The 230,686-nt window shown below is 37.1% G+C and carries 192 protein-coding genes and 1 tRNA gene (1 of these 193 cut by a window edge); 71 read left to right on the forward strand and 122 right to left on the reverse strand.

Annotation, left to right across the window (positions count from 1 at the left end):
* A partial coding sequence (locus Q8S25_RS00025; RefSeq protein ID WP_305533612.1) for an S-adenosylmethionine synthetase N-terminal domain-containing protein occupies positions 1-389 on the reverse strand: 389 nt, incomplete at its 3' end.
* A 48-nt stretch (positions 390-437) separates the two neighbouring features.
* On the opposite strand from Q8S25_RS00025, the gene Q8S25_RS00030 reads away from it, so the two are divergent.
* Positions 438-1,391 carry a methylenetetrahydrofolate reductase gene (locus Q8S25_RS00030; RefSeq protein WP_305533614.1) on the forward strand — a complete coding sequence of 318 codons (954 nt, stop codon included), beginning with the start codon at positions 438-440 and terminating at the stop codon, positions 1,389-1,391.
* A 4-nt stretch (positions 1,392-1,395) separates the two neighbouring features.
* Here Q8S25_RS00030 and Q8S25_RS00035 read toward each other — a convergent pair whose 3' ends face one another.
* From Q8S25_RS00035 to Q8S25_RS00045, 3 genes are read right to left on the reverse strand one after another with little or no spacing between them, the layout of a single operon-like run.
* Positions 1,396-2,133: a YdcF family protein gene (locus Q8S25_RS00035; RefSeq protein WP_305533616.1), complete on the reverse strand. Its 738-nt coding sequence runs from the start codon at positions 2,131-2,133 to the stop codon at positions 1,396-1,398.
* The gene (gene ispF, locus Q8S25_RS00040) at positions 2,130-2,606 is read right to left on the reverse strand and encodes a 2-C-methyl-D-erythritol 2,4-cyclodiphosphate synthase (protein WP_305533618.1); all 477 of its coding nucleotides are present in this window, start codon (positions 2,604-2,606) and stop codon (positions 2,130-2,132) included. The genes Q8S25_RS00035 and ispF overlap by 4 nt, the downstream gene beginning before the upstream one ends.
* Positions 2,607-2,627: 21 nt before the next feature.
* Entirely contained in the window at positions 2,628-4,193 is a 1,566-nt protein-coding gene (locus tag Q8S25_RS00045; protein ID WP_305533620.1) for an SUMF1/EgtB/PvdO family nonheme iron enzyme, read from the reverse strand.
* A 254-nt stretch (positions 4,194-4,447) separates the two neighbouring features.
* On the opposite strand from Q8S25_RS00045, the gene Q8S25_RS00050 reads away from it, so the two are divergent.
* The 5 genes from Q8S25_RS00050 (at position 4,448) to porV (ending at position 12,899) form a co-directional block, all read left to right on the forward strand.
* The gene (locus tag Q8S25_RS00050; RefSeq protein WP_305533622.1) at positions 4,448-4,723 is read left to right on the forward strand and encodes a DUF2188 domain-containing protein; all 276 of its coding nucleotides are present in this window, start codon (positions 4,448-4,450) and stop codon (positions 4,721-4,723) included.
* A gap of 18 nt (positions 4,724-4,741) precedes the next feature.
* The gene (locus tag Q8S25_RS00055) at positions 4,742-5,356 is read left to right on the forward strand and encodes a hypothetical protein (protein WP_305533624.1); all 615 of its coding nucleotides are present in this window, start codon (positions 4,742-4,744) and stop codon (positions 5,354-5,356) included.
* 14 nt (positions 5,357-5,370) lie between these two features.
* Entirely contained in the window at positions 5,371-8,967 is a 3,597-nt protein-coding gene (gene porU / locus Q8S25_RS00060) for a type IX secretion system sortase PorU (RefSeq protein WP_305533626.1), read from the forward strand.
* Between the two features lie 71 nt (positions 8,968-9,038).
* The gene (locus Q8S25_RS00065; protein ID WP_305533629.1) at positions 9,039-11,471 is read left to right on the forward strand and encodes an SLBB domain-containing protein; all 2,433 of its coding nucleotides are present in this window, start codon (positions 9,039-9,041) and stop codon (positions 11,469-11,471) included.
* Between the two features lie 261 nt (positions 11,472-11,732).
* Positions 11,733-12,899 (forward strand): type IX secretion system outer membrane channel protein PorV, encoded by a 1,167-nt coding sequence (porV, locus tag Q8S25_RS00070; RefSeq protein ID WP_305533631.1) that lies wholly within the window; start codon positions 11,733-11,735, stop codon positions 12,897-12,899.
* Here porV and Q8S25_RS00075 read toward each other — a convergent pair.
* A complete protein-coding gene (locus tag Q8S25_RS00075; protein ID WP_305533633.1) occupies positions 12,879-13,052 on the reverse strand; it encodes a hypothetical protein in 174 nt (57 codons plus the stop codon). The two genes, porV and Q8S25_RS00075, sit on opposite strands and share 21 nt — an antisense overlap.
* The gene (locus Q8S25_RS00080; protein ID WP_305533635.1) at positions 13,036-13,617 is read right to left on the reverse strand and encodes a zeta toxin family protein; all 582 of its coding nucleotides are present in this window, start codon (positions 13,615-13,617) and stop codon (positions 13,036-13,038) included. The genes Q8S25_RS00075 and Q8S25_RS00080 overlap by 17 nt, the downstream gene beginning before the upstream one ends.
* Before the next feature lie 121 nt (positions 13,618-13,738).
* Between Q8S25_RS00080 and Q8S25_RS00085 the strand changes: the two genes are divergently transcribed.
* From Q8S25_RS00085 to Q8S25_RS00100, 4 genes are all read left to right on the forward strand, one after another.
* On the forward strand, positions 13,739-13,972 hold the full coding sequence (locus tag Q8S25_RS00085; RefSeq protein WP_305533637.1) for a hypothetical protein: 234 nt from the start codon (positions 13,739-13,741) through the stop codon (positions 13,970-13,972).
* Between the two features lie 17 nt (positions 13,973-13,989).
* Positions 13,990-15,390: a UDP-N-acetylmuramoyl-tripeptide--D-alanyl-D-alanine ligase gene (murF, locus tag Q8S25_RS00090; protein WP_305533639.1), complete on the forward strand. Its 1,401-nt coding sequence runs from the start codon at positions 13,990-13,992 to the stop codon at positions 15,388-15,390.
* A gap of 80 nt (positions 15,391-15,470) precedes the next feature.
* Complete coding sequence (locus tag Q8S25_RS00095) at positions 15,471-15,926, forward strand: helix-turn-helix domain-containing protein (RefSeq protein WP_305533641.1); 456 nt, start codon at positions 15,471-15,473, stop codon at positions 15,924-15,926.
* A complete protein-coding gene (locus tag Q8S25_RS00100) occupies positions 15,916-16,479 on the forward strand; it encodes a PIN domain-containing protein (protein WP_305533643.1) in 564 nt (187 codons plus the stop codon). Before Q8S25_RS00095 ends, Q8S25_RS00100 begins: the two co-directional genes overlap by 11 nt.
* A gap of 12 nt (positions 16,480-16,491) precedes the next feature.
* On the opposite strand, the gene Q8S25_RS00105 is transcribed toward Q8S25_RS00100, so the two are convergent.
* Complete coding sequence (locus tag Q8S25_RS00105; RefSeq protein ID WP_305533645.1) at positions 16,492-16,947, reverse strand: DUF983 domain-containing protein; 456 nt, start codon at positions 16,945-16,947, stop codon at positions 16,492-16,494.
* A gap of 276 nt (positions 16,948-17,223) precedes the next feature.
* On the opposite strand from Q8S25_RS00105, the gene Q8S25_RS00110 reads away from it, so the two are divergent.
* Genes Q8S25_RS00110 through Q8S25_RS00125 form a run of 4 tightly spaced genes read left to right on the forward strand, consistent with a single transcriptional unit; the run spans position 17,224 to position 18,596 of the window.
* Positions 17,224-17,529 carry a hypothetical protein gene (locus tag Q8S25_RS00110; RefSeq protein ID WP_305533647.1) on the forward strand — a complete coding sequence of 102 codons (306 nt, stop codon included), beginning with the start codon at positions 17,224-17,226 and terminating at the stop codon, positions 17,527-17,529.
* On the forward strand, positions 17,516-17,896 hold the full coding sequence (locus tag Q8S25_RS00115; protein WP_305533649.1) for a type II toxin-antitoxin system PemK/MazF family toxin: 381 nt from the start codon (positions 17,516-17,518) through the stop codon (positions 17,894-17,896). The genes Q8S25_RS00110 and Q8S25_RS00115 overlap by 14 nt, the downstream gene beginning before the upstream one ends.
* A gap of 45 nt (positions 17,897-17,941) precedes the next feature.
* A complete protein-coding gene (locus Q8S25_RS00120; RefSeq protein WP_305533651.1) occupies positions 17,942-18,184 on the forward strand; it encodes a DUF6364 family protein in 243 nt (80 codons plus the stop codon).
* The gene (locus Q8S25_RS00125) at positions 18,174-18,596 is read left to right on the forward strand and encodes a PIN domain-containing protein (RefSeq protein WP_305533653.1); all 423 of its coding nucleotides are present in this window, start codon (positions 18,174-18,176) and stop codon (positions 18,594-18,596) included. The genes Q8S25_RS00120 and Q8S25_RS00125 overlap by 11 nt, the downstream gene beginning before the upstream one ends.
* Positions 18,597-18,600: 4 nt before the next feature.
* Here Q8S25_RS00125 and Q8S25_RS00130 read toward each other — a convergent pair whose 3' ends face one another.
* The 8 genes from Q8S25_RS00130 to Q8S25_RS00165 all read right to left on the reverse strand — a co-directional run bounded on the left by Q8S25_RS00130 (position 18,601) and on the right by Q8S25_RS00165 (position 28,272).
* On the reverse strand, positions 18,601-19,200 hold the full coding sequence (locus Q8S25_RS00130; RefSeq protein ID WP_305533655.1) for a hypothetical protein: 600 nt from the start codon (positions 19,198-19,200) through the stop codon (positions 18,601-18,603).
* Between the two features lie 225 nt (positions 19,201-19,425).
* The gene (locus Q8S25_RS00135) at positions 19,426-20,790 is read right to left on the reverse strand and encodes a hypothetical protein (RefSeq protein WP_305533657.1); all 1,365 of its coding nucleotides are present in this window, start codon (positions 20,788-20,790) and stop codon (positions 19,426-19,428) included.
* Positions 20,791-20,844: 54 nt separating this feature from the next.
* Positions 20,845-23,646, reverse strand: coding sequence for a carboxypeptidase regulatory-like domain-containing protein (locus Q8S25_RS00140; protein WP_305534087.1), 2,802 nt, complete (start codon positions 23,644-23,646; stop codon positions 20,845-20,847).
* 103 nt (positions 23,647-23,749) lie between these two features.
* On the reverse strand, positions 23,750-25,306 hold the full coding sequence (locus Q8S25_RS00145) for a sulfatase-like hydrolase/transferase (RefSeq protein WP_305533659.1): 1,557 nt from the start codon (positions 25,304-25,306) through the stop codon (positions 23,750-23,752).
* Positions 25,307-25,353: 47 nt separating this feature from the next.
* Entirely contained in the window at positions 25,354-26,646 is a 1,293-nt protein-coding gene (locus Q8S25_RS00150) for a type II toxin-antitoxin system HipA family toxin (protein WP_305533661.1), read from the reverse strand.
* The gene (locus tag Q8S25_RS00155; RefSeq protein ID WP_305533663.1) at positions 26,646-26,996 is read right to left on the reverse strand and encodes a helix-turn-helix domain-containing protein; all 351 of its coding nucleotides are present in this window, start codon (positions 26,994-26,996) and stop codon (positions 26,646-26,648) included. The genes Q8S25_RS00150 and Q8S25_RS00155 overlap by 1 nt, the downstream gene beginning before the upstream one ends.
* A gap of 65 nt (positions 26,997-27,061) precedes the next feature.
* Positions 27,062-27,859 carry a HEPN domain-containing protein gene (locus Q8S25_RS00160; RefSeq protein ID WP_305533665.1) on the reverse strand — a complete coding sequence of 266 codons (798 nt, stop codon included), beginning with the start codon at positions 27,857-27,859 and terminating at the stop codon, positions 27,062-27,064.
* Entirely contained in the window at positions 27,856-28,272 is a 417-nt protein-coding gene (locus tag Q8S25_RS00165) for a hypothetical protein (RefSeq protein ID WP_305533667.1), read from the reverse strand. The genes Q8S25_RS00160 and Q8S25_RS00165 overlap by 4 nt, the downstream gene beginning before the upstream one ends.
* A gap of 132 nt (positions 28,273-28,404) precedes the next feature.
* On the opposite strand from Q8S25_RS00165, the gene Q8S25_RS00170 reads away from it, so the two are divergent.
* Positions 28,405-28,800, forward strand: coding sequence for a helix-turn-helix transcriptional regulator (locus tag Q8S25_RS00170; RefSeq protein WP_305533669.1), 396 nt, complete (start codon positions 28,405-28,407; stop codon positions 28,798-28,800).
* 2 nt (positions 28,801-28,802) lie between these two features.
* Here the strand turns inward: Q8S25_RS00170 and Q8S25_RS00175 are convergent, their stop codons facing one another.
* The 11 genes from Q8S25_RS00175 to Q8S25_RS00225 form a co-directional block, all read right to left on the reverse strand.
* Positions 28,803-30,902, reverse strand: a complete 2,100-nt coding sequence (locus tag Q8S25_RS00175; protein ID WP_305533671.1) for a glycoside hydrolase family 2 protein — start codon at positions 30,900-30,902, stop codon at positions 28,803-28,805.
* Between the two features lie 46 nt (positions 30,903-30,948).
* The gene (locus tag Q8S25_RS00180) at positions 30,949-33,438 is read right to left on the reverse strand and encodes a family 20 glycosylhydrolase (protein WP_305533673.1); all 2,490 of its coding nucleotides are present in this window, start codon (positions 33,436-33,438) and stop codon (positions 30,949-30,951) included.
* A 7-nt stretch (positions 33,439-33,445) separates the two neighbouring features.
* Complete coding sequence (locus tag Q8S25_RS00185; protein ID WP_305533675.1) at positions 33,446-35,743, reverse strand: family 20 glycosylhydrolase; 2,298 nt, start codon at positions 35,741-35,743, stop codon at positions 33,446-33,448.
* A gap of 2 nt (positions 35,744-35,745) precedes the next feature.
* Positions 35,746-37,371, reverse strand: coding sequence for a sialate O-acetylesterase (locus tag Q8S25_RS00190; protein WP_305533677.1), 1,626 nt, complete (start codon positions 37,369-37,371; stop codon positions 35,746-35,748).
* Positions 37,368-38,549 carry an AGE family epimerase/isomerase gene (locus Q8S25_RS00195; protein WP_305533679.1) on the reverse strand — a complete coding sequence of 394 codons (1,182 nt, stop codon included), beginning with the start codon at positions 38,547-38,549 and terminating at the stop codon, positions 37,368-37,370. The genes Q8S25_RS00190 and Q8S25_RS00195 overlap by 4 nt, the downstream gene beginning before the upstream one ends.
* Positions 38,550-38,576: 27 nt before the next feature.
* On the reverse strand, positions 38,577-40,139 hold the full coding sequence (locus Q8S25_RS00200; protein WP_305533681.1) for a sialidase family protein: 1,563 nt from the start codon (positions 40,137-40,139) through the stop codon (positions 38,577-38,579).
* Positions 40,140-40,148: 9 nt separating this feature from the next.
* Positions 40,149-41,399 carry an MFS transporter gene (locus Q8S25_RS00205; RefSeq protein WP_305533683.1) on the reverse strand — a complete coding sequence of 417 codons (1,251 nt, stop codon included), beginning with the start codon at positions 41,397-41,399 and terminating at the stop codon, positions 40,149-40,151.
* Complete coding sequence (locus tag Q8S25_RS00210) at positions 41,396-42,562, reverse strand: kelch repeat-containing protein (protein ID WP_305533685.1); 1,167 nt, start codon at positions 42,560-42,562, stop codon at positions 41,396-41,398. The genes Q8S25_RS00205 and Q8S25_RS00210 overlap by 4 nt, the downstream gene beginning before the upstream one ends.
* The gene (locus Q8S25_RS00215; protein WP_305533687.1) at positions 42,562-43,506 is read right to left on the reverse strand and encodes a dihydrodipicolinate synthase family protein; all 945 of its coding nucleotides are present in this window, start codon (positions 43,504-43,506) and stop codon (positions 42,562-42,564) included. The genes Q8S25_RS00210 and Q8S25_RS00215 overlap by 1 nt, the downstream gene beginning before the upstream one ends.
* A 90-nt stretch (positions 43,507-43,596) precedes the next feature.
* On the reverse strand, positions 43,597-45,120 hold the full coding sequence (locus tag Q8S25_RS00220; protein ID WP_305533689.1) for a RagB/SusD family nutrient uptake outer membrane protein: 1,524 nt from the start codon (positions 45,118-45,120) through the stop codon (positions 43,597-43,599).
* Positions 45,121-45,148: 28 nt separating this feature from the next.
* Complete coding sequence (locus Q8S25_RS00225; RefSeq protein WP_305533691.1) at positions 45,149-48,496, reverse strand: SusC/RagA family TonB-linked outer membrane protein; 3,348 nt, start codon at positions 48,494-48,496, stop codon at positions 45,149-45,151.
* Positions 48,497-48,680: 184 nt separating this feature from the next.
* On the opposite strand from Q8S25_RS00225, the gene Q8S25_RS00230 reads away from it, so the two are divergent.
* Complete coding sequence (locus tag Q8S25_RS00230) at positions 48,681-49,388, forward strand: FadR/GntR family transcriptional regulator (RefSeq protein ID WP_305533693.1); 708 nt, start codon at positions 48,681-48,683, stop codon at positions 49,386-49,388.
* A 296-nt stretch (positions 49,389-49,684) separates the two neighbouring features.
* Entirely contained in the window at positions 49,685-50,941 is a 1,257-nt protein-coding gene (locus Q8S25_RS00235) for an STAS-like domain-containing protein (protein ID WP_305533695.1), read from the forward strand.
* A 66-nt stretch (positions 50,942-51,007) separates the two neighbouring features.
* Here the strand turns inward: Q8S25_RS00235 and Q8S25_RS00240 are convergent.
* From Q8S25_RS00240 to Q8S25_RS00250, 3 genes are all read right to left on the reverse strand, one after another.
* Positions 51,008-51,094, reverse strand: a tRNA-Ser gene (locus tag Q8S25_RS00240).
* 83 nt (positions 51,095-51,177) lie between these two features.
* Entirely contained in the window at positions 51,178-51,945 is a 768-nt protein-coding gene (locus Q8S25_RS00245) for a TatD family hydrolase (RefSeq protein WP_305533697.1), read from the reverse strand.
* A gap of 263 nt (positions 51,946-52,208) precedes the next feature.
* Positions 52,209-52,811: a polysaccharide deacetylase family protein gene (locus tag Q8S25_RS00250; protein WP_305533699.1), complete on the reverse strand. Its 603-nt coding sequence runs from the start codon at positions 52,809-52,811 to the stop codon at positions 52,209-52,211.
* A gap of 48 nt (positions 52,812-52,859) precedes the next feature.
* Between Q8S25_RS00250 and gltX the strand changes: the two genes are divergently transcribed.
* The 4 genes from gltX to fumC are packed head-to-tail and all read left to right on the forward strand — an operon-like array spanning position 52,860 to position 57,062.
* Positions 52,860-54,392, forward strand: coding sequence for a glutamate--tRNA ligase (gene gltX / locus Q8S25_RS00255; RefSeq protein ID WP_305533701.1), 1,533 nt, complete (start codon positions 52,860-52,862; stop codon positions 54,390-54,392).
* A 9-nt stretch (positions 54,393-54,401) separates the two neighbouring features.
* Positions 54,402-54,809, forward strand: a complete 408-nt coding sequence (locus tag Q8S25_RS00260; protein WP_305533703.1) for a cobalamin B12-binding domain-containing protein — start codon at positions 54,402-54,404, stop codon at positions 54,807-54,809.
* Between the two features lie 26 nt (positions 54,810-54,835).
* On the forward strand, positions 54,836-55,615 hold the full coding sequence (locus Q8S25_RS00265) for an enoyl-CoA hydratase/isomerase family protein (RefSeq protein ID WP_305533705.1): 780 nt from the start codon (positions 54,836-54,838) through the stop codon (positions 55,613-55,615).
* A gap of 46 nt (positions 55,616-55,661) precedes the next feature.
* Positions 55,662-57,062 (forward strand): class II fumarate hydratase, encoded by a 1,401-nt coding sequence (fumC, locus tag Q8S25_RS00270; RefSeq protein ID WP_305533707.1) that lies wholly within the window; start codon positions 55,662-55,664, stop codon positions 57,060-57,062.
* A gap of 453 nt (positions 57,063-57,515) precedes the next feature.
* Here the strand turns inward: fumC and Q8S25_RS00275 are convergent, their stop codons facing one another.
* From Q8S25_RS00275 to Q8S25_RS00295, 5 genes are all read right to left on the reverse strand, one after another.
* The gene (locus Q8S25_RS00275) at positions 57,516-59,138 is read right to left on the reverse strand and encodes an amidohydrolase (RefSeq protein WP_305533709.1); all 1,623 of its coding nucleotides are present in this window, start codon (positions 59,136-59,138) and stop codon (positions 57,516-57,518) included.
* A 9-nt stretch (positions 59,139-59,147) separates the two neighbouring features.
* Complete coding sequence (locus Q8S25_RS00280; RefSeq protein WP_305533711.1) at positions 59,148-60,311, reverse strand: ATP-binding protein; 1,164 nt, start codon at positions 60,309-60,311, stop codon at positions 59,148-59,150.
* A gap of 103 nt (positions 60,312-60,414) precedes the next feature.
* Positions 60,415-61,092 (reverse strand): lipoprotein signal peptidase, encoded by a 678-nt coding sequence (locus tag Q8S25_RS00285; RefSeq protein ID WP_305533713.1) that lies wholly within the window; start codon positions 61,090-61,092, stop codon positions 60,415-60,417.
* A 45-nt stretch (positions 61,093-61,137) separates the two neighbouring features.
* The gene (locus Q8S25_RS00290; RefSeq protein ID WP_305533715.1) at positions 61,138-63,075 is read right to left on the reverse strand and encodes a hypothetical protein; all 1,938 of its coding nucleotides are present in this window, start codon (positions 63,073-63,075) and stop codon (positions 61,138-61,140) included.
* A 45-nt stretch (positions 63,076-63,120) separates the two neighbouring features.
* Positions 63,121-63,732 (reverse strand): outer membrane beta-barrel protein, encoded by a 612-nt coding sequence (locus tag Q8S25_RS00295; RefSeq protein ID WP_305533717.1) that lies wholly within the window; start codon positions 63,730-63,732, stop codon positions 63,121-63,123.
* A 144-nt stretch (positions 63,733-63,876) separates the two neighbouring features.
* Between Q8S25_RS00295 and Q8S25_RS00300 the strand changes: the two genes are divergently transcribed.
* A complete protein-coding gene (locus tag Q8S25_RS00300) occupies positions 63,877-64,803 on the forward strand; it encodes a tetratricopeptide repeat protein (protein WP_305533719.1) in 927 nt (308 codons plus the stop codon).
* Here the strand turns inward: Q8S25_RS00300 and Q8S25_RS00305 are convergent, their stop codons facing one another.
* The 6 genes from Q8S25_RS00305 to Q8S25_RS00330 all read right to left on the reverse strand — a co-directional run bounded on the left by Q8S25_RS00305 (position 64,804) and on the right by Q8S25_RS00330 (position 72,939).
* On the reverse strand, positions 64,804-67,287 hold the full coding sequence (locus Q8S25_RS00305) for a bifunctional UDP-N-acetylmuramoyl-tripeptide:D-alanyl-D-alanine ligase/alanine racemase (protein WP_305533721.1): 2,484 nt from the start codon (positions 67,285-67,287) through the stop codon (positions 64,804-64,806). It abuts the gene before it with no gap.
* A 5-nt stretch (positions 67,288-67,292) separates the two neighbouring features.
* Entirely contained in the window at positions 67,293-68,300 is a 1,008-nt protein-coding gene (locus Q8S25_RS00310) for a TerC/Alx family metal homeostasis membrane protein (protein WP_305533723.1), read from the reverse strand.
* A gap of 15 nt (positions 68,301-68,315) precedes the next feature.
* The gene (gene gldG, locus Q8S25_RS00315; protein WP_305533725.1) at positions 68,316-70,748 is read right to left on the reverse strand and encodes a gliding motility-associated ABC transporter substrate-binding protein GldG; all 2,433 of its coding nucleotides are present in this window, start codon (positions 70,746-70,748) and stop codon (positions 68,316-68,318) included.
* A gap of 128 nt (positions 70,749-70,876) precedes the next feature.
* Entirely contained in the window at positions 70,877-71,233 is a 357-nt protein-coding gene (locus Q8S25_RS00320; RefSeq protein WP_305533727.1) for an iron-sulfur cluster assembly accessory protein, read from the reverse strand.
* A gap of 18 nt (positions 71,234-71,251) precedes the next feature.
* Positions 71,252-71,668, reverse strand: coding sequence for a Fe-S cluster assembly scaffold IscU (iscU, locus tag Q8S25_RS00325; protein ID WP_305533729.1), 417 nt, complete (start codon positions 71,666-71,668; stop codon positions 71,252-71,254).
* Between the two features lie 56 nt (positions 71,669-71,724).
* The gene (locus Q8S25_RS00330) at positions 71,725-72,939 is read right to left on the reverse strand and encodes an IscS subfamily cysteine desulfurase (RefSeq protein WP_371131569.1); all 1,215 of its coding nucleotides are present in this window, start codon (positions 72,937-72,939) and stop codon (positions 71,725-71,727) included.
* A gap of 125 nt (positions 72,940-73,064) precedes the next feature.
* Between Q8S25_RS00330 and mce the strand changes: the two genes are divergently transcribed.
* A complete protein-coding gene (gene mce, locus Q8S25_RS00335) occupies positions 73,065-73,466 on the forward strand; it encodes a methylmalonyl-CoA epimerase (RefSeq protein WP_305533733.1) in 402 nt (133 codons plus the stop codon).
* 106 nt (positions 73,467-73,572) lie between these two features.
* Here mce and rnc read toward each other — a convergent pair whose 3' ends face one another.
* The 3 genes from rnc to Q8S25_RS00350 all read right to left on the reverse strand — a co-directional run bounded on the left by rnc (position 73,573) and on the right by Q8S25_RS00350 (position 75,862).
* Positions 73,573-74,280 (reverse strand): ribonuclease III, encoded by a 708-nt coding sequence (gene rnc / locus Q8S25_RS00340; protein ID WP_305533735.1) that lies wholly within the window; start codon positions 74,278-74,280, stop codon positions 73,573-73,575.
* A gap of 4 nt (positions 74,281-74,284) precedes the next feature.
* Positions 74,285-75,538 (reverse strand): beta-ketoacyl-ACP synthase II, encoded by a 1,254-nt coding sequence (gene fabF, locus Q8S25_RS00345; protein WP_305533737.1) that lies wholly within the window; start codon positions 75,536-75,538, stop codon positions 74,285-74,287.
* Positions 75,539-75,625: 87 nt separating this feature from the next.
* Positions 75,626-75,862, reverse strand: a complete 237-nt coding sequence (locus Q8S25_RS00350) for an acyl carrier protein (protein WP_026751146.1) — start codon at positions 75,860-75,862, stop codon at positions 75,626-75,628.
* A gap of 57 nt (positions 75,863-75,919) precedes the next feature.
* Between Q8S25_RS00350 and Q8S25_RS00355 the strand changes: the two genes are divergently transcribed.
* Positions 75,920-76,348, forward strand: coding sequence for a GNAT family N-acetyltransferase (locus Q8S25_RS00355; protein ID WP_305533740.1), 429 nt, complete (start codon positions 75,920-75,922; stop codon positions 76,346-76,348).
* Between the two features lie 27 nt (positions 76,349-76,375).
* Here the strand turns inward: Q8S25_RS00355 and Q8S25_RS00360 are convergent, their stop codons facing one another.
* Positions 76,376-76,855, reverse strand: coding sequence for a YcxB family protein (locus Q8S25_RS00360; RefSeq protein ID WP_305533742.1), 480 nt, complete (start codon positions 76,853-76,855; stop codon positions 76,376-76,378).
* 40 nt (positions 76,856-76,895) lie between these two features.
* Between Q8S25_RS00360 and Q8S25_RS00365 the strand changes: the two genes are divergently transcribed.
* The 3 genes from Q8S25_RS00365 to Q8S25_RS00375 all read left to right on the forward strand — a co-directional run bounded on the left by Q8S25_RS00365 (position 76,896) and on the right by Q8S25_RS00375 (position 81,200).
* Positions 76,896-78,230 carry an MFS transporter gene (locus Q8S25_RS00365; RefSeq protein WP_305533744.1) on the forward strand — a complete coding sequence of 445 codons (1,335 nt, stop codon included), beginning with the start codon at positions 76,896-76,898 and terminating at the stop codon, positions 78,228-78,230.
* A gap of 63 nt (positions 78,231-78,293) precedes the next feature.
* Positions 78,294-79,244: a carbohydrate kinase gene (locus Q8S25_RS00370; protein ID WP_305533746.1), complete on the forward strand. Its 951-nt coding sequence runs from the start codon at positions 78,294-78,296 to the stop codon at positions 79,242-79,244.
* A 12-nt stretch (positions 79,245-79,256) separates the two neighbouring features.
* Complete coding sequence (locus Q8S25_RS00375; RefSeq protein ID WP_305533748.1) at positions 79,257-81,200, forward strand: amylosucrase; 1,944 nt, start codon at positions 79,257-79,259, stop codon at positions 81,198-81,200.
* A gap of 5 nt (positions 81,201-81,205) precedes the next feature.
* On the opposite strand, the gene Q8S25_RS00380 is transcribed toward Q8S25_RS00375, so the two are convergent.
* The 5 genes from Q8S25_RS00380 to Q8S25_RS00400 are packed head-to-tail and all read right to left on the reverse strand — an operon-like array spanning position 81,206 to position 87,868.
* A complete protein-coding gene (locus Q8S25_RS00380; RefSeq protein ID WP_305533750.1) occupies positions 81,206-83,386 on the reverse strand; it encodes a TonB-dependent receptor domain-containing protein in 2,181 nt (726 codons plus the stop codon).
* Positions 83,387-83,409: 23 nt separating this feature from the next.
* Complete coding sequence (locus Q8S25_RS00385) at positions 83,410-84,954, reverse strand: phosphatase PAP2 family protein (protein ID WP_305533752.1); 1,545 nt, start codon at positions 84,952-84,954, stop codon at positions 83,410-83,412.
* Positions 84,941-85,903: a hypothetical protein gene (locus tag Q8S25_RS00390; protein WP_305533754.1), complete on the reverse strand. Its 963-nt coding sequence runs from the start codon at positions 85,901-85,903 to the stop codon at positions 84,941-84,943. Before Q8S25_RS00390 ends, Q8S25_RS00385 begins: the two co-directional genes overlap by 14 nt.
* 34 nt (positions 85,904-85,937) lie before the next feature.
* Positions 85,938-87,266, reverse strand: coding sequence for a vanadium-dependent haloperoxidase (locus Q8S25_RS00395; RefSeq protein WP_305533756.1), 1,329 nt, complete (start codon positions 87,264-87,266; stop codon positions 85,938-85,940).
* Positions 87,267-87,313: 47 nt separating this feature from the next.
* Positions 87,314-87,868 (reverse strand): hypothetical protein, encoded by a 555-nt coding sequence (locus Q8S25_RS00400; protein ID WP_305533758.1) that lies wholly within the window; start codon positions 87,866-87,868, stop codon positions 87,314-87,316.
* An 82-nt stretch (positions 87,869-87,950) separates the two neighbouring features.
* On the opposite strand from Q8S25_RS00400, the gene Q8S25_RS00405 reads away from it, so the two are divergent.
* Positions 87,951-88,877, forward strand: coding sequence for a hypothetical protein (locus Q8S25_RS00405; RefSeq protein WP_305533760.1), 927 nt, complete (start codon positions 87,951-87,953; stop codon positions 88,875-88,877).
* Between the two features lie 14 nt (positions 88,878-88,891).
* On the opposite strand, the gene Q8S25_RS00410 is transcribed toward Q8S25_RS00405, so the two are convergent.
* The 11 genes from Q8S25_RS00410 to Q8S25_RS00460 all read right to left on the reverse strand — a co-directional run bounded on the left by Q8S25_RS00410 (position 88,892) and on the right by Q8S25_RS00460 (position 112,795).
* Positions 88,892-92,278 (reverse strand): FG-GAP-like repeat-containing protein, encoded by a 3,387-nt coding sequence (locus tag Q8S25_RS00410; protein WP_305533762.1) that lies wholly within the window; start codon positions 92,276-92,278, stop codon positions 88,892-88,894.
* A 5-nt stretch (positions 92,279-92,283) separates the two neighbouring features.
* Positions 92,284-95,595 (reverse strand): CRTAC1 family protein, encoded by a 3,312-nt coding sequence (locus Q8S25_RS00415; RefSeq protein WP_305533764.1) that lies wholly within the window; start codon positions 95,593-95,595, stop codon positions 92,284-92,286.
* A 128-nt stretch (positions 95,596-95,723) separates the two neighbouring features.
* Positions 95,724-97,337: a RagB/SusD family nutrient uptake outer membrane protein gene (locus Q8S25_RS00420; RefSeq protein ID WP_305533766.1), complete on the reverse strand. Its 1,614-nt coding sequence runs from the start codon at positions 97,335-97,337 to the stop codon at positions 95,724-95,726.
* A 27-nt stretch (positions 97,338-97,364) separates the two neighbouring features.
* Entirely contained in the window at positions 97,365-100,421 is a 3,057-nt protein-coding gene (locus Q8S25_RS00425; protein WP_305533768.1) for a SusC/RagA family TonB-linked outer membrane protein, read from the reverse strand.
* Positions 100,422-100,774: 353 nt separating this feature from the next.
* On the reverse strand, positions 100,775-103,795 hold the full coding sequence (locus Q8S25_RS00430) for a hypothetical protein (protein ID WP_305533770.1): 3,021 nt from the start codon (positions 103,793-103,795) through the stop codon (positions 100,775-100,777).
* Between the two features lie 12 nt (positions 103,796-103,807).
* Positions 103,808-104,509, reverse strand: a complete 702-nt coding sequence (locus Q8S25_RS00435) for a hypothetical protein (protein ID WP_305533772.1) — start codon at positions 104,507-104,509, stop codon at positions 103,808-103,810.
* A gap of 115 nt (positions 104,510-104,624) precedes the next feature.
* Positions 104,625-106,064: a tetratricopeptide repeat protein gene (locus Q8S25_RS00440; protein ID WP_305533774.1), complete on the reverse strand. Its 1,440-nt coding sequence runs from the start codon at positions 106,062-106,064 to the stop codon at positions 104,625-104,627.
* A gap of 27 nt (positions 106,065-106,091) precedes the next feature.
* On the reverse strand, positions 106,092-107,216 hold the full coding sequence (locus tag Q8S25_RS00445; RefSeq protein WP_305533776.1) for an efflux RND transporter periplasmic adaptor subunit: 1,125 nt from the start codon (positions 107,214-107,216) through the stop codon (positions 106,092-106,094).
* 5 nt (positions 107,217-107,221) lie between these two features.
* The gene (locus Q8S25_RS00450) at positions 107,222-111,580 is read right to left on the reverse strand and encodes a CusA/CzcA family heavy metal efflux RND transporter (protein WP_305533778.1); all 4,359 of its coding nucleotides are present in this window, start codon (positions 111,578-111,580) and stop codon (positions 107,222-107,224) included.
* Between the two features lie 72 nt (positions 111,581-111,652).
* Complete coding sequence (locus Q8S25_RS00455; RefSeq protein WP_305533780.1) at positions 111,653-112,039, reverse strand: hypothetical protein; 387 nt, start codon at positions 112,037-112,039, stop codon at positions 111,653-111,655.
* Between the two features lie 21 nt (positions 112,040-112,060).
* Positions 112,061-112,795 carry an NIPSNAP family protein gene (locus Q8S25_RS00460; protein WP_305533782.1) on the reverse strand — a complete coding sequence of 245 codons (735 nt, stop codon included), beginning with the start codon at positions 112,793-112,795 and terminating at the stop codon, positions 112,061-112,063.
* 202 nt (positions 112,796-112,997) lie between these two features.
* Here Q8S25_RS00460 and Q8S25_RS00465 point away from each other — a divergent pair, with 202 nt between their 5' ends.
* On the forward strand, positions 112,998-116,369 hold the full coding sequence (locus Q8S25_RS00465; protein WP_305533784.1) for a PAS domain S-box protein: 3,372 nt from the start codon (positions 112,998-113,000) through the stop codon (positions 116,367-116,369).
* Positions 116,370-116,374: 5 nt separating this feature from the next.
* Here the strand turns inward: Q8S25_RS00465 and Q8S25_RS00470 are convergent, their stop codons facing one another.
* The 6 genes from Q8S25_RS00470 to Q8S25_RS00495 all read right to left on the reverse strand — a co-directional run bounded on the left by Q8S25_RS00470 (position 116,375) and on the right by Q8S25_RS00495 (position 125,393).
* Positions 116,375-117,703, reverse strand: a complete 1,329-nt coding sequence (locus tag Q8S25_RS00470; protein WP_305533786.1) for an alpha-L-fucosidase — start codon at positions 117,701-117,703, stop codon at positions 116,375-116,377.
* Positions 117,700-118,740, reverse strand: coding sequence for a phosphotransferase enzyme family protein (locus tag Q8S25_RS00475; protein ID WP_305533788.1), 1,041 nt, complete (start codon positions 118,738-118,740; stop codon positions 117,700-117,702). The genes Q8S25_RS00470 and Q8S25_RS00475 overlap by 4 nt, the downstream gene beginning before the upstream one ends.
* The gene (locus Q8S25_RS00480) at positions 118,740-120,092 is read right to left on the reverse strand and encodes a Gfo/Idh/MocA family protein (RefSeq protein WP_305533790.1); all 1,353 of its coding nucleotides are present in this window, start codon (positions 120,090-120,092) and stop codon (positions 118,740-118,742) included. Before Q8S25_RS00480 ends, Q8S25_RS00475 begins: the two co-directional genes overlap by 1 nt.
* Positions 120,093-120,158: 66 nt before the next feature.
* Complete coding sequence (locus tag Q8S25_RS00485) at positions 120,159-120,593, reverse strand: 6-carboxytetrahydropterin synthase (RefSeq protein WP_305533792.1); 435 nt, start codon at positions 120,591-120,593, stop codon at positions 120,159-120,161.
* A complete protein-coding gene (locus Q8S25_RS00490; protein ID WP_305533794.1) occupies positions 120,577-121,908 on the reverse strand; it encodes a vanadium-dependent haloperoxidase in 1,332 nt (443 codons plus the stop codon). The genes Q8S25_RS00485 and Q8S25_RS00490 overlap by 17 nt, the downstream gene beginning before the upstream one ends.
* A gap of 5 nt (positions 121,909-121,913) precedes the next feature.
* Positions 121,914-125,393: a VCBS repeat-containing protein gene (locus Q8S25_RS00495; protein ID WP_305533796.1), complete on the reverse strand. Its 3,480-nt coding sequence runs from the start codon at positions 125,391-125,393 to the stop codon at positions 121,914-121,916.
* Positions 125,394-125,593: 200 nt separating this feature from the next.
* On the opposite strand from Q8S25_RS00495, the gene Q8S25_RS00500 reads away from it, so the two are divergent.
* Positions 125,594-127,471 (forward strand): ATP-binding protein, encoded by a 1,878-nt coding sequence (locus tag Q8S25_RS00500; protein ID WP_305533798.1) that lies wholly within the window; start codon positions 125,594-125,596, stop codon positions 127,469-127,471.
* Between the two features lie 2 nt (positions 127,472-127,473).
* Here Q8S25_RS00500 and galK read toward each other — a convergent pair whose 3' ends face one another.
* The 11 genes from galK to Q8S25_RS00555 form a co-directional block, all read right to left on the reverse strand.
* Complete coding sequence (gene galK / locus Q8S25_RS00505; protein ID WP_305533800.1) at positions 127,474-128,625, reverse strand: galactokinase; 1,152 nt, start codon at positions 128,623-128,625, stop codon at positions 127,474-127,476.
* 24 nt (positions 128,626-128,649) lie between these two features.
* On the reverse strand, positions 128,650-129,759 hold the full coding sequence (locus Q8S25_RS00510; protein WP_305533802.1) for a formylglycine-generating enzyme family protein: 1,110 nt from the start codon (positions 129,757-129,759) through the stop codon (positions 128,650-128,652).
* An 88-nt stretch (positions 129,760-129,847) separates the two neighbouring features.
* A complete protein-coding gene (locus tag Q8S25_RS00515; RefSeq protein WP_305533804.1) occupies positions 129,848-130,528 on the reverse strand; it encodes a DUF2202 domain-containing protein in 681 nt (226 codons plus the stop codon).
* A gap of 155 nt (positions 130,529-130,683) precedes the next feature.
* Entirely contained in the window at positions 130,684-131,082 is a 399-nt protein-coding gene (locus Q8S25_RS00520) for a hypothetical protein (protein WP_305533806.1), read from the reverse strand.
* A gap of 79 nt (positions 131,083-131,161) precedes the next feature.
* Positions 131,162-132,526, reverse strand: coding sequence for a serine hydrolase (locus Q8S25_RS00525; RefSeq protein WP_305533808.1), 1,365 nt, complete (start codon positions 132,524-132,526; stop codon positions 131,162-131,164).
* Between the two features lie 177 nt (positions 132,527-132,703).
* Complete coding sequence (mnmE, locus tag Q8S25_RS00530; protein ID WP_305533810.1) at positions 132,704-134,086, reverse strand: tRNA uridine-5-carboxymethylaminomethyl(34) synthesis GTPase MnmE; 1,383 nt, start codon at positions 134,084-134,086, stop codon at positions 132,704-132,706.
* Positions 134,087-134,109: 23 nt separating this feature from the next.
* Positions 134,110-134,931, reverse strand: a complete 822-nt coding sequence (locus Q8S25_RS00535) for an energy transducer TonB (RefSeq protein WP_305533812.1) — start codon at positions 134,929-134,931, stop codon at positions 134,110-134,112.
* A 138-nt stretch (positions 134,932-135,069) separates the two neighbouring features.
* Positions 135,070-135,900 carry an energy transducer TonB gene (locus Q8S25_RS00540; protein WP_305533814.1) on the reverse strand — a complete coding sequence of 277 codons (831 nt, stop codon included), beginning with the start codon at positions 135,898-135,900 and terminating at the stop codon, positions 135,070-135,072.
* Positions 135,901-135,935: 35 nt separating this feature from the next.
* Complete coding sequence (locus Q8S25_RS00545) at positions 135,936-136,493, reverse strand: biopolymer transporter ExbD (protein WP_305533816.1); 558 nt, start codon at positions 136,491-136,493, stop codon at positions 135,936-135,938.
* Between the two features lie 38 nt (positions 136,494-136,531).
* Positions 136,532-137,182 (reverse strand): biopolymer transporter ExbD, encoded by a 651-nt coding sequence (locus tag Q8S25_RS00550; RefSeq protein WP_305533818.1) that lies wholly within the window; start codon positions 137,180-137,182, stop codon positions 136,532-136,534.
* Positions 137,183-137,251: 69 nt separating this feature from the next.
* On the reverse strand, positions 137,252-138,109 hold the full coding sequence (locus tag Q8S25_RS00555; RefSeq protein WP_305533820.1) for a MotA/TolQ/ExbB proton channel family protein: 858 nt from the start codon (positions 138,107-138,109) through the stop codon (positions 137,252-137,254).
* A 314-nt stretch (positions 138,110-138,423) separates the two neighbouring features.
* On the opposite strand from Q8S25_RS00555, the gene Q8S25_RS00560 reads away from it, so the two are divergent.
* Complete coding sequence (locus Q8S25_RS00560) at positions 138,424-140,985, forward strand: zinc-dependent metalloprotease (RefSeq protein WP_305533822.1); 2,562 nt, start codon at positions 138,424-138,426, stop codon at positions 140,983-140,985.
* Positions 140,986-141,093: 108 nt separating this feature from the next.
* A complete protein-coding gene (locus Q8S25_RS00565) occupies positions 141,094-141,810 on the forward strand; it encodes a carboxypeptidase-like regulatory domain-containing protein (RefSeq protein WP_305533824.1) in 717 nt (238 codons plus the stop codon).
* Positions 141,811-141,820: 10 nt separating this feature from the next.
* Here the strand turns inward: Q8S25_RS00565 and Q8S25_RS00570 are convergent, their stop codons facing one another.
* The 18 genes from Q8S25_RS00570 to Q8S25_RS00655 form a co-directional block, all read right to left on the reverse strand.
* Positions 141,821-143,095 carry an ABC transporter permease gene (locus Q8S25_RS00570; RefSeq protein ID WP_305533826.1) on the reverse strand — a complete coding sequence of 425 codons (1,275 nt, stop codon included), beginning with the start codon at positions 143,093-143,095 and terminating at the stop codon, positions 141,821-141,823.
* 63 nt (positions 143,096-143,158) lie between these two features.
* Positions 143,159-144,553, reverse strand: a complete 1,395-nt coding sequence (locus Q8S25_RS00575; protein ID WP_305533828.1) for an NADH-quinone oxidoreductase subunit N — start codon at positions 144,551-144,553, stop codon at positions 143,159-143,161.
* An 18-nt stretch (positions 144,554-144,571) separates the two neighbouring features.
* A complete protein-coding gene (locus tag Q8S25_RS00580) occupies positions 144,572-145,999 on the reverse strand; it encodes a NuoM family protein (protein WP_305533830.1) in 1,428 nt (475 codons plus the stop codon).
* A 25-nt stretch (positions 146,000-146,024) separates the two neighbouring features.
* Positions 146,025-147,974 carry an NADH-quinone oxidoreductase subunit L gene (nuoL, locus tag Q8S25_RS00585; protein ID WP_305533832.1) on the reverse strand — a complete coding sequence of 650 codons (1,950 nt, stop codon included), beginning with the start codon at positions 147,972-147,974 and terminating at the stop codon, positions 146,025-146,027.
* Between the two features lie 17 nt (positions 147,975-147,991).
* A complete protein-coding gene (gene nuoK / locus Q8S25_RS00590; RefSeq protein ID WP_305533834.1) occupies positions 147,992-148,327 on the reverse strand; it encodes an NADH-quinone oxidoreductase subunit NuoK in 336 nt (111 codons plus the stop codon).
* Between the two features lie 17 nt (positions 148,328-148,344).
* On the reverse strand, positions 148,345-148,848 hold the full coding sequence (locus Q8S25_RS00595) for an NADH-quinone oxidoreductase subunit J (RefSeq protein WP_305533836.1): 504 nt from the start codon (positions 148,846-148,848) through the stop codon (positions 148,345-148,347).
* 30 nt (positions 148,849-148,878) lie between these two features.
* On the reverse strand, positions 148,879-149,418 hold the full coding sequence (locus tag Q8S25_RS00600) for an NADH-quinone oxidoreductase subunit I (protein WP_305533838.1): 540 nt from the start codon (positions 149,416-149,418) through the stop codon (positions 148,879-148,881).
* Between the two features lie 43 nt (positions 149,419-149,461).
* Positions 149,462-150,511 (reverse strand): NADH-quinone oxidoreductase subunit NuoH, encoded by a 1,050-nt coding sequence (nuoH, locus tag Q8S25_RS00605; RefSeq protein WP_295230863.1) that lies wholly within the window; start codon positions 150,509-150,511, stop codon positions 149,462-149,464.
* An 11-nt stretch (positions 150,512-150,522) separates the two neighbouring features.
* Positions 150,523-151,620 (reverse strand): 2Fe-2S iron-sulfur cluster-binding protein, encoded by a 1,098-nt coding sequence (locus tag Q8S25_RS00610; RefSeq protein WP_295230866.1) that lies wholly within the window; start codon positions 151,618-151,620, stop codon positions 150,523-150,525.
* A 7-nt stretch (positions 151,621-151,627) separates the two neighbouring features.
* A complete protein-coding gene (gene nuoF, locus Q8S25_RS00615) occupies positions 151,628-152,980 on the reverse strand; it encodes an NADH-quinone oxidoreductase subunit NuoF (protein ID WP_305533842.1) in 1,353 nt (450 codons plus the stop codon).
* Between the two features lie 4 nt (positions 152,981-152,984).
* The gene (gene nuoE / locus Q8S25_RS00620) at positions 152,985-153,485 is read right to left on the reverse strand and encodes an NAD(P)H-dependent oxidoreductase subunit E (RefSeq protein WP_305533844.1); all 501 of its coding nucleotides are present in this window, start codon (positions 153,483-153,485) and stop codon (positions 152,985-152,987) included.
* A gap of 12 nt (positions 153,486-153,497) precedes the next feature.
* Positions 153,498-154,721 (reverse strand): NADH-quinone oxidoreductase subunit D, encoded by a 1,224-nt coding sequence (locus Q8S25_RS00625; RefSeq protein WP_305533846.1) that lies wholly within the window; start codon positions 154,719-154,721, stop codon positions 153,498-153,500.
* A gap of 10 nt (positions 154,722-154,731) precedes the next feature.
* The gene (locus tag Q8S25_RS00630; RefSeq protein ID WP_305533848.1) at positions 154,732-155,238 is read right to left on the reverse strand and encodes an NADH-quinone oxidoreductase subunit C; all 507 of its coding nucleotides are present in this window, start codon (positions 155,236-155,238) and stop codon (positions 154,732-154,734) included.
* 3 nt (positions 155,239-155,241) lie between these two features.
* The gene (locus tag Q8S25_RS00635) at positions 155,242-155,832 is read right to left on the reverse strand and encodes an NADH-quinone oxidoreductase subunit B (RefSeq protein WP_295188770.1); all 591 of its coding nucleotides are present in this window, start codon (positions 155,830-155,832) and stop codon (positions 155,242-155,244) included.
* Between the two features lie 67 nt (positions 155,833-155,899).
* Complete coding sequence (locus Q8S25_RS00640; RefSeq protein WP_295230879.1) at positions 155,900-156,301, reverse strand: NADH-quinone oxidoreductase subunit A; 402 nt, start codon at positions 156,299-156,301, stop codon at positions 155,900-155,902.
* Positions 156,302-156,400: 99 nt separating this feature from the next.
* Positions 156,401-158,200 carry a hypothetical protein gene (locus tag Q8S25_RS00645; RefSeq protein WP_305533851.1) on the reverse strand — a complete coding sequence of 600 codons (1,800 nt, stop codon included), beginning with the start codon at positions 158,198-158,200 and terminating at the stop codon, positions 156,401-156,403.
* A gap of 27 nt (positions 158,201-158,227) precedes the next feature.
* Positions 158,228-159,145, reverse strand: coding sequence for a PstS family phosphate ABC transporter substrate-binding protein (locus Q8S25_RS00650; RefSeq protein ID WP_305533853.1), 918 nt, complete (start codon positions 159,143-159,145; stop codon positions 158,228-158,230).
* Between the two features lie 2 nt (positions 159,146-159,147).
* Positions 159,148-159,381, reverse strand: a complete 234-nt coding sequence (locus Q8S25_RS00655) for a hypothetical protein (RefSeq protein ID WP_295188758.1) — start codon at positions 159,379-159,381, stop codon at positions 159,148-159,150.
* A 186-nt stretch (positions 159,382-159,567) separates the two neighbouring features.
* Between Q8S25_RS00655 and hisS the strand changes: the two genes are divergently transcribed.
* Positions 159,568-160,935 carry a histidine--tRNA ligase gene (gene hisS / locus Q8S25_RS00660; protein WP_305533856.1) on the forward strand — a complete coding sequence of 456 codons (1,368 nt, stop codon included), beginning with the start codon at positions 159,568-159,570 and terminating at the stop codon, positions 160,933-160,935.
* On the opposite strand, the gene Q8S25_RS00665 is transcribed toward hisS, so the two are convergent.
* Positions 160,898-161,293 carry a hypothetical protein gene (locus Q8S25_RS00665; protein ID WP_305533858.1) on the reverse strand — a complete coding sequence of 132 codons (396 nt, stop codon included), beginning with the start codon at positions 161,291-161,293 and terminating at the stop codon, positions 160,898-160,900. The genes hisS and Q8S25_RS00665 overlap by 38 nt on opposite strands.
* A gap of 78 nt (positions 161,294-161,371) precedes the next feature.
* Positions 161,372-162,568 (reverse strand): acetyl-CoA C-acyltransferase, encoded by a 1,197-nt coding sequence (locus Q8S25_RS00670; protein WP_305533860.1) that lies wholly within the window; start codon positions 162,566-162,568, stop codon positions 161,372-161,374.
* A 42-nt stretch (positions 162,569-162,610) separates the two neighbouring features.
* On the opposite strand from Q8S25_RS00670, the gene rlmN reads away from it, so the two are divergent.
* Genes rlmN through Q8S25_RS00685 form a run of 3 tightly spaced genes read left to right on the forward strand, consistent with a single transcriptional unit; the run spans position 162,611 to position 165,590 of the window.
* A complete protein-coding gene (rlmN, locus tag Q8S25_RS00675; protein WP_305533862.1) occupies positions 162,611-163,654 on the forward strand; it encodes a 23S rRNA (adenine(2503)-C(2))-methyltransferase RlmN in 1,044 nt (347 codons plus the stop codon).
* A 50-nt stretch (positions 163,655-163,704) separates the two neighbouring features.
* On the forward strand, positions 163,705-164,883 hold the full coding sequence (locus tag Q8S25_RS00680; protein ID WP_305533864.1) for a pseudouridine synthase: 1,179 nt from the start codon (positions 163,705-163,707) through the stop codon (positions 164,881-164,883).
* Positions 164,880-165,590: an RluA family pseudouridine synthase gene (locus Q8S25_RS00685; RefSeq protein WP_305533866.1), complete on the forward strand. Its 711-nt coding sequence runs from the start codon at positions 164,880-164,882 to the stop codon at positions 165,588-165,590. Before Q8S25_RS00680 ends, Q8S25_RS00685 begins: the two co-directional genes overlap by 4 nt.
* 3 nt (positions 165,591-165,593) lie before the next feature.
* On the opposite strand, the gene Q8S25_RS00690 is transcribed toward Q8S25_RS00685, so the two are convergent.
* The 3 genes from Q8S25_RS00690 to dinB all read right to left on the reverse strand — a co-directional run bounded on the left by Q8S25_RS00690 (position 165,594) and on the right by dinB (position 168,824).
* The gene (locus tag Q8S25_RS00690; RefSeq protein ID WP_305533868.1) at positions 165,594-166,865 is read right to left on the reverse strand and encodes an amidohydrolase family protein; all 1,272 of its coding nucleotides are present in this window, start codon (positions 166,863-166,865) and stop codon (positions 165,594-165,596) included.
* Between the two features lie 83 nt (positions 166,866-166,948).
* Positions 166,949-167,584 (reverse strand): peroxiredoxin, encoded by a 636-nt coding sequence (locus Q8S25_RS00695; RefSeq protein WP_305533870.1) that lies wholly within the window; start codon positions 167,582-167,584, stop codon positions 166,949-166,951.
* A gap of 58 nt (positions 167,585-167,642) precedes the next feature.
* Positions 167,643-168,824 carry a DNA polymerase IV gene (gene dinB, locus Q8S25_RS00700; protein WP_305533872.1) on the reverse strand — a complete coding sequence of 394 codons (1,182 nt, stop codon included), beginning with the start codon at positions 168,822-168,824 and terminating at the stop codon, positions 167,643-167,645.
* A 79-nt stretch (positions 168,825-168,903) separates the two neighbouring features.
* On the opposite strand from dinB, the gene Q8S25_RS00705 reads away from it, so the two are divergent.
* Positions 168,904-170,334, forward strand: coding sequence for a S41 family peptidase (locus Q8S25_RS00705; RefSeq protein WP_305533874.1), 1,431 nt, complete (start codon positions 168,904-168,906; stop codon positions 170,332-170,334).
* 9 nt (positions 170,335-170,343) lie between these two features.
* Here the strand turns inward: Q8S25_RS00705 and rimM are convergent, their stop codons facing one another.
* The 3 genes from rimM to ffh all read right to left on the reverse strand — a co-directional run bounded on the left by rimM (position 170,344) and on the right by ffh (position 172,841).
* On the reverse strand, positions 170,344-170,868 hold the full coding sequence (gene rimM / locus Q8S25_RS00710; protein WP_305533876.1) for a ribosome maturation factor RimM: 525 nt from the start codon (positions 170,866-170,868) through the stop codon (positions 170,344-170,346).
* A gap of 82 nt (positions 170,869-170,950) precedes the next feature.
* The gene (gene rpsP, locus Q8S25_RS00715) at positions 170,951-171,424 is read right to left on the reverse strand and encodes a 30S ribosomal protein S16 (protein WP_305533878.1); all 474 of its coding nucleotides are present in this window, start codon (positions 171,422-171,424) and stop codon (positions 170,951-170,953) included.
* A 94-nt stretch (positions 171,425-171,518) separates the two neighbouring features.
* Positions 171,519-172,841 (reverse strand): signal recognition particle protein, encoded by a 1,323-nt coding sequence (ffh, locus tag Q8S25_RS00720; RefSeq protein ID WP_305533880.1) that lies wholly within the window; start codon positions 172,839-172,841, stop codon positions 171,519-171,521.
* A gap of 89 nt (positions 172,842-172,930) precedes the next feature.
* On the opposite strand from ffh, the gene Q8S25_RS00725 reads away from it, so the two are divergent.
* Positions 172,931-173,677 (forward strand): TlpA disulfide reductase family protein, encoded by a 747-nt coding sequence (locus Q8S25_RS00725; RefSeq protein ID WP_305533882.1) that lies wholly within the window; start codon positions 172,931-172,933, stop codon positions 173,675-173,677.
* Positions 173,678-173,685: 8 nt separating this feature from the next.
* On the opposite strand, the gene Q8S25_RS00730 is transcribed toward Q8S25_RS00725, so the two are convergent.
* On the reverse strand, positions 173,686-174,558 hold the full coding sequence (locus Q8S25_RS00730) for an RNA polymerase sigma factor RpoD/SigA (protein WP_371131566.1): 873 nt from the start codon (positions 174,556-174,558) through the stop codon (positions 173,686-173,688).
* A gap of 224 nt (positions 174,559-174,782) precedes the next feature.
* Here Q8S25_RS00730 and Q8S25_RS00735 point away from each other — a divergent pair, with 224 nt between their 5' ends.
* Entirely contained in the window at positions 174,783-175,166 is a 384-nt protein-coding gene (locus tag Q8S25_RS00735) for an START-like domain-containing protein (RefSeq protein WP_295188711.1), read from the forward strand.
* Here Q8S25_RS00735 and Q8S25_RS00740 read toward each other — a convergent pair.
* Positions 175,163-175,780 (reverse strand): hypothetical protein, encoded by a 618-nt coding sequence (locus tag Q8S25_RS00740; protein ID WP_305533885.1) that lies wholly within the window; start codon positions 175,778-175,780, stop codon positions 175,163-175,165. The two genes, Q8S25_RS00735 and Q8S25_RS00740, sit on opposite strands and share 4 nt — an antisense overlap.
* Before the next feature lie 23 nt (positions 175,781-175,803).
* On the opposite strand from Q8S25_RS00740, the gene Q8S25_RS00745 reads away from it, so the two are divergent.
* From Q8S25_RS00745 to Q8S25_RS00755, 3 genes are all read left to right on the forward strand, one after another.
* Entirely contained in the window at positions 175,804-177,234 is a 1,431-nt protein-coding gene (locus Q8S25_RS00745; RefSeq protein WP_305533887.1) for an LptF/LptG family permease, read from the forward strand.
* A gap of 74 nt (positions 177,235-177,308) precedes the next feature.
* Positions 177,309-177,953 carry a superoxide dismutase gene (locus Q8S25_RS00750; protein WP_305534091.1) on the forward strand — a complete coding sequence of 215 codons (645 nt, stop codon included), beginning with the start codon at positions 177,309-177,311 and terminating at the stop codon, positions 177,951-177,953.
* Positions 177,954-178,006: 53 nt separating this feature from the next.
* Complete coding sequence (locus Q8S25_RS00755; RefSeq protein WP_305533889.1) at positions 178,007-178,417, forward strand: OsmC family protein; 411 nt, start codon at positions 178,007-178,009, stop codon at positions 178,415-178,417.
* On the opposite strand, the gene Q8S25_RS00760 is transcribed toward Q8S25_RS00755, so the two are convergent.
* Positions 178,414-179,442, reverse strand: a complete 1,029-nt coding sequence (locus Q8S25_RS00760; protein WP_305533891.1) for a glycosyltransferase — start codon at positions 179,440-179,442, stop codon at positions 178,414-178,416. The two genes, Q8S25_RS00755 and Q8S25_RS00760, sit on opposite strands and share 4 nt — an antisense overlap.
* 88 nt (positions 179,443-179,530) lie before the next feature.
* Here Q8S25_RS00760 and Q8S25_RS00765 point away from each other — a divergent pair, with 88 nt between their 5' ends.
* From Q8S25_RS00765 to Q8S25_RS00785, 5 genes are all read left to right on the forward strand, one after another.
* On the forward strand, positions 179,531-180,526 hold the full coding sequence (locus Q8S25_RS00765) for a cation diffusion facilitator family transporter (protein ID WP_305533893.1): 996 nt from the start codon (positions 179,531-179,533) through the stop codon (positions 180,524-180,526).
* Positions 180,527-180,559: 33 nt separating this feature from the next.
* The gene (locus tag Q8S25_RS00770) at positions 180,560-181,930 is read left to right on the forward strand and encodes a dipeptidase (protein WP_305533895.1); all 1,371 of its coding nucleotides are present in this window, start codon (positions 180,560-180,562) and stop codon (positions 181,928-181,930) included.
* Positions 181,931-181,932: 2 nt separating this feature from the next.
* The gene (locus tag Q8S25_RS00775) at positions 181,933-182,319 is read left to right on the forward strand and encodes an RNA-binding S4 domain-containing protein (protein WP_305533897.1); all 387 of its coding nucleotides are present in this window, start codon (positions 181,933-181,935) and stop codon (positions 182,317-182,319) included.
* Between the two features lie 21 nt (positions 182,320-182,340).
* Positions 182,341-183,024 carry a tRNA (guanosine(37)-N1)-methyltransferase TrmD gene (gene trmD / locus Q8S25_RS00780; protein WP_305533901.1) on the forward strand — a complete coding sequence of 228 codons (684 nt, stop codon included), beginning with the start codon at positions 182,341-182,343 and terminating at the stop codon, positions 183,022-183,024.
* A 113-nt stretch (positions 183,025-183,137) separates the two neighbouring features.
* On the forward strand, positions 183,138-185,354 hold the full coding sequence (locus Q8S25_RS00785; RefSeq protein ID WP_305533902.1) for a DUF5916 domain-containing protein: 2,217 nt from the start codon (positions 183,138-183,140) through the stop codon (positions 185,352-185,354).
* A 5-nt stretch (positions 185,355-185,359) separates the two neighbouring features.
* On the opposite strand, the gene Q8S25_RS00790 is transcribed toward Q8S25_RS00785, so the two are convergent.
* The gene (locus tag Q8S25_RS00790; RefSeq protein WP_305533903.1) at positions 185,360-188,500 is read right to left on the reverse strand and encodes an exo-alpha-sialidase; all 3,141 of its coding nucleotides are present in this window, start codon (positions 188,498-188,500) and stop codon (positions 185,360-185,362) included.
* Positions 188,501-188,558: 58 nt separating this feature from the next.
* On the opposite strand from Q8S25_RS00790, the gene Q8S25_RS00795 reads away from it, so the two are divergent.
* The 6 genes from Q8S25_RS00795 to Q8S25_RS00820 are packed head-to-tail and all read left to right on the forward strand — an operon-like array spanning position 188,559 to position 194,890.
* Positions 188,559-189,899 carry a PAS domain S-box protein gene (locus Q8S25_RS00795; protein WP_305533905.1) on the forward strand — a complete coding sequence of 447 codons (1,341 nt, stop codon included), beginning with the start codon at positions 188,559-188,561 and terminating at the stop codon, positions 189,897-189,899.
* Between the two features lie 14 nt (positions 189,900-189,913).
* Positions 189,914-191,623: an adenine deaminase gene (gene ade / locus Q8S25_RS00800; RefSeq protein WP_305533907.1), complete on the forward strand. Its 1,710-nt coding sequence runs from the start codon at positions 189,914-189,916 to the stop codon at positions 191,621-191,623.
* A 25-nt stretch (positions 191,624-191,648) separates the two neighbouring features.
* Complete coding sequence (upp, locus tag Q8S25_RS00805; protein ID WP_305533909.1) at positions 191,649-192,338, forward strand: uracil phosphoribosyltransferase; 690 nt, start codon at positions 191,649-191,651, stop codon at positions 192,336-192,338.
* A 33-nt stretch (positions 192,339-192,371) separates the two neighbouring features.
* Positions 192,372-193,376: a PorP/SprF family type IX secretion system membrane protein gene (locus Q8S25_RS00810; protein ID WP_305533911.1), complete on the forward strand. Its 1,005-nt coding sequence runs from the start codon at positions 192,372-192,374 to the stop codon at positions 193,374-193,376.
* 37 nt (positions 193,377-193,413) lie between these two features.
* Positions 193,414-194,202 (forward strand): EI24 domain-containing protein, encoded by a 789-nt coding sequence (locus Q8S25_RS00815; protein ID WP_305533913.1) that lies wholly within the window; start codon positions 193,414-193,416, stop codon positions 194,200-194,202.
* On the forward strand, positions 194,174-194,890 hold the full coding sequence (locus Q8S25_RS00820; protein WP_305533915.1) for an SAM-dependent methyltransferase: 717 nt from the start codon (positions 194,174-194,176) through the stop codon (positions 194,888-194,890). The genes Q8S25_RS00815 and Q8S25_RS00820 overlap by 29 nt, the downstream gene beginning before the upstream one ends.
* Positions 194,891-194,924: 34 nt before the next feature.
* On the opposite strand, the gene Q8S25_RS00825 is transcribed toward Q8S25_RS00820, so the two are convergent.
* Complete coding sequence (locus Q8S25_RS00825) at positions 194,925-195,317, reverse strand: hypothetical protein (protein WP_305533917.1); 393 nt, start codon at positions 195,315-195,317, stop codon at positions 194,925-194,927.
* A gap of 7 nt (positions 195,318-195,324) precedes the next feature.
* Positions 195,325-196,695 carry a M20/M25/M40 family metallo-hydrolase gene (locus Q8S25_RS00830; RefSeq protein ID WP_305533919.1) on the reverse strand — a complete coding sequence of 457 codons (1,371 nt, stop codon included), beginning with the start codon at positions 196,693-196,695 and terminating at the stop codon, positions 195,325-195,327.
* Between the two features lie 99 nt (positions 196,696-196,794).
* Between Q8S25_RS00830 and bshA the strand changes: the two genes are divergently transcribed.
* Positions 196,795-197,928 (forward strand): N-acetyl-alpha-D-glucosaminyl L-malate synthase BshA, encoded by a 1,134-nt coding sequence (gene bshA / locus Q8S25_RS00835; protein ID WP_305533920.1) that lies wholly within the window; start codon positions 196,795-196,797, stop codon positions 197,926-197,928.
* Positions 197,929-197,935: 7 nt separating this feature from the next.
* Here the strand turns inward: bshA and Q8S25_RS00840 are convergent, their stop codons facing one another.
* Both Q8S25_RS00840 and Q8S25_RS00845 read right to left on the reverse strand, forming a co-directional pair.
* Entirely contained in the window at positions 197,936-198,913 is a 978-nt protein-coding gene (locus Q8S25_RS00840) for a permease (RefSeq protein ID WP_305533922.1), read from the reverse strand.
* An 11-nt stretch (positions 198,914-198,924) separates the two neighbouring features.
* A complete protein-coding gene (locus Q8S25_RS00845) occupies positions 198,925-199,155 on the reverse strand; it encodes a thioredoxin family protein (protein ID WP_305533924.1) in 231 nt (76 codons plus the stop codon).
* 75 nt (positions 199,156-199,230) lie between these two features.
* Here Q8S25_RS00845 and Q8S25_RS00850 point away from each other — a divergent pair, with 75 nt between their 5' ends.
* The 4 genes from Q8S25_RS00850 (at position 199,231) to Q8S25_RS00865 (ending at position 203,090) form a co-directional block, all read left to right on the forward strand.
* Entirely contained in the window at positions 199,231-200,763 is a 1,533-nt protein-coding gene (locus tag Q8S25_RS00850) for a SulP family inorganic anion transporter (protein WP_305533926.1), read from the forward strand.
* Between the two features lie 253 nt (positions 200,764-201,016).
* Positions 201,017-201,349, forward strand: coding sequence for a hypothetical protein (locus tag Q8S25_RS00855; RefSeq protein ID WP_305533928.1), 333 nt, complete (start codon positions 201,017-201,019; stop codon positions 201,347-201,349).
* A gap of 43 nt (positions 201,350-201,392) precedes the next feature.
* Positions 201,393-202,466: a hypothetical protein gene (locus tag Q8S25_RS00860; RefSeq protein WP_305533930.1), complete on the forward strand. Its 1,074-nt coding sequence runs from the start codon at positions 201,393-201,395 to the stop codon at positions 202,464-202,466.
* A gap of 6 nt (positions 202,467-202,472) precedes the next feature.
* Positions 202,473-203,090 carry a hypothetical protein gene (locus tag Q8S25_RS00865; protein WP_305533932.1) on the forward strand — a complete coding sequence of 206 codons (618 nt, stop codon included), beginning with the start codon at positions 202,473-202,475 and terminating at the stop codon, positions 203,088-203,090.
* Positions 203,091-203,093: 3 nt separating this feature from the next.
* On the opposite strand, the gene Q8S25_RS00870 is transcribed toward Q8S25_RS00865, so the two are convergent.
* The gene (locus tag Q8S25_RS00870; RefSeq protein WP_305533934.1) at positions 203,094-204,275 is read right to left on the reverse strand and encodes an aspartate aminotransferase family protein; all 1,182 of its coding nucleotides are present in this window, start codon (positions 204,273-204,275) and stop codon (positions 203,094-203,096) included.
* A 59-nt stretch (positions 204,276-204,334) separates the two neighbouring features.
* Here Q8S25_RS00870 and Q8S25_RS00875 point away from each other — a divergent pair, with 59 nt between their 5' ends.
* Entirely contained in the window at positions 204,335-204,877 is a 543-nt protein-coding gene (locus Q8S25_RS00875) for a gamma carbonic anhydrase family protein (protein ID WP_305533936.1), read from the forward strand.
* A 10-nt stretch (positions 204,878-204,887) separates the two neighbouring features.
* On the forward strand, positions 204,888-205,091 hold the full coding sequence (locus Q8S25_RS00880) for a hypothetical protein (RefSeq protein WP_305533938.1): 204 nt from the start codon (positions 204,888-204,890) through the stop codon (positions 205,089-205,091).
* Here Q8S25_RS00880 and rsgA read toward each other — a convergent pair.
* Complete coding sequence (gene rsgA, locus Q8S25_RS00885) at positions 205,088-206,014, reverse strand: ribosome small subunit-dependent GTPase A (RefSeq protein WP_305533940.1); 927 nt, start codon at positions 206,012-206,014, stop codon at positions 205,088-205,090. The genes Q8S25_RS00880 and rsgA overlap by 4 nt on opposite strands.
* A 112-nt stretch (positions 206,015-206,126) precedes the next feature.
* Here rsgA and ubiE point away from each other — a divergent pair, with 112 nt between their 5' ends.
* The 6 genes from ubiE (at position 206,127) to Q8S25_RS00915 (ending at position 212,795) form a co-directional block, all read left to right on the forward strand.
* Positions 206,127-206,870 carry a bifunctional demethylmenaquinone methyltransferase/2-methoxy-6-polyprenyl-1,4-benzoquinol methylase UbiE gene (gene ubiE, locus Q8S25_RS00890; protein WP_305533942.1) on the forward strand — a complete coding sequence of 248 codons (744 nt, stop codon included), beginning with the start codon at positions 206,127-206,129 and terminating at the stop codon, positions 206,868-206,870.
* A 65-nt stretch (positions 206,871-206,935) separates the two neighbouring features.
* Positions 206,936-207,565, forward strand: a complete 630-nt coding sequence (locus Q8S25_RS00895; RefSeq protein ID WP_305533944.1) for a porin family protein — start codon at positions 206,936-206,938, stop codon at positions 207,563-207,565.
* A 32-nt stretch (positions 207,566-207,597) separates the two neighbouring features.
* Positions 207,598-208,941: a dihydroorotase gene (locus tag Q8S25_RS00900; RefSeq protein WP_305533946.1), complete on the forward strand. Its 1,344-nt coding sequence runs from the start codon at positions 207,598-207,600 to the stop codon at positions 208,939-208,941.
* A gap of 24 nt (positions 208,942-208,965) precedes the next feature.
* Positions 208,966-210,279: a DNA mismatch repair protein MutS gene (locus Q8S25_RS00905; RefSeq protein ID WP_305533948.1), complete on the forward strand. Its 1,314-nt coding sequence runs from the start codon at positions 208,966-208,968 to the stop codon at positions 210,277-210,279.
* Positions 210,280-210,304: 25 nt separating this feature from the next.
* Entirely contained in the window at positions 210,305-211,456 is a 1,152-nt protein-coding gene (locus Q8S25_RS00910) for a carbon-nitrogen hydrolase family protein (protein WP_305533950.1), read from the forward strand.
* Positions 211,457-211,460: 4 nt separating this feature from the next.
* On the forward strand, positions 211,461-212,795 hold the full coding sequence (locus Q8S25_RS00915) for an FAD-dependent oxidoreductase (protein WP_305533952.1): 1,335 nt from the start codon (positions 211,461-211,463) through the stop codon (positions 212,793-212,795).
* Here the strand turns inward: Q8S25_RS00915 and Q8S25_RS00920 are convergent.
* Positions 212,788-214,365, reverse strand: a complete 1,578-nt coding sequence (locus Q8S25_RS00920) for a YifB family Mg chelatase-like AAA ATPase (protein ID WP_305533954.1) — start codon at positions 214,363-214,365, stop codon at positions 212,788-212,790. The two genes, Q8S25_RS00915 and Q8S25_RS00920, sit on opposite strands and share 8 nt — an antisense overlap.
* Before the next feature lie 73 nt (positions 214,366-214,438).
* Here Q8S25_RS00920 and Q8S25_RS00925 point away from each other — a divergent pair, with 73 nt between their 5' ends.
* Complete coding sequence (locus Q8S25_RS00925; RefSeq protein ID WP_305533956.1) at positions 214,439-216,289, forward strand: PQQ-binding-like beta-propeller repeat protein; 1,851 nt, start codon at positions 214,439-214,441, stop codon at positions 216,287-216,289.
* Here the strand turns inward: Q8S25_RS00925 and Q8S25_RS00930 are convergent.
* Genes Q8S25_RS00930 through Q8S25_RS00940 form a run of 3 tightly spaced genes read right to left on the reverse strand, consistent with a single transcriptional unit; the run spans position 216,286 to position 218,968 of the window.
* Positions 216,286-216,645 (reverse strand): CoA-binding protein, encoded by a 360-nt coding sequence (locus Q8S25_RS00930; RefSeq protein WP_305533958.1) that lies wholly within the window; start codon positions 216,643-216,645, stop codon positions 216,286-216,288. The genes Q8S25_RS00925 and Q8S25_RS00930 overlap by 4 nt on opposite strands.
* The gene (locus Q8S25_RS00935; protein ID WP_305533960.1) at positions 216,645-216,854 is read right to left on the reverse strand and encodes a CDGSH iron-sulfur domain-containing protein; all 210 of its coding nucleotides are present in this window, start codon (positions 216,852-216,854) and stop codon (positions 216,645-216,647) included. The genes Q8S25_RS00930 and Q8S25_RS00935 overlap by 1 nt, the downstream gene beginning before the upstream one ends.
* Before the next feature lie 20 nt (positions 216,855-216,874).
* Positions 216,875-218,968 (reverse strand): TonB-dependent siderophore receptor, encoded by a 2,094-nt coding sequence (locus Q8S25_RS00940; RefSeq protein WP_305533962.1) that lies wholly within the window; start codon positions 218,966-218,968, stop codon positions 216,875-216,877.
* Positions 218,969-219,042: 74 nt separating this feature from the next.
* On the opposite strand from Q8S25_RS00940, the gene Q8S25_RS00945 reads away from it, so the two are divergent.
* The gene (locus Q8S25_RS00945) at positions 219,043-219,489 is read left to right on the forward strand and encodes a metal-dependent transcriptional regulator (protein WP_305533964.1); all 447 of its coding nucleotides are present in this window, start codon (positions 219,043-219,045) and stop codon (positions 219,487-219,489) included.
* 24 nt (positions 219,490-219,513) lie between these two features.
* Here the strand turns inward: Q8S25_RS00945 and Q8S25_RS00950 are convergent, their stop codons facing one another.
* From Q8S25_RS00950 to dnaB, 5 genes are read right to left on the reverse strand one after another with little or no spacing between them, the layout of a single operon-like run.
* Positions 219,514-221,310, reverse strand: coding sequence for a DNA polymerase III subunit gamma/tau (locus tag Q8S25_RS00950; RefSeq protein WP_305533966.1), 1,797 nt, complete (start codon positions 221,308-221,310; stop codon positions 219,514-219,516).
* 20 nt (positions 221,311-221,330) lie between these two features.
* Complete coding sequence (locus tag Q8S25_RS00955) at positions 221,331-222,503, reverse strand: hypothetical protein (RefSeq protein ID WP_305533968.1); 1,173 nt, start codon at positions 222,501-222,503, stop codon at positions 221,331-221,333.
* Positions 222,504-222,513: 10 nt separating this feature from the next.
* The gene (locus Q8S25_RS00960) at positions 222,514-224,112 is read right to left on the reverse strand and encodes a murein L,D-transpeptidase (protein WP_305533970.1); all 1,599 of its coding nucleotides are present in this window, start codon (positions 224,110-224,112) and stop codon (positions 222,514-222,516) included.
* Positions 224,113-224,139: 27 nt separating this feature from the next.
* Complete coding sequence (locus Q8S25_RS00965) at positions 224,140-224,841, reverse strand: 16S rRNA (uracil(1498)-N(3))-methyltransferase (protein ID WP_305533972.1); 702 nt, start codon at positions 224,839-224,841, stop codon at positions 224,140-224,142.
* Positions 224,842-224,851: 10 nt separating this feature from the next.
* Positions 224,852-226,405 (reverse strand): replicative DNA helicase, encoded by a 1,554-nt coding sequence (dnaB, locus tag Q8S25_RS00970; protein ID WP_305533974.1) that lies wholly within the window; start codon positions 226,403-226,405, stop codon positions 224,852-224,854.
* Between the two features lie 378 nt (positions 226,406-226,783).
* Between dnaB and Q8S25_RS00975 the strand changes: the two genes are divergently transcribed.
* The 3 genes in view from Q8S25_RS00975 to pheT are tightly spaced (at most 53 nt apart) and all read left to right on the forward strand, a layout consistent with a single transcriptional unit that may run on beyond the window.
* The gene (locus tag Q8S25_RS00975; RefSeq protein WP_305533976.1) at positions 226,784-227,116 is read left to right on the forward strand and encodes a phosphoribosylpyrophosphate synthetase; all 333 of its coding nucleotides are present in this window, start codon (positions 226,784-226,786) and stop codon (positions 227,114-227,116) included.
* Entirely contained in the window at positions 227,113-228,366 is a 1,254-nt protein-coding gene (locus Q8S25_RS00980) for an NAD(P)/FAD-dependent oxidoreductase (RefSeq protein ID WP_305533978.1), read from the forward strand. The genes Q8S25_RS00975 and Q8S25_RS00980 overlap by 4 nt, the downstream gene beginning before the upstream one ends.
* Positions 228,367-228,419: 53 nt before the next feature.
* On the forward strand, positions 228,420-230,686 hold the 5' portion of the coding sequence (pheT, locus tag Q8S25_RS00985) for a phenylalanine--tRNA ligase subunit beta (RefSeq protein WP_305533980.1). The gene runs 148 nt beyond the window's last position; 2,267 of the gene's 2,415 nt are visible here — the first part of the coding sequence; it begins with the start codon at positions 228,420-228,422; its stop codon lies beyond the right edge, outside the window.

Here is a 230,686-nt window from a genome sequence, read left to right on the forward strand (position 1 = left end):
GTTTCATTGCTGGCATAACCAAACATCATTCCTTGGTCGCCTGCTCCCTGCTCTTCTTTCTTCTTCTTGTCTACCCCTTGGTTAATATCGGCACTCTGCTCATGAATAGCAGATAAAATACCACAGCTATTTGCTTCAAACATGTATTCGCTCTTGGTATAACCAATCTTGCGAATCACCCCACGTGCAATCTCTTGAACATCTAAATAAGCTTTAGACTTTACTTCACCCGCTAATACCACCTGACCAGTGGTTACCAAGGTTTCGCAAGCCACTTTACTCTGTGGATCAAACGCTAAAAAGTTATCGATCAGCGCATCAGATATCTGATCCGCTACCTTGTCCGGATGTCCTTCAGAAACACTCTCAGAAGTAAATAAATAGGCCATAGTATATTTTTATTATAAGTTTGCAAGGTTACGAAATAATTAGTAAGGATGAAAATAATTGAGCATATAAATAAAGCAAACGATACACTTATATCTTTTGAAGTACTTCCACCCCTAAAGGGAAAGAGTATCAATCATGTATATGACCACCTAGACCCTTTACTGGAGTTCAAGCCTTCTTGGATTAACGTAACCTACCATAGAAGTGAAACTGCTTTTAAAAAGAAAGCAGATAGCACTTTTGAAAAAGTAGAAGTGCGCAAGCGCCCAGGTACCGTTGGGATCTGTGCCGCTATTATGAACCATTACCGCATCGACACCGTACCGCACTTTATTTGTGGCGGTTTTAACAAAAGAGAAAGTGAAGACGCATTAATTGATCTCAACTTTTTAGGGATTGACAATGTATTGGTCTTAAGAGGAGATGCAGCAAAAAACGAAGCCAGTTTTGAACCAGAATTAGATGGTCATAAATATGCGATTGATTTACAAAAACAGGTCGTGAATTTAAACAGTGGCATTTACTTAGACGAAGACATACAGAATGGAGGTAAAACCAATTTCTGTATTGGTACCGCTGGTTACCCAGAAAAACATTTTGAAGCACCGAATTTAGAAATTGACTTACAGCGATTGAAAGAGAAAGTAGATGCAGGTGCAGATTATATTATGACCCAAATGTTTTTTGATAATCAGAAATTTTACGATTATGTAAAAGCATGCAGAGATATGGGCATTACGGTTCCTATTATACCAGGATTAAAACCCATCACCAATAAAAAACAATTGTCTGTTTTACCCAGAATATTTCATGTTGATATTCCTACCGATTTATCGAATGCCATTTCAAAATGCAAAACAGATGTAGACTGTGAGAAAGTAGGGACGGAATGGTTAATACAACAAAGCAAGGAACTCAAAGCCTTTGGTGTACCGGTTTTACACTATTATACATTAGGAAAACCCAAAGTAATTTGGAATGTAGTGAAAGAGATAGTGTAACAATTTAAAAAATATAATAAATCACCCTTCCAATCAATTCTCTATAACCAATATTCAATAACCTAAAACTTTCTGCATCAGGTAAAAAATCCATCAAAGTCAAGCCATTTAATTGATCCACTTTAAAATCAACCTTGAATGGCTGAACAATAAAATCTTGGGTTTCAAAATTTTGCTTGGCCCTAGGCATATGGTAAGCAGAAGTAACTAAGATAATATGCTTCCATTTACCCATTAACTTCCCTACTGCTTTAGCTTCATCTGCAGTGTTCTCTACATTACCAGTTAATACAATCGCTGAATCAGGCACACCATATTCTAAAGCAAATTGCCTTAAAATATCTCCCTCGGTATTCTTAGATTTATCCCAAGGCATTTTACCTCGAGTAAAAATTATTTTTGGGGCATTGCCTGATTTATATAAATCGATCCCTGCAAAAAATCGATCGGGATCCATCCATTCAGGGTAAACTCCATTGGTAGATTTAACTTGATTAATCATACCACTCAATACTACAATGGCTTCTGCATTAGTAACATTTTGTGGCGTTTGTCTGGGTGCTGTACCTTCAATTAATTTAAAAAAGTTCTCAGCAAAAATGGGAGTAGAAAAAATATATAAAGAAATAATAGCAGTATAAATAGGCCACCGCTTTTTCTTCCAAACCCCATAAATCATCAAATAAATGATAAGCATAATGGGCATCACAAATACTGGAAGAATCTTATTTAAGTAAATCATATACTAGATTGTATCAAACAAACTGCATGTGCCACCAATCCTTCTTCTCTGCCCACAAAACCCATTGTTTCAGTGGTAGTGGCTTTAATAGAAATATCTCTCAATCCAATTCCGAGTATACCAGCGATAGCTTCTTGCATGGCCGGTATATAAGGTTTAATCTTGGGTTTTTCCAAACAAAGAGAAGCATCAATATTTATAATGGAATATCCTTCTGCAGTAATAAGTTCTTTAACTCTTGCCAATAAAACCTTGCTATCAATATTTTTGAATTCGCTAGAAGTATCGGGAAAATGTACCCCAATATCACCCAAACAAGCTGCTCCTAATAAAGCATCGCAAATAGCATGCAACAATACATCTGCATCACTATGCCCCAATGCTCCCTTGGTATGTGGGATGGTGATGCCACCAATCACTAAATCTCTTCCTTCAACCAATTGGTGAAAATCTATCCCGTATCCAATGCGCATATAGCAAATTATCTTTAGCGTCTATCTTTTATTGCGGCGTGGAGGGAAATTATTACCCGTTTTAGCCTTGCTGCCAATTCCTTCTGGTGCTCCATAATGGCTCATAGCACAACGGAATCCAATGGTATTGGTGCTTTCATCTTCTTGTAAGAATCTTCTGGTACCTGGGCTTAACCAATAAGCACGGTCATTCCAGCTACCACCTTTGAATACCCTTGATTTATCAGAAATCAAGGTAGTTACACCATAACCATAGCTTACGCTGCTCAATGAATCACCATCCAAGTAGTTTAAGGCATTGGCTTTTTGATAATTTCTTCTGTTCTTAATAGCAGAATCAGACTCTGCTTTCATTTTAATTCTTCCCTTATCGTCTCTTAAATTACCTTGTCCGCCACTCATATCAATCTGTTGGAAAACATTACCACGGAAAGGATTAAAATCTTCTGCTTCTGAATTCGTTAATGGTCTGTAAATATCAGCGACCCACTCACTCACGTTTCCACTCATATTGTATAAGCCGTAACCATTAGGAACAAACTGGTCTACTTCTGCAGTTACAGCCGCATTATCGTTCAATCCACCTGCCACACCCATATTATCACCACTGCTTCTCTTGAAGTTGGCTAAGAAAGAACCTTGTGTAGCACCCTTGGTAGTGGCACGTAAATTGTCGTATCCATCATTTCTCCAAGCATAAATCGCTTTGTTTGCAATCAACTCTTCACCCTTAATGCCCTTATTACTTTTGCGCTGTGGGTTCTCCATGATATATCCGTATGCTGCATATTCCCACTCTGCTTCTGTAGGTAAGCGATAATCCCCAAACATCAATCCATCTTCAAACTTGGCCACCGTTCTAGGTCTGCCTTGTGCGTCTTTCAATGGATTTTTCTTAGAAGTCACATCTTTACCAGGCACTGCTTGGTATTCACCCAACAAATAAGCTTTGGTATTAAAGTTATCTTGGCCCGCGCCATTTAATGTTTTCTTGATCTGTGTTTTAGGATCTAAAAATCCTTTTTGCATCAATGCCAATTCGTTTACGCGATCCGTTCTCCATTTACAATATTCAGTCGCCTGTAACCAAGTAACTCCCACTACAGGATAATTATTATAAGAAGGATGACGGAAATAATATTCAACCATTGGCTCATTGTAAGCCAATTCTTCTCTCCATACCAAGGTGTCAGGCAATGCTTGGGTAACAATCGAATCCATGCCAGCTGCACCAAAAGTTCCTTCTAACCAATAAAGGTATTCACGGTAGTTTAGGTTGCTCACCTCATATTTATCAATAAAGAAAGAGTTTACGGTTACACGATGAGGAATATTGTTCCAATCGGCCATAATATCTTCTTGCACCGCACCCATGGTAAATGTACCACCCTGCACAAAAACCAATCCAGGAGCGGTTTTGATGTCTTTGGGCTTGATTACATTGAAGTTGCCGTATTGTTGGTCGTTGTAGTTCCAACCGGTGGCAGTTGATTTCTCCTTTTTAGCTTTAAAAGGATTACAAGCTGCCGCTACACTCACTAGTGAAACCAATAAAACGGTGTTCCGCACAAATTTATTTACCTGCATTGTCTAAGTTTGTTATACTGATAAGAGTGTAAAGTTCAACTAATAAACATCGGTTTTATTCAATAGCGAATGTATATAAATATTAGTTAGCAAAATCCTAATTTTAGATTCACTAACAAGATTAAACGCTGTTTACTCTCAAATATTTTGCCATGAGCCATTTTCGGCAACTACTTGAATTAGGGAGTTTTAACACGGTAAGAGACAAAAATTTGGTTTAATTATCTAATTTGTGTGAACATTATTTGTGGGTTATGGCTAGAAAATCATTTTATACTAAAAAACTTGGCGCCGCAGTAGCAAATGCCGCAAGACCTGAATCTTCGGGAAATTATCATGTAATGTCAACCACGCTTTCAGATAAATGGGCTGTTGTTCCAAAGGGTACGGTTCATGCTATCAAAGCATTTTCTACACAAAAAGAAGCTGTTTTATTTGCTAAACAAAAAGCATCAAAAAAGCATGGTGAAGTTGTAGTACATGGCAAAAGCGGTCTTGTGAAGAATAAAATTTCTTATGCAAAAAAATAATCTGCTTTAACTAATAACATGTCTTTTGAAAATAACGTTTTCATAAATTGTCCATTTGATAAGGAATATTCGCCATTATTAAGGGCTCTTACTTTTACACTCCTCTATTTGGAACTAGAGCCTAATTTGTCTCAAACACTTTCATCTTCTTCAATTCGAATTAATCAAATAAAAGAACATATTAAACAGTGTAAATTCAGCATTCATGACCTTTCTAGAAGTAAAGCATTAGTTCAAGATGAATTGCCCAGATTTAATATGCCTTTTGAACTTGGACTTGATATTGGCGCAGCAGAATATGGTGGGAAAAAACTTAAGTCTAAACAAACATTGATATTGGAAACTGAAAGATATCATTATCAAAAAGTTCTCTCCGACATAGCAGGTCAAGATATAGCTAATCACAATGATGATCCGGCCAAATTATCTGAAAAAGTACGAAACTGGATATCTGACAATTCTCCTGATAAAATAGTACCAAGTCACAGTCAAATTTTTTATACTTTTTTGCAGTTCACTTCCGACTTATCAACAAACCTTTCAGTTACATATTCAGAAAAAGAAGTAGAAGAAATGCCCATAGGAGACTATATTAAGTTCGCAAAAGATTGGCTAAACGAGTTCAAAGTTTAAATTTACTTTGTACTATGAGAGTCATTCTTCTTATACTCATTCTTACCCTTGCAATACTGAATGTAAAGTCACAAAGAATTTATGCCCCAAATTCAGTTTTGGCTACAGGCCAATGGGCCAAGATTGGGGTTACACAAGAAGGGATTTTTAAACTAGATGTATCTCAATTGGGCTCACTTGGATTTAGCAGTAGTACTTTTCCTGCAGCATCTATTCGAGTTTTTACAAATGCTGCCAATAACTCAGGGGGCATGCTCTCAGAGAAAATAGACAACTCTTATATTGACGACTTGGTCGAAATCCCTATTGAAACAGGCCCTAATTATTTCTTGTTTTATGCCCCCGGACCACATCAATGGAAATATGATACCGTTTCAAAAAAATTCAATTATGTAAAGAACTTATATTCAGACACGGCATGGTATTTTATCACCATCAATGCAGTTGGTTCTCCTAAAAGAATAACTACCCATGCTGCTGAAAACCGACTGACTACTAGTATAGTCAACAGTTATACGCATCGCTATACGCATGAAAATGCTCGATTCAATTTATTGAGCAGTGGTAAAGAATGGGTGGGGGAAAATTTCACAAGTAGTAATGGTACCAGAACGTTCACCATTGCATGGACAAATGCAGTCAATGCAATTACTGCGCCACTTCAACTATTCACCCATTTTACTAGCCGCTCACTAGGAGCGAATGCCAATTTTGCGGTTTCCATTAACGACCAATCGGTGCAAAATATTAACCTCGCAGGTGTAACAGGTGGACTACTAGATGAATATGCCCGAGATGCCCAAACCCATAGCCCTATTGCATTTTCAAACATTGGCAACTCCAACTCAATTGCACTAAAAATTCAATACAGTTCAACTGCTAATGGGGCCGAGGGATGGCTAAATCGATTTAGTATACATGGGCAAAGACGGTTAATTCCCGACAATACTACCAGTGGTTTTTACTTTAGAAATTCCACGCTGATACACCCAGACTCTGTTGCGGATTACCGCATTACTGCACCGTTAAATAACGGCTCCCCTACCGTATTTCCCGCAGATACCCGTGTATGGAATACGAGTAATCCACTGAATCCCCAGCAAGTAGTTCTTGCAAACACCGGCAGTGAAATCAACTTCAAAGCCTCCGTAGAAATACTTAAAGAATATGCGTTATTTAACCCCTCACAAGCATTAACGCCAATCATTCCAAGCAATGCCTCTGTACCCAATCAAAACCTGCATGGATTGGCGCATGGCACAACAATCCCAAGTAATCCAGGCTCAGGAACCAACTCTTTCAACGGCCTCATCATTGTTCATCCATCTTTATTTACTGCTGCCAATCGCTTAGCAGCTTTTCACCAAAGCCAATACGGTTATTCCGATGCAGTCATTACTACTACCCAATTGTACAATGAATTTGGGGCAGGCATTCCCGATCCTACGGCCATACGAAATGGCATCAAACTATTTTATGATTTATCTAAAATAAATACCAGCACTAGTTCCAAAACATTGCAGTATGTGGTCCTATTTGGTGCGGGTTCTTATGATCACAAAAACATAATCAGCAGCAATAGAAACTTGGTTCCTACTTTTCAAAGTGCCAATAGTTTATCTCCCTTACTCACGTACACTTCAGATGATTTTTATGCACTGCTCAACAACAACGATGACATCAATCTATTAAACGATGCGCCCCTATCAATCGCTGTCGGTCGTTTACCCGTGGGTAATTTGCAAGAAGCCAATACATTGGTAGATAAAATTATTCGCTATCATCAACCCAATAATGCAACAACCAATGCAGATAATGCCTGGCGCAATCAATTGGTATTTATTGCAGACGACAAAGACCAGAACCTGCATTTGAATGATGCCGAAAGCATTGCTGCTACTGCTATTGCAGCCAATCCAGCTGCTCATGCCAGAAAAATTTATTTAGATGCATTTCCCTTGGTCAGTGGTGCAGGTGGATCAAGGTATCCATCTGTTAGCGAAGCCATCGTGAACCAAGTATTACAAGGGGCACTCATCGTAAACTACTCAGGTCATGGCAATCATTTGCGTTTATCCGAAGAAGCAGTGATTAGTGCAGCAGAAGTAAATCGCTTCAATAACCCGAATAAATTACCGCTCTTTATTACAGCCAGTTGCGACTTTGATCCTTTTGATCAACCCAATAAACCTTCTATTGCACGCACCCTTTTATATGGGAGCAACAACGGTGCCATTGCCTTGCTTACGACCACCCGTTTGGTATTTGCCTACAGCAATAGAATCATGAACCAAAATTATTTGCAATTAGCTATGGAACCCTTTGCCAATAATCCCTCTGGCCGATTGTATCGCTCATTAGGGCAAGCCACTATGGATGCGAAGAACCGAAGCAATCAATTGAATGGAGACCCACTCAATAGCAGAAAATTTGCCCTACTAGGAGACCCTGCCATTCAATTGGCTTTTCCTGAATTACCCATGCAGTTGAATGAAATAAAAGACATCAGTAATAATAGTTCTAATAATGCCATCATTGGATTCAATGACAGCTTATTGGCTTTGCGCAAGTATAAATTAACTGGACAAGTATCTCAATCCAATGGAAGCCTTCATACTGGTTTTAATGGGGTAGCCAATATTATGGTATATGACCAAGCACAAACGGTATTTACGTTGGGCAATACCCCAGAAAGCCCTCGTACGGCTTATTCCACGGAGAGCAGCATTTTATTCAATGGCAAAGCCACTGTTGCCAATGGATTATTTACGATTGAATTTGTAGTGCCCAAAGACATCAGTTTTGGGCCAGGCAAAGCAACCATTCGGTTATTTGCTCAGTCTAATAACGGAGCCGGTAATAGTAATAATACCTTAGCGGCCGCGGGTGCTTTACCCATCCGCATTGCGGGTTCTACGGGTACCATTATCCGTGATACCACGGGGCCAGCCATTCGGTTATTCCTTAATGATACCACGTTCAAAAACGGAGGTATTACCAGTGAAAACCCCATACTCATTGCGCAATTGTTCGATACATCGGGCATTAACGCTACGGGCAATGGCATTGGGCATGATATTGTATTGGCGCAAAACAATGATGATCGCAACAGCATTGTGCTCAATTCCTTTTTCAGCACCGAGTTGAACCAGTATCAACGCGGGGGCCTGAGGTATCAGTTGGCTACCCTCCCCGAAGGGAAATACCAACTCAAATTAAAAGCATGGGACATGGTGAACAATAGTAACCAAGCCTTCTTAGATTTTACCGTGGTTAAAAAGGAACAACTCAAAATTGCGGCTGTTCGTAATTTCCCGAATCCTTTTAGAGCCAATGGGGGCCAAACAACATTTGCCTTTGAACACAACCAACCCAATACCAACTTATTGGTGGAGATACAAATTGTGAATGGGTCTGGGGCCTTGGTAAAAAGAATACAACAAACAGTGAATACCGAAGGGTCTAGAAATAGTCAAATCAATTGGGACGGGAGCTCCGAAACAGGCAGTAAATATGCTTCTGGTATATTTTTTTACCGAATCAATATTTCGGTTATGGGCAACCCCCAATTGGGCAGGGCATCCGCCGCTGGTCAGATAATTATGCTTTGACAGAACCCCTTTTAGGGCTATCTTCGCCCCCAAATTCCCCCCGAGCAAGTAGTTAAAATAATACATAGTTTATGAAGAAAATTTGGATGAGGGTACTGGTATTGGCAATGATGTTTGGATTCACTCAAGTTGCCATGGCGCAATTGCCTACCATTCCGCAGGTATCGAGCATTAATATTGATGCTTTATCGGATGCACAGTTTCAGGCTTATATGCAACAAGCCCAATTAAGCGGTTTATCAGAAGCAGAATTAGAAGCAAAAGCCAAAGAGCGCGGACTCAGCGCTGCGCAAATTGCACAGATCAAAGCACGTATGGGTAGCATGGGTGCAGGCACTGGTACGGAGAAGAAAAACAGTAATAGTACTTACGAATCTAGAAAGCCTTTCAATACCAAAAATGAATTTAAAAAAGAAGATAAAGAAGGCTTACAGGTTTTTGGATCTGAATTCTTTTCTAATAGCAACCTTACTTTTGAACCCAATATGCGCATGGCTACCCCCAGCAATTATGTGTTGGGCGTAGACGATGAATTGTCCATTGATATATTTGGTTTTTCAGAAAAAACTTCTAAGTATAAAATAAATACCGAAGGGCAAATTCGCATCCCCAATATTGGACCTATTACGTTGGCGGGGTTAACCATGGATGAAGCCAAGACCAAATTAAAAGGGGTATTGGCGAAAACCTATCCTGGTTTAAACTCGGGCAATACTTTTTTACAAGTAAGCTTGGGTCAAATCAGAAGCATTCGGGTTACTTTAATTGGCGAAGTGAATCAGCCGGGTTCTTATGAACTCTCTTCTTTATCTACTTTAGCGAATGCCTTGTATGCATCGGGTGGTCCTTCCGCCAATGGTTCTTTTAGAAAGATTGACTTGATGCGCAACGGAAAGCGTTTGGTAACATTTGATTTGTACGATTTCTTATTGAATGGAGACTTAACCAAGAATGTGTTATTAAAAGATGATGACATTATTAAAGTAAATCCATATTCAGTTAGGTTGGCCGTTACTGGCGCAGTTAAAAGACCTGCCATATATGAAGCAGAGCCTGGCGAGTACCTTTCTACAGTTATTGAAAAATATGCCAGCGGTTTTGCAGACAGTGCCAATAAAAACAAAGTAACCATTCAACGTTTTGGCGATTTAGGAAAGTCTATTCTAAATGTAGAATACAAAGACCTTACTAAATTTATGATGAAAAGCTCCGACTCTGTTGTGGTAGGTGCTGTACCTAGGCGCTTTGAAAACAGAGTCATTGTTGCGGGTTCTGTATTTTACCCCAATAGTTATTCGGTGAATGCCTATCCTACTTTGGGTGCAGTGGTGAAAGCTGCTCAACTAAAAGAGAACGCTTTTGTGGGTCGTGCGTTGTTGTTTAGAACCAATGCTACCAAAGACACTACTGTTACTGCCGTTAATTTAACCACTGCAGCTGATTTGGCATTGACTTTACGCAATGATGATTCCTTGCATGTGTACAGTAAAGCAGAATTAAGAGAACAGAGAACAGTTTCCATAACAGGGGAACTAAATATGCCTGGTAATTTTTCTTATTCAGAAGGCATGCGTTTAGAAGATTTAATTTTATTGGCAGGTGGATTAAAAGATAGAGCGTCTATTAAAGAAGTTGAAGTAATGCGCAGAATTCGCAAAGACCCTACCATGGCCGACACCCTAGTATACAATACCATTTTAAAATTCAATTTACAAGATAGTTTAAATTTTACGGCTAGTCAAGCTGCTATTGAGTTAGAGCCTTATGATGTAGTGAACGTGAAGAATGTTCCTCGTAATCAATCTGCTGGTTCAGTAACCATTGCAGGAGAAGTATTGTTCCCAGGTACTTATTTGTTGAATACCAAGAAAGATCGGGTGAGTGATTTGTTTAGAAGAGCAGGTGGCATATTAGAATCTGGTTCATTGGGTTCTGCTTTCTTCTTGCGCAATACTTATCAAGCGGCGTTGAAAGGAGAAATCTTAGACATCAAAAAAGCCTTGGCACAAAAACAAAATACAGATACCATTACCGTTAAATTATTAGACAGTACTTTGTCTAAAGAGAAAATATTAATGGCGGTGAACTTACGCAATGCTTTGGAGAACCCTGGTTCTGCAGACGATATTGAGTTAGAAGAAGGCGATATGATTACCATCCCTAAAAAACCAGTAGCGGTACAAGCTTTTGGGGCAGTGAATATTCAAAAGAAAGTACCTTATTATGCAGGATTGTCTTCACGCAGATTAATTCGTGAGTCGGGTGGTTTTGCTGAGAATGCGAACAAACGTGGTACCTATGTATTGTATCCAAATGGACGCGTGAAGACCGCGCACAGCTATATTTTCTGGCGCACTTATCCTAAGTTAACTGCCGGTGCTGAATTATATGTTCCTGTGAAGAAATACAGAAAGCCATTGACTGCAGGTGAAATCATGGGCTTCACGAGTGGCTTAGTGGGCATGGGTGCAATTATTATTGGAATTTTGAATTCGACGAAATAGACTTATGGGGCCGCGCGCGGGCTCTGCGCGCGGCCCCATAATATACCAAGCAGTTGGTATTTACAGCGCAATTAATCTTCATCGCATTAATTGCGCTTTTTTTATGCAACAATTTGCATAATATTCGTATCATTGTATAGCAGCTCCCCACTGCAATCCTAAATAAACTGAATGGCATAATTTCTACGCTAAAAATTCGTTTCAATTCAATCTAAGTTTTGTGTGGTACAATGGTGTACGCCGAAACAAAAACTATTCTGTATGAAAAATGCATCTAAAAAATTATGCGTAACAGCGTTATTGTGTGTAGGACTTGCTGCTGCAATGCCTACAGCTATAATCGCCCAAGCCGATTCTATTAATATTGTTTCTACTGCTGTTCCTTTCTTGCGTATATCGCCCGATGCACGTGCAGGAGGTATGGGAGACGCAGCCATTGCTACCAATCCCGATGCCAACTCGCCTTTTTGGAACTTAGCTAAAACCGCTTTTGCAGAAAAGCGTTCGGCTATTTCTTTAAACTATACGCCTTGGTTGCGCGACTTGGGTTTAAACGATGTATACTTAGCCAGTGCAGCTGCTTATAAAAAGATTGACGATAATTCTGTGATCTCTGGTTCTATGCGTTTCTTTAGCTTGGGTAATATTCAATTAACCGACTTTTCTGGTAACGTGTTGAATACCGTGCGTCCTACTGAGTTCTCTATTGATGGGGGTTATACCCGTGTGTTAAGCGAGAAATTAAGTTTGGCGGTTGCATTGCGTTACATCAATTCAAGATTGGTAGTAGGTGATGTAGGAACAGGTGTGGTGTACAAAGCAGGTAATGCTTTGGCAGGTGATGTTTCCTTGTTTTACAATGGTCGTGATGTAGATGGACAGGGTTTAAACTTTGGCGTAGTATTATCCAACTTAGGAACCAAAGTGGGGTATACCAACGATGCACGTAACAAAGATTTCTTACCCGCTAACTTAGGGTTGGGTATGGCTTATACCAAAGTAATGAGCGAAGGCAATAGCATCAGCTTTGCTTTAGACGTGAATAAATTATTGGTGCCAGTGGCGCCTACTACAACAGGGGTTTTCGCCACCGATTCCGCCAACTTGTCGGAGTACAGAAATACTTCTGTGGTGAGCAGCTGGATGAAATCTTTCTCTGATGGCAGCAGCTTAACCAAGAGCTTTCAAGTATCTGCTGGTATGGAGTATTCGTACAACAACCAGTTTAAATTACGCGCAGGCTATTTTTACGAAGACAGAACTCGCGGCAACCGCAGGTACTTCACCGCAGGTGCAGGATTCGATGTAAAGTTCATGCAGATCAACGTGTCTTACCTAGTACCTTCTGGCAGTGGGGTTACCCGTAATCCTTTATCGAATACCTTGCGTTTGGGGTTGGTGTTTAACCTAAGTAATGATGATTTCTAGGGCGCTGACTTTTTTGATTTGACCTTTTTCTGATAAAACGAAAGTGCCATTTTGTGCCTTCTTTTGCTTCACAAGGCGATGGAATGTCAAGTCTAATCCTTTGCGAATTTGCTCACGTAGTTGTGGAATATCAATTTCAGTTTTTTTCATCATGTACGCTTTTTATTTGTTGCCAAATAAGCTCATCATAAATTTTTATGTTCGCCAGTTGCTGACCTTCAGCCACAAAGGTATATGGTCTGCTTGAATTATTTATAACAAGCCAATAATCTGCGAACTCAATAAATCTATTATTTAAATTATAGATTCCCCTATAATACCTTCTTCTAATCGTTTCTTCAGGAATATTATGCCCGCCTTCACTTACCCGCATTTTTACACGCTCAAGAGCAAGATTAACATCGTTTAACCAAAAAAATAGTAAGGTAACAGAGTAGCCTCTTTCTTTCGCAACTTTTATAGTATTTAAATAAGATAAAGTGGTCAAAGTGGTTTCGAATGCAAAGTCAACACCACTATTTGAAAGTTCTTCTATTCTTTCTAACATTATTCTTCCAGCCTGAAAAGATACACTTTCAGGCTGGAATGGAGATAACCCCTTTGCAATTTCATCTGCATTCACAAATTCCTTACAATTAAGCATTTCTGGCAAAATAGTAAAAGAGGCTGTTGTTTTACCAGCCCCATTACAACCAGAAATAATATAGAGATTTGGCACTTTTTATTTTTATGAATTAAAGCTATGAAATTATTTAAACCTATTGCATAATGAAGGGTATCTAATAAAGCAATCAACAAATTCAATTTGTTTATTATTAGGAACCCTTAAATTTGGATAAATGCAAAAAATGAAAACCGTTTCGCTTGAAACAATGATTGACAAGCATATTGGCAAAATTGGAACAGACCCTAGAAATAGTTTTGAGCAAGAACTAAAAAGAGTTGACATTTTCATTGCGAGCGAACCTTTGACAAACAAAGCAAGAAAAGAAATAAGTGAATTCATTCGCAATTATAAATCACCCGCTTCTAGGAAAAATAAAAAGCCAAAAAAAGGAATTAACAAACCCTAATTAGCACTAATTTAATTATGACCATCCAGCAGATATACAAAATTTTTCAGCAATACCCTTCGGTTCAAACCGATACCAGAAAACTCAAAGAAGGCGATATTTATTTTGCGCTAAAAGGACCCAATTTTAATGGGAATGAATTTGCATTGCTAGCGTTGGACAATGGTGCTGCTTATGCCGTTGTTGATGAAATGCCTATTGAGTCGGAATTAATTGCTGCTGAATTATCGGAGCCGGGGATTAAGGAGCGGCTCCTCCTCGTAGACGATGTATTAACATCATTGCAGCAATTGGCAAAACACCATCGCCAACAATTCAATATCCCATTTATTGCCATCACAGGAAGCAACGGAAAAACCACCAGCAAGGAATTGATTTATGCGGTGTTGGCTGCTCATTTTAAAACTTACACTACACAGGGCAACCTGAACAATCATATTGGCGTGCCGCTCACTATTTTGAGTGTGCAGCCCGATGCAGAAATGGCCGTGATAGAAATGGGCGCCAATCACCAAAAAGAAATTGAAAGTTATTGCTTGTATACCTTGCCATCGCACGGCGTTATTACCAATTGCGGCAAAGCACATTTAGAAGGTTTTGGCGGAGTGGAAGGCGTGCGCAAAGGCAAGGGCGAACTCTATCAGTTCTTGCGCGAACACAAAGGCACTGCTTTCGTATATGCGGATTATGATTATTTGCAACCCATGAGTGCAGGCATTGAAAATATTATTTATTACGGTATTACAAAGGGATTTGTGCAGGGGCAGATTGAAGCCGCCGAACCATTTTTGACGGTTGCAATAACGGCGGGGCTGGGGCCCGATTTTGCAGGCCACGACTCATCCACACCGGCCCCGCAACGGTCAATCACTCAGGCTACTCCAACCCTAATTAAATCTCAACTCGTAGGCGATTACAATCTCCCTAATATTTTATGCGCCGTTACCATCGGAAAATATTTTGGCGTACCTGCTGAAAAAATAATCAGCGCCATAGAAAACTATGCACCTTCTAACTCTCGCTCACAACTTATTGAGCGCGGCAGCAATCATATTATATTGGATGCATACAATGCTAACCCCAGTAGCATGAAAGTGGCCATTGAAAATTTCGCCAAACTAAAAGCCGATCGAAAAATTGTGATGCTCGGCGGCATGATGGAATTAGGAGAAGACAGCATTGCCGAACACCAAGCAATAATTGAATTATTGGTTGCGCTACAATTTAAAGAAGTGGTGTTGGTAGGCGGAGATTTTGTACACACACAAGCAGCTATATCGCAAATACAAAATACCCCATTCACCTATTTACCCAATGCTGCAGCAGCCCGCGATTGGTTGAAGCAATTGAATCCGCAGCATGCCTATATTTTAGTGAAGGGATCGAGGTCAATGAAAATGGAGCAGGTTTTGAGTTAATAATTTGCCAACAATTTCGTTTATTTTGATTATTTCGTTTATTTCGTTTATTTTGCCTCCGAATCCAAAAACCTGCAATTATGAAAGTGCTAGAACAAATAAGAAAACCGTCCAAACTTGACCAAAAAATTGCAAGTGAATCTTACAATGCCTTAGCTTCTGTAATTGAACAACTTAATTCTGAACAGCCTGAAATTGAAATTGAAGAAACAAGCGAAAAAATAAAAATCCCATTAAGTGCTTTAAAGCTTTTAGGCGACATTTTGAAAGCCATGGGACAAGGAAAATTAATTTCTCTTGTACCAATTGCTACTGAGGTAACTACACAAGCTGCTGCTGAAATTCTTGGTTGTTCTAGACCCCATTTTGTAAAACTACTTGAGGAAGGGAAGATTGTATTTACAAAGATTGGAAAACACAGAAGAATAAAATATGATGATATTATAAAGTATAGGAAACAAATGAAAGAGTATCAGAAACAGAATATTATTGATATTATGAATTCAGACGAAGAAACAGGATTATATGATTCATAGTGTTCGCTTTATAGCTGTTTTAGACACCAATGTAGTTTATCCAGTAATTATAAGGGATATCCTGTTTTGGTTTGCCTACTATGACTTATACACACCCAAATGGAGTGAAACTATATTTGATGAATGGAGAAGAGTAATGATTGAGAAAGGAGTTTCGGAAGAGGATGCAAACAAAAGAATATCAAAAGCAAATTCAGCCTTTCCTGACGCCCAAGTTAATAATTACAAAGGATTAATAAATAACTTAGAACTTCCAGATGAAGATGACCGTCACGTATTAGCAGCAGCAATAAAGACCAATGCGAATCTAATTGTCACAAACAATATTAAAGACTTTCCGGAAAAATATTTGCAATCATTTAGTTTAAGTGCTAAAACTGCTGATGATTTTTTAACAGACATCATAGATCTTAATCCAGAACAAGCTGTAGCTGCATTTAAAGAAATGGTTTTAAATAAGAAAAACCCAAAACAAGACGAGTTTGATGTTCTTAATCTTCTTAGAAATGCTGGTCTTATTGACACAGCGAACTATCTCCACTCTTTAATATAATTTGCATTAACCCTACCAATTGGCAAATTGATCTTTATTGATGCGCTCTGGTGCTTTCAGCGGTTTCTCTTTCCACTTGGGTTCATACTTCACAAACCAACTTAACCAAAGTGATCGGGCCAAGCGCATCATAAGCGGCTGCACTGCCAATAAGATAACAATATTGGTTCCTAACCAATAAAAAATGCGGTTATCATCAATGTCAAATGTCATTCCAATAAGGACTTTCCAAGCAACAAATGTGCTCACTGTTAAAGCCACAGAAAGCGCATAGCTCACATAGCCAGTACCATAATAAAATCCCACTTCAATTTCTGTAGGCTGATGACAAACCGGGCAGGTTTCATGCATTTCCGTACTTTTTCCTTTGATGCTGTAGGCAGATTTACTTTTAAACAACTCCCCTTCTCTACATCTGGGGCATTTATTGGTGAGGGCGCTTACTAGATAAGTTTTACTTAAATCCATGACAAATAGATTATATGAACTGTAGAACAGAATTGATCATCAGTTCAATGCTGATTTCAAGTAGTAAAGTTAGCCAAATATAGCAAGTGGTTGTGTAACAAAAGTTGAATTCAGGTTAAATCACAACGATTTATTGCGGCAACTACGCGCTCCAGGCATATGCTGGACAAGTAAATTGCAATTGGGTTTATCGCGATGCTGAGCTTGAAAAATCGCGGATATGATCCCCCGGGAAAAAAGATTAACAAAAGTTCAAAAAAAATATACCAAAATGATATGCAAAAATTAAAACCAGACTTCGAAGAAGTATCACCGCTAAAAATGATTCCGCTTTCACTGAAGCTAAATCCAACAGTTTTAGACAATATGGAAGCCGTAAGAGCCAGAATTAGACAAAATAGAAATACATATATCAATCTAGCGATTGATGTATATAACCATTATCATAGATACTCGATGATGAAAAAGTTGGTTGAGGGAGAATCTTTTCAATGTTCCCTGTATTATTTTAAAATCATCAAACAGCTGGAAGAAATAAAAGAAACCAAGCTCACCAATATTTTTGAAGATGGAAACTTCTGAGCCTTCTAAAAAGAATTATTCATTTTTCACTTCAAATAAAGAAATCAAACAGTATGAAATTTGGAAAGTGGAATGGAGAAATAATCCCAACAACATACAACTGGTTGTTATTGTGCAAACCAACTATCTAAATAATATAAAGCATTTCTCCTATATCGTTTGCCCTTTGGTTGTTAAAGACTTGCATCGATTTTGGATTTTGCGCTTATGGTTACATGTGAAAGGCTTCGGGAGCTATGAAATATTAATTGATCAAATTACAAGTGTAAGTGGGGAAGCACTCTTAGAACGCATTGATGAACTCAACAATGACCAGCGAATTCAACTACGTAGGAATTTAGGTATTGTACTTGGATTTACGTTGTAAAAATAAAGTATGCGCATATTTTATTTTTATGCGTATTTTTGAATTATGAAATCTAGATTAAACATAACTATCGAGAATAGCTTGCTTGAAGATGTTAAGCTCTATGCTGCAAAAAATAAGCGCAGTGTTTCTGATTTAGTAGAAAGCTATTTTAAAAAAGTTACACGACCATCGAAGCGAAAAAACATAATTGATTTGGTAGAGAAACTAGAAAAGCCATCAATTAACGATAAGGCCGATTTAAAAGATTTGTATTATAAAGAAAATGCAAAGAAATATGGCTTTTAAAGTTTTCATTGATGCAAATATATTGTTAGACTTTACGCTAAAGCGCTCTGAATACGAAAGGGCTAAACAGATAATAGCATTAGCCGTAAATGGCACTATAGAAGCTTTTATTACTCCTTCCATTGTACATATAATTGGATATTGGTTAACAAAAGAATATGGAAATACAAAAGCAAAAGAGTTAATACTAACGATTCTATCAGATATAACAGTTATTGATATACCACATGAAATCGTTTTAAATGCGCTACACTCAAAAATTAATGATATTGAAGATTCTCTACAATATTATACAGCAATTCACCATAAACTCGATTACTTTATATCTCGTGACAAACACTTACAAAAACAAAGTATTCCTACATTACCATTATATACGCCTAAGGAATTTTTAATCGAATTTTCAAATTGATGCTTTAGTTTTCAGCACTTGGCTTAACTGCAAGGGGTTTCAGCTTTCGCAATAGTGCTGCGGTTGCAGGCTGTATTGGGAAATAATAAAATCCACCGTCTTTTATAAAATACATATAGGCGCAATCTCCGTTTGCTTGGGTACTAAAATATACCGTCTTCAATTCTTGCGTTCCCTTGAAGAAAAATATTTTTCCTTCAGAGCGGCATTTCATTACTTCTGTGCGCAATAAAAATAATTGGTCTAAATTTTTCAATAAGGGTTGCACTGTTGAATCGTCTGATGTATTGTAGTGCTTGAAAAATCGTGTATATCGCAATGAATCTTTTCCGAAGGGATCGGTGAAGAATAAAATTTGCACACTGTCTGCTTGGTGTAGGCCAGCGATGTCCAAACCAGTGTTTGTTTTGACTGCACCTGCACCGGTTGCTGTACCTGCCTCGCCTTCAGTTGCTTCGCCTGGTTCTGGTCCGTCAACTGATTCCAGTTCGGTGTCTGAAACTTCAATGGTTTTTGTTGTAGTTGTTTCGCAGGCTGCTAGGCTGGCGATAGCTGTAAAAATAAAAAGGGCTAAAAAAATATGCTGAAAGTATATTTTGCGCACGGTATATTTTTTTTTCAAAATTAGATATTTTATTTCGGCCGGGACACAGTAATTCGGCGTTGCCACGAATCGACAGGGCGACGGAGCGACGAATCGACGGCGGGCAAAAAAGAGCCCCCATAGAAATGGGGGCTCGAATCTTAACTGTTATACTAAATCGTTGCGTGACTGTACAATCGCAACGCTTGAGAAAACTATGCTACAGCTATTATTGCGCAGCAAATACTAGTAAGCATTTGTTTGCGGGGTAAAGCTTGCCCATCCTGTGGTCCAGTTGCTGGTTCCAAATGCACCACGGAATGCTACTGGTGTAAAGAATGCATCCATTCCGGTAAAGCTTGCACCTGTTAATGCTGGTGAACCAGTCATTGGTATATAGTTTGGTGCATCTACATTAAATGGTGCCGTTAACATAATATCTGCTGGGTTCGTGTATGTGATACCGCCATTGGTTTCTGCTTTAGTTTTTACTGCGGCGGCTGTAATCACCCCTGCTGCTGATGCATCTACTTTATACGCATCTGCTAATGCATGTACCAAGTTGTTTCTGAATACTGACGTGTCATTACCAAATGCAGTTGCAGTTAATGCAGACTCCATAGAGAAACCACCCTTAGGCCAGCCCATCATGATTGAGTTACGTACTGAGAATCGTACGCCTCTTCTCCATCTGTTTCCAAAGTTTTCAAACGCCTGTGTATTTGGCGCTCCGTTAGAACCTATCCATGTGAAGTTGCTCAACTCTGGGCGTGTAAATGGTCTTGCAGATGTACCTGATCCATCATTATCTGCTTCTACTCCATTACCTGCATCGGTATCGCCAATTTCTGGACGACGTTGTGCTACTGCATACTGGATTTTTCCTGTGTATCCAAAATCAAAATCGTAATCGTCGTCTGATGTTGCATAAGACAACAAATACTTTAAGTTAACGGTACCACCAAAGAACTCATACGCATCGTCGTTTCCGTAAGAAACCTGAATGTATTCAAGTGTTGTGCCTGAACCAACACCCCCCAGTGTTAATCCATTAATTTCACTTCCAGGTTCTGCCGCAATTCCTGCGAACTCTATACGCACATAACGCATAGTGCCTGAGTTATCATTAGCTGTAGTACCGCCATATCTTCTATCTACCCCACCTTCTACTAATGGTGCTGGTGATAATGGTCTGTTTGTTGGTGCATTTCCTAATAAAATGATTCCACCCCAATCTCCACGTAATCTTGATCCTGCTGCTTTACCTGATGTAAATACAATTGGATTAGATGCAGTTCCGTTTGCTTCAATCTTTGCTCCTCTTTCAATAATGATTGCACCTTTTTGTGAAATATCACTTTTTAAAATAGTTCCTGCTGGAATGGTTAGCGTTGCTCCCTGCTGAACATATACATATCCCTGAATGGTATAAGTACCACCAGTTAATGTGATGCTTCTTTCATAAGAACCTTTTAAGATTCTTGTGGTGTTGGGATCGTCTGCATTGGTACCTGTACCAGATGCAATTGGATCTTCAAAGTTTACTTTTACACAAGATGTTGCTGTTAGTGCAAGTGCTCCTGCAATAAAAAGTTGCGTTAACTTATTCATTGGTTTCATTTTAAGCGGTTTTGAATGGTATGCTGATTTTATTCAGTATGTATTTTATTTTTTAAAATTGATATCGTAACTAAATGATACGGTAACGGTTGTGCCTGGTCTGTATGCATAGTTGATTCTATCACCTGCTGCATAACTGTATCCTGGCTTAGTATCTGCATTGTCGTAGAATGCAAACTGATTGTTGAAAATATCTGAAACTGTTAGCTTGAATTCTCCTGCTTGATTTAATACTTTCTTTGATACTTGCACATCTAACAAGTTTCTGCTTCTTTCATATATATCGTAGAAGCCCGCTCCTTCTGGATCTCCTACCAATGACAATCTTGGTCCTTGTCTGTTGTATAAGATTGAAGCGTTAAATCCTTTCTCTACATTGGTGTACTGGAATCCTGCATTAATTAAGTATGGTGACTGCCCGAACAATGGTCTGTTTTGTGTAGTTTCTTTTCCGCTTGCTTGGGTAGTATTCAACTTAACTGTTGATTTTAATACGGTAACGTTACCTATGAATGTGAAGTCTTTTAATTTATCGCTTACAAAGTCCATCCCTTTTCTAATCTCTACCTCTGCTCCTACTAATGTGGCTGATGCAGCATTGGTGTAGCTGAATAACCAACGGTCTCCATTGCTTCCTCCGTCCATTCTTAATTCTATTGGATCAGTGAATTTCTTGGTGAATACTCCTACTGAAATCATTTCACCCGACTTAGGATAGTATTCGTAACGGAAGTCTACGTTAAAGATTTTGGTTCTTCTTAATGAAGTATCTCCACCAATACCCCAGATGCTTTCGTAATCAAAGAACTGGAACGGTGCAATTTCACGGAACTCAGGACGAGCTACTGTTTGTGATACCGCAAAACGAATTTGGTGTTGGTTATTGAATGAGTTGGTAATATTAATAGAAGGCAAGAAATCCCACTTCTCTGTGTTCACTCTCACGCGCTTTAACGCTAGGTCGCGGCTGCTTAAGAATTGTTCAAAAAATTCTGCTCTTGCTCCCCAGATTACTCTTAAGCTATTAGATAATTTATTATCGAACATTAGGTATCCACTGTTTAATGCAGAGATTCCAAAATAACGATCGGTGTTTTGTGTTTGCTCTTCTAACAATAATCCATTGCTATTGATATTGCTGTTCAAGAACATTTTATCGTAAGCCAATTCTAAATTAGATCCACTACCTACAGGTCTGTATCGGAATACACGTGCATTAAAGTCGCGGAATCTTAATAAAGTAGATCCACCAATTTTCATGGTTTGTTTTTGACTTCCCATATTGAATGGAACAATTAATGTACCATTTAAGCCAGTTGAATAATCTTTTAAATCGGAGAAGAATCTTCTGGTATCGTCGTCGTCTAAGGTAAATGGCGCATTAGGTGTTGCCGAACTTTTTGCAAACTGTGCAGTTCTAAAATCTGGTTGAGACTTGCTATTGAATGATCCATTGGCATTCCAAACAAATTTGATTCCACGGCTGCTGCTCAATAAATGCTCTCCTTCTAACTGGCTGCTTACCAATAAACGTTGGTTCAAGAAATTAGAACGCAACGATACAGTTTGCAAACGACCTACGTTGTTAAGGGTTCTGTTCAAATAATTTTCGTCGTATACTTGGTTCACTAAATTTCTGAATGAAATTTTTGTTGCGCCTTTTACATAAGTGAAGTTGGCCATTACACCCACGTTAACCGAATACCTATTCTGTACTTCAGTACCTGTAAAGATGGGTGTTCTTACTTTTTCAAAACGACCTCTTTCTACATCATCATAAATGATGGATGCATTTCTGTAGTATACTGAAATGATTGATCCAAATTTGGCTTCGTTTTTAAAAGTCTTGGTATTAGACCAAGCCATATTAACAGTGGTGATTGGAGCCGCCGTGTTCACGCGCTCTCCGTATCCATTGCCATCAAAGTCTTTGCTGATGGCAATTTTTTCATTGTCTGTTAACCCTCTATAGGTAACTGTATTTGGCATTGAACCTGGAAGGTTGCGATTGCCCCCGTCAAAACCCAACCATGCTGTGCTGCTGCGTTGATTGCTGGTAAAGCTTTTGAAAGTACTCTGAGAGTTGTATCCCAAAGAAACGGTTACATTTAATTGATTCTTGGTAGGTATATCTCTGGTATTTACTTGTACCAATCCACCTGCAAATTCACCTGGTAAATCTGGGGTTGCCGTTTTATTGATAATGATATTATCAATCATGGCTGCTGGAATAATGTCGAATGAGAATGCTTTTTTATCTGGCTCTGAACTAGGCATTAATGCGTTGTTCAATAATGCTTGATTGTAACGATCGCTTAATCCACGTACTACCACAAACTTATTGTCTTGAATAGAAGCTCCACTCACACGCTTTAACACGTCTGATGTATTTCTATCTGGTGTTCTTCTAATAAAGTCTGCCGCTAATCCGCTAGACATGGCCGTGTTGGTTTTTTGAAACACAATCATGGCATTGGAACTTTCTTTACGCGCAGATGAACGAACTATTACTTCTGTAGTAGTTGTTTTTAATTCTAATACTACGTTTAAGTCGTTGCCCTCAATTCCTTCCTTTACCTCAATGTCTTCTAACACTTTGGTTTGGTATCCTACTCTTGAAAAAGTGAGGGTATACTTACCTGCTTTAACTGAAATGCTGAAACGACCTTCTAGGTCGGCTGCTACGGTTCTTGCGGTGGGGCCTTCTAGTTTGATAGAAGTTCCTGATAAACTTTCATTGTTGGCGGAGATTACTTTACCATTTATTTTGGCTTGTGCAAATATTGCAGTGGCCACAATAGTGAATAAAAAAGTAAGAAATAATCTGATTGCCGGGGGTTGTTGCATCACTTGAATATTTTGATGCTGCAAAACTACCAGCGCAGTGTTACCCCAATGTTACCGTACTGTTACGCAATTGTTACGGGAATATTACCAAATTGTTAACTCCTTAGTTTCGGCGGCGGATGATTAGGAAAGGCACGGTTTTCATATTATATAGGCCGCGGGTTCTAAAATCGGGGTTGGCGTGGTCGCCAATGATGAGAATGCGGTCGAAGGGTTTCGCCTGGGTGACCGCGCTGTTGCGGCTCGCGGTGATTGCTTCGGCGTCACCTGATTGACTAGCTTCCGCGACCCGCTTAAACGTATGATTAATAATAGACGCTATTCTATAAAACTGATCATATGCCTGTTGGTTCTCTTTAAAAGACTTGAACAACTCGCGCTTGATTTTATAATAATACTTTCCGTCTATATTATTCGTTACATCAAATCTAAACGGCGTGTGCGTATTAATAGTGAGGGCATAGGCAAAAACTTTTTCGTAGCGTTTGCTTTCGTTGAGTATGCTGTCGATTAAATTTTCGTCGAACACTGCTTTGTAGGTATTTTCTTTATTGTCTTTGTAGTGCTTACTGAGTTCTTCATAATAAAACCTGCTCTTGAAACCCAATGCCCTTCTAAAGCCTTCGGCATTGCTCATATTGCTGCCGTATTGTTTAGACGCAGTAAAGCCTGCAATGGTATGATAACCGTTTTGGTTTTTATACTGGGTGATATTATGGGGCGGGGCCACGTTCCGCTCCAGGAAGGCCCTGTATGATTCTTCGTCGTTCATATTGAGTAACTCTCGTCCTTCTGCTGAACTGGTATTTCCGTGAAAGCAAGTGCGCCCGAATTCTAATTGGTAATACTTCGTGAGCCCCGCCCCATGGCTGTTAAAAAGCGCACGTATATGCTTCATCAATTTCTCCTGCTCCTTGGGTTCTGCCAACTCTCCCCAACTTTCCATTAGGAGCAGAAAATCTTTATTGGTAGTAGTGTCTTGTAAATATTGAATCGTAGGTGCCAATGTTGTGCTGGTTTCATCTTCCGTAGTATTGCATGCATAGGGTGTGATGGATGTTTTGCCTTTCGCAAACTTGTTGTAATCTTTTTGAATGCGGACAAATCCGTTGTTTCCTATGTAATCTATATATAGTTTGCGCCAAGGAACAAGTTGGTCATTAGAGGAGGTTGAGTTCTTTGTTGGAATTGCAGCTGCAGATAAGATTTCCGCAGTGGGTGCTGCAAACTCAGCAATGATGAGCAACAGCGCAAATACAGGAACCACATAAATTTGGCGGCGCATGCTTTTAATCAACTTTACCTGCAACCAAGCAATGCCTGCTATAGCGGCGGCTGCAATCAACAAATAAACAAATGCGATGATGAAATTGCCGGGGCTTAAGAATATATAATTCATGCGCGCATAAAAGTTGAACATATTAAAGAAGAACAACTGCGGCACCAACACAATGGCATAAATAGCCAAGGAAAAAAATTGCAGAATATAAAACCATTTATAATTGCTGGTAAACAACAGCAACAAACAATTGATAATAAATATAAAACTAAGGTTGATCGTTATTTCTGGATTACCTAATATCAATTGCGGCCCTTGTTCTATTAACAATTGGATGGCAACTAGTAAAATCAATTTGAGTATAGCGGAAAGGAGTTGCAAGTTTTTTAAAGATTTGAGGTAAAGGTAATTATTAAAAAAGCTAATGGCTATAAAGGCAAAAGGGTTTTAGCAATTGCATCTCGCAACTTAGGAGCCAGTTTTGTTTCAGCTGCAAAATTTTTCCAGTTTTTAACGGTATCGCTAATGTGATTCAATATGACTACTGGTTTTTTAATATTCATGTTTTTCGCAACCGCTAAAAGATCATCGATAGAAATATTGTTTCTTTTTCCATTTACACTCAAGGCATGCTGACTCACCCAAGTGCTATTGGGTCTATATGCATGACAAATATCAAATGCAGGAGCCAACGACCAATCGCCCGATTGATTCATTATGAATGAAAAGTTCTTAGTATGATCATCACAGTTTCTTGCCATCACATTAAAAGCCATTCTTTTATACAACTGTTCGGCATCGGGATATGGCAATCTTAAGCTTCGCATTGTTTGAAATAACTGCTCATAGCTAAAACTGTTTACTTCATTAAAATCAAAATGATTTAAGGCACAAAAACTTTGAACATGAATTTTATCATTGTCCTTTGTTCTATCAAATCTTTTAGTCATAAAATGAGCCCGACCATTTTCTTCTAAAAGTCTAGATTCCATCATATTGATACCAATCTCTTTCGCCATTAAGTGATAAGCCATTTCTACTCTACCATATCCACTTGACATTCCAATTTCGGAATCCACAACACCATCAAACTTGATTAACCAATGTTCAAACCCTTTGGGCGCATCTGCTTGACCCGTTTTTACTTCTTTTGTTTTAGCATTATAAGCAATCACCGCTTTTGCCCTTGCACCTCCTGCAGATGTTCCAATTTTCAATATATCGCTCAAAGCTTTGGCATCTTCATTAGCAAGGTTCGCTTGTAATTGTTTTTTGTTGGAAAGAATTACTTGTGCTATTTCAATTAATTTGGCTAACTCTATTTTGGTTGATTGATTATTTGTCCTTGGCATAACAGGTTCAAATTCTAATGCCCCCATTCCTCTTTTACCAATAAAACAAAGCAGCTCTACAGGATTCATGCTATCGGCTGCTCTTCCATTATTGATTAGCCAGGTATTGATTAATGCATTTCCATATTTATCTGGCAATACATCGGCCAACAATCCTGGCATTCCTTTAAACGTATTACTCCGAATCAATTCAGGGAAAGAATAAATTCGTTTAGCAGCATTGGCAATAGGCATTTTAATTGGAGAGAGATCCCACTGACTATTTAAGAACGAAGGTTCAAATTCAAAGTAGGCAAGGCTTTTTTCACTATCCCATGCAATAGCCCCTACCTCTTTATCCCAAATACGTATGATAGCATTTGTAATCATTACCAATCAGATATAGGTTTTCTTAAATTAGTTTTATTGATCGTTCTTGCCCTTTGCCTTTTTTCTTGCTGCTGTTTGGCTAAAAGCAATGGACTAATTACAGGCATATGTTGGAAAGATTCAAACAGATTCAGTTGATCTAAAGCCCTAAGAACCTGAATAAAACTCATCATTGTTGCCCCGGCACCACTTTCTAATTGCACAATTGTGGAGCGATTAACCCCAGCCATATTGGCCAATTCTTGCTGTGTTTTATTTTGATCTAACCGAGTTGCTTTAATAAACTCACCCAATTGCGTTAAAATAGCCTTATCGGGCATTTCAACCCATTTTATGTTGTTTTTTTCCATCATTAAACTGTTTAATAAGGCTTATTGTTGGCTTTTATCAACACAATTTAAGATAATAATCTGATTTATCCATCAAAACCTAGTTTCAACACCTTAATTAAATGGTTTACGCTGTTTATAAGGATGATTAAATCTTGGTAATCCACAGTAAAATCTGCCTTATAACGGCTATCAATATATGCCCGCTGCATCAACTTAAATCGCTTTTTTTCTATTTCAGTTTTTAGTGGAAAGAGTTCCCCTACCGAATACGAAACCCAACTTGCATAACGCAATAGTCTTTCAATATTGTGAGAGCAACAATAATAGCCCATTCCTGTTTTGACCAATGTACTTAAAGCTTGTTCAGTTGCTTGATGCAACATAAACATAGATAGTTTGTACTGCTTTCTAATGATATATAGTTCGGCTCCTGCATAAAACTCAAGCGCTTTATTTAACCCGTCTTTGCAAATACTTTCCTGTAGTTTTTCTTCAATAGGAAAATTGGTCTGTTGTAAAGCGCAAAGCGAAATAGATTCTTTCTGATAAATTGGTGCTGCGGATTGCACCACTTTTTGCGCAAATGCATGCCCCATTGAAAGCCAATGATTAAAAGTTGCTGTTTCCAAAACTATGGTTGTTGTAGTTGCCAAATCATTGCATTGTTGTTCAATTCTTTCCTGCCATTGAAGTAAAGTGTAATTACCCAACGATGGTATAAGCACTAAAATAAACTGTTGATCTACTTCGGTTTTTTCATGGGTATGGCTCGAAAAAATATGCTGACTACTTATGCTTTTTAACCGAGTACCCAATATATAAATTGCATCGGGCGCTATTACCCCGCTAATTAAATTAATCAAATTAGTTGGCTGGTTCATGATTTTAGTAAATAAGAAGTTGCTAATAATTGTTTCAAATAATCAAAAAAATGCATCAACTCAAGTTGAACACCTGCTTCAGATAAACTATTATTCGATAGCGCAAAACTTAAGATATAATGTAGGTATTCATCCCACTGTTTAACCGTGTATTTGTTAATGCATTTTCTGCATTTCGCATACTGATTTTTGTCGTTTTTTTGGTTTACTTTTTCACTAAATGCATGTATCAAATTAGCTAGTTGTTCAAAAAAATAGATTAAGTCGTATGGTGCCGATTTTTTCCAAACAGGCATTGATTCTGCAGCTTTAAAACTAGACAACAAATAGTCTTCTGCGGTAGCCAAGGAAAAGGCATCAAAAAACTGGTTTACTACATCGTGGGGACTAGCCTTTTTTTTATACGGATGCATAAATAAACAATTTAACAGTGCCCAAATTGCAGTCTTGCTATTTACTATCCTAGTTTAAAATCAGGTATTTTACCTTAAAAGGCAGGTATTTTAGCTGTAATAGTTTTATTATATTTGTTAAAAGGCTAAACCATGGAAAAAACCATACATCAGGGTCGGAATGTGAAACGATACAGAGAAATGCTTGGCATTAAACAAGAAACACTGGCTGCTGAAATGGGAGAAGATTGGAATCAACGAAAAATTTCTTTAATTGAACAGAAAGAAATTATAGAAGACAATATTTTGATGAAAGTATCCAATGTGTTAAAAATTCCTGTTGAAGTCATTAAGAATTTTGATGAAGACACTGCAATCAATATTTTATCTAATTCTTTTACAAGTAATGACCAATCTACGTTGAACGTAATTAATCACAATTGCACGTTCAACCCTATTGATAAAATAGTAGAACTGTACGAGGCCTTGGTACAAAGCGAAAGAGAAAAAGTGGCTTTACTACAAAATTTATTGGATAAAAATAAATAAACCTATTCTACAAATCCTTTCTGCGTAGCAATATATCCTTGAGGGCGCACAATCGTGATATAGTATTCCCCTTTTAAAGCGTCTACTTTTAGTCCATACCTTTGACCCGGTTTTAAAGTAGGTATTGTATAAGCTTTGGTGTTGAGGTAATTATTGGTTGCTGAAGAAATGTATAATTTATATCCTGTTACGGTATGTTGCGGAAGCCCCATGCTTCCATAGAGCGTAATATTGAGTTTCCCTTTTTCTGCACTTGCCACATGTTGTATTTCTATTGGGGTAGATTGTTCCCTCAACACTTTCATAGACGGCTTTGAATTGCCATACATATCGTATACGCCATGAATTCTTCTGCGCATTTTTCCTATATCATTCGTGCCTGGGTAATGCGTTCTGTAATCGGTTAAATCAAAATAAATAGCCCCTTCTACATAAGGCTTGCTTTCGTAAATGGCCATATGATAAATCAAGTCTTCAATCCTTCTTTCATCGCCCCCTTTAAAATTGGGTTCACATAATCCAAACTCTGAAATAAAAAATGGTTTAGTAGGATAACTTTGATGTACACTATCCAAATACAAATGAATTTTTCCGGTTGGTATGCTCCACCAACTTCCTCCGTACTCATTCATCATTAAATAATCGCCTTCTGCTGCTGCATCTGGAACAAAGTTGGGATTATTGTAATAGCTTGTAGTTAAGGTATTACTTACATAAGCAGCGTTTCTACTAGGATCTAATAATCTGGAGCGTTTCATTAATGCACTAATCATTGGCTTCATGTCTGCATCTCTTGCTCTTAACTCATTGCCTGCACCCCAAGAAAAAATACTGGGATGATTGTACAAGTTATTGATCATTTGCTCAAGCTGTGCTTGGGCAATCTGCTGTATAGCTTCAGTAGCGGGGGTTTCTGGGCCCCATAAAGGAACTTCTTGCTGTACCAATATGCCATTGCGATCACAGAAATCATAAAACAAATCGTCTTGCTGAAAATGTTGTCTGGTGAAAATGGCGTTCACGTCTTTCATCAATTTGCAATTGGCCAGTATTACTGAATCGGTTTCTGCAAAACCATAATTTGGATTGGATCCTGCCGTCCACTCTACCCCCATTAATTTAATTCGCTCTCCATTTAAATGCGTTTGTCCGTTAATGAATTCAAGGGTTCTAAATCCAATATTAGTTCCTAATGCATCTATAATTTCAGCGCCATTCGCAACAAGCACTCCTACATGGTACAGATTCGGAAAATCGAAATGCCAGGGTTTTACCTTCGTGATTTGAACTGTTGCGAATGCATTTTCTCCTTCCCATTCTGGCGTTACCAAATCCCCTGTCATATGCTTTCGCGCGAGTTCATGCACCGTTAAATTTGGTTGATGATTCATGCGCTTATACTGATCTAATTCAGGAGCAATTTGAATATTCAATGTTAATTTTCCTTTTAGCCCTGCGTACTTTTTTTCGAAAATCGCTTTATTAAATGGTAACCGAATTTTTACAGTAGCCGATGAATCTTTATGCAGCGTGGGTGTTACAAAAATTTGTTGCGGTGCAATGGGATGGGTCACTATTAAATTTACTTTGCGAATAATGCCGCCATCATTGGGCCAATCAAAAGAACTTCCAAACGGAACTTTGTTTTTTCCGTAATCATTATTTACTGCTACAGTTAAACGATTGCTTGTTCCCGCTTTAATTTGTTTACTAATATCTACTTTAAATTTATTGAATCCATCTCCAATATGTTCGGCTACTTTAATGCCATTCAAATAAATATGCGCCGTATGATTAATGGCACCAAACTCAATCACCACTTGCTTACTCTTATAATTAGTGGGTATTTGTAATTCCTTCTGGTACCAAGCCCACCCATAATGGGTTTGATTACTGTCTTCAATATTCCAAGTATGTGGAATCGCTACCGTTCTTGCTTTAGTTAGTGGTTGCATATACCACTCGCTTTTAAATCCGTCCGAATTTTTATCTATTACAAATTGCCAGTTGCTGTTCATGGCAATGGTGTCGCGCTGTGCAAACAACAACGATTGACTACTGCATATAAAAACAAGAAAATAAATTAACTTAATACGAATCATTTTGAAAATTTTTAACAATCAATCATAATAAGACTCCGCCAGTGCTTTAACGAACTACTGGCACAAATGAGAACATGTACTTAGCAGGATTCTGCCAATCTTTTCCGCTGAGTTTTCCAATGGGAATTTTTATCTGCACCTTGTTCCATCCTTTTTGTAAATTGATTAAAGTGGGTGCACGGTATTCGTATCCCTCGTCTATCAATGGAATTTCTGCATTCCCTTTTTGCCCTGCTCTTTTCCATACTGGTGGTAGAACCATTGTGCCGTTTACTTGAACGGTTGCGTTCTGTTCATTCCAAGCAAAAGCTGGAGGGGAATCTGTTGCAGGCGAACGCGATAAATTATTGAACCCTATCCAGAATGGCCTTGTTTCATTTTCGTTACTCCAAATTTGGGTAGTAGCATACCAAACAGTATTGGGCTTGAGTGAATCAATTGCCCCCTTTATTAAAGGCGCCCACCAATGACGCAGAACCACTGTTCCGCCCTTTACGGTTTTGTAAAAATATTTTGATGAGTTTTGCTCGGGCCACAGGTCTTCTTTAGCGTTAGGATTGTTTGTGAAAGGCCCGTAGAGCTTCCATTCCAATGCAGCTTGCGCTTGATAAGGAAAGGACAGCTCTTTAAAATATTGTTCTTGGTGATTCAATAATCGCTGTTCAAATTCAACAAATGCTTTTTCATTCCCATCACTTATATTGGCAACCCAACCTGCTTTACCCCCGCCGTTCCAACTTCTTTCTGCAAATGCCAACATGGCTGGATACACAGGATTCATATTTAATACATTGTCTTGTGTGGCCACTGCTCTATCGTGCCATGTACAAATAATTGCACCGAGTGCATTATGGTCTCCCCTGTCTCTATTGGCCAACTGCCTGTTAAAAATAGTAGTTACCGATTCCAACGGATCCATATGATTCAAATACAAATGCCGTGAATCGATGTATTGCACTTGCTTGTCGTTGGTAATTTTTCCTAAATCGTCCATCCATAGTTGTCGGATGGTACTGTCTAAAAAATTTCCGCCGGGTTGCCAGCCAATTACTTTCTTTCCAAAGCTTTGGATATAACGAGTTACTTCAGGTATAAAATTGGGATTGGTAATTTTTACTTCGTCGGCCCCAATATGGATATAGGGAACATCATAAGTAGTGCAAAATTCCTTGAGTATATTTTTGATGTACACCATTCCTGAATCGGATTGCATATCTACTTTCATAGCTCGCCTAAATGCTGCACTATGACCAGGCATATCAATTTCTGGAACAAATAAAATATTGCGCGCTTTACAATAAGCAATTAACTCTTTTATTTCTGCTTCGGTATAATACATTCCCTTATTGCGCAACATATTTTCGGGTGCTGTTAATTGCGGATATTGTTTAATAGCTATTCGCCAAGCAATATCTTCTGTTGCATGAAAATGAAATACATTCAATTTGTATTTGGCCATGATATCTATTTGCTGTTTCAGCAAATTCATAGACATATAATTTCTTCCCACATCAATCATATAACCCCTCCAAGCAAATGCGGGTTCATCTTTAATTTCGCAGGCAACAATGGTTTGTCCATTGCGTGCCAATTGTTGCAAGGTTTGTAGGGCATTGAATAAGCCATGCTGCGTAGCAGCTTTAATAGTGATTTGATTGGGGCGAACAATTAATTCATACCACTCTTTATGCTGAGCTGAACTGATTAGCTCAATCTTCACTTGCGCTGCCAAAGATTTAGATGGGTCAATGGTATAATACTCCTTATTCCATTTCACTTGCTTGGGCATTGGAATTAATGCGGGCTGATGGGTTAATCCAAATACTTTCGGATAAATCAAGTGTCTCCAATGCATATAACCCGCTCCTACTAAGTGCAATCCATCATTGGTATATTTTGCATCTAAGTTTCCCTGTGCATCTACAAACTCGCTGTGCAAATTAATAAACTCGTAATGGTGTTTGGTGGATGCAGCTTTTAGTAGTGCATTGGTTTGATTTATTTGTTCTCGCTTACTGGTTTGCCCAGCAAATTTTCCGAAGCTTGGATTCACTGGTAAAATACTTTGAATATACACTTGCGTGTTAGGACTTTCTTGTTGCAGATAATCGTTCATCAGCAATATATTTTTCGCAACCGAATCAGGTGATAGCCCCCTACCCAAATCGTTAATGCCAATCATTAAAAAAACTTTAGCTGGCTTGCGGTTACTTATTTCTGCTAATCGGTGTAAAATTCCCTCAGTAATATCGCCACTGATTCCTCTGTTCTTGATACGAATATCATTAAACAGCTCATACCATTCACTCCCATCATTAATGCTATTCCCTAAAAAAATAATATCGCGCTTAGAAGAGGACAAGGAAGCCGCATCATTTGGCAATGCTTTAAACAAACTATACCGCTGGTGATAATAAGTATTAAATATTGAATCGGGATATGTTGGCAATACAATTTGAGAAATACCCATTAATGATAAGCCCAATAGCGCTGTACATAAAAACAAGCATACTTTGTATAAAAAATTATTTTGCATAGTTCTTTTATTCAACAATGAATTCGTCTGCAAAAATCCAAGCTGGTTTGCCTTCACCTGAATGTCCCTTGGGTAATTGATCCAGTACTTTTGCTGTCACACGCACAAACCTTGCTTTTAACGAAGGAAAAGTTGTAGTAAAATTATTAATCACCGACTTTTTTTCCTGTTGTGCTATAGGATTGGGTACAGTTTTAATGGTTGTATAATTAACTCCATCTAATGATACTTCAAACTTCACCCATTCTGGCATCATGATCCAATCATTGTAATTTTGCAAACAACCCAATGAAAGAGATTGAATATTTTTTTCCTCTTCTAAATCAATAGTTGCAATCAAATCCTTTGCAGCTATACCATGCCAAAATTGATTGATGGCAGTAGTGCCCTTTATACCATCTGTTAATGAATTGGGGCCATCGGCCATATAGTACCTGCTAATTGGATGGGTATAATTCACTTTTTTCCCGATGGCTTTATGCAAAGCAAATTGTTGTTCAGCGGGTATTATACTCTTCACTTCTCCGTTCACTACAGTTGCAGCTTTTATTGTTACGGAAGAATTAATTTTTATAAGGCCTTCGTACAATTGGCTTTTTAAAGATGGCTGATCTCCATTGGTGGTATAATAAATTTGCCCCTTATATGCTTCAGTTGAAAGGGTTGCATACAATTCTCCTTCTTTTAAAATAGGTTTTATTTCTACTTTAAAATTTCCTTTACTATAGTTCAATCCTTTTTGATCAAATGCTTTAAAATGTTGTTGTAGTCTTTCATTAAAACCCGCCCAATCTTTTGAAGCCTTAGGGCTCCATAATACTTCAGACAATGCAAGCATGCGTGGCAATACCATGTATTCTACTTGTTTAGGCGTTGTAACATATTCTGTCCAAAGATTGGCTTGGGCGCCTAGTACATGGCGGGCTTCTTCTTCATTTAATTCTTTAGGCAAAGGCTCGTAGTCGTACACTTTCTTAAGTGTATTAAATCCACCTATAGCAATTGGTTCGGAGGCAGGATCTCCTTGATAATGGTCAAAATAAACAGGATTTCCTGGGGTCATCACCACATCGTGTTTCATTTTTGCTGCAGCAATTCCTCCCGCTTCTCCCCGCCAACTCATTACTGTTGCTCCTGGCGCTAAACCACCTTCGAGTATTTCATCCCAACCAATGATTTTCCTATTTTTTCCATTAACAAATTTTTCCATTCTTTTAATGAAATAGCTTTGTAATTCGTCTTCATCTTTTAAGTTTTCCTTGCGAATTCGTTGCTGACATTTGGTACATTTTTTCCATGATGTTTTATCTACTTCATCTCCTCCAATATGTATATACTTAGAAGGAAATAATTGAATTACTTCTGTTAATACATTTTCTAAAAAATGAATTACGGAATCATTTCCTGCACAGTAATTGGAAGACATATTGGTGTAATTGCCGCCTGTTAATGGCAACTGTTGTTGTTGTGTACAACTTAAAAATGGATAAGAAGCTATGGCAGACGCCACATGTCCGGGCATTTCTATTTCTGGAACAACCGTAATATTTCTTTCCGACGCATAAGCAACAATCTCTTTTATTTGGGCTTGTGTATAATACCCGCCGTAAGTTGGCTCTTCAGCTTCCTTAGCCTGCGGCCTTGATCCCCACACCAAATTAGTTTGATCAACACGCCATGCACCTGTATTGGTTAGTGCAGGATACTTTTTAATTTCTATACGCCATCCTTGGTCATCTACTAAATGCCAATGAAATGTGTTGAACTTATAGGCAGCTAATAAATCTAAATACTGTTTAATTACATTGGGGCCAAAGAAATGCCTACTCACATCTAAATGCATCCCTCTCCATTTGAATTGAGGATAGTCGGTTACTTGCATGCATGGGACTGTAAGCTTTGCATTGGTTCTTACTGCAGGAAGCGTCTGCAGTAACGTTTGTATACCATATATAATTCCTGCGGGTGTATTGGCTTTAATCTGAATTGCATTGGTTAAAACCACTAACCGATATCCCTCTTCTCCAATAACGGCATCTTTTATTAATGCAAGAACTATTTTCTGTTTTGCATTTTTGTTAATTGGCAAATTCAAACCTGATATATCTTGAATGGCATTTCGTAAAAAACTGGCTGCAGATTGTAATTGCTTTGATTGTGCTGAAAATTCAATTTGGGTTTGTTCATTAATAATAAACTCACCCACATTTTGCTGTAAACTTACCGGAACAGGAATGATGCTGATCTGCTTGTTTTGCGCTAATAGGTAAGTTGGGAAAAAGAAAACAATTAATAGATATTTCACTTTTATTTTTTTAAATGAACCTTTATTTTGAAAGTAGAAGTAGGAATCTGCTCCCTATTCACCAAATTTCCATCAGTATACGGCTTCCAATCATAATAAATATACTCAGGTTGTTCTTCACAATCAATTACTACCATTTCGGCCCCAGAAGAAACAGCGTTACCCAATTGAAGCGTTCCTTTTTGAATCCGCGCTGAAACTTCATGAATACCATCTAGTGAAAAGCCCCGCAAAGACTTGCCATCAGCTGTTGCTAATCCATCTTTTGCATGATTAAATGTAACTTGTAATTGTCCATTAGCATATTGAGCACTTAGCGGTAATGGACCAGATGGCACAATTGAAAGACCGTACTCTTTATTCAACGCCCATCTTGCTAATCGCTCTCCCACTATTTTTTTATTGGTAGGATGCACATTGTCTTTTAATCCATAATCAGTACAAACAGCCATACCAGAATAAGAAAGCCGTTCCATTATTTTTCTTTGCTCGTCTCTAAATAAATGCCAGTATTGTCCCTTGTATTTTACCGAATCAATAGAGCTCAATTGCACAAAAAAATAAGGCAACATGGGTTGTTGAAAACGCCCCCTAAAATTTTGCACCATCAATTGCGTTAATGCTGCATATTCATTTACACGCTCCATTTCCTGTGCATTGCTCTCCCCTTGGTAATTGATGATTCCTTTTATAGCCAATGGGAACAAGGGTTTTAAACCAGCTTCATATACATGACCTGGTTTAAATGGATGATTGGTTCCTGTACGCAAATTTTGGTTGCCTCGTTCTTTTACCCATACCGGAATAGCTGGATTTGTTAACCATGGTTCAATTGCTTTAGCTGCAAAACGCTCATCCGATTTCAATGCATCTACTCCTATAAATGTTTCCAGCGGAGCCCCAGCAATAGATAAATTAATAAGCCCAATGGGTACTTGTGTGTTAGTAACAATAGACTTCCCATAATAATAAGCCACTGCACTCATAGCCCTGAAACTATTGCTATCACTCACTTGCCAACTAGTAGGGGCAAAAAACTTTTCAGGTTGCATCATTTGCAAAACTGAATCAGAAAAATATTGGTTGAAAACATTTTTTCCAGCGTACGTTGGATTATAAAATCGGAGTAAGGGTTGATTGGCTGTTGTAATTGCTTCGCGATAATACATTTCGCGTTGCATGGGCCACTCCATATTGCTTTGACCAATGCAAATCCAAATATCACCCAATAGCACATTGCTGATGAGTATATTTTTTTTACATGAATTAATTATTATTTCATGGGGAGTAGTACTCGCTTTTAGCGCTGGCAAATTAACCGACCAACTGCTGTCTAAACGTACACTTGTTACAACTGATTTAACAACGCTTGACAAAGTTTTTGAATCAGCACTACGTAAGCCTGTACGGCTAAGCGAAACCTTAACTGCAGCGCCCGGCAATCCCCTTCCCCATATATGAATGGGTTGGTCTCGTTGCAGCACCATATGGTCAGTGAATATTTTATTAACGCTCACTATTTCTGCTTCGCGAGAAACTGATTTAAGCGAAGTCTGCGCTATTAGCAAACTTTGCGCAATAATTAAAGTCAAACAAAACATTAGCCCTAAGCGCAGCAATCCCCTCATGACAAATACGATTTAAGTATTTGCATGCAATACCATTCTTGTCGAGGTAAATGAAAGGGGCCTTTGTATAAATTTCCCTTAGCTGTTTGTGCAACAGTTCCATCACGATGCAAATAACCAAACCATTCGCCATATTGCATATCTAAAAAATTTGCATAGGCATAACCATGTACCAACTTATGCCACTCTGCATATTTTTGATTGCCCGTCATTAAATAAGCCAATAAAGTGGCAATGATTACTTCATTATGTGGCCACCAAAATTTCATGTCTTGCCAATACTCTTGCACTGGCTTATTATATACATCTCTAAAATAAAGTATGCCGCCTTGCTCTTTGTCCCATCCCCGCTCCCACATATAATCTAACATTCTACATCCTAAATTAATTAAGTGCGCGTCGTTGTTGCGATGCTTGGCTTCGTGCAATATAAACCAGGCCCCTTCCATTGCATGTCCGGGATTCAAAGTTCTTCCATCTATATGATCTATGATTGATCCATCCGGCGCAACTTGTTCCATTACGCATTGTATATTGTCTTTTACAAAATAGCGCTCAATTTCATCTATCCATTTTGTAATCCATTCATCGCAGGGTGCATACCCAATGGTGTCCCGCAATTGTTGTGCGGTATTCATCATAATCATGGGTACCCCAATACCCTTACTTGGTCGGGTCTTGGTATACTTAGGTTGCAACAATCCGGGTGTAGTTGCATATTGAATACATAAATCAAATACACGTCTTGCATTGGCGGCCGCTTCCTCATCTCCGGAAGCTTTTGCGTATGCGGCGGCTGCAATCACATAAAATGTTTCAGAAAAAAAATAGCGACGCTTTCGTATGGGTTGGCCATCTCTGGTTACATGAAAAAACATTTGCCCATCGGTATCAAAACAATATTTGTTTAAAAAATCGTATCCCAGTTTTGCACCCGCTAACCATTCTGGTTTTTGTTCTACGGTATTGTATAAAGTAGACAACATCCAGGTGGCCCTACCTTGTATCCAAACGGCTTTGTCGTCGTCAATCAATGTTCCATCTGCATCTCGCATCAACAAAAATCCACCATGCTCCTGATCAAAAGATCTTGGAAACCAAAATGGAATAGTGCTATTCAATAACTGGTTGGAGTAGAAAGAAGCCAACTCAGCCAATTCTTTTGTAGAATATATCACGTCAAATTATTTTTAACCAATCAAAAACTATTTAATAATAGATGCAACTGGCACTTTTACGAAATACAAGTCCTTGGTTCCTTCGTATAATATGCCAATGGTTTCTGTATCAATTTGTGTTAATGAAGAATAGCCATAACAATTGCGTTCATCAACTAATAATTGATTAGCAGGCAACCAGGTTTGTCCTAAATCTAAACTGGCTTTAATAGTCATATCATATCTTCCACTGGTGGTATTGGGATTGCTAAAGAACAATACTTCTTTTAATACGCCTTTTACTTTTACATTGGCTTTAATTAAACTGCCCATGCATACTGGATCTTGTAAGGCATTGTACGATGTAGCATGCTCCGTCCAACTGGTTCCTAAATTAGTAGTTGTAGCAACACTTCTATACGAACCTCTATTGTCGCGCATATTCAACATCAATGTGCCTGGCGTGGTTTCTACTACCTGACTTTCAGTAGTATTAGACTTTGGTCCATTTAAATTTCCAATCCATGTATTACCATGGTCGGCACTATAAATAATAGTTGAATAAGGCATTTTATTTTCATTCCAATATTGTGCTGCAAAAACCAGCTTACCGTCTTTCATGGCAATTCCCGACCCTGGCCCGTTAAAAAACAAATGCCATTTGGGATTTTTAATTTGAGGTGTAATGGTATAAGGTGCAGACCAAGTAAGTCCATCATCGTTGCTACTTACTAAAACAAATTGCCCTGTAGTATCTGGCGAAATGCCTGGTAACGACCCTGCAATAGAACGATTGCCCTTACTCCACAATGCGGCTACCCATATTTTTTTGGTGATGGGATCAAATAATATTGCTGGATCACCCACTCCGTTGTTCTCGTGCGGCGCGCCCATATCCATAATAATTTTCATAGGCTCCCAGGTTTTACCACTATCGGTAGATCTGCTTAAACCCACATCAATATTACCTGGCAGGTCGGCACTGTTTTTATATCTTATATCGTACACAGACAATAATGTTCCTTTGTTGGTTGTAGCAATTCCTGGTATGCGATAGGTATTTACATTGTCGTCTCCTGCTTTGCGCACGGTTGTTCCTTTTAGCTTTGCATAATTGCCTGCTGGTTCACTAATGGTCAACGTTTTTCCATTTGATTGCACTAATTGGGTTGCGCGTAATTCTATTGTATGATCAATACTTGCTGCGTTATTCAATGTTACACTAAACCAAATAAAATGAAGCCCGGGCGCCAACTTCAATGTAAGTGGTACATTAAAATTGGTACTGTTAGGCTTACTATTCGCAAGGGGGGTATTAGTTGAAAATGGTTCTGCACTGGTTTGATATACCGCAATATTTTCAATGCCGCTGATGGCGCTGGCATTGATGCTGCAATTGATTCCTGTGTATTGTTGTGCAGCATTATCTGCAGGAATAAAAATATTTACCCTCAATATGGCATTGGTAGCCAATTCTTTTAAAACAGGGATAGTTGGGGTATATGCAGATGCTTTTACTTCACCTACCACAGGTGTAGTTGATTTTTTTGCACAACCAACTGCGGGTATCAACAACAGTAGGAATAAAAAATAAAAAATATTTTTTTTCATATAGTCTTTTTATGCGTCTACAAAATCGTTTTGCTTTGGTCTTAGTACCAACAATTGAACAGCCAGTGCAGCAACTACCACCAACGCCATCATGGCAAAGTCTTTACCAAGGCTTCCTGCGTCGGAACTCTTCCCTAATAAATTCGTGATAAATGCCCCTGCAAAAACCCCAATCATATTCATGAGTCCATAAGCAGTTGCTCTATGTTTAGAAGAAATAAATTGACAGAGTATGGGCATATTGTTGGCATCGAACATACCATATCCAAAACCAAAAAAGAAAACTGCTCCAACCAAATGAATCATGGAATTACCCAACCCTATAAACAACAATGCAGGAATGGTCATAGCCAATCCAATAGCACTGGTGTATACTCTTCCTCGTATATTTTTTTGCACCCATTTATCGGAAAGTACGCCACCAAAAATGACTCCTAAAAAAGAAGATGCGGCAATGGTAATAGTAGACAGTGGCCCTGCCTTAGCCATGTCAATACCAAGATTCTCTGAAAATAATGTAGGCAACCAATTTTTTACTCCCCACCCTGGCAAACTAGGAACGGCAAAATAAAACAGGATCACCCAAAAAGAAATATTGGTAAATAAAGTAGCTAACCCCTTGAGTAATGGAATTCTTTTTGTTTGTGCAATTGCTGAGCCATCTTTTACAGCAATATCTGCATCATCGGATTGCTTCTCCTTCAAAAACAATATCAACACCCCCGAATAAACAATACCAATTAAGCCAAAACTGATGAATGCATTTTGCCAAGAGAATTCAGCAGCAATAGTTGCACCAAATCCTCCTAATGCCTGTCCCATATACAATCCAGTCATATGAATGCCTACAGCCAATGACCTTGTTTTTGAACTATGGTAATCGGCAATTAAAGACAAACCTGCTGGTATATATAGTGCTTCGCTAATACCCATCATTGCTCTAAGCCAATACAATTGATCGAATGTTTTTGCAAAGCCCATCGCAAATGTGATGGCACTCCATACAAATAAACTTCCCACAATTAACCATTTGCGATTCAATCGATCTGCTATCATGCCCGATATTGGACTCATGAAACCATAAATCCACAAAAAAATGGCCATTAAATAACCAAAATTGGTAGCAGATTGCAACTCTTGAATATCTATTTGCATAGATGGCTTCATAGTGCTTAACATCTGCCGATCCATATAATTGAGTAAGGCTACTACCCAAAGCAACGCTACCACTATCCATGGATATTTTTTATTTTGGATCATTGGTTTTTGTTGTGGATGATAGCTTTTAAAATATAGGGAGATCTTACACCTGCTTTTGTTTCACCAGATGGCAGTATAACAGCATCATTCCATTTTATTGCAGTAGTTGTAACTGGTGTATCATACGGAATTGTACCAATAACTTGCCATGTATTTTTATTTGCTTGATACAACAACACTTCCTTACTAAATCCTGGATGGGTTTCTTGTAACTGATTTTTTTGGTTTATTAAAACTTGCTTTTTGGCTGGATTGTTTTCTGCAGCAATAGCAGCAAGTAATTTTTCTACTTGTGAAAATACCGTGGCTCTGTCTCCACCAAATACAACAATTTGGTCTAAGTTGTACCAAACACCTGCGCCCGCACTTAATGTATAAGGCAAAGCTGTTTTTTCAGTCCAGGTTTGGGTATTCAAATCATATTCATACATATTATTGTATAAACTACTGATGCCATTGGCATTTTTTTTTCTACCGCCAATTAAATACAAACTAGGTTTTGTTTCGCGGGCTAATCCAATGAGTAGGGTATGTGAAACTGCATGTGGAAGCACCGGTAGTGTTTTCCAACCCGCTTTTAGATTGTTTAAATCTAGCTCAAAAAATTGCATCGAAGCATCTTGAACCGTTTCACCACCTGCAACAAAAACTTTATTGTGTATAATAGTTGCTGCAGCATTGGTTAAAGCAATTGGCATAGAAGGGTAGGCAATCCATTGTACTTCTTGCTTTTGCTGATTCCACTGTAGCATCCACACTTTATTTGAAATGCCGTTTTCGTTTTCTCCTCCTATATATAAAATTCCTTCAGAAGTTGTACATACCGCAGAATAAGCAATTGATTCTGGCAGCTTTGAATGTTGATTAATTAATTGTAATTCAGCATTGTCTTGTTTATATACAAAAACTTCAGAATGGTACATTTTTTTACCTCCTTGCCATGGCATGGCTTCTGGAAAATTAGCACCGCCTGCCACCAATAAATGATTTTGATGTACTCCTGTTACAACACCAGCAAATCCAGTAGATATTTGCTTCCCCGCATCAGAAGGTAAAGTAGTTGCAATAGCAAATTGAACAGACCATTCAGCTGAATATTGGGCCATAATAGTATTGGCTATTAACATAAACGGAATACAAATGATATAATAATATCGTTTCATTAAAGGGCATTTGTTGCAGTGGGCATTTTAGAGCTATACTGTTCAAATCCTAACAACGCCACATCTTTTTGGAATTGCTCAAATTGGGCTGCATCCATATTTTTTACTGGTAACCTAAAGCTACCACAATCTAATCCAATTAGTTTCATGTATGCTTTACCAGTAGCAATACCTCCATACTTACCCAACAATCGAATCATATCTATGGATTGTTGTTGTAAAATTTGCGCTTTTTGTAATTGGCCATTATTAAACGCTTCAATTAATTCATGGTATAAAGGAGCGGCATAATTATACGTGCTTCCTATTGATGCTTTGGTGCCAATAGCCAGCGCAGGCAACATATTTTCATCTCTACCCCAAACCATATCGTACTTGCCATTTTGGTATTGAAGGCAACTCAAGAAATCCATAAAATCTTCGTGTGTATATTTTACTCCAGCAAAATTGGGAATTATTCCATCCACCGCTTTTAGTAAATCGTACATAGCAAAACCAACTCCAGTTAGTACAGGAATATGGTAATAATAAAAAGGCATTTCAGGAACCACTGCTGCAATTTCTTTGCAACAAGCTGCCAATACTTCTACATTGGCTGGTTTAAAATAAGAAGGCGCAGTAAATGAAACAGCATCTAATCCTATAGCTTGTGCATGCAATGCCAATTCTTTTGCATCGGCAATACAAGTTCCACCCAATAAAGGCATGGCCGAAAATGTTGGATCATGCTTGGTACATGCAGCCCATGCTTCTGCTACAGCTTTTTTTTCTTCCTTGGTTAATGAAACACCTTCTCCTGTAGAACCACATATAAATGCACCAGTAATGCCATTGGCTTTTAAAAGGGCATAATAGGAAGGTATCAATGCTAAATTCAAAGAACCATCTGAATGCATTGGAGTAAAAGGTGCAGAAATTAGGCCCTGTAATTTTTCGTGAACCATTGTAAAAAATTAATTGAGATAAATACAAGGGGCATTTTACTGCCCCTTGCTTTCAAAACTACCATTTATGCTTGCTTAATAAAACAATTTTTAGTACCCTGCAGTTTGCTTTAATAAAGGATCGGCATTTAACATTGCCAATGACAATGGCAATAAAAATTTAGCCGTACTGCTTGGGTTTAAAAAAGCAGGATTAATATTTGCATATACATAAGCGTCTCCCGCTCTACGCAAAGCCCACCAACGCTTTCCTTCTCCAATAAATTCTCTTAGGTATTCATCTAATATGGCATTCATATTAGCAGTTTGGCTACCACTTACATATGGAGTATAACCAGCGCCATAAGCTCTTAGCCTGATGGCATTTATTTCGGCAGAAATGTCTTCACCCAATTTAGCTTTTGCTTCTGCTAATAATAATAACACATCTGCATAGCGATAGATAGGATAATCGTTATTGTATACCTGTGAGGTACCGGCAACTGTTCCTAAATACTTGGTTAACATAACACCTCTTATGGCAAATGGAGCCGCATTAGAATACATTACCCTGAATGTATTGGCAACTCTTTGATCAGCCGCACCTGTTGTTAACCTAGTTAAAATAGCAGGATTAATTCCTACTCTGTTGGCACCATTTACATATGGATATACAGAAGAAACAGTAGGTGTTGCAGATTGTGTGAATGATAAAGTATTTGCCTGAATAGAATTGACAGAGAAACTTCCAAAGAATGTTAATTGCGATTGTTGCAATTCGTAGTTGATTGCAAAAATCATTTCAGCATTATTCACTTTTTTGGTGGGATCAAAAATGTCTCTATAGTTGGCTTGTAAGTTTAGGGTTGCACCCTGTAAATTTCTTACTTCTTGTAAAGCTGCTTTAGCAGTAGTTAAATCGGCTGTTCCGCCACCCATATGGGTTCCAGACCAAATAAAAGCATCGCCCTTTAATACTAGTGTAGCTAATTTACTCCATACCACACGCTTATCTGTTGATATAGGTGTTGCAGTTCCAAATAATTCCAATGACTTAGCAATATCAGCTTTTACTTGAAGCATAATTGAATCTGCCCCAGTTCTTGGCTTATAGGTTTCTGCGGTATTAGTTAATGTTTCAACTGGTTCTGTGTTTAAAGGAACTGCTCCCCAAGTTCTAAGCATGGTATAATATACATAAGCCCTTAAGCCATGTACTTCTGCTAATATTCTCGTTTTTTCTGCTTCAGGCAATGGAGTCTGCGGTATAATCTTAATGACATTATTAAAGTTATACAACAAGTTGTACATACCACCCCAGTTGGTAAACGGAACGTTCAAGCTACTGATATTATGTCTGTACAAATTTTGTAGGCCACCATCTACACTTTCCGTAAATACCCCGTCTACCCAAGTATCTCCACGCATTTCTCCTAATTGAAAAAATGTACTAGCATATGAACGGAACAAACCATAAGTACCATAGTACAATGTTCTTGCTGCGTTGGGATCTTTTAATGCCTGGTCTTTGCTGATGCTGCTTTGCGGCAACACTTCATCTAATTTTTTGGTGCAAGATGACGCACTTAGCATAACTAAGAGTGCACCTGCTATAAATAGTTTATTGTATTTCATTTCAATCATTTTTAGGTTGAACAATCAATTATAATGTTACTCTTACTCCAATGGTTAATCTTCTTGGTAAAGGAAATTTACCTTGGTCTACACCACCCACTTCAGGGAAGTTGCCACTGTATCCAGATAAGTAGAATAAGTTAGATCCGGTAACATTTACACTGAGTCCTTTTACTCTATTGGCCAAATACCTGCTGATGATAGAAGTAGGTAAATCGTACGCCAAGGTTAACTCTCTTAACATTACATAATCTCCTTTCTCCCATAAATTGGCTGCTGGATTATTACCACTCGCATCCGTTGCATAGTTTCTTCCTTGGTTTGCCCAATAGTATCTAGGCATGGTTCCTGTTGGATTGGTTGGTGACCATGTTTTTAATACATCGGTAGTAGAGTTTTGTGACCCTTGTACCTGGCTTAATCCTCTTACGATTTGATTGTTTAATACTACAAATCCAAATGCATAATCAAATTGCGCATACAAACGAACACCTTTGAATGAAGAAGCAATATTGAATCCACCCATATGTTGTGGAGTGGTTCTTCCTACATATACAAACTGACGACTATCAATGGTGTCATTTGGATTTACCTGATGCCACTGTGCATCTCCCAATTGCTTAATACGCTTATTGTTATATGGCAAGAATGCATTGTACACATTTGCATCTCTAGCAATAGTTGATGGATCGGTATAAATTCCATTCCACTTTGGTGCCCATACTTCGTCTAAACCAATACGCTGTCCTTCTACTAATCCTCTAACATAAATTTGTTGGCCCGGATTTTTTGGATCCCATACAAAGAACCCACTGGTTCTATTGCCTTCTAAGCCATTAAAAGGTAATTTCTTAGCATAACTTTTTACATGAAAATAGTTTGCTCCTACCGATAAACTAAATCCATCATTGGTTTTTGGCTCAATAATTTTTGCATTCACTACTAGTTCAATTCCTCTATTTTGCAATTGACCTAAGTTGGTAGTAAAACTGTTGAATCCTGTTTGAGAAGAAATATTTAAACCAGCTAATTTATCGAACACATCTCTTACAAAATAGTCTACGTTCAAAGTAATTTTCTCATTAAAAAATCCTGCGTCTAATCCAAAGTTTAAGCTATTGGTACGCTCCCATCTTACATCTGAATTAATATAGTTCCCTACAAATGTTCCACCAAATCCATTGTAGGTTCCTGCGTTGTTATACACTTGTGATGTTGCAAAAAAGCCCAATGAACTTACGTTACCATTTACTCCATAACTTAATCTTGGCTTGATTCTATTTACGTATTTAGACAAAGTAGTATTCTTGTAGAATGCCTCTTCATGTAAATTCCATCCCAATGAAACCCCTGGGAATGTTCCGTAGTAATTTCCTTTCTTTAAGCGGCTTGATCCATCTACCCTTACCACTGCAGTTAACAAGTAACGATTCTGGTAAGAATAATTAAGGCGTGCAATAGAAGAAGCAATTCTTTCCCACTGATCAAAGTTGGATGAAGCACCTGCTGGATTTACAATAGTAGTTCCTTGTACGTTTGGCGGTGTTGCTGCAGTTAACCAAGGAATTAAATCGGTTGGTGACCCCTGAGCAAAACCTGATGTTACATAGTTTTTGTAATCATAAAATTCCATACCAGCCAAGGCAGTTACATTATGGTCTTTAAATCTTTTGCTGAATTGTAAAAACGCATTAGTAGTGTACTGCATGGTTTTAGTGGTATTGAAACTTGCAGGCCTGTTGGTATTCATTGCTCCACCATTACCTTGTTGATAGGCTTTGGTAAAGAAATTGTTATTGGTGTATTGATAATATCCAGAACCACTTGCCAATACTTTTAAATAAGGAAGTATGGTGTACTCTAAATTAATACCACCTAAAAATCTTTGTTGATTGGTATTGTTAACTGTTAAGTTGCTCCAATAGGCTGGGTTACCTAAGGTTACATCATTTGGACCAGGCAATATTTCGCCAGTTGCAAAATTGGTGTAACGAATAGTAGGAGCTACTCCTACAAAACGCTGCAATAATCCGCCAGCGGCGCCACCTTCAGGATCTACTCCACCAAAACCTCCATAAGGCAATGCCTGCTCTACGTTGTAAGCACTAATATTGGTAGATACTTTTAATCGCTCCCCAATATTTAGTCCGCCATTAAAGTTTACGTTCAAACGCTTTAATTGAGAACCAATAATCATACCATTGTCTCTTACAGAACCCAATGACAATGCATAGTTGCCTTGATCGTTGGCTCCAGAAAAATTGATATTGTGTTCACTGGTATTATTTTGTTGCAAAATCATTGCTTCTCTTTCTCTAGCACTTAAGTCTACAAAAACCAAGCTGTCCATTTGCGAAACATTGAATGGATTGGGATCTACCAATAAACGCCATCTTGAATCGTTCAATAAAAAACGATTCTGATTGTTTAATAACTGCGTGGTATACAAACCTACATCTGATCTCCAACCTGAGTTTACTGCCCATCCCCATGCACCCAATAATTGGTTGCGATCGGTATTCATAGCACCTGCATTATTATCTAAAGAGTCTCCTCTAAATCTTGCTTGTAATCCTAAGCGATTCATTCTGATATAATCAGATGCATTTAAATATTCAGAAGGATTCTTTCGTACAAAGTTGGTGGTGTTGTTATAAGAATAAGTGACTTGCGCTTTTCCTTTCTTTCCTTTTTTAGTTGAAACCAAAACAACTCCATTGGCAGCTCTTGCTCCATATATTGCAGTAGTTGCAGCATCTTTTAATAGGTCGATACTTGCAACATCATTAATGTCTAAACCATACAATGAAGGAACAATTACGCCGTCTACAATAAATAGCGGTGTGCCACCTCCACCAAAATCGGTTCCTCCTCTAAATGTAATAGAAGGAGTGGTACCTGGCTGACCTGTACGTTGTTGAATTCTTAAACCTGGGGCATTACCCTGTAACACGGTTGCTACGTTGGTAGTAGGACTGTGCTCAAATGCTTTTGGATTAACCGTTACTACTGCTCCTGTTAATTCCTTTCTTTTTTGAGAACCATAACCAGTTACTACCACATCTTCTAATTCACTAACAATTGTTGCAAGTGTTAGGTCTACAATGGCACTGGATCCTACCAACACTTCGCGTGGTGTAAATCCAATCATTGAAAAAACAAGGGTACTGCCTTCTGTTGCTTCAATTGTGTAAGCACCTTGTGCATTAGATTGGGTACCTGTTTTTTTACCCTTGATGGTAACGGAAACACCAGAAAGAGGTTTTGCCTCATCGTTCAGGATGGTTCCTGAAACTTTTTTGGTTTGGGCTAATAACGCAGTGGAGAGCATTGTGAACAACGCAACAACACAGAGTCTAAAGCAGTTTAAGTTCATGGCGAGCGATTTAGTTTTTTTGTATTATGTATGACATAAAAATAAATAGCTTTAATTGATATTGCAAAATAATTTTTAACAATTTTATAATATATTGATTTTTAACACCTTATGAGTTAGTTGAAAATTAGCTGCATTTTTGGTAACTTTACAAGTGTTAAATATTAAGTAATACATATTCTGGATGAATTTAGCCTTACTCAGATCCGAAATGAAACCAATGGACACCAGCTCCTTGGTAGACAAAGTGGAAGAAAGCCTGGTAGACTTACTGCAAAAGCGCAAACTTTCGGTAGGAGATGTTATACCTAAAGAAATTGAATTAGCTGAAACACTGGGTGTAAGTAGAACCGTTATTAGAGAAGCATTAACGCGCTTGCGTTTAATGGGCTTAATAGAATCAAAAAAGAAAAAAGGCTCGGTTATTACCAGCCCAGATATTTTTGGAATGATGAGTAAGAGTATGAATCCACATATTCTTGCACCCGAAACATTAAAAGAAATTTTTGAAATAAGACTGGTCTTAGAAATTGGGATGGCCGATTTATTGTTTCATAGAATTACAAAAGAAGATATAGCTGCATTAAGACAAATTGTTGCAGATGAACCGCCCGCAACTCAATACCACTTATTTAATATTGAACACGAGATTGCTTTTCATGGTAAGCTCTACGAAATCACTGGTAATGCTACTTTGAAGCGTTTCCAGAAAATGTTATTGCCTGTTTTTGATTACGTACACAACAGTGGCTTACTCAAAAAGCAACCCATGTTAAAGATGTTCGTATCGCACAAAGAATTGGTAGACTTTTTAGAAAATGGTACCCCTGAAGAATTTAGAAATGGTATGCGCTCGCATTTAGAAAATCACTTTACGAGGTTGTTTGAGTAATCAACTGGCGCAATTAATATAAATTAGGCTAGTCAACTGTCTTAATTTGCATTAATTAGGTTAGTGGTATTAATAAATTTTCATTTTGAAGTCAAGAAATAAAAAATGCCCGATAAACGGGCACTTAGTGATGTTATTGGATCACTGATTCTGTAAAACAGATATATCAGGCGAGACATATATATATGTCCTCTTTAATTTCAGAGCACAAACATAAACCAAAAAATGCAAAAAACTAACTAATATTGTTAATGAAATATAAATTAATTTGAATATATGTAATTTCTCATACAAATATGCTTCTAAATAAACCACTTGTTAGATACCATTCTTTTGATAACCGTATTCAATTTCCTCCAAAAATTTCATCGAGCATTTTGAATGAATTTGGAGCTGCTGTAAAATTATGGAAATTAAAAAGACCTTTTGATTTGCTAACAATAGATTTTAATTCTGTAGAAAAACCCTACCCGAATGGAATGTTGGGGATATTGTCAACAATTAGTTTTTTGCGAAATTCAGGAGCTAAACTAAAGGTTATACTACCAAATAATTCCAATGTTCGTCGTTTATTTATAAATAATAATTGGGCCCATTATTTAGACAATGATTTTCCTGTTTCAGAGAATAAACATGAAAGACATTTGGTAACAAGACAGTTCAAAGAATTTACTGAAATTGCTCCAATCATTAATGACTTTATGGACGTGGTATTAAGGAGTATTAGATTACCCAAAGACATCATTTCCGCACTTGAATGGTCAGTTAACGAAATTTGTGACAATGTAATTAATCATTCAGATTCAATTACTGGAGGCTTTGTTCAAGTTGTAACCTTTCCTACCAATAATTCCCTTGCATTTACTGTTTCAGATTCAGGAAAAGGGATATTAAAATCATTAAAAGAAGGAATACCAACACTTCAAACTGATTCACAAGCAATTGGTGAAGCAATAAAGTCTGGAGTAACAAGGAATAAAGAATTTGGTCAGGGAAATGGACTAGCAGGAACGTTAAGAATAACTACAATGACTGAAGGTTCACTTGACATAACAAGTGGTTCTGCAAGAATTATTTCAACCTCTAGCTCAAATAAAGTATTTGAAAATGAAGATTTAAGAGCATTTGATGGGACATCAATTAGCGGTCAAATAATAACTAATAAAAAGTTTTCAATTAGCAAAGCATTGGAATTCAATGGAATTTTATATACTCCAATAAATATAATAGATTTAGAATATGAAATGAAAGATCAAGATTGCCTTTTATTAGAAATGAAAAAAGAAACAACTGGAGTTGGCACAAGACAGTCTGGAAAACAGATGCGGAATAAAATAAATAATTTAATCCAATCTAAGAAAGGATATCCCATATATGTTGATTGGAATGGTATACCCGTGATTTCAAGCAGTTTTGCTGATGAATTTATGGGGAAATTATTTTTGGAAATTGGCCCATTAAATTTTTCTGCCACAATTCGCAATAAAAATATGGAACCCTTGATACAGCAGTTGTTAGATAAAGCAATTTCACAAAGACTAACACAAACTTGATCTAATTAAAATTAGTTTTCAACAAAAACCCCGACTATGTCGGGGTTGTACTTCATTTTGTTGTTGCAGAGAGGAAGGGATTCGAACCCTCGAAACAGTTTCCCGTTTACACACTTTCCAGGCGTGCTCCTTCAACCACTCGGACACCTCTCTGTTTATGAATGGGTTTATTAATGGGCTGCAAATATAAGCGCAAAAAGCCCATATTTTTCAGCTTATCCACCCAGGATTGCTCATCATCCCTTAAATAAAGCCATTGCGTTTGCTGTGGTAATGCTGGCTAACTCGGCAACCGTTATCCCTTTGGCCCCCGCCAATGCTTCTGCAATATGTATAAGATAAGCAGGTTCATTGCGCTTTCCACGATATGGCACGGGACTTAAATAAGGCGCATCGGTTTCTAAAACCAAGTGCTCCACCCCTATATTTTCTAAGGCTTTTGGCAAGCCGGCATTCTTGTAGGTAATAACGCCTCCAATGCCCATTAAAAAGCCCATGTCTACTATTTGCTTGGCCGATTCATAGGATCCACTAAAACAGTGAAAAATTCCTTTCAAACCTTTTGCTGCAAAGGGTTTCACCATTTCAATGGTTTCTTGCATGGCGTTGCGGGTATGTATTACAATGGGCAGCCCTCTTTCGAGTGCCCAGCCCATTTGGATTTCAAATGCTTCCTGTTGCTGGGTTTTATATGTGGTATCCCAATAATAGTCTAGCCCTATCTCTCCTATGGCTGGAAAATGTCTTTGCTCCAACCAATGTTGCACTATATTGAGCTCTTGCAAATAATTTTCTTTTACATAACAGGGATGCAATCCCATCATGGCTTTACATACCCCTGGGTAACCTGCTTCTAAAGCCAACATGGCGGGTATAGATTCACTGTCTATGCCAGGCAAATAAAACTGCTCCACCCCTTGCGCCTGAGCCCTTGCTATCACTGCATCCACATCATTTTTGAATTCTTCTACGTATAAATGGCAGTGCGTATCTATCAATTTCATTCGGTAAAATTCCACATTTTTTTTAGTGCTGCTAAAATAAAGTTCATGGCATTGCGTTTATATATGCACGACAGGCATTTAAACCATAAGACGATTACATAAGATATTAAATGAATCCCTGCGAATGTTGTAAAACTGCAGCAGTAACCTTTGTTTTCATAGGGTACGGATTAAAAACAGGCCGGGGTTTCTACCCTGGCCTTCCATTTTTATAGCTTTTGGTAAACGTTTATCATCACTTATAAACGCTTGCTTCACTTTAATTACAGCGCTTTAAACTGAAATCCCTGTTGCGTAAAATAATCAAGCATTTTAGGCAATGCGTATTGCATTCTTGAAAAAGCTTTGGCGCTATCATGAAATACTACAATAGATCCTGCTTCGGTATGTTTAATGCAATAAGCCAAACATCCTTCTGGCGTTAGGAGTGGATCAAAATCTCCGCTGAGCACATCCCACATAATGATTTGTTTGTTGAGGGCTTTGGCTTGTGATCGCTTGATTCTTCCGTATGGTGGCCTAAATAAATTGCTGCTGATTACTTCTTCTGCTTGTTGAATATTGGCCAAGTATTCGTTATTGGGCGTATGCCATCCGTTTAAATGATGTTCGGTATGATTGCCAATAGTATGCCCTTCTTGAATAATGCGCTGGTATATTTCTGGATGCAGCCGTACATTTTTTCCAATACAAAAAAAACTGGCTTTGGCCTGGTATGCTTTAAGGGTATCTAATACAAAGGGAGTGGCTATTTCATGTGGACCATCATCAAACGTGAGGTAAATGGTTTTTTCGGTTGCGGGCATGCGCCAGGTATACCCCGAATAAATCATTCTTAACCACCATGGTGTTTTTACCAAATACATAGTTCAAAGATATTCATTAGGGCTGCATGAATGATTTATATTTGCAGCATGGAGAAGAAAGTTAGGGTTCGTTTTGCACCTTCACCCACGGGTGGTTTGCATTTAGGGGGCGTTAGAACCGTTTTATTTAATTATCTCTTTGCTAAAAAGCATGGGGGCGATTTTATTGTAAGAATTGAAGACACCGATCAAACCAGGTTTGTGGAAGGTGCAGAAGAATATATTTTTAATACCCTTGCTTGGTGCGGGCTCACACCCGATGAAAGTCCTTTGCATGGCGGGCCTTATGCGCCTTATAGACAAAGTGAACGCAAAGCCAGTTACAAACAATACGCTGATCAATTGGTGCAAGCTGGGTATGCTTATTATGCTTTTGATACGCCAGCCGAATTGGAGAAAATGCGCGCGGAATATAAAACAGACGAAAATCCTTCGCCTCAATACAATCATTTATTGCGTACTAAAATGCATAACTCTTTAACGCTTTCTGAAGCGGAAGTTTCGGAGTTATTGGCTGCTGGAACGCCGCATGTAGTTCGCATTAAAATGCCATTGGATGAAACTGTTTCTTTTACCGATATGATTCGGGGCGAAGTGAGTTTTAATACTTCACAAGTAGACGATAAAGTGTTGTTGAAAGCAGATGGTATGCCTACTTATCATTTAGCAGTTGTAGTAGATGATTATTTAATGAAAATTACCCACGCTTTTCGTGGAGAAGAATGGTTGCCTAGTGCTCCTGTTCATATTTTATTGTGGAAATATTTAGGCTGGTCGGCCGAAATGCCGCAGTGGGCGCATCTTCCATTGATTTTAAAACCAGATGGAAATGGCAAGCTCAGCAAGCGCGATGGAGATCGTTTGGGCTTCCCAGTATTTGCGATGGATTGGACCGATCCTAAAACTGGTGAAACAACGATTGGTTTTAAAGAGCGCGGATTTTTACCCGAAGCTTTTGTAAACTTATTGGCTTTGTTGGGTTGGAACGATGGTACCGACAACGAAGTATTTACCATGGATGAATTGATTGCTGCATTTTCAATGGAGCGTGTTCATAAGGGTGGTGCTAAGTTTAATTATGAAAAAGCTTTGTGGTATAATCAGGAGTGGATCAAACGCGCTACTTCAGCACAGCTGGTTGAACAGGTTGCGGAAACCCTTGCTGCGGCTGGGGTTGCGGCGGATGGCGCGATTCTGTTGCGCGTAATTGATTTAGTGAAAGAGCGTTGCACCCTAATGGCCGATTTTGTAACTCAGGGTTCTTTCTTTTTTGTGAGCCCTTCCGAATGGGATACGGCATCAATCCAACCTAAATGGAACGATCAAAAAAATATGTTCTTCATAGAGTTGGCCAAAGCTTTTGAAAGCAGCATTGTTTGGGAAGCACATGATTTAGAAAATACCTTTAAAGAAATTACTGCAGCGCATGGTTTAAAACCAGGTGAGTTGATGTTGCCTTTGCGCATCATGTTGGTTGGTGGTAAATTTGGACCGGGTGTATTTGATATTGCTGAAATAATTGGCAAACAAGAAACTGTAAATAGAATTCAAAAAGTGTTGAGTATACTTGAACATAATTAACCAGTCATTATGAAAAGACCTATACGGGTTTTAGTAGCAAAAGTTGGATTGGATGGGCACGATCGCGGAGCAAAAATTATTGCCACTGCATTGCGCAACGAAGGCATGGAAGTTATTTATACAGGCTTGCGTCAAACCCCTGAAATGGTGGTGAATGCTGCATTACAAGAAGACGTGGATGCTGTTGGCGTAAGTATTTTAAGCGGCGCACATATGACGGTATTTCCTAAAATTATTGCGCTCATGAAAGAAAAGGGTATGAACGATGTACTCTTAACTGGCGGGGGGATTATACCCGACGAAGACATGCAAGCACTCAACCAAATGGGGGTTGGCAAACTCTTTGCGCCGGGCACTCCTACTACTGATATTGCGCATTATATTGGAGAATGGGTGGGTATTAACAGACCTTTCTAGCTTATCTTTGCGGCAAATTTTACGATATGGCTTACCAGACCTTATTGACTTCTCTTGATCAAGGGATTTTTACTATTACCATTAATCGTCCTGATAAATTAAATGCACTGAATCAACAAGTCATGACCGACTTGAATAGTGCCATGGACGAAGTATATCACAATGCAGCAATTAAAAGTGTGATTTTAACGGGTGCTGGGCCAAAAGCGTTTGTTGCAGGCGCAGACATCAGTGAATTTGCAGGAGCTACTGTTGCAGAAGGAATGGCATTGGCAAAAAAAGGCCAAGACATTTTCTTTAGAATAGAAAATTCTCCCAAGCCTGTAGTGGCTTGTGTAAATGGTTTTGCTTTAGGGGGTGGATGTGAGCTCGCAATGAGTTGTCATTTTCGCATTGCTTCTAACAACGCAAAATTTGGACAGCCCGAAGTGAACCTAGGATTGATTCCTGGCTATGGCGGTACACAAAGATTGGTACAACTAATTGGTAAGGGTCGTGCCATGGAATTGTTGATGAGTGCAGGTATGATTGATGCGGCTACTGCTTTACAATATGGCTTAGTAAATTATATGGTTGCTCCTGAAGAACTAATTGCTAAAGCTGTTTCCATTTTATCAGTGATCAACGAAAAAGCACCGCTTGCTGTTGCAGCATGTATCATGAGTGCCAACGCTGTATTCAACGAAAATGTAGACGGTTACGCAGTAGAAGTAGCTGAATTTGGCAACTGCTTTGGTACCGACGATATGAAAGAAGGCACCACTGCTTTCTTAGAAAAACGTAAAGCTATTTTCGCTGGCAAGTAAGCTTAACTACACTAACTATAAAAAGTAAAACGTCAAAAACTAGTATATGGAATTTAGAATAGAAAAAGATACCATGGGCGAGGTAAAAGTACCTGCCAATGTTTATTGGGGCGCACAAACACAGCGCAGTATTGAGAACTTTCCTATTGCACAAGACATTAATAGAATGCCTAAAGAAATTATTCAGGCATTTGCTTACTTAAAAAAAGCAGCGGCATTAACCAATCGTGATGCAGGTGTTTTACCAGCAGAAAAAGCAGAATTAATTGGAACTGTTTGTGATGAAATTTTAGCAGGGAAATTGAACGATCAATTTCCTTTGGTAGTTTGGCAAACTGGAAGCGGTACGCAAAGCAATATGAACGTGAATGAAGTGGTAGCTTACCGTGGTCATGTGTTGAAGGGCGGAAACTTAACAGACAAAGAAAAGTTCTTACACCCCAACGACGACGTAAATAAATCGCAAAGTAGTAACGATACTTTCCCTACTGCTATGCATATTGCGGCTTATAAAATTTTAGTGGAATTAACCATACCTGGTATTGAAAAATTACGCGATACCCTTGCTGCCAAAAGCAAAGCTTTTATGCATGTAGTTAAAATTGGTCGTACCCATTTTATGGATGCAACTCCATTAACAGTTGGTCAAGAATTAAGCGGATACGTTTCTCAATTAAATCATGGTTTAAAAGCCATCAATAATTCATTGGCACATTTAAGTGAATTGGCATTGGGCGGAACTGCAGTAGGCACAGGCATCAACACCCCAAAAGGATATGATGTAAATGTGGCTAAGCATATTGCCGACTTAACTGGTTTGCCTTTTGTAACTGCCGAAAATAAGTTTGAAGCATTGGCTGCACATGATGCCATTGTTGAAACACATGGTGCATTAAAAACCGTTGCAGTTAGTTTAATGAAAATTGCGAATGATATCCGCATGCTATCTTCTGGCCCGAGAAGTGGTATTGGCGAATTATTTATTCCAGACAACGAGCCTGGTTCTTCTATCATGCCCGGTAAAGTAAACCCCACCCAGTGCGAAGCATTGACTATGATTGCTGCGCAAGTGATGGGCAACGATGTGGCCATTGGTATTGGTGGCTCTAACGGTCACTTTGAATTGAATGTATTTAAGCCAGTCATGATTTATAACTTCTTACACAGCGCTCGTTTAATTGGAGATGGTTGTGTTAGCTTCAACGATAAATGTGCAGTGGGCATTGAACCAATTGAAGCCAATATTCAAAAGCACGTAAACAACTCTTTGATGTTGGTGACTGCATTGAACACAAAAATTGGTTATTACAAAGCAGCTGAAATTGCACAGACTGCTCATAAAGAAGGAACTACATTGAAGGAAATGGCTGTTAAGCTTGGTTACTTAACTGCTGAAGAGTTTGATGCTTGGGTGATTCCTTCGGATATGGTAGGTGAGATAAAGTAAAATAAAAGCAAAACATACAATACTCTCGGCCCCCAGATTTTAGCTTGTTTAATTTGCAACACCTAAAAATATTGCAAGCTAAAATCTGGAAAATGTTCGTATTGTATGTTTTGCTTTTTTACATTTAGTCACTTTAATGTTGTTGCGTGAGAGTTTTAGTGGTGATAATATGCAAGCGCTTTATTAGCGTTGGTCTTGAATTCAGCTTTACTACATATGCTTAAGTGAGAAAGCAAAAAAACTAGCCCTCGTATATTAAATCTATAGGAAAGTAAAGAGCAAACATTTGATTCGAGCATTTCTCAAATTTTAGGAAAGAGAGATAAATATGTATTGATATTTATGCTTACTAAAATTTGAGGGCAGCGAGAATTGAATGTTTGCTCTTACTTCTTACAAGTTGAAATTTGGGGGCCGAGAGTATTGTATGTTTTGCTTTTACATGAAAGTATATTAATAAACTCTCTTACCACCCAAATACGTAGCAGTAACTTTTGTCTTCAGTATATCTTGCTCGTCAACTTTCATTAAGTCTTTATCTAACATAATAAAATCTGCTTTCTTCCCTACTTCTAAGCTGCCTACTTCCTTCTCTAAGAAGCCTGCTTTTGCTGCCCAAATGGTCATGCCCTTGATTGTTTCTTCGCGGGTGAGTGCGTTCTCCATTTGAAATCCTTCTGCTGGATAGCCTGCTGCATCTTTGCGCACCACTGCTGCTAAAAATGTTTTGAATGGAGAAATTTCTTCTACTGGAAAATCGGTTCCCAATGGCAACCATCCGTTCTGCTTTAATAAGTCTTTAAATGCATACGCTCCTTTCATGCGTTCCTTGCCCAGTCTGGCTTCTGCCCAATACATATCACTGGTTCCATGAGTAGGTTGTACAGAAGGCACTACGTTTACCTTACCAAATAAATTGAAATCTTCGGGTGCTACTATCTGAGCGTGTTCAATCCTCCAGCGCTTATCGTTTCCTGGTTGCAAATACTTGTTATAAATGTTTAAGATTTCTCTGTTGGCACTATCCCCAATAGCGTGCGTACACATTTGAAAATTGGTCTTGCTCAACACCGCAGCCAATGAATCATAATGCGATTTATTGCGCAATAAAAATCCACCCCATCCTGGTTGATCTGCATAGTGTTTCAACAAACAGGCACCTCTACTTCCAAGCGCGCCATCTGCATACACTTTAAACCCATTCACAAATAGTTTATCGGTTTTGTATGGACCTTTTTTTAAGTAGGCTTCGTAATTGGCTTCTTTGTCGCTCAGCATTACATACAAGCGCATATTCAACTTATTGTTCTTATGCAAGCCATCTATAAAATCTACATCTTGATAGCTCAACCCACAATCGGTAATGGTGGTTAACCCTTGCGCAAAACAATTTTTTTCTGCGGTTTGCAACCAATTGGTTAATTCTTCTTTAGTTGGGGTGGGCATTTTTGCATTCACTGCTGCATCGCCATTGTCTATTAACACGCCCGTTAGTACGCCATTCTTAGTTTCAATTTCTCCTCCTACCACTTTATCACCTGGCTTTATACCTGCCAATGCCAGTGCAGCTGCATTGGCTATAGACGCGTGTCCATCCACCCTTTCTATTACTACTGGTATATTCGGGAAACGTTGATTCAACAACTCATTGGTTGGATATTTTTTTCCTGGCCATTTATTCTGATCCCATCCACGGCCTTTAATGAATTTTAATTCTGGATGTTTTTGGGCAAACGCTACAATTAAATCAACGGTTTCTTCCCATGAAGTGGTATTGTATAATTCTAACTGAAACAGCGATGCGCCGTAGCCTACAAAATGGGCATGCGCATCTATGAATCCAGGATATAGGGCTGCTCCCTTTGCATCTACTATGCTGTCTGCTTGGTATTTACTGGTAATGGCATCATTGGTTCCGGTTGCTATAATTTTTCCATCTTTAATGGCCATTGCTTCTACTACTGTAAAGGCAGAATCTACCGTATAAATAACAGCGTGGTGCACAATGGTGTCTACCCGATTGCTGCTGCATGCTGCTATAGCAGCAGCCAAAAAGATTAGAAGGATTTTATTCATTTGTAAAATTTAAAAGTGATCTATTTGATTCCAAGGAAGCGCTGTTTGCTTTGTTTTAATTTCAACAGCTTTATCGCCTCCGTAAATTAATAAAGTATTGGCAGTAGGGTGGTATTTATTCCAATGATTGAGCCCTTTAAACATGGTTGATTCCATTTTTTTGGCCGCTTTTATTTCAATCCCAAACTGCTCGTCATTCTTATCTACTATCAAATCTATTTCGTTTCCTGCACTATCTCTATAAAAATAAAGTGGGCTAATGATACCTTGATTCAATCTATTTTTTTGTATTTCATTAATGATCCAATTTTCAAAAATAGCACCATATTGTGGATGCTTTTTTAAAGCCAACTTATTATGAATGCCCATTAAGTAACAAAGCAATCCTGTATCATGAAAATAAATTTTAGGACTTTTTACCATTCGCTTATTGGCATTAGAAAACCAAGGTTGTAACATATAGATCAAATAACTGCTCTCTAATAACCCCAACCAAGATTGAATTGTTTTAGTATCTACTCCCGTTTTTTTAGCTATTTCATCTCTATTCAATAATTGTCCTGCAAAATTGGCACACAAGAAAACAAACCTATTAAACGCTGCCAAGTCATTAATATTCTTAAGCAACCGAACATCTCTTTGTACATAGGTTAACACATAACTCTCTAACCAACCGGTTGGCTTTAATTTTTCATTCCAAATTTCAGGATATCCCCCATTTACAATTAGTTCTTCCACAGAATCAATTGCTAATTTGCTTTCCTTTATTTCAGCATAACTCAAAGGCAACAAAGACAAATAGCCTGCCCTTCCAGCAAGTGATTGTGATACCTGTTCTTGTAAAAGAAAATTATTTGATCCTGTTAATATGAATTGCCCTCTTTTGGTATTCTTATCTAACATTTCTTGTAAATACCTAAAAATGAGCGGAACTCGCTGTACTTCATCAAACACAGCCCCACCAGCGTATTTTTTTAAGAACGCTTGTGGATTCAACTCAAATTCAGCTTGCGTGGCAGGTGTTTCAAAATTGATATAAGGCTTTCCTTTGAAAAGCATTTTGCTCAAAGTGGTTTTACCACTTTGCCTTGGACCTGTTATACACAAAGCCCTAAATTGAGTCAGTTTAAACTCGGCTTCTGCCTGTATTGCTCTATGAATAATATTGCCCATTTACTTTAATTTTGCAAAAATGGAGTTGAACTCCAGATTTGCAAATATATGCAAAAATGGAATTTGATTCCAGATTTACAAAAAATTGCAAAAATGGAATCGGCTAGAATATCTGGGTTTTGTCGTTAACTTCTGCGTTGGTTACTATAGTATGGTGCTGTTCTTGCTCAGGTCTATGAAAAAATTTGTTTTGGAAAACCAAGATGGTAATCACTCCTGTTGAAATTGCCATATCGGCTATATTAAAGACAGGTCTAAAGAATTCAAATTCTTCACCACCTACAATAGGTATCCAAGTTGGATAATGCGAATTCGTAATAATAGGGAAGTACAGCATATCTACTACTTTACCATGAAACAATCCTGCATAGCCTCCTCCTGAAGGAAATAGGGTTGCTATATTTTGTGTAAATGGATTGCTGGCTTCGAAGATGATGCCGTAAAACAAGCTATCAATTAAGTTGCCCAATGCTCCTGCGTATATGAGCGCTGCACAAATTAAAAAGCCCTTGTGCTGTTTCTGTCTGATAAAGTTACGTATCAGGAATGATCCCCAAATAACTGCCCCTAGTCTAAATAATGTGAGGGCTATTTTTCCAAAATCTCCACCAAATTTCCAACCCCAGGCCATGCCTTCGTTTTCTACAAAATGCAGTCTAAACCAGGTACCCAACACATTGTGTTCTTCGCCTGTGTAATAGTTTAGTTTAATGTAAAACTTAGACGCTTGGTCTACTAAAATAATGGTCAGTATAATAAGAATAATCTGCTTTGCTTTCACGGCTCAATTTTATCGTAAAAACAAAGATAAGGAAAGGTGGTTGCTTTAGTTACCACCTGTTCCTGTAGTATCTTTTTTAACAGTTGTGTCTTCTATAATTTGAACTGGTGTAGATGTAATGGTGAAAATTTCCGTTATCTTCTGCATATCGCCACAATTGGTATCGGCACGCTTTAATGCCAATGCATAACGGCCTGCTGGTATATTGTCGAATAAGCCAGTAGTATTGCTGTACACTTGGTTGTTCACCAAATTGGTTAAAATATATTGAACAGACAGTTTTGTATCGGTGATGGCAAAATGCAATACCCCATTTTTTGCATCCTCACTAGTGGCCGATACATTCTTGGTCATTTTAACATCTACCTCTAACACAGACTCTTCTATGCGGAGTTTTCTTTCTACAGGCTTACAAATATCGCTGTTGTTTGAGTAAACCAATACACTGTATTCTCCTGCTGCCAAACTATTAAACATCCATGTTGGCAAGTTGGTAAATTCTGAACGGAAAATTTCTTTGTTGTTGTCGCGCTTTATCAATACATACCTGAATGGACCAACTCCTTGTGCAATGCTTACGGTAAAGGAACCATTGGGTGTTTCTGTACAACTACTTTTTACAATATTGGTTACATTAATTTTTGCTGCAACGGGCTCTGTTAATGTTGCGGCAAATTCAATTTTATTATTACATGAATCTGTTACTTGTATCACGTATTTGCCTGCGGCTAAACCACTAAATACTACTTCTCTGTTTTTTATGGTTAAAGTTCCTGCCTGAGGTAGTATAGTTGCATTCAGCGCTGCTGGATTACCACCTCTAAGTGTTACAGACACCGACCCGTCTAATAAACCATTACAGGTTACAGCTGCAATTTTTTTATTGACTTCTTCTAATTTGGGGTGTTCATTTATTACTACAGGATAGTTTACACTACATGCCCCTGCATTGTTATCGTCGTTTGTTAAAAACAACTGATACGTTCCTTTTGCAACCCCAGTAAACTTTGCAGTTCCATCGGTACTGCTAACTGTTTTATCTGAAGGTTTTAATTGTAACAAATATTTTTCGGTGAAACCCTTGATATTGTTGATGGTTACTATTCCCTCACTTACATCTTTACAGGTATTATTGGTGATAATATCACTGAGTTGTATAGAAGGGGCGGCAGGCATAAACACAAATGATTTAGCAGCCGGCATACCCAATTCTGCACCAACCATTAAAGAAACCCTGGTATTCACTTTTTGATTGGCCATTGGTTCTGCCTTCAATACATCTGCTAAAGCAACTTGTAGTTCAGGTGCTCCTGTAGTACTCAATAAATTCCAATCTGCAGATCCATCTAATTGGTACTCCCATTTATATAAAACGTCTTCTTTGTTGGGCAACAATGAAGCGCCTGTAGTTAATTTAACTTTGGTGTTACTGCAATATTTTGCAGAAGCTATATCGGTTGCAATTTCATCTGCAGACGGCAACGTGTATTTCACTTTGTATTCTATAGAGAAATTACCTCCAGCAGTTGTTGCGGTCATTTTATTTGAAAAAACGCCTGGCTTAATGGTTTTTAAGTCTATCACCCACTCACCAAATTCATGCATTTTATCTTTATTAAATAAACCACTTCCATCAAAATCACAATTGCCCTTCTTCTTATTTTTTTCAAATGCTTCCATTTTTAATCCAATAGCTGTTCCATTGCTTAAGTCCCATTCAATATTTTTCAATGGATAGTCTACCATAGCATCGGTTTGCTTAAAGTCTACTAAATGGAAACAATTAAACCCTTCACTGTCTGTATTATTTAGTAAAGCATTGTCTTGCTTGTTAAAAAATTTCAGCCTGGGATCTGTTCCGCTTTTATTGGAATATTTTAAGTGCACATCGGTTACTACAATACTTATTTGAACCTTTTTTTGTGCATTTAATTGCGCAAAAGAACATGCTACGCAAAATACAAGCATTAAAAGCTTACTCATCTTCATAAAATTTTCTTGAATGTTCCAGCCTGGGGGGAGGGCCAATTATTTACGGAGTCTAAGCCCAACATACAACATGTACATACCTGGTCTGCTGGTTCCTTGTGGAATTTCGCTGATATTATTGATTGCAAAATTATACCTTGCTCCTGCCATCAAACGTAATGGCAAATTCATTTCAGCTCCTATAACACCAGATAATTCTGTCGTTTTAAAAGCTGCTTTAACGTCATTCTCAATATTACCTGTCTTAGATTTTGCAGTAATTAAGAAGCCCATTTGAGGGCCAGCGTATGCTTTCAAAAAGCCAATTTTTGTTTGCAATAACAATGCAGGTGCTGCTACATAAGATAAATTGGTTTCTGAAAAAGCAGCTCCTGCTCCTGTATAAGTACCACCCTTAGAATAAAATCCTAATTCAGTTCTTAACGTAATAAAATGACCAATCAATCTAGAATTTAAAAAGAATGATCCACCTATATTAGTTTTAGCCTCTTCAGAAACGTTGGTTGTGATAATTGAGTTGTAATCTAAATTAGATCTTTGCAATCCTACTATAAACCCAATTTCCTTTCTTTTTTTGTCTTTGTCTTGAGCAAAAACACCAAGTGTAGTAGATGCTAAAAGAGTTGCTGTAAGCAGAATATGTAGTTTCATAATTAATTGAATATGCATTAAAAATATAAAATTTAGTTAACTTCTCAAGGATTTTTGATATTTTGGCGCTGATTTACCTATATATAGGTAATTACAATTAATTAAAGACCACCCCCCGGCCACTTTATTGATACGATTTGTACTATGAGAAAAAAGTACCTGCTATTGGTTTGTAGCATCCTAATCTTGGGGCAACTGGTGTATGCGCAGTCTATTACAGATTTAATTAGGGCTGCAAACAACAAAATCCTCTTTAAAAATTACAAAGAAGCCATTGTCAACTTAAATAAAATAGTGTCTAAAGAAACTTCGGGTCCTTATGCAACACAGGCTTATTGTTTAAGAGGGAAAGCCCATGCTGGTTTAAAAATGTTTAAAGACGCTTTAGCCGATTATAATTACGCCATTCAATTAGATCCCAACAATGTGGAAGCTATTCAAAATAAAGGGGTGTTGCTGATGGATAATGAAAAACTGGAAGAAGCATTAACCGAGTTTAATACAGCCATCCAAAAAAACATGACTTATTTAGATGCCTATATGAACAGAGGTAAAGCTTTATTGAAACTTAATAGACATGCTTTGGCTTTGGAAGACTTAAATAAAGTAGTTAAAGCAAATCCTACTTATGTAGATGCGTTGTTGCTTAGGGCTTCTATAAAGCGTGGTTTAGATGATATTAATGGCGCTTTACAAGATTGTACCAAAGCCATTGATGAAGATGAAAATGCTACGGAAGCTTATATGATTAGAGCCAATATTAGATTGGCTTTGGGCAACCCAGGAGCTGCTATTTTAGACCTGAATCATGCCCTAGAAATTGAAGACAGCAATGAGTTTATTTTCTTTCAATTGGGCAATACTTATTTTAGCGCTTCCGACTTTAGAAACGCTATTAAATTTTATTCTAAAGCCATTACTTTTAATAATAAAGATGCCAGCTTTTTTTTACAACGAGGATTGGCAAAGCAAAAATTGAATGATAAGCCAGGTAGTTGTGCAGATTTTTCTGTGGCCGTTCGGTTGGGCAGCATTCAAGCAGACTATATAAAAAAGCAGTCTTGTAAATAGTTACTCTTCTATATATACTCGTTTAACTCTTAAGCTTATTCCGGTCATTATTTCATATGAAATGGTTTCTGCTGCTTTGGCTACTTCCTGAATAGATATATGTTTCCCAAAAATTTCTACGGCATCACCCGGTTGTACATTGGGAATATCGGTTACATCAATCATACACATATCCATACATATTTTTCCAACTGTGGGTGCCAATGAGCCTTTAACATACATTTTACCAACTCCATTTCCCATTCTTCTTGGGTATCCATCTGCATACCCTATGCGAACTGTTGCAATAATGCTGTTTCTTTTTAATACCCCTGATCTGTTATAACTCACCGTTTCCCCTGCATTTAAAGCCCTCACTTGTGCAACTGTTGTTTTAAGTGTAGCTACTGTTTGTAAAGGCAAATTGGCCTGATGCACATTGTCTGCTCCGTATAAGCCTATTCCCAATCGAACCATATTAAATTGCCAATTGGGATTGCGTCTAATGGCTGCTGTATTGGCAATATGCTTAATAAAGCCATAACCCAATGCAGCTTCAATTTGAGTACAAGCTTTACTAAAATGGCTTACTTGATGTTGGGTAAATGCATCTTCTTTTTCATCTTCACTTGCTGCCAAATGACTCAATACCGATTTTACTCTTAGGATTTGTTGATTCCCTAACCAGTTGGATAATTGGGCTATTTCTGCTGCATCAAAACCCAATCTATTCATTCCCGTATTCAGCTTAATATGAACGGGGTATTGTTGCAATCCTTGCTGTGTAATATATTGATGAAAAGCGTTGAGTATTTGAAAGGAAAATAATTCTGGCTCTAAAGAATAGTTTACCATTGCATCAAACGAATATTCGTCGGCACTCATTACCATAATAGGTAAATGGATACCTGCTTTGCGCAATGTTACTCCTTCGTCGGCATATGCCACGGTTAAATAATCAACTTGTTGCTGCTGTAATCTTCTGGCTACTTCTCCTGCCCCACTTCCATAACCAAATGCTTTTACCATGGCCATTAATTTGGTATTGGGTTGCAGCATCGACTGATATGCTTTCAAATTATGCACCATGGCCGTCAAATTAATTTCCATGATGGTTTGGTGCACTTGCTGCTCTAACCAATGCGCCAACTGCTCAAATGCAAATTTTCTTGCCCCTTTTAATAAAATATAACATTGCTGAAACATCGTCTCATGCAAATGATGCAATACATCTTGAGTATTGGCAAATAGTTGTATGCTAAATGGAAAACTTTCGCTGGCGTGTTGTGTAAAATAATTACTGATTTCAGAACCTACTGCAAACAACTGTTTAACCCCACTGCTGCTTAACATTTGTGCCACTTGTTGGTACAATTGCTCTGCTGGCTCTCCTGTATCTACTATATCTGATACAATGGCAATAATGGGCTGTTGATTGGCTTGTTCTTTTAAAAACTGTAATGCCAACGACAAAGAAATCTTGTCGTTGCTATAGCTATCGTTTAATAAATAACTCTGATTAATGGCCCTTCGCAACTGCATCCGCATTTCAACTGCTGTAAGTTGTAATACTCTTTGTTGTATGACCGAAATACGATAATTCAGTTGCAATAAAACCAATACACAGGTTAATAAATTTTGCAATGACGCTTCATCGGTAAAAGGAACTTGTAATTGAAATTCTTCTTCTTGGTATTTCAACACCAACTGGGTACTATTGTTCTCTTTATATTGCGCTATCAACTGTAAATTGGGTGGTAGATTGCCTGCACTTTGTTGCGGCTTTGATCCCCAAGAAACAATGGCAGCATTGGTTTGCAAGGAGAATGGAATATAATCGGATGCAATTATTATTTTACTTGCACTGGCAAATAATTTTGTTTTCTCGGCTACTTTTTCTGCTACACTTGCAAATCCTTCATTGTGTGCATCGCCAATATTAGTGAAGACACCCATGGTGGGTTGCACTACTTCTGCCAATGCTTGCATTTCTCCTTTTGCTGAAATGCCTACTTCAAATATGCCCAGTTCATGTTGTTCATTCATTTGCCAAACACTAATGGGAACACCTATTTGTGAGTTGTAACTTCTTGGGCTTCTTACAATATTAAAATCGGGTTGCAATAATTGATACAACCATTCTTTTACAATGGTTTTACCATTGCTTCCGGTTATTCCAATTACAGGTATGGAGAATTTTGTTCGGTGATGCGCTGCAATTGCCTGCAATGCTTTAACTGTATTAGGTACGGCAAAAAATACCCCTTCCTTAAATTCATTGGTATCAATTGGCTCATCAATTACAAATACCCGAACCCCTTGCTGGTAAAGGTCTGCAATAAAAGAAGTTCCGGTTCTTCTAGGTCCTTTAATGGCAAAGAAAATACTTTTTGTTGCATCAACTATATTTCTACTATCGGTTACCAAGTATTGAATAACTGCATTGCCTTGGCCTTGTATGGGCTGTTGTAAAATTGCTGCTATATCATTCAACTGGTACTGCATCATCATTATTTAACAGAGTCGTCTACCACGTCTTTGGGGGTACCACGTTTTTCTAAAACAATAGAATACAATATTGATCCAGAAATACATAAAACAATTACGCCCAATGATAATGCCACTTGACTGGTTTTACTCATCCACATACTTAAATAATGTTCTCCCAACATTTTTACGCCAATAAATACCAACACAATAGCGATGCCTTGTTGCAAGTAATCAAATTTGGTTACCGCTCCTCTTAACAAAAAGAACAATGAGCGCAAACCAAGTACCGCAAAAATATTAGACGTATAAATAATCAATGGATCTTTTGAAATACCCATTACCGCAGGTATTGAGTCTAGTGCAAATACCAAATCGATGGCTGCTAATAAAATAACTACTACGAATAAAGTAGTATAAGCAGGCTTTCCGTTTTCGCGAATCATGTATTTTCCGCCACCATCATGGTTTACCAAGGGCAAGAAGGATTTCAAAAATTTATAAATTTTTGATTTATGTGGATCAAACTGCTCTTCGTCATTGGCCTTGAACATATGATAGCCTGTATAAATTAAGAACCCGCCAAAAATATAGAGCACCCATGAAAACTTAGCAACCAGCGCTACTCCCAACGTAATAAATATTACCCTGAAAATAATGGCCATTAAAATTCCTAATAGCAATACTCTTGAATAATATATTTCTTTAACTCCAAACGAATTGAAAATTAAAATGAACACAAAAATATTATCGATACTTAAACTCCACTCCATCAAATAGGCACTTAAAAATTCAAAAGCCAATTGGTGCCTACTTATATCTGCCCCTCCACTATCTGCAGCCAAAGCGGGGCCTTCTATCCAAAGAAAAACGAAAAAAGCAATTGCCAAACCTACCCAAAACATAGTCTGGTTTAATGCTTGTTTAATGGTGATGCTTTTATTTTTTTTACTTAGCAAGCCTAAATCGAATACCAATGCAACAGACAATACGATTCCAAATACTAAATAAACAATTTGATGTGCGTTCATAATAATCGTTCAATATTAAATGCTGTAGCGCTTTTTACGCCACCACTGAAATAAATAACCAATCAATAATACTATTGCTACGGGTAACAATACATTAATTAATTGCCAGAATGTTTTTTGCTCCTGCAACTTTTGCTTATTGAGTAGTCTTAAAACGACTGTTTTATTTCTACTCTGAAACAATGAATTATCAGACGAAAGATAATCTATACTATTCAGAAAAAAAGCTTTATTGGCAAATCGATAATTCTCCATTTGTATAAGCCCCATGGGCAACGGGCCAGTTGTATTGCTTACTTCGTTGGTAACAATATCTCCATCGGCTACCACTATTTGCTTTCCCGCTTTTGCTGCTTTTGATAAATAAGGTCTTCCGGTATTAGCTTGTACAGAATCCATTACTACCTTAGGTAATCGATTACTAAATAGTGAATTGAATTTACCTTCTAATAAAACCGCTACTGGCACAAAACTTTTATTAAAGCTGTATAAGTCTTCTTGACTTTGAACACTGTTTAATGAAACCAATGCCGGCGATGGCAATATTCTGCTATTGGTATCAGAAGCCAACAAAATGGTTTTCTGTATCCCTTTTGCCATTACTGTATCTATACTCGATGGAAAAATGGGTAATACCCTATCTAAATTGGCCGAAATAGGATTCGGTGTTCTTGCCGATAACAGTGGATAATATGGCCAAGGCACTCGTTGCATTCGAATGCTCCCGTCGGGATTTTTTCCTATCACCAATGGTATTTTAGAACAGTTGAGGTCTTGCAATAAATCGCCATTAATTCTTACCCCATATTTAAACAACAATTCATCTAAGCCCAAGCCCCTATCGAATGCGGTATATTGCCCTTCGGTTCTTTTTAAGCTATCTAACTCTGCATGTAATTTGTCTATGAACCAAATGATATTTCCACCATTCATTACATACTGGTCTAGCTTTAATAAGTCTTCTTCAGTAAAATTTTGTTTGGGTTTTACTATTATCATTGTTTTAATAATAGCCGCATCTGGGTATGCTTGTTTTAAATCGAAAATACCCAATCTATAATCGTTGCGCAAACTTTCGCCTAAATCGTTCACGGTTAAATCGGTGGGCTCTCCATTCCCTACTACATAAGCAATAGTAGGTACTTCTTTGCGAATCAATTTATCAATTGCGGTAGCAAATTTATTCTCGAGTAATGCTTCTGCTGCATTACGTGTTGCTTCAACATCTTCTTGCGGTTCTTCGGTAAGCACATTAAATTGCTTATAGATTTTCCTACTGCTTCTTAAGTCTACTGCAATAGGTGGTTGATTTTTTTGATAATACACCAAAGCGCTTGGAATGATGAATTGGTCTGATGTGGCTTCTTCAAATACCACCCCCATTTTTTGTAAGCTGTCGTACAAAACAGCTTTAGCTGTATCATTGGCCAAACCCTCACCTGGGTTTCTAAATATTACCCTGATCTGGTTGTTGGCATGGTTATTAAATGAAGCCAATATATCGTTGGTGGCAATGCTTAACTTTTTATAATCGGTAGGTAGTTCTCCAGTTAAAAACACTTCCACCGTTATGGTTGAATCAATTTTTTCTAATAAATCTACCGTTGAACTACTAAGCGTAAATCTTTTGTCTTCGGTTAAATCTAATCGTTGGCTCATCATTGCCCCCACCACGGTAACGCTTACCAACAGGGCAATTGCAGCCATTGCCTTTGTTGATTTTTTGGGCGCTTTGGTTAATTGTAGTTGAGTGATATACAAAAAGAAACCAATTACAGCAACAAAGTAAATAATATCTGATGCCGCCAAAACGCCTCTGCTAATATTAGCTGCATGCAGTTGAATACCCATTAATTCAATGTAATAATCTGCGCCACCACTAAAAAGTGAAAGCTTAGCAATAGCAGTAAATACGGCAAACAAAGCAAAGGAAAGCAAGCCCCCCAATCCAAATGCTGCAATGGTATTGTTGGTTACACTACTTGCATAAATTCCAATAGCAGCAAATACACCCGCAAGCAAGAACAAACTAATATAACTACCAATGGTAGCACCTAAATCAATTCCGCCTGTAATACTGAGTGCTTGCATAGAGAATGCATACACAATCGTTGGCACCAATGCAATCAATACAATGAATAGCACACCCAAATATTTTCCTAAAATGATTTGTCTTAAACTTAGTGGTAGGGTTTGCAATATTTCATAAGTGCCTGTTCGCATTTCTTCTGAGATACTGCGCATAGTAATTGCTGGTATTAAAAACAGAAGTAACCAAGGCATTAACTGAAAAAATGGGGCCAAACTGGCATAACCAAAATTGAGCAAACTGGTATCGGGGAAAACAAAAAACAACAGACCTGTAAGTCCTAAAAACACGCCCAGCACCAAGTATCCGGTTAGGGAAGCAAAAAATTGTTGCCACTCTTTTTTACAGATCATCCACATGCCTCAAAACTAAAGTTTTTATATGCAAAAACCCCGACGAATCGGGGTTTTACTATAGCAATTAAATTTATTTAACAAAGTTATTCACGAAAAAGGAAAGTTGGTGTCGGCGGCAGATTTTCTGCCAACTAAACCGCAAAGCTTTCACCACACCCACAACTTCTGCTGGCATTGGGATTATTAAAATAAAATCCTTTCCCATTTAAACCATCCGAAAAATCTAATTCTGTATTTACTAAGTATAGAAAGCTTTTAAGATCGGTTACCACTTTTACTCCATTGTCTTCAAACACTTGATCCATAGGTTTGATTTCGTTGTCGAAGTCTAACTTATAGCTTAACCCCGAACAACCTCCTCCTACTACACCTACTCTTAAGAAATAGCTTTCGTTGCCAGTAACACCTGCTTCTTCCATCAGCTGTTTTACTTTGGCCTTGGCTTTATCGCTTACGTAAATACTATTTTCTGTTGCTGTTTCGCTCATACACTTTAATTGATGGTATTAGTGAATTCTTTCTTCGAACACCAACTCCTCTAAACCATTCTTTTTTCTGTAATCGTTGATGGCGCTTTTAATAGCGTCTTCTGCCAATACAGAGCAATGGATTTTTACTGGAGGTAAGTTTAACTCTTCTACCAACTCCATATTGTCAATAGCTACTGCTTGATCAAGGGTTTTTCCCTTTAACCATTCTGTTGCCAATGATGATGAAGCAATAGCAGATCCACAACCAAATGTTTTAAATTTAGCATCGGTAATTACCCCTGTGGTATCGTCTACTTCAATTTGCAAACGCATTACGTCTCCACACTCAGGAGCACCTACTAAACCAGTACCTACATTGGTTTTAGACTTGTCTAGTGTTCCAACGTTTTTTGGATTACTATAGTGATCAATTACTTTTTCTGAATATGCCATGGTATGTTTATTTATTTATGTTAGTGAATATATTTTTTTGTGGATCCAAGCCACTATTAATGGTGTGCCCACTCAATTTTATCCATATCTACTCCTTCTTTAAACATTTCCCATAATGGGCTCATGTCTCTCAATTTCAATACGGTTTCGCTTACTGCTTTAATGGTATAGTCAATTTGGTCTTCGGTGGTAAATCTTCCTAAACCAAAACGCAATGAACTATGTGCTAAATCATCTCCTAAGCCTAATGCTTTTAATACATAGCTTGGCTCTAGTGATGCAGAAGTACATGCAGATCCAGATGATAAAGCAATATTTTTATTAAAGCCCATCAACAAACCTTCTCCCTCTACATATTTAAATGAAATATTGGCCACATGTGGCAAACGATGTTCTTCGTTACCATTCACATATGCTTCTTCTAATTGAACTAAGGCAGCTTGTAACTTATCGCGCAATTTGCTTAAGCGTGCTGCATCATCGGCCATTTCTAATCTAGCCAATTCGCAAGCTTTTCCAAATCCTACAATACCTGGTACATTCAAAGTTCCACTTCTCATTCCACGCTCGTGTCCGCCTCCGTCCATTTGGGCAGTCACTTTTACTCTTGGATTTTTACGACGTACATACAATGCACCAATACCTTTTGGACCGTACATTTTGTGTGCAGTAAACGCCATAATATCAATACCATCTTTGTTTACATCTACTGGTATTTTTCCAACTGCTTGAACTGCATCTGAAAAGAACAGAACTCCATGCTTTTTTGCAATGGCACTGATTTCTTTTACTGGTTGTATTACCCCAATTTCATTGTTGGCATACATTATTGCAATCAAAATGGTAGTTGGCTTAATAGCAGCTTCTAATTCTTTTAAATCAATTAATCCATCGGCCTGCACTTCTAAATAAGTTACTTCGGCACCTGCACGCTCTAAATGCTTACAGGTATCTAAAACTGCTTTATGTTCTGTGGTAACAGTAATAATATGGTTGCCCTTGGTTGCATACATTTCAAATACGCCTTTAATTGCAAGGTTATCGCCTTCGGTTGCACCTGAGGTAAAAATAATTTCCTTTGGATCTGCACCTATTAATTTGGCAACTTGCTCACGGGCATAATCTACAGCTTCTTCTGCCTCCCATCCAAAAGGGTGGTTACGACTAGCTGCATTACCAAAATGCTCGGTAAAATAAGGGATCATTGCTTCTAAAACCCTTGGATCCATGGGTGTAGTTGCATTATTATCTAAGTAAACAGGTAACTTCAACATAAATGATTGCTTGTTTTTTCTATTAACACAAAAGTATAACAATAGGTTCTATAATTTTGGGACCTTTGATACACAACGGTTGTTTTTCCTCAATTCGTAAGAAAATATATAAATTAATTGTAATGAATAAAATTGAACATATAGGAATTGCAGTAAAAGACCTTGCCTCCAGCATCCCCCTTTTCGAAAAATTATTGAATAGTACTTGTTATAAAACCGAAGAAGTGGCTTCTGAAAAAGTGATGACTGCCTTTTTTAAAACGGGGGAATCTAAAATTGAATTGGTTGCTTCTACCGACCCTGAAGGGGTGATTGCAAAATACATTGATAAAAAAGGGGAAGGCATGCACCATATTGCTTTTGATGTTACCGATATTCAGGCCGAAATGAGCCGTTTGGTATCGGAAGGTTTTACCCTTTTAAACGAGACCCCTAAAAAAGGAGCCGACAATAAATTGGTTTGTTTTTTACATCCAAAGGGAACCAACGGAGTGCTGATTGAACTTTGCCAAGAGATTAATTAATTACAACTGAAATAAGCGATTACTAATACCCCAACCAAAAAGATCCCTAAAAATAAACTGAGTTTTTTCTTAACCTGAAAATTGAATTGTTCTTTTTCGTTTTGCATCAAAGTCCTAATTTTTCTATGGCAACCTGTGCGGCAATTTGACTGGCGTCTTTTTTGTTACCCGCTTTTCCTTGTGCAAATACTTCTCCATCTAATACCGCATTCATGGTAAATACCCGGCGATTGCCTTCTAATTTTTCTTCGGCCATATCAAAGGTGATGGTCTTTCCATTTTTATTGGCCCAGCCAATTAATTTGTTTTTCAAATTAATATCAATCAACTCTAGGTCTTCCATAAACAAATGTGGTATCACAATTTGTTTCAAAATCCAGTTTTGCGTTTTGGCATATCCCTTATCTAAATAAACCGCTCCTATTAAGGCTTCTAGCGTATTGCCAAAAATTTGACTGGCTTTTAATGCGTTGTCGAACTTGTTGTAGAAAGTTAATTTTCGCAATCCCATTTTTAAGGCAATATCATTCAGCTGCTGTCTATTCACCATCTTAGATCGCATCTCTGTCAAAAATCCTTCGCCTTTATAGGGGTATAATTTAAATAAGTAGTCTGCTACTACTGTGCTCAAGACTGCATCCCCCAAAAACTCTAACCGCTCATTGTTTTCATCGGGTGTTTCTTTAACAGAACGATGACTTAATGCACTGCGATAGAGTTGCAAGTTGCCGGGTTCTATACCCAACATATTGCTCAACTGAACTTCAAAATCAGTTGCCGCTTTTGGCTTAAATAACTTTATTAAAAATTGCACTTTATTATGCTACGTATTTTTTCACGATAACGCATGCGTTGTGTCCGCCAAAACCAAATGTGTTACTCAATGCAGCACGCACGGTTCTTTGTTGCGCTTTATTGAATGTGAAATTTAATTTTGGATCCAGTTCAGGATCGTCTGTAAAGTGATTGATAGTAGGGGGGATAATATCGTAGATCACACTCTGGATGCATGCGATGGCTTCTATAACACCCGCTGCTCCCAAGCAATGGCCTGTCATAGATTTGGTGGCACTGATATTTAAATTATAAGCATGGCTACCAAACACTTCTGTAATGGCTTTGGCTTCTGCCCCATCTCCTAATGGGGTGGAAGTTCCATGTGTATTAATATAATCTATTTCATCAGGCTGCATACCTGCATCTTTAAGGGCTGCAATCATTACATTTCTTGCGCCCAATCCGTCTGGATGTGGTGCAGTTAGGTGATAAGCATCGGCAGTTGCACCGCCACCTGCAATTTCACAGTAAATTTTTGCGCCTCTTTTGATGGCATGTTCATATTCTTCTAATACCAAACAACCTGCGGCTTCTCCCATTACAAATCCATCTCTGTCTTTGTCGTATGGTCGGCTTGCAGTTGCGGGATCATCGTTTCTTTCGCTCATGGCTTTCATGGCATTGAAACCTCCTACGCCTGCTTCACTAATAACGGCTTCTGATCCACCACTAATAATGATATCGGCCTTGCCCAGTCTAATGGTATCAACTGCTGCAATAATGCCATTGGTGCTAGATGCACAGGCACTTACTACCGCAAAATTTGGACCGCGGAATCCATGACGCATCGAAATTTGTCCGGCCGCAATATCCAAAATCATTTTAGGAATAAAGAAGGGATTGAATCTTGGTGTACCGTCTCCAGTTGCAAAATTCTGTACCTCTTCCTGAAAAGTTCTTAATCCACCAATTCCGCTGGCAAATATGACTCCCACTCTATCTGCATCTATATTTTCTTTGTTAATTTGGGCGTCTACAACGGCCATATCACTTGCATATAGTGCTAGTTGAGCAAAGCGGTCTAGCTTTCTGGCTTCCTTCTTTTCCATAAAACTGGTAGGATCAAAGCCTTTTACTTCACAGGCAAAACGGGTTTTAAATTTACTTGCATCAAATAAAGTAATGGGAGCTGCTCCAGGTACACCATTGAGTAATCCTTGCCAATAATCTTCAAGATTATTACCAATTGGAGTGATGGTACCTATGCCAGTAACAACTACGCGCTTTAATTGCATACAACAAACCTGTTTATGTTATAATCCGCCTTCTGTGGTAAAACCTCAAAAGACGGATTAAAATTATTCCTTACTAAATAGATATTCTTACTTAGCGTGCTCTTCTAAATAAGCAACTGCCTGACCAACAGTGGTAATGGTTTCAGCCTGCTCATCAGGGATAGAGATGTTAAATTCTTTTTCGAATTCCATAATTAATTCAACGGTATCCAAAGAATCTGCACCTAGATCATTGGTAAATGAAGCTTCGTTTGTTACTTCTGCTTCGTCTACGCCCAACTTGTCTACGATGATTTTCTTTACTCTTGTTGCGATGTCTGACATTGTTAAAGTTTTTGTTTACTGCGGCAAAAATATACATTTTATGGTTATATTAGTAATATGGCTTTAAAAATGATTCAACACGGTTCTGGGGAATACGAACAAATGGTAGCATTGAGGCACCAATTGTTGCGTAAACCATTGGGGCTTCATTTTACTGCTGAGGAATTGGCCAATGAAAAAAATAATATTCTATTAGCTTATACTGATGATGGAATTATGGAAGCTTGCAGTATGCTGGTGAAAATAGATTCCCATACTGTTCGGCTTAGGCAATTGGCTGTTCTGTCTGGATTACAGGGTAAGGGGATTGGGAGAGCAATGGTTCAGTTTGCAGAAAATTTAGCCAGAGACAATCGCTACCAAAAAATCATCATGCACGCACGTCAAGACTCGATCCATTTTTTTGACAAATTGGGCTATGGAGTAGAAAGTGAAGCTTTCATAGAATTAACTATTCCGCACGTGGTCATGGGCAAAGAACTGTAAATTGTTTGGGTAGATTATAGCCGCCGCTTATTTGGTGTTGATCCCTTTCTTTAAAGCTGCTCGTAACTCGTGCCGAAATTCTTGGCCCATTCCATCCTTTGGCACCATGAAAAAAGATTTTGCACTAAAATACAAATGGAAAAAATGTGGGCTCTCAAAATAGTGTGAAAATTCATTCCAGTTCCAATGCTTATACCCTCTTTCGTTTTCTAGCGTAACACCATTGTCTTTAAATGCAATAGTAAACTGATCCTTAAAAGTATCAATCGCTTTTTTATAAATAGAATTAGGCAGTATATACCAAAAACTCGCCATCATCATTACCCAAATAAAGGAGCCCAATAAAAAAGGTTCGGGCCTAATTTTTTTACTGTAAAATAAAATGGCTGCTACTATGGCAAATACATTTACCAATACTACTAATACCTTCACTTCAGGCCTTTGCACAAAATGGTATCGAAGCCCTTGAATTACTTTTTTCTTGTCGTAGGTAAAAGCGTGTTGCATGGCGCAAAATTAGCTATTTTTAAAGACTAACTATTCAACTATGCAATTGAGCAAGCCCCGACTCAGCTTCATGCAAATCATCAACATGAACGTGGGTTTCTTTGGAATTCAATACAGCTTTGGTTTACAACAAAGTGCCGTGAATCCAATTTATGATTTTTTAGGTGCCAAGCCCGACGAAATTCCTTTGCTTAATTTAGCTGGACCAATGACTGGGTTACTCATACAACCCATTATTGGGGTATTGAGCGACCGCACTTGGCATCCTCGCTTTGGCAGAAGAAAACCCTATTTTTTTATTGGTGCATTGTTTTGTAGCCTTTGTTTATTCTTGTATCCGTTTAGTACTTCACTATGGATGGCTGCTGGATTATTATGGGTTTTAGATGCTGCCAATAATACCGCAATGGAACCTTATCGTGCTTTCATTGCCGATAAATTACCGGCGCCTCAATTGGCAACCGGTTTTTTAACCCAAAGCTTTTTTACCGGATTAGGAATTACCCTTGCAAATATTTCTTTATTCTTTTTTCAAAAATATATTCCTGGTCAGCATGGTGCCATTCCATATTGGGTTTTTGGTTCTTTCTTTTTAGGATCCATTTGCTCTATTAGTTCGGTTATGTGGAGTATTACAAAAACACCAGAGATACCTCCTACCCCTGAGGAATTAGCTGTTTTACGGGCGCAGAAAAAAGGAATTTTGCAACCCTTTATAGAAATAGGAGAAGCCATTGTGCATATGCCTGTTGTGATGTGGAAGCTAGCGTTGGTATATTTATTTCAGTGGTATGCTTTGTTTTGTTATTGGCAGAATGCTTCTAAAAGCATTGCACAATCTGTTTGGAAAACCAGCCCTTCTGAAAATAAAACATTGTATGAAGAAGCAGTGGGCTGGGCTGGTTTGGTAAATGGTTGGTACAATGTGGTTACTTTTTTATCTGCATTTGGATTGGTTTGGATGGCCAAAAAATTCTCTCCTAAAAAAGTACATATTATTTGTTTGCTTATGGCAGGTATAGCGTTGTTGGCATTTCCCCAAATTGAAAATAAGTACCTGCTCTTTGTTCCCATGGCAGGATTTGGAATTGCTTGGGCAAGCATGATGGGCATTCCTTATTTGATGGTAGTGAACGATATTCCCAAAGAAAAATATGGAGTTTATATGGGCATCATTAATATGATGATTGTAATACCAATGATATTACAGACCACTACTTTTGGCTGGGTATTAAATAATTTTTTAGGAAATGATTCGGGTAAAGCCATTTCTTTTGCGGGAGTCTTATTGCTATTGGCTTGTGCCGCAACACTTTTAATTAAAGACGTAAAACCAGAAGAAGAAATTCAAGCTGTATCGGTAGGTGGACATTAAAATTTAACCAAATAGTATTCAACTGAAGCTATTTACCCATTTATAAAAACGAAAATTACATTAATGAAAATTCTATGCATAGGCGAAGCACTAATTGATATGATTTGTACTAACAAGGGGATGTCTTTATCGGAGGGTTCCGATTTTTTAAAAAAGACAGGTGGTGCTCCTACCAATGTAGCTGCTGCCATTGCTGCATTAGGTGGCGAAGTAGAATTGGCTGCCAAAGTGGGTAAAGACCCATTTGGTAAACAACTCATTCAAACCATGGAATCCTTTGGTGTAGGTACGCATGCGATGTTAGAAGACCCGAATCATTTTACCACATTTGCTTTTGTTTCTTTAATGCACGATGGTGAGAGAGATTTTGTTTTTAATCGAGGGGCCGATGGGCAATTATCTATTGACGATGTAGACGCCATCAATTTAAATAATGTAGGGATTATTCATTTTGGTTCGGCCACTGGTTTTTTACCTGGACCATTACAAGCTGCTTATTTACACTTGTTGCAAAAAGCGCTGCACCATAAAATTTATATCAGTTTTGATCCCAACTATAGACATCTATTATTCCCTAACAATATCGACTCTTTTATTAGCCAAAGCTGGCATTTTTTACGCAATTGTAATTTCTTTAAAGTAAGTGATGAGGAAGCCATGTTGCTCACCCATACATCAACATTAGCAGACGCCACCACTGTTTTATTAAAAGAAACTTCGGGTGTATTCACTATAACCCTTGGAAAAGACGGCACTTTATTGGGATTGAATGGCCAACAATACATTATTGAATCTATTCCAGTAAAACCAGTTGACACAACGGGTGCAGGAGATGCATTTGTAGGAGCAGTATTGTATCAATTAAGCCATTTAGATCAAACAGCTATACAATCGCTTTCACTAAATGAATGGAATAAAATAATTTTGAACGCAAATAAAGCTGGTGCCAGAACTTGTGAATACATGGGTGCCATGGAAGCTTTCAAATATTTAAATAATCAAATTTTTCAGTAAACTATTTTATACGTGTATCAATATTTGCTTCATCAAAAGATTAAAAAAAATTGCAACGAACAGTTATTAGATATTGCTGGAGTAGACCATCCATTCTATATAAGATTCATTGCCAATGCCAATACTTTACAAGATTTATTCAACGCAATTTATGGTAATCAAAAAAATGCAACCCAACATTTTGATGCACTCTTGGTTTTAATTATTGAATCGTATAAACAGCGTAAACCGGTATTTAGAAAAAAAGATCAATTAAAAGAGCAACAAGCAGCTTGGTTTACTAGTAATCAAATTGCCGGCATGAGCTTGTATGTGGATCGATTTGCAGGCAGCTTAAAAAATATGCCTAATCAGCTTCCCTATTTACAAGAATTAGGGGTGAATTTTTTACACTTGATGCCCTTGTTCGAAAGCCCTGAAGGAGAAAGTGATGGTGGTTATGCAGTATCCGATTTTAGAAAAATTGATACCCGTTTTGGCACCCTGAACGAGTTTAAAATATTGCAAGAAAAAATGCAGGCCGCTGGCATGTACCTGATGATTGATATTGTGTTGAATCATACTTCTCATCATCATGAATGGGCCCTTAAAGCAAAAGCAGGGGATAAAAAATTTCAAGACTATTACTATATGTATGATAGCCGAGAAATTCCTGATCAATTTGATGCCACCATGCCAGAAATTTTTCCAGAATCTTCTCCTGGTAGTTTCACTTATGTACCCGAATGCAACAAATGGGCCATGACGGTATTTCACCAATACCAATGGGATTTAAATTATACCAATCCCGCTGTTTTCAACGCCATGCTTTCAAATATTTTTTTCTATGCCAATTTGGGGGTTGATATTTTACGCATAGACGCCCCTGCTTTTATTTGGAAGCAATTGGGTACTACTTGCCAAAACTTACCACAAGCACATACGCTGTTGCGCTTAATTAAACAGTGTGTACATATTGCTACACCTGGCATGGCTTTATTGGGTGAAGCAATTGTTGCACCTAAAGAGATCATGAAATATTTTGGCACCGATGCATTTACTGCAAAAGAGTGTGATGTGGCTTACAACGCCACTCAAATGGCTTTACAATGGGATGCATTGGCCACTGGAGATACCCGTGTTATGCTTGCTGCACAGCACGAATTATTACAAAAACCTTTTGGAACAACTTGGATTACTTATACTCGTTGTCATGACGATATCGGTTTAGGATATGATGATTCTATGATTGCTGCTGCTGGATTTAATGCGTATGAACATCGCAAATTTTTAAAAGAATATTATTCGGGTTCTTTCCATAACTCGCCTGCTACAGGAGCATTGTTTTCGGTGAATCCTAAAACACAGGATGCGCGTATTAGTGGAAGTTTAGCTTCCCTTTGTGGACTAGAGAAAGCGCTTTCAGTAGATGCTGCCGCTATAGATACAGCCATTGCCAAAATTATTTTGATGCAAGCGCAATCGATGTTTTTAGGAGGAATCCCTATGTTGTTTTATGGCGACGAAGTGGGCTATACCAATGATTATAGTTATTTAAATGATGCAGGAAAAAGTTATGACAATCGTTGGATGCATCGTCCCATTATAAATTGGGAAAAGAATGCATTGGCTAAACAAAAAGATAGTATTGAGCATCGCATTTTTAGTGCTACACAAAAATTGATTCAACTGAGAAAATCCTTGGATGTATTTACCGACAATAAGAATCTTACTTGGTTAAGTCCGCACAATATTCATGTAGCAGGATTTATTAGAGCGAATGAGAATAAAAAATTATACTGCTTGTTTAATTTCAATCACAAAGCTGCTTACATCACTTGGTTCTTGTTTAAAGAACATGGTTTAGCTCCTACTGAATTAGTAGATCATTGGTCGGGTAAAAAACAAAAGGTAGGGTCCGATCATGAATACCTCATAATGGAACCCTACCAGTTTGCTGTGTTTGAGATTAACTAGATGAATTATAAAGTAAATGAAATAGTACTAGAGAAATTACGACCATCGGAGGGCCAAATACCAGGTCCTGGATAAAACAGCGGTCGTTTGGTAAAGTAGGACTGATTGGTAATATTGTTTCCATTAAATTTTAGAGATATAAAACGATTAATTTGAAAGCTTGCACTTAAATCAACAATGCCATATGATGGCACTATTCCAACTGCACCTGAATTAAACGGCGAAACAATTGTATTGAGTGCATCTGCAAATGTGGCTGAAACATAACTGTATTGAAAAGAAATATTCAACTTACCACTTTGTATTGATACCCCATTTCTGCTAGTCAAATCTGGGGCCGATTCAACCTTATTATTATGTACAGATTTATTAGTGCCGCCAACCTTAACAAATGCATTTTTGTACCTGGCATCCATCAAAGATGTTGAAGTAAACACCGACAACACGGTTGATTGATTAATTGGCCAATCTGCTTGAACAAATAGTTCTAGCCCCTTACTTATAGAATTACCAATATTGGTTCTATAGGTCATTAAATTATTCATTCCATCTGTTATTGCTAATATGCCAAAACGATTATTTATCCTTAAAACAAATGCAGTGATATCCCATTTAAAAAATTTCCAATTCCCCTTCATACCAAATTCAGCATTATATCCATTGGCATCTTGAATTGCAGGATCAACTGTCTCGTAAACAGATCCTGGAATTAAGTCTTTAAAAATCATTGGTCTGTAAGATTGAGCAATTCCGCCATATACGATTATTGGTTTACCAATTTTATATTGAAACCCTGCAGCAAACAAAGGAAATTGTCTAGCTATCACGACTGGTATTTGGGTGCTTGGATAATACTGAATTGTTCCAAACATATTTGTTTTGCCCGTTTCTAATCTAATACCTGTTGTAACAGTTAATTGTTTGTTCAACTGCCATTGTTGTTCGGTGAACAAAGCATAATTTACTGTTTTAAAATGCAAGTCTCTCCCCCATAAAGGGTCTACCAAACTAAGGTCAAAATTTTCACCTGTTGTTCCTTTCCCCAATTGTGTTCTATGTAAATCGTTATTGATGTATTGAATACCGGCTGCAATTGAATGGAGTTGGTTATGTAATCGAAATTGATGAAATAATCTTAATTCGGTGGTGTAACTATTAAATTGATCTATATCTACTTGCCTATAATTATACTGACCCGTTGAATGGTTGATGGTATCTTTAATTTGCATGGGCTTATCAAACATTACACTGTTTCTTGTTCCCAATACTGCAGAACTAGTTAATTGTAATTTTGTATTTGCATTCCTAATCCATTGAATCTTAACAAATGGCAGGTGAATATCTGGATTAAAATAATTCCTGTTTCTTGTTGCTTGTTGCGGATTTTCTCTAAACATTTGGTCATTCAATGCCCCAGGAATTTTATAAGTATAAGCAGACCTAGACCATTCAAACTCAATTGAAAATTTTGAATTAAATTGGTAACTGAGTGAAACCTTTTGAGCATTTGACTTGGTCTGTTCAATTTCTCTGTAACCGTTTCGCATTTTAAAATAGGTATATGCATAATACTTGAATTTCTTAATTGTACCAGAAATTGCATGGTATGAACTCACTAAACCATAAGAACCTACAGTTTGAATTGACTCAAATGTAAAAGGCTTAGAACTATCTGCTTTTTTACTGACATAATTAATCATTCCACCAAATTGAGCCCCATATTGAATTGAGCCAGTACCTTTTATTAATTCAATTTGTTCAATACTTTCTAATGGCATACTATAATGACTAGCTGGATATCCATACAAATCTGAATTTGTCATGATTCCATCCTTACGGTTATTGAATTCCCAACCTCTATGCGGATCTAATCCCCTAGATGCTATATTAAATTGGTTTCCTGCACCATCCATGTCGTAAACAAAAACGCCAGGTACTTTTGCAAATACCTGACGGCCAATTTTAGATGAAAAATCTGCATTCAAAACACCAAGATGAATCAAGTCTGTTTTTTTTCCTGTACTAATGAATAAATTATTCATTTCAGGCAAATCATACTTTTTGTAAATGATCCCATGAACTGTAACGCTATCCAATTTTTGTGCAATAATTGTATCTGCAAAAAAATGGGCGTTTGCATAAACAGCATTAGTTAGCAGTATAAAGAGGAGGAAATTTGTTTTCATTGAAAAGTTTACTTTATGTCCAATTAATTTGCTCCATCATTTTGTGCACGTAATATTGCAAAACCTCCAACTTTAGCTCCTTGAATTAATCCAATTTCGCAATCTGATCTATAATGAATAGACCCATAGATTCTAGATTCAGATGCTTCTTTTGCCATTGACTTGTACATTTCAGCCTTTGATGGTATAATATGACCTAATATAGTTGCGGCTGCGCCACTAAAAGTTGAATGTCCTGATATGTATGCAGGAAAATTGGGAATCCCAGTATTTGTTTTAAGCGATGGGTCCATTTGGGTAGGTCTTGGGTTATAATAATAATACTTAGTGTCCCAACATGTAATTGCAGCATCCATTTCTGCCATATTTAATAGGGCAAAATTTCTTGCCCATCTTACTTCACTAAATCGCTGTTTTACAAAATCGTCTGCTGCTATTGCATTCCAATGCCCAGGAGGGGTATAAGTTCCTACTCCATCCGCCCAATCATGAACAATGGCAATTTCCTTTCTTGTTGCATTTTTCGTGTACCTTTTCACTTCTTCTAATTCTGTAAATAGTTTGGTTGATTTAGTTGATGGAGGTGGACCAGGTCTAATTGCAATAGTGGTAAGAGAATCAAATAAAAATGGTTTAACTCTACCAAAAAAGGGAAGCATTGGAGGCCTTTTAGGAATATCTAAACTTACCCAAGGGGTTTCGCCGGTAGATGCTGTTTGAGTTTCTAAATCTGCCCACTGTGCTGGTGTACCAATTGCCTTAGACATATTATCCCCAGCCGCTCTTGCAATCACTTTAGCGGCTACTTGTCTAGCTAATTGTATGCCAGCTTCAATATCAGATCTTGTATTCATTCCTGCCATAATTCGAGAAAGCATATGTTCATCTGCTTTCTGCTGTATATAAGCAATGTCTGCTGGAAATAATAATTTCAACATCTCAACACTTACTGCAGCTATTACAGCATCTTCACTTGGGTAAGAAGGCAAATTTGTGGCTGGTACTAATGGCTTAATATTGGCATCTACTGTATGTGGTGCTGCTCTATTATACAATCGCTTATAATAATACGCTGCTACTAAGGCATCATATTGTGCCACACTAACGTATGCATATGCTCTTGCAGCATAAGGTGGATTAGCAAACGGGAATTGCGGATAGCCAAATGGATTAGCTACAGAAGGAGTTGGATAAGTGCCATCAGGACTTGAAGCTGGTGCCAAATTTCTTTTTGCAACTAACTCACGCATAATCTCATTCCACCTTAAAACACCTCCAGCACTCCAATATTCAATACTAGCCCTTTGTTCTGCAGTTAGTGTTGCTTGAAATCCCTTTATCTCTGTTAACTCTCTATTGTAAACCCCAATATTGGTTGCTGTTGGTGCTGACATTGGGAATTCATTTGCTGCAGCTAAAACCACTGGCTTCCAATCTCCTGCATTAGCGTCTATATTGCTTGGATTAAGTGGTTCGTACAATCTATTTTTTTCTTCAATGGTTTGTTGACAACCAAATAGCAGAGGGAAAATATAGATACTTAATATAATAATCTTATTTGCTTTCATTAGATTCATTTTGATTGTTTGAAGATTTTGAAAAATCTAAAATATAAAATACACCTGCTGAAATGGATGTTGCTTGCCCCATATTGCGCCCTGCAATGGTATACATGGCATTGCCTACAGCTGACAATCCTTCCACTTTTCCAAAATTGTATTTGAATCCAAAACCTACTCTTGATGCATTCATTTGATTACTCAAAAAAGGCATATTGTTTCTAGAAATATCAAAGCCCCCATTGGTTTGCATAACGTCTACAATGGCTTCTGCATAACCCTTTCCACTTCTGTATCCAGCTCTAACATTGAAATTGCTCACAGTGGGCATTTCTACTTGATTGGTATAATGCATACGTGTAGTATAATAAGCATTTCGATCAATGATAACATTACTTCGAGAAAACAAAGCTGCTGATACTGTGGTGAAAAAATTACCTAATTGATAATCGGCCATTATACGACCCATGACTGTGTTCGATCCCAATCCGATAGATAATGGTAGATAATCTTTTACATAATTGGTTAATGGAGTTGAATAAGACCCTAATGCATAAAGGGCAAAATCTGCTTTACCAATTGAAGTTTCAATTGGCATCCACTTTAACGTTAGTGTAAGATCTTGTATACCCTTTCTTCCTATTAAAGTTCCTGATGAAGCGGTATTGCTAATATAGGGAACAGAAAAAAGTAGATTTAAATTATCCTTGATTCCGTAATTCCCCATGATACCAATCATATTAGAACTTACAGTTCCTAAATTTAGATTGTCCCGTTTTAATGTCCCTTCCCAGTAATTTTTCCAAGAACTGTTCCCCAACATTAACCCAGTACAGAAATTATTTTTTGACATCATCAACGCATCCATATCCGTTTGCGCATAGCTATTGATGGTCATTGCTGCAAAAGCAGTTGACATGGCTATCCCTTTAAGGGCAAGCCCAAATATATTTTTCATAAATGATTTCTGTTAAGAAATAAATAAATGATGACTACTTTTTCATTTTAAGTTTGGCAGCAATATGCTTGCCTACTTTTTGACCTATATCGGTACTAATGATACAGGAATTGTGAAAATGTAAACCACCGTAAAATCTGGCCCAATTGTTTTCGTCAGCAGCGTGCCGGAAAGATTTGAAACTTCTATTGGCAATACCAAATTCTAGTTCTGTTGAATCTGTATAAGCAAAATTATCTCCATATACACTGGTTAATGCTTCTGCTGCTGCAGAAGAAATGGTTGAATGTCCACAAGTGTATTCTGGAAATGCAGGTGTTTGCAAATAGGGTCTCCAGTTTATATCAATGTATTGGTTAATGACTGTTTCCGGACGTACTGTATTGTATTTGTACTTAACATACCAGCATTGAATAAAAGCATCAAATAATGCGATAGCTGTTTTTGTAGTTGCGTAAACCGTTTCTGCATAGTCGCTCTTTGCTTGCTTTGCAGCAATGCCCACTACGCTCATCCAATGACCAGGAGGAGAAAACTTTTTACTTCCAAACATAACATGCCCAGTAACATTCATCTTGAACGGATTATCGTCCCAGAATTCTGCAATATGTTTTTGCTCGGGGGTTAAACTATCAATTGCATTCTTGATGGCTATTACTTCTTGATAATATTTACTGTTTTTGTCTTTAACATTAAAGCTTGGTGGCGGAATAGGATCATAAATACTTGCACTGTCTATTACCATGGTTCTAATTTCCATCCAATGCGGTTCTGCAGCTGATGCATACATGGGTGGGGTTGGAACCCATCTTCCTGGTTCATTGGTAACTGTGTATTTTTCTGCTCCTCTAGTTTCTAAATAATTGTCTTTTTTACTCCATCTAATAATAGCAGCACTTACACTATCTGCCAATTCTTTTGAAGCTTTCTCTACATTAGTTGGAAGGCCTTTCTTTCTTGCTAATTCCATAATACTGTCCGTATAAACTTGCATACTCCCTTCCGGAAAAGTAACGGATTCACCCACTTTGGTATACGCCAATAATGCTGCCAATTTCCAATCGGTATCTTCTGTTGAAGCAGGTAGTTTTAATTCGGTTAACCCATTTAATTGGCCCCCTAAAGATTGGTATTGTTTTGCATTACTTGCAGCCATGACTTCATAAGCTGCAATTGCTGCATAGGCATAATTTCGCGATGCAACCATGGGTGGAAAATTATTTCCCATAACCACCGTATTTAATTCATGTACGGTTTTGCTAAATAAGATAGGATCGTGTAAAAAAGCTTTATACTCAGTATTGTTGTTGCAAGATATCAAGGCTATAATAAATAAGCCAAGCACCGCCAAGCGCTTTAACATAATTAGAAATTAAAAAGTAAATAAAATGAATGCTTAATATGCCAGCATTAGGCTTGTGGCGGACGCTCTAAGAATGAGGTATAATCAGCTAAAGCAAGCATTGGGTTAGTCAATTGAAAGGCTTTAGGAATGTCTCCATTACGAAACTGCCAGGTAAAGCAATGGTCACCTGTAAAGTCTGACAAAGAAAACTTAACTATTGCATGCTGATTGGTTGATTGCTCGCTATTGGTATTGCTGTTAAAATTAGCTGCTAAGTTTAAGAACTGGTCTCTAGCATTGCGAATGCTAATTTTATCAATATTGGGTACACATAGCAATTCTAAAGAATCTTTGAAAAAACGGCGTTTAACAAAATGATAAGTAACGCCATTAATATCTACATCCCCTGTAGTGCTTTCATATTCCTCAGAATTGGAGCCATATGGGGTGCTTGCAGCTATTTTAATATGAATTAAATTGGCTTCGTCGTACTGATCTTGAAATAAGCTAGATTGAAAGTCTTGATCTGACTTGTTTTCTAAATAATTCAATAATAAATTGTACCCGCCCCAACTAAATAGCAGCAAACAGAGGGATAATATGGTAAAAGTCCTTTTCAACTCCCTAAAAATACTTTAAATTTTTACATTTGAAATAATTTATTTTTGTAACATCACCTTTGATAATTATTTAATTAGCCGAATGAAAAAAGGATTGTATATACTGGTTCCAGTTTTGTTTTTTACAATTATATCTTATCTATTACCCAATGAAAAAGCTACTACGGAAACTGTTTCGGTAACTATGCCCGTTGATGCAGTAACTCGGGTAATGACCAACCCCCAAGAATGGTCAAAATGGTTCCCTGGAACTAAAAAGAATGATTCCACCTATCTCTATTACGAAGCTCCGATAACCATACATAAAGTATTAATGAATGGTTTTAAGGCTAGTATGATTAATAAGGATATGGACATAAGCCTCGACTTTTCTTTCATTGCTGGTAAAAATGCCCGAACAGATTTTACTTTAAATACCGTAATGAAGCTATCCTACAACCCTATTTTACGATTTAAACAATTTCTTTCATTAAATGCTGCAGAAGATGATAGCAAAAGATTGCTTTACCAAATTCAGGATTACTTTTCCGATGTATTAAAAGTTTACGGGTACCCTATTGGAATGCAAAAAGTACCTAATTCTTCATATGTATCTACAAAGCAAACATATGACCACAAACCTACTACTGATGAAATTTATGCGCTAATTGATGAAGTGAACGAGTTTATAGATGGTGTTGAAGTAAAGATTGTGAACTTCCCTATCATGAATGTTTTTAAAGAAGATTCCACTAACTACACGTTAATGGTTGCTGTGGCTACAGAAAGAGATATTCCTTCTAATGGTAAATTCATGCTCAAGAATATGATGCTGGGTAATATTGTGGTTTGTGAAGTAACCGGAGATAAAACAGTTATTGAAAAATGCAATGAAGCCGTAAAAAATTATGTTCAAGACCATCGAAAAACAAGTCCGGCTATTTCATTTGAAAGATTAATTACGAATAGAAGAACCTTAAGAGACAGCACAAAATGGAGAACAACTATTAATTATCCAGTATTTCAATAATTTGAATTAGCGAATCATTTGAGTTTAAGCACTTGCAAAGCACCATTGTTTTTAGCTAGAATCCAGCAATTGGTATTGTCTATTTTTATGGGAGCAGCTTTTCTGACTTCCCCATTTACCTGTATATTTTTTAATGTTGAAGCCGTTGGGTTCCCTTGTTGATTCCATTCTAACACAGTTCCAAAATCTGCATCTTGTCTGCCTATCTCAATATTGTTGTAACCGAAATTTCCTAAGAGCAAATAACTATTTATTTGGGGGGACCGATTTTGTTTTTGTGCATAAGATTGACCTTGTACTTGACTTTTAAAAGGGATGACTGCCCTATAATTACTCAACTGTGCATTGCTCGGCATTTCAATTGGCTCAAATTTTCCTTTGCCTCTATTCATTAAAATAATATTGGCAAATTGTGTTGCTTTTAGATGAAGGGATTTGTTCAATTTTTCTGTATCAAATAATTGATCTAATGAAGCTTTTGCAAAATCTTCTGCATAAAGGAATTTTTTCTTTAATACTGGCAATGATTTTTCTAATTGAATTTTGCTTGCAAAAGGCATTTCTTTCCCATTCAAATAATAAGTAATTACTTGCTCTGCTCTTCCATTATTATCGAAATCATTTACATACATGGTTACAGGCGCAGACTCACTTGCTTTTAATCGGCTATTCAAACCAAAGTTTCCTGCTATGATGTCTAGGTTACCGTCTTCATTTAGATCGGTCAAAGTAAGTGATTGCCACCACCCTGTTTGATTCAATATGGTTTGCTTATTGTAGTTATTTCCTTTTTTGATAAAGGCATCAATGGTTCCCCACGCACTACACAATAATAAATCCTTTTTTCCATCTCTATTGATGTCTACAAATTGAGCATCAGTAACCATGCCCGGGTTCAACAACTCTTTTGAATAGCTGCTGGTTACGTCTTTAAACTTTCCAGTTCCATCATTCTGTAACAAATAACTCCTAGGTGAAACACCATATTTCCATGGCTCTACGCTGCCTGCTATAAATAAATCAATATGCCCATCTCCATTAATATCATCGGCTACTATTTTACTTTGGGTGCTATATATGGCTGAAAATGCATCTAACTTTCTAGTTAAATTTCCTTTGCCGTCATTTAAATACAAAAGTGGCAATAAATGTGCATCTTCTCCATAATACTCATTGCCACCTGTAGCTATTATTAAATCAACTGCCCCATCTTTATTTACATCGGCCCAAATAGCATCGATATTTTCCCACATAGAATCTTGCAACATTGAAGGCTGTGGAATTGGCTTAAATTTCCCGTTTGCCTGTTGCAGATAAATGGCATTGTGAAATGTTTTTGAAGCCCCAACAAATACATCTTCTAATCCATCCCCATTTATATCTGCTATTGCCAATGCTGGACCTTCTGCCGAATTCATATGGGGAATTAATGGCTCGCGATCAAATTCATTAAAGGGATTTTCTTGATGCAAATAGTTTAACTGGGTTGCTGCAGTAATATCTTCAAAATAAGTAGGGGCAAATTGTTGTTGACTACTCGCGTTAATATTGAAATTATATTTAGGCAAACCCAACTGATAAGAAATTTTTTGTGTTTTACCTGCTTGCAATTGAATTCGCTGAAAACTTAAATCGGGCCAAATTAGTAAAACCGAATCTGGTTTAATTTGATTGAGCCCCACCATTAAAGGCGTTTGCATACTAGACAAAAATCCATGAACTGGAAACTGTTCATATGAATACACTTGGTCTTTTGCATATACCAACAACTTTGCTCCAACAGCAAACCGATTCTGCATTGCTCCTTCTAGAACAATTTTTGCATAATTATTAGAAGTAGTGTCTTTATTGGTATTGTTTTGATAAACCAACACTGGATCATTAATATTATTGACCACAATATCCAAATCACCATCATTGTCTAGATCGGCATAAACTGCACCATTAGAAAAGCTATTGGGGTTGTTGCTGATACTATCGCTAATATTATTAAAATTCAACGACCCTTTATTCAAGAAAAATTGATTGGGAATTTTTATTTCAGGGAACTGATTAATTAAGGTAAGGTCTTTGCTTTCTAAACTATTGTTTTTTAATTTTTCTTGCAAAGCTTCTCCTGAAACAAAATTGATATAATCAATATCATTCATTCGCTTTGGTATACCATTCGATACAAATAGATCTTTATTACCATCATTGTTAAAATCCATCCATAATGATGCCCAGCTCCAATCGGTTGCATGAATACCTGCATATTGTCCTACCTCACTAAAGCGCCCGTTCCCTCGATTGTATTGCAAATTGTTTCTAGCATATTGATGGGAATACCCAAATGCCAATTTGTTTTGAAAAATATTATACTCATCTTCCGATAAAGACCTTCGGAGCATATATGATTCATAGGGTAGCATATCCATTGAAACAATGTCTGGAAATCCATCATTATTGGCATCTGCAATATCTACCCCCATGGTAAATTGGCTGGTATGCATTATTTGGGATCTTCCCTTTTCTTCAAACTGACCTTTTTGGTTATTGATGTATAAATAATCGTTTTCATGAAAATCGTTCCCTACATAAATATCTGGCCATCCATCTAAATTAATGTCTGATACAGCAACACCTAATCCATATCCAATTTTAGATCCATTAATACCTACCGTGGTAGTGATATCAGTAAACTTCCCGGTGGTTATTCCATTTTTATTTAGTTGGGTGTCGTTTCTATAAAACTTTTGTCCTGCCAAGGAATCAAATGTGTTTTCAAAGTTTTTTCTCGGCGCGTAATTGCCATCGTGATTTACTGAGTGATTCAGTAAAAATAAATCGAGGTCTCCATCTCCATCGTAATCTAGAAAAGCTGCCTGGGTACTGAATCCTGAAAAGTCCAACCCATATTGTGCCGCTTGGTCTTGGTAATGAGGAATCCCTTTTTCATCTATAGAAGTGCATACCAATAATTGATTTTTACCCTTCAATACTTTGTAGTTGCCAACACGGCATATATAAATGTCTAATAACCCATCATTATTAATATCTACCACCGATACGCCGGTGCTCCATGCAATATCCGAGGGGATTTCTGCAGCCTTGGTTATATCTTCAAATTGCATTTCCCCTTTATTCAGAAAGAGTCGATTGGGTTGTTGATTGGCTGCAAAAAACAAATCTATTTTTCCATCATTATTAAAATCACCTGCGCCAACTCCTGCTCCATTGTAGTAATACATATAGGAGAACAGATTGAATGCGGGTGTTGGGGTGAGTGTATTGGTAAAATTCAATCCCGTTTTGGTAGATTCAATCGGTGTAAATACACTTTCATTTTTTTGATTTTTACATGCAGTAAAACCCAAAGACAAACAACCAACCAATAATGATATCAAGCCTAATTTCCTCATGTTCACTATTTTTTTCCAACACTTGTTTTGCGTAAATACACTGGATATTGGTTGTTTTGTAAAAACAAATAACCTGGTTTATTTTTTACATGTAAAGGCAATACCTGTTTTATTTGTCCATTAATACTAATACCTGATTGTTGTGGCGAGGCTACAACATAACCTCCTTTCCCATTCCCCAATAAAAGATTTCCATAAGAAGCATCAATGCTACAGAACTGAGGTAATAAATCAAAAAAGTTACCAGCTGCCAAAATATCTTTAAACCCATCCTCATTAATATCATCAACTACCAATGCCTGTATACTAGACAACTGAAGTTGATAAGGCAATAGCTGTACCACAAATCCTTTATTGTCGTTATTGACTGCAATAATTGAAGCAGCTGTATTTACAGTTAATACATTTGCGTCCGACAAATTATTTGGAAACAATTCTTGAATTGTTTTACGTGCAAATTCTTGGTGCTTTAAATTTTCTTTTTTAAGTGCCGGAAGTTGTTCTGTGATATCTTTTTTCAAAAAGACCGGCATATCTTTTCCGTTGAGGGTATGACTGAATATTTTTTCAACGGTTCCATTTTTATCAAAGTCTTTTAAGAACACTTTCACGGGTGCATCTTTACTTGGACGTAAATAAAAATTCTCCCCCAAATTACCCAATACTAAGTCTACATCTCCGTCATTGTCTATATCGGAAGCCACTACAGTTTGCCACCATCCCAACTGATTTTCTAATCCTGTTTTTTGTTCAATGAATTGCTTGCCGTTGTAACTGTACACATGCGGATACATCCATTCGCCTGTAATAACCAACTCGGGTTCATCTGTACCCATCACATTGGTATAAACCGCACCAGTAATCATTCCTAGATTCGTTAAAAAAGGCGCAACACTAGTACTCACTTCTTTGAAATTTCCATTTCCCTCGTTGTGGTATAAAAAGCTTTTAGGTGCAATACCGTATTGCTGTGGCTCACTTCTACTTCCAATAAATATATCCAACTTCCCATCTTTATCATAATCCAAAGGAATGGCAACTCCACAGTTGGTATGACTAATTAAGAACGCCCCAGACTTTAAGGCAAAAGCTCCCTTTCCATTATTAATGTAAAGTTGATTCTGATACAAGTCGGAACTAGCTGGTGCGGTGTTTCCACCTCCTCCCACAAATAAATCTTGATCTCCGTCATCATCTGCATCAAAGAAAAAAGCAGCAGTTACATCGTTGAATTTATATTTATTAAAATCTTGTACTTCCTGAAGTTTGAACCCTGTATTTGTTTGAAAATACAACTGACTCGCTTGTCCATTTGCACCCCCAATAAATAAATCGGGCAACCCATCGCCATTTAAATCGGTTGATGCTGCTTTAGGTCCCAGCTTACTAAGCATGAATGGAATATTCCTTTCTATATAGAAATCTACTTGGTCGTCTTCTATATGTTTGTTTAATAATAATGGAGTTTCTTGTAATAAAGAAGTAACTGTTTTTATTGTACTAGGCTCAAATGGTTTGGCAGTGGTTGCATCATAAACAATTTTGTGCAACTGGTCTACAGTTGGTTTTTGAATGGTAGTTGTAGCTCTATTAGGCCATACAATTTGTATAGAATCGGGGGTAGATTTTCCTAACCCAATTGTTTGCTTGTATTCAACTGAACTTTGAAAACCTTTACTAGGTATCAACTCTCTGGTTATTATTTGATTGTTTTGATAAACTTTTATGGTACTCCCAATAGCAAATGGATTGGGATTGCTGTAGGTTAAAGCAAGTCCTATAAAATGGTCTTTGTTTTGTTCGCGACTTTTGTTCTTATAAACTGTTGCTGGTTGGTTAACATTGTTGATGACCAAATCTAAATCACCATCATTGTCTAAATCTGCGTATGCGGCTCCATTAGAAAAACTGGGTTTATCTAATCCCCAGTTACTGCTTTCATTGGTAAATTTCAAATTACCCCTGTTTTTAAATACACTATTTGGGATAGGTACTGAGGGCATTTTATCAATCACATTATTCACCTGTTCTTTCTTACCCTTTAATACCATTTGATTCACCACATCATTTGCAAAAAAATCAATAAAATCTTGATCGGTTACATCTCTGTAAATTCCATTACAAACTAAAATGTCTGCTAATCCATCATTATCTGCATCAAACATCAATGCTCCCCAACTCCAATCACTTGCAGCAACACCGCTATAAAAAGCAGTCTCTAAAAACTTGCCTTCTCCATTATTTACTTGCAGTGAATTTTGTGTATACTGATTAAAAAAGTCTTGGTTTTTTTTGAGCATGAATACATCATAACTCTCAAAAGAAGTATTGGTTTTTAACCTGTAGTCGTCTCCGGGTAACATGTCTGTAGTAAAAATATCTGGCTTTCCATCATTGTTAATGTCTTGTAAATCTGCACCCATTGAAGAGAAACTGATATGCTGTGTTCTGGTGGAGATTTCATCTTTAAATGTTCCGTTTTTTTGATTAATGTATAAATAATCTTTCTCAAAAAAATCATTGGACACGTATACATCGGGGTATCCATCTAAATTAATATCACCTACAGTTACTCCCAGTCCAAAGCTAATGATGCTTCCGTAAATTCCTGCTTCTTTTGTTACTTCTATAAATTTGCCATTGTCATTTTTGTACAAATGATCTCCACCTCCTTTTAAGAATTCTGCAAAAGGAGCTTGCGCATCAGGAATATTACGCATGCTAGCATAATTGAGGGTATTCACTGGAATGGGACTATTGTTTACTAAAAAGCAATCTAAGTCTCCATCTAAATCGTAATCAAAAAAACTGGCTTGAGTAGAATAGCCATCATTGTCTAACCCAAATTGAGCAGCTGCTTCTGTAAACGTGTTGTTTTTGTTATTGAGGTATAGTTTATTTTTTCTCTTTTCTTTTTGCAGCATATTACCTGCATTGCACACATAAATATCTAACCATCCGTCTGCATTAATATCTACAAATACCACCCCTGTACTCCACTCTCCGTCATAAGTAATTCCTGCTTTTTGAGTAATGTCTTCAAACTCAAAATTGCCTTTATTCAGGTACAATTTATTGCTGCCTTGGTTGGCTGTAAAAAAAACTTCGGGCAATCCATCATTATTTAAATCGCCAGTAGCAACCCCACCGCCATTATAAAAGTTTCGGTACTTGAATACATTAAATGCATCGGACTCAGTTAACGTGTTCGTAAACTGAATATTGGTTTTCACTTCTTCAAATAAGGTTGGTGTTGTTGGATTTTTACATGACCCTACAAAACCTATCACAATTAAAAATGCAAAGACTTTATTCATACGCATACGCTAAAATACAGAATCAAACTCGGACCCTACCCGTTAAGAACATTTAAATTTGGTCAAAAAAAATCCCCCCGAATCTCATAAAGATTTTCGGAGGGATCAATATTAATTAACCAGGGATACTAGTATCCGAAGTTTTGCTTCAAGTTAGGATTAGAAGACAAAGAAATAGTTGGAATTGGGTAAACCACTTTATATGCATCAGATGCATTTGGTCTTTCTTCAACTGGAGCGTTGAATACACCAAAACGAATCATATCTGTTCTTCTGTGACCCTCTAAGTACAATTCACGACCTCTTTCGGCTAACAATGCAGTTAGTGTTACAGAACCAAGCGCAGTAGCTCTACGCTTAGAACGTAAGTCGTTTACAATTGACAATGGAGTTTCACCATTAGCACCTGTTGTACCACCTCTTAATAAAGCTTCTGCTTTCATTAAGCGTACATCAGAGAAACGGAAGAAAGGAAACTCATTGGCACTACCCCAACCACCACCATTGATTTCGCTTGGATTAAGAGGAAATTTATTTACACGAATACCACTTGCTTCACCATTAAAGAAGATAGATGCGTTACGAGTAAACACCAATGGGTTACCGCTTCTGTCGAACAAGTTGCCGATTGGATCACCAACATTGCCGGGTTCTTTCGGGCTACCTGGTTTTACCGGACCACGAGCTTGTCCAACCAATAGACCAGCAGTTGGACCCACTAAATTAGTGTATCCAGCCAAGGTATCGCTCTTACGAACGTCGTTACCTTCAAAGCTATCGTAGAATTGAGCCAATGTAACGAAACCATTCCAGCTTGATGGACGCTGGTTATAGTGCCAACTTTGGCAAGTTTGCCATACAAGGTTTGCGCCATTCCCAGCTCTTGCATCACCACCAGGTTTACGAACAAAAATGTTCTCAGAAGATGCTGTACCATTGTCCCACTTAAAGTTATCCCAGTAGTAAGAGTCAATAGCTAAGCTGGTATTTGCAGCAACTAAGTTAGCGTACTCAATTACTTTATTCATATCTGCAGCAGCAAAAGTATAAGGACCTGCAGGGCTTGTTGGCGCTTGCTTATAAACAGCTTTGTTTAAATAAGCTTTAGCCAATAAAGTCCAAGCAGCTTCCTTGGTTGCTTGTGCACGATTTGTACCGTTGTATGCAGGTAATGCAGGAACTGCAGCTTCTAATTCAGCAATAATTGCATCAATCGCTGCTGATCTGGTTAATACATCAGGAATTGCACTTGCAGCTGCAGTTGCAGGTCTAGATTGTACTTGACCAAAAATATCACATGTTAAGAAACGGAAGTAAGCACGTAAAAACTGTCCTTCTGCTTTTTCTAAACCTGTTTTGGTTTCAGCAATCAAAGTTGTTTGGAACAATGCACCATTTAAACCATTCCAAGTATCGTTGATTTGGTTATGGTCAGGTCCCCAAGTGTGCAAGTGCAAACGACGCCATGTACCAAAGTCGTCCCAGTCGGTACCACGTGTTGGTCCCATGATTTCGTCGGTAGAATGCTCTTGCAATCCAAACCAGTTACCCTGGCCACCCGTTAATTGGTTTAATTGCTCATAAACTGCAGCAATAGAGGGCGCTGTTGGCGCACCACTAGCTTGAGTTGGAGCTATGGAGTTTGGTGCCTCCAACTTTGGATCAAGCTTGGAACAAGACGAGATCGCAAGTACACTTACCGCGGCAGCAGGTAGTATGTAGCTTTTTATTAAATTTTTCATATTGATCAATGTTTTTGTTGTTCTTTATTAAAACCCTACGTTAATTCCTAAAGTAATAACTGTTGGTCTTGGGTATTGAGTATAATCAAATCCACGAGAAGGGATACCGTTGATGCTCTTGTCTACGTTAACCTCAGGATCAATTCCAGAGTATTTACTAAACAATGCCAAGTTTTGGCCAGAAGCAAAAGCAGTTAAAGTCTTTATAGCTTTACCCTTGATATCGAAAGCATAGCTTAAGTTCATGTTGGCTAAGCGAATAAAGTCTCCTTTCTCTAAGAACCTTGTTGATACAGAACCTGGGTTAAATGGATTCTCAGGGCCGTTTCCAACTACGTTAGTTACGTTACGCGCGTTACGTAAGCTACCTTTCAATAACAACGCATTCGCAGTATTGTTGTAAATATAATGTCCGGTTACAGCATTTAAGAATACACTTAAATTCCATCTTCCGTAAGAGAAGTTGTTGGTTAAACCAGCAAACATTTTAGGCAATGCAGTTCCAACCAATTGGTTAGCAGCACCTGCAGCATAACGTGCGTTACCGTTACCATCAAATCCCTGGAAAACAGGCATTGACCAAGTAAAGATTGGAGATCCATTGGTTAAGGTTTGTGCAAATGCACCAGTTAAACCTTGTCCACTTACCGCACCAGTATTAATTGGGGTTGGTAAACCTGTTACGTTGTTGCTTACAGTTGTTACGTTAGCATTAACATCCCAGTTGAATTTGTTCCCCTTAATTACTTTGTAGTTAACACTTACTTCCCATCCTTTGTTAGTTACATTACCTGGTAAGTTGATCCACCAGTTTGATTGTGGAGCAAATCCACCTGGAGTTGGAGCAAAGAACAACATATTGGTACGCTCATTCTTATAGTAATCTACAGTAGCAGATAAACGACCATTCTTAGAAGTGAAGTCTACACCAATACCAGTTGTAGCAACTTCTTCCCATTTAAGATCTGGGTTACCTTGTTGAATAAAACGAGTAACAGGACCGCTACCTACATCAAATGTTTGTTGAAGATTTAATGCAGCATAAGAACCTAAGTTATCTTGGCTACCCAATTTACCGTAGTTGGCTCTAATGTTAAATTCACTGAATAATTTACCTAAAGTATTTTTAGCCCAAGATTCTTCCATTACTCTCCACTTAAATGCAAACGCAGGGAAAGTACCATAACGGTTGTTAGAACCAAACTTAGAAGATCCATCAGATCTTACAGTTGCAGTAAAGAAATACTTGTCGTTGTATGTGTAGTTAACACGAGCAAAAACAGATTGCAATTCGTTTCTGTCGAATCCAGGAACAAAATTTGCATAGTTTTTAAACTTACTGTAGTCTCTTACAAATACATCAGTTGGTGCAACCACTGGAGTGTTTAATCCCCATCCAAAATTACCAGTATAGCTTGTTTGGAAGCTCTGATAAGAATAACCTGCAACAGCGTTGATTGCGTGAACATTGTTGAAAGTTTTGTCGTAAGTAAAGTAATGCTCTATCAAGGTAGACTTGGTTTCAAGATTTTGTCTTGTTCCACGACCATTTCCTTGAATAGGGTTTTGGTAATCTCTTCCATAAACGTTGATAGTACCACCATAAGCATTTGCACCTAAGCGAGGATCTGCGAAAGCAGTACGCTCAGATTTTGAATTATCTAAACCAAGCACCGCTCTATAAGATAAGCTTGGAGTAATTTGATAAGTTGCAGATAGGTTAGTTAAAAATCTGTTTACGAAATCACGGTCATCAAAGTAAGCCAACATTTGAACTGGGTTACGCTGATCTCCTGGTTGAAAGAATGAACCGTCTCTGTTGTAAACAGGATTAGTTGGGTTTAACTGTAAAGCAGCACCCAACAAAGATCCTTGATAACCCGCATTGTTAGACAATGGAGCATATTGGTTCTTCGTATTAGAATAAGTGATATTCGCTTCTAATTTCAATTTATCGTTTAACAACTTCTGACCCAAGTTTGCACGAGCAGTAATACGCTTCAATCCACTGTTTCTAACAATACCTTGTTGATCATCTAATGAAGCACTTAAGCGAGCAGTTGTTCCTTTATTGCTATAAGCCCAGCTTAAATTGTAGTTCTGAGATATTGCTTGACGGAAAATTTGGTCTTGCCAATCGGTGCTTGCACCATTGTCAATTCCTTTAACCGCTTCACCAGCAGCAATTGGATCTGCACCACCATCAATGTTCGCTTTTTTAGCAGCGATCAAAAAGTCTTGTGCATTCATTAAGTCGTAACGACGAGCTGTGTTTGCCATACTAGTAGTTGCACCAAAATTGAATACACCAGCTTTTCCACCTCTACCTTGTTTGGTAGTGATTAAGATTACACCGTTTGCACCTCTTGAACCATAAATGGCTGCAGCAGATGCATCTTTTAATACAGTAATGCTTTCAATATCATTAGGGTTTAAGAAAATCAATGGGTTTTTAGGAGTTGTACTTCCTTCAACACCACTAGCAGAACCCAAAGTACCACCTTGAATCAACGGAACTCCGTCAATTACATACAATGGCTCTTGTGCACCACTAATTGATCCTGTACCTCTAATATTGATTGTTGCAGCAGCACCTGGCTCACCAGTAGATGGAGTAACCAACACACCTGGCGTACGGCCTTGCAACAACTGATCTGGAGAAGCAATTTGACCTTTGTTAAAGTCTTTCTCCGTTACACGCGCAACAGAACCTGTTACGTCTTTTGATTTTCTAGAACCATAACCAATAACCACAACATCAGTTAACGCATCAGCGGTTGATGTTAATTTGGCATTAGCAGTATTTGTTCCAGAAATATTCACTTCTACATTTCCAAAACCAGCGAAAGAAATCACCAATGTTTTAGTGGTAGAAGGAACGGTTAATTTGAAGGAACCGTCTGCACCCGTTTGGGTACCTGTTGAAGTTCCTTTAGCTACTACAGATGCACCAGAAAGTGGTGATCCGTCTTTTGAGTCAGTTACCTTACCGGTAACCGTTTTAGTTTGCGCATGCGAGAAGATGGCAAACAGACAAGCGAAGGCACCCAATAATATGGGCCTAGCAAGCAGTCTTAGATTCATAAATGGCAGTTTACTGGTTATTAAGCGTGTACAAAATACACATTTTTTGGTTTAAATAAAATTTTTGTTAATTCTTTAGAAAAAATTTAAAAAAAATTATTCAACACCTATATATGAATGATTTGTACCTGAGTTATGACCGCATCACTCAAAAAAATGTTGCATCAATTAGCAAACTTTTTAATAAGTAAATTGGAATTCTTAAACGCAAATATGTAGGGATTAGTGTCAAAAGGGGGCTTAAAAATTCATAAAAAGGAAGTAATTATTCATATCCGCATTAAACTGCATGTTTTAAATAAAAAAGCCGCAAAAATCATACTGATAATTGCGGCTTTTTGTGTTGAACCAGTTTATAATAAAGTTTTCAATTTGCTTTGATATGATTTCATTTCGGCTTCTAGAACATTAATTCCTTTTTCTTGGCTTTCCGAAAGTGGCTCTAATGCGGTTACCGTATCTAAATAAAAGTCACTAATTCTTCTTCTAAATTTTTGTTCATCAAAAAAGATGGACTTTCGGTTTAATTCTATTAATTCTCTTTTAAAGCTATCCAATGCTTTTATTTTTTTATTATTATCATCATTGGCCGTTTGCTTATTCCAAATAGCAATTTTAGCATCAATGGTATCTACCATATTGGCCAACTGCTCTTCTAGCACAAACAATCGCATACTTTGCTGATACATTTTTTGTAATGCATTATCACTTAATCCTGCTGCGGGGTTAGGTAAAACAGATAAGATTTGTTCACTGCTGTCTTTACCGGCTTTTACTACTACTCTATATTTTCCCGCTGCAACTTTAGGACCATAGAATCCAGCTACTTGCACAGATGATTGAGCAATAAATCCTCCTTTTGCTACACGCGGTGGATTAGAAGTAAGTGTCCAGAAAACTTTATTTAATCCCTTTAGCCCTGATCCATTTAAATCTTTTATCTTCTTGTTTTCAGAATTGTAAATTTCAATTTTTACAATGTCATTGCTTCGCTCTTTTAAATAATAATAAAAAGTAGGAGCGAGTGATTTACCTGCACCAACATAGCCTATTAAATTAGCCGCTGATTGCGGATACTGCGCACCAAATTCATATTTGAATGGTTGAATAGGATAAAACAAAAATGGCTTACTTAAATCGGATTTAACCATTTCTCTTAGAGGCTGAATATTATCAATAATATATACACCACGTCCATGTGTTGCAATAATTAAATCGTTGGTTGTAGTATGTATTTTAATATCTCTCACCAAACTATACCAAGGTAAATTTTGGTACTTGCTTCTCATCCATGTTTTACCCGCATTCAATGAAATAAAGAAACCAGACTCTGTTCCTAAAAACAGCAATGATGGTGTTTTAGGATCTTCTCTTATAATATGAGCAAACCCACTGAAGTCTTCAGAATCAAATTTTACAAAACTGTTTCCTCCATCGTTACTTACTACTGCATAAGTATTGTTATCTCCATACATATGGTGATCTAGTGTAACAAAAATTCTATTTGGATTATGCGAAGACAATTCAATACTGCTGATCCATGCCTGTGCTGGTATACCTGCTTTGGAAATACCTGTATTTTTATTTGTCCATGTTTTACCACCATTATTTGTAAACATTAAATTGCCATCATCGGTACCCACCCAAATAATATTTTCATTGTTTGGATGTTGCACTATTGTAAAAATGGTTCCGTGATTCTCTGCACTGGTATTATCGCCCGTTACACTTTCGCTACTCTCCGATTTATTTTGAATGGCTTTATTGTTCGTTGTTAAATCTGGGGAAATTTTTTCCCAATTTTTTCCATTGTCTCTAGACCTGAATAAATACTGCGCACCTACATACAAATTGCTTTGGGGTTTTCCAGCAGCAGACTTCGTATTAGACTTGGCTGTTACAATTGGAGTATTCCAATTCCATCGGTGGTCTTCTTCACCTGCCTGCTTCTTAGGTTTAATACCAGTAGACAAACCAGTTCTTAAATTAATGCGATACATTTCTCCACCCTGAGATTCTGCGTAAACTATTTTTTCATCAACTGCATCTGGTTGAACCCAAAATCCATCACCACCACCTAATGCTTTCCAATCGGTAGATGAAACCCCACCTGGTGCAGTATTCGGGGCCATCCAATTGTTATTATCTTGTAATCCACCATAAATATTATAAGGTACTTGATTGTCGATGCTTACATGATAAAATTGCGGCACGGGTAAGTTGTTTAAAAACTCCCAAGTAACCCCTTTATTATAACTTAAATAAACACCGCCATCTGTTCCTAAAAACAACATATCGGTATTGGAAGGATTCACCCATAATGCATGATGATCTGCATGAGGCGTTACTCCACCAATAACAGTATTGCTAAATGTTTTGCCACCATCATTGGAATAATTAAAATCATACGCTGGCCTGTACACTCTTTTAGGGTCTTTCGGATCTATTACCAAAGTGCTAAAATAAAATGGCCTAGCAGTTAAGCCAGAAGCCGAAGTAAGTTTGGTCCAGTTTTCCCCTTCATCGTTAGATTGGTAAAGCCCTGCTTCTTTGGCTTCAACAATAGCCAATACTTGTGAAGGGTTTGAAGGATTGATAGTAAGTACAATTCTACCTAAATTTCCATCGGGTAGCCCTTTGGTAATTTTATTCCAAGTTTTACCGCCATCAATAGATTTATACAAAGCAGATCCTGCTCCTCCAGAAACAAATGAAAAAGGCTTTCTTCTAAATTCCCAGGTAGAAGCAAAAACAATATTAGACTTAGTAGGATGTATTGCAATATCAGCGCATCCGGTATTGTCGTTGATGTACAAGATTTTTTCCCATGTTTTACCAGCATCCACAGATTTATATAAACCTCTGTGAACAGACGACTTAAATAAAGAACCTGGAGCCGACACATACACCACTTTTTTATCAGTAGGATCTAATATGATTTTGCTGATATGCTCGGTACTATCTAAACCCAATTTTTGCCAATTGCTTCCGCCGTCTGTTGTTTTATATAATCCAGCTCCAATGGATACGGAGTTGCGCATATTACTCTCGCCAGTACCAGCATAAACCACTCTTGCATTACCCTGCTCTATTGCTAATGCCCCAATGGATTGATTGTATTTATCAAAAATAGCAGTGAATGATTGCCCACCATTTTGACTTTTCCAAATTCCTCCACCAGCAGTACCCACATATAAATTAAGTTGAGCATCTGCGTAAGCGCCTTCAATTGCGGTAATTCTTCCACTCATGGTAGAGGGCCCCAAAGCCCTTGCACTCATTACTTGAAATTGTGCAGTATTAAAGGATGGAATGTTTTGTGCATGCAATAGCATGCCTATGCCCAAAAACAGGACAGCAAATATGAATTTCATGTTTGGAATTATTTAGTTCCCAGAAAAAATGGCTTCGTCAATGGTTGGATTAATAGTTACTTTATTGGTAACCATCATCATCATTCCCATGTCTGATTTGAAAGCCATTTTGATGCCATTTTCTAAAGTTTTGTAGTCAAGGTATTTAACAGCTTGTTTCATTTCTTGACCTTGCTGCTTTATAGTACTTTCTTCTTTATAAATTAAGTTGGTAACCAAATCAAAATAATAGGTTTTCTCGTTACCGTTTTTAGTAGTCAATTTTACTTTATTGTAAGAAGTACCTTCTTCTTCCTCTTTGCCCAAAAATTCAACAGTAGATCCTTTTTCTTTGTAGTTAACAAACTCATCTTGAACATCTAATTCATCTAATTTAGATTTAAGCTCATCTGCAGTAATGGCTTCTAAACTGCTTTTACCCATTAATGGATTTTGAGACCAACCTTTTGTTGGAGTAGTAATATCAATAATAACATTACCTTGAAATTCTGCATCAACACGCATTCCCTTCATATGAACCGCTTGCATAGTAAAAGGAATAGCAACACCTTGAACTTCAATTTGCCCTTCTACTTTTAATGACTGTATTTTACTCCACTTTTCTGCACCGCCAATGGCTGTAACATACTTGTTAATTACTTCATCAGCTGTTTGTGCTGAAAGGCTTGCTATTGCAGCAACAACAACTAAAACCGACAATAAAATCTTTTTCATAAAAGTGTATTTTTAAATAATTTGACTTATTAGTATTAAAATTTATACCAATATTACAGGTTCTGCAAAAAATTAAACTTTTTAATATGTTAATGGTATATTAATTAAACAAAAACTATGACTTACAAGACTTCTCAATTTCTAATAAAGCAGTTACAACGCCCAATGCAGCAGCTTTTTGTAAATCGGCACATCCGCCGGCTGCTTGTTTTAATAGCACTTTTATAATTCCCCTGTTTAAATAGATATCTCCATTTCCAGCGTCCTGCTCAATTGCTTTGTCGTAATCGGCTAATGCTGCTGCATATTGCTTTAGCTGTCCTTTTGCTATTCCTCTATTAAAGAATATATTGGGCATATCAGGGTCAAGTTGAATAACTCTATTGTAATCGGCAATAGCACCTAAATAGTCTTTTGCTGCGTACTTATACAACCCACGGTTATACCAAGCACCCGCATTTTTGGGTTTTAATCTAATACAGGTATTGTAATCTGCCAATGCCCCTTTTTTATCGCCTAGTGCAGCTTTAACCACTCCTCTATTAAAATAAATGTCTCCATATTGAGGATCCAATTTAAGTGCACTATTGTAATCTTCTAAAGCTGCTTCAAAATCGCCCGACTTCTCATATTGTATTCCTCTATTAAAATAAGCACCCACATTTTTCTTATTTAATTCAATGGCGCTAGAAAAATCATCAATGGCTGCAGCTGTATCGGCCAATTCTAAATGTATCAATCCCCTGTTTACAAAAAGGTCTGCATTTTTAGGATTCAATACAATTGCTTTATCAAAATCTGCTTTAGCTTCTTTAAACTGCTGCAAGCTTCGCAGTGCTACACCTCTATTAAAATAAATATCTGCACTAGATTGATTGTCTTCTAAAGCAAAATCTAAATCGGGCAATGCACCTGCAAAATCATTTAGTTTCATTTTGCAAAGTGCCCTATTAAAAAATGCATTTTCTAAACTGGAGTCTAATGCAATTACATTGTTATAATCTTCCAATGCATTCTTGTGGTCGTTCAATGCAACTTTAGAAATGGCTCTATTAAAATAAAAGTCAGCAGCAGGCTCTAATTGTATGGCTTTATTAAAGTCTACTAAAGCTGCTTTATGGTTTTTTTGTTTTGCTCTTACAATACCCCTGTTAAAATACATATTTGCATTAGTTGGGTCTAACCTGATGGCTTTATTATAATCATCCAAAGCACCAATTAAATTGCCAGAAAGCTCTTTAATATAAGCTCTACTAAAGAACAAATTAGGGTCTGTTGGGGTAACTTCTAAAGCAAAGCCAATATCTTCTATTGCACCAGCGTAATTCTTTAATTCTCGCTTGGCGATGGATCTATTCAAAAATAAATTAACATCATCAGGGGTTTCCTCTAATGCAAGGGTGAAATCTTCTATAGCGCCTTGGTAATTTTTTGTTGCCATTCGCTCTAAACCACGTTTTACCAACTGGTCTAAAGTTTGCGACATCGCATTAGTTGTTAAAACCAACAAGAAGGCAATTAAAATCCCTTTAAATATTCCTTTACTATAAAACATATTCTTTGTTAATTATTCGCAAGGTAATTACTCTGCTTCATTCTTGAGCATCATTAACAAAGTGTATGCGCCTTTAGTTACAAAGTTGGCCGGTTCCTTTTCGTTTAGTAATATCTCTGTTACCCCGTTCTCTGTTTCTCCAATATTTACTTCAGTTATGAGATACTTTTGTTTAGCCACTTCTTTAAAAACAAAATGCTTGCCTTCATACCTTACTACTGCATCTGCAGGCATGGTGATTGCATTTCGGTTCTTCACTTTAATTTCTGCATTCATGTACGTGCCAGGTATTAACACTTTATCATAGGTTTCAAAATGACAATGCACATCGGTATATCCCTCCGCATTCAAATCTTTACCTATTAATAATACTTCACAATCATACTTTTTATTGGGACTGTTATTGGTATAAGCAATAAGTGGCTGACCAATAAATAGTTTTGAAACATCTTTCTCAAATATTTTCAAAGCCAAATGAATATCTGTAGGATTTACCAACTCGAACATAATTTCTGTTGGAGAAATATATTTGCCAATATTCACATTTACTTTTGTTACATAGCCATCTATTGGAGAATAGATATTGACACTCTTACTAATATTATTTTCGTTTAAATTATTTGGATTAATGCCCACCAATTGTAATTTTTGCGCTAGAGCAGAAACCAAAATCTTTTGTGTTTTAAAATCAGACTCAGACTGTTGCAACATTTTATCGCTGGTTGCTTGACTAGCATTCAATTCTTTTTGTCGGGCAAATTCTTTTTCTAACATCAACTGTTTTACTTTGGCCATTAAAAAGTCTTGCTGCAATTGAATGTATTGTTGATCTTCCATCACTGCTACTATTTCTCCCTTGTTTACATGCATGCCAGGCAATAACTTACTTGTTTTTAAGTAACCGCCCAATGGCACACTAATAGAAACCATATTTTGTGGAGGAACATCTACTTTCCCGTTCACTTTCATTAATGAAGAAAATGGAGTTTCTTGCATTTGACCAACGCTAATAGCAGCATTTTTAAATTGTTCATTGGTTAAGACCAATGTATCTGCGGCTGTAGTTTCGGCAATTGTTTCTTCCGTTTGATTTTTATTAGAACAAGCCACAAAAAATAGGCTGGTAAATAAAATATATAAATAGGTTTTCATAATTATTATTGTTGAATATAATAGGTTAATTGTATAATAGATTCATTTAAGTTTCTTACTGCTTCAGTATAATCACTTCGTACACTGGTTGCCTGATTAATTAATTGTACCCACTCTAAATAGTTGATTAATCCAGCCGACAATTGTTTGTTTGCAGTTTCGGTTATTATTTGTGCGTTTTTTAACCCGGTTTTTTCTAAGTATTGAACGGTAGTTAAATATTTAGAAAACTGCGAAATAGCGGTTTGGTATTCAGTCGTTAGCTGTTGCTTTACTTGCTGGTATTTTGATTCCGCAATTTTTTCTGATAAAGCTGCGCTATTTATTCGGGCTTTTTGTGCCTTTGTAAATAATGGAATGCCCATACCTACCTGCACCGAACTAAATCTTTTACCACTGTAAAAAATATTATCTGCACCTATCCCTCTAATACTTCCATTCAATATTCCCATTGAAAGATCTGGCATTAACTTACTTTTTTCTACTTCAGTACTTGCCAAAGCAATTGACTGTTGCTGAAGCATACTCTGCAATATGGGATGATTACGCAACAATGCTGTATCTAATAAAGAAGAAGGAGTTAAAGGATCGTTGCCAGTTTCGGGCATATAAGCATGCTGTGTATTTAATAAGAGTTGAAATTGCAGTTGCATCATTTCCCCATCTTGCTCTATTTGCTTTAATTGCATTTTTATTTGACCCAATAAAGTTTCAGCACTGGTTTTTTCTAAAATATTAGATTCACCCGTTTTTAATCGCAATGCTGCTTTTTGATAAAATGATGAATACAAACTGTCTGCAAAAAGCAGTAGTTCTTTTTTCTTTTGCAAGTACACCATATTATAATACACTTGCTGAACCTGCTTTTTTAAAAGGGCTTCTTGAATTGCAATATTTAGTACACTACTCTTGAATTCGGCCTCCAATAATTCTTTTTCTCTTTTATACACAGTAGGAAAAGCAATAGACTGGCTTATGCCTATACGAGTATCTGTATAAATACTATTGATTTGCCCTATCTCACCTATGAACGCAGTCTTTGGCAAATTAGCCGCGGTTCCAATTAACATTTGCTGGTACTGCATTTTTAACTGTTCATTTTTTACCAACAAATTATTTTTTAAAGCAGAGTCAACAGCCGCTTTAACAGATATAGGTTGTGCTAAATTGGTTTGCGCCATAGCAATAGTACCGATGAATGAAATCCCTAACAATATTGCGACACCTTTATTGATGGGTAAATTGGCATTAAATCCTTTTTCGAACATCATATATAATACGGGCAATACAAATAAAGTAAGAAATGTGGCTATCAGAAGTCCGCCAATCACAACGGTTGCCAATGGTCTTTGAACCTCGGCACCTGCACCATTGCTTAATGCCATGGGTAGAAATCCTAAGGAAGCTACAAAGGCTGTCATTAAAACAGGCCTCAATCTTAAACTTGTTCCAGTTAATACAATGGTTCTTAAATTATCCATCCCATCATTTTTGAGTCTGTTGAATTCAGCAATTAGTACTATGCCATTTAATACCGCTACACCAAATAAAGCAATAAAGCCAACTCCAGCACTTATACTAAAAGGCATATCTCTTAACGCTAAGAAAAAGATTCCTCCAATTGCAGATAAAGGAATTGCCGAATAAATTAGCAATCCATGTTTAATTGAGTTGAAGGCAAAATAGAGCAATAAAAATATTAGTAACAATGAAACAGGAACAGCAATCATCAATCTGGCTTTTGCCGCATTTAAATTTTCGAAAGCCCCTCCATAAGTAATATAATAACCAACAGGAAATTTCACCTGCTTCTCTATTTTTTGTTGTAACTCTTTTACAATTGTTTCTACATCTCTACCCCTAACATTAAAGCCAATTACAATTCTTCGCTTGGCATCTTCTCTCTGAATTTGGTTAGGTCCATCTTTAATTTCAACTGACGCCAATTGCGAAAGGGGTACTTGAACACCTGAAGGAGTTGGAATTAATAATTGCTGAATGTCTTTGAGGTCTTTTTTCATTTCGCCTTTTATTCGAACAACCAAATCAAATCGCTTTTCACCCTCAAAAAGCAACCCGCTGCTTTGACCTGCAAATGCTGCATTCACCACTTTATTGATGTCTTGTACATTCAAATTGTATTGCGCAATGGTACTTCTATTGTATTCAATTAAAATCTGTGGCATTCCTGTTACCGCTTCTACATAAATACTTTTTGCTCCCTCCACTGTTCCAGCAATTTTTCCGATAGTTGCCGCATAGGCAGCCAATGTATCTAAATTTTCTCCAAAGATTTTGCATACAACGTCTTGCCTTGCACCTGTCATTAATTCATTAAACCGCATTTGAACAGGAAACTGGAAACCAGTAGTTATACCAGGCACAGCAGCCATTGTTACGCCCATTTTATCTGCTAATTCATTAAAGGTTTTGGCAGACGTCCATTCTTCCTTGGGCTTTAAAATTACCATCAAATCACTGGCTTCCATAGGCATAGGATCGGTTGGAACTTCCCCACTTCCTATTTTAGTTACAATCTTTTCAATTTCTGGATATTCTTTAAGTAATAGCGCTGCTGCTTTTTGAGTGCTCTCAACTGTTGTAGTTAAATTACTTCCTGTTAATACCCTCGTATCTATTGCAAAATCTCCTTCTTCTAACGCTGGTATAAATTCTCCGCCCAGTCTACTCAGAATAATTAAAGCAACTACAAATAAACTAATCACAAAACCCAGCACCATTTTGGGAAAGTGTAAAATAAACTCCAACGCTCTTTTGTAGCTACGCTCTAACTTAGCCATAATTTTATCGGACCAAGTTTGTTGATGGGTTATTTTTTTACTTAGAAATACAGCACTCATCATTGGGATATAAGTAAGCGATAAAACAAATGCACCTAGTAATGCAAATGCTACTGTTTGGGCCATTGGTTTAAACATTTTACCCTCTATGCCTTGCAAAGTAAAAATGGGTAAGTACACCACTAAAATGATGATTTGTCCAAACACAGCGCTATTCATCATTTTGCTGGCAGAATGGTTTACTTCTTTATCCATTTGCCCTTGTGTTAACTTATTAACTACACTAAACTTTTTGCTATGGCTTAATTGATGCATTACAGCTTCAACAATAATAACTGCTCCATCTACTATCAATCCAAAATCGAGCGCTCCTAAACTCATCAGGTTTCCACTAACTCCAAATAAGTTCATCATGATTATAGCAAACAACATAGACAATGGAATAACAGATGCCACTATTAATCCTGCTCTTAAATTTCCTAAAAAAACAACCAAAACAAATACCACAATCAATGCCCCTTCTAATAAATTTTTCTCTACGGTTCCAATGGCATTATTCACCATTTTGGTTCTATCTAAAAAAGGTTCAATTACCACTCCCTTAGGCAATGACTTTTGTATTTGTACTATACGTTCTTTTACTTGCTTAATTACGTCATTGCTGTTGGCACCTTTAAGCATCATGACTACAGCCCCAGCTACTTCACCTTTATCATTATAAGTCATAGCCCCGTATCTGGTAGCATGTCCTATTTTTACTTCCGCTACATCTCTAATGAATAAAGGCGTTCCTCCATTGGTTCTTTTGATAGCAATATTTTGGATGTCTTCAATATTACCTAATAGTCCCTCTGTTTTAATAAATAAAACAGTAGGCCCTTTTTCAATATAAGCTCCACCCGTATTTTGGTTATTGGTTTCTAATGCCGTAAAAACATCGGCTATGGTGATATTATAACTTAATAATTTAGAAGGATCTACTTCAACAGAATACTGTTTTAGTTTACCACCAAAACTACTTACTTCCGCTACCCCTTTTACACCTAATAACTGCCGCCTCACTATCCAGTCTTGCATAGTTCTCAGCTCGGTAACATCGTATTGATTTTCGTATCCTTTTTCGGGTCTAATTACATATTGGTATATTTCTCCTAACCCAGTAGACACAGGCCCTAATTGTGGTGTACCAATTCCTGCAGGAATTTGAGATTGAACCTGCAACAATCTTTCAGCTACTTGTTGCCTGGCCCAATAAATATCTGTTTCATCATTAAAAACAATGGTAACCAACGACAATCCAAATCTGGAGAAACTTCTTATTTCTAATAAACCTGAAATATTGTTATTGGCTTGCTCAATAGGAAAAGTTACTAAACGCTCTATATCGGTTGCACCAAAGGAAGGTGCCACAGTAATTACTTGAACCTGGTTATTCGTGATATCGGGAACAGCATCAATTGGAAGTTTGGTTAAATTATACGTTCCATATCCAATGAGGGCAATTACAAATAGCCCAATAATGAGTTTATTCCTTACGGAAAACTCAATAATTTTTGTAAGCATTATAAGTTAATTATGTATAAGTAGATTAGATCTGCCGCTTGTGCAAGACCCCAATTAAATTCTAAAAGCGGATTAACTCATTTTGGGAGGCTGCCAAATATTCACTTGATAAGCAGAAAAAATAAATGCCGGCTTATACAACGACCAAATAATTTGAATGGGCTCATCAGGATACTGTATATCAATTTGGGCATTCAACGGCACAAAAGGGGTTGCAGAAGAAGTGAAAAATTCACCTGCTGTTTTAAAAGGTAGTTGCATATCCCTATCATAGTCTTTGTCTTTTACATTTCCTTGCATGTAATGGATTTGTAAAAATTGGACAGCAGAAATTTGGGGATCTTCTTGTTGATGTTCTAGAAAATGTTGAAATACCACCGGGATTTTCAATAATTCATGCGCTTCTGTAGTAGAACACAGATATATTGATAAAAATAATATGGCTATTCGTTTTCTCAAGTAATTAAAGGTACAACAAATTTAATAATCCGAATAAGTCGTTGAGCGCATTAATTGACTATGAAGCCCCGACATATTGTTTTGGTAAAAAGGCATTTTTGATAACTTTTTCCAAGTTGATGATTCCCCAAAAGCATTCCAATGCTCGTTTCTACTATTTAGGTTATCAAAACTTGTCATATACATCAAATTGGGCATTTTAGACCCAAACAAAACATCTGCATAAAAAACGGCATTAAATTGAAGTTCATTGAAGAGTTTTATTTCACCACCATCATTAAACATATGTACTTTATTAAGGTATTTTTCTTCTGTGGGGCTTTCATAACTTCTTAACTCATAAATTCTTTCCGCTTTTATATTGTTGTTAGTGGGAACTTTCATAAATGGCATCCCTTTAAAGGCTTTTAATAAAAACTGCTCATATCTGTTGTATATTGGTTCTTTATCTGAACTATTTTCATTTAAACTCCACTGAATAGGATTCATCAGTTTATTGATATCTGTTGTACCAACTAATACGAGTATTTGCTTGTCTATTGCGGTATCGTTGGTAATAGGTTTAAATACACCTACTTGTTTAAAGCCGCTTTTATGAAGGGCAGGTAAATATTGTTGCTCAATAAAATTATCCAATGATTTTTCTTGTGAAACAGTTGAAAAATGATAAACGATTAGTTTATAAAATTCTCCTGTTGTAAGAGCAAAGACTTGATTTGCAAATAATAAGATAAAAATGAAGACTAGTTTTTTCATTTAGAATTTTTTAAAAATGTTCTCTATAACAATTAAGGGGATTTATCATGATATTAACAATTAAACACGAAGTTGCAAATAAATTAATTGTCTATTGACAATAAACATTTGGTGCAAAATAAATCAATTGAAGATTTTAATTTTTTTTAATAACTTCAATGTACAAGGAAATATTCTTTTTATGAGAAATAAATCCGCGTATATGAAAAAATCCGATACTCCAATATCAATAGCTGAATCCTATATGGGTTTTGGAACATGGAATTATTCAATAGCTGCCAAAAGCATTGAATGTTCTCAAGGCACTTATGCACTGTTAGGATTTGAAAGTGAAATAAATAATTTAACAACTACTGACTTATTAAAGTTTGTTTCAGAAGATGATTCAAATAAGCTAAAAAACCTATTCAGGAAGGCAATAAAAGAAAAGATTGGATTTGAAAAAGAAATAAAGTTTTTTCAAAAGGGAGGATCTAAAAGAGTAGGAATTTTAAAAGCAGAAATTATAGTTGATGAAACAAATTCTGTTACATCAATTGTAGGTATTTTATATGATATTACAGAGAAAAAAACTAAGGAAAAATTTGAAGTACTAGTAAAAAATGGAGCAGATGCTTCAATTATAATTAATGAAGATTGTATTCCAACTTATATATCTCCTTCAGTTATTAAAATTACTGGCCACACAGAAGAAGAAATCATCAATCAAAAATTAACCAATTTTGTTCATCCAGAAGATTTGAATAAGCTTTTACATAGTTTTCTAATTGCAGAGAAAAAACAAGGTGTAACGATACCTGCAAATTATATTCGAATAAAGAGTCTTAACAATGAATGGATAATATTTGAAATTCAGTTTACCAATCTTCTAAATGACCTAATTATTGAAGGGTTTATTATTAATTTAAGAGACGTCACAAGTAGAGAAAATGCTATAGCAGAACTGCAACTAATGGGCTCTGCTGTTAAAAATATTAGCGAAGCAGTTATAATTGCTGAAGCCGAACCAATGGATTTGTCTGGACCTAAAGTAATATTTGTAAATGATGCATTCTGTAAAATGACTGGTTACACAAGAGAAGAAATTGTAGGCAAATCGCCTAAAATACTTCAAGGACCAAATTCAGATAAAATTGCCATTCAGAACTTAAGTAAAGCAATCAAAAGCTGGCAGAAACATGAAACTACTTTATTAAATTATAAAAAAAATGGTGAAGAATATTGGATCAACTTTAATATTAGCCCTATTAAAAATGACCAGGGGGTATACTCGCATTGGGTAGCAATTGAAAAAGATATAACAGAAAATAAGAAAAGGGAAATTGAAAGAATATTACTCGCAGAGATAAGCAAACTATTCTTAAATAATCAGAATATTAATTATTTATTAACCGAAACACTAAAATTCATTATAGATTCCGTTCAATTTAGTATGGGCGAAATTTGGTTATTAAGTGCAGATAAGAGAAATATTTACATTGCTGCCAATGGCTGTACTGATGAGCAATTAAAAGGGTTTTTTACGGAGACTAGTTACTTTAATAACATTAAAAAAGAGTATGGATTACCTGGCATTGCATGGAAGAATAAAAAGATTGAAATTTGGAAGGATATTACCAACAACCCAAATTTCATAAGAAAAGAAGCAGCCAAGAAATACAATATCGATTTATTAGTTACTATACCATTAATGAGTGGAGACGATGTGATTGGGGTGATGTGCCTTGGGTTAACTAAAGAAAAAATAAATCAACCCATTCCCGAAAAATTATTTCATCAACTAAGTACTTATTTATCAGCTGAAATAATAAGGAAGCAGCAAGAATTACAGTTATATAATATTTTTAATTCTCCGCTCGATATTATACTAATTGCGGGTATAGATGGAGTTATTAAAAAGGTAAATCCTGCAGTAAAACAAATTTTATCTTTCGACCCATCCGAAATAGAGAATTTACCATTTAATCATTTTATTCATCCTGAAGACCAACATCGTTCTTTTAAAGAGGCAGAGAAAATGTTAAGGGGAGAAATGATACCTTATTTTGAAAACAGACTTATCACCAAAACTGGAAATGTAAAATGGATTGCATGGACCTTTAACCCTTCTAAAGCAGACAATCTTGTATATGGAATGGGAAAAGATATTACAGAAAAAAAGGAATTAGAAACATTATTAACTAAATCGAATAGTCTTTCAGGAATTGGTAGTTGGGAATTTAATCTAAATGATAATACTATTTTCTTATCAGATAGAACTAAAGAAATACTTGATATTCCGCTTGATTTTAATGCAAAAGTAGAAAATGGTATTATTAAGTTTAAAGAAGGTAATCAAAGTGAAATAATACAACAACGAATAGAAAAATGTATTGAAGAAGGCACATCTTGGGACGAAGAAGTTTTAATAGAAACAGTGAATGGAAATTGGAAATGGGTTAGAAGTATTGGGGAAGGTGAGTTTTTAAACAACAAGTGTATTAAAGTATATGGTAGTATTCAAGATATAAATGATAGAAAAAGAGTTGAACAAGAAATTATTTCAAGTAACGAAAGGTTCAACTTAGTATCACAAGCCAATAACGATTTAATATGGGAATGGGATATTGTTAAAGGAGAAACTTTTAGGCTGGGTAGTCCGTTTTTCAATAATTTGGGATATACTGGAGATTCTATAAATCAAAACAAAATCAATTGGATAGCCCTTATTCATCCTGAGGATATTGATAAAGTTGAGATGAAGAGAAATCATATTTTTGAAAATACTAAAGAAACTTATTGGGAAGATCAATATAGATTTAAAAAAGCTGATGGCAGCTATGCCTATGTTTATGATAGAGGGTTTATTGTAAGGCATAGTAATGGAAAAGCTATTAAAATGATTGGCTCTACTCAGAATATAAGTAAATTAAAACAATCAGAAATTAAGTTAGAAGAGTTAAACAATCAGCTGTTAAGCCAAGCAAAAGAAATTTCAGCATCTGAAAAACGATACAGCGAATTATTTCACTTGAGCCCACTTCCTATGTGGGTGTATGATATTGATTCGCTTCAGTTTTTAGAAGTGAATAAAGCGGCATTAAAACATTATGGTTATACAGAAAAAGAGTTTTTAAATATGACCATAAAAGACATTAGGCCAAAAGAGGATATTCCATATTTAGAATCACAATTAAAAATTACTCGTAAGCATTCTACGGAATATATATCTGGAACTTTTAGACATATTAAGAAAAATGGAGAAATAATCACTGTTGAAGTTCAGAGTAACTATATTTCTTATAGTGGAAAAAACGCAAGAGTAATCTTGATTAATGATATAACAGAACGCCTTGAATATATCAATACTATTGAAACCAAAAATCAAGAACTACAACATATAGCCTGGTTGCAATCACACGTCATTCGTGCCCCAGTTGCAAAAATCATGGGTATTATGCATATACTTGATCAAGTAGAAATAGACGAACTAGAAAAACTTAGCTTACAGAACGATTTAGTTAAAAGTGCGCAAGAATTAGATACAGTTATTCATGATATTGCAAACAAAACCCATGCTGCCAGGTTGAAATAAAATACTTATTCCAATTCCAATTGAAATACTGTATTAATTGGGTCCTGCTGAATATTCTTTAAGTAGACAAAAACCCCTTCATTTACTTGCTTGAACGAGACATTTTCACCCTTTGAGAACAAACGAGTCCATTTTACTTTGCCAGCAGTATATGGAACAAAAATATATTCTGCATTTACCTGTTTAAGTAAGTGCACAAATATGCTTTTCCCTTTTGCTGTAAACACGCCCCATTCTTGGGTTGGAATAATATTGCCTCTGGTTCCCTGAATAGCAGTTGCATATTGCTGCATCCAATTCCCCAATAATTTTAGGGTATCAATATTTTCAGACTGAATTTTTCCGTTAGGCATTGGACCTACATTCAATAAGAAATTGGTATTGAGTGATGCTGCTTTTACTAAATAATGAACTAAGTCTTTTACCGACTTATGCGCATGGTCGGTAATATTAAACCCCCATGAATTATTCATGGTTTCACAGGTTTCTAATGGCAATTGATCAGATGGCTTTTGAAAACTCAACCCTGTATGGTTTTGACCGGGTAAATCTTTTTCAAACATCTGAAAGTCTTCTCCTGGTATTGGATCTAAGTGATGATTATTACCAATTAAACAGGCAGGCTGCAATTGATGAATCAATTCATAAATTTCGTTGTACTTCCAATCTATTCTTGAGCTTCTATCTTTTGAGCCTTCTGGATTGGTTTGGTCCCAGTGCCCATCAAACCAAATAGACATAATATCTCCATAGTTAGTCAATAGTTCGGTCAGTTGTGCTTTCATAAACTTCAAATAAGAGGCATAGTTTCCTCCAGACTTTCTTCCAGTGCCTTGACCTGTTCTACCTGTTGCATAGGGATAGTCTTCTCTATACCAATCTAAAGTAGAATAGTACAATCCCAATTGCATCCCTTGTTTTTTACACTCTTCTGCCAATTGTTTTAATACATCTTTCCCATAAGGCGTATTGGTTATTTTCCAATCAGTTTGCTTTGTATCCCAATTAGAAAAGCCATCATGGTGTCTAGTAATAAATACAACATATTTCATTCCAGCCGACTTTGCTGCGCCTACCCATTCTGCTGCATTAAACTGAGAAGGATAAAATGTTTCTTTTAAAAGTGTATAATCTTTTACTTTGATATTTCTATTCTGCATGATCCATTCACCTGCACCCAACATACTCGAAACACCCCAATGAACAAACATCCCAAAACGATTGTCTTGAAATTTATTTCTCGCATCTAAATTTTGAGGCGTAGGTTGATAAGTTTGACCTACTACATTTACACAAGTAGAGAATAGTACAAGCAATATGGATATCCTGATCATAATACAAATTTTTTAAAAGCCAGTTCATGTTCCATTAATCTATCTAATAATACCGTTTGATTAATGGCCCTGACTAAATTGTGATTTTTATAAAGAATCTGATAGTATTGATCATTGTTAAAATAATCTGTTAGAAATCGGATGGCTTGCATATAAATCATAAACTGTGCAGCATAAAAGAAATAGGTTTTCTCAACAGCAGTTAATTCATTTTTCATTTCTTTATAATAGCCATCTACTATTGCATAATAGAAAGATGGTCTAATAATTATCTTACTAATATCTTCTTCGTTCTCTGAAACTGGGCACAAGTAGGTTCGCATCATATCGCCTACATCACTGATAAAATAACCTGGCATTAAGGTATCCAAATCAATAATACAAACAGCGTTGTTGTCATTGTTAAACAATACGTTACTAATTTTAGTGTCGTGATGAGTAACTCTTTTTTTAAAAGCAGGGTTTTGGGTAATTGCTTCGTATTGTTTTACGAGATAATCTAATTTAACCAAACGATTAATAAGCGATTGTTCCTCTTTTACTCTTTCAGCATTCCCATGCTGAATTGAATCTACAAATTGCTTGTAACGAAAAGATAAATCATGGAAATGTGGTATGGTCACTTTTAATTCAGCAACATTAAATCCTCCCAAATGCGCAGTAAATCTTCCAAACTGTTCTGCTGCTTCAAACGCTTGCTTTGTGTCTTCCACCACATTAATAGTATGGGTTCCAGCAATAAAAGGGAATAATCTATAATAGCCCTTTGAAGGAATATGAACCAGCTCTGATCCGTCCAAAGAAAGAATAGGTGCTGGGAATAAATAATGCTGAAAATTTTTCTTTAAATACTGTGCAATAGCTGCAATATTATGGTGTATGTTTTCGGGACTTGCAAAAACATGATCATTGATTCTTTGCAGAATATAATTTCCTTTCGTAGATTTTACCTTCCAAGTACTATTAATAATTCCACTGGTGATTGGTTCTACCACTGAATCAGAAGGCAAGCCAAATGCTGTTAAAACAGTAATCATTAATATTGATCATTTAAAGCAAAAACGGGTTTTCTGAACATCCATTGACCTCCTGTAAAATCTGGGAATTCTACCGTTTGATTTCCTAGTTCAATAGATAATTCACTCAATGGTGTTATAGCACTCCAAGCTGCAGCATCATATACATCCATTGGAGTTGGTGTTTGGTTTTTAATAGACTCAATAAAAGCATGTATAACAAAAAAGTCCATTCCTCCATGCCCTGCTCCTGCTGTTTCTTTACTCCATCTTACCCATAAAGGATGATCGTATTTATCAAACCATTCTTTTTGAGATTCCCATTGATGTGGCTTGGCAGATTTACCTTCTATATAAACAGATTTATTCAAATCCATCCAAATACCTTCTGTTCCCTGAACCCTAAATCCTAAGGAATATGGTCTGGGCAAATTGGTATCGTGCTGTAATAAAATGGTTTCCCCATTATTGCAGTCAATAGATGTAGTTACTACATCTCCTAATTTAAATTTTACTTTTGCATTGGGGTGATTAGGACCACCTTTCTTAACTACATAGTCGTGAAGCCCTTTTGCTTTTGATGAAAATGAACACAACGATAAGAATCGATTGCCTCTATTGATATTAATATAATGGGCAATTGGCCCTATGCCATGTGTAGGATACAAATCTCCATCTCTATATACGGAGTGAGTGGTTCTCCATGAAGCTTCTGAAAATCCTTTTTCACCAAACTCTACTCCTCCGCCGTAAGGACGCACGCCATCATTAAACTTCACTTCTCTTAAATCGTGCTGGTATCCGCCTTGTAAATGAATGAGCTCACCAAATAAACCCTGACGTACCATATTTAAAGCTGCCATCACGTCTCTTCTATAACAAACATTTTCGAGCATCATTACTTGCCCCTTGTATTGTTCTGCTGCTTTTACTACATCCCAATGATCTTGTAAAGTGATTCCCAACATTACTTCGGTTGCAACATATTTAATACCTGCTTGCAAAGAATCAATAATCATTTCCTTATGTAATTCCCAAGGAGTTGCAATTACCACTCCTTCTGGTTTTTCCTTAACAATCATTTCTTTCCATGCCTGGGTATTGCCTGTATACACTTTAGGCATTTTTTTTCCTGCTTTCTCTATCATTGCTTTGGCAGCCGAAAGCATTTTATCGTTGATATCGCAAATAGCTGTTAAGTCTACATCTTCTCTGCGCAACAAAAGATCTAAGTGGTTTTGTCCACGAAGGCCAGTTCCAATAAGCACAACTTTTACCTTGGTGGCAGTTGTTTTTGCCATTAACATAGAAGTAGACAGCATGAAGGCACTAGATGCCATTGCTGATTTTTGAATAAAATTCTTTCGATTCATGATGCCGCAATTTTGAGCATTTGAATGTACGTAGAATATATGAAAGCTTATAAGTGAATTACAATTTTATCTAGCAGTGCTTTCCCATTCAGCATAGGAATCACTGGTTTCATAAATCTTTAGTTTTCTTAATTTGATTTCAGACGGAAGTTCAGCTAATAATACATTGCGTATGTAGAGCAAGATATTTTCTGCTGTGGGTTCCATTTCCCAAATGATTAAATTTTCTGATGCAGCAGCATGAGGGTGTTCCGCTAAAAAGTCATTTGATAAAATCAATCGATGATCTAATTGCTCAACTATTATTCTATTGACTATTTTTTTAAGGTCTTTAAAGTCTATTACAAAACCTGGTTTGGGTAAATAAGCCATATCATCAGCATCTGAACCTACGGTTACATGTAAAACATATGAATGCCCATGAATATTTTTGCAATGTCCATTGTAGCCATGAATGGCATGGGCTGTTTCAAATCTGAATATTTTAGTTACCTGTATCATTTGGCAAAAATACAGTATTATAATAACTCCCAATTTGTTCCCCTTGTTTTTGTCCGTTTTCAATGGCTGCGCGATAATGAATTCCACCATACATTCTACTCATACTTACTTCATTGGCAGCAGCTTTAATAGATGGAAATGATCTTTTCATTCCAAGGTATTTTAATTCGGTAGTGTCATTAAATGAAGTATTCTTACCATAAGCTTCCGATAATACCGTAGCGGCTGCAGCAGAAATAACACTGTGTCCGCTAGTATACTCTGGGAATGGGGGTGTTTGCAAATAAGGATTCCATTCCGATTCTAAATTTTCCCTAATTACCGTAATTGGTCTTACAGTTTTACTTGTAAATTTTTCTTCCCAGGTTGATATGAAGCCATCAAAAATGGCTAAAGATGTTAAAGCATATGTTTTTGCAACTTCTACTTCGCTCTTTTTAGATTGATTAGCAAGAATTGCAGTTATTCCCATCCAATGCCCTACTGGTGTTGTTTTTTTATTTGCATAAGTTAAATGGCCTTTGTGTTCAGAAACAAATGGATTGTCATCCCAATAACGGGCTATTGTTTTTTGCTCTTCGGTTAAGGTCTTACTCATTGTCAATAACTCATTAACCTCTTTATAATAAAGACTATTTGGCTGCATAGAGAAAGCAGGTGGTCTTACTGGTTTAAACTGTGCTGCAGAATCTAATAGCATTGGTTTAATGTATCTCCAATTGGGTTCAATTGCTTCTTCATAATCTGGAGGTGTTTGTTGCCAGATGCCTGTCTCTTTTAATACACTGAATTTAGGCATGCCTCTTGTAATTTTATACCCGTCTTTTGATGCACGTTCTAAAACAACAGCGGCTACTTTTTCTCCCCAAGCAATTGATGCTGTTTGAATTTCAGTTTCAAGATGTGAAAAATTTTCTATTAGCAAAGACCTGCTTTTTAGAATACTGTCTTTAGAAAAAACCAATGCCTCTGCCACTTTCATGAAAGCAATACCTGCAGAAAATGGATAATCAATCTTCAGTGATGTATCTGTTTGATTGATACTCGAAAATCCTTTCAATTTAGGAAGCAGACTTTCATAACCTGAATTCATTGACCGAAGGGCTTCATAAAAAGCCAAATTGCTGTATGCGTACATTCGTCCCGCAACAGGTGGATTGTTAATATCGTAAACAATCACATCAGTTAGTTGCTGAACACAAAAATTTTGCAGTTCTGCTCCTGAATAATTGTTGTTTGATTTGCTTTTACAACTAATGATCGCAGTTATTAGTAACCCTAAAAACAAAATGTAATTTTTTATTTTTCCTTTCATACAGTTTATGGTTGAATAGTTCTTGTTTTTTTGGTGCCAGCAAAAATGTCTATACTTTTCACCCCCTGAATTAGAAAAGCATATCTTGATGACTGAGATAAAAATCCTTGGCCAAAAGGATATTCCTCCTTCCTTTTTGACCCATTTTTAAAGTTGATTACTGAATGCGTTTCGTGATCCGAAATCTTTATTGGCAATTCCTTTTTGGTGGTCTGTTGAAATAATTTCATAAAATCTCTGTTTTGACCTGCCACTATTGTGGGCTGTCCATTTACAATTAATGAAGCTAATGACCTACCACTGGCTGGAGTATAAAACCCACTTTGAGCAATCGACAAGGGAGTGAATTTGCCTTTCCCAAAATTCAATAATACCATTCCGTTTAAAGCATCTTGTCTTCCTAAATATGGTGACATGGCATATTCATTACCAGTAAAAATTAAATCAACCCAGCCATCGTTGTTGATATCTTTAGGCAAGATGCCGAATATCGGTGATAGCTGAACTTGTGCTGGTAATTCATGAATTTCAAAATTAAAATTTCCTTTATTCTCTATCCAAATCGATTTTAAGTAGTTGGCCGTTGCTTTATAAGCATCCTTCTGTTGTTCTGGTACTAATAAATGACTCATATCAGTTGTTGCATAAGTAGCATAGTTAGGAAATTTTTCTTTCATAATACTCATCTCCCTTAACAGCAAATCTCTTCCTGCTAAAGGAAATTCTTTTTTTGTACCTCCTGTTTTGTCTACTATCCAATGGCTAAATATTACGTCTAGACTAAAATTATTATCAAAATCTTTTGCATATACATTCAATGGCTCTTCATTAGTAGCATGCATAAAAGAATTGGTACCAAAATTTCCTGCAACATAATCTAGGTCTCCATCGTTATCCATATCAACAGAAACAATACTATTCCACCATCCTTTAAAAGTATCTAAAGGTGTTTTTTGTTTAACCAACTTTCTTCCATCATTTTTAAAAACATCAATACTCCCCCACTCTTTCGTTACCAATAAATCTATTTTTCCATCTGCATCAACATCAGACCATAGTGCTGCAGAAACCATTCCAATATTTACTAACTCTGGTGCTACTTTATTGGTTACATCAGTAAATTGAACTTTTCCTTTTTGCGAATTATTTTGATAGATAAAACTACTCGTTGGCATTGGATATCGGCCTGGTATTACTCTTCCTCCAATAAACAAATCGAGGTCTCCATCTAAATCATAATCTGCAGCAACAACGGCACTCTTCGTAGCTCGATTATTGGTAAAATCAGCAGCTAATTCAGAAAAATTTCCTTTCCCATCATTCAAATATAAATGGTCAACGTATGCTTTTGTTTGGGGTGGATTTTCTGCACCACCTGATACAATAAATAAATCCAAATCATTGTCTTTATCAACATCTATTATAATGATTCCAGCATCATCTTGCAACTGTGGGTTATTATTTCCTGGTAAAAATTTTCGAATGAATTTCCCTTTCGCTGTTTGAAAAAAAATGGATGCATGAAAAGGGGAGCCTCCCCCTGATACTATATCATCTAGCCCATCTCCATTTAAATCACCCGTTGCTAAAGATGGTCCATACTGTGTAAGCTTATGCAGCAAGAGTCTTTGAATATCGAAATCTATAAAATCTACTTCCGAAAAACCGTAGTTAATTCCTGCGTTTTGGGTAATATCTGTCAGGAACGATTCAATGTGAGTAGGCGGCTGTAATCCCCCCGTATCTACAGCAGATGAATACCCGATATTTAATTGTTGATTGGCTTGCAAATTGGTTTTTAGCGTAGACTTACCATTGGGCCATATTACTCTTACTGAGTCAATTAACGTTTGTTTTCCAACCCCAAAATGTATCACTTGTTCAACACTGGAAAGGTACCCACGATAGGGAGAATATTCCATTACTTGATGCTGACCTTTTGCATATAGATGTACCCATGCACCCAGTGCCATTTTATTTTGTGCTGTACCACTTAATGATACTCTTAAATAATTATCGTGCTCTTTTTGTTGCTGTTGCGTATTTTCTAATAAAGTAGCTGGCATATTGGTATTATTAATTACCAAATCCAAATCACCATCATTATCTAAATCTGCATAAGCCATTCCTGCTGAAAAACTAGGGCTATTAATCCCCCATTCTTTTGATTGATCATTAAAATGCAAATCGCCATTATTCTTAAATGCATAATTGCTGATTTTCACTTCTGGTAACTGTCTGAGCACTTCGTCTAAGGGTGCATTGGCTACTGCGTTTTGTCTATAAGCCATAAAGTCTTTATCAGACATGTCTTTGGGTAAACCATTGGTTACGAACAAGTCTTTAAATCCATCGTTGTCCATATCCATTAAAAGGGGAGCCCAACTCCAATCGGTATGAGCTACTCCGCTGAAATAAGCAATCTCACTAAATGCTGGTCTTGAAATAGTATCATATCCTTTTGGAAGAAATCCTTGATTCAGTTGCAATGTATTTCTTGGATACTGGTAGATATATCCATATCGATCACTATTTTGAAATGTTTGATAACTGATATCGGAGTGCATCATTTTTTGCCGATAATGATCGGCAGGCATCATATCTGTTTCAATAATATCTGCTAATCCATCATTGTTGATATCTGCAATGTCATTGCCCATTGCATTTTTACTGGTATGTTTAAAGTATTTCGCTGCTTGATCGGTAAATGTTCCATTTTGATTATTGATATAAAGCACATTATTAGATAAATAATCATTGCTTACATATATGTCTTTGAATCCATCTTGGTTAATATCTGCAATACTAATTCCCAAACCATGACCTTCTATTAAAATACCCGCCTGTACTGAAACATCTTTAAAAACTGGATGCCCCATGATTGAATCAAAATTATTTTGGAACAACTTATCTGTATTAGGCCAAGTCCCATCTTTTCTAATAGGCCTGAATTCATTGGGGTAGGTGCCATCTAAATCGTTAACTAAAAGATAGACGTCTAAATCTTGATCGTTGTCGTAATCAAAAAAAGCAGCCATATGGGTATTGGAAGCATCAGCTAATCCATATTCTACAGCTTGATCTTTGAACTCAGGAACACCTGTGGCTTTGCTTACGCCTTGATTAATATAAAGTATATTTTTTCTTTTATTACTGTCTGGCAAAACCGCAGCACAAACATAAATATCCATTAATCCATCATTATTGATATCAATGATACTGGCTCCTTTATTCCATTTACCATTTCCATCAACGCCTGCTTTTTGGGTAATATCTTCAAAAGTTAAATCGCCTTTATTTAAAAATAGTTTATTGGGCACTCGATTACCCGTAAAGTAAATATCGGGTAAACTATCGTTATTAAAATCTCCAATACCAACCCCACCACCATTGTAGATATATTCATAATTCAACACATTTAACTCTGGTGATTCGGATATGGTATTTGAAAAAATTAATCCAGATTTTTCTGGGTTAATTTCCATAAAGAGTGGACGTTTCTGATTACAAGACAAAAGAAATAAAATCAAAAAAACAAGGAAAACAGATGACTTCATACAGTGTTTTAATAATTGTGTCACTTAAAGTACTAAATTAGTTTAAGTTTTTGCCATTTAAAATAGGAATGAATAAACAATGTTCAACCATTTAATTCGTTTTTAATACCCCGAATTATCCCCCTTTTATGTTTAGTGCCAACCGTATTAAATACATTCATTTTATAGGATTTGTCATTGTATTAATTGGCTGTCTAAATTTGGTTGGATGGCAATTTGATATCACGATACTAAAGAGCTTCTCTAGTGAAATGACATCAATGAATCCGCTCACTGCCATTACTTTTATTGCAGCAGGTATTTGGTTATACTTTTTTAAAGAAAACAGCTTAAATACCCGAACCGTTGCTTTTGGAATATTTGTTTTATTAGTTGGTGTAATACACAGTTTATCAGACCAATTTTCTATTAAATTCATCAATTTAGATCATTTGTTGTTTCAAGAAAAACTAGATGCTAGTGATATTAATTCACATTTAGCAACTACTACTGCTTTTTTATTTATGCTTAGTGGCATAGTGATGATTAGCTCGCATACACAAAAAAAATGGATACTGAATTTTAGGCAGATGCTTAGCACTATTATTTTTACTATAGCCTATAGTTCAATCTTAGGATATATATATGGCAGAGATTCTGCTTATAGGTTAGAGGGGGTTCCCACGATTGCTTTAAGCACAGCAATTGTTTTTCTATTACTGAGTGTTTCCTTATTTCTATGTAATATTATGCATGGAATGCCTAAACTTTTCGCTTCAATATTAGAAGGCAGTGCATTACTAAGAAGGGTTTCTTTTTTTATACTAGTATTCCCTCCTTTTCTTGGCTATCTGAGAATTATTGGTGAAAGAAAAGGGATGTATAGTTCCGAGATTGGCATAGAATTACATACCATGATATTTACGCTAGTGATTTTTATTCTAGTTTATTTTTATGCCAACTTACTAAATAAGAAACAAAAAGCCAGCCTTGTTTTGGAGGCCCAATTAGTTGAAAGTGAAAAGAAATTTAGAAAACTGGTTGCGTCATTAAGAGAAGGTATAGCTAGTATTGATTATAAGGGTAAAGTTATTTACTGCAACCCGAGTTATTGCAAAATATTAGGATATACAGAATCTGAATTAGTTGGAAGTAATGTGATTGAAATGATTATTCCAATAGACAGGCGAGCGTATTTTTTAGATAAATTAACCAATAGAAGTAACGCCATACAAGAAGATTATCAAACTGAAGTTATAAGAAAAGATGGAGAAAAAATCACCATTGATATTAAATCGAATGCTTTGTTTAATGACCAAGGAGCTAGTGATGCATATGTTGTGAGCATAACAGATATTACAGATGAGATTAGAAAAATTGAAGACATTAAAGCATTTTCTTCCATTGCTGCACATGACTTAAACTCTCCTATCAATAAAATATTGACAGTTGTAGATTTAGTAGACCCTAATAGTTTAAACGAAGAAAATAAAGAGTTCTTAGAAATGGTTAAAACAACCATCGTAGGAATGAAAACCCTAACCCAAGATTTATTGTCTTTTTCAAGGCTAGGTACAAAAGCTTTGGAAAAAACAACAGTAAATATTCATGAAATTGTTCAAGAAGTTTGTAAACAACAAATTCCAGCTAATTTTAAAGGAAAATTATCTATTCAAGACCTTCCAGTGGCAAAAGCAAACGAAGGAGCAATTAAACAATTATTCAACAATTTGATTTCAAACGCTTTCAAGTACTCTTCTCGTAAAGAATTACCAGAGATTGAAATAGGTGCATATACAAAAGATGGACAAACATTCTACTTTGTAAAAGATAATGGCGTTGGCTTAAATGCTGAACAATTAAAAACCCTATTTACTCCATTTAAGCGTTATCACAGTAAATTTGAAGGAAACGGATTAGGCTTAGCAATAGTAAAAAGAATTATAGATAAACACGGTGGTAATATTTTTGCCGAATCAGATACAGACAAAGGCTTAACTTTTCATTTCACCCTTTCCCCCGACTAATTTCAAATTACATCCGTACCGTTTTGTATTGTTGCTATATAATAATCGAGTGGCAATCCCATTGCCTCTTCGTAAGCCGACTTTATGCTATTGATAAGCGTATTAATTTTATCAGATTGAACCAAATTGATTGTACAACCACCAAACCCTCCACCCATCATTCTTGCGCCAATTACTTCTTTACGTGCCCTTACAAAGTCTACTAAGTAATCCAATTCTTTACAACTTACTTCGTATTGTCTACTTAGTCCATCATGTGTTTTAAACATACAATCGCCTAATGCAATTATATTATCTTCTTGCAAAAATTGGCATGCCTGATTCAAGCGTTCCATTTCATCAACAACAAATCGACTCCGTTGATAAACTACATTATTAAATGGCAAAACATATTGATTGAGCATTTCAACAGTTGCATCTCTTAATGAAATTACTGCTGGATGATATGCTTGAATCATTTCTACCGCTTGTATACATTCTAATCGGCGAGTATTGTATTCAGAAGAAGCCAATGAATGTTTTACATTAGTATTTAATAATACTATTTTAATTCCATCTAGTTTAAATGGAACATATTCAAATTCAAGTGAACGGCAGTCTAATTTTATTACTTGATTTGTCTTACCCATCATAGAAGCAAATTGATCCATAATCCCACATATTACCCCTGCATATTCATGCTCTGCTTTCTGAGCCATAGTAACCATTTCTACTCGTTCAATATTGGTTTGCAGTAAATGATTCAATGCAAAAACAGTAGCACACTCAACAGCAGCAGAAGAAGATAATCCGGCACCTATAGGTACATCACTTGCTAATACTGCATTAAAACCAGGTAAAGAAATATTGCGTTTTAAAAACTGTGCTGCAGCACCTAATATATAATTGGGCCAACTTATATCGCCAATAGGTTTTAGCTCGTCAACTGTAGTAGAAAATGTTTCATTTAAATCTAAGGCAGTCAAATGAATTTCATTATCATTTCTTAAAGAAACCGCCAAATAAGCCGCTTTATCAATTGCTGCTGGCAAAACAAAACCATTATTATAATCTGCATGTTCGCCAATAATATTGACTCTTCCTGGAGACCTCACAATTACGGCAGGCTGAAGATTGTATTGATCAAAAAAAAAATTTTCTACTGTTGCTTTCATGGTTTACCAAAATTAAAAGGAATTCTAATTCCGAACACATCTAAATCCGGTATGTTCCAAACCTGTATCAGGGCTACTCTTCATTCTTCTTGCAACACGATATCCACTACAATATGAATCATTACATAGAAAGCTTCCGCCACGTAACACTCTTTTAGGGGTATAAGGGTCTTGTGGGTCATAGCTTTTATTAGGTCCTATGGGATTATAGCTGTTGGTTTTTTCAAGCGTCTTATAATAATCATGACCATACCAATCACTACACCATTCCCAAACATTTCCAGCCATGTCGAATAATCCAAAATTGTTACATGAAAACATTTTTACTGGGGCATATTTTAAATATCCATCTTTCTGCTCGTTGTAATATGGGAAAGTTCCTTCCCAACTATTTGTTTTAGGTTTTCCTTGATTAACTGGCTCGTTGCCCCAAGGATAAATCTGGTTGATCCGTCCACCCCTTGCTGCAAATTCCCACTCAGCTTCTGTAGGTAATCTTTTCCCAGCCCATTTACAATATGCCATTGCATCGTCCCAGCTTACATGAACTACGGGACAATTTTCTTTCCCTTTTATTGAACTGCCTGGCCCCTGTGGATGCTTCCAATTTGCCCCTGTAACCCAACTCCACCACTGACTATAATCGTTTAAGTTAACCGGCCCAGTACTTTGTTTAAACACTAAAGAAGCAGCAACTAATAAACTATCAGCTGGTTTAGGTGTACCTGGCGGTACTGATTTTTTTAATTCATTCCAATCAGGTTTACGCTCTGCTGTGGTTATATATTGAGTTGCATCCACAAATTGTTGAAACTGCGCATTGGTAACTTCCGTTATATCCATATAAAATGGCGCAATTGTTACTTTATGTTTGGGGAATTCATCTTCCGCAGATTGATCATTATCTCCTCCCATTTCAAAACTTCCACCAGGTATCAAAACCATATTTTCATAGGTACTATCACCTCCAAAAGCAATCGTTGAATCTGCAGAAGCGCTAAATCGTTGAGTCACTTGCATACAAGCATGAGCAGTGTCTTTTTGTGCTTCCACTTGTTGATTATTGTTGCGGTTGTTACAACTAAATAGCAACAACAAAATGCAAGAAATATATCCGCCCTCTTTTGTAAACATCCATTTTATTTTGTATTCCCTAGATCTTCAGCTAAGTTATACAATTATGGCGCTGATAAATTACCCAACTCAGTATTAGTGTATTTGTTTAATTACCTCTTTCCATATCACTGTTAATTATTGCGTCAAAATCCGACTGAGAAATAAATTGAGGTGTATACGAACCACCTGAATTTAAAATATTTTTATAAAAAGAGCGCATATGATTCCGACTTCCTTTATTTAAATTACCATAAACGAGTTTGATATCTTGGTTATCAATTTTTAATAGCGCCTTATTTAAATCAAAAATGTCTAAATCTTCAATTGTAGCTCCAACTTTAAATGCGTTGAGCAATGAAATATTACCAGTGGCAACTAATTGATTATATAAGTTTTGAAGTGTTACATTATTAAAAACACCTACCGCATTTGACCCCACAGGATCAGGTATAGCATACTTGTTTAACAAAATCAGCACCGCATCCATATGAGTTTGTTCACTTTTAGCAATATTTGTGAATGGATTTGCTCCCCACTTATTATATAAAGTGGTATAAACATCTCTTGCTAGTTTTTCTTCTTCGCGAATAAATGAAAGACTAGCTAACTCATCAGCATTTAAATCTTCTTTAGGTAACGCTGTAATTTGAGCTTGCAAAATTTCCTTGTTAATATCGCCATTGTTATTTGCATTAGAATCATTAACAGATTTGGTACATGAACTAAACACGACTATGCTTAATGCAAGCATAAAATATATTCCGATTGTATTAACTAGCTTTTTCATTGAGAAGTAATTTAATGATGATAATTTTTTACAACTCAAAGTTAGTTTTACTATAATCAACTTAAGGTAACATCTGTTACAAAGCACTCAATACTGCATCTTTGCAAATTCAGCTATTCCATCTCCAATTTCCCTCAAAATAATCTTAGTTTGAACTACAGCTCAACAAACTCTACAAATACACCTAATATGATATGCCATACTAAATAATGACCTAGTCTTACTGCTAATGAAGCTATAAAACCGTATTGCATATAACTCTTAAATTGCCAAGCATTCATTGCAATACCACTGACAGTAGCATAAATAATAAACCATAAGGCACCAGAACTATATAAAAATATACTGTAGGGAAATGGCTGCAAAAAAGGCGGCATTTCGGTATATGGTTCAGGATGTAAGATTATTTTTACAACAATCAAATCTAAAATTCCAAAAATCATCCCAACACCAAGTGTTGATACCCATCCATTCTTTTTTTTGTTAATTGTGTCTATAGAAGGCAATGATGCCTTTTCTTGCATCAAGAGTAGAGGAAGAATCGGCAATATCATTAGCAAGATATTTTTTATAAGCCATATTTTTTACAATTAAATTGACCCTCCAAAAATAGCTTTTGCAAGTAAACTACTATCAATTATCAATAGTCTTTTTTACTTTCATTTTTACCCCGCTCTCAATAAAGGAAACAGCAACAACTTCTTTTCTGTAATTCAGCTCAAATTCAATTGCAATCTCTACATCTTGATCTGAGATATAAAACTTATTTTCCGACTCTGGCACCAGTTCCATATCAGTTCCAAGTTGAAGATATAACTTGTTATTTTTATTAATAATATTCAGCGGAAAGGGAATTGATTTGCCTACAAATTTTCCTACATAACGCTTTAAAATAGATGGGTCTATTTTTATTGGAATATGCTTGTATGGGGGTATTACATTTTGATCAAAAAGTATTGCAGCAAGGCCCCGAGGAAGAAAATCTATATTTGTATTACGGTTTGTTAAGATAATGATACGTATACCATCTACTGGATAATGCATCAACAACGAAGTGAAACCAGTAAGAGAACCAGAATGAAATATTACACGGCGATTGAAAAAAGAATCCACAAAAACGCCATAACCATAACCCCGATCGCCGGCATTCGGTTGATTCATTTTACTCAAAGATTCTTTATTAATTATTTTACCCTTATATAACGCATCACACCATTTTGATAAATCGCCAACAGTTGAGAATAAGCCGCCAGCACTAAAGGCAGCATTAATGGCAATAATATCTTTAGGCTTCCATCCTTGTGGTGTTTTTATATACCCAGTTGAATGAAAAGGTATGATGGAATCTGCCCTATACAGATCTGTATTCATCATAGCTGCAGGGAGTAATAGATTTTTATAAATATAGTCTCTATAGGTTTCGCCACTTACCTGTTCTATGATGTATCCTAAAAGAACGTATCCAGAATTACTGTATCGCCAAAATGTTCCCGGTGAAAAATCAAATGGTTTGTTTTTGAATAGATTGATTATGGAATCTTTTAATTGTTTAATTGAAATATTTGGATTGAGTTCATCAAGCGCTGGATTTTCTAGGTAATTATATATTCCAGATGTATGGTTGAGCAGCATATGTATTGTAATACTATCACCTTTAGGATAACCTGGGAAAAACTTACTCACCTTATCATCCATTTGCAATTTACCCTGCTCTGCTAGTTTAAGAATAGCCACAGCTGTGAATTGTTTAGTTACAGAAGCAATTTGAAAACGGGTGTCTACAGTATTAGAAATTTTCCACTCCCTGTTCGCTTCGCCAAATGCTTTCTGATAAATTTCTTTACCATTTTTTGCAATAAATACGACCCCAGAAAAATCGTGCGCCATATTATAACCTTCCATGTATTTATCTAGAAGGGCTGTATAATTTTTTTGAGCCATTATAGACAATGGATAGATAATAATGAAGAGAAAGAAATAAAATGGTTTTTTGAGCATGATATAATTTTATCCTATTCAAAATTACCAATAGCAATAGTGAACAAAAACCACATAAATATGTGAATTTAAACTCTAAAGAGTATAAACGATTTTGCAGCATGATGAATAGTAAAGGGGTTATCCCGACTAAAGTCGGGATGATTTTTACTCACTCACTTCGTTCGTGAGCAAAAATCACTTCCCAATACAGAACTTACTAAAAATATAATCTAACTGGTCTTCGTGGGTAATGCTGCCTGTTATCGTTCCTAAATAATGCAAACACTGACGTATATCTAATGCCAATAAATCTCCAGGCAATCGATTATTTAATCCTTGTTCTACTTCATCCAATGATTGCATTAAGCCTACTAATGCTTCGTAATGTCTGGTATTGGTTACGATGGTAGACTCTGTATGAATATTTCCGTGAATAGTATTTTCAACTAATAATTTTTTAAGCGTTTCAATTTGTACATTCTTCTTCGCAGATATAAACATACTGTTTTTAAATGCAACAAACTGTGTCATTATTGCAGCAGTAGCAGTATCAGCTTTGTTTCCTACCAATATATAGTTGATATTTTCTTGCTCAAATTCATCTACAATTTGTTGTAACTCCTCGGCATTAATATTTAAGAGATCGTATAAATAAATAACTACTTGCGCTGCACGCATTTTTTCTTTGCTCTTACTTACGCCTATTTGCTCTATAGCATCATCGGTGTGTTCGCGTATGCCGGCGGTATCTATCAACCTAAATAAAACCCCATCAATATTTAATACTTCTTCAATGGTGTCTCTGGTAGTGCCCGCTATATCACTTACAATTGCCCTGTTCTCGTTCAAGAGCGTATTAAGCAAGGTTGATTTTCCTGCATTGGGTTTGCCTATGATTGCTACTTGCACTCCGTTTTTAATTACATTACCTAATTTAAACGAACCAATTAATGCTGCAGTAGCTTCTTTTAGTTGGGTTATTAAATTTTTAAATTGTGTTCTATCTGCAAACTCTACGTCTTCTTGCGAAAAATCTAATTCCAATTCTATTAATGCAGAAAAACTAATTAAGGCTTCGCGCAATGCACTCAAATCGGAAGAGAATCCTCCTCGCATAGTATGCAATGCTGCTTTTTTGCTGGCTTCTGTATTACTTGCAATTAAATCTGCAACAGCTTCGGCTTGCGCTAAATCCATTTTCCCTTTTAAAAAAGCTCTTTGGGTGAATTCTCCTGGCTTGGCTAACCTAACACCACGTTTTGCTATCGCTTGTAAAATTTGTTCTTGAATATATGGAGAACCATGACAGCTTATCTCTATCACATCTTCCCCAGTGTAAGATTTAGGCCCTCTGTATAAAGTGAGTACTACTTCGTCTAAAACCGTATCCCCATCTTTTAATAAACCTACATGAACAGTATGCGATGCTTGTACATACAAATCCTTTTTAGGAAACAATTGATTCATTACTTCAAATGTAGCAGGGCCGCTTATACGAATCACGGCTATTGCCCCAATTCCTGGCGCTGTAGCCATTGCTACTATGGTATCGTCCCAGCCTTGTAATTGCATCCTCATTACACAAAGGTAATGCTATTGAATTATTCTTCTGAAACCAGGAAAGTGATACTCTGTTTGTGTCTATAAATTACCTTATTCCCATTTTGTATTGCTGGCTTCCAATTAGGCCCTTTAGTAATTACCCTTATTGCTTCTGCCTTAGTTCCATATCCTGGGTCATTTTCAGCAACTACATCACTGATAGCGCCATTTTTATCTACTAAGAAAGAAACCACCACTGTATATTTTCCAGCAGGTGCACCATTCTCAATAGGCAAATCACTATTTAAATTTCTTTCCAGGTATTTTCTCCAACCATTAAGGCCGCCCGGAAATTCAGCAGGTATTTGCACTGCATAAAATATTTTATCGATGTCTTCTTCTTTTGCAATTGTAGAAACTCCTGCAATTGATTTTTCAACTGGAGGATTCACTAATTCATTGTTTTTTTCTCCCTCCTGATTAAAATTATTGATCTGCACATTTTCCATTTGATCAATAGGTTTTACTTCTTCCTCTGGCTTTACTTCATTATCCTTTACAATTTTGGGTGGAGTTACAGAAACTGTTTTAATCTTAACTGGTTCTTTTTTTATGGGTTTTACTATTTCTACTTTTTTATTTTCATCCTTGAATTTTTCTAATGAAATATCAACAACAGTTACTGAAACCGGGGCAGTTTTATTTTCGTTTGCCATTAAAATAACAGTAACAAATAAAGCGGCAATACTAAAAGAAACAATTATTGCTTTCTTTAATCTGCTATTGTAAGTTTTACGTAATTCATAAGCACCATAGCTTTTATTTTTCCCATCAAATAAAATATCGAGCCACTCGCTCTGAAGGATCTGATTTTTATCCATAGTATTATGTTTACTACTAGGACACAGCAATGCTGCATTTCCATAAAAAATCAAAAACCAAAATAGCATTTCAAAAAACAGCAATAAAAAAGCCCCGAGTCAAAAAGACTCGGGGCCATATTCAATAGTCATGTTGAATTATTCTTCAGATACCATGAATGTAATACTCTGCTTGTGACGATAGATTACGTTTCTACCATTCTGAACCGCAGGCTTCCATTTAGGCCCTCTGGCAATTACACGAACTGCTTCTGCTTTTGTGCCATAGCCTGGATCGTTCTCAGCAACTACATCACTGATTGCTCCATCTTTAGCTACAATAAAAGAAACCACAACTGTGTATTTTCCTGGAGGTGCACCATTTTCAACAGGTAAATCTCTATTCAAGTTACGCTCCAAATATTTAGTCCATGCTGGTATACCTCCAGGGAATTCCGCTGCAATTTGTACCACAGTAAATATCTTGTCGTAATCTTCTTCTTTTTTAGGGGCTTCAACCACACCAGTACCGGTTTCAACAGGGGGAGCAACTATACCTTCGTCTTTTGCACCTTCCTGATTAATGGTACCAATCTTGGTATCTTCCAATTTTTCTACCTCTTTAATTTCATCTTCTTCTTTCACTTCTTCATCCTTAACAATTTTAGGAGGAGTGAACTTAGTGATTTCCACTTTTGGAGGTTCTTGTTTGGGTGGTGGCGGTGGAGGTGGTGGCTCAGGCTTTTTTTCTTCCTGCTGCACGTTTTCCAACGACACGTCTTGTACGATTAACTCTTTACTCTCTTTGCCAACAGTATTAGCAAGTAGGTTACCCAAAACTGCTAATAAAAGGATGAGCACGGTTCCTACCAAAGCCTTGGTCATACGCTTATTATAGGATTTGCGCAACTCATAAGCTCCATACTCCTTGTTTCTGCCATCAAAGATGATGTCGAGAATATCGGCTGATTGAATTTTATTTACGTCCATTGTAAAAAATGTTATTTGTTAGTTGCTTGTTGATCTTAGTTAGATGCGCCAGCTCCTGCACTTCCGCTTGCATCAGATATTTTTACTAAAGCGGCTTCGCCTTCGGAAATATCAACCAATGCATACTTTTTAAGTACGTTAATAGCCATTTCATCTAACACATCCACTACATTCTTATAAGTACATTCAGCAGAAGGCTTAATGATAACCACCAAATCCTTTTCAGGAGTATTACGCTTCTTGTCAATCAAAATAGATCTGATTTCTTTGAAGTTGGATGATTTAAAATTAGACCCATTTACTTCCAATTGACCCTCATAATAAAAGACGTTGTTGTCTTTGCCTAATAGCAAAGTGATAACACCTGATTCTTTTGCTTTATTCTGGTCTTCGGGCTTATCAGCATCTTTTGGCAAAAAGAGTCTCATAGCCGTTGGTTGACTCATGGTTGTAGTGAAGATAAAAAACGTAATCAACAAGAAACCTAAGTCCACCATGGGTGTTAAGTCAACCCTGGTTGATAGTTTTTTTCCTTTCTTGACGCCGGGTCCTTTTTTGTGGCCACCGCCGCCCGAGGTATCCATTTCTGCCATCTTGGTAGAATTTAGTTTTCGTTATAAATTAGTTTCCTTTAATCTTCTACTTTTTCCCCTTTCTGGTTCAATTTCCAAAGATCAGTTCCTACTGGTGCTGCTTCTGGGCTGGTTACCATTTGAAACTTCAAGATATCGTTCTTCTTGAAAGCATCAATGATTGCTTTGAAAGCAGGATATTTAGCCATATTGTCCCCTTTTAAAAGGAATGCAGGCTCTTTCTCACCTAAATAAGCATCTTTAGTAAATCGCATCCAAGTAACCAACTCATTATTAGCCGTATCCAATACTGGAATACCGGGCAATTTATCGCCTTTACGCTGGTCTTCAGGTAAGGCAAGGAATGAAGCAAGGCTACCGAAAGGTGCTCCAAAAAACAGCGACTTTTTAAAAGCAGCAGTGTTTAGACCCAGGTTACGAGATGAATTTAGTGCATTAGCAATCGCTTCTTTTTTAGACTCGTCGTCCATTTCAAGAAACACTTTACCGTTTGCATCTAAGATTACCATCACATAATCCTTCTGGGGCGCCACTTTTGCAGCAACTGATTTTGGCGTAGTAACTGCAATTGCTTCAGCAGGCTTAAACTTGGTCGTTAAAATAAAGAACGACAACAAGAGAAAGGCCACATCGCACATTGCGGTCATATCGATGTTTGTACTCTTCCGAGGTAATTTGGCTCTACCCATTGTTTAGTTTTTTACTGTTTCACTTTTATTAAGATTCAAATCTTTACCAATTCCACAAATAATTTGAAATTATTTGTAGTTAGCAGCAAAGCTTTGAGTTAAAGTGAATCCAGACTCATCAATTCCGTAAGTGATACCATCAATACGAGTGGTGAACACGTTGTAGAAAATGATAGCTACAGCTGAAGTACCAATACCTAAAGCAGTGTTAAACAATGCCTCAGAAATACCTTTTGATAATTCACGTGCAGCATCACCACCACCTTCTTCTCCTAATGCAGAGAAAGACTTAATCATACCTAATACCGTTCCAAACAATCCTAATAGGGTTGCTACAGAAGCAATAGTAGATAAGAATACTAAGTTCTTTTCTAACATTGGTAATTCAAGTGCAGTTGCTTCTTCAATTTCTTTTTGAATGTTCAATACTTTTTGTTCAGTTTCTAACTCAGTATTGGTAATCATTTCTTTGTACTTCTTAAGACCTGCTTTCATTACATTACCTACAGATCCTTTTTGCTTATCGCAAGCAGCCAAAGCTTTGTCTACTTCTTTGTTAGCAAGGTGAAACTGTACACTACGAACAAACTCTGCATTGTTTGCAGTACCTGTTGCTTTAACTACAGTAAGCATACGCTCGATAACGAAAATCAACACAATGATGAAGTTACCAATCAAGATAGGTACAACGATACCACCTTCATACATTTTAGCTAATCCAGTTAAAGGTCCTTTGTGGTTAGGCCAGAAACCACCAGCCAAATCTGGATTGGTAAAATTACTGTTGGTTCCTAGTACAAATCTCCAAAGAATGTACCCTAATACAACTCCAGCAAATGGAGCAATCCAAGAAATAATGTTGCTGCTCTTCTTCGGTTGAGTAGAAGTTGCACTTTTCACTGCAGCGGTTGGTTTTGTTTCAGCCATGACTCAAATGGTTTTTGATTTTTTAAAAAAAATAACAAATGGTTTAAAAAATTACTTCACAATGCTAATGAAAATTATTCTGAATTATCAATTTGTTTGAAATTCTTCAAAACAATTTAAATCCGCATCGCAAAGGGGTTACAAATTAGGGATTTTATTTAAAGCAGCAAATTTGCGAACAATATTCTTTCTTTGTATTTTACCGATTTATTCTAAATATTCACCATTCATCCAATCCGTCTCCCTAATTGATTGTTGATAAGTCAACAGCCCTATCTTTATAGGCATTTTTTTAAACTATTCTAATTGCGACAATGAAAAAACTATTATTCTCAAGCACAGCGCTAATGCTTGCACTATCCGTGTTTGCACAACAGCGTCCTCAAACCCCTCCTCAAACACCAGGTACGGGTACTCAAATGCCTAATATGGGCAATTTGCCTAATATGCCAAACGCTCAAAGACAAGGGCCTAAAGCATATAAGGATGTAATTACTGCAAAAGCAATTTCAAAAACGGGCCTTTTTACCGTTCACAAAGTAGAAGACAAATACTATTTTGAAATTGCAGACTCCATTTTAGGTAGAGAAATTTTATCGGTTGTACGTTTTGCCAAAGTACCAGCAGGCGCAGGTTATGGTGGTGAAATTGCCAACCAACAAACTATTACTTTTGAAAGAGGGCCCAACAACAATGTATTCTTGCGTACGATTACTTTGATTAATCAAGCCCAAGAAAACCAAGACATTTATAAGGCAGTCACAAACTCTAATCTGAATGCTATTGCATCTGCATTTCCTATTGCCGCATTTGGAAAAGATTCAGCGAGTATTGTGATTGATGTCTCTGATTTCTTCAAAGGTGATAATCAGGCTGTAAGTATTAATCCAAATATCAAAAGAAGATATAGTTTAAGTGTTTTAGCACAAGATCGTTCATATGTTGCTAAAATAAGCACCTTCCCAATTAACACAGAAATAGTTACCGTTAAAACGTATCAGTCCTCTCCTGTTGCTGGCCCTAGTATTCCAGGTTTGCCACCAGCTGCAGGAATTGCTGCTGCAAGAGATGCAGGTGCTGTAACAATGGAAATCAATACTTCATTATTGCTTTTACCTAAAGTACCCATGCAACGTAGAATTGCTGACAAAAGAGTTGGATACTTCACCGACGATTTTGTACGCTATAGCGATTCACAACAAAAAGTAGAAGATGTACAATTTGCAGTTCGTTGGAGATTAGAGCCTAAAGATGGCGAGTGGGAAAAATGGAGAAGAGGTGAATTGGTTGAGCCTAAAAAACAAATTATCTATTATATAGATCCAGCAACACCAAAGCAATGGCGCTCTCACCTAATTGCAGGTATTAACGATTGGCAAGCAGCTTTTGAAAAAGCAGGATTTAAAAATGCAATTGTTGGAAAAGAATGGCCAGTAAACGACACTACTATGAGCATGGAAGACGCACGTTTTTCTGTAGTTCGTTATTTTGCTTCTGATATTGCCAATGCATACGGACCAAATGTGCACGATCCAAGAAGTGGAGAAATATTAGAGAGTCATATTGGTTGGTACCACAACGTAATGAAGTTGGTTCATGACTGGTATATGTTGCAAGCCGGACCAAATGATCCAGGTGCTCGTAGTATGAAATATGATGACCAATTAATGGGCGATTTAATTCGTTTTGTTTCTTCACATGAAGTAGGTCATACATTAGGACTTCGTCATAATATGGGAAGCAGTAGCCAAACTCCAGTTGAAAAATTAAGAGATAAGCAGTGGGTTGAAGCAAATGGACACACAGCTTCTATAATGGATTACGCACGTTTTAACTACGTTGCACAGCCAGAAGACAATATCAGTAGAAAAGGATTATATCCAAGAATTGGTGATTACGATAAATGGGCAATGAAATGGGGGTATGGTTATATTCCTGGTAACACTGAAGAAGAAACAAAATTGAACAGCAATAAAATGGTTACTGCTGCTTTAAAAGAAAATCCTCGTCATTGGTTTGGTACCTACGAAAGTGGTAATAGAGTTGACCCTAGAAGTCAAAGCGAAGACTTAAGTGACAATTCAGTAAAAGCCAGTGAATATGGTGTAATGAATTTAAAGCGCGTAATGAAAGGTTTGCCAGAATGGACCAAGGAAGAAGGCGACCAATACAATAATTTGGCTACCATGTATGGCCAAACATTAGGTCAGTTTAACAGATATATTGGTCATGTAAGTACCAATATTGGTGGTGTTTATGAAACATTTAAAACAGTAGAGCAAAATGAAGCTGTTTATGAAATAGTTCCTAAAACTCGTCAAAAAGAAGCGGTTGGATTTATCAATAAAAATGTATTTGAAACACCAACATGGTTAGTAGATCGTGCCATGTGGAATAAGTTTAATAATCCTATTAGCGCAGATCCTATCATGAGTCTTCAGGAAAGAACAGTAAATAGCATTGTAAGTACAGATCGTTTAGGCCGCTTGCAATTGAGCGCTGAACGTTTTGGTGATGATAAAGCTTATACTGCAATGGAATTATTGAACGATGTTCAAGGAACTATCTTTAATGAGTTAAGCAGTAAAAAAGCAATTGACACTTATAAGAGAATGTTGCAAAGAGCATATGTAGATCGTTTAACTTCTATCATTAATCCTGCTCCTACAACTGGTGGTGGAATCACCATTAGTTTTGGTGGTGCTAGTGCAGGTATTGATGCAAAGAAATCAGACGTAACTGCAATTGTACGTGCTCAATTAATTGGACTTCGTAGTAAATTAAATAGTGCTTCTGCAACCGCAGCAGACAAAATGAGTAAAATTCACTTAGCAGATTTAGCTGAAAGAATCAAAGTTGCATTAGACCCTAAATAAAGTCTTTTGACACTAAATATAGCCCACAGGTATAACTGCCTGTGGGTTTTTTGTTGTGTTTAATGAGCAAAAAAAGCGGATGCCTCAAGTAAATTGTATCTTTGTATTATGAAAAAGATATTGTTTTTATTGCTTTTAGTTTTGGTTGGTTTTGTAGCGAAAGCACAACAACAAATGGTTTGGGGTTATTTAAGAGATAGCGTTAGCAATGAGCCAATTGAATTAGCGAGTGTTACCAATACCAATAAAAAGAAAACGGTTGTAACTAATAATAAAGGGCTATTTAAAATTGAAATAAGTAAGAATGATATCCTATCCATTTCTGCTGTAGGTTATCACTATGATACTGTTTTATATAGTGGGTTGATTGCAGCTTCCGATACATTAGCATTGTTTTTGGTTCCCATCAGTCGTAACCTGAACAATGTAACAGTTCAAAACTCTGGTGTTAGTCAGTATAGTTTAGACAGTTTAGAAAGAATAGCAGACTTTAAAGAATCAATGATTAGTCCTCCTGTTAAAGCGGTTGAATTGTCCAATTCTGGCGCAGGATTTGGTATTAGTTTAAATAGACTTTCTAGCAGAGAAAAAAGCAAAAGAAAAGCCACTGAGTTATTTAACAATAGCGAAAAAGAAGCATACATCAATTATCGTTTTTCAGCATCAATCGTAACCAAATACAGTGGTTTAAAAAATGAGGCTTTACAAAAATTTGTACAACGTCATAGACCAACTTATGAATGGTTAAGAAAACATCCTAAAGAAGAAGATCTCAAATATTATATCAACGATAAATTGAAAGAAGACAAAAAAAGCAACAATTAATTGGCTTCATTTACTCATATCGTAGCGCTACAATTGGATTCAGTTTAGCCGCTTTCATTGCAGGGTAAATACCTGCAGCCAAACCAACTACTGAGCAGATAACTATTCCAATAAACACCCATGTCCAAGGAACAACAAAGCCTGTATCTAATATAATCCCAAATATATTACCTACTAGTATTCCAAGAATAATTCCGAAAATGGCACCTAACAAACTAATAATCATACTTTCAAACAAAAACTGCTGACGAACATATTTGCTTTTGCCGCCAATCGCTTTAATTAAACCAACTTCCTTGGTTCGCTCATTTACAGCCACTAACATAATATTCATTAACCCAATTGCGGCACCAATTAAAGTGATTAAACCAATGGCACTTGCTGCACCAGTAATACTGCTTAAAAAGCCAATAAACATTTCAGCAAACTTGTCGCTTTTTTCAATAACGAAATTGACTTCTTCTGTGGGTTGAAGTTTTCTGATTGCTCTAAACACAGATGTAGCTTCGTCAGTTGCAACAGGAATAACATTTATATCGGTTACATTGATGCCAATTAAATAAGTAGGTCCAATATTGGCATACCGTCTAACATTTGTATAAGAAGTTACAATCACATCATCTTGACGAAGCATAGAGCTAGACCCCTTGCTTTTAAGTAACCCTACCACTCTATAAGGTGTACTCCCTACTTTAATTATTTTATCTAAAGACCTTTCAGCTCTTTCACCAAACAAACGTGTAGCCACATTGCTTCCGATTAAACAAACGTTTCTACCGCTTTGTACGTCTAGGTTATTTAAATTTCTCCCTTGTTGAATAGTATACCCATTCACCAACAAATAGTTTTCATCGCCACCCCAAACCAATATCTGCGGATTTGTTTTACGGTCTTCATATCTTAATTCTTGACCGCCGGGCCCTCTGCGATAAATACTTACCAATGCACCCGGAAAATTATAATTGGCTTTAAAACGCTCCACTTCTTCTAATCGAAGCGGTTTATTCAGATTAGATTTCTTCTCTTTTAAACCTCGTTTGGTTTTTTTCACTTCATCACTATTGGGTCCCATTCTGGCTCTAGTATCCTTAAAGCGAATACTGAAGGAGTTGGCACCCATAGATGAAAAGCTCTCTTTCAAACTTTGATTCATCGCTTCAATGGCAGTAATAATTCCTATTAATGCCATAATACCAAAAGCTATAATTGCTATTGTAATACCCGCACGAAGCTTATTGCTTTTTACCGTACGCCAAGCCAAAGTGAATGAGTCAAAAGCTGTCATAAATTAAAGGTACAGCGTATTGATTAAACCCTTTACAGTTAACAGTCTAATTATGAAGAGTGGTTAAAAATAGAAGCAATTGAGCACTATTGAAGGAAGAACGCCAACTAATACAATGGCAGCAGCCACCAATAATAGCCCAAATTTGAATCCACCCGTAATTTCACTTGTTTCTGGTTGGCCTTCTTTAAAGTACATTGCTTGAATCACTTTGAAATAATAATAAGCACTTACTGCTGCAAATAATACTGCAACAATAACCATCCACAATGGTCCGCCAGCTTTAACTACAGAAGCCAACATATAATATTTGGCAAAAAAGCCAGCAGTTAATGGAATACCGGCCAACGACAATAAACAGATAGTAGCAACAAATGCTAAAACTGGTTGAGTGGTGCCTAGGCCGTTAAACCCGTCAAAAGTGTAATCTTTCACTTTCATTAAAATCGCAAAGAACCCAATGGTGGCTAAACTATAAGCAACTGTGTATAATAGAATCCCTTCTGTTCCTAAGTCATTATTGCTATACAATGCAAATAACATAAACCCTACTTGAGCAATACTAGAATAGGCCAGCATTCTTTTGATACTGCGTTGAAAAACGGCGGTGATATTTCCTGCTAATAACGTAGCAACAATTACAAACGAGAGCAGTATATTCCAAGTAGGTCCTAATAAGCTTGAATTCGAAGCAAATAATTTAATAAAAGCAAAAAAACCAGCAGCTTTCACAATGGTGGCCATAAAGGAAGTGAAAACACTTGGTGCTCCATCATATACATCGGGGGTCCAAAAATGAAATGGTGCAGCCGAAACTTTAAAACACATTGCTGCAAACAATAATAGCAATCCAGCTACTTGTAAAAAAGCAGGACCCTGAACGCCAGACGATGGCGGTAAAGCACCCGTTCCCACGCTTGCCATTCCAAAAGTTCCTGTAGCGCCATACAACAATGCAATCCCCATTAACATTATGCCTGTTGTAAATGAGCCCATTAAAAAATATTTAAGAGAAGCTTCATTACTTTTAAGATTGTGTTTATCTGCTCCTGTTAAAATGTACAATGGAATAGATAAAATTTCAATTCCTAAGAACAACATCAACATACCATTATAAGAGGTAAGTATTGCAGTTCCGCATAAAACAAAGAAAATAAGCGCATAAAAATCAGCTGTCTTATTGCTGATTTTTTCTATTTCAGATCCACTTAATAAAACAAAAATGAGGGTTGCTGCAATCATTAATGTGTTAAAGAACAAACCCAATTTATTAAAATGCAATAAGTCTTTGGTATCTATTTGGATAGAAAACAAGCCATAGCTATTTAATAAATTAACAGTTAATAAAACAATTAATGAAATAATTGCGGTTAAAGTAATGACCGGTTTTTTATCGGTAAAAATGCCTGTAAACATCATTACCACACCTAGAATTGCTGAAAATATAATTGCGTTCATAACTACTAAATCGGTCTTTTACTTTTTTACAAATAATGCTGAAACACTGTCGCCAGTTAAATTCAGCAATGGTTGTGGGAATACGCCAAAAACTAGCACCAGCAAAGTAATTATCACCAATGCTAATTTAACATTCAAAGGAATATCTGTTGCTTTTTCTGTAATTACATTTAACGCTCCATAAATCACACGCTGTACCATATTCAATGTGTACACAGCAGCCAAAATAATACTAATTCCCGCAATAGCAGCCATTACCATATTGTATTGGAACAAACCGTTGAACATCAAGAACTCTCCAATAAATGCATTCGTGAGTGGTAAAGCCACATTTGCCAAAGCCATGATTACCAATAAAATAGCCATAACAGGTGCTTTTTGTGCCAAGCCACCCAGTTGACTCATATTTCTTGTGCCTAATTGCTTTTCAATTAAATCTGCAATAATCCAAAGCCCTATCACATTTACACCGTGACTAAACATTTGAATCATTACTCCATCCATTGCTGTTTGATTATTGGTAAACATTGCTGCACTCATTAAACCAATATGTGCAATAGAAGAATAGGCAATCATGCGCTTAATATCGTCTTGACGGATGGCAATTAATGAAGCGTAAATCATACCAATAATCGAAAGTATAATTACCAAATTGGCAGATTGAGCTGCAGCATTAGGGAACATTGGGAGTATCCATCTTATAACTGCAAATACCCCCATTTTAACCATTATACCACTCATTACCATTGTAGTAGCTGTAGGCGATTGCTCATAAGCATCTGGCTGCCAAGTATGAAAAGGAAAGATGGGCATCTTTATGGCAAATGCAATAAAGAATAACCAGAACATTATTGTTTCTTGTTGAGCAGATAGTTTAACTGCGTAAAAACTCTGCAATGAAAATGATTGATCAGCAGTGTTAAAGTACATGAATAACAAGCCAATCAACATTAAAAGTGATCCTATAAATGTGTACACAAAGAATTTGAATGTAACTGCAATTCTTTTTTCTCCACCCCATATAGAACACAGAAAGTATACTGGAATTAATGCTAACTCCCAGAAAAAATAAAATAATAATGCATCAGACGCTAGAAATACACCCATTAATCCAGCTTGAGACAACAACATCAATCCATAAAAAGAGGCTGCGTTTTTATACTCATTATTGTAAACTGCAGTAAAAATTAAAGGAAAGGAAACGGCTGTTAACAAGCTCAGCATTTTAGCCATACCGTCTGCTTTCAACGTAATTCTACTTCCTAAATTATTTAACCAAGCTGCGTCGTATCCTATTTCTCCTGGTGTAAATACGGCAACCAATGCAATTGCTAAAGTTGCGATTGATGCCAATAAAGCAAACGTTTTAGCCGAATTCCCTTGCTTTAGTAAAAATGCAATTAAGCCGGCTACCAGAGGTGTTAATATGAGTAATAAAGTAATCATTATTGCTAGCTACTTGATGAACGATTTAAAATATTTTATCTAAAAAACGAGTGATAGTGGAATCATTAAACCACACAATAAAAAACACTACCATCGATAATATCATAATGAGCAAATAGCTAGCTACCTGTCCACTTTGAATTAATCTCAATTGCCTTGAACCGTATGCAACCAACTTACCTACTCCATTAACTGCCCCGTCAATACCCGACTTCTCCACAACATTTTTCAAAATACCACCCAAGGCATTTAATGGATTTACTATAGCGGTATTGTACAATTCATCTACATACCATTTGTTCATTAATAGTTTGCCCAATTCACCCTCTTCTGTATCATTTGTATTTTTATACTTCTTGTATGATTTTACAGCAAACGCAATCACCATTACAATTAAAAAGGTAACTACTCCCATCATTAAATATTCTTGGGCATGGGTTAAGTGATGCACTTCTGCTAATTTGGTTGATTCGGCAAAAATAGGGGCCAAGAAATGCTGCAACCAATGTTGGTTCTCGGCAAATACTGCGGGAATTCCTATAAATCCACCTACTACTGATAAAACGGCCAATACAATTAATGGAATAGTCATTGCAGACGGACTCTCATGCAAATGATGTTCTTGTTCATATGTACCCCTGAAATTTCCTAAAAAGGTTAAAGTATACAATCTAAACATATAAAAGGCTGTCATTAAAGCACCACCCACTCCAATATAATAGAACAGCGGATTATTTGAATAAGCAGCAACTAATATTTCATCTTTAGAAAAGAATCCAGCAAATGGCGGAATACCTGCAATGGCTAAGCAAGCCAATAAAAAAGTAATATGCGTGATGGGCATGTACTTTTTAAGGTTCCCCATTTTGCGAATATCTTGTTCATGATGCATGGCATGAATTACAGAACCAGCACCCAAGAACAACAATGCTTTAAAGAAAGCATGCGTCATCACATGAAATACTGCGCCTGTATAAGCTCCTACCCCTAATCCTAAAAACATATATCCCAATTGACTTACTGTTGAATAAGCCAATACTTTTTTAATATCGTTTTGTTTTAATGCAATAGTAGCTGCAAAAATGGCTGTGGCTAAACCTATCACTGCAACCAGTGTTTGTGTAGCTGGCGCCATGGTATATAATATATTGCTTCTAGCAATCATGTAAATACCAGCAGTTACCATAGTTGCCGCATGTATTAAAGCCGATACAGGTGTAGGACCCGCCATGGCATCAGGTAACCAAGTGTACAAAGGGATTTGCGCACTCTTACCCATTGCACCTACAAATAATAAGGTAGTTATAGCGGTAATATCAAAAGCTGATAATTGGGAAATGCCAGCAAATACATCTGTGTAATTTACCGTACCCAACTTAAAAATCAACCAAAATACTGCTAACAGAAAACCAAGATCTCCAATACGGTTCATGATAAATGCTTTTTTAGCAGCATAATTATAATCACCGTTTTTAAACCAATATCCAATCAATAAATAAGAACACAATCCTACTCCTTCCCATCCAATAAACATGATCACATAATTGCTACCCATTACTAGCAGCAACATGGAAAACACAAATAAATTCAAATAGGCAAAATAGCGTGCAAAATGATGAGGCGCTTCCTCTTTCATGTATGCGGTAGAATATAAATGAATCAAGAAACCAATTCCAGTAATAATCAATAAAAACAGCACAGACAACTGGTCTATTTGAAATGCAAATGGAATGGTGAACGCTTCTGTTTGAATAAAATTAAACAGGGTAACAACAGAATTAATTGGCGCACCACCGCTATTGGCAGCAGCTCCATACACTTGTCCAAATAAAAAGCAGGAGGTTAAGAAAGACAAGAAAATCATTCCTGACCCTATTATACCTACAGCAGATTTAGACAAGCGCTGCCTGCCCAATCCGTTAATCAGGAAACCCAGCAAGGGAAACAATGGTACTAAAAAAGCAATTTTACTCATATACTAAGTTGCGGGTGCTAGTTTTTCAATCGGTTCAAGAAATTAATATCTACAGAATGCGTATTTCGATACATCATTACAATGATGGCCAATCCTACACTCACTTCAGCAGCAGCTACTACCATAATAAAAAATACAAAAAGCTGTCCTTCTACTCCAGTGGTTGCAGTAGCATTATTCAATAAAGCCGCTCCATGGTGCATTTTTGAAAATGCAACCAATAAAAGGTTAACTGCATTCAACATTAGTTCTATGCACATGAAAACAATAATGGCATTTCTTCTAGTTAGCACCCCAATAATACCAATGCTAAACAAGGCTAATGAAAAATAGATATAATATTGTATAGGCATAATTGCGTTGTTATAAATTAATCTTTTTTACCAATTACTACAGCTCCAACCATTGCACTCAAAAAAAGTACACTACTTATTTCGAATGGAACAACAAAATCACTGAATAATGCTTTACCTAAATTTTTAATTAAACCAATATCGCCGGTTTTCATTAAAGCAGCTTTGCCAGAAAGTTCAGTTGCTTGCTTAACCAATGATACCAAAACCACTAAAAAACATCCTCCAGACACTACCCCTGCCAACTTCATCCACCAATTCTTTCTAGGCTCTCCTTCTGCGTTTAAATTCATTAACATGATCACAAACAAGAACAAAACCATGATAGCACCAGCATAAACAATCAAGTTTACAATTGCTAAAAACTGTGCATTCAATAAAATATAATGACCAGATATGGCAAAGAAAACAGCAATTAACCAAAGCACACTGTGAACTGGATTTTTACTAACCAGTACCATAATGGCGCTGAAGATAGCCAGTGCACTTAAAGAGAAAAACAAAATTTGAATCGTATCCATTTCTTTGATTGTATTAAACAGGCAAAATATTTAAACTCTTGCAGCTCCTCTCGCTGCAGCATATTCTTCCGGTGCTGTGTTCTTATTTGGAATCAACAAATCGTTTTTCCCATATATAAAACCCTTTCTGGTAAAATTTGCTGGAGCAAAAGTTTCACTTAAATAAATAGCATCTTTAGGACAAGCTTCTTCACAAAGTCCACAGAATATGCAACGAAGCATATTGATTTCATACTTAGCTGCATATTTTTCTTCGCGATACAAATGCTCTTCGCCAGGCATACGTTCAGCAGCTTCCATGGTAATAGCTTCTGCCGGACATGCCACAGCACACAATCCGCATGCGGTACAATTTTCTCTTCCTTCTGCGTCTCTATTTAAAACGTGTAACCCTCTAAAAACAGGGCTAAACTCTCGCTTTTGTTCTGGATATTGAATAGTAGGTTGCTTCTTAAATATATGGCTAAAAGTAATGGCCATGCCCTTTACGATATTGGGCAAATAAAGGCGCTCCATGAAAGTCATTGGCTCCCTACTTACTTCTTTTGCTCTGTTTGTTAAAGCTTGCATGTATTCTTTTATATAAAAGGTTCACAAATGTATAATTTTGATCTTAACCCTGCTGCCATAATATCACTGCGCCAGTTGCCAACATATTTACCAACGCCAGTGGTATTAAACTTTTCCAACCTAAATTCATTAATTGATCGTAGCGGAAGCGTGGAATGGTCCAACGAATCCACATGAAAAGGAACAAGAAAATCACAATCTTGGTAAGCAACGATAAAACACCAATGATAGCAGCAATATTAGGGGCTAATGTAGACTCGTCTAAAAACGGAACATCATACCCGCCAAAATACAAGCTAGCCATCACCGCGCTACTCATGATCATATTTACATATTCTGCAAAAAGATAAAAACCCAATTTCATAGAAGAATACTCTTGGTGGTATCCCATATTTAATTCGTTCTCTGCTTCTGGTAAGTCGAATGGTGTTCTATTACACTCTGCCATTGCGCAAACAAAAAATAAGATAAAGCCCAATGGCTGATAAACTATATTCCACCATGCGCCTGGAGCCATTTGTTGGTCAACAATAGTTTTTAAACTTAAGGATCCTGAAATCATTAACACCGCAATCAATGCTAAGCCCATGGCTAATTCATAGCTGATGGCCTGAGATGCACCACGTAAAGCGGCCATCAAAGAGAATTTGTTATTTGATGCCCAACCTCCAATCATGATGCCATAAACACCCATACTAACTACCCCAAAAACATATAAAATCCCAATATTGATATCGGCAATTTGTAAATCTATTTTGCGACCAAATAACTCTACAGAACTACTCCACGGTATAACGGCACAAGTCATTAGTGCTGCAGTCATAGCCATTGCGGGACCTAATATAAAGAGCCCTTTGCTTGCCGAATTTGGAATAATTTCTTCCTTCATGATGAGCTTTAATCCATCTGCTAAAGGTTGTAATAAACCCATTGGACCAGCTCTGTTCGGGCCTGGTCTATCTTGTAAAACCGCAGCTACTTTTCGCTCCGAAAAAGTAGTGTAAAGGGCTATACCCAAACTAGCAAAAACAATAATCGCAATCAGGATTAGTTTTTCTAGCATCAATATCCAATCTAAGGCCAATAGTGTCATGCTTATGGTAATTAGTCTTTGTTATGGTTAAAGTCGGTTGAATGAGCTGGTCTGTCTAACTGACTCAAAGTTATATTAGGTTGATTCACTTCGCTTATTGAATGAATATCCATTAACAACTTTGGTTGTCTACCAGCATGAACCGCTTCAAAAGTTTCTGTTGGTTTATGAGTCCCCACTGTTCCAGCATAGTGTCCTTGTGCAATTACTGAATGGCGATCAATTAATCTTGGACCCTCTATTACCCAGTCACTGGTTTGCTTTTTATCGAATCTGCAAGTATTACAAATCCAATCTTCCACTTCACCCCACTGGTCTTTTCTGGCGGTTACTCTGTACACTTCATCACCTCTATTCCACAAAGTAACTTTACCGCTACAAGTTTTACAATCTCTATGTGCGTCAACTGGCTTTAAAAACCAAACCCTGTTTTTAAATCTAAAGGTTTTATCGGTTAATGCACCCACTGGGCAAACGTCTATAACGTTGCCAATGAATTCATTGTCTAAATTCTTTTCAATATACGTGGCAATTTCTGCGTGATCTCCTCTATCTAAAATACCGTGCTCTCTTTTGCCGGTTAATTGATCGGCAGTAAATACACAGCGGTAACAAAGAATACAGCGAGTCATATGCAACTGAATCTTATCTCCTAAATCGTGCTTCTTAAATGTTCTGCGTTGAAACTCATAACGAGTGCCCGCTTTACCATGCTCGTAACTAAGGTCTTGTAAATGACACTCGCCTGCTTGATCACAAACTGGGCAATCTAATGGATGGTTAATTAATAAAAATTCAACTACCCCATTGCGCGCATCAATTACACGATCACTGGTAATATTCTTCACTTCCATTCCATCCATTACAGTAGTTCTGCAACTCGCCACCAATTTGGGCATTGGTCTTGGATCTTTTTCAGAACCTTTGCTTACTTCAACTAAACAGGTTCTACACTTACCACCACTGCCTTCTAGCTTACTGTAATAACACATAGCAGGGGGAGCAACATCTCCGCCAATCTTACGCGCCGCGTTTAGAATAGTTGTTCCAGCTGGAACTTCTACTGTGATATTATCAATGGTTACTTTAAATAATGGTTGTTCAGACATAACTTAATTAAGCTGGTACATGAATAGGATCTGCATAATGTGCCAATCCATAATTTCTTTTTTGTGCTTCTTCCGGATGTTTCACATGCCATTCAAACTCATCTCTAAAATGTCTTATGGCAGCAGCTACAGGCCATGCAGCAGCATCACCCAACGGACAGATGGTATTACCTTCTATTTTGCGTTGAATATCCCATAATAAATCTATATCACTCATTTTACCTTTTCCGGTATCAATATTTTTTAGAATTTTCTCCATCCATCCAGTTCCTTCTCTACAAGGTGAACATTGTCCGCAACTTTCATGTCTGTAAAAACGAGCCAAAGTGTACGTGTTTTTTACAATACACTGGTCTTCGTCTAAAACAATGAATCCACCAGAACCCATCATAGAGCCTGTTGCAAAACCACCATCACTTAAACTTTCATAGTTCATTAAACGTGTTTCGCCTTTGGCAGTTTTAAGTAAAAGGTTGGCCGGTAAAATAGGTACAGATGATCCGCCAGGTATACAAGCTTTCAATCTTTTTCCATTAGCAATACCACCACAATATTCATCAGAATAAATAAATTCTTCTACAGAAATAGTCATGTCAATTTCATACACACCTGGCTTATTAATATTACCACATGCAGAAATTAATTTAGTTCCAGTAGATCTACCTACCCCTATTTTAGCGTATTCGTCTCCACCCATATTAATGATAGGAACCACTGCTGCCAAGGTTTCTACGTTATTAACTACGGTTGGTCTTTTCCATAAACCTTCAATGGCAGGGAATGGAGGTTTGATTCTTGGATTACCTCTTTTTCCTTCCAAAGATTCAATTAATGCAGTTTCTTCTCCGCAGATATAAGCACCTGCACCTCTTTGTACATAAATATTACAATCGAATCCAGTGCCTAAAATATTCTTTCCTAAAAAGCCATTTGCTTTAGCCTCATCAATGGCTTGCTCTAGAATATCCACTATCCATGCATATTCTCCACGTATATATATATAAGTGTCATTACTGCCTAATGCAAATGAAGAAATGATTAATCCCTCAATTAATAAATGAGGTAAGAACTCCATGAGGTAGCGGTCTTTAAAAGTACCAGGTTCACTCTCATCTGCATTGCACACTAAATGACGAGGAACACCTTCTGGTTTTGCAATAAAACTCCACTTCATACCTGCAGGAAATCCGGCACCACCTCTACCACGCAATCCACTCTTCTTCACTTCTTCTACAATGGCAGCAGGATCCATTTGCTTCAGCGCTTTTTCAACCGCATGGTATCCGCCTTCTTTGCGATAAGTTTCAAAGAAACGAATGCCTGGGACATTTGCTTTTTCTAATAATAATTTTACACCCATATTCTTAATTATTTGTGGCAGCATTTTTTCTGCACTCATCAATAATGGCGTCTACTTTTTCTTTGGTTAAATGCTCGCGATAATGTTTGCCCAATTGCATCATTGGCGCATAACCACAAGCCCCTAGGCATTCCACCGTTTTTAAGGTAAACATACCGTCAGTGGTAGTTTCACCTGGCTTAATGCCTAATTTGGTTCCGATGTAATCAATTATATCATCCGATCCATTAATCATACAAGGACCAGTTTGACAAACTTCAAATAAATGCTTGCCTATTGGTTTCAAATTATACATGCTATAAAAGGTAGCCACTTCATACACTTCAATAGGGCTAATATGTAAAAGCGCTGCAACATAATCCATGGTTTCTGCACTTAACCATCCACCAAAACTGTCTTGCGCTAAATGCAATACAGGCAACAAGGCACTTTTTTGTTTGCCTTCGGGATAGCGAGCAACCAATCGGCTAAACTCTTTCAGTTGTTCTTCATTAAACTTACTCATACAGTAATATTATTAAGCATCCAATTCTCCTGCAATCAGGTTTAAACTACTCATGGTTAAAATAGCGTCAGACAACATGCTGTCTTTTACCAACTCAGGATATGCCTGATAGTAAATAAAACAAGGTCTGCGGAAATGCAGTCTAAACGGCGTTCTTCCCCCATCGCTAATCATATAGAATCCCAACTCTCCATTACCACCTTCAACAGATTGGTACACTTCGCCCTTTGGCATATCTACTTCGCCCATGATGATTTTGAAATGCCAAATCAATGCTTCCATTTTAGTGTACACATCTTCTTTCTTCGGCAAATAGTATTCAGGAACATCTGCGTGGTACACCTCTGCATCGGTTCCTTTAAACGCTTGTACTTTATTATAAGCCTGTTGAATAATGCGCATACTCTGCCACATTTCTTGGTTACGCACTAAGAAACGATCGTAGTTGTCGCCCGTTTTTCCAACAGGAATCTCAAATTCAAAATCTTGGTAACTGCTGTATGGACTATGTACACGAACATCATAATCTACACCAGCGGCACGCAAATTAGGCCCAGTAAACCCATAATTCAATGCACGTTCAGCACTGATAGGACCGCCACCAATGGTGCGCTCCATAAATATTCTATTGCGTGTTAACAAACTCTCTAGCTCGCCTAACGCAACTGGATACTCTTTTAAGAATTTCTCGAGTTTCGTAAACGCTGTATTTGTGAAATTCCTTTCAAAGCCGCCAATACGCCCAATATTAGTAGTAAGACGGGACCCACATACTTCTTCATATATTTCATAGATTAATTCGCGGTATTGCATTACATATAAGAACCCGGTAAACGCTCCTGCATCTACTCCCACAATAGAATTACAAATTAAGTGGTCGGCAATTCTAGCCAACTCCATAATAATCACACGCAAGTAGTCTACTCGCTTAGGAGTTTGAACACCCAATAATTTTTCGCAGGTCAAATGCCATCCCATATTATTAATGGGACTGCTACAATAATTTAAGCGATCGGTTATTGGAGTGATTTGATACAACGGTCTTCTTTCAGCGAGCTTTTCGAAAGCGCGGTGAATATATCCCACGGTTTGATCACTCGAAATAACGCGTTCCCCATCTAACTCCATAATATTTTGGAAAACCCCATGCGTAGCAGGATGGGTTGGTCCTAAGTTAATGGTAGTGGTTTTCCGCTCTATTGCGTCTTCTGCTAATGTTATATTATGATCACTCATATTTTTTATTTTATCCGCGTCCAAACATTTCGTCGTCTTTGTCAATACGGGTTTGATCTTCTAATGGGTATTCTTTTCTTAGTGGGAAATAATCCATCTCATCCACATTCAAAATTCGCTTAAGATTGGGATGTCCCACAAAATTGACTCCAAAGAAATCATAGGTTTCTCTTTCCATCCAGTTGGCAGAAGAGAACAATTGCGTTGCAGTAAAAACATCTGGGGTTGCAACTGGTGTAAACACTTTAAAACGAAGACGCGTATTTTCTACCAAATTGTGTAAATGGTAAACAACCGCTAATTCCCTATTGGCCATTTCAGGATAATTAACCCCACATAAATCGGTTAGAAATTGAAAGCCTAAACTAGGTTCATCGTATAAGTATTGCAATACTTTTAAGTTGAGCTCTTTAGGTGCTTCAAAGCAAAGCATACCATAAGTATCTTCAAAGTTGAAGACCTGGTCTCCAAACTTTTCGGTCAGTTTTTGCTGAATATATTCGTTGCTGATAGCCATAAATTATTGTATTCCGTATCCGTTCAATAATGCTTTATAATGATCACTATTTCTTCTTCTAATGCTCTCTTGTCCTACCAACTCTTGAATTTTCATAAATCCATCTAAAATGGCTTCGGGTCTTGGAGGGCAACCCGGAACATACACATCAACAGGAATCACTTGGTCAATCCCTTGCAATACACTGTAAGTATCAAATATTCCACCACTAGATGCGCAAGCACCTACTGCAATTACCCAACGAGGTTCTGCCATTTGTAAATAGACTTGACGTAAAACCGGGCCCATTTTTTTGGCAATCGTTCCCATTACCATCAATAAATCGCACTGGCGAGGAGAGTGACTCATACGTTCTGCACCAAAACGAGACAAATCATAATGTGAAGCAGCTGTTGCCATGAACTCAATACCACAACATGAAGTAGCATAAGGCATTGGCCAAAGTGAGTTTTTACGAGCTAGCCCCACCACATCACTTAGTTTAGTGGTAAAAAATCCGTCTCCACCATAGCCATCTGGCGCATCAACATACGTTACTGAATCAGCAATATTGGCTTCAATTGGATGAATATTATATCTAACTGGACGTGACATATTCCTTTATATTAAAATTTTAAGACCTATTGAACTAACAAACAGTTTCCGAAACTTTTAGTTCGGTTTAATCTTCCCACTTTAAAGCACCCTTTTTGATGATATAAGTGAATCCAATCAGGAAAAACCCTACAAACATCACTACAGCAAGGAATCCATTCCATCCTAGCTCACGAAAATTAACCGCATAAGGGTAAAAGAAAATGACTTCTACATCAAATAAAACAAACAAAATGGCTACCAAAAAATACTTAATTGCCATGGGTTGGCGGGCATTACCATGTGATTCAATACCACTGGTAAAATTTTCTAATTTATCAGCTGTTTTGCGCTTTGGGCCTACCCAAGAAGAAATTCCAATCATAGTGGCCACAAACCCCGCTGCAAAAATTAATTGGATCGCAATAGGCAAATAATTGGATGCCGAATTGGATGCACTAGCGTCTAACAAAGTGTATATAATACCCATAGCTCTGTTTAAGTTCGCAAAAATACGCTAGTAATGGATATAAAAGAAAAACTCCTCAATTTGAGGAGCTTTTTCTTTAAGTTAATTTTTAGGCTGGGCTTAGTTACCGGTTTTAGCACCAGAAGCGTTTCCTTTAGCACCAGGATTTGAGTAATAATCAATTATTTTTTGAATAGTTGCCTTTACATCTTGCGCGTACTTGTTGTTTTCTTCCCCTGCTGTAGGGTATAAAGCCAACATTTTATCAGCCACTTCAATGGCTTTTTGACAAGTAGCCAAGAATTCATCTACAGCTGGAGATCTATCACCCTTGGTCGTTATTTTAAAATCTGGTCTTTTTTTGATTTCATTAAAAAGATTTACATAGTAGTTAATCTTAAAGTACTCGTCTAAGAAAATGGATTTTCTATGCTTTTCAAGGTCAACTGTAGCATAAACAGAATCTAAGTAATTTAAGTTGCTGATGATAACTGCAGTATCAGTTCCAGCTGCCATAGTAGCTCTTTTAAAGAAACTATAAGGATGGGGCTTATCAGGATGAGCAGCCATATATGGCTTTGCATATTCAATTACTTGATCGTAGGCTTTTGCAACAAAAGCAGAATTAGTTAACTTGTAATGATCATATTCAGTTAATTCTCCTTTAAGTTCCATGCCTTTTTTCATCCAACTCAATTGTGCATTATATGATTTGGCTTTACCAAACATGTCGGCTGCTGCATTAATGAAGGCAACCCTATTTGCTTTTACGGTATCCGCCAATAATGCTTTCTCAATATAGCTAGAAGCAACTGTTTCATTACCAGGAAATTTGGTTAATACTTCTACCCCTAATTTATAATCAGATGCCTGAATTTCAGCAGCAGGAGCTGTTGCCAAGAATTCTTCAATATACTTTTTAGAAGACAAAGAATCTCCTTTTCTTAAATAGTTGTATGCATATACCACGCCTAATCTTGGAACAGCTTTTACACCAACCGCTGCATCCAATTCTTTTGCTTTAGCCAAAGACTCATCATATTTACCCGCACGGAATAAATAATCTGCTTGGTACAATTCATTTCTTGAATCTTTGTCTGCACTTTGAACGTATTGGTCTAAATAGCCTTTTGCTCTAATTACGTCTCTCTCTGAATAATACAAGTACAAGGCATAATACACTGGAGGAAAAGCAGGATCTGCAGTTTTTGCATTGTCAAAGTATTGGTTAAATAATTCTTCATTATTTTGGCTTCTGTATATTAAGCCAATCCTAAACATCGCCAATGCGTTCTTTGGATCACGAGCTATAGCTTCCGTGTAAGCTTTAACTGCTTCCCCGCCATTTTCACCACCCATTTTCTGGTAGCTAATACCCATATAGATATAAATATCTGGGTTTACTAAATCTATAGCGGCAGCTTGCTTTAATTTTTCAATACCATACATAGGGTCTCCCATTTTACTATCCCCATCTGCATTGGCACGACCAATTGCAGTGAGGATTCCAGCGTCTGGTTTACCTCTATTTTTTCCCTTTGTTGGAGTTGTTGCAGTGATGGCTTGTTCAAACTTTTGTTTGGCTGAATTAAGATCACCGCCTTCACGTATTTCAACATGCCCCATCCCTACCAATAACCAAGCATCACTACCTAATTCTTGTAGCCCTTTTTGGTATATAGCTTTTGCAGCAGCCACATCTTCCTTAGTCACTTCAATTCCGTTTCCGGCTAAAAATGCTTGACCTAACCAATAAATGGCTTGAGGATCTTTAGAATTGGCATCATAGTTTTTTTGCAGTACTTCTTTTGCACTCTTGTTTTTTTCATAATGCAACAGCTTAATGCCTTCGGCAACTTGGGCCGTTAAGCACTGTACAGCAAATACAGCTGCAAACATCAAAGCAACAGACTTCTTCATGTTCTCTCTTTTTTATTAGTTGTTTTGTTATTCCGATTTTATACTTCCCTGTCTTTTATGAAAAGCCATTTTAGCCGGAGCTAAAAAAGATCTTCTAAATATTAATTGCCCTCTTTCTAAACTCATGAAATTCATGAACCCAGTTCCTAAACCCGCATGATTCTCTTTTAACACATAAAACAAAGGTCGTGCCAAAGGGTACTGACCATAGGTTATGGTTGATTGAGAAGGTTTTGCAAAAATGCCTTTTTCTAAACATGCAGTGCATTCTACCCTTGCCAATCTAATTTTTGTGAGATAGGATTGTTGCTGCTTATCGTACACATCCCCTATCCAACTCATGCCCACAAAACCAATCACATCCGTTCTTGAAGTAACTATATCAATTACTTCTTTACTATTATTGGCCGCAACCACATTAATACCAAAATTTCCGCCTTTCAACACACTGTCTTTTAAATATCGAACAGTACTGGTTGCAGACTTGCCATCCATTACAGCAGTAATTTTATGCTTCCCACTCAAAATATCTTTCACATCCTGGAAACTAAAAATACTATCGGCTGCATTGTTATTTACAATCAAAGCAACCGCATCATATGCTAGTTCTGCATACTGAGGAGGATAAGACAAAATGGATTTGTAGTACTCAGCTTCTTTTTCATCTAAGCCCCTTGCTACAATAATCATTCTAGTACTATCATTTTGCAAATCACGAAAACAATCTGCTTCAGATTTGTAAGATGCAATAATATTGGCTTTTGGATAAGAGGATTGATGAACCTTAAGCTGCTCTTCAATTACAGGCTTAAAGCTTTCGTCTACACTAATGCGTATAGTACCTTCTTCAGTATTGTCTTCAAAAGCATTTTTTGATTCTTTTGAATCACATGAAACAAAGAGCAAAACACCCAGCAAACACGCAAACAAACTGTACTTCCTCATAATTAATATTCTTGCTTAATGCCTCTGTACAATCTAAAAGCGCCATACAACAAACAAATACTACCGAATAAATTTCGATAAACCGGTTCTGCCGTAAACACCAGATCCATCCCCAATTTTTCTATAAAAAATACAGCCAAACCAACACCCAAAAACAACAGCGACATCGAAATATCATAGATCCTTCTGAATATGCTGTACCGTTTTTGGTTCCTTTCTCTAAAAGTATTTTCCATACAATCACTTTACGGGATGGGCAATTTAGTAAATATTTTACGTGAGATGCTCGAAAATTAAAAATCCATAAAAATTTAAATAAAAACTTAGTTAAACTAATGATTGTTAGTTAGAAATAAGTTGCTATATGTTACTAAAGTAGTGATAACCAATATTTAAACTACAAACATTAATTTTGCAACAATATGAGTAACAAAGCAAGTATACCGCAGGGAACAAGAGATTTTAACGCTGCCACCGTTCAAAAGCGAAACTATATTTTTCAAACCATCCGAACTGTTTTTGAATTGTATGGCTTTCAACCTTTAGAAACGCCTGCAATGGAAAACTTGGATACTTTAATGGGTAAGTATGGCGAAGAGGGTGATAAACTGATTTTTAAAATACTCAATAATGGTTTAGACAATCCGGCAAAGCATGAACAAATTGTTGCCGATTTTAATAAAATTTTAGAAGGCAAAAATAATAAAGGGATTACAGAGCGAGCGCTTCGATACGATTTAACCATTCCATTTGCCCGTTTTGTAGCAATGAATTTTGGACAGTTAACCATGCCCTATAAGCGTTATCAAATTCAACCAGTATGGAGGGCAGACAGACCTCAAAAAGGAAGATATAGAGAGTTCTATCAGTGTGATGCCGATGTAGTAGGTAGTAATAGTTTATTGAATGAAGTGGAATTAACCGCTATTTATGCCACAGTGTTTGAGCGTTTGCAATTGCCAGTAGAAATTAGAATCAATAGTCGAAAAATATTGGCAGGATTAGCAGAACTATGTGGCGGTCAAGAAATATTAGTACCAATCACAGTTGCTATTGATAAGTTAGATAAAATAGGAATAGAAAAAGTTAAAGAAGAATTATCACAACGAGGCATAAACGAAGTTCAAATAACTATTATTGAAAAATACCTTTCAATAGATGGAGATAATGGTCAAAAAATACAACAGCTTAAACAATTGATGGGCCATAATGCCACTGCACAAAAAGGCATTGAAGAATTGGAATATATTATTGCTTATTACTCCAATAAATACGATTCCAATTTACTAGTTGATTTTACTTTAGCAAGAGGCTTGAACTATTATACGGGTGTAATATTTGAAATCAAAGCCATTGGCGCACAAATGGGAAGCATTGGTGGAGGTGGACGTTACGATGATTTAACGGGCTTATTTGGTGTTGCTAATGTACCAGGTGTTGGAATTAGTTTTGGTGTTGATAGAATTTATGATGTTTTAGAAGAACTACAATTATTTCCAGAAGCAGTACAAAAAGGAACAAGGGTATTGTTCTTTAATTTAGGAGTAGAAGAAAGTAAAAAGGCGTTTAATTTAATGCAAGACTTGCGCGAAAGAGGTATTGCCTCCGAATTATATCACGAGCAAAGTAAGTTTGATAAACAATTTAAGTATGCAGAAAAAAAACAAGTTCCTTTTGTTGTGATTATCGGTAGTACCGAATTAACAGAAGGAACTTGTATTATAAAAAATATAGTAAACGGAGAACAGAAAACTATTTCACAACAGGAGCTAGTAACACAGCTTTTTTAAAAGAAAAAGCTACTGTTTCAACTGGTACTTTAGTGCCAACTAACTCATAGCCCATGGCTAAAATAGTAACCCCAGTTACTTTTTTGCTCTCGTCGCGAGTAAACTTTGCAGTTCCTTGGAACTGAGTAATCACATAAACATCTTCAGCAGATTTCTCTAATGTTGAGGCGCCTGCTTGAGAGTTCATCATTAATACGCCGTTTTCTAAAACAACGGTTACTTCGGCAACAGGACTTCCTTCTGCAAATGTGTACTTACCCAATAACTGATTTACAGTGGTATCTGATGGAGCATTTTGCGCATTAGATGCACTAACAAATCCAACCAACATAAAAGCGAATAATAGAATCTTTTTCATTTTTCAAAACTTTTTAAGAAGTACAAATTAAGCATTTCAATATTAATGAATCAAACCTTTTATCATAATTAATCTTAATTAAAGGCCTTCGTAAATAATGGCCGCCCCTTGGCCTACCCCAACACACATGGTAGCTAAACCAAACTTAGTTTGGGTTCTATGCATTTGGTGGATCAAAGTTGCCGAAATACGTGCACCCGAACAACCTAAAGGATGTCCTAATGCTATAGCACCGCCATTTACATTTACAATAGATTCATTTAACTCAAGATCTTTTATACAAGCAATGCTTTGCGAAGCAAAAGCTTCATTTAATTCAACCAAACCCAATTGATTAATATTCAGCCCTGCTCTTTTCAAGGCTTTCTGTGAAGCTGGAACAGGTCCAATACCCATGATAGCGGGGTCTACGCCAGCAACAGCCATACTACTGATGCGAGCAATGGGTTGTAGATTAAATAATTTAACCGCTTCTTCGCTGGCTAATAATACCGCTGCTGCGCCATCATTAATACCAGATGAATTTCCGGCGGTAACTGTTCCATCTTTAATAAAAGCAGGCTTTAAAGTAGCTAGTTTTTCTAAACTGGTTTTACGCGGATGCTCATCTTTGTTAAACCAACTAACCATGCGATCTGCTAACATTTCAACAGCCACTAATTCATCGTTCCATAAACCAGCTTCTTCTGCGGCAAAATATTTTTCCTGAGAATTAAAAGCAAATAGATCTTGTGATTCTCTGCTAATGCCCCATGTTTTTGCAACATTTTCTGCGGTTTCACCCATGGTGTATGGGTGGTACATGGCAGATAATTTAGGATTGATAAAGCGCCAACCAAAACTAGAATCATAGGTTTCTACTTTTCTGCTCCATGCCGAATCGGCCTTGGCTGTAACAAAAGGAGCCCTAGTCATACTTTCTACACCACCTGCTATATATAACATTCCATCTCCACATTGTATGGCTCTTGCAGCATCCATAATGGCCTGTAATCCACTGGCACAAAGCCGATTTACGGTGCTACCTGCAACAGTAGTAGGCAATCCAGCCAGTAAAGCCGCCATTCTAGCCACATTTCGATTGTCTTCGCCTGCTTGGTTAGCGGCACCCGCAATAACGTCTTCAATAGCCGTAGGATCTATGCTGGGATGGCGTTCTACCAAAGAACGAATAACAATAGCCAATAAATCGTCTGGTCTAACTGAACTCAATTTTCCGCCAAAACGCCCAATGGGCGTGCGTACTGCGTCTATGATATAGCAAGCTTTACTCATATAGAATGGTTGAGGCTGCAAGATATAAGTTATCTTTGCAGAATGAGTGCCTCTTTACCCAATATTCGCCACCAAAGCCAACAAGATCTGGAGACCTATTTTGAAAGCATTGGCGAAAAGAAATTTAGGATCAAGCAGGTGCAGGAATGGATTTGGCAAAAGCATGCCCACAGTTTTGAAGATATGAGTAATCTTAGCAAAGAACTGAGGACAAAAATGGCAACCGATTTTTCCCTGCCGGCTTTGCGTGTAGATGCTACCCAATACAGCAATGATGGAACCGTTAAAAGCAGATTTAAAACTTTTGATGGGCATTTAGTTGAAGGGGTTTTAATTCCAACAGATGATAGAAAAACAGCTTGTGTATCTTCTCAGATTGGCTGTAGTTTAAGTTGCAAATTTTGTGCAACGGGCTATATGGAGCGAAAGCGAAATTTAACCTACGATGAAATTGTAGACCAGGTAGTGTTGATTAATCAACAGAGTGAGCAGGTATTCGAAAAAAAATTAACCAATATTGTATTCATGGGAATGGGCGAACCACTCTTGAATTACAATAATGTTTTAAAAGCCATTGAACGGATTTCTGCAAAAGACGGTTTGTTCATGAGTCCTAGAAGAATCACTGTTTCAACTGCTGGTGTTGCCAAACAAATTAGAATGCTGGGCGACGACCAAGTGAAATTTAAATTGGCCTTGTCATTACACGCTCCTAACGATGCCAAGCGCAATCAAATTATGCCCATTAATGAAACCAATAATATCAAGGTTTTAACGGAGGCATTAAATTATTTTTATAAGAAAACAGGTAATGAAATTACCCTTGAATACATATTGTTTAAAAACTTAAATGATTCTGCAAAAGATGCAGAAGAATTGACCAAAGTATTTAGACAAATACCAGCCGACTTAATCAATATTATTGAATACAATAGTATTGATGCATTTAAATTTACCAAACCAGATGAAGACGACACGCAATCTTTTATGGATATTCTTGCAGCCAATAAAGTAAATGCAAGACTTAGAAGAAGCCGCGGAAAAGATATTGACGCAGCTTGCGGACAACTGGCTAATAAAGGCTAACAAAACAATACATCATTTTAAATCCTGTTGTAAAACAGCAAATCAACACCATGCAAAAACGTACAGACAACTTCAGCAAATTTGCCGAAAAGAAAAAAGGCGCTGCCATTAAAGAAGCCTATCGCCAAGAGAAAAGAAAGAATAAAGCAGATGCAAGAGCAGCTGGCGAGGAAATGAGGGCAAGAAAAAAAGCCAAAGCCCGTGGCGAAGAGTACGTAGATCCAAAGAAAGTTGCAGCGCCACCAAGAGAATCAGCTTCTACAAAACCCGCTTCATCTGACAAACCTACTAGAGGGGCAGGAAGACCAGTAAGCGCAGCAAAAGGACCAGGCAGACCAGCAGTAGCCGGCTCTGCAAAACCAGCAGCTGGTTCTTATAAAGCATTCAAAAGCGACAAAGGTGCTGCAAAAACAAGTAAGCCAACCTATGCGGGCAATCCAATGGATGCCGACAAAAAAGATGCTACTACCAGAGACTCTTTGATCCCCCTAAACAAATATGTTGCCCATTCAGGTGTATGTGGAAGAAGAGAAGCGGCTGAGTTAGTGAAAGAAGGAAAAGTAACTGTGAATGGAGATAAAATTTTTGAGCCTGGTTACAAAGTTTCTCAAGCAGATAAAATTTTAGTGAAAGGGAAACCCATTTTTTTACAACGCAATTCTGTCTACATTTTATTAAATAAACCCAAAGACTTTTTAACCACTGCTAGCGATCCACAAGGAAGAAAAACAGTGCTTGATTTAATTAAGGGTGCTACACCAGAACGAGTTTATCCGGTTGGCAGATTGGATAGAAACACCACGGGTGTGTTGTTGTTAACCAATGATGGAGAGCTGGCGCAAAAACTAACGCATCCTTCTTTTGAAGTGAAGAAAATTTACGAAGTTACTTTAGACAAGCCCGTTACTAAAAAAGACTTGGATTCTATTGTAAGTGGTATCACTTTAGAAGATGGATTTGTTGCTGCAGATTCTGTAGGATATGCCGATAGCAAGAGTAAGAATGTGGTAGGAATAGAAATTCACAGTGGTAGAAATAGAATTGTGCGCAGGATTTTTGAACATTTAGGATACGATGTAAAAGCATTGGATCGGGTAATGTTTGCCAATCTTACCAAGAAAAATGTAGAGCGAAGCAAATGGCGTTTTTTAAACGATAAAGAAGTGCGATTGCTTAAATTCATGAACAAATCTTTTCTTAGAAAAAACAAGTCAGAAGCCAACGCATGAGTATTGACATCATAGTAGAAACAGCCGATTTTGTTGCAGTAAACAAACCTTCTGGCTTATTGAGTATTCCTGATAGAATGGGCGTAGAAAAGTCTTTAAAAGACCTATTAAAACAACGCTATGGAAATATTTATACCGTCCATCGTTTAGATAGAGACACCAGTGGCATTATTATTTTTGCTAAACACGAAGAATCGCATAAAGCCCTCTCGCAACTTTTTGAAAGCAGGGAAATGGAAAAATTTTACTTGGGTTTAGTGAATGGACAAATGATGAACACCAGTGGAAGCATTGATGCTCCTATTATGGAACATCCGGGAAAAACCACTAAAATGATGACCCATGTAAAGGGTAAACCATCTTTAACCGATTATGAAGTGGTGGAACAATATAGGTTGTTTTCTTGGGTTCGTTTTCAAATACATACGGGAAGAACCCACCAAATTAGGGTGCATATGCAGCATATAGGACATAGCATTGTTTGCGATGAAATATATGGAGATGCAAAACCCATTTTGTTGTCTTCGATCAAAAAGAATTTCAAGTTGGCTAAAGTAGCAGAAGAAGAAAAACCCATTTTGGCAAGATTGGCTTTGCATTCTTTCCAATTAAATTTTACTTACAACGAAATTGCCTATCAGCTAGAAGCGCCATTACCTAAAGACTTGCGTGCAGTATTGCAACAATTAAAAAAATGGAAGGGCTAAACCTTATTGTTTAAATACTTTGCCGCCTTTCATTACAAATTGTACCCTGCCCATGCTGCTTACATCTTGTTGTGGATTACCATCCACTGCAATAATATCAGCCAATTTACCCTTTTCAATACTGCCAATTGAATCGTCTCCTAATAAATCTGCTGCATTAACTGTAGCACATTTTATGGCTTCTAAAATGGGCATGCCCACTTCGGTCATGTATTGAAATTCCATCCAATTTTTTCCATGTGCATACACACCAGCATCGGTACCAAATGCAATTTTTACTCCTTTTTTATAAGCTTTTGCAAAAGTGCCTTGAATAAAATTTCCAATCACCAATGCTTTGGCTTTTACAATATCCGGATAGTAGCCAGGTTTTTTGGCAGAGTCTGCTGTTGATTTACCAGCAACAATTGTGGGCACCAAATAAGTACCTTTTTCTTTCATTAATTCCATTACTTCTTCAGACATATAACTACCATGTTCAATAGAATGAACACCACCTAGCACTGCCCTTTTCATACCTTCTGCACCATGGGCATGTGCAGCTACTTTAAATCCATAATCGTTGGCCGTTTGAACAATGGCTTTAATTTCTTCAACGCTAAATTGCGCGCCACTTCCATCTTTGGCCATACTTAACACACCACCCGTTGCCGTAATTTTAATGAGGTCTGCTCCATCTTTATATCGCTGACGTACGGCTTTTGCAGCATCTTCTACACTGTTGACCACACCTTCTCTAGGACCAGGATCGCCCATTAAATCTTTTCGATAATTGTTGGTGGGATCAGCATGTCCGCCAGTGGAAGCCAAAGATTTTCCAGCAGTATATACTCTAGGGCCAACAACCCATCCTTTATTGATGGCATTTCTTAAAGCAATATTTACATTGGTACCCCCTAAATCTCTAACTGCTGTAAACCCACTCATTAAAGTTTTCTCTGCAAACATTACCGATTGAAATGCATAATCTGCAGGGTTAAAAGTAAACCCATTTAAATAACTAGCGGGTCCTGTTTCCGATTCTAAATGCACATGCATATCAATTAAACCGGGCATTACAGTTAATTTCTTTAAATCAATTACCGTATTACCAGCAGAAGCAGCAGTATACCCTTTTTGCACTTCTACAATTTTATTCCCTTCTACAACAATAGTCATTGCAGGCAATTGAGTACTGTTTTTAACATCAATTAATTGACCGCAATGTATTAGCGTACGTTGTGCAATAACTGCATTGCTCAATAATAATATTACACCCAAAAAGTATTTACGCATAAAAGGATTTTTAGGAAGTTAAGCATTCTATATTGAACAAAAAAAAGCCCTGCGTTTGCCGGGCATCATCATCAACTAAAAAATTATTTATTTGGCTGTGGGGTATAGCGCAAATATGGTTTTACTACGGTTACTCCTTTAGGGAATCGTTGTATTGCCTCTGCTGTGCTTACAGCAGGAACCACAATCACATCTTCGCCTTCTTTCCAATCAGCAGGTGTTGCTACGCTGTAATCTGCAGTGAGTTGCAAAGAATCTATTACCCGCAATACTTCATTGAAATTTCTACCAGTAGAAGCTGGATAAGTGATCATCAATTTCACTTTCTTGTCTGGTCCTATAATGAACAAAGAACGAACCGTAAAAGTTTCAGAAGCATTTGGATGAATCATATCATAGGCATGAGAAATACTTCTGTCTTCGTCTGCTATTATTGGAAAATCAACCAGTGTGTGCTGGGTTTCATTAATATCGCCAATCCATCCAGCATGTTTTGCTAAACTATCTACACTCAAGGCCAATACTTTCACGTTACGTTTTTCAAATTCGCCTTTCAATGCTGCCGTTCTGCCCAACTCAGTGGTACAAACAGGAGTATAATCTGCTGGATGAGAAAATAAAACACCCCAATTATTCCCTAGGTATTCATAAAAATTGATTGGACCAATGCTGGTTTGTGCAGCAAAATTGGGAGCGATATCGCCTAGTCTTAAAGCCATAGTATTGAATTTAAAGAGCGAATATAGTATTTTCCTACTAATTTAGTAGACTAATAAATTATCCTTTAGAAGGATTGTCTTTTTCAGGAGATTTTACTGTCCGGGCTTTCTGTAATAGCCCTTTGCCAAACTTATTCTTTACAGCATCAATGGCTTTATATAAATCGCCTTTTTTATCGGATTCATCAAAAAGGGAACCTTGCAGCACATGTGAAGTGAGTTCCGATAAACGAACGCCTAACAATCGAATGGGCTCCCCTTTTTTATACAGCTTATGAAATAAGTCAATTGCTACAGGTATTAATTCATCATCTCGCAACGTATAACTAATTGCTATTTGCTTTGATGTGGTATCAAAATTGGGGTAACGAATTTTAACTGCAATACAACCAGTAAGTTTTCCATCTTGTCTTAATTCATACGCTACTTTTTCAGTCATTCTTACCAACTCACTTAACAAGAAGCCCTCATCTGTTTTATTTTCTTCAAAAGTATTTTCGGTTGAGATTGATTTTGATTCATGATAAGGTTGAACAATTCCTTCATGAATTCCTTGTGATTTTTTCCAAAGATCTGCCCCTGACTTGCCCAATACTTTTTCTAAAAGAGCAATGGGTGTTTTACTCAATTGTTCAATTGTATAAATGCCCATTTGGTTCAACTTTGTATGCATGGATTCTCCAACACCAGAAAATTTATTAACAGGTAGTGGTGCTAAAAATTCTTTTTCCATTCCTGGCTGCACAAATAAATAGCCATTGGGCTTGGCTTCATCTGTAGCAATTTTAGCAATCATTTTATTACTGGCCAATCCAAATGAAATGGGCAATCCAGTTGTCTCTATGATTTCATTGCGTAAATCAATCGTCCATTGGTATGGATCAAAAAATTTATCCATCCCCGTTAAGTCAATAAAGAACTCATCAATAGATGCTTTCTCAAATAAGGGTGCTTTAGCTGCAATAATATCGGTTACCCATCTTGAATACCTAGTGTATTCTCCTCGAGTTCCTCTCACTAAAATAGCATGTGGGCAAAGCTTCATGGCTGTTTTCATTGGCATGGCGCTTCTTACACCAAACTTACGTGCCTCGTAACTACAAGTAGTTACCACCCCCCTATCGGCACTTCCACCTACAATAACAGCCTTCCCTTTTAAGGTTGGATTATTCAGCATTTCTACACTCACAAAAAAGGAGTCTAAGTCTAAATGTGCAATATATCGTTGCGGTGTTTGCATAATATTAAAAGCAATATCACCCTTTTATGTGATGGATATATATTTTAAATGAAGCTATTTTTGCAGTAAATTAATTTAAATGAAAAAAGGGATTTTTACAGCGTTCTGTTGTTGGTGCGTGGTTTTGGCATCAGCACAATCCTTTGTTTTGTATAAAGAAGAAACTACTAAAGCAACTGCCCCTTTAACTATTACAAAATCAGCTCTTGTAAAAGATATCCAATTTTGGAAAACAACCATTGAAGCAGCTCATGTTAATATGTACCATGCGGTAAGCAAAGAGTCGCTTATTCAATTAGAAAAAAAATTACTGGCCTCTCTGCCTAATACTGTTTCAATTAATCAAGCAATTTTAGTGATAGGAAAGTTGGCTGCAGCTTTAAACGAAGGCCATCTAGGACTTCCTTCTGCAAAAATTTCTGATAGCTTATTTCAACAATCGCTTCGATTTCCTTTTTTAATAAAATCATCCAATCAAATTGGATGGGAAGTGGAAATGGATTTAAGCAAGGAGCAATATTTAAAAAATGGGGGTACTATTTTAGCCATTAATGGTAAAAATATTACGAGCATTAATAAGCAATACGGTGTGTATTTTGGTGGATTAACCAATTGGAAAAATCAGCAAGTAGGCACTTATATTAGAAAGCTTTTATTCTTACATGGCATCAAAAGCCCTTATCAAATAACTGCATTGAATGCAGAAGGCAAAAAGATTCAGTACAAAGTAAACGGGTATAATAAGCAACAAGCTGATAGCATTACTAAAGTAATGTCATCAATAAAAAGTAACCAACTAATCCCTTACAGTTTAGAAATATTACCTGATTCAATTGCCTATATCCGTTACAATAATATGAGCAATGATCCTACCCATCCATTCACCAAATTTTTGATAGAGAGTTTTACCAAAATACAATCTTCCCGAGCAAAAGGGCTCATCATTGATATTAGAGAAAACGGTGGAGGCAATTCTGCTTTAGCCGAATTAATGATCCCCTATTTTAGCAACAAGCCATATAGGCTTACTGCTGGCATGAAATGGAAAGTGAGTGAAGCCTATAAAAAATTTATGCTGGGTAGTCAAGGAGAAAAAGCAGGGCCTGCGTTTTACTTTACAATGCAAAACGGATCAGTCTATTTTTACGACAACAAATTATTAAAACAGCCATTAGAAACTCCACTGCGTTTTAATGGTAAAACAGCGCTTTTAATTGGACCCAATACTTTCAGTAGCGCCAATATGTTTAGTGATGGAGTTAAAACCTATCAATTGGCCAAGGTATTTGGTACCCCTACTGCTGAACCGGGAAATGATTATGGAGAAATGTTCAATTTTATGTTGCCCCATAGTCAAATTATTGCTAGAGGACCCAGTAAAATGTTTTTCAGGGCCGATGGCAATGAAAACGACAGCAATTCCATTCTACCTGATGTTTTAGTACCTTCTGCAAAAAACAAAGATGCTGTTGTAGACAAAGCACGGGAATGGATTTTAGAGAAAAACTAATACCCCCATTTACAACCCTCTATAAATGTCTAGTAACCCATCGGGTAAAGTAACATACACTTTTTGTGCAACTCTATCTATCTTATCTAAGGTTTCAGCATGCAAAGGTATCAAAGCTTCATTGCCTTCTAAAGTAACACGCAACAATACTTGATGCGGTTGCTCAATCACTTCTTCAATTGGTCCTAAATTTTCGTCTTCATCTGTTATTACTTCATAGCCCAATAAGGAGATGGGGGCATCTTTACCTGCTAGTTTTCTAAAGTCGGCATCTAATAACCAAACTGGTTTAGCTGTAAATCTTGCAGCTGCTTCCTTGCTATTAACTCCTTCTAATTTAATAAAGGTTTCTTCCTCGTCTTTTGCTTTAGCTGTTTCTAAAAAGTATGGAATATAGGAGCCCTTTGTTTCTTCAACAAAAATGGCAGATGCTTCTTTTAAATTGGATTTTTTTCCTAGTGAATGTTTTAAAATCAATTCACCCTTCACACCAAAAACGGCTACTAATTTTCCAATATGAATATATTCCTTCATGGGTGCAAGTTACAAAATGAATAGGGATAATGAAAAAGGGTCCAGCTTACTGGACCCTTAAACAGATGTATGAATTTTACAATTAAGCTTCTACTGGAGCTGATTCTTCAGCTGGGGCAGCAGACTCTTCTTGCTTTTCTTCTACTTTTTTAACTACAGGAACATACGCTCTTTTAGCAACTTGCTTGCTCTTGTGTTCGCTGTTTCTGCGAGTGATATTTTCCTCATGACTTGCATGCCATTCTTGGAACTTAGTCATTGCAGTTGCATCATCAAACAATCCTAATTTAACACCACGTAATAAGTGTTTTAGGTACAATACTCCTTTGAAAGAAAGGATTCTGCGTACAGTGTCGGTTGGCTGAGCACCTTTGTTAAGCCACTCTAAAGCTTTTTGACGATCTAATTGAATGCTTGCAGGAACTGTTAATGGGTTGTAAGTTCCAATTTTTTGGATGAACTTACCATCTCTTGGTGCACGAGCATCGGCTACTACTATAAAGTAGAAAGGACGCTTCTTACTTCCGTGTCTTTGAAGTCTCATTTTTACTGCCATGTTAAATAGAAATTTAAAGGCGTTATTAAATAGGGTTAATCCCGGTAGAAACCGGGAGCGCAAATTTAGGATATTCTAGATAATTTACCAAAGATTAGCGTTTCATACCTGGAAAACGGCCCCCCATTGGCATATTATTCATCATTTTCATCATTTGTTTCATTTGCTCAAACTGCTTCATAAACGCATTCACTTCCGTTAAATCTTTACCTGCCCCCTTGGCAATTCTGGCTCGTCTAGACGGAGTAAGGCTGTCGGGGTTGGCGCGCTCGTGCGGGGTCATTGAACTAATCATGGCTTCAATCCCCTTAAACGCATCATCTTTTATATCAATATCTTTTACCGCTTTACCTACACCAGGAATCATTCCCATCAGGTCTTTCAGGTTACCCATTTTTTTAATTTGCTGTAACTGGTCTAAGAAATCTTGGAAATCAAATTGGTTTTTACGAATTTTCTTCTCTAATTTCTTTGCTTCAACTTCATCAAACTGGGCCTGTGCTTTTTCTACTAATGTAGTGATATCACCCATTCCCAAAATTCGTTGTGCCATCCTTTCAGGATAGAACACATCCAATGTTTCCATTTTCTCTCCACTGCTCACAAACTTGATTGGCTTGTCTACCGTGTATTTAATAGAAAGGGCCGCACCACCTCTGGTATCACCATCTAATTTGGTTAACACTACCCCGGTAAAGTCTAAGCGATCATTGAATGCTTTGGCCGTATTTACCGCATCCTGACCAGTCATTGAGTCTACCACAAACAATATTTCTGATGGATTAACAGCCGCCTTAATATTGGCTACTTCATTCATCATTACTTCGTCTATTGCCAAACGACCGGCGGTATCTATTATTACTACATTCTTATTAGTTGCCTTGGCTTCTTTGATGGCATTTAATGCAATGGCTACGGCATCTTTATTATCTCGCTCACTGTAAACACTTACACCAATTTGTTCTGCCAACACCGTTAACTGATCAATAGCCGCAGGTCTATAAATATCTGCCGCTACCACCAATGGACTCTTGCCCTTTTTGGTTTTTAAATAATTGGCCAATTTTCCTGTGAAAGTGGTTTTACCACTACCTTGTAAACCAGCAATTAAAATAACAGCAGGCCTTCCCTCTATTTCAAAAACTGCTTCTTGCCCACCCATTAATTCGGTTAGTTCATCTTGAACAATTTTCACCATTAACTGGCCTGGGCTAATTGCATTCAGCACTTTTGCTCCAACTGCTTTGTCTTTTACTTTATCGGTAAATTCTTTGGCAATTTTAAAGTTTACATCGGCGTCTAGTAATGCCCTACGGATGTCTTTTACCGTGTTGGCAATATTGAGTTCATTAATTCTTGCTTCCCCTTTGAGGTTCTTAAACGCTGACTCTAATTTTTCTGATAAATTCTGAAACATGATTACCCACTTATTGATGAACGAGGTGCAAATATACTAGCTTGGGGAATTTGCACGCATTCCTTATTTTTATATTATAAAATTTAACGATGAGAATTTTTTTAGTCTTAATCATTTTAGGGTTGTTCAGTACGCAAGCCCTTCAAGCACAAAACCTTCAGGCACAACCCAAGAAGATGAGTTTAACAGAGAAATCCATCGTTAAAGACAGCAGCGGAACAGTTTATCCCTATGCCATATGGAGTAAGTTGATTCAATCTGGTAATTATTCCATCAAACCTGTTTCTTTTGTAGACAACAATGACCAATTTATTCTGTATGTATTAACTGAAAAGGAAAAAGAGGAAATGGTTAAGCGCACGCCTAAGCCTAAAGAATCTACTTATTTTGTTACGGGTGCTTCTTTTGGAAAATTTAAAACCACCGATATCAATCGCAACAAATTGAACCTACAAGAAATGAAGGGGAAAATTGTGGTGTTTAATTTTTGGTTTATCAACTGCCCACCTTGCAAAAGAGAAATTCCAGAATTAAATAAATTGGTTGATAAATACAAAGACAGAAACGACGTGGTTTTTATAGCAGTAGCATTAGACGATAAATCAGACTTAAAGGATTTTTTAAAAACTACCCCGTTCAATTATACTATTGTTGATGGGGGAAGATGGATTGCCTCAGAAATTGGCATCAATACATTCCCTACCAATGTAGTTGTAGATCAACAAGGATTGGTTCAGTTTCATGCTACAGGATATAGCTTGTCTTTGCCTAGTTGGATAGACAAAACCATAGCATCATTAATTGATAAGGGCAGCTCACAAAGTGTTCCAAAATAATAAAGTACTTACCCTAAATAATAACGGAGTTGTCGGGCTCTGTTGGCTGAACGTAATTTATTAATGGCTTTGTCTTTAATTTGCCTAACTCTTTCGCGGGTCAGGTTAAAACGAGTTCCAATATCTTCTAAGCTAAGCGCTCTGTCTACGCCAATGCCAAAGAAAAAACAAAGTACTTTTTTTTGGCGGTCTGTTAAAGTACCTAAACTTCTTTCAATTTCTACATGTAAGGACTCATGATAAACCAACTTTTCATCGGTCTTTGCTTCATTGGTGTTTTCTAATAAATCTATTAAAGTAAGATCTTCTCCACTGCTGATAGGCGAATCCATGCTCACATGTCTAAATCCTGCTTTCATGGTAGCGGTTACTTCGTCTATTGGCAGTTCTAAAAAATCAGCCAACTCTTGTGGAGTTGGTTCTCTTTCGTATTCCTGTTCTAAATATTGATAGGCTTTACTAATGCGATTGGTTAAACCCACTTTATTTAATGGCAATCGAACAATACGGCTTTGCTCTGCCAATGATTGAAGAATACTTTGTCTGATCCACCAAACGGCATAAGAAATAAATTTAAATCCCTTTGTTTCATCAAAGCGCATAGCGGCTTTAATTAACCCTAAATTTCCCTCATTAATTAAGTCGGATAAAGTAAGACCTTGGTTCTGATATTGTTTAGCAACCGATACAACAAATCGAAGATTTGCTTTAACAAGTCGATCTAATGCTTTTGTATCGCCTTCTTTAATTTTTAACGACAGTTGTACTTCTTCTTCTGGTTCAATTAAATCTACTTTACCAATTTCTTGTAAATACTTTTCTAGACTCTGCGATTCACGATTGGTGATCGATTTGGTTATTTTGAGTTGGCGCATACCCATAACAACTAGATTAAGATTGGTAAATAATGAACTATCCTAATTTAACATTTTCCACAGTTTTGAAAAAATAAATTGATAATAATATAATAATTAATATATTAGATAGATTAATTATTATTAATATAAGTATTTATAACATTAAAATTTGGTTTTTTTAAAAAAACATTTGGGTAATAGGTATTATTTAATATCATTGCACATACCTAGATGGTAAAAGCGTAATAATGAGTAAGAAGCAACTATTTACATTAGAATTCCCGGTTAGATGTTCCCCTGTTATATTATATGAGTTTTTAGCTACTCCTGCTGGCTTGCAAGAATGGTTTGCAGACAAGGTAGATGAGTGGGAAAACGTATACAGTTTTTCATGGGATGGTGGTGTTCCAGAAAAAGCGGAAGTACTAGATAAAGAAGAAAATAAATTCATTCGTTTCCGTTGGTTACACAGCGATAAGAATGAATATTTTGAATTCAAAATAGAAAAAACCGAAATTTCTAACCAAACAATTTTGGTAGTGAAAGATTTTGCTGAAAAGAGTGAAATTAAAGACCAGAGCCAATTGTGGGGCTACCAAACTAAGGAGCTATTTCATAGATTGGGTTCTTAATAATCGGTTAAGATGGTCAACATCTTTTTAAAATGATTCAACATAAAAGATTCTATATCATCCCACTCTTCGAGTGGGATTTTTTTTGCCAACTTTAAAAAGGGCAACATGGTTACGCTATAGCCATTCCAATCTTGAATAGGGGTGTAATTGTCCTTTTCAAAATGGTGTTGCCAAGGAGATTGAGTTCCACCTATAAACCAGTCTTTGGTTTCAACCCCATACTTTCCATATAACTGAAAGTAGCGATCAATAGAGGGACCATATTGTGCCAAAAATTTACCCTTTAATATTAGATGAATACTGCAATGATTGCCCCACCAAAAAAAAGTGCGAATAGCAAAAATGTCGTCGTCGGTAAAACACCTTGGAAAATCTAACATAAGATAAGGAAGCAGCTGGTATTGCTCGCCTTTGGATATTTTAGGGGGTATATCAAATACCGGGCTTTTTGCAAAAGCATCGTGCTGCAGGTATTCTTGCCTATACCCATTGGCAAGGGAACTAAACAGGTCATTCACCTTCTGAATAATATGGTTCTTTGTTAAAATCCAGTCGGCATTATTAACCAGTTCCAGTTCCTTTGGCGAAAGTGTTACTTTTGCAGCGCTCATACAGCAATATTAAGACAGCTATTGTGATAAAAAAACTAGACATATTAATTATTCGATCATTTATTGGTCCTTTTATAGCTGCTTTTGCCATTTCGCTGTTTGTTTTAACCATGCAGTTTTTCTGGTTATATATAGACGACTTAGTGGGAAAAGGATTAGACTTAATCACCGTTTTGAAACTGGTAGGCTTGGTGGCATTATTTTGGGTACCTATGGCATTGCCCTTGGCTTTACTTTTTTCGTCTATCATGACTTTTGGAAATTTGGGAGAGAAATTTGAATTAGTTGCTATTAAAGCAGCAGGTATTTCTCTTATTCGATTCATGCGTCCGTTGTTGGTGTTTACTTTTTTTGTTTGTGGTATTGCCTTTTTGTTTGCGAATAATATTATACCCGTTACCCAACTAAAATTATCTGCACTTAAATATGATATCATTGTTTCTAAGCCATCCATTGATATTAAGGAAGGAGTTTTTTACGATAAGATAGATGGCTTTATCATCAAGCTTGGAAAAAAAGAAAAGAACGACAGCATCATACACGATGTGGTCATCTTTGAAAAAGGTTATTATTTGCAAGACAATATCATGGTGGCAGAAAGCGGAGTGATGCGCGTTTCTAAAGACAAACAATTTTTAGAGTTTATTTTAAAAAATGGTTGGAGGTATCAAGAGAAAGGACCAAGAGGGGTAATAGAAACAGAGTTTACCAGAATGGGATTTAAGGAATATAAAAAAGTATTTGACCTAAAGAGTTTTCAAATGAATAAAACAGAAGACTCTGCATTTTACGACCCAAAAATGTTAAGTGTAAGACAACTCAATTTGGCCATTGACTCCTTAGATCATATAGATACTTTTTATGCAAAAAAAGCAAAACTAGAAGTTAGTCCATATTTGCGATTTACTCGATATGCAGATACAGGCTGGAGTAAAATTTTGAAGCCATTACCTAAAGTAAACCCTGCTAAGATTTTCCCAGATAGCTTAGACCAACAATTAATAGACGCAGCAGCCAATCAACTCGCAACTGTAAAAGGCTCGGTGGCTGTAATGGCAGAAGACTATAAAGCCAAATATTTGTCTATGCAATTGCATGAAATTGAATGGCACAAGAAATTCACTTTGTCTGTTGCTTGTTTGGTCATGTTTTTAATTGGTGCTCCGTTGGGTTCTATTATTCGTAAAGGGGGATTGGGAACGCCAATGGTTTTTGCCATTGTGTTTTTTGTGTTATTTCACTTACTCAATACGTTTGGAGAAAAATTTGTTCGATCTGGTCAAACCAATGCCCTTATAGGCATGTGGCTAAGTACATTTATTTTAGTTCCCATCAGTGCTTTTTTAATTTACAAAGCCATGCACGACTCTCAACTATTTAACCAAGAGTTCTACTATCGCAATTTTAAAGGGCTACGTAAATTTTTGGCTACCTTTAATAAAACAAAAAATTAATTACCATGCGTAAATATAATAGAAGATTGTTCTTAACGAACAGTGGCAAAGCAACGGTAGCAGCAGGTATTGGCATGAGTATTCTACCTAATATAGTTTTAGCAGCTGATAACAATAGTTTTACGCAGCAAGCATTACCTTATGCTTATAATGCATTGGAGCCTTTTATAGACGCCACTACAATGGAAATTCATTACAGTAAACATGCAGCTGCTTATGCAAAAAATTTAGCAGAGGCTTGTGTAGCCGAAAAAGTAAATACAGCTACAATATCACTAGAAACACTTATGCAAAATATTGGTAAGTATTCTAGTAAGATGCGCAACAATGGTGGTGGGCACTTTAACCATGAATTTTTCTGGAAATGCATGAAGCCTGGAACAAGCAGTATGCCAACAGGAAAAATATTATTGGCCATCAACCAATCTTTTGGTTCAGTTGAAGCATTTAAGACACAATTTTCAGACGCTGCAAAAAATAGGTTTGGTAGTGGTTGGGCATGGTTGGTTCAAACCTCAGATGGTAAATTAATTTGTGGCTCTACAGCCAATCAAGACAACCCATTGATGGATATTAGCGACTTAAAAGGAAAGCCATTATTGGCTTTGGATGTTTGGGAACATGCTTATTATTTGAAGTACCAAAATAAACGTCCTGATTATATCAACAACTGGTTCAATTTAGTAGACTGGAGTTTTGTAGAGAAACAGCTTATTTAAATTGGGTTGCACTCAATAAGATTGATTAAAAGAACATTGAAAATAAATATAGTATGAAAGTAAGTTTGAATTGGAAAGAAGCCTTGGCATTTGATGCATCTGGTGAAGACGGTCATGTGGTAAGAATTGATACATCGGTAGAAAATGGCGGTTTAAACAGTGGTATGAATCCAAAGCGTTTGTTATTGGCATCACTTTGTGGTTGCAGTGCCATTGATGTGATTGATATATTAAACAAAATGAAAGTTGAGTTCAGCAAACTAGAAGTTACTGCTGAAGCAGATCAAACGGAAGAGCATCCAAAAACTTTTACGCATATTGATTTGGTTTATCATTGTGATGTTAAACCAGCAGATGAAGACAAATTAAAGCGAGCGGTTTCTTTATCGATGGATAAATATTGTGGTATTTCTGCCATGTTGGCTAAGCACTGCCCCATCAATTATAGTACGCAATTAATTTAGCTTAGTTTTTCTACCCACTTGCGAATCACTTTGTACGCAATCAAGTATTTAATAAACAGGAGCATACTGTATTTAAACGATATCCAGTTGATGTCTAAAACCAGCGCACCCCAAGCCTGCTTTAGTGCAGCTTCTGTATCGTTTAATTCGTGATAAATTTTATGAGATAGTTGGGCAAAGTGTTGAGAGAAATATTTTTTAGACATTGCATTTACCTCGTCTCTAACATCTAATGGTAAATAGGCTCTAATAATTCCGATCACTTTGGTTACGTCTTCAATATTCTTACCAGACTTTAATGCTTCTGAGTAGAGCGCTTTGCCGTGAATTCTAAAATTCGCCAATACTTTGGGCACATATGCCAATTCTGCATGGGCAGCAATTCTTACGGTCATTTCCCAGAACTCTCCATGTTCTGCCCCAAAATAACTACCCAATTTTTCGTATGTAGTTCTTTTAATAACCATTGCAGATGGTTCCGTATTTTGCCTGAGTGCAACAGCTTTAACCCAGTTTTTTAGTAAACCCCTTTCCTTAGCCAAAGGTTGGTGTTTCCAGATTGGTGTACCTCTTTCATTAATGTATTGGAATTCGGTAAATGCTGCACCTACTCTAGGGAACTCATTAAATAACGATAAAATTTCATCGTAAAAACCTGGCATTACATAATTGTCTCCGTATAAAAGATGTACATACTTTCCTCTTGAAAGCTTAATACAGGTTTCTAAGTTCCTCAACCTTCCTACTTTGCTGGGCTGTCTAAAATACCCTATCCTACCCTTTCCAGTGTCCTTAACCAATTGTTCTACATCTCCATCTGTACTTGCATCGTCTACCACCAACATTTGCATAATACCAATACCCTGATCTAACTCTAAAATGGATAATAAAGTGGTGTTTAAATAAGTGAAGGTATTGTCAACGGCAATCATTACCGACCAAACGGGTTGATCGGTTTCATCGTGCAGTGGTGCAATTAGCGGCGGCCTAGAAGGTATTCTCTCTCGTTGTTCTGGTTTACGCATTTCGGGGGTTAATGTTCCAAATAAATTACCCTAATTTGGATGCTAAAAATAAAGCAAATTTGTTTAACACCCACTAAATAAGGCGCTTATGTACCAAAGTAAACAGAATTTTGTGGTTCAAAAGTGGGTTACAGCCCTAAGTGTGGTCTTATTTGTGCTTAAAATCACTGCTTACTATTTAACCAATTCATTAGCCATTCTTTCAGATGCTTTGGAAAGTATTGTTAATATAGTAGCTGGTTTTATTGGATTGTACAGCTTATATGTTGCCTCCAAACCACGAGACGAAGACCATCCATACGGGCATGGGAAAGCAGCATTTATTTCTGCGGCTGCTGAAGGCAGCCTGATTATTGCGGCAGGCATTTTAATTATTTATGAGACCGTTGTAAATATGCTGGCCAACCATACGGTACAACAATTGGATCAAGGAATGTGGCTGGTAGGGGCTACAGCAGTGCTCAATTATATTGCTGGAGCAATTTGCATCAAGATTGGTAAAAAAAACAAATCGCTGGCATTAGAGAGCAGCGGCAAGCACTTGCAAATTGATACTTTTTCTACAGTTGCCGTACTATTAGCCATTGCACTCATGTATCTAACCCATTTATATTGGATAGACAAATTAATTGCGTTTATACTGAGTGGATGGATCATGTACAATGGTTATACCATTTTACGCAAATCGCTTGCAGGTATAATGGATGAAGCAGATGAACAAATGCTGAACCAATTTATACGGGTTTTAGAAACCCATAAAAAGCCCAATTGGATAGACTTACACAATCTTAGGGTAATTAAATACGGAGATTTATTACATATTGATTGTCACTTAACCCTACCCTGGTACTTGAATATTCACGAAGCCCATTTAGAGATAGACGAATTATCTAATTTAATCAAGACCAATTTTGGAGATGCCATTGAACTATTTGTTCATACAGATGGTTGCTTAAATTTCAGTTGCGCTATTTGTACCAAAAAAGACTGCAACGTAAGAACCCAACCATTTCAAAAACAATTGAATTGGACCATCGAGAATGTGGTCTCTAATCAAAAACACAGTCTTGCCAAGCAGGTTTAAAATAGGTAACTTGCACGCTCAATTAATACCATTATGGACAGCTGGAAACAATACCAAGAAGCACACAAAGAACAATTTTTAGCAGAATTAATCAATTTATTAAAGATTCCTAGTATAAGTGCCCGCACCGAAAATAAAGCGGACATGTTGCATTGTGCAGAAGTAGTAAAACAAAGTCTAGTAGAAGCTGGTGCCGATACAGTAACTATTTTTCCAACAAAAGGCCATCCAATTGTTTACGCAGAAAAAATAATTGATGCAAGTAAACCTACTGTATTGGTGTATGGTCATTATGATGTGCAACCAGCAGATCCGTTAGAGCTTTGGCATAGTGGTCCCTTTGAACCTGTAATAAAAGATGGAAAAATTTATGCTCGTGGATCGGCCGATGACAAAGGACAATTTTACATGCATGTAAAAGCATTGGAAACATTTACAAAAACCAATTCATTTTGTACCAATATTAAATTTTTGATTGAAGGTGAAGAGGAAATTGGGAGCCCTAATTTAGCTGAGTTTGTAAAAGCAAATAAGGAACTTTTAAAAGCAGACGTCATTTTAATTTCAGATACTTCTATGTTGAGCATGGAAAATCCTTCCATCGACATAGGTGTTCGTGGGTTAAGTTATATAGAAGTTGAAATTACAGCAGCCAACAGAGATTTACACAGTGGTGTTTATGGAGGAGCAGTAGCTAATCCTATTACCATTTTAGCACAAATGATTGCTTCTTGTCACGATGAAAATAACCATATAACCATTCCTGGTTTTTATGATGATGTAGTAGAAGCAACACCAGCAGAAAGAGAAAAAATGGCCAAAGCTCCATTTGACGAACTAGCCTATAAAGCAGATTTGGGTATCAGTGAATTATGGGGAGAAAAAGGATTCACCACCAATGAAAGAACCGGCATTCGCCCAACACTAGAAGTGAATGGAATTTGGGGAGGTTATACAGGAGAGGGTGCAAAAACCGTTTTGCCTTCTAAAGCAACTGCAAAAATTTCATGCAGATTGGTGCCCAATCAATCATCTGAAGTAATCACCAAAAAAGTATTGGACTATTTCCACAGTATTGCACCAGCAGGTGTTACTGTAAAAGCAGCTGAACACCATGGAGGTGAGCCATATATGACTCCTATTGATTCAATTGAATACAAAGCTGCTGCCAAAGCGGTAGAAACTTGTTTTGGAAAAGAACCAATTCCTGTTAGAGGTGGAGGAAGCATTCCTATTTGTGCATTGTTTGAAAAAGAATTGGGGTTGAAAATTGTATTCTTAGGGTTTGGATTAGACAGCGATAACTTACATAGTCCTAACGAAAAATACAATTTGGAGAACTATTATAAAGGCATTGAAACCATCCCTTATTTCCATAAGTACTTTGCAGAAATGAAAGCTTAAACATGGCGGCTGAAAAAGAAAAATTACGGATTGATAAATACCTCTGGAGTATACGGCTTTTTAAAACAAGAAGCCAGGCTGGTGATGCATGCAGCAAGGGCAAAGTAAAATACCATGGAGATTCGGTAAAATCTTCAAGGGTAGTAGCTATTGGAGATGAATACGAAGTAAAAACAGAGGCCAAAAAATGGGTAATTAAAGTAACAGGACTATTAAATACCAGAGCAGCTTATCCAGAAGCAATAAAAAACTATATAGATATTACGCCTGCTGAAGAGTTGGATAGAATCAAATTTGAAGCTGCTAGTTTTCATACTGGTAAGCGATTAAGTAAAGTGGGAAGGCCTACCAAAAGAGATCGTAGAGATTTAGGAGAATTCATGGATTAATTGATCCTATAATAATTGACTATGCTAACTATAGACATCATTACCGTAGTGCCCGATTTGTTAGAAGGGCCCTTTAGTCATAGCATTATGAAAAGAGCCCAAGACAAAGGATTGCTCACTGTTCGTACGCATAATTTGCGCAAATGGGCCATTAATAAACATGCACAGGTAGACGATTATCCGTTCGGTGGTGGAGCCGGTATGGTACTAATGTGCGAGCCATTGGCCAATGCAATTGAAGAACTGCAACTCAACAATACTTATGATGCCATCATTTATATGACACCAGACGGTAAAACATTTGACCAACCCATGGCCAATCAATTGTCTATGTTGCAAAATCTCTTAATTATTTGTGGTCATTATAAAGGAATTGACCAAAGAATAAGAGACCAATATATTACGATGGAAATTTCAATTGGAGACTATGTACTAAGTGGAGGCGAATTGGCTGCTGCTGTAGTAGTAGACGCAATTGGGAGATTGATACCTGGCGTTTTAAGTGATGAAACATCGGCCCTAACAGATTCCTTTCAAGACAATTTATTAGCTCCTCCGGTATATACCCGACCAGCCGATTTCAGAGGGATGAAAGTGCCTGAGATTTTGTTACAAGGTGACCCTAAAAAAGTAGAAGACTGGCGTTTTGAGCAATCTGTAGAAAGAACCAAAACAAGAAGACCAGATCTTTTTAAAGAAGATTAATTGGGCGCTTATCCGTTCATTCTGCCACTAAGCATAATAATTAGGGCTTGCTAGTATATTTTATATCAAATTTGCAGCGGCTAAAAATAGACCATAATAAGCCGTCAAAGTATATGAGAGTTTTCTTCCTTTTTTTATTTGTTTCTATTATTTCACAATTAACTGCTCAAGTGCGGAATGGAGAAACTTTTCAAAAAGATTACCAAATCAAGATTGCCAAATCTACCACGCCCATTAAAATAGATGGATTATTTGATGAAGAAGTATGGAGCCGAGCACAAAAAGTAAGCTCCTTTTGGGAAAAATATCCAGACGATAAAAAAAAGGCCAAACATGCTACCGAGGTTCAAACCGCTTACGACGACAAATTTTTGTATGTAGCATATACCGCGTTTGATTCAGGAAAAGTATTTATACAAAGTCTTAAGAGAGATATTGGCCACGACGGAAACGATTGTATAGCGTTGGTAATTGATCCAATTAATACCAGGAACAATGGATTCTTTTTTGTTGTGAATGCCTACAACGCGCAAAGTGAAGACCAATTAAATTCTTCTGGGAATGGGGTATCATTTAGTTGGGACCAAACTTGGTTTTCGGAAACAAAAAGATACGCAGACAGATGGACTGCTGAAATTGCCATACCCTTCAAATCAATTCGCTATCCTGCTGATAAAAAATTATGGGGAATTAATTTTGTGAGAGTAGACACTAAAACAAATGAGTATTCTACCTGGACCAATGTGCCAGTGAACTTTTCTTCACATGATATAGGATATACCGGTGCACTAGTATGGGAGGATGCGCCACCTAAACCTGGAGCCAATACCGTTTTTGTACCATATGTAACAACAGAAGTGACTGAGAACAGATTGAATGGTGATCCTGTGAATGCCAAACCCAATGCAGGTTTTGATGCTAAGATTGGATTAACTTCTTCACTTAATTTAGACTTAACCGTTAATCCTGATTTTTCCCAAATTGAAGTTGATAGACAAGTAACCAACTTAACGCGCTTCAATATTTTTTTCCCAGAAAGAAGAACCTTCTTTTTAGAAAATGCCGACTTATTTGCTGGTTATGGCATTGACCCAATTAGACCTTTTTATTCAAGAAGAATTGGGCTAGATAAAAACGGAAATAAAATACCTATTCTATTTGGCGCAAGGGTTACTGGAAATATTGCCAAGAAAACGCGTATCGGATTTATGAATATGCAAACAGGCAGACAAGGAGATTATGCTCCAGAAAATTATACAGCTTTGTCTGTAGATCAACGCGTATTTAATAGATCTGTAATTAAAGGGTATTTTTTAAACCGTACCAATTTTATGACCGAGGCAGAAAAAGCCGCTAATCCTTTAGAAGCATATAGTAGAAATGCTGGAATAGAATACAATTACTCCGACTTAGAAGGAAAATGGGGGGCATGGGCAACTTACCATCATTCCTTTAAGCCCAATATCAATAAAAACAATGCATATTATAATTTTGGATTCAATTACAATAGCCGCAATATAAGTTTTGTGCAAGACCTTTCTAATTTAGGTACCAACTACTACGCAGATATGGGATTCATTGAAAGGATAGAAAATTATGATGCATCACGTGATACAGTAATTAGGGTTGGATTTAAGCATTCTTATACTAGTGCACAGTATAAAATAATTCCAACGAAAGGAAAGCTAATTGGAATAAGATTTGAATTAGAAAACTATATCGTTTTTAATCAAGACAATAGTTTTAATGAACGCAATACTAGCTTTAGCAACAATATAGAGTTTAGAAATACGGCTAGAATTAGTTATGGCATTAATGATTCAGAAGTAGATCTACTCTTTCCTATTTCGTTTACAGATGCAACGCCATTACCTGTTGCAAAATACAAATACAGAAACATAGAAGTAAATTATCGTTCAGATTTTAGAAGACCATTTAGCTTTAGAGTGAGTGGTGGAACAGGCGGTTTTTACAATGGAACCAATCGCAGTTTATCGGCAGGCATCACATTTAGAAAATTACCCAATACTAATTTAGACCTTAACTTTCAATACAATAAGCTGGAATTTCCAGGCACTTATGGATCCACTGAATTATTCTTGATTTCTCAAAGAACAGAAATTAATTTCTCTACTAAATTATTTTGGACAACATTTTTCCAATACAATACGCAAAGAAATAATATGAATATCAATAGTAGATTGCAATACCGATTTAAGCCAATGAGCGATCTATTTCTAGTTTATACAGACAATTATTTTACATCGCCTTTGTTTAAAAGTAGAAATAGAGCGCTCGTATTCAAGTTGAACTATTGGCTTAATTTATAAACAGTTTATTTAATACCAATTACAGGTACCTGTTTATCGTTAATCATTTTATTAAGTTGTTTAATATCGGTATCCATTATTTTTTGAAGCTTAACTAATTGCGCATTTGCTTGACCACTTAAATCGGCAAAGGCTTCACGAACTTGCTTGCTTGGGGCATTTTGACCACTTGAAGCTACTCCATATAAACCTGCAATTTTATCGTTCAAGCGAATAGGAAAGTTTAAAACATCTTGTCCGCTTTTAGCTTTGGTTTGATACAATGCTTCTTCAATTGCTGTTAGCTGTTTATTAATGCTATCTGCATGTTGCTTTAAGTCTTTATTAGACTTTGCATCAACTCTTGCATTCAACTCGGTAATTTGAGTTCTAATAGTTCGGATATTTTTAATGGCTTTTTGAACTTCACTAAATTTATCACGAACAGATAATAAGAATGAAACTTGTGCATCGTAGTCTGCTTCAGTTGCTTGATATACTGGGTTCGGCTTTATAACGAAAGCAATTTCTGTTGAATCGTTTCCGTATTTCAGTTTTGCAGTGTATTTACCAGGTGCAGCTTTGGCAGAGCCAATACCACCATTCCATAAAATCATGCCATCTGCTCTTTCAGCTGGAGGATAATTTTGGTCCCAAACAAACTGATTAACCCCTTCGGTAATTTCAATTTTGTCTTCCGGCACTTTAGTAAAGCTGCTGAAAGTCTTAATTGGTTTCCCTTTTTTATCCATTACAGTAATAGCCAATTTTGAACTATCTGTTACTCCTTTTAAGTAAAAGTTGATTACAGTACCCTGAGGAGGATTCGCGCCTGCATTGGGTTCTGCGGCAGCAGCACCTCGTCTTCTTCTTCCACCACCTTCTGTTCTGTATGAATCGTTTACAGTAAATACATGTAAATTCTTCTCTAAAATAGAAGCTGCTTTTTGCTGAACAATGGTAAGGTCATCAATCACCCAAAAGGAGCGACCTTGCGTAGCAACAATAAGATCATTGTCTTTTAATGCGATATCAGTAATAGGTACAATTGGAAGATTTAATTGAAATGGCTTCCAGCTAGCTCCATCATTGTAACTAATGTACATACCAAATTCTGTACCTGCATACAATAAACCCTGCATTTTTCTATCGGCTCTGATTGCACGAGTAAAATGCATACTGTTAATACCGGTTGTAATTTTAGTCCAAGTTTTACCATAGTCGGTAGTCTTAAATAAATAAGGTGTGTAGTCATCCGACTTATATTTAGTTCCAGCAAAAAATGCCGTTCCTTTTCTAAATGGATCTGTTTCAATACAATTCCACATCATCCATTTTCCAGCATCTGCAGGTGTAACATTGTTCCAATTTTTACCACCATCTTGGCTTACATGAATTAAACCATCATCGCTACCAGTCCAGAGTACATCTTTTTCTAAAGCAGATTCTGTTGCAGCAAAAATGGTAGAATAATATTCAACAGAAGTATTGTCTTTGGTAATAGGGCCTCCACTAGGACCTTGCTTAGATTTGTCGTTGGTAGTTAAATCGGGACTAATCATTTCCCAACTTTGTCCTTCATTTTCTGTTGCAAATAAATGATTTCCTGCAGTGTACAAACGCTTTGGATTATGAGGCGAAAAGAATATAGGGAAGTTCCACTGGAATCTGTATTTCAATACATCGGCACCTGCACCCATCGGATTATCAGGCCAAACATTAATTGCCCTGTTTTCACCTGTTCTATGATCTAATCTAGATAAGTATCCACCATAGTTACCACCGTAAACAATTTCAGGATTTAATGGATCTGCAACTACATGGCCACTTTCAGAACCAGCGGTTACATCCCAGTCACGTGAAGTAATTCCAGCTCCTGTTGTTCTACTTTTAATACGAACAGTTGAATTGTCTTGTTGTGCGCCTAATATTCTATATGGTACCGCATTGTCTGTGGTAACACGATAGTATTGGCCCGTTGGTTGATTGTCCATTGTGCTCCAATTATTTCCACCATCAAAGCTTACTTGAGCACCACCATCATCCGCTACAATCATTCGCTTCCCATCTTCTGGATCAATCCATAAATCATGGTGATCTCCATGGGGGGTATTGATGGATTGAAAGGTTCTACCACCATCTGAGCTCTTCATGAAATTTACATTGGGACAATAAACCAGGTTTTCATTTTTAGGATCTACATATACTTTGGTATAATACCAAGCACGTTGACGAATATTATTATCGTTACTGGTTAAAGACCAGGTTTCACCTGCATCTTCACTTTTATATAAACCACCATTGCTGTTTTCTATAATGGCGTATACTTTCTCAGGATTAGAAGGAGCAACTGCAACACCTACAATACCCCATAAGCCCTTCGGCATACCCTTTTTATTTATTAACGGAACCCATGTTTCTCCACCATCTGTACTCTTGTACAAGCCACTACCTTCTCCACCGCTTTCCATACTATATGGGGTTCTAATTACTCTCCACATACCTGCATAAAACACATCTGGATTACCTGGTTCCATTACTAAATCAGAAGCACCTGTTTGGTTATTGATGTATAAAGTTCTTTTCCATGTTTTTCCACCATCGGTTGTTTTATATACGCCCCTTTCTTCATTGGGTCCAAACAAATGGCCCACTACTGCAGCCCAAACGGTATTTGGATCTCGAGGATGAATCACCAAACGAATAATATGTCTGCCATCATTTAAACCAATATTTTTCCAGGTTCTTCCAGCATCTGCACTTCGCCAAACTCCACCCAATCCTTCGGCCACATTACCACGCATAGTGTTTTCTCCCTCGCCAGCGTAAATAATGGATTCATCACTTGGCGCAACAGCTACCGCACCCATGGTGCCTCCAAAATATTTATCAGATATATTCTTCCAATTACTACCTCCATCAGTGGTTTTCCATACACCTCCACCTGTTCCACCAAAATAAAAGGTAGTTCTGTTTTTATAACTACCAGCAACTGCAGCACTTCTTCCGCCTCTATATGGTCCAATTGAACGATATTTTACTTTGGATAGTAACTGATCTGACTGGTCTTCTTTAAGAGCAGCAACCTGCTTTACTCTTTCCTTTTTTTGTGCCTGCATGGTTAAGCAGGAAAGTGATAAGACTAGAATTGAAATAATTTTTCTCATTGCGTAATATTAAGACGGTTAAATTAATGTAAATTCATAAGAATCTAATAACCTGAACATGCCATCAAGTGAAAATTTTAGTGGTGATGAGTTCAAAAAGCTCTCCCAGCATTTGCCCGACCTGATCTTTCAGTTTACTAGAAAGCCAGATGGAAATTATTGTGTACCCGTTGCATCTAAAGGCATTGAGAATATTTTTGGCTGTAAGCCAGAAGATGTTAGGGAAAGTTTTGAGCCGATAGTAAAAGTCATGCACCCAGATGATCAGCTGAAAATACTAGAAGCCATTGAACAATCTGCTAATGATATGACGGACTTTACAATGGAAGCACGAATTTGTATCCCAGGAAGACCAATGCAATGGATATTTACTAGGTCAACACCAGAAAAACTTTCAGATGGCACAATAACTTGGTATGGATTTAGCGCCAATATAACGAAACAAAAATTAGACTTTGACAAAATAGCTGCACTTTATAAAAAACAAGATGCCATTTTGAAAGCCATTCCTGATTTGATTTTTGAAATTGGTGAAGACAGAACTATACATGATTATCATTCACCTGTAAAAGATATATTAGCTGCTCCTCCAGCATTATTTATAGGCAAAAAATACAATGAAATAATTGCAAATGAGGCTTCAGAAGCATTAGACAACGCAATTTTAGAAACAAATGAAAAAGGATATTCTACAGGGCATCAATATTCATTAAAACTTTCAAAAGGATTAATGCGGTTTGAACTTTCGGTTGCGCCAATTCAGCAAGAATTTGACAACGAAAGACGGTATATTGTTTTATCAAAAGATATTACAGAAAGAAAAAAGAAAGAAGACAAATTACAACAATTAATGCATGCTGTAGAACAGAGTACATCAAGTATAGTCATCACCAATTTAGAAGGTAATCTTGAATACGTTAACCAACAGTTTCTTAAAACAACTGGTTATTCATATGAAGAAGTAATTGGCAATAATCCGCGTATACTTAATTCGGGTTATACAAAAAAAGAAGAATATAAAAACTTGTGGGATACCATCAAATCAGGAGGTACTTGGCATGGTGAATTTTTAAATAAGAAAAAAAATGGGAGTCTATTCTGGGAAGAAGTAACTATTTCGCCAGTACGAAACCATGTAGGAGAAATCATTAATTTTCTGGCTATTAAAACAGATATTACTAAACAGAAAAAAACTTCAGAAAAATTAAGAAAAATAGCTTGGGATCAAAGTCATCAAGTAAGAGGCCCTTTAACAGATATTTTAGGCATCATCAATGTCATTAAATTAGATATTAGCATTCAAGAAAAAGTAGAATTACTCAGTCACCTTGAAAAAGCGGCGAACCAATTAGACCTTGCCATTCATAAAGTGATTGATGAAACAAAAAAACCTTTATAACAATTTAGTGTACCATGCAATTCAATTTCTTTTTTCAATTAGTAGACCTATATCAACGCAAAATATATCCTGCAAAAGTTTCAATACAAAACAATCGAATCATTTCCATTGAACCCATTGATGCATCAATGATTACAACAAATGGTTTTTTAATGCCAGGTTTTGTAGACAGTCATGTTCATATTGAAAGCAGTATGCTCATACCCAGTGAATTTGCTCGTATTGCTGTATTACATGGCACAGTTGGTACCGTAAGTGATCCACATGAAATTGCCAATGTATGTGGTTTAGAAGGCGTACAATTCATGATCAATAATGGCAAGCAAGTTCCTTTCAAATTTAATTTTGGTGCACCCAGTTGTGTGCCTGCTACCATATTTGAAACAGCTGGTGCATCATTAGATAGTAAAGACGTTGAAGCATTGCTTGCTTTAGATGATATTAAGTACTTAAGTGAAATGATGAATTTCCCCGGCGTGCTGCACAATGATCCTGAAGTCATGAAAAAAATTGCAGCAGCACACAGGGCCGGTAAGCCCGTTGATGGCCACGCCCCCGGTCTTACCGGAGCATTGGCAAAACAATATATAGAAGCAGGAATATCTACCGACCATGAATGCTTTACCCTTGAAGAAGCGGTAGATAAATTATCGTATGGAATGAAAATCATTATTCGAGAAGGAAGTGCCGCCAAGAATTTTGAAGCATTGGCTGAATTAATAGACGATCATCCTAATTCAATTATGCTCTGCAGTGACGATAAACATCCAGATAGTTTAGTAGAAGGACATATCAATCAATTGTGTGCAAGGGCAGTAGCCAAAGGGTTGGATGTATTTAAAGTGTTGAAAGCAGCCTGTATTAATCCTGTTAAACATTACGGATTAAATATTGGAACCCTGCAAGTAGGAGACCCTGCCGATTTTATAATTGTAGAAGACTTGAACCATTTCAAGGTATTGCAAACCTATATTGATGGGCAGGCGCTTTTATCTACTGATATTGATTCCGATTCAGTAATGTCTACACCATCAGCGCAATCCGCTTCAAACGCAACAGCGTCTAGAAAAAAATCGTTAATTCAATCTGTACCAGCAACTCCCATCAATCAATTTACTTGTGCTCCAATAAATGAAGTTGATTTAGCTGTGCCAATAACAGCTTACCCCAATCAAGACGGCTTAATTGCTGTTATAGAAGCTTTAGACGGTCAATTAATCACGAATAAATTGTACTTACCAGGAACTCAATCAAATGATTGCTTTGTTAGTAATACAGCCGATGATATTTTAAAAATGGTGGTAGTGAACAGGTACCATATGGCGCCGGTTGCAAAATCATTTATTAAAAATTTTGGCTTCCGTACCGGCGCCATCGCCTCCACCGTAGCACACGATAGTCATAATATAGTGGCGGTAGGTGCCACAGATGAAGCAATAGCAGCAGCCATTAATGCAGTCATTGCAACCGAAGGAGGTATTAGCTGCGTAGATGGTAATAATCAAACCTTAGTATTACCCTTACCAGTTGCAGGGTTAATGAGTACCGAAGATGGATTTGTTGTTGCACAACAATACACAGCAATAGACGCCATGGCCAAAAGTTTAGGAAGTTCATTAAGTGCCCCATTTATGACATTGAGTTTTATGGCGCTATTGGTGATACCCCATTTAAAATTGAGCGATAAAGGTATATTCGACGGAGACCGCTTTGCTTTCCTATAAAGCGCAATCCTTGTAATAATCAACCATGAAAACTCGTATTTTCGCAACTCAATACGAGCTAATGGTTATTAATTTAAGTGAGCAGCACAGCCTGCTAAGCAATTGGGTATCTGAGTTAAGAAATGTGGAGATCCAAGGAGATCGTATGCGTTTCAGAAGAAATTTAGAGCGCATTGCAGAAGTAGCTGCTTTTGAAATAAGCAAGCAATTGCCTTGGGTAACCAAAGAAATACCTACCCCATTAGGAACCCATGAAAGCAAGGTATTGAAAGAGCAACCAGTATTAGCAACTATTTTAAGAGCCGGATTGCCCATGCATACAGGCATGTTAAATTATTTTGACAAAGCCGACAATGCATTCGTTTCTGCCTATAGAAAACACCATCGCGATGGTAGTTTCGAAATCAGCATGGAATACATGAGCTGCCCCGATTTAAATGATAGAGTAGTGATTATTTCAGACCCCATGTTGGCAACAGGTGCATCTGTAGTAAAAACCATTCAGCATATGAAAGCAGAGGGCAACCCTGCATCATTTCACGTAGTTGTGGCAATTGCCTGTTCAGTAGGTATTGAGTATTTAGAGAGAGAATGTGGCAATGATATCACTATCTGGTGTGGTGATATAGACGAAGAATTGACTGCAAAATCATATATCGTTCCAGGATTGGGCGATGCGGGCGACTTAGCATTTGGCGCTAAGCTGCAAGCATAGAAAAAATGGTATCTTTAATACCAAGTTAGGAGTATGCGAAGGATATTGCTTATGTGGATGGGGCTGGTTGTAGCTGTGGTTGTTACTGCACAGGATCCACATTTCTCGCAATTTTTCTCTTCGCCACTTACTTTAAACCCTGCATTCACGGGTAAATTCTTTGGAACTTATAGAGTAGCTGGTAATTATAGAAACCAGTGGCCTACCATCAACAATGCATTTACTTCTGCAACCGCATCTGTAGACTTTCAACTAATGCAAAACAAAATGTCTCAAGGAGACAGCTGGGGTGTTGGATTCATGGGGTTTAATGATAACAGCAGCAATGGTGCAGTCCAATTTAATTACGGAACATTTTCAACAGCGTATCATAAAAGTTTAGACGAAGATGGCATGCACCAAATAGGTTTGGGCGTACAAGCCACTTATGCCAATATGTTGATTAATACCAGCAGCCTTAATTTTGAAGATCAGTTAACCACTGCAGGATTTACCGGATTAACTTCTGAAATTTTTAACTCGAGTACATTAAAATCGAGCTATGTAGATTTAAATGCTGGCTTCTTGTACAATGGCAGTACCAATGATCGAAACAATTTTTATTTTGGTGTAAGCATGTATCATATTAACCAACCTAAGCAATCTTTTACAGGAGCAGAATATATACTGAAACCCAGAACCAATATACATGCAGGCGCCTATTTTCCATTGGGAGCAGCTACTACTCTGCATTTAAGTGGATCACAAAGTTTTCAAGCACAAGTAAGTCAAACCATCATTGGTGGGGCATTGCAATTAAACGCAACCCCCGATGAACCCAATGCTACCAGCCTTTATTTTGGCGCATGGATGCGATTAAGAGACGCCATCATTCCTTATGTAGGTATAGAATTCAATGGCATTAGAATTGGTGCTAGTTACGACTACAACGCTTCTACATTAAGAACCGCATCAATGAATAGAGGAGGAATTGAAGTGTCATTAATTTATATCAGAAGACCCAATACCGACCGACCTTTGAACTGTCCTAAGTTTTAGGCAGCTATTTGTTATCTTTGGCAAAACACCCCCCTGATTGCTCAAAGAAATTATTATATCTATACAAGCTTACGGTGCAGCACATCAATTTATTAAAGTCAATAAATTGTGGAAATGGATTATTGTTCCTGGTATTCTATACATGTTGTTATTCATTACAGGCATGTATTTTTTTAGCCAGAGTGCCAATAATGCCATTGAGTGGATTGCGCTTAGAACAGGCTTAAAAGGCTGGCTAGACACTTTAGACAATGGTTTTTTGGGATTCCTATTTACATTCGGAACCACTTTGTTATGGATTCTTTTAATGTTGTTTTATTTTTCATTGTTTAAATACTTATTTCTAATTATTGGCTCTCCCGTATTTGCTTATTTAAGTGAAAAAACAGAAGCCATTATAGAGAAAAAAGATTTTCCTTTTAACAAACAACAGTTTATTAAAGACATCATACGAGGAATCAAACTTTCTGTACGAAACAGTCTTTGGCAAACCGTTTATTTACTCAGCATTATATTTTTAAGCTTAATACCCCTAGTAGGTTGGTTTACGCCGTTCTTAGCACTAATATTAGAAAGTTATTACTATGGTTTCTCTATGTTAGACTACAGCATGGAAAGACATAAAAAATCGGAGGGAGAAAGCATTGCATTTGTGAGTGCACACAAAGGATTGGCCATGGGAAATGGAATTGTGTTTTATCTATTTCATTTTTTACCTATTATCGGTTGGATCTTAGCCCCCTCCTATGCAGTCATTGCTGCTACTTTAAGCATATACCCTTTAAAAAAAGAGGCCATTGAACAATCCATCGCAAAGAACGGGTAAAGTTATTTTAATCCCAACGGTATTGCATGAAGAAGCATTGCATACCATACCAGCCTATATTACTGAAGCTATAAAAGAGTGCAGCGTATTTTTTGTAGAAAACGAAAAAACAACGCGACGATTTTTTAAAAAACTTTGGAAAGAAATGGTCATTGATAATTATCAATGGCATACCATACATAAAGCGGAAAACGCTGTTACCAAAGCGTTCATAGATGCATTAGAGAAAGGACATACCATTGGAATCGTAAGTGAAGCCGGCTGCCCAGGTATAGCAGATCCAGGACAAATATTGGTGGAAGCAGCACAGCTAAAGGGATTTAAAGTAACTCCATTAGTAGGCCCCAGTTCTATTCTACTAGCATTAATGGCCAGTGGAATGAATGGACAGTGTTTCCAATTTAATGGATACTTACCCATCGACTCATTAGAGAAAAAGAAAAAAATAAAAGCCATCGAAGAAGATTCATTGCGCAATCAATGCACCCATATTTTTATTGAAACCCCATATAGAAATAATCAATTACTAGGAGATCTTTTACAAAGTTGCAAACCAGATACACGCATTTGTATCGCCAGAAATATTACTGCCCCCGACGAGTGGATTGTAACTAAGCCCGTAAAAGATTGGGCAAAAAAAATACCGGAACTCCATAAAATTCCGGTAATATTTTTATTGCAAGCTTGATCAAATTGGTCAGTCTATTTTCACAAAAGGGTAATTAATGATTCTTGGGTGCAATAATGGTTTCATTACCTAGGCCCCTTACTTCTAAAATACTATCAACAATATATTTTTCTACTCCACGCCAAGGCAATGCACCTAAGTAGCGTTTATAATGCACGTTAATTTCTCTGCCCGAGTTTTGATTTAAAACAGTTGCTACCTTTTCATCTTCTACACTAAATTCAAATTCAATACTCTGTACATTGGCTTTAAAACCACTCTGAATTAAATTGCCCTCATAGGTTTTAAATACAAATCCTTTTTGTTGGAAGGTATTCAGTATTCCTGCTTTGGTACCTTCGGAATACACAAAATAAAAACGCCAATAAATAAATGCGGCTAGCAACAAAATGATAATGGTGGCAGCACTCCAAGCAAATTTTTTCATTGTCATATTATAATCCGTATTGATCAACAAGGTAGATTAATGCAGCCATATTCACTGCTCCTAAATTCAACTCTCTTTTATTCACGTTTTCAAACACATCAGAACGAGCATGGTGAATATCAAAATAGCGTTGGCTATCGGGCATTAAACCAGCAATAGGTGTTCCAAAAGTTTTATTGAGCGGGCCAATATCAGCGCCACCGCCACCTGCTTGTAAAAAGTCGGTACCATAAGGTTTCAATAGAGGCAACCAAGTTTGTATTTTGCTTAATTGTATTGCAGAAACAGTAAAGCCGAAACCTCTTGGCGTAAATCCACCCGCATCAGATTCCAAAGCAAATACGTGCTTCTCGTTATTTTTCTTTGCTTCTTCTGCATATTTATTTCCACCACGCATTCCATTTTCTTCGTTTGCAAACAATACAAAACGTAGCGTACGCTTGGGTTTATATCCTAATGTTTTTAAAGCACGCATAATTTCGATGGTTTGTACAATACCCGCACCATCATCGTGTGCGCCTTCGTTCACATCCCAACTATCTAAATGACCTCCCACCGTAATATATTCATTGGGAAAATCAGTACCCGTTAATTCAGCCACAACAGAATGACCTACTACATCAGGACCAAAAGAACCATTGGTAGTCATCGAAACTTTGATTGCACTATTTCTAGTGGTAGACCAAATAAAATCGGCGTCTTCGTTACCTAAAGCAATGGCAGGAATTTTAGGATATGCTTCATCATAACCAGTGGTTCCTGTATGTGGGTTATTATCGGTTGCTTCGGTTAAAGAACGAATCATTACGCCTACCGCACCATATTTTGCAGCACGGCTAGGACCAGATCTTCTGTACTGACCCGCTTCCCCATAAGATTTAAACGTTTGGATATTGGTAGGATTGAATTTGTTATTGAAGTATACAATCTTTCCTTTTAACTGGTCTTTCTTGGCTTCCATTTCGTCAAAGTCTTGTACGGCAACCACTTCAGCCACCAATGGTTTACCACCAGTTCCCAATGAATTACCCAAGGCCAATACATCTAAAGTTCGGTTGGTTTTTTTCCCGTTCTGCAACACAACAGCTGCTAGGTCTTTGCCCCCTCTTTTCCAGTTAGGCATCATGCACTCTTGTAGAAACACTTTATCTGCACCCAATTTTTTAAGGGATGCTTCACCCCAAGTAACAGCTTTATTGTATTGTTCAGAGCCAGCTAATCTGCCGCCTATCCCCTTTGTTAATTCTCGCAACAAGTCGTGGGCTTTGCCATTGCGCATAATTTCATCACTTATTTTCTTGATGTAAACCGAGTCCGCATTGTTTTGAGCGGAAGCCAACATTGGAATAAATGCGGCTAGAATAAATAATTGCTTCATAGGCTAAAGTTAACGATTTGATTGATTTGTTATGCTTTGATGAACGGAACGAACAAAAGCAAAAAAAAGCCGTTCTTTACAGTGAATAATCAAGCTACTATGCGAATAGGTATTGTGTGTTATCCCACTTTTGGTGGATCAGGTGTTTTGGCCACTGAATTAGGTAAAGCATTGGCCGATGAAGGCCATCAGGTTCATTTTATTACTTATCAGCAACCAGTAAGACTGAATGTATTTAATACCAATATATTCTACCATGAAGTAAGGGTACCCACTTATCCTTTATTTGATTACCCCCCTTATGAAGTAGCATTGGCCAGTACCATGGTAGATGTAATCATGAATTACGATTTAGATTTATTGCATGTACACTATGCCATTCCACATGCATCTGCTGCGTATATGGCTCGTCAAATTGTACAGAAAAAAACAGGCAGACATGTTCCTTTTATTACCACTTTACACGGTACCGATATAACACTGGTTGGAAAAGACAAAACCTACGAACCGGTAGTTACATTCTCCATCAATGAAAGTGATGCCATTACTGCCGTATCCAAAAACTTAAGAGACGAAACCTATCATTCTTTTTCAATAGAAAAAGAAATTGAAGTGATTTACAACTTTGTAGACGTAAGCCGATTCAATAAAAAACCCATTGATGCTTTCAGAAAAGTAATTGCACCCAACGGTGAAAAAATTTTAATGCACGCCAGTAATTTTAGAAAAGTAAAAAGAGTAACAGACGTTATAACCGTGTTTGCTGCAGTGCAAAAAGTAGTGCCTTCTAAATTACTGATGGTAGGTGATGGCCCAGAAAGACCTGCATGCGAAGAATTGGCAAGAGAATTAGGGGTAGAACACGATGTTCGCTTTTTAGGAAAGCAGGAACAAATAGAAGATATATTGGCAGTGAGTGATGTGTTCTTACTCCCTTCAGAATACGAAAGTTTTGGATTAGCCGCTTTGGAAGCCATGGCAGCCAGAACAGTGGTAATCAGCACCAACGCAGGTGGACTAGGTGAAATTAATATTCAAGAAAAAACAGGTTTTATGGCCGATGTAGGTGACACCGCAGCCATGAGCGGTTTTGCTATTGAACTATTAAAAGACGAACCTAGATTGACTCAAATGAAAGAAGCGGCATACGAGCAAGCATCATTGTTTGATATCAAAAATATCATTCCTATTTACGAAAAACTATACGGCCGTTTTTGTAGGATGAGTTTGTAAATTATTTTTACAAGAGAAAATTAAAGAGGTACCCTGAAATAATAATACATAAGACTACTACTGCAAAGAATATGACCAACATTTTAGTTGTCATGATTTTCTTAAGCAGCATTGCTTCAGGTATTGATAAAGCAACCACAGACATAGAAAAAGCAATAACCGTCCCAAGTGGTATTCCCTTTTCTACCAATACTTGCATAATGGGTAAAATACCCGCGGTATTACTATAAAGTGGCACCCCTACTAACACAGCAGTTGGAACCGCTAGTAGATTATCCTTACTAATATAATTTTCAAAGAAACCTGTTGGAATATAGCCATGCAATAATCCACCAATGGCAATACCAACTACTATATAAATGGAAACACCTTTAACAATATCCATCGACTCTCTAAAAATAAAAGGCAGTCGCTTAAAAAAAGAAGTAGAATGGTTTTCTTCAGTAGTAATAACTGGTTGTTTATTTTTTAGCAGTTGTTGTACCCATTCGGTAAGCAATGATTCCAAATGAAGCCTCCCCAAAATAAATCCAGCAATCATAGAAATAACGATTCCACTTACGACATAAATTAAAGTGGTTTTTAATCCGAACATTCCAAAGAATATTGCAACTGTTACTGCATCCACCAACGGCGAAGAAATTAAAAAAGCAAAAGTGACACCCAATGGAATGCCCCCCTTAACAAAACCAATGAATAATGGAACAGAAGAACAAGAACAAAAAGGAGTAATGGTGCCAAAAAAAGAGGCTATGAAATAATCTAAGCCATACCACTTTCTTGTAGTTAAAAATGCTTTGACTTTTTCAATTGGGAAGTAGGAATTAATCAATCCCATTAAAATAGAAATACCAAATAAGAGTATAAAAATCTTGATGGTATCAAAGACGAAGAAATTAAGCGCATCTCCAATTTTACTATGCTCAGCAATCCCGAATACGGTATAAATTAACCAATCAGCAAATTGCTGTGTCCAGGTAAACATGGCTTATGGGATTATTGTAAAAAGGATTTTATTTCTTTTACCTCTGCAACCCTACCTTTTACAACGGCAATATTATTAATCAAAAGAACAGGAGTGGTTAATACATTGTATTGCATCATTTCTTCGAGATCTTCAATTTTTGTAATAGTAGCTTCAACTCCTGTTTCCTTCAACGCTTCTAACACATTATTATATGTAGTCTTGCATTTGGCACAACCAGCTCCAAGAATTTTTATGTCCATGATTTTTTTACAAAAATATGCATAATTCATGGGTATTGCAGAATTGATACATTTGCAGCATACTAAGCGAAATAAATGAAAAGCTATATACAATTATTCAACTTTAAGCAATCCGTTGATTATAAAACAGAAGTACTTTCAGGACTTACCGTAGCCCTAGCATTGGTTCCAGAAGCGGTTGCCTTTGCCCTGATAGCTGGCTTGTCGCCCTTGACAGGTTTATACGCAGCATTTATGATGGGATTAGTAACTGCTGTTTTAGGGGGCCGCCCAGGCATGATTTCAGGTGCTACTGGTGCTGTTGCTGTAGTTATAGTAACACTGGTAAAATCACATGGGGTAGAGTATATTTTTGCTACAGTTATTTTGGCTGGTTTAATTCAACTATTGGCAGGATTTTTACGATTAGGGAAATTAATCAGACTAGTGCCCCACCCTGTTATTTTTGGTTTTGTAAATGGACTAGCCATAATTATTTTTATGTCTCAACTCGCCCAATTTAAAGACGATACAGGTAATTGGCTTACAGGAAATAGCTTATACTATTTTTCGGGGATGGTACTTCTAACAATGCTTATCATTTTTGGATTACCAAAACTAACTAAAGCAATACCAGCTTCACTAACAGCAATTTTGGCGATATTTGGATTGGTTACCATCTTACAAATTGACACAAAAACAGTAGGCGATATCGCTTCCATCAAAGGAGAATTTCCTCCATTTCATATTCCATCCATTCCACTAAGCTGGGAAACCCTTAGTATTATTTTTCCTTATGCAGCTATTGTTGCTGGCGTTGGACTAATTGAAAGTTTATTAACCCTAAATATTGTAGATGAAATTACCGAAACCAGGGGAAGAGGAAACAAAGAAGCGGTTGCACAAGGAGTTGCCAATATTTTGTCGGGCTTTTTTTCTGGAATGGGTGGATGTGCCATGATTGGCCAAAGCTTAATTAATGTATCAAATGGAGCAAGAGCCCGCTTATCAGGCATTGTTGCTGCAGTAATGTTATTGGTCTTTGTAATGTTTGGATCTGCTTTAATTGAAAAAGTTCCTATGGCTGCGCTCACAGGATTAATGATCATGGTATCAATAGGAACTTTTGAGTGGGCAAGTTTAAAAACTTTCACCAAAATGCCTAAGTCTGATGTATTTGTAATGGTTATGGTAACACTAGTAACTGTTTTCTTACACAATTTGGCTCTAGCTGTTATTGTTGGAGTAATCATTGCGGCATTGGTATTTGCATGGGACAACGCAAAAAGAATTCGGGCAAGAAAGTTTACAGACGAACACGGAATTAAACATTATGAAATTTTTGGACCATTATTTTTTGGATCTGTTACCGCTTTTAATGAGAAGTTTGATATAATGAACGATCCAACTGAAGTAATCATCGACTTTGCTGAAAGCCGAGTGGTAGACATGTCTGCAATTGAAGCCCTCAATAAAATTACCGAACGTTATAGAAAAGCGGGAAAAAAAATACACCTGAAACACCTTAGTGCAGATTGTAAGAAACTACTGAACAATGCAGATGATTTAATTGACGTAAATGTTTGGGAAGACCCAACTTACAAAGTAGCAATTGATTTTACGCAATAGTATTTAATTGTGTAATAGCTTCAATACTCAACAATATCTTATCACATAACAAGTTCAATTCCTCTTCTGTAATAATTAATGGTTGTGCAAGCGAGATTTTAATTAGGCTGAGTCTATGAGAAAATATAGCCGTTGAAATACAACTATCTTAGATATATTTAGATACCGTGTTTTCACGGTATTTTTTATAGTAGTAATTCTCTATTGAAATAAAGACTAGTATTGGTGAATACTATTCAAACACCAATCATTTATGCGTTTATTTAAATTCCTCTCCCCCTCATATTTTCTGAGTTTAGTATTCCTTTTAATTACTAGTTTGTTTTTTACTGGTTGTAAAAAAACGGTTGATGTTGTAAAAGAAAAATTGCCAGAAAACATTTCAAAACAAGAATTACTAATTTGGATTAACAATTATCAAAAGTTAATGCCAGGTGGCCCTAAACCAATCCTAGATCAAACCCTAAAAACTTACTATAAAGGACAGATGATTCTAAAAATGCCATTAAGTAGTGGTGGTGGGAATCTTTATTTTACTAAAACTGATCATTTAGAAGTTATTTATCCGAATAGTTTCAGCAGATGATCAAATTAATACGCCGTTCAATGGGTATTATGAATTTATTGATATGAAGACCTATGGTTATAAAAAATTTAACTTCAAAAATGGAATTAAAACAAATTCCATGTCAAATATTAAATTAAAAAACCAAGAACTAATTCAAAGTAACTCCTTAATAAAAAGCAGTTCTTGGTTGGGTGAATTGTTATATTGCATTTCTAGATATATTATTGCGGTTCCAAGAAGTGCAGAATTAGGGGGAGGTTGTTGGGTATTTAGTCCTGGAGGCAGTATTGGCAATCCTGCACTTAACCCTGACCAAGTCGAAGTCCCACCAATCGGAGACAGTGGTGGTAGTGAGATTGGCGGTATTGATTGGTTCAATTGGTTTCTATATCTAAATTACCCACATAGTTCCCCTTCTCCACCCGATGGAAGTGTTAATGTTGGGTATTGGAGCCCTTTTTCAGGAGACAATGGAAATACTGGATTTTATCCTTCTGATCAGCTTGAAGAGCATCAAATACAAACAATTTTTGAGAATCTACCACCAAATATCATATGGGAATTTGAAGGTGATGATGGGAGTACATTTGTCTATAATAACCCCAATACTGAAGCACCATTAGATTTCCACCCAATGGATTTAAGTTATATCAAATATCCAAAGTTTGTTAATTTGGTAAAAAATTTAAGATCGTTTGTAAAAAATAATGTAAGGGTTTTAAATGCATTACAAAAGTGGTCAGGTTTTAACAAGCAAGAAATTTTAGATAGATTAATTTTTAGACTTGGTAGTGGTCCAGAGATATTAGTGTCAGACGCAGTTGGTCCAAACTATGGAAAGTATAATCATCAAAACGCTCAAGGTATTCTTCTTATAGACCCAATAACAGTAAATAATTTCCAACAAGCACAAAACAATAGCAAAGAAGAAGATGCTTTAGCATTCATGTTGTCAATTATAATTTTACATGAGTTTACACATTTTGGAGTTAATACAATGGGGTTATCAAATACTGGTAGATTTAAATTTTTTGAAACAGGAAGAGAATTTGAAAGAATGTTATTTGACGTTGTCATAGTAGATGGTCCAAATGGTAATTTGAACCAAAAATATATTGAGTTTATAAAAAAATAACAATTGATGTATATCCCACGCTCTATATTATACCTTTTGATTTTGAGTTTACTTTATTCTTGCAAAACGAAATCCAAGGAAGATTTATTAGTAGACAATAGTGCTAATATTGAAAATAAAGTAATCAATGATATTTTTCTAATGTCTCTTGATACACCGTATTATCCGTATGATGATTTTCTATTGCATGATATTAATACTTTGAAACTAAAAAAAGAAAGTAATTTAATTGCTGTTTCAAATCAATTAAAACCAATAAAATATAATGATTTTAAATTAACACTTTCGAGTAAAGATTTTGATCAACCCAATCTGCCAAAGGAACAAGATATATATAGTTTTATCAAAACAGACACAGCAACTCATGAACTAGATATCGACAGTTTAACCAATATTGGAAGGTTTAAGATTGTTATGAATTATGACTTCAATCAAAAAGTAAATACTGGAGTTTTAGGTTCCATTCAATTTTCAAGAATTGCATTTAATCAAACATTCCAAAAAGCTTATTTAGTTGTAACTACAAAAGACAAAGTGAAATCTAGTGTAGAGAGATGGATTTTAGTAGAGTTGATTAATGGAAAATGGCGAATCAAAAAAACAATCATTATTTCAGTTTCTTAATCATCATTCTTTAATACTCCTCAACACAATATCACAGAGCAAATTCAGTTCCTCTTCTGTAATAATTAATGGCGGTGCTATTCTAATTCGATCTGGGGCAAATAAAAACCAATCGGTGACCAATCCATTTTGAACACAGGCATGCGCAATGGCTTGTGCTTGTTTATTCGTAGCAAATTTCAAACTCATCCACAACCCACAATCATTCATCGAAATAATTGCTGGGTGTTGCAATCGAGATTTTAATAGGGCATTTTTTTGTGGAATATCTTTCAACCATTCGGGGTGAGTAATCAATTCTTCAAACGCCGCTTTGCCTGCTGCGCAGGAGACTGGATGACCGCCAAACGTTGTGATATGTCCTAAAACGGGGGCATAGGTTAAGGTGTTCATGAGCCGTTGGTCGGCAACGAATGCACCCAGTGGCATCCCTCCACCCAAGGCCTTACCCAATAATAAAATATCGGGTACTATGCCGTATTGCTCAAAAGCCCAGATTGTGCCCGTTCTACCAAATCCTGCTTGTATTTCGTCTAATATCAACAACACACAATGTTGATCACATTTTGCGCGTAATGCTTTCATCCATGTTTCGGAGGGAGCAGTTACGCCGCTTTCGGCTTGAACCGTTTCAATGATCACGCAGGCTGTTGTTGAGTCGATGGCTTCAATCAATTCATCAGAACCATAATCATAATGGTACACATCGGGCAACAAGGGCCTGAAAGCATTTCTAAAATATTCATCACCCATTACACTTAGTGCGCCTTGTGTGCTTCCGTGATAAGATTTATTAGCAGCAATTATTTTGGTACGATTCGTAATTCGTTTAGCCAATTTCATGGCGCCTTCTGTGGCTTCAGCACCGCTATTGGTAAAGTACACACAGTTCAATGAAGGCGGTAAATATTGGGTGAGCAGTTTTGCATAGGAAACTTGTGGTTGTTCAATAAACTCACCATATACAATCACATGCATATACGCAGCAGCTTGCACTTGCACAGCTTTTATAACAGCAGGATTGCCATGACCTATATTACACACACTAAATCCTGCAATGCCGTCAATATATTTTTTCCCAATAGTATCGGTTAGCCATACCCCTTCTGCACTGGCCATTTCAATGCCAATAGGCTTAGGAGAAGTTTGGGCCACATGGTCTAAAAATAATTGGCGATTGTTCATTTGAACCCAAACTTATAATAAGATTGCCGATTATTAATATCTTCATTGCAAATTCTACTATGGCTACTATTTTACCTGTACTAGGCAAACACCCTCAAATGGGTGCAGATTGTTTTATTGCACCCAACGCCACTATTGTGGGCGATGTAATAATGGGCGATGAATGCAGTGTATGGTTTAACGCTGTAATAAGAGGAGATGTGCATTATATTAAAATTGGTAACAAAGTAAATATTCAAGATGGTGCCATCATTCATTGCACTTACCAAAAAAATCCTACTGAAATTGGAAACAGGGTTTCTATTGGTCACAATGCAATGGTGCATGGATGCACTATACACGATGATGTATTGATAGGCATGGGATCTATTGTAATGGACCGTTGTATAGTTCATTCTAATGCTATTATTGCAGCAGGGGCTGTTCTATTAGAAGGAACCATTGTTGAATCTGGAACTATATATGCTGGCGTGCCTGCCAAAAAAGTAAAAGACTTATCACCCGATATGGTACATGGGGAGATTGATCGGATTGCCAATAACTATGTTCAATATGCGTCTTGGTTTAAAGACTATAACCACAATAATTTTTTAAAACAATAAATGACCATTTATGAAAAAGAATTTCGTAATACTTGTTTGCTTATTGTTTACACTGTCCTCTTGTAATTTATTGGCTAAAATGGGCATTGGTGGAGGATCTAGAAAAAAGGGATGCCCAACCGATGGGCGCAATGTAGGGGCAGAGAAATTATTGTCTGGTGAAAAAGTTGCGAAAGCACCCAAATTCAAAAAAGGAAAGTCGTTTGACTACTAAAATTTTCGGTCTTCCATCGTATCTAAAATGGTTAGATAACTCACATAGCGATCTTCTGAAACAGATCCTATTCCTACTTGTTTTTTTACCGCACATCCTGGTTCGTTAATATGCATGCAGTTGTTAAACTGACAATCGTTAAGCAATGCACGCATCTCCGGAAAATAATGAGAGAGCTCTGATTTGCTCACGTCTACAATCCCCAACTCCCTTACCCCTGGCGTATCTATGATATGAGTTTGTTCGTCAATATCGAACATTTCCGCAAATGTAGTGGTATGCAATCCCTTCCCACTCCAATCACTTACTTCCTGCGTTCTTAAATTAAACTGGGGGAATAAATGATTAATAAAAGTAGACTTTCCTACTCCACTATGCCCACTCAACAAAGTGGTTTTATTGGTTAATAAACCTTTTACTTCTTCCAAACCTTGATTGTTCTCTATACTGGTAAGCAATACTTGGTATCCTGCTTGGGTATACATTTCTTTTAGCTCCTGAAACTTTTCCATTTCTTTAGCTCTGTATAAATCTGCTTTATTAAAAACAATAATGGCAGGTATATGATAGGCTTCACATGAAATTAAAAATCGATCTATGAAACCTTGTGATGTTTTTGGATCTCTTAAGGTTGCAAATAGTAAACTTTGATCTAGATTGGATGCAATAATATGATGCATCCGTTTATTATGCGGAGACACTCTTGCCACATAATTGCGCCGATCATGTATTTGATGAATAATGGCCGATTCTTCTTGTACATCTTCAATTTCCATTTCAACTTCGTCTCCTACCGCAATAGGGTTGGTAGAAGTATGTCCATCTATTTTAAAAATACCTTTTGCACGGGCATTATAGAATTGTCCATTGGCTGCTTTTGCAACATACCAGCTACCGGTTGATTTGTATATTTTGGCCTTCACAAGTACGAAGATACTAGCAGTGCGAACAATTTTTGCGAAATATTAACCCAAATAAAGACCTTGAGTGCTTAACAGAACCCATTCTAGGGATTAAAATGAATATCTTTGGCCCATGGCAAAATTTGCGCACGATGATGTAGTGCCTTTTAAAGAGAGTGAGCTGGCAAAGAAAGACCAGGTAGCCGATATGTTTAATAATATTGCCTATCGCTACGATTTCTTAAACCGTTTTTTGAGTGTAGGTATTGATGTGGGTTGGCGTAAAACGGCTATCAAAGAACTCAAAAGCCTTGCTCCTAAAAAAATATTAGATGTTGCAACGGGTACGGCTGATGTTGCATTATTAACTGAGCAATTATTAAAACCAAGGGAGATTGTGGGGATTGATATTTCGGATGGCATGCTCAGTTTTGGAAGAGAAAAAATTAAAGCAAAAGGGTTAGAAAATATCATCACTTTGTTAAATGGAGACAGTGAAAATATTCGTTTTAACAACGACTATTTTGATGCCATCACCGTGGCTTTTGGAGTGAGAAATTTTCAAGACTTAAGCAAGGGTTTAAAAGAAATGCATAGGGTGTTGAAACCAGGAGGCAAAGTAGTTATCCTAGAATTTTCTAAACCCAGCTCCATTGGCTTTAAAAAATTGTATCAATTTTACATGAACTTTATCACTCCTTCTATTGGTAAACTTTTTTCTAAAAACAAAGATGCCTACCAATACCTCAACGACAGTGTTCAGGCATTTCCGGAAGGAGCTCAATTTTTAAATATACTGAATGACGCAGGCTTTACCCAAACCTATTTGAAGAAACTAAGTTTCGGAATATGCACTATTTACTGCGGAAGCAAATAGTCTTACTGGTATTGGGCCTACTGGGTCTTTTGCAGTATAGCTATGCTCAAAAACAACTCTACCGGATGAACCGGGAAGATCAACTCTATTATTTTGGTATAACCCTGGGTTATAACAGTTCCTATTTACAGGTAAACAAATCCAATTTATTTACCCAGTCGGATAGTATTTTACTGGCCGAACCTGGCTCTAGCGGTGGTATTACCATGGGCTTGATGGCCACCGGAAGATTGGGCGAACATTTTCAAGTAAGGGCCAATCCACAATTAGTGATTGGCGGTGCCAGAAGTATTTCTTACCAATTGGGAAGCACCCGTTTGGGCGAAGGCAATACACAAATTCAACGACTTCCTTCTACATTGGTAAGCTTTCCTTTTCAATTGAAATTCAATTCGGATAGAATAGGAAATTTTAGAACTTATATCATGGGTGGAGTTAAATATGATATAGACCTCTCTTCTAATTCTACCGCTAGAAATGCAGACGATATCATTAAACTAAAAAGAAATGATTTTGGTGTTGAAGCAGGTATTGGTTTTAACTTTTATTTACCGTTTGTTACCTTATCACCAGAGATTAAAATAAGCTACGGATTATCTAACTTGCATCAAACTGATGCAGCACTTAAATATTCGAATGTTTTAGACAAAATACAGTCTAGAATGATCGTATTTTCTTTACATATTGAAGACTAAGGTTATATGCTGTAGATTAAATAAATTGCAGCATGCAACATACCATAATCAAAAATACAAGCATTGTTAACGAGGGCATTGTTATACAAGGTGATTTATTAATTAGCAACGATAGAATTGAAAAAATTGGTGGCAGTATTGATATTAAAGCCAGAGCAAACGAAATTGACGGAACAGGTTTACATCTGTTACCAGGTGTAATAGACGATCAAGTACATTTTAGGGAACCCGGGCTTACCCATAAAGCCAATATTTATACGGAAGCTAAAGCTGCAGTGGCAGGTGGCACTACTTCTTTTATGGAAATGCCCAATACTTCACCGGCTGCATTAACAGTAGAATTATTAGAACAGAAATACAGCCGAGCTGCCGAATCATCTTTAGCGAATTACTCTTTTTTCATGGGTACTTCTAATGATAATTTAGAAGAGATTTTAAAAATCAATAAAAGGAAAAACCAGGTTTGTGGTGTAAAAATATTCATGGGTTCTTCTACCGGAAATTTATTAGTGAACAATACCTTGCAGTTAGAGAAAGTATTTGCTGGCACGGAATTATTAATTGCAACCCATTGTGAAGAAGAATCATTGATTAAAGAAAACCTGGCTAATTTAAAATCAACTGGTAAAAAACTAACTGCTGCAGATCATCCCATCATTCGCAATGATGAAGTTTGTTTTGAATCTTCTTTTAAAGCCATTCAATTTGCCAAAAGAAACAATAGTCGTTTACATATTCTACATATTAGTACCGAACGCGAATTGCAATTATTTACCAATATGATTCCTTTGAAAGACAAAAGAATCACTGCAGAAGTTTGTGTGCACCATTTGCATTTTACATCGGATGATTACGATAGATTAGGTAATCAAATCAAATGCAATCCTGCCATTAAAGCGCCTTCTAATAAAGAAGCATTGTGGAAAGCCTTACTAGACGACCGCTTAGACATTATTGCCACCGATCATGCCCCCCATACCTGGGAAGAAAAACAAGAAGATTATGAACATGCGCATGCAGGTTTGCCATTGGTGCAACATTCTTTACAATTGATGTTGCATTATGTAAATGAGGGCCGTATTAGTTTACCTAAAGTAGTAGAGAAAATGAGCCATGCAGTAGCAGATTGTTTTCAAATTCATGAACGCGGGTATATTAGAGAAGGCTATATGGCCGATTTGGTGATGGTGAATTTGAACAAACCATATACCATTGGCAAAGAGAATATTCTATATAAATGTGGTTGGAGCCCAATGGAAGGGATGACCATGCCAGCCAGCATAGAAAAAACTTTTGTTAATGGGCATATGGTTTATGGAAATGGGGTGTTTGATGAATCTAAGTGGGGAGCAAGGATGGAATTCAGAAGAGATTAAACCAGCTATAACTACCAGCAGCCTATGCAAGTTGATAAAGTTACCTTACACGATCTGTCTGTATTTCATTCAGAGGAATATCAATCGGTTTTTCACCATGTTAACTTAACCCTTACCAATGGAGGCCGAGAATACTTGCGTTATTTACTAGCCCACCCACTAGACAGTGTTAAAGCCATAGAACAAACCCAATTGACTATTCAACAGTTGGGTAATATAGTAGATCAATACCCCATCAGCCCTTCTAATGGAACCGTATTGGTAATGGAAAAATTTTACGAGTCTCCCATTAATAATTATCCGTCCGATATAGGAGTAGTTAATGCGTACATCTATAAATTATTTAACATTGCTGATTATTCCTTATCCAAGTTTACGGTTGAACATGCGCTTGATTTTGTACAAGGGATGGATAAAATTTCGCAGTTAATCCGTTTTGAAAACGGATCTGTTTGGCTTAATCAAACTGCCGAGCGCATTCAACAATTGCTGAACAAGGAAACGGTGCAAGAAATGATTCAGGCAAATAAGAAAAGCCTATTTCCTGTAACTATTCTAAAGTTTGCACAGTTTTTAAGAACCCGATATAAAAATGCTACCGAAGAACTGATTGAGATTCACAGCAAGTTAGATGCCTATTTAAGTTTGGCTAAAGCTGCTCAAAAATTTCATTTTACCTATCCAACTGTTGTTGAAACCAATGAGCCCTGTATTGAAGCAGAAGGCTTGTACCATTTTTTACTGGAATTACCTGTTGCATATGAAGTGCAACTGAATCAGTCTGCTAATTTTATTTTCTTAACTGGGGCCAATATGGCGGGTAAAAGTACTTTTATTAAAGCAGCAGGATTGGCTGCTTATATGGCGCATATTGGCATGGGAGTGCCTGCAAAAAAAATGAAAATCAGTAGACTAGATGGAATTCTGAGCAATATTCAGGTGACCGACAATATCATGAAGGGTGAAAGTTTTTTCTTCAATGAAGTTCAACGAATAAAAAAAACCATCGAAAGAATTAGTGATGGTAAAAAATGGTTGATTTTAATAGACGAATTATTTAAAGGAACCAACCAAGAAGATGCAATAAAATGCAGCACGGTTGTTATTGAGGGTTTGCGAAAATTACCCAATGCATTGTTCATACTATCCACGCATTTATACGAAATAGGGAATAAACTACAACACCACCCCAATATTCAGTTTCGCTATTTTGAAACGGAAGTAAACAACGAACAATTGGTGTTTAGCTATCAATTAAAGAAAGGTATTAGTAATGATCGTCTTGGTTACCTTATTTTAAAAAGAGAAGGGGTGGTATCAATGTTAGAAAATTTATAGTACCTTGACTATAAATTAATACAGCATGAAATTCCTTGTAAGATTTGTAGGCATTTCAATGATTATAGTTGCCCTATACAATATATGGGTTGTTATTGATGTGCCACCTACTTATCAAGTATTAGCCACCAGTGCTGTTGAAGCAAATAGTATTGTAAGTGCAGGTGTTGATTCGGGCAAAGGAAATTTGTTGGGTATTCAACCTGTATTAAAGCCAATTCATTACGCTAATAAAGTTACCCTAAGAGATAATTTACGCAGCTACATGCAAGCTGCTCGAGCTAGAGGCTTAATTACCCCTAAAACTATTGTGGTATTCCCTGAATACATTGGTAGTTGGTTGGTTGCCATGGAGCAGAAAAGCAGTGTTTATGAAAAATCGAATTTAACCGATGCAATGACTGCGGTGATTACCGCCAACTTATTCAAGTTTTTGGTTGCATACGTTACTGTTCCTGATGGAGTTACAGAAAAAGACAAGTATGCTGCATTTGCCATGAAAGCCAAACAGATTGCGGAAACTTATGATGAAATTTTTAGTGAATTGGCTGCTGAGTTTAAAGTAACCATTGTTGCTGGTTCTATTGTGTTACCTGAGCCTTCCATTAATGAAATGGGTAAACTTAAAATTGAAAGAGGTAAATTATACAATACCAGTGTGGTATACAATCCGGAAGGAAAAATACAAGGTCCATTGGTAAAGAAAATATTTCCAATAAACGAAGAAGCTGGTTTTACTGCTAGTGGCGATGTTGCACAAGTACCTGTTTTCAATACCCCATCTGGGAAATTAGCCGTATTAATTTGTGCGGATAGCTGGTATCCTGCTGCTTACGCTAAATTAGGTACTGATGTTAACATGATTGCTGTTCCTTCTTTGGGTGCAGTTGATTCTGTATGGAATGCTCCTTGGAATGGCTATAATGGATTTAAAGCGCCCAATGATGTAGACACTACCGATTACAAAAAAATAACCGAAGGAGAAGCTTGGCAAAAATATTCGATGGGGCCCAGATCGGTGAATGCAGGCATTGCTTATGGTATGAATGTATTTTTTACTGGAAATATGTGGGGCAAGCAAGCAGAAGGAAGAGTAATTATTTTAGATAAAAACGATTTATCCGTTTTACCTCCAACTACCACTTCTGGTAGAATCGTTAATCAGTGGCTACAATAATTTTATGCAGTACGACGCCATTGTGGTAGGTGCTGGTTATGCAGGATTAGCTGCTGGCTTGGCTTTACAAAAAGCAGGAAAAAACATATTGGTAGTTGAAGCCCGCAATAGATGCGGTGGCAGAATTTTAACCGAATATTTTAGTGAACAAGATTATACCGATCTAGGCGGCCAGTGGATAGGCCCTGGGCATGAAAGAATGTATCAACTGGCCGCCGAGTTTGGCGTTGAAACTTTTCATACTTATGATAGTGGAAAAAGCACCCTGCTCTTCCACAACAAATTAAAACACTATAAAGGTTTAATACCACCCCTCCCTTTATTTGCATTATTGAGTTTAGATAGAGCGCTAAGCAAAATTAATAAGCTGGCCAAAACCATTGATCTAGCACACCCTTATCAATCTTTGCATGCAGCTAAATGGGATGCCATGAGTTTGCAAGATTGGATGAATATGCAAATGAAAAATGAAACAGCTAGAAAAATGTTTGCTGTAGCAACAGAAGCGGTTTTTGCAACAGACGCATCCAATATTTCTTTTTTACACGCACTGTTTTACATTAAGAGCAATACCAATTTTGATTTCTTAATGAATGTAGACAAGGGCGCACAACAAGATCGAATTAAAGGAGGAGCACAAAGTATTTGTATTAAAATGGCAGCAGCTTTGGGAGATTCAATTCAGTACGAGAAAGTAGTCACGCATATTCATCAAGACGAGCAGGGCGTAATGGTTAGTGGGGATGGGTTTAGTTTTAAAGCCGACCAATGCATTGTTGCAATACCCCCAGCGGTATCCACTGAAATCAATTATACACCAGCCGTTCCTGAAACACAATGGCAATTGATGAGAGCCAGTTTTATGGGCACCGTGGTAAAATGCTATGCTGTGTATCCGAGCCCATTTTGGAGAAAGCAATTTAAAAATGGATTGGTAGCGGCACCCGATGAATTAACCAGTTTGGTATTTGATAATTCCCCATTCAATGGAAGCAAAGGTATTTTGATGGGCTTTAGTTTAGCAGAAAAAGCGAAGCAGCTGATGCAGCATGATCAGGCAACCAGAAAAGAAATAGTGAAAGCAGGTTTTATAAAAATGTTTGGACCAGAAGCTGCCAATATAGAATACTATACCGATAAAAGTTTTACCGAAGAATCATTTACAAAAGGATGTTATGCAGGCATGTTTCCACCGGGCATACTCACCCAATTACAAACTTCTTTAACCACACCATTCCATCGCATCCATTGGGCCGGCACAGAAACCAGCATTCAATTTAATGGCTATATGGAAGGCGCAGTAAGAAGTGGGGAGCGAGCGGCGAGAGAAATCATTTAATATCAGTTCCAATCTTTTTTGTTGTATTCTTAGTACCCCACCCCTCTTTATCCAAACATCTATAACCAACTGCTTCTGACAAATGATTTTCATTGATTTGTTCGCTGCCTGCCATATCTGCAATGGTTCTGCTCACTTTTAAAATTCGGTCGTATGCCCTTGCGCTCAGATTATGGTGTTTCATTGCATTGGCTAATAAATTGGTACTGGCTTGGTCAATGGTACAATGCTTTCGCAATTGCTTGGTAGTCATTTGTGCATTGGTATATATGCCTGATTTTCCTTGGTAGCGTTCTGTTTGTATGGCTCTTGCTTTGATTACTCTTTCGCGAATGGCCGACGAATCTTCTTCTTTTGTATTCGATGTCATTGTATCAAATTCAACCGCACCTACTTCTATATGCAAATCAATCCGATCCAATAAAGGACCAGATACTTTATTTAGATAACGATTTACTTGTCCCACTTCACAAGTGCATTCTTTATTGCTATGACCATAATATCCGCAAGGACAGGGATTCATAGAAGCTACCAACATAAAGTTGGCTGGAAATTCTTGCGATACCCTTGTTCGGGCAATGCTAATGGTGCGTTCTTCCAATGGTTGTCTTAATACTTCTAATACCGATCGGTTAAACTCGGGCAGCTCATCTAAAAAAAGTACACCATGGTGTGCCAAGGAAATCTCGCCCGGCTGCGGGTTTGATCCACCCCCTACCATGGCAATATGAGATAGGGTATGATGAGGCGAACGAAATGGCCGTTGACTAATTAGTGCAGCATTGTTTTGCAGCTTGCCTGCCACACTGTAAATTTTGGTAGTCTCTAACGCTTCTGATAAACTCAAGGGTGGTAATATAGTAGGCAATCTTTTGGCCAACATGGTCTTGCCTGCGCCTGGTGGGCCAATTAAAATAATATTGTGACCACCTGCTGCAGCTACTTCCATTGCTCGCTTAATGGTGGGTTGTCCATTTACTTCATTAAAGTCGGTATTGTATAAAAATTGTTCATGAAAAAAATAATCGCGGGTGTCTATGGTTTGTTGTTGCAATGCACGTTCATCCGAAAAAAAATCTACCAGTTCTCTCAGTGTACGCACGCCATATACTTCTAACTGATTTACCATGCTGGCTTCTTGGGCATTTACCTTAGGCACAATCAACCCCCTGAAGCCTTCTTTGCGTGCTTGTATGGCAATGGGCAATGCACCTTTAATACCATTGACCGCTCCATCCAAACTCAATTCTCCCATAACCACAAAGTCTTTTAGTTTTTCTGCATGGTCTAACTGTTCGCTTGCACCTAATATTCCCAATGCAATGGGCAAGTCTAATGCAGAACCCGATTTACGAATATCTGCTGGGGCAAGGTTTACAATCACTTTGGTGCGCGGCATATGAAAGCCCATATTCTTAATGGCACTTTCGGTTCTATGTAAACTTTCTCTTACGGCACTATCGGGCAAACCCACTACCGCATAGCCCTGGCCCATACTCACATTCACTTCTATACTAATGGTGATGGCATCTACGCCTTGTACTGCACTCCCAAATGCTTTAACAAACATAGTGTTGGTTTAATTACACAAAATGAGCAATTGAGCTGGTATAATTGTTCGTGTTTATACCTAACTTTCGCCCATGAAAAAACGGTGGCTGTTATTTATTTTATTGATAGCAATGGTGCAAGCAAATGCACAGTGGAAACCTTTTCGCTTTGCGTTTATCTCAGACACTCATATTGGTTCTCCAAACGGAAGTGCTGAAGAAGATTTACGCAGAACAGTGGCAGATATTAATAGCATGAATGATATTGCTTTTGTAGTGCTCACTGGAGACATTACCGAATTAGGAACGGATGCAGAAATAAAATTGGCCAAAGAAATTTTAGCTGAATTAAAAGTACCCTATTATATCATTGCTGGTAATCATGATACGGGTTGGAGTGAAAGTGGTGGAGTTAGTTTTGGTAAAATTTTTGGATACGATAAATTCAGTTTTAATTTTAATGGTATTCAATTTATAGGTTGTGCTTCGGGGCCTTATGTAAGAATGAGTGATGGTCATATACCGCGTGATGCAGTGAATTGGTTAGACCTTGAATTAAAAAAATTGAACCCTTCTCAACCGGTTGTTTTTTTAAATCATTATCCATTAGATAAAGATTTAGACAATTGGTATGAAGCAGTAGACCGTTTAAAAAATCACCGCACTTTAGCCGTATTAAATGGACATTGGCATACCAATAGAAGATTGGATTATGAGGAATTACCTGCAGTAGTAGGCAGGTCTAATCTCAGAGCCAAAGCGGCTTTTGGCGGATACAATTTAGTAGATGTACGATTAGACTCTATGATTTTTGCAGAACGTACACCTGGCATTGAAACCAAAAAAGCTTGGACAGGAATTGACTTAGCCAAGAAAGATTATAGCCACAATAAACAATTTTATCGTCCTGATTATTCCATGAACGATAGCTTTCCTTCGGTTAAAGCACGTTGGGTATATGCTTCCGATGCGAATGTTATTTCAACACCCGCTGTTAGTTCTAACTTAGTCATTTTTGGAAATAGCTTAGGAAGCATTGATGGCATTTCAAAAACAGATGGAAAAAAGAAATGGTCTTATAAAACCAAGGGCGCTATTTATTCTAGCCCTGCCATTGTACAAAATAAAGTGGTGGTGGCATCTGGAGATGGCAGCATTTATTGTTTGAATGTAAACAACGGAAAATTAATCTGGCAATTCAAAGCAGATGCTGCGGTATTGGGTTCTCCGTTAATTCATGACAACAAGGTTTATATAGGTGGAAGTGATCATCATTTCAGGTGCATCGACCTTGCCACGGGTAAACAGCGTTGGAGTTTTGGTGAGTTGGATGGACCAGTGGTAAGTACGCCAGTTTTCAGCAATGGTAAAATTATTTTTGGTTCTTGGGATAGGCACTTGTATGCATTAGATGCTTATACAGGAAGCCTTTCATGGAAATGGAACAATGGTTCAATGGTACGCAATTTTGCACCCGCTTCTTGTATACCAGTAGTGCAAGATGATATTGTATACATTGTTGCACCAGATCGTTTTTTAACTGCCATCGATTTAAACAATGGTACTACTTTATGGAGAACCAAGGAAGTAAGTGTACGAGAATCAATTGGTATTTCTGCTGATGGTAAATGGCTGTATTGCAAAACCATGTCAGATGGGTTTGCCGTTTTTCCTACAGGAAGAAATGCCCAAACGCTTGCTTGGAAAAAAGATTTTGGCTTTGGATATGAGCATGTACCCAATATGCCCATAGAAAAAAATGGTAAAGTCTATTTTGGCACCAAGAATGGCATTGTGTATTGTGTAGACCCTTACACGCGTGAAAAATTATGGCGCTATAGAATTGATAACTCTATGGTGAACACAATTAATGCAAGCAATGCGAATGAATTGGTGGCAGCCACCATGGATGGTAAAATAATATTACTCGACCTAAAATATTAATACTGCCCCGTATTCAACATCACTAGTGTGCATGCTTCTATTGTGGCTATACCATTGGTTTTGGCAAGTTCTTCCAATTCATCATTTTCTGTACCGGGATTAAAAATAATTCGCTTCGGATGCAAGGAAAGAATATAATCGTAATACGCTTTTTGAGCAGTTGGGTTTAAGTATAAAGTAACGGTGTCAACTGCATTAACTACAGGTGGTGCTGTTTCTATTTGAACCCCTGCAACCACCGCGGCTTTCCTTCCCACTGCTACTACTTCATGCCCAAATTTTTTCAGGCGAGTAACTGCTTCAAAACTATACCTGGCTGGGTTTTCAGAAGCACCTAGAACTACTGTTTTTTTCATTATTCGTTCTCCTTAATCAAAGTCTTGTGCGATGCATCGCAATAAGGTTTGTTCTTAGATAATCCACATCCACAAAGGGATACTTTTTCTTTTACATCCACCGTACCATCTGGCTTATGAATATAAGATTTAGAAGTTATTACAATGGGGCCCAATGGCTTAATTAAAATATCTACGCCGTCTTTTACAATTGGTTGTTCTTGTTCCATGCAATGAAGATACGAATGCTTTATTTGATGGTATAACGTATTCCTAAAAAACCTCGAATACCCTGATTGGGTGCAAACATATAAGTAGGATCAAAGCTGAGCGCATACGGATTGTCTGCAGTTGCACGAACCTGTCCATTGGGCTGAAACTGCACATTTTTATCAAATGGATCATTGGCCCTTGCAATTAAAAATGGACTATGTTTTGTTGGTAGAAAATTCAACAAATTTTTTACGCCTCCATATAGTTCAATCCCATGCCAATAATGAAAAGTAAACTGCAAATTTTGTAAGCTATACCAAGGGGAGTAAGGCTGCCGTGGATCGAGTGGTCCTAACAAAGGCAAGCGCATAGGGCTGTAAACATTGCCGGTATAATCGATGTCTAAATGAATAGAAGGAATGCGATAAGACAAAGACCAAGTACCAGAAAAACGCTCTGTTAAAATTTGTTGTTCTTTCAATCCATTGTTGTGTAATGCCACATCCATATAAGTTGCACCAATATTTAATTTAATGCCATTGTTTAATGCAATATCTGCATTGGCAGATACCCCTTTACTAATGGCATGCCCATTTAAATTGGAATAGATAATTTGATTGGGATCGGTTTCAAAATCACCTACAATTCTATTATTGAAATACGTGTAGAACGCTGTAAAATCAAGGGTTGTAGCTGCAGTTCCCTTTCCATATATTTTATGGATATAATTCAAATTAATATTAAATGATTGCTCCGGTTTTAGCTGTTCAGTTAATGTTACTTTTCTTGCACCAGATAGTGCAGCATGGTCTTCGGTAAATAAATTAACTACTCTGAATCCAGTTCCCATATTGAGTCGTAAGAACTGTTGATTATTGATGGTGTATTTATATGCAATCCTTGGAGTAAAAATATTTCCATGCACCGAATTGTAATCGTAACGAAGCCCTACCAACAATTTGTGTTGCTCGTTAAAACTAATTTCATCTTGGGCAAAAATACCCGGTAAAATAACGCGTTGTGGCTGGGTTCCCATTTTTGAGCGATCGGTTGATCCTGTTGCAGGCGTATTATCGTTGTAATAAGTATAACGCATTGCAGCACCCAATAAGAAATCGTGTTTGCTAATTGTTTTATCCCATACCATTTGTGCAAAGCCTACTTGTTGTTTACCTATATAAGAAGTATTCCCATACATGCTGTTTTGGTGATGGTGGTTCAGCGAAAAAGCAAGGCTTATTTTTTCGGTAATGGGTAATTGATAATTGCCTAATAGTTCAACACGATTGGTATAGATGCTTTCTCCATACACCGCGTCTGTTCCCCTAAAACCCTTGTTCCAATTCATTTCTCCACCCCAACGATCTTCGTAAAAATATCGGGCAGCCAAATTTAGCGTTCTGTTTTGCTTTTGTTGTATAGACCATTTTTGAAAAATAGACACCCTGTTTTGCAAAGTCAAATCGGTAAATCCATCTTTATTGTTATCGATGGGATTGCTGTAATTAAAATAATTAATGCCTGTTAATACAGTGGCTTTGCTCCCCACTTGGCTAGTAAAACCTAAATCGGTATTGAGTTCACCCCAAGTGGTTGCCATCATATCTGCAGCAAGATGAGGGGCAGTTCCTGTTTTCTTAGTGATCACATTAATTAATCCACCAATGGCTTCACTTCCATACAAGGTAGAAGCAGGTCCTTTTACAATTTCAATTCTTTCTACCATGGAGGCTGGTATACCCGATAAACCATATACAGTAGATAAACTACTTACGATGGGCATACCATCTATTAACACCATGGTATAAGCACCCGGCAGTCCATTGATTCGGATTTCGCCTGTATTACAAATATTGCAATTGCTTTGTGGTCTAACGCCATTCACATGAAGCAACCCTTCAAAAATATGGAATGCCGGATTCTTCTTTAAAAAAGCAGCAGAATACACTTCAACCGGAACAGGGCTTTCTACTCTTTTAACTTCTTTCAGCGTACCAGTCACCACTACTTCAGCCAACTCAGCTTGCATGGGCTTGAGCAAGCGAGATGTATCTGCAGGTAGTTGAGAAAAAGCCTTGATGCTATTGCCCAAAACCAATGAAAAAGCCAATATGATTGCTGAAAATTTCATCTTTCTGGAGGTAAAAGTATAAATGTTAGACTAGCCTAACAAATTTTATTTGCATTTTCACTTATTTTTAGGGCATGCAAGTACTTTCTTACACAGAGGAGAATTACCTAAAAGGGATTTTTAAGTTGACTATTGAACTAGACGATAAAGCAGAAGCAGGCACCAATGAAATTGCCAATCACCTGGGCATTAAACCTGCATCAGCCAACGATATGCTGAAGAAATTGAAAGACAAAAAACTCATTCAATATGAGCGATATGGTAAGTCTTCTTTAACTAAAGAGGGTAAAAAAAGAGCTATTGAGATTGTAAGAAAGCACCGATTATGGGAAACTTTTTTACACGAGAAATTAGCATTTAACTGGGACGAAGTGCATGAAGTAGCAGAACAATTAGAACATATTCAAAGTAAAAAATTGATTGACAAATTGGATCAATTCTTAAACTATCCGTCTACAGATCCACATGGCGACCCTATTCCCAATGCAAAAGGAGAATGGCCTGCGACAAAAAAAGCATAGCCAAATGAAATTCATTGTTCAGTATTAATAGTCTATTTCTAACCGAAGTTTATCTCGAAGCTCTCTTACTAATGGATACTGTTCGGCAATGCGTTCAAATTTTTGCTTGCTGTTTAATCGCATATGCAAGGGCACGTCTTCCTTTTCCCCTTCTTCTACTAAGATGGTAAAATTAATTGCCCTATTATTGAACTGTGTTTGCAATTGATCTAACAATACCATTTTTTCACTCTCAATAAATTTTTGCGCAGTAACTGCCGAAACGCGAACGGTGAAATGAATATCACTTTCTATTTCTAAGCTGGCAATTCTAAATGTTCCAACCGCAGAATGTTTTAGCTGTTGTTCTAGTTGAACAATATAAGCATCCCAAAAAGCACGAAGGCTTTCCTGGGTTAATGGCATGGCTTCTTTTACTTCTTCTATTTGATAATTACTTCCCGCTTTTTCTTTGAGTGCTTCTAACAAAGATTTCTTAGGTCCAGTTTTAATAGTGCCAGTTGGGGCAGCTGCTGGCGATTTTATTTGTGCTGGTACTGAATTGTCCAGCGTTTCTTTCACAAATAATTTCGCACCAGTTGTATTACTTATTGCACCAGTTACGGTATTTTTTGCAGCAGGCGGAGCTGGTGGTGCCAGCGGTTGAATCATTTTTGTTTTAAAAGCGATGGGACCGTCAATTCGTTTTTTTTTAACTACTGCTCCTTTATCACTGGAGAGTTCAATAGCTTGTTGCAAAAAGCTCAGTTTAATGAGTGAGAGCTCTACGTGCAAGCGCTTGTTGCGCGCCATTTTATAATTGACTTCGGTATCGTTTAATATATTCAATGCACTTACCAAATAGCTTAATGTAGTTTGCTGTGCAACTTGCAGATACTTCTGTTGCATGCCTTCTACCACTTCTAATAATGCAGCCGACTTAGGGTCTTTGCATACCAATAGATTGCGAATAAATTCTGCAAATCCATTCAGTACCAAATCACCTTCAAATCCTTTTCGGTTAATTTGATCAAACAGCAACATAGCTCCTGCCATATCCTGTTTTTGCATGCACTCTAGTAATTGGAAAAAATAATCTTCATCTAAAATATTTAAATGCTCCAGCGTATTTTGATAAGTAACCGTTCCATTGGTAAAGCTGACAATCTTATCTAAAATACTCAGCGAATCTCGCATACAGCCTTCACTCTTTTGAGCAATTACTTGTAAGGCTGCTTTCTCTGCATTAATCTGTTCCTTGTCTACAATTTCTTGTAAATGTTCAACCGTATCGTTATTGGTAATTCTTTTGAAATCAAAAATTTGACACCTACTTAAAATAGTTGGCAATATTTTATGTTTCTCTGTTGTTGCTAAAATAAAAATGGCATAAGGTGGTGGCTCTTCCAATGTTTTCAAAAATGCATTGAATGCACTTGAACTGAGCATATGAACCTCATCTACTATATATACTTTGTATTTTCCAGCTTGCGGTGCAAAACGAACTTGTTCTACTAAAGCACGAATATCATCCACCGAGTTATTGCTGGCCGCATCCAACTCATGAATATTCATAGAAGTACCTGCATCGAATGAAACACAACTATTACAAGTATTACAAGCTTCGCCCTCTGCTGTTTGATTGGTACAGTTAATGGTTTTAGCCAAGATACGAGCACAAGTAGTTTTACCTACTCCTCTTGGTCCGCAAAATAAAAATGCATGCGCCAATTGGTTATTGCGAATGGCATTCTTTAGTGTAGTGGTAATATGTTGCTGCCCCACTACTGTATTAAAGTTTTGGGGACGATACTTACGTGCTGATACTATAAAATTATCCATAGAAATTGCTGCAATATAACTTATTTATAATCCATCTCGGGATGCCTTTCAAAAGGATATTTTTCAGTGAATATATAACGGAAAGTAACCATTCTTCTACTCTGCGTTCCACCTAAGCTTTTGTAAATATTCACCATTTTAGGGTTCCAATCTCCTGCCCAGCCCATTTCGTATTGCTCATACCAGCCCTTGCCCTGCAAATGCAAACCAGCTGCATAAATCAAATAACTATCTACCCCCAAAGCCTGGTATTTAGGCACTACCCCAAAAGCCAACCCAGTTAAACGCTTATTGGTCCCCCTCCATTTCATCCACAACAACTGCAATTTTTGGTAGAGTCCAAACTGCCCATTAAAATATTTGAAATATTGGTTTAGGTCGGGAATATTAATGAACATAGCAATGGGCTCTTCTTTATAATAAGCAAACCAAACCACTCGCTCATCCATAATGGGCTTCATTTTATTAAAAAGCTTCATTACCTGTTCTTTGGTAATTTCTTTGGCCTCCCCATGTTGTGCCCATGCTGCATTGTAAACAATTGCAAAATCCCCTGCATATTTATTTAATTCACTCAGCTTTACATGCTTGGCTGAATAATCGGGCTTTGCATTAAATTTTGCGTACCGTTCTGGAAATTTCTCTGGCAATGGATCGTCTACATTCATGTAATAATAATACTGATTGTAGTAGTTTTTAAATCCATAGCCTTCAAACAGCCCTTCATAATAAGTTGGATTAAAAGACATTCCATACATTGGCTCCTTATCAAACCCTTCTACCATTAAACCCCACCATTTATCGCGATCCCCAAAATTGATAGGACCATCCATGGCTTCTATTCCACTTTCAATCAACCACGCTTTGGCAGTATCAAACAATAAATTAGCAGTAGCTTGGTCGTTGATGCAATCAAAAAATCCAACTCCGCCTGTTTTATATTCCGTTCCCTTGTTAATGTATTTGTCGTTGGTAAAAGCAGCAATTCTGCCAACCAACTCTCCGCTTTCTGCATAAGCAACCCAACGTTTGGCTTGCCCCCATTTAAAATTTTTATTCTTAGTATGATCAAACACTTCATTTACTTCATTGTCTAAAGCACGGATATAACAAGGATTACCTGCATTCATGATTGCATTTACTGCTAAAAAATCCTTAATCAGTTCTGCATCGTTTACTTCTACTATTTGCATATCCTTCTCTTTAGTTTTGAAATAATTTTTGCGCCATTTTTTGATCGTGCTGATAAATATCTCTTCTAAAATGCAACTCGCCCGATTGATCTACCCATGCAGTAAAATAAACAAGAAAAACCGGTAATTTCTTTTTTAAAGTAACCCATTTCTCTTTCTCTAAATACATCAAGCTATCAATGGCAGCGCTGGTGTATTTAGGTTGATCACGCAATAAAAACTCAGCAAACTTTTTAGGTTCTGCTATACGAATACAGCCATGACTCAATCCTCTATTGGTTTGTGTAAATAAATTCCGGTTGGGCGTATCGTGCAAATAAATACTGAAGTTATTCGGGAACAAAAACTTTACTCTACCCAATGCATTATTGGCACCCGGCTTTTGACGAATCTGTGGGAGCCCTCCACTGTATTGGGTAATTTCCATATTGTGCTTGGCAATATAACTAGGGTTTCTTCGTATAGCGGGTAGTATTTCATTACGTACAATACTTTCCGGAACATTCCAATAAGGACTGAAAACAATGTATTGCAAATTGCCGTTAAAAATGACTGTGTTGTTTGCAGAAGATCCCACAATCACATTCATTTGCAAAGCAACTTTACCCTGCTCAAAAACGCGCAGTCTAAATTCTGGAATATTTACTAAAACAAATGTACTGTCTTGTTGCGGAGGCATCCATCTTGCCCTTTCCATATTAATCAGCAACTGTTCTACTCGTTTTCCTAGGGGAATATTTAAATCGGCTATTACTTTATTTCCAATAACCCCATCTACATCAATCCCATGCCGTTCCTGAAATTTTTTAATAGCCAATACCATAGTGGTATCATAAATATTATTATTACTTAGTTGATCCCCTTGTAAAAAAATCAACCGCTTTTTAATGCGTCCAATTAACTCAGAACTGTCTCCGCTTCTCAAAGATTTTTTAATATTTGGCAAAGAATCAAGCACTTCCTTTTTTTGCATATCTAATAAACGGTACAACCATTGCTCCATTCTAGGATATTGTAAACTAATTGGCGCATAGTTGATGGGCGTGTTAGACTTCTTTTCAATAACAGAATCTAGAAGCGCGTGAAGATTTACTTTTTTCCTTGGGATATACCAACCTAAATCTGCTAGATTAATATTTGCCCCTTTGTAAACCTTGGCCGCATATTTAAAAAACTGTGCAGTAAAGAGCAGCTCAGTATTTAATACATCTTTGTTTTCTTTAATTGCATTCGCTGGCTTATTTGCATAAACTGTATACAATTGTTGAAATTGTTTATTAAAAAGACTGCTATCGGATAACCTTGTTATATGATCGTTTTGCAAATTATAAAAATGATGCGCTTGTTCAGATAAGCCAGTAGAATCAAACCATGCATATTCAAAATTTCGATCGGTATAAAAGTCAACAAACTGCTGCTCAAATTCTTTCACCCAACTATTTGATGAAATAAATTGAACCAAAGAAACACTATCTAAAAAAAGAGGATTATAAGATGTAGCAATGGTAATAGTACTATCTCTTACTACTTTTTTCTTTGCCGAACCCGAATTACAAGCAAAAGAAAGAAAAACCAAAAAGCCCAAAAAACATACCAACTGATTACGCATGCTGCTAAGGTACAAATTGTAGTAGGATTATCTATGCTGTAAAAGCACTGCCGCTGCAATTCCAGCAGTTTCGGTTCTAAGGCGAGTGTTTCCTAAGCTAATCATGGTAGCCCCCGCTTTAGCAGCCATTTCAATTTCGCTGGGGGTAAAATCGCCCTCAGGACCAATCAACAACAAATTATTTACAGAACTTCCAATTGACTGTATCGTTTTCTTTTCTCCCTGTTCGCAATGTGCCAAAAGTAATTGACCATTCAAAGGTTGCTGAATTAAGGTTTTAAATGCTATAGGGTCATGTAAAACAGGCTTGAAACTTTGTTGACTCTGCAACATGGCCGAAACCAAGATATGTTCCCAACGCTCTTTTTTAAAGTGGGTTCTTTCTGTTCTTTCAGTAATTAATGGATAAAAAGCATTGATGCCAATTTCGGTGGCTTTCTCTAAGAACCATTCCATTCGAGCAGCGTTTTTTACAAAAGAAATAGCAATGCTGTTTTGGGTTTTGGGTGAAGGCTTTTGTTCAAATGAAGACAACTGCACAACGGTCTTTTTTTTATCTGCAGCAACTATTTGTGCCATACAGTTTAAACCAAGTCCGTTGGTTAAAGCAATAAATTCACTTTCTTTCATGCGCAAGACCATACTGCAATGTTTACTCGACTCTGCTGAAAGCGTAAATAAACCGGGCGTTGCAGTTAACTGAGCTTCGTAAAAAAATGGAATTGACATAGGGTATTTGCTAGAAAGGTTGATCGTTGTCTATGCCTTCATCAAACTGACCTTGGTTCATTTTACTTCCTTTTTGTATAAAGAAAGCAGTTTCCCCATTTCCTTGAGAAGCAGATGATGGCGTTACAGCTTTCCAATTACTTGGCCCCATTTCCGCATCCATGTCTTCGAATTTTTGAATGTCTAATCTTGCACGCAACTTAATGGTTTCTAAAGAACCATTTCTATGCTTGGCAATACGAATATGGGTTTCGCCATTATTTGCTTCACCCATTTCGTTGGTCATATTTTCATAGTATTCCGGACGATAAATAAACATCACCATATCGGCATCTTGCTCAATAGCACCTGATTCTCTCAAGTCACTCAATTGAGGCATTTTACTTTCCTTTCTGGTTTCCACCGCACGGCTTAACTGGCTCAGTGCAATGATGGGAACTTTCAATTCTTTAGCTAAAGATTTTAAGTTACGAGAGATATTACTGATTTCTTGTTCGCGGTTACCTCCTCTATCGTTGCTACCACTCATTAATTGCAGATAGTCAATTATGATGATACCCACATTGTGCTTGTTCACCATTCTACGGGCTTTCGCACGGAATTCAAAAATATTCAGTGCTGCAGTATCGTCAATATACAAAGGAGCATTTTCTAATTTTTTAATCCCCTTGCTGTGCAATTGTTGGTATTCGTAGTCTTCTAATTTTCCACGACTAATTTTTTCCATTTTAATTTCACTCTCCGCACTTAAAATACGCTGCACCAATTGAGCAGCACTCATTTCAAGAGAGAAGAAGCCCACTCCAATAGGTTTAGTTGGATGCAAAGCCGCATTACGAGCGAGGTTCAGGGCAAAAGCGGTTTTACCCACAGAAGGACGTGCCGCTAAAATAATTAAATCGGTAGACTGCCAACCATACGTAACTCTATCTAGTGAAGCAAATCCACTAGGCACCCCAGAAATTTCATCTGTTTTGGTTCTCAGTTCATCAATACGCGTAATGGCTTCAATTAAAACCCCACCAATGTCTTCAAAGTTTTTCTTTAAATAATTGTTGGTGATATTGAACATCTTGGTTTCTGATTCATCCAATAAATCAAAAACATCGGTACCCTCTTCGTAAGCATCTCCAATAATTTCACCACTAATTTTAATCAACTCACGCTGAATAAACTTTTGCAAAACTATACGAGCATGTGCATCTATATTGGCAGTAGAAACTACGGAGTTGGTAAGCTTAGTAACAAAATATGGCCCTCCAATCAAATCTAATTTTTCCTGCATTTTTAATTCTTCCACTACAGTCAAAATATCAATTGGTATTGATTTTTGTTGTAGGCTTTGCATAGCCAAGAAAATATATTGGTGCGCATCTACATAAAAACACTCTGGCTTAATAATTTCCGAAACGGTATCAAAAGCACTTTTCTCTAACATTAACGCACCCAAAATTGCTTCCTCCAATTCCTTTGCTTGAGGAGGCACTTTTCCATACACCATGGTGCTCAAATCTATTGCTGGTTTCCTTCTTTTTCTGTCTTTATTTAAACTTGTAATCTCCATGCTCAATTTTGCTTAATCTTTTAAAAACGCCGAATGATTCCTCACAACCTGTGTTACCGAATTGTTAACAGCTGAGTAAGGGGGAGCGAATATAATGGTATGGAATTGGTACTGGAAATTTTTTTGGGCTCTATTTATTCCACAGCTAATTCCCCGCTTATCCACAGTAATTACCCGCCTATTCACACAAAGTACTAAGCTTATCCCCCATTTGCAAAAGTTTTCCTCTATTATTTGGAGAAATTAACATTATCTGGTTAACAAAGAAAATTCGAAAAAATAGGGCTGGTCTCAAGGGAATGAATTAAGTATAAAAGTAGTTGGCCAAAACTTAGTCTAACTTTAATAGAGATTCAAATCTTACCAAAATATCCAACCATGAAACAGCAGCACCATTACGATACCGTTAGCGAAGCTTTAAATGACCTAGCAAAACGAGGCTTTTCGCATGACTTCAACATTCATGAAGAATCTGATTGTTTAATATGTAAAAGTACAATGACCCAGCTATCTCCTGATGAATTTGAAATTGTAGAAACCTATCGCTTTGAAGGAGATACCGACCCTGCAGATGAAATGATTGTATTTGCCATTTCTGCTATGAAGTATAACTTAAAAGGAACACTAATAAATGCCTATGGTATATATGCAGATGCAAATACTTCTAAAGTTGTAGAAAAACTTACGGACCACACAAAAGATTTATTTTGAAAATAAATACAAAACAAAAAATCATTGTAATAGGCGGTGGTTTTGCTGGTGTACAATTGATTAAAAACCTAGATGAACAATTATTTGATATTTTATTGATTGATAAAATTAATCATCATCAATTTCAACCACTTTTTTATCAGGTTGCTGCATCACAGCTAGAACCAGCAAGTATTTCGTTTCCGCTAAGAAATATTTTTAAGTACAAAAAAAACCTCCAGATTCGGTTAGCAGAACTACTTTCAGTTAATGCTTTTGAAAATAAAATTGACACATCAATAGGATCATTCAATTATGATGTTTTGGTAATTGCGGTTGGTTGTACCACTAATTTTTTTGGAAATGAAGTAATTAAGCAAAACAGTTTTACATTAAAAACCACCAACGATGCCATTGCCATCCGGAATCATATTCTACAAACATTCGAAGACATTATTTCAGCGGAAGAAAACGACAAAGAAGCTTTATTGAATTTAACCATTGTAGGTGCAGGACCCACAGGAGTAGAATTGGCCGGGGCTTTTGCAGAAATCAAGAAAAATATTTTACCCAAAGATTATCCGGGAATCAATTTTACCCAATTCAATATCAATTTAATAGAAGGCAGTAAGGATACTTTAAATAGTATGAGTGACTTAGCCAAAAGCACTTCTAGGAAATATTTAGAAGAAATGGGCGTGCATATAATGTCGGAAACTTTTGTCAAAAATTATGATGGCAACACTATTGAATTAAGCAATGGGAATAGCTTAAAATCTAAGACCGTTATTTGGGCGGCAGGGGTGATAGGCAATGCTGTAAACGGACTTGACAGCAATGCTAAAAAACAAGGAAACAGAATTGCAGTTAACAGAACCAACTTAGTTGAAGGTTGTCTAACTATTTATGCAATTGGAGATATTGCTTTAATGGAGACTCCCAAGTACCCAAAGGGACATCCGCAATTAGCCAATGTAGCAATTAATCAAGCGAAGAACTTGGCAAAAAATCTGAAACGTCAAGCGAATAATACTACTCAAAAAGAATTTGAGTATACAGACCTCGGATCTATGGCCACCATTGGTCGGAACAAAGCAGTAGTAGATTTACCCTTTTACCATTTCAAAGGATATTTTGCCTGGTTAGTTTGGATGTTCTTACACTTGATGCTTATTCTAAGCGTAAGAAACAAACTCATCATTTTTATTAATTGGGTTTGGGCCTATTTTACTAAAGACACATCGCTTAGATTGATATTGAAACAGAAATAAACCACTTACGCCGAATACCTTAAATTCGCATTTTTAACCATCGTTGCTTTACTATGACTATCAGTTACAATTGGCTTTGTGAATATTTACCGGATGCAATAGAACCCGCTCAATTGTCTAAAATCCTTACGTCTATTGGTTTAGAAGTAGAGAGTTTAGCGCAATATGAAAAAATTAAGGGCGGATTAGCGGGCGTGGTAATAGGAGAGGTATTGACTTGTGAGCAGCACCCTAATGCTGATAAACTAAAATTGACCACCATCAATATTGGTAAAGAAGCACCATTGAAAGTAGTTTGTGGCGCAGCCAATGTTGCAGTAGAACAAAAAGTAGCTGTGGCAACGGTGGGAGCAACCATCTATCCAATGACAGGTGAACCCATGACCATGAAAGCCGCTAAGATCAGGGGCGAAGAAAGCCAGGGAATGATTTGTGCAGAAGATGAACTAGGATTGGGTTACAGCCACGATGGCATTTTGGTATTGCCCAACCACTTAACGCCAGGAACCCCTGCAGCAGCATACTTTAAACCTTATTCAGACTATATTTTTGAAATTGGGCTTACCCCTAATCGCATGGATGCCATGAGTCATTTAGGGGTTGCGCGTGATGTTGCTGCTTACTTAACGCACCATCAAAAAGAAACCCGCGTTAAACAACCATATGCCAATGGATTCAAAGCCGATAACAATGATGCACCCATAAAAGTAACTGTAGAAAACACCAATGATTGCCCAAGGTATGCGGGTGTAACTATTTCAGGTGTTACCGTTGCACCTTCCCCTGAATGGTTGGTGAATAAGCTAACAGCCATTGGCGTAAGAAGTATTAATAATATTGTAGACGTCACCAATTATATTTTACACGAAACTGGGCAACCCTTACACGCTTTCGATTTGAAGGCTGTAACTGGCAATGAAATCATCGTAAAAAATGTAGCAACAGGTACAAAATTTACTACCCTAGACGATAAAGAAAGAAGTTTACACGCAGAAGATTTGATGATTTGCAATGCCAATGAAAGCATGTGTATTGCAGGTGTTTTCGGCGGAAGCAAGAGCGGCGTAAACAATGAAACCACCGCCATCTTTTTAGAAAGTGCCTGTTTTCATTCCACTACCATTCGCAAAACTTCTATGCGCCATGGGTTAAGAACCGATGCTGCTACTCGCTTTGAGAAGGGGATTGATATTTCAAACACAGCAAATGTGCTAAAGCGTGCTGCATTGCTTATAAAAGAAGTTGCAGGCGGAACCATTTCTTGTGACCTTATAGATGTTTACCCTAACCCTAAACCAAAAACAACGGTAACCATTAAAAATCACTATCTCAAAAAGTTAAGTGGTAAGAATTATCATGCCGATAAAGTGAAGCGAATTTTAACTTCATTGGGTTTTGAAATAGCCAAAGAAGGATTAGACGAGCTAATGGTTGAAGTACCCTACAGCAAGCCAGACATCAGTATTCCAGCCGATTTAGTGGAAGAAATTTTACGCATAGATGGGTTAGACAATGTAGAAATTCCTACGATGATCAGCATCAGTCCTTCAGTAGAAAAATTGGGCATCAAAGAAAACTTAAAAGAAAAAATTGCTTATTTCTTAGTTGGTAAAGGGTACACAGAAATATTAACCAATTCAATTACGAATAGTAAATATTTTGACGAAGCGCATTCGGGCAATGTGGTTAAAATGATGAATAATTTGAGCGCAGAATTAGACGCAATGCGCCCATCTATGTTAGAGAGTGGATTAGAAACTATTGCTTATAATGTGAATAGAAGAAATACCAATTTGCAATTATTTGAATTTGGTAAAACGTATTTAGTAGACGGCGAAGGCTTTAAGGAAGAAGAACATTTTTGCATTTTTGCAACAGGCAATAGTGCAGAACAAGGTTGGAGAAACAAAACAACACCTATAGATTTTTATAGTATGAAAGGACTAGCTACTGCAGTTTTACAGTGGTGTGGACTACAACATATTTGCATGGAAGAATCAGCTGAAATAGCCGACACCGTTGTTATATACGCGAACAAGCAATTACTGGGTACATTACAAATGGTAGGCAAAAACAAATTGAATCAATTTGATTTAAAGCAGCCTGTTTATATGCTTGATCTTCCATTTGCCAATTTGGTAAAAGCGGTACAGAAAATAAAAGTGGTATACAAAGAAGTCAATAAGTTTCCAGCTGTACAACGAGACTTAGCATTGGTGGTAAACAAACAAACCCGATTTGAGCAAATTGAAAAAGCGGTGCAAGGGCTTAAAATAAACAAGCTTCAACAGATGAATTTGTTTGATGTGTTCGAAAGTGA

The organism is Sediminibacterium sp., from assembly GCF_030695065.1.
In the GTDB taxonomy this organism is placed as follows: Bacteria; Bacteroidota; Bacteroidia; order Chitinophagales; family Chitinophagaceae; genus Sediminibacterium.

Bases quoted from the DNA above. Each gene is read 5' to 3' on its own strand.
- Q8S25_RS00870 (WP_305533934.1), bottom strand. From the start codon at position 204,275: ATGAACAATCGCCAATTATTTTTAGACCATGTGGCCCAAACTTCTCCT.
- Q8S25_RS00670 (WP_305533860.1), bottom strand. From the start codon at position 162,568: ATGAGTAAAGCTTGCTATATCATAGACGCAGTACGCACGCCCATTGGG.
- Q8S25_RS00840 (WP_305533922.1), bottom strand. From the start codon at position 198,913: ATGTTTACCTGGACACAGCAATTTGCTGATTGGTTAATTTATACCGTA.
- Q8S25_RS00940 (WP_305533962.1), bottom strand. From the start codon at position 218,968: ATGAAATTTTCAGCAATCATATTGGCTTTTTCATTGGTTTTGGGCAAT.
- Q8S25_RS00665 (WP_305533858.1), bottom strand. From the start codon at position 161,293: ATGAAAAAGATTCTATTATTCGCTTTTATGTTGGTTGGATTTGTTAGT.
- Q8S25_RS00500 (WP_305533798.1), top strand. From the start codon at position 125,594: ATGTTTAGTGCCAACCGTATTAAATACATTCATTTTATAGGATTTGTC.
- Q8S25_RS00085 (WP_305533637.1), top strand. From the start codon at position 13,739: ATGCAAAAAATGAAAACCGTTTCGCTTGAAACAATGATTGACAAGCAT.
- ade (WP_305533907.1), top strand. From the start codon at position 189,914: ATGCAATTCAATTTCTTTTTTCAATTAGTAGACCTATATCAACGCAAA.
- Q8S25_RS00510 (WP_305533802.1), bottom strand. From the start codon at position 129,759: ATGTTTACAAAAGAGGGCGGATATATTTCTTGCATTTTGTTGTTGCTA.
- Q8S25_RS00215 (WP_305533687.1), bottom strand. From the start codon at position 43,506: ATGGTTCACGAAAAATTACAGGGCCTAATTTCTGCACCTTTTACTCCA.
- Q8S25_RS00355 (WP_305533740.1), top strand. From the start codon at position 75,920: ATGGCTTTAAAAATGATTCAACACGGTTCTGGGGAATACGAACAAATG.
- Q8S25_RS00370 (WP_305533746.1), top strand. From the start codon at position 78,294: ATGAAAATTCTATGCATAGGCGAAGCACTAATTGATATGATTTGTACT.
- Q8S25_RS00765 (WP_305533893.1), top strand. From the start codon at position 179,531: ATGTACCAAAGTAAACAGAATTTTGTGGTTCAAAAGTGGGTTACAGCC.
- Q8S25_RS00535 (WP_305533812.1), bottom strand. From the start codon at position 134,931: ATGGATAAAAATCAGATCCTTCAGAGCGAGTGGCTCGATATTTTATTT.
- Q8S25_RS00920 (WP_305533954.1), bottom strand. From the start codon at position 214,365: ATGTTTGTTAAAGCATTTGGGAGTGCAGTACAAGGCGTAGATGCCATC.
- Q8S25_RS00435 (WP_305533772.1), bottom strand. From the start codon at position 104,509: ATGAAAAAGATTTTATTGTCGGTTTTAGTTGTTGTTGCTGCAATAGCA.
- Q8S25_RS00600 (WP_305533838.1), bottom strand. From the start codon at position 149,418: ATGCAAGCTTTAACAAACAGAGCAAAAGAAGTAAGTAGGGAGCCAATG.
- Q8S25_RS00740 (WP_305533885.1), bottom strand. From the start codon at position 175,780: ATGAGCGCTGCAAAAGTAACACTTTCGCCAAAGGAACTGGAACTGGTT.
- Q8S25_RS00725 (WP_305533882.1), top strand. From the start codon at position 172,931: ATGAGAATTTTTTTAGTCTTAATCATTTTAGGGTTGTTCAGTACGCAA.
- Q8S25_RS00390 (WP_305533754.1), bottom strand. From the start codon at position 85,903: ATGAAAAATATATTTGGGCTTGCCCTTAAAGGGATAGCCATGTCAACT.
- Q8S25_RS00775 (WP_305533897.1), top strand. From the start codon at position 181,933: ATGGCGGCTGAAAAAGAAAAATTACGGATTGATAAATACCTCTGGAGT.
- Q8S25_RS00695 (WP_305533870.1), bottom strand. From the start codon at position 167,584: ATGGCTTTAAGACTAGGCGATATCGCTCCCAATTTTGCTGCACAAACC.
- Q8S25_RS00045 (WP_305533620.1), bottom strand. From the start codon at position 4,193: ATGCAGGTAAATAAATTTGTGCGGAACACCGTTTTATTGGTTTCACTA.
- Q8S25_RS00250 (WP_305533699.1), bottom strand. From the start codon at position 52,811: ATGTATTTGGTAAAAACACCATGGTGGTTAAGAATGATTTATTCGGGG.
- mce (WP_305533733.1), top strand. From the start codon at position 73,065: ATGAATAAAATTGAACATATAGGAATTGCAGTAAAAGACCTTGCCTCC.
- Q8S25_RS00945 (WP_305533964.1), top strand. From the start codon at position 219,043: ATGCAAGTACTTTCTTACACAGAGGAGAATTACCTAAAAGGGATTTTT.
- Q8S25_RS00770 (WP_305533895.1), top strand. From the start codon at position 180,560: ATGGACAGCTGGAAACAATACCAAGAAGCACACAAAGAACAATTTTTA.
- Q8S25_RS00640 (WP_295230879.1), bottom strand. From the start codon at position 156,301: ATGGGTATTATATACACTTTGTTAGACGCTAGTGCATCCAATTCGGCA.
- Q8S25_RS00755 (WP_305533889.1), top strand. From the start codon at position 178,007: ATGAAAGTAAGTTTGAATTGGAAAGAAGCCTTGGCATTTGATGCATCT.
- nuoL (WP_305533832.1), bottom strand. From the start codon at position 147,974: ATGAGTAAAATTGCTTTTTTAGTACCATTGTTTCCCTTGCTGGGTTTC.
- Q8S25_RS00065 (WP_305533629.1), top strand. From the start codon at position 9,039: ATGAAGAAAATTTGGATGAGGGTACTGGTATTGGCAATGATGTTTGGA.
- Q8S25_RS00305 (WP_305533721.1), bottom strand. From the start codon at position 67,287: ATGCAGTACCAGTTGAATGATATAGCAGCAATTTTACAACAGCCCATA.
- Q8S25_RS00175 (WP_305533671.1), bottom strand. From the start codon at position 30,902: ATGATTCGTATTAAGTTAATTTATTTTCTTGTTTTTATATGCAGTAGT.
- bshA (WP_305533920.1), top strand. From the start codon at position 196,795: ATGCGAATAGGTATTGTGTGTTATCCCACTTTTGGTGGATCAGGTGTT.
- Q8S25_RS00415 (WP_305533764.1), bottom strand. From the start codon at position 95,595: ATGAATAAAGTCTTTGCATTTTTAATTGTGATAGGTTTTGTAGGGTCA.
- Q8S25_RS00965 (WP_305533972.1), bottom strand. From the start codon at position 224,841: ATGTCAATTCCATTTTTTTACGAAGCTCAGTTAACTGCAACGCCCGGT.
- Q8S25_RS00430 (WP_305533770.1), bottom strand. From the start codon at position 103,795: ATGAAATTCATATTTGCTGTCCTGTTTTTGGGCATAGGCATGCTATTG.
- Q8S25_RS00935 (WP_305533960.1), bottom strand. From the start codon at position 216,854: ATGGAACAAGAACAACCAATTGTAAAAGACGGCGTAGATATTTTAATT.
- Q8S25_RS00810 (WP_305533911.1), top strand. From the start codon at position 192,372: ATGCGAAGGATATTGCTTATGTGGATGGGGCTGGTTGTAGCTGTGGTT.
- Q8S25_RS00685 (WP_305533866.1), top strand. From the start codon at position 164,880: ATGAGTATTGACATCATAGTAGAAACAGCCGATTTTGTTGCAGTAAAC.
- Q8S25_RS00785 (WP_305533902.1), top strand. From the start codon at position 183,138: ATGAGAGTTTTCTTCCTTTTTTTATTTGTTTCTATTATTTCACAATTA.
- Q8S25_RS00100 (WP_305533643.1), top strand. From the start codon at position 15,916: ATGATTCATAGTGTTCGCTTTATAGCTGTTTTAGACACCAATGTAGTT.
- Q8S25_RS00905 (WP_305533948.1), top strand. From the start codon at position 208,966: ATGCAAGTTGATAAAGTTACCTTACACGATCTGTCTGTATTTCATTCA.
- Q8S25_RS00165 (WP_305533667.1), bottom strand. From the start codon at position 28,272: ATGCATCCGTATAAAAAAAAGGCTAGTCCCCACGATGTAGTAAACCAG.
- gldG (WP_305533725.1), bottom strand. From the start codon at position 70,748: ATGTGGATGATCTGTAAAAAAGAGTGGCAACAATTTTTTGCTTCCCTA.
- fabF (WP_305533737.1), bottom strand. From the start codon at position 75,538: ATGCAATTAAAGCGCGTAGTTGTTACTGGCATAGGTACCATCACTCCA.
- Q8S25_RS00760 (WP_305533891.1), bottom strand. From the start codon at position 179,442: ATGCGTAAACCAGAACAACGAGAGAGAATACCTTCTAGGCCGCCGCTA.
- Q8S25_RS00265 (WP_305533705.1), top strand. From the start codon at position 54,836: ATGGCTTACCAGACCTTATTGACTTCTCTTGATCAAGGGATTTTTACT.
- Q8S25_RS00930 (WP_305533958.1), bottom strand. From the start codon at position 216,645: ATGAAAAAAACAGTAGTTCTAGGTGCTTCTGAAAACCCAGCCAGGTAT.
- Q8S25_RS00830 (WP_305533919.1), bottom strand. From the start codon at position 196,695: ATGAAGCAATTATTTATTCTAGCCGCATTTATTCCAATGTTGGCTTCC.
- Q8S25_RS00650 (WP_305533853.1), bottom strand. From the start codon at position 159,145: ATGAGGAAGTACAGTTTGTTTGCGTGTTTGCTGGGTGTTTTGCTCTTT.
- Q8S25_RS00115 (WP_305533649.1), top strand. From the start codon at position 17,516: ATGGAAACTTCTGAGCCTTCTAAAAAGAATTATTCATTTTTCACTTCA.
- Q8S25_RS00035 (WP_305533616.1), bottom strand. From the start codon at position 2,133: ATGATTTACTTAAATAAGATTCTTCCAGTATTTGTGATGCCCATTATG.
- Q8S25_RS00895 (WP_305533944.1), top strand. From the start codon at position 206,936: ATGAACCGGGAAGATCAACTCTATTATTTTGGTATAACCCTGGGTTAT.
- Q8S25_RS00405 (WP_305533760.1), top strand. From the start codon at position 87,951: ATGAAAAAAGGATTGTATATACTGGTTCCAGTTTTGTTTTTTACAATT.
- Q8S25_RS00420 (WP_305533766.1), bottom strand. From the start codon at position 97,337: ATGAAAAATTTAATAAAAAGCTACATACTACCTGCTGCCGCGGTAAGT.
- Q8S25_RS00220 (WP_305533689.1), bottom strand. From the start codon at position 45,120: ATGAAATACAATAAACTATTTATAGCAGGTGCACTCTTAGTTATGCTA.
- Q8S25_RS00545 (WP_305533816.1), bottom strand. From the start codon at position 136,493: ATGGCAGAAATGGATACCTCGGGCGGCGGTGGCCACAAAAAAGGACCC.
- Q8S25_RS00705 (WP_305533874.1), top strand. From the start codon at position 168,904: ATGAAAAAAGGGATTTTTACAGCGTTCTGTTGTTGGTGCGTGGTTTTG.
- Q8S25_RS00910 (WP_305533950.1), top strand. From the start codon at position 210,305: ATGAAATTCCTTGTAAGATTTGTAGGCATTTCAATGATTATAGTTGCC.
- Q8S25_RS00395 (WP_305533756.1), bottom strand. From the start codon at position 87,266: ATGTTAAAGCGCTTGGCGGTGCTTGGCTTATTTATTATAGCCTTGATA.
- Q8S25_RS00690 (WP_305533868.1), bottom strand. From the start codon at position 166,865: ATGCGTAAATACTTTTTGGGTGTAATATTATTATTGAGCAATGCAGTT.
- nuoH (WP_295230863.1), bottom strand. From the start codon at position 150,511: ATGACACTATTGGCCTTAGATTGGATATTGATGCTAGAAAAACTAATC.
- Q8S25_RS00120 (WP_305533651.1), top strand. From the start codon at position 17,942: ATGAAATCTAGATTAAACATAACTATCGAGAATAGCTTGCTTGAAGAT.
- dnaB (WP_305533974.1), bottom strand. From the start codon at position 226,405: ATGGAGATTACAAGTTTAAATAAAGACAGAAAAAGAAGGAAACCAGCA.
- Q8S25_RS00850 (WP_305533926.1), top strand. From the start codon at position 199,231: ATGAAAAGCTATATACAATTATTCAACTTTAAGCAATCCGTTGATTAT.
- Q8S25_RS00245 (WP_305533697.1), bottom strand. From the start codon at position 51,945: ATGAAATTGATAGATACGCACTGCCATTTATACGTAGAAGAATTCAAA.
- Q8S25_RS00290 (WP_305533715.1), bottom strand. From the start codon at position 63,075: ATGAGTAAGCTTTTAATGCTTGTATTTTGCGTAGCATGTTCTTTTGCG.
- Q8S25_RS00575 (WP_305533828.1), bottom strand. From the start codon at position 144,553: ATGAACGCAATTATATTTTCAGCAATTCTAGGTGTGGTAATGATGTTT.
- Q8S25_RS00475 (WP_305533788.1), bottom strand. From the start codon at position 118,740: ATGATTACTGTTTTAACAGCATTTGGCTTGCCTTCTGATTCAGTGGTA.
- Q8S25_RS00540 (WP_305533814.1), bottom strand. From the start codon at position 135,900: ATGGACGTAAATAAAATTCAATCAGCCGATATTCTCGACATCATCTTT.
- Q8S25_RS00955 (WP_305533968.1), bottom strand. From the start codon at position 222,503: ATGCAAATAGTAGAAGTAAACGATGCAGAACTGATTAAGGATTTTTTA.
- Q8S25_RS00075 (WP_305533633.1), bottom strand. From the start codon at position 13,052: ATGATGAAAAAAACTGAAATTGATATTCCACAACTACGTGAGCAAATT.
- Q8S25_RS00295 (WP_305533717.1), bottom strand. From the start codon at position 63,732: ATGAAACTACATATTCTGCTTACAGCAACTCTTTTAGCATCTACTACA.
- Q8S25_RS00560 (WP_305533822.1), top strand. From the start codon at position 138,424: ATGAAAAAACTATTATTCTCAAGCACAGCGCTAATGCTTGCACTATCC.
- Q8S25_RS00915 (WP_305533952.1), top strand. From the start codon at position 211,461: ATGCAGTACGACGCCATTGTGGTAGGTGCTGGTTATGCAGGATTAGCT.
- Q8S25_RS00050 (WP_305533622.1), top strand. From the start codon at position 4,448: ATGGCTAGAAAATCATTTTATACTAAAAAACTTGGCGCCGCAGTAGCA.
- Q8S25_RS00825 (WP_305533917.1), bottom strand. From the start codon at position 195,317: ATGAAAAAATTTGCTTGGAGTGCTGCCACCATTATCATTTTGTTGCTA.
- Q8S25_RS00135 (WP_305533657.1), bottom strand. From the start codon at position 20,790: ATGAATAAGTTAACGCAACTTTTTATTGCAGGAGCACTTGCACTAACA.
- Q8S25_RS00520 (WP_305533806.1), bottom strand. From the start codon at position 131,082: ATGATATTGCCGATTCTTCCTCTACTCTTGATGCAAGAAAAGGCATCA.
- Q8S25_RS00645 (WP_305533851.1), bottom strand. From the start codon at position 158,200: ATGAAGAAGTCTGTTGCTTTGATGTTTGCAGCTGTATTTGCTGTACAG.
- Q8S25_RS00160 (WP_305533665.1), bottom strand. From the start codon at position 27,859: ATGAACCAGCCAACTAATTTGATTAATTTAATTAGCGGGGTAATAGCG.
- trmD (WP_305533901.1), top strand. From the start codon at position 182,341: ATGCTAACTATAGACATCATTACCGTAGTGCCCGATTTGTTAGAAGGG.
- Q8S25_RS00795 (WP_305533905.1), top strand. From the start codon at position 188,559: ATGCCATCAAGTGAAAATTTTAGTGGTGATGAGTTCAAAAAGCTCTCC.
- rimM (WP_305533876.1), bottom strand. From the start codon at position 170,868: ATGAAGGAATATATTCATATTGGAAAATTAGTAGCCGTTTTTGGTGTG.
- Q8S25_RS00845 (WP_305533924.1), bottom strand. From the start codon at position 199,155: ATGGACATAAAAATTCTTGGAGCTGGTTGTGCCAAATGCAAGACTACA.
- Q8S25_RS00610 (WP_295230866.1), bottom strand. From the start codon at position 151,620: ATGTCTGAACAACCATTATTTAAAGTAACCATTGATAATATCACAGTA.
- Q8S25_RS00550 (WP_305533818.1), bottom strand. From the start codon at position 137,182: ATGGGTAGAGCCAAATTACCTCGGAAGAGTACAAACATCGATATGACC.
- Q8S25_RS00515 (WP_305533804.1), bottom strand. From the start codon at position 130,528: ATGAAAAAGCTAGTTAATACAATCGGAATATATTTTATGCTTGCATTA.
- fumC (WP_305533707.1), top strand. From the start codon at position 55,662: ATGGAATTTAGAATAGAAAAAGATACCATGGGCGAGGTAAAAGTACCT.
- Q8S25_RS00465 (WP_305533784.1), top strand. From the start codon at position 112,998: ATGAAAAAATCCGATACTCCAATATCAATAGCTGAATCCTATATGGGT.
- Q8S25_RS00865 (WP_305533932.1), top strand. From the start codon at position 202,473: ATGTATATCCCACGCTCTATATTATACCTTTTGATTTTGAGTTTACTT.
- galK (WP_305533800.1), bottom strand. From the start codon at position 128,625: ATGAAAGCAACAGTAGAAAATTTTTTTTTTGATCAATACAATCTTCAG.
- ispF (WP_305533618.1), bottom strand. From the start codon at position 2,606: ATGCGCATTGGATACGGGATAGATTTTCACCAATTGGTTGAAGGAAGA.
- Q8S25_RS00380 (WP_305533750.1), bottom strand. From the start codon at position 83,386: ATGAAAACAAATTTCCTCCTCTTTATACTGCTAACTAATGCTGTTTAT.
- Q8S25_RS00105 (WP_305533645.1), bottom strand. From the start codon at position 16,947: ATGGATTTAAGTAAAACTTATCTAGTAAGCGCCCTCACCAATAAATGC.
- Q8S25_RS00735 (WP_295188711.1), top strand. From the start codon at position 174,783: ATGAGTAAGAAGCAACTATTTACATTAGAATTCCCGGTTAGATGTTCC.
- mnmE (WP_305533810.1), bottom strand. From the start codon at position 134,086: ATGAGGATGCAATTACAAGGCTGGGACGATACCATAGTAGCAATGGCT.
- Q8S25_RS00200 (WP_305533681.1), bottom strand. From the start codon at position 40,139: ATGAAAAAAAATATTTTTTATTTTTTATTCCTACTGTTGTTGATACCC.
- Q8S25_RS00225 (WP_305533691.1), bottom strand. From the start codon at position 48,496: ATGAACTTAAACTGCTTTAGACTCTGTGTTGTTGCGTTGTTCACAATG.
- Q8S25_RS00055 (WP_305533624.1), top strand. From the start codon at position 4,742: ATGTCTTTTGAAAATAACGTTTTCATAAATTGTCCATTTGATAAGGAA.
- Q8S25_RS00260 (WP_305533703.1), top strand. From the start codon at position 54,402: ATGAAAAGACCTATACGGGTTTTAGTAGCAAAAGTTGGATTGGATGGG.
- Q8S25_RS00110 (WP_305533647.1), top strand. From the start codon at position 17,224: ATGCAAAAATTAAAACCAGACTTCGAAGAAGTATCACCGCTAAAAATG.
- Q8S25_RS00460 (WP_305533782.1), bottom strand. From the start codon at position 112,795: ATGAAAAAACTAGTCTTCATTTTTATCTTATTATTTGCAAATCAAGTC.
- Q8S25_RS00495 (WP_305533796.1), bottom strand. From the start codon at position 125,393: ATGGAAATTAACCCAGAAAAATCTGGATTAATTTTTTCAAATACCATA.
- Q8S25_RS00155 (WP_305533663.1), bottom strand. From the start codon at position 26,996: ATGGAAAAAAACAACATAAAATGGGTTGAAATGCCCGATAAGGCTATT.
- nuoK (WP_305533834.1), bottom strand. From the start codon at position 148,327: ATGCCTATACAATATTATATCTATTTTTCATTAGCCTTGTTTAGCATT.
- Q8S25_RS00470 (WP_305533786.1), bottom strand. From the start codon at position 117,703: ATGATCAGGATATCCATATTGCTTGTACTATTCTCTACTTGTGTAAAT.
- Q8S25_RS00445 (WP_305533776.1), bottom strand. From the start codon at position 107,216: ATGAAAACCTATTTATATATTTTATTTACCAGCCTATTTTTTGTGGCT.
- Q8S25_RS00960 (WP_305533970.1), bottom strand. From the start codon at position 224,112: ATGCGTAATCAGTTGGTATGTTTTTTGGGCTTTTTGGTTTTTCTTTCT.
- Q8S25_RS00875 (WP_305533936.1), top strand. From the start codon at position 204,335: ATGGCTACTATTTTACCTGTACTAGGCAAACACCCTCAAATGGGTGCA.
- iscU (WP_305533729.1), bottom strand. From the start codon at position 71,668: ATGGCATATTCAGAAAAAGTAATTGATCACTATAGTAATCCAAAAAAC.
- rpsP (WP_305533878.1), bottom strand. From the start codon at position 171,424: ATGGCAGTAAAAATGAGACTTCAAAGACACGGAAGTAAGAAGCGTCCT.
- Q8S25_RS00365 (WP_305533744.1), top strand. From the start codon at position 76,896: ATGCAATTGAGCAAGCCCCGACTCAGCTTCATGCAAATCATCAACATG.
- Q8S25_RS00385 (WP_305533752.1), bottom strand. From the start codon at position 84,954: ATGAAAGCAAATAAGATTATTATATTAAGTATCTATATTTTCCCTCTG.
- Q8S25_RS00095 (WP_305533641.1), top strand. From the start codon at position 15,471: ATGAAAGTGCTAGAACAAATAAGAAAACCGTCCAAACTTGACCAAAAA.
- Q8S25_RS00425 (WP_305533768.1), bottom strand. From the start codon at position 100,421: ATGAATCTAAGACTGCTTGCTAGGCCCATATTATTGGGTGCCTTCGCT.
- dinB (WP_305533872.1), bottom strand. From the start codon at position 168,824: ATGCAAACACCGCAACGATATATTGCACATTTAGACTTAGACTCCTTT.
- Q8S25_RS00900 (WP_305533946.1), top strand. From the start codon at position 207,598: ATGCAACATACCATAATCAAAAATACAAGCATTGTTAACGAGGGCATT.
- Q8S25_RS00570 (WP_305533826.1), bottom strand. From the start codon at position 143,095: ATGACAGCTTTTGACTCATTCACTTTGGCTTGGCGTACGGTAAAAAGC.
- Q8S25_RS00950 (WP_305533966.1), bottom strand. From the start codon at position 221,310: ATGGATAATTTTATAGTATCAGCACGTAAGTATCGTCCCCAAAACTTT.
- Q8S25_RS00350 (WP_026751146.1), bottom strand. From the start codon at position 75,862: ATGTCAGACATCGCAACAAGAGTAAAGAAAATCATCGTAGACAAGTTG.
- Q8S25_RS00150 (WP_305533661.1), bottom strand. From the start codon at position 26,646: ATGATTACAAATGCTATCATACGTATTTGGGATAAAGAGGTAGGGGCT.
- ubiE (WP_305533942.1), top strand. From the start codon at position 206,127: ATGGCAAAATTTGCGCACGATGATGTAGTGCCTTTTAAAGAGAGTGAG.
- Q8S25_RS00280 (WP_305533711.1), bottom strand. From the start codon at position 60,311: ATGGGCAATATTATTCATAGAGCAATACAGGCAGAAGCCGAGTTTAAA.
- nuoE (WP_305533844.1), bottom strand. From the start codon at position 153,485: ATGAGTAAGTTTAATGAAGAACAACTGAAAGAGTTTAGCCGATTGGTT.
- Q8S25_RS00360 (WP_305533742.1), bottom strand. From the start codon at position 76,855: ATGCAACACGCTTTTACCTACGACAAGAAAAAAGTAATTCAAGGGCTT.
- Q8S25_RS00595 (WP_305533836.1), bottom strand. From the start codon at position 148,848: ATGGATACGATTCAAATTTTGTTTTTCTCTTTAAGTGCACTGGCTATC.
- Q8S25_RS00235 (WP_305533695.1), top strand. From the start codon at position 49,685: ATGCTTCTAAATAAACCACTTGTTAGATACCATTCTTTTGATAACCGT.
- Q8S25_RS00730 (WP_371131566.1), bottom strand. From the start codon at position 174,558: ATGGGTATGCGCCAACTCAAAATAACCAAATCGATCACCAATCGTGAA.
- Q8S25_RS00565 (WP_305533824.1), top strand. From the start codon at position 141,094: ATGAAAAAGATATTGTTTTTATTGCTTTTAGTTTTGGTTGGTTTTGTA.
- Q8S25_RS00655 (WP_295188758.1), bottom strand. From the start codon at position 159,381: ATGGAAAATACTTTTAGAGAAAGGAACCAAAAACGGTACAGCATATTC.
- Q8S25_RS00790 (WP_305533903.1), bottom strand. From the start codon at position 188,500: ATGAGAAAAATTATTTCAATTCTAGTCTTATCACTTTCCTGCTTAACC.
- upp (WP_305533909.1), top strand. From the start codon at position 191,649: ATGAAAACTCGTATTTTCGCAACTCAATACGAGCTAATGGTTATTAAT.
- Q8S25_RS00525 (WP_305533808.1), bottom strand. From the start codon at position 132,526: ATGCTCAAAAAACCATTTTATTTCTTTCTCTTCATTATTATCTATCCA.
- Q8S25_RS00880 (WP_305533938.1), top strand. From the start codon at position 204,888: ATGAAAAAGAATTTCGTAATACTTGTTTGCTTATTGTTTACACTGTCC.
- porU (WP_305533626.1), top strand. From the start codon at position 5,371: ATGAGAGTCATTCTTCTTATACTCATTCTTACCCTTGCAATACTGAAT.
- Q8S25_RS00320 (WP_305533727.1), bottom strand. From the start codon at position 71,233: ATGAGCGAAACAGCAACAGAAAATAGTATTTACGTAAGCGATAAAGCC.
- Q8S25_RS00440 (WP_305533774.1), bottom strand. From the start codon at position 106,064: ATGTTTTATAGTAAAGGAATATTTAAAGGGATTTTAATTGCCTTCTTG.
- gltX (WP_305533701.1), top strand. From the start codon at position 52,860: ATGGAGAAGAAAGTTAGGGTTCGTTTTGCACCTTCACCCACGGGTGGT.
- Q8S25_RS00410 (WP_305533762.1), bottom strand. From the start codon at position 92,278: ATGAGGAAATTAGGCTTGATATCATTATTGGTTGGTTGTTTGTCTTTG.
- Q8S25_RS00030 (WP_305533614.1), top strand. From the start codon at position 438: ATGAAAATAATTGAGCATATAAATAAAGCAAACGATACACTTATATCT.
- Q8S25_RS00630 (WP_305533848.1), bottom strand. From the start codon at position 155,238: ATGGCTATCAGCAACGAATATATTCAGCAAAAACTGACCGAAAAGTTT.
- hisS (WP_305533856.1), top strand. From the start codon at position 159,568: ATGAGTAACAAAGCAAGTATACCGCAGGGAACAAGAGATTTTAACGCT.
- Q8S25_RS00140 (WP_305534087.1), bottom strand. From the start codon at position 23,646: ATGCAACAACCCCCGGCAATCAGATTATTTCTTACTTTTTTATTCACT.
- Q8S25_RS00450 (WP_305533778.1), bottom strand. From the start codon at position 111,580: ATGCTTACAAAAATTATTGAGTTTTCCGTAAGGAATAAACTCATTATT.
- murF (WP_305533639.1), top strand. From the start codon at position 13,990: ATGACCATCCAGCAGATATACAAAATTTTTCAGCAATACCCTTCGGTT.
- Q8S25_RS00125 (WP_305533653.1), top strand. From the start codon at position 18,174: ATGGCTTTTAAAGTTTTCATTGATGCAAATATATTGTTAGACTTTACG.
- Q8S25_RS00300 (WP_305533719.1), top strand. From the start codon at position 63,877: ATGAGAAAAAAGTACCTGCTATTGGTTTGTAGCATCCTAATCTTGGGG.
- Q8S25_RS00190 (WP_305533677.1), bottom strand. From the start codon at position 37,371: ATGAGGGGATTGCTGCGCTTAGGGCTAATGTTTTGTTTGACTTTAATT.
- Q8S25_RS00490 (WP_305533794.1), bottom strand. From the start codon at position 121,908: ATGAAAGGAAAAATAAAAAATTACATTTTGTTTTTAGGGTTACTAATA.
- Q8S25_RS00180 (WP_305533673.1), bottom strand. From the start codon at position 33,438: ATGCAAAATAATTTTTTATACAAAGTATGCTTGTTTTTATGTACAGCG.
- Q8S25_RS00230 (WP_305533693.1), top strand. From the start codon at position 48,681: ATGAATTTAGCCTTACTCAGATCCGAAATGAAACCAATGGACACCAGC.
- Q8S25_RS00860 (WP_305533930.1), top strand. From the start codon at position 201,393: ATGAAGACCTATGGTTATAAAAAATTTAACTTCAAAAATGGAATTAAA.
- Q8S25_RS00170 (WP_305533669.1), top strand. From the start codon at position 28,405: ATGGAAAAAACCATACATCAGGGTCGGAATGTGAAACGATACAGAGAA.
- Q8S25_RS00275 (WP_305533709.1), bottom strand. From the start codon at position 59,138: ATGAATAAAATCCTTCTAATCTTTTTGGCTGCTGCTATAGCAGCATGC.
- Q8S25_RS00925 (WP_305533956.1), top strand. From the start codon at position 214,439: ATGAAAAAACGGTGGCTGTTATTTATTTTATTGATAGCAATGGTGCAA.
- Q8S25_RS00210 (WP_305533685.1), bottom strand. From the start codon at position 42,562: ATGAAACGATATTATTATATCATTTGTATTCCGTTTATGTTAATAGCC.
- Q8S25_RS00750 (WP_305534091.1), top strand. From the start codon at position 177,309: ATGAGTATTCTACCTAATATAGTTTTAGCAGCTGATAACAATAGTTTT.
- Q8S25_RS00485 (WP_305533792.1), bottom strand. From the start codon at position 120,593: ATGATACAGGTAACTAAAATATTCAGATTTGAAACAGCCCATGCCATT.
- Q8S25_RS00310 (WP_305533723.1), bottom strand. From the start codon at position 68,300: ATGAACGCACATCAAATTGTTTATTTAGTATTTGGAATCGTATTGTCT.
- Q8S25_RS00555 (WP_305533820.1), bottom strand. From the start codon at position 138,109: ATGGCTGAAACAAAACCAACCGCTGCAGTGAAAAGTGCAACTTCTACT.
- Q8S25_RS00480 (WP_305533790.1), bottom strand. From the start codon at position 120,092: ATGAATCGAAAGAATTTTATTCAAAAATCAGCAATGGCATCTAGTGCC.
- Q8S25_RS00855 (WP_305533928.1), top strand. From the start codon at position 201,017: ATGCGTTTATTTAAATTCCTCTCCCCCTCATATTTTCTGAGTTTAGTA.
- Q8S25_RS00205 (WP_305533683.1), bottom strand. From the start codon at position 41,399: ATGATCCAAAATAAAAAATATCCATGGATAGTGGTAGCGTTGCTTTGG.
- nuoF (WP_305533842.1), bottom strand. From the start codon at position 152,980: ATGGGTGTAAAATTATTATTAGAAAAAGCAAATGTCCCAGGCATTCGT.
- Q8S25_RS00635 (WP_295188770.1), bottom strand. From the start codon at position 155,832: ATGTCACGTCCAGTTAGATATAATATTCATCCAATTGAAGCCAATATT.
- porV (WP_305533631.1), top strand. From the start codon at position 11,733: ATGAAAAATGCATCTAAAAAATTATGCGTAACAGCGTTATTGTGTGTA.
- Q8S25_RS00680 (WP_305533864.1), top strand. From the start codon at position 163,705: ATGCAAAAACGTACAGACAACTTCAGCAAATTTGCCGAAAAGAAAAAA.
- Q8S25_RS00580 (WP_305533830.1), bottom strand. From the start codon at position 145,999: ATGATTACTTTATTACTCATATTAACACCTCTGGTAGCCGGCTTAATT.
- Q8S25_RS00625 (WP_305533846.1), bottom strand. From the start codon at position 154,721: ATGAGTGATCATAATATAACATTAGCAGAAGACGCAATAGAGCGGAAA.
- rlmN (WP_305533862.1), top strand. From the start codon at position 162,611: ATGAGTGCCTCTTTACCCAATATTCGCCACCAAAGCCAACAAGATCTG.
- Q8S25_RS00975 (WP_305533976.1), top strand. From the start codon at position 226,784: ATGAAACAGCAGCACCATTACGATACCGTTAGCGAAGCTTTAAATGAC.
- ffh (WP_305533880.1), bottom strand. From the start codon at position 172,841: ATGTTTCAGAATTTATCAGAAAAATTAGAGTCAGCGTTTAAGAACCTC.